This window comes from Herminiimonas aquatilis (assembly GCF_042665175.1).
GTDB lineage: Bacteria > Pseudomonadota > Gammaproteobacteria > Burkholderiales > Burkholderiaceae_D > Oxalicibacterium > Oxalicibacterium aquatilis.
This window is the reverse complement of sequence record NZ_JBHTCC010000002.1, coordinates 1-230,686: the sequence shown is the minus strand read 5'-3', so window position 1 is coordinate 230,686 and position 230,686 is coordinate 1. Positions and strand designations below refer to the sequence as shown.

Sequence of the window (230,686 nt, the reverse complement as noted above, 5' to 3'; positions counted from 1 at the left end):
AAATCCAGGATGCCAAAGGGCATGTGGTCATTTTGCAGAAAATCAGGCCCGGGATCAGTTATCTCGACTTTGGCATGACGCATTTGCCGCGCAGCTTTCAAGGCTATCGGGTCAAATATACGGATCGAACTGCAGAGCTAAGGGACGATGGGACGTTTCAACTAAGCGATACGGGGACTATCTGTACGCGTGTGTAAGTAAAGTGCCGTCACCCGTGCTTGCGTTGGTGACGGCGCTAGTCAGCCGTGGTACGTCCGCAGGCTGCGGTCAAGGCCCATCCATGCCTGGGATCAGGTCGTAGGTTTTCTCTTGTGCTTGTAGAAATGTTGGCCCGCCAAGCGCAGTATCTATTCAAAGATTTCTTATCCAAGGAGTACCTGCCACATTGTTGCCTGATGCTCTTGCGCGCCTGTCACGCCGCATGGGTAGCAGGTTGATGCTGCGCATCCTGCGTAATTCTTCCGCCTGGCCGGGATTGAATATATACATCATATTGTGATATATTTGGCCTTCGTTTCTTATCGCGTCGTCACGCCTTTACTTCATGTCTGAGTTATCTAAATCCAATTCTGCTTCTGCCGAACCGATCGATTTCGAAGCCTTGTCCGAGTTTCGTTATCAACTACGTCGCTTTTTGCGTTTTAGCGAGGATGCGGCGCAAAGCGTTGGATTAACGCCGCTGCATTATCTGGTGTTGTTGCATATCAAGGGCTTTCCAGATCAGGATTGGGCGACGGTTGGACAACTGGCGGAACGCTTGCAGATCCAGCATCACGGGGCGGTGGCGCTCGTGTCGCGCTGCGAAAAAGCTGGCCTGGTTGTGCGTTCGCCGGGCAAGAGCGATCGTCGCCAGGTTTGCGTCAGTTTGACGTCGCTGGGTGAAAAGCAGCTACGTCATCTTGCGGAACTGCATCGCAATGAACTGCGTTCGCTATCCAAGGTGTTCAAGGTTGCGCGGATATCGGCATTCAATGATGAAGGCAGTGAAAGCTGAACTTGCGAGCGTTGCTGCTAAGAGCCTTGCGTCCACCACCCAATACTTGATCGACAAATTTCATGCATAGCCATCAACGCGATTTTTCCCTCAATAGCCGCATGCTTTTTTTGTGTGCGATTGCGACCCTTATAGGGCTGCTTAGTACAGCTGCGGCATATGCACTACTGAACCTGATCAATTTCTTTACCAATCTGTTTTTCTTTCAGACCTTGTCATTCGCCGAGCGCTCTCCTGCCGAGCACACAATGGGAGTGATCGTGATTGCATTGCCTATTGTCGGCGGCTTGATTGCCGGCTTGATCGCGCGCTATGGCTCAGACAAGGTGAGGGGGCATGGCATTCCCGAAGCGCTGGAAGCGATCCTGTTTCGCAAGAGCCAGATGTCACCCAAGGTGGCGGTGCTCAAGCCCTTGACGTCCGGCATCGTGATCGGCAGCGGCGGCCCGTTCGGGGCAGAGGGGCCGATCATCATGACAGGTGGTGCAATTGGCTCGCTGATTGCGCAGAATTTCTCTGTCAGTTCGGCCGAGCGCAAGACCTTGCTGGTGGCTGGTGCGACGGCGGGGATGACCGCGGTATTCGGAACGCCGATCGCGGCGGTACTGCTGGCGGTCGAATTGCTGCTGTTTGAATGGCGCCCGCGCAGTTTGATCCCGGTCATCATTGCGTGTGCGGTTGCGGGTTTTGCACGGCCCTTGCTAATGGGTGCAGGGCCTTTGTTTCCCATGCATACAGAAGTGGCTGGCTGGCAGGCTTTTTTCGTTTGCGTGGTGGCCGGACTGTTAAGCGGCATGTTGTCTGCCGCGATGTCGTCTGCCTTATACAAGGTGGAGGATCTGTTCAGCAAACTACCGATACACTGGATGTGGTGGCCAGCAATGGGCGCGATTGCTGTTGGCGTCGGCGGATACTTCCAGCCGCGTGCGCTGGGTGTCGGTTATGACGTTATCGCCGATTTGTTGAACAATCAGATTGCAGTTTCTATCGCCTTGTCGCTGCTGCTAGTCAAAGCAACGATCTGGGTGATTGCGCTGGGTTCGGGGACCTCGGGCGGTGTATTGGCTCCCTTGCTGATGCTCGGTGCAGGATTGGGCGTGGTTATCGCGAGCATCGTTCCCGGTACGGATCCTGCGCTTTGGCCGCTGGTATGCATGGCTGCGGTCCTGGCCGGTGTGCTGGGAGCACCATTGACCGCTGCAATCTTTGCCCTTGGCTTGACTGGCGACTTCAATGCCTTGTTGCCATTGCTGCTGGCGACCGGTGTGTCGTACGGCTTTACCGTATTGGTGATGCCGCGTTCCATCATGACCGAGAAAATTGCGCGTCGAGGCCTCCATATCTATCGGGAATACAGCGTGGACCCGCAGGAACGCTCCTTCATTGATAGTGTAATGTCGACTGATGTGATGACGGTAGCGGCGGCGGCATCTTTGGCAGAAATAAAAAATGCATTTTTCGGGCTGACTCAAAGACACAGAAGTTTTCCCGTTGTGAACGAAAAAAGCATGCTGATTGGCATGCTGGATCGGGAGACTTTGGAATATGGTTTGCAGACCTTGGGCGGGCAAGGGTCGATTGCCGCTTTGTTCGAGAATGGCAAGCCCATCATGTGCCTGCAGACCGAAAGCTGTCAGGTCGTAGGGAGGCGCATGGCGGTAGAAAAGCTGGAACGCTTGCCGGTTGTTGCCGATCGCCATTCCATGCGACTGATCGGAATCGTCAGTCGCAGTGATCTGGTCAAGCCGTCGCATCAGGTGTTTCATGAAGAACATGTACGGGAGCGTTTGTTCAATCGCTGAATGAAATCGGCAAAGACATCCCCATATGGATAATCTCAGCCATGATGCAACATAGGCGCTGACTGTTTATAGAAGGATTAAATTAATCGAAGGAGTGCAAATGAGCCAAACCACTGAACGTGCAATTTTTGCCGGCGGCTGTTTTTGGGGTATGCAGGATTTGCTGCGCCGCCGCCCCGGAATTTTATCCACGCATGTAGGCTATTCCGGAGGAGATGTGCCGAACGCCACATACAGGAACCATGGAACGCATGCCGAGTCGATAGAAATCATCTTCGACCCGAGCGTGACAAGTTACAGAGATCTGCTCGCCTTCTTTTTTCAAATCCACGATCCCAGTACCAGGAATCGTCAAGGCAATGATGTGGGCACCAGCTACCGGTCAGCCATTTTCTATATAAACGATGAACAGAAGCATGTCGCCGAGGAAACCGTGCGCGATGTCGAGGCATCGGGTTTGTGGCCAGGGAAGGTAACCACAGAGATAGCGGCGGCTGGGCCATTCTGGGACGCTGAACCCGAGCATCAGGATTACCTGCAGCATTATCCGAATGGCTATACCTGCCATTACATCCGGCCTGACTGGATATTGCCGGTGCGGGCAAAAAACTAGCATGCCCAGCGCAATAAATGCTCGACGTTGGAAGCGAATTGAGGCGATGAGAAATGAGCTGAATCGATAGCGTTCCAGGATGATGTGACGTGCGTGCGGCATCTGGTTCGTGCCGATCGGCGACTATGGGCATGACGGTGTTGAAGTCGTTTTGAGCGGATGAACTTCTTCATAAAAAAACAAGGCCACACCGATTAAAGTGTGGCCTTGTTTATTCAGGACTAGCAATGCGGAATTATTTTCCGCTCATACCCAACAACATTTCATTCAGTCGCTTCACAAATCCAGCCGGATCACTCAGGTTGCCACCTTCGGCCAACAGCGCCTGATCAAACAGGATGTTCGACCAGTCATCGAATTTTGCGTCTTCATATTTCAAACGCTGCACCAATGGATGATCCGGATTGATTTCCAGAATCGGCTTCGCGTCCGGTGTATTTTGACCTGCCGCTTTCAACATCCGCAGCAGATTGCCGGACAATTCATTTTCATCGGCGACCAGGCAGGCAGGTGAGTCAGTCAGGCGGAAGGTAATGCGCACTTCCTTGGCCTTGTCGGCCAGTGCGGTTTGCATCTTGCCTACCAGTTCCTTGTATTGCTCTTCGGTTTCCTGGTGCTGTTTTTTCTCTGCCTCGTCTTCCAGTTGGCCGAGATCGAGATCGCCTTTGGCAACGGATGCGAGTTCCTTGCCTTCGAATTCTTCGAGGTAAGACAACATCCATTCATCAACGCGATCGGTCAGTAGCAGGACTTCAATGCCTTTCTTGCGGAAGATTTCCAGGTGCGGGCTGTTCTTCGCGGCATTGTAGGACTCGCCGGTGGCGTAGAAAATCTTGGTCTGGCCTTCCTTCATGCGCGACACGTAATCGTCGAACGATACGGTTTGCGCGTCGCTGTCGCCATTGGTCGATGCAAAGCGCAACAGTTTCGCGATGCGTTCCTTGTTGGTCGCATCTTCGCCCATGCCTTCTTTCAAGACCTGGCCGAAGGCATTCCAGAACGTAAGGTATTTATCTTTTTTCTCTTGTTCGTCGGCGTTGGCCAATTCTTCCAGCATGCCCAATACACGCTTGGTCGAACCTTCGCGTATCACCTTGACGTCGCGCGATTCTTGCAGGATTTCACGCGAAACGTTCAATGGCAGATCCGCCGAATCGATCACGCCTTTGACGAAGCGCAAGTACACCGGCATCAATTGCTCGGCGTCATCCATGATGAAGACGCGCTTGACGTATAGCTTGATGCCACCGCGCTTGTTGCGATCCCACAGATCGAACGGCGCCTGCGCCGGGATGTACAGCAGTTGCGTGTATTCGCTGCGGCCTTCGACGCGGTTGTGCGTGTAGGTCAGCGGCTCACCGAAGTCATGCGATACGTGTTTGTAGAACTCGTTGTACTGTTCCGGCGTGATGTCGTTCCTGTTGCGCGCCCACAAAGCACTGGCCTGGTTGATGGTTTCCAGTTCGTCGCGGGTGACGGTTTCTTTTTTCTCTTCGTCCCATTCTTCTTTCGCCATCATGATAGGCAGCGAAATGTGGTCCGAATATTTGCGGATGATGGATTTCAGTTTCCATGACGACAGGAATTCATCTTCGCCTTCGCGCAGATGCAGGATGACGTCGGAACCGCGGGTCGGCTTGTCGATCGCTTCGACGGTAAAGTCGCCTGCGCCTTCGGATTCCCAGCGCACGCCTTCGCTTGCTGCAGTGCCGGCGCGGCGGGTTTCGACCGTGATGCGATCCGCGATGATGAAGCCGGAGTAAAAGCCGACGCCGAACTGGCCGATCAATGCAGCATCTTTTTGCTGGTCGCCGGACAGGCGCGAAAAGAATTCCTTGGTGCCGGACTTGGCGATGGTGCCCAGATGCTCGATCGCGTCTTCGCGCGTCATGCCGATGCCGTTATCGCTGATCGTGATCGTGCGTTTTTCCTTGTCGAAGCTGACCTTGATTTTCAGGTCTGGATCGTTCTCGAATAAAGCGCTATTGTCGATCGCTTCGAAACGCAGCTTGTCGGCGGCGTCGGACGCGTTGGAGATCAGTTCGCGCAGGAAGATTTCCTTGTTGGAATACAAGGAATGAATCATCAATTGCAGCAATTGCTTTACTTCGGCTTGAAAGCCCAGGGTTTGCTTTTCTGGATTTTTTTGTTCGGATGCGGCCATTTTTACCTCAAGTGTCAAAAAATAATGTGGGTTTTACTAGGGAAGCGATGTCGAAAGCCTGACGGCATGCTGACCAACCCTGCATGATATTGCGCAGAGGGCAAGTAAGCCAGACCTTAGCCAGACTTTCAGACGTTTCGTCGGAAATTGGGACGAAACCGGTAATTTCAAGATCGCTGATTGTAAGCACTGTGTTCTCGGATTGTGGCATCAAGCTTTGCTGCGTATCAGTGCGATGCTTCGTTCCAGAAAACGCAGCAGGCCCGGGTCGCCCATGGCCGCGACGTTAAAACGCATATTGGTCGATGGCAACTGGCTGGGAGAGAACAGGCTGCCGGGTGCCAGCAGATAGCCTTCGGCCATGGCTTTTTCGGTCAGCAGGTTGGTATCGCAGCCGAGATCTGTCCAGAGAAACATGCCGGCCGGTGAGTTGAAATTGATCCTGGCGCCTATGCGCTCCATTTGTCTGGCCGTTTTGTCACGTATTGCATCCAGCTTGCTGCGCAAGCGGTCGCTATGTTTGCGGTAGTGGCCTTCGGACAGCACCTTGTAGACCACGCGCTCGGTGACTTCGGTGGTTGTCAATGCCGTCAGCATCTTGCGGTCCGATAAATGGCGCGCGATCTCGTGTGAAGTGGCGATGAAGCCAACGCGTAAATTGGCCGCCAGCGTTTTGGAAAAACCGCCCAGATAGATCACCCGATTCAATTGATCGAGGGCCGCAATCCGCGTCGCAGCCTGGACCGAGGTGCCGGGGTGCATATCGCAATAAATATCGTCTTCGACAATCATGAAATTGTATTGCTCGGCGATTTTTAATACCTGAAACGCCTTGGCTGCGGATAATGAAGTCGAGGTTGGATTGTGCAGGACGGAATTGATGACGAATAATTTCGGCCTGTGCAAGGCCGCCAGTTCGGCCAGCTTGCTGATATCCGGACCGTCAGACAGGCGTGGGATGCCGACCACCTTGGCCCCCAGCATTGCAAATGAACCGAACATCAGGAACCAGGCCGGATCGTCGACAAAAATCGTGTCGCCGGGCTGGATGTAATGGCGCGCCACCAGATCCAATGCTTGCGTCACGCCGGAGGTGGTGACGATCTGATCCGGCGTGGCGGATATCTCCAGTTCTGCCATCTTCAATTGCAGCTGCTGGCGTAGCGGCAGAAAGCCCTGCGGCGTACCGTATTGCAGCAGCATATTCTGATTTTGCCGGCTGACGGATCGCAGTGCATTGCCGACCAGATCGCCATCCAGCCACTCGTTGGGCAGTGAACCCACGCCGGGCATTTTCTCTGCCGGCAGTTGGCGGAACATATTACGCACCAGCCAGACGACATCCAGCTGTTGGGAGGATGCGGCACTAGGTCGCGTTGTACCGGACTTGCGCAATGCCAGCATGGGGGCGCGATCGCGCACATAAAATCCTGAGCCGCGGCGCGATTCCAGCAAGCCGCCGGCAACCAGTCGGTCATAGGCTTCCACCACGGTAAAGCGTGAAACGCCATGCTCATACGAGAATTGCCGTATCGAAGGCATGCGCGCGCCGGTGCGCAGCAATTTATCGTCTATGCGCGAGGTCACCAGTTGCACGATTTGTTCGATCAGCGAGCTATCGGCCTGGCGCGATAGCAGCGGACGCGGCAACTCAACAGCGGCTGAATGGGCACTCGGGTTAGCAGCTGGGTTGGTTGCAGAAATAGTGCTGCGGGATTTAGCTGTATTGGTCATATTGCCATGACAGTGGAGAGATTAATTCCTTAAGTGTACTGGTACTGTATTGGTTTTGTCGATTAGGATGTTTTGACTATAAAAATAACAAGGCGATGCAAGAATCGCTTTGCCATCCTCTTGGAACAATATGGAATCTCTGCTACCGCTGTCCGTTTTTGCCTTCGTTTCGTCGATCACGCCGGGGCCGAACAACATCATGTTGACCTCCTCCGGCATCCGCTTCGGTTTTGCGCGTTGCATTCCGCACATGCTGGGTGTCGTTTTTGGTTTTGGCGTGATGCTGGCGCTGTGCGCAGCCGGGACAGGCAGCCTGATCATGGCGCTCCCCGTGCTGCATATCGTGTTGAAAGTCATAGGTTCCACTTACCTCATCTATCTGGCGTGGCAATTGCGCAGCATGGCGTTTGGTCGCAGTGAAAATGAGAGCGCGCGGCCGATGTCATTCATCGGTGCCGCGCTCTTTCAGTTCGCCAACCCCAAAGCATGGGTGATGGCAGTGACTGGCGCGTCTGCCTTCCTGCCGCCCGTCCAGCCGGTGTGGTTGGCGATAGCCGTGTTTTGCCTGTTATTCAGTGCAATCAATCTGCCGTGTCTGAGTATCTGGGCCGCGACAGGCGCAGTGTTGCGACGTTATCTGACGCAGGAAAAATGGCAGCGCCTGTTTTGCGCCATCATGATCGCGCTGACGCTTTATTCAGCATGGGCGATCTGGTCATGAGCGCGCATGAAAGCCAGGGCGCTATAGCCACCACTGTCAATAAGGCGGTGGGCACTGCTAAAGTGCCGACCAATATGAAATCCATGACATCTGAAACAAAAGGCATGTGGCTGGGTGCGATAGGCATTGCGATCTTCAGCCTGACCTTGCCGTTCACGCGTGTGGCAGTGGCGGAATTGAACCCGGTCTTGATGGCACTCGGGCGCGCAGTGGTTGCTGCCTGTTGTTCGGTGCTATTGCTGTGGTGGACCAACGCTCCACGTCCGACCCGGGCGCAAGTGAAATCTTTGTGCATCATTGCATCGGGTGTGGTGGTTGGCTTCCCGGTATTTTCTTCGATAGCGATGAGCCAGATTTCCGCTTCGCATGGCGCGATCATGCTGGGCATCTTGCCGCTGGCGACAGCCTTGTTCGGCGCCTTGCGCTTTGGCGAACGACCTTCGACAGGATTCTGGATTACGGCATTGGTAGGTAGTGCGCTGGTTGCCGGGTTTGCATTGGAAGAGGGCGCCGGTTCTTTTCAACTGGGTGATCTGGCGATGCTGATTGCCGTGATTGCCGCCGCGATGGGCTATGCGGAAGGTGGGCGCTTGTCGGAATCCATGAGCGGCCAGCAAGTGATTTCGTGGGCGCTGGTCTTGTCCATGCCGATCGTGTTGCCAGTGACGATCTGGCTAGCCTTCCATTACGGTGTCAAGGCATCGGCGGGCGCATGGGTGGGTTTTGCCTACGTCTCGCTGTTCTCGATGTTTATCGGTTTCTTCTTCTGGTATAAAGGCCTGGCCTTGGGTGGCATTGCGCGCGTCGGCCAGGTGCAACTGATACAACCCTTCCTCACGCTGCTGGGCGCCGCGGCCATTCTTGGCGAAGCGCTGGAACTGCGTACCTTCCTGTTTGCACTGGCAATCATTGCCGTTGTCGCAGCCGGTAAAAAAATGGCCATCAAACGTCGAAGTTGACCAGCAAGCGAACAGAAAACGTCTCTAGTTGCTATCATGTTGCTGTCGCTTCGCAGTATGGTTTTGCAAGGCCATGCGGCTGTCTTGCCTCATCGCGTCGATAGTTGGCAAGAAATGCTGCAGATTTGAGATAATCACGCGTATTCCTGTGTGTGCCACATCACAATGACACTTTTGCAAGATGTGCGTTGTTGTCGTAATTGCAGTGCACGGACACCTATTCATTTGGCATTTCTGCGTGTGTGGAAATAGCATCCACTATTCTGGAGTTTGCATGTCTTTTTACGAAAAACTGAAAGCGCTCAATATTGAATTGCCGGCAGTGGCGACACCCGCCGCGGCATATGTGATGTTTGCGCAAAGCGGTAACACGGTATTTCTGTCCGGCCATATCGCCAAGAAGGACGGCAAACCGTGGGTCGGCCAGTTGGGTAAAAACATGAGCACCGAAGAAGGCAAGATTGCTGCGCGCGGCGTTGCCATCGATCTGATCGCCACCTTGCAGGCAGCCTGCGGCGGCGATTTGAATCGCGTCAAACGCATCGTCAAGGTCATGAGCTTGGTCAATTCGACTGGCGATTATATTGAACAGCATCTGGTCACCAACGGCGCCTCCGAACTGTTCGGCGAAATCTTTGGCGAACAAGGCAAGCATGCACGTTCGGCGTTCGGCGTCGCGCAAATTCCATTGGGTGCATGCGTAGAAATCGAATTGATCGCTGAAGTAAATTAAGAATATTGACGTCCCTGTATTGAGTAACGTCTTGGTCATCACACCGCAGCCATAGAGCATCGTAATAATGAAAATCGAAAATCCAACGCCGATCAAATGGCAATTCGCACACCGCGCAGAGCAACTGCAAAGTTCGGTCATCCGCGAAATCCTGAAAATCACGATGCGCCCGGACATCATTTCCTTTGCCGGTGGTTTGCCGTCGCCGGAAACCTTCCCTGTCGAGCACATGAAGGCGGCCTTCGATACGGTCTTGTCGAATCAGGGCAAGGTCGCTTTGCAATACGGTCCTAGCGATGGCTACGCGCCTTTGCGTGAGTGGATAGCCGATTCGTTGTCGATCGAAGGTGTGACAATCACCCCGGACCAAGTCTTGATGGTGTCGGGTTCGCAGCAGGCGCTGGATTTGCTCGGCAAGGTATTGATCGAAGATAACAGCAAGGTATTGGTGGAAACGCCTAGCTATCTTGGCGCGCTGCAAGCATTCTCTGTATATCAACCTAAGTTCGTTTCAATTCCTACCGATGATTTCGGTTTGCTGCCGGAAGAAGTGGAAAAAATTGCTGATGGTGCTCGCCTCTTGTATGCGTTGCCGAATTTCCAGAATCCGACTGGTCGCACGATGTCAGTCGAACGTCGTTTCGCATTGGTCGAAACCTGTGCACGTCTCGGTCTGCCATTGATCGAAGATGATCCTTATGGCGCGCTCAGCTACAACGGTGAACCATTGCCTAAGATGCTGACAATGAATCCTAGCGGCGTGATTTACCTCGGATCGTTTTCCAAGGTGCTGACGCCGGGCATCCGTCTCGGTTATGTGGTGGCACCGGTGCCGCTGGTGCGCAAGCTGGAGCAGGCCAAGCAGGCAGCAGATTTGCACACATCGCAATTGACGCAGATGGTGGTGTACGAGGCGATTAAGGACGGCTTCCTCGCGAAGCACATTCCATCGATACGCACGCTGTATGCCAATCAATGCCAGGCCATGCTGGATGCGCTGACGGAATTTTTCCCGGCTGGCGTGACGTGGAATAAACCGGAAGGCGGGATGTTCATCTGGGTAACCTTGCCTGAACATATAGACTGCATGCAGCTGCTGGAAGAATCGATTGCGCAAAATGTCGCGTTCGTACCCGGTGCGCCTTTCTATGCAAATGAGCCGCAGAAAAATACCTTGCGCCTGAGTTTTGTTACGGTGCCGCCGGAAAAGATTCGTGAAGGCGTTTCTAAGTTGGCGAAATTGATTGCGGCGAAAATTTGATTGATCGCATGCAAAGATAATAAAACTGGCCGCTGCCGAAAGGAGCGGCCAGTTTTATTTTGTGGATTTAATCGGATGGCTCTTTTCGAGCGGGTTGGCATTCAGGTGCCTCGTTCGAGTTTGTCGCTAGCTAAGGCTGTTCTTTCTTCGTGGTGAGTTGCCCGGGGTAGCCCGGCGGCTACTCACTTTTCTTGCTTCGCCAAGAAAAGTAAGCAAAAGAAGGCGACCGCACAGCCGCTGGCCCTTCGGGCTTCCCATTTGTGCAAATCAAAAAATGGGAAGCGAACGAAACTCGCTTCGCTCAAACAGCGTTCACTTCTTTATCCATTTTCTGCTCCGCACAAATGGCAGCGTCACAGCGGGTGAAGTTCAACTTCAAAATTCAAAAGCAACATCAAATTCAACATCAAGTTCAACAACAACGCAGGTTGATGCCAGGAACAGGAGCTTTTGATGTTGGGGGTGTTGTTGAAGTTAGGTCTGATGTTGTTTCTGACCTTAACCGCATGTGACGTTGCCAAGGCAAGCGGTCGTCAGGCGGATAAAGAGCGCAAACCTGTTTGAGCCAAAGGCGAGTTTGTTTGTGCTCCCGACTGATGATTGCTTGACTTGGGAACCCGCGCAGCGGGCAACGGCTTCTGCGTCGCCTTTCTTTGCCTTCTTTCTTTGGCGAAGCAAAGAAAGAAGGTGGCAGCCGGGCCACCCCCGGCAACTGAGCTTGTCCGAAGAAAGAACAGCATTAGCTATCGTCAAATCATAGCGAGGCATTTCTGGATTCCCGCCTTCGCGGGAATGGCAAGCGCAGATGATCGGATTATTCAGCACTGGCCTTGGTCACCGGCGTCAAGGTAGTCGCCTTGATCTTCGATTCCAGTCCCTTGCCTTTGCGCGCACGCTTGCCTATGTGTACGGCGAGCCCTGATGCCGACAATAGGATTTCCTGCGCTTTGGCACCGCGTCCTATGCCGGATACGATCACGCCGCGCTGGCTGATCGGTTGCGCCGCCAGCAGTTTTTCGTTCTTTTCCAGTTCCATCAAAATCACCCCGCGTCCGCCTGCAGTCAGCGATTTGATTTCATCGATGCCGAACACCAGTACCCGGCCTTTTTCTGACAGGCAGGCAATCGCACTCGCGCCAGCGGTGACCGGACGAGGTGTCAGTGGTTCATCGCCTTCATCCAGCGTGATGAATGATTTGCCGCCGCGTGTGCGGCTGACCATGTCGCCCGATTTTGCAGTGAAGCCGTAACCGGCAGTCGATGCGAGCAATAGTGTGACGTCGGCGGGGCCTGCAAAGTAGTGCAGCACGCGTGTGCCGCTCGCCAGTTCAACCAGCGTCGTGATCGGCACGCCATCGCCGCGTGCACCTGGCAGCGCAGAGACGGGAACCGAATAGATGCGTCCGTTCGAGCCGAACACCAGTAGCGTATCGACGGTGCGACATTCGAATGTGTCGTACAGCGCGTCGCTTGCCTTGAAGGTGAATTGTGCGGCATCGTGGCCGTGGCCTGTGCGTGCACGGACCCAGCCTTTTTGCGAAATGACGACGGTCACAGGTTCGTCGATCACTTTGGTTTCAACGACGGCTTTTTCTGCTACTTCGATCAGCGTACGGCGCTTGTCACCGAATTGCTTCTCGTCGGCTTCGATTTCCCTGATGACCAGACGCTTCATTGACGATGGATTGTCGAGCAGATCCTGCAGCGTCGATTTTTCGCTGCGCAATTCAGCCAGTTCTTGCTGAATCTTGATGGTTTCCAGACGCGCCAGTTGACGCAGTCGGATTTCAAGAATGTCATCAGCCTGGCGTTCCGACAAACGGAAGGCATCCATCAATGCCGGTTTTGGTTCATCCGATTCGCGGATGATCTTGATGACTTTGTCGATGTTGAGCAGAATCGCCTCGCGACCTTCCAGAATATGGATACGGTCATCAACTTTTTGCAGTTTGAATTGCGAACGGCGGGTAATCGTCGTGAAGCGGAAGTCTATCCACTCGCGCAGGATATCGCCCAGCGCCTTCTGGCGCGGTTTGCCGTCGCCACCTATCATCACCAGATTGATGGAAACGCTGGTTTCCAGCGAGGTGTGCGCCAACAGCATATTGGTGAATTCGGTCTGGTCCTGATTCTTCGATTTCGGTTCGAACACTAGGCGCACAGGTGCTTCGCGCCCCGATTCATCACGCACGGTATCGAGCATGGACAATACGGTTTGCTTCAATGCCAGTTGGTCTGGCGATAGCGATTTCTTGCCGAGCTTGATTTTCGGATTGGTCAGCTCTTCGATTTCTTCCAGTACGCGTTGCGACGATGTGCCGTGCGGCAGCTCGGTAACGACAGCCTGCCATTGGCCGCGCGCCATGTCTTCTATCTTCCACGTCGCGCGCACCTTGACGCTGCCGCGACCGCCGGCATAAATGTCGCTGATCGCATTCGGCGAGGTAATGATCTGGCCGCCGCCCGGGAAATCAGGGCCGGGCACAATCGCCATCAATTCTTCATGCGTCAGTTTCGGATTGCGGATGATGGCGACTGCTGCGGTTGCCACTTCACGCAGATTGTGCGAAGGGATTTCTGTCGCCATACCGACTGCAATGCCGGACGCGCCATTCAACAACACGAAAGGCAAACGACTAGGTAGCAGTTTCGGCTCTTCCGTCGAACCGTCATAGTTAGGCTGGAAATCGACGGTACCCATATCGATTTCTTCCATCAGTAATTTTGCAATCGGTGTCAGGCGTGCTTCGGTGTAACGCATCGCTGCAGCACCATCGCCGTCGCGCGAGCCGAAGTTGCCCTGGCCGTCGATCAAGGGATAGCGCAGCGAAAAATCCTGTGCCATGCGCACCAGTGCGTCATACACCGATTGATCGCCGTGCGGATGCAATTTGCCCAGTACGTCGCCGACCACAGCAGCTGACTTGCGCGGCTTGGCAGTGGCGTTCAGTCCCAACTCATTCATCGCAAACAGGATGCGACGTTGCACTGGTTTCTGGCCATCGCAGACATCCGGCAGGGCACGGCCCTTGACTACGGAAATTGCATAATCGAGGTAAGCGCGTTCAGCAAATGTTGCCAGGGTCAGCGATTCGCCGCCATCGGCTGGTGCTACGGTGTCAAAAAGATTGGCTTGATCGGTCATTATTGTTTTACTTGGTTTTGTACAGGAATTATTCGATGGATGTAACGGGGTAAGTAGCAGACGTGTCCGCAGACGGATTGCTGTCGCGACGTCCGGGGATGATCATGTGTATGCGTTTGGCATCCGAGCGCCGATTGGAAAACACCGCATTGTCGGCAAAGCGCGAAGTCGGCTGATACAAATGATAGAACTGTGTGACCAGTTTGACGTAATTACGGGTTTCCGCAAACGGTGGAATCGCATCCTTGTATTTTTGTACCGCACCTTCGCCAGCGTTATACGATGCCAGCACCAGATGCTGCTGATTCGGATACAAATCGCGCAACACGCGCAGATACCGCGCACCTATGCGGATATTGGTTTTCGGATCCGATAATTTTTGCACTATGCTTTTTTTTCGGTCGGCTTGCAGCCCGAAGCGTTCGGCCGTCACCGGCATCACTTGCATCAATCCGATCGCACCTTTCGGTGAGACCGCATTCGGATTGAATCCTGATTCAGCCGCCATCACCGCCTTTAACAAGGCAGGATCGAGATTGAATTCGTTGGCTGCGTCGTTTAACAGTTTCTCGTACTTTTTCAGGTTCGGATGCTGTGACAGATAGCGGAACAGCGGCGTATCTTTTTCTGCTGCCTGTTCAATATTATTCAGCGGAACCAGTCTGGCTGCATTCATGGCCTGATCGCCCCGCGCAAACAACTGATAACGCTTGTCGAGTTTTTCCGTCGCAAAATGCGCTTCGCCATTGGCATCGATATAGCCGTACACGTCGGCATGGGCAGCGACGGATAGCAGCGATAACGACAAAGCCAATAGAGAGGCACGCATGATGTTCATGATCAGATATCGGCCTCGGCTTCGTTGCCGTGTTCTTCTATCCATGTGCGACGTGCGGCGGCTTCACCTTTGCCCATCAGCATATTGAAGCGCGATTCGGACGCATCCAGATCGAACTCGCCGAGGGAGACGGGTAAGAGGCGGCGGGTATCCGGATTCATCGTGGTTTCCCACAGTTGTTCCGCATTCATTTCGCCGAGACCTTTGAAACGCGAGATCGCCCACGCCGCTTCCTTGACGCCATCCTTGCGCAATTTATCTTCAATCGCTTCCAGCTCGCCGTCATCGAGGGCGTAGATTTTCTGTATCGGCTTCTTGCCGCGCGCAGGCGCATCGACGCGATACAGCGGCGGACGCGCGATACAGATATGGCCCCTGTCGATCAATTGCGGGAAGTGCTTGAAGAATAGCGTCAATAGCAACACTTGAATGTGCGAGCCATCGACGTCCGCATCGGACAGGATGCAGATGCGACCATAGCGCAGGCTGCCGAAATCGACAGTGTCGTTCTTGCCGTGCGGATCGATGCCGATCGCGACGGCGATGTCGTGGATCTCATTGTTGGCGAACAGGCGATCGCGTTCGGTTTCCCACGAGTTCAGCACCTTGCCGCGCAGCGGCAGAATCGCCTGGAATTCCTTGTCGCGGCCCATCTTGGCTGAGCCGCCGGCAGAGTCACCTTCGACCAGGAAAATTTCATTACGCGAGGTATCTGTCGATTCGCAATCGGTCAGTTTTCCAGGCAGCACGGCGACGCCTGAGGATTTTTTCTTTTCAACTTTTTGCGCGGAACGCAAACGCGATTGCGCCTGCTTGATTACGAGTTCGGCCAGTTTCTTGCCGTAGTCGACGTGCTGGTTCAGCCACAGTTCCAGCGCGGGACGCGTATAGGTTGCGACGAGGCGCACGGCATCGCGCGAGTTCAAGCGTTCCTTGATCTGTCCCTGGAATTGCGGATCCAGCACCTTGGCCGACAACACGAACGAGACGCGTGCGAACACATCTTCCGGCAACAGCTTCACGCCTTTCGGCAACAGCGAATGCATTTCGACGAAGCTTTTTACCGCGCCGAACAAGCCTTCGCGCAAACCGGATTCATGTGTGCCGCCGTTCGAAGTCGGTATCAGGTTGACATAAGATTCACGCACTACTGCGCCATCTTCTGTCCATGCGACGACCCAGGCTGCGCCTTCGCCTTCGGCAAAACCTTCGGCATCGGCGTTTGCATATTGCTCGCCTTCAAATAATGGAATGACGGTTTCTGCATTCGATGCCTGTGCCAGCGATTCGGTCAGGTAACCGCGCAAGCCCTGGTCGTATTGCCAGGTTTGTACTTCACCGCTCTTCGCTTGAACCAGCGTGACTTTGACGCCGGGTAAAAGTACAGCCTTCGAGCGCAAAAGACGTTGCAGTTCGGCTTGCGGGATGACCGAGGAATCGAAATATTTGGTGTCAGGCCATGCGGTGACCTTGGTGCCACTGCGCTTTTCATCACGCGCAATCGGACGCGATTTCAAGGGTTCGATGACATCGCCACCGGAAAACGTCAGTGTGTGTACGCCATTTTCGCGCCATACGGTAATTTCCAGACGGGTCGACAAGGCATTCGTGACCGAGACGCCGACGCCGTGCAAACCACCAGAGAATGCGTACGCACCGCCCGAGCCCTTGTCGAACTTGCCGCCTGCGTGCAGACGCGTGAAGACGATTTCTACCGTCGGTACTTTTTCTTCCGGATGCAGGCCGACTGGAATACCACGCCCGTCGTCTTCCACGCTGACGCTGCCATCGACATTCATGGTGACGACAATGTTTTTGCAATAGCCACCCAGCGCTTCATCGGATGCATTGTCGATGACTTCCTGGATGATATGCAGCGGGTTTTCGGTACGCGTGTACATGCCGGGGCGCTGCTTGACCGGTTCCAGGCCTTTCAGGACACGGATGGATGATTCGCTGTAGTCTGCAGGGGATTTTTTAGTGGCCATTCAATCGAATACGGTAAGAGGCTGAAAAATGTACGTTGGAAGTTTTGTTGTTAGTTGTGGCTTCCAATAATCGCTTTAACTGGGCTGATTAATTTTTTAACAAGTTGCTATGGACAGAATGCATCATCAAAGTGTCTGCATTCTAATGAAAAAAAGCGATATGTACGCAATGTGGGCAATTTAACCTTCTTCTTAAGCAAGTGCGAAATCGCTGAATTGTTAAATAAGGTTAGATTTGTGACGCGCTGCTGGCACTTTTTTTGCAAAAGCGGTCAAATGTATATGTTTTGATGAACAGTTGACACAATTTTATACATTTCCCGCTTTAGTTCGCTTGTTTATGGGATGGGTTAAATGTTTTCGGTCGTGTATAAATGTTAACTGCTGCATAGAATTCTCGCGCCGTTTTTCGCGCCGTCTTTCGTATGATCACGCTTTGCTTTTCACGACCTGATGCCAGCTAATAGTTTCCCCTTCGCGGCACGCCTGATTGGATTTAATCAACAGGAAACCGAAATCTTCGATGCCACATTTGCTCTGGACCAAGGCAAGGGATATGGCTATTTTCGTCTGGCAGAAGATAATTTGCAGGATCCGGATCTTTACATTGCCAATGCTGAAGAACTGAAGGCGTTGGTTGCCCTGTCTGATTTACGCCCCAGCGACGTGCGGCCTGTGCTGCTGGTTGGCACGCCGACTATTCCACTTCCTTATACCCGTGTTGAGCGTCCGATTCGCTGGCAGCGTTTGTTTGAAGCGCTGGACGCCTTGATCGAAAAACGTGCAGATACGTTGGCGCGCCTGGAAGCTTCCGATGTGGTGCTGGTGCCGGAACGCCGTCGGCGCAATCGCGTCGATATCGATTTGACCGATCCAGTCGATTACGCAAGCTTGCGTACGGAGTTGCCACATGGCGGTGCGGTATTGATCGTTGATAAATCGCCGGCATTTCGCGATTTTGTAGCTGAATTTCTGGCGCGACACCAAATTGAAGTGCTGTGGGCCAAAGGTGAGGCCGAGGCCGAGGGGGCTTGTGTGCGTCAGCGCGTGTCGGTGGTACTGATCAATACTTCGGTAGTTGATGTCAATCCGTTTCGTTTGTGCCAGACGGTTAAGACAGCACGACCACACGACAAGACTTCAGTGATTTTGTTGGTGAGTAAATCGAGTGATTATGATGTGGACGCAGCGCGCAATGCCAGCGTCGATGGCTTCCTGACCAAACCGGTGGCCAGCCACCATGTTGTAAGTGCATTGAAAAAATTCATGCATTTGCCGCGTTAAGACAGATATTCAACGCGCTCGCCGCGGCGCCTTCCTGCAAGAGTTCTTTATTTGCTGAGCATGCGCATGCCGCGCTCCAGCCCTTCCAGAGTCAAAGGAAACATCCGGTTGTCCATTTGCTGCCGGATGATGGCCACCGACTGGCGATATTCCCAAATGCTTTCCGGTTCCGGATTGAGCCAGATATAACTGGGGAAGGCTTTGGTAAATCGCTGCAGCCATTCGGCTCCTGCTTCGTCATTGTAATAATCGATTGCGCCGCCTGGGCGCAAGATTTCATAGGGACTCATGGTTGCGTCGCCGACAAAAATCACTTTGGTATCCAGCGTGTATTTGCGCAGTACATCCCAGGTTGCAAAGCGTTCAGCGTGTTTGCGCTGGTTGTTGCGCCATAAATGGTCGTACACGCAATTATGGAAGTAATAAAACTCCATATTCTTGAATTCACTTTTGGCTGCAGAAAATAATTCTTCAGTGCGCTGTATGTGATCATCCATAGACCCGCCTACATCCAGCAACATCAGGATCTTGATATTATTCTTGCGCTCGGCCTGCATCTTGATGTCGAGGTAGCCGGCGTTGTTGGCGGTGGCGCGTATCGTGGCATCCAGCGCCAATTCTTCGGCTGCTCCTTCCCGCGCAAACTTGCGCAGGCGGCGCAGCGCGACCTTGATATTGCGGGTGCCGATTTCACGCGAGGCATCGTAATCGCGATAGCTGCGTTCTTCCCACACCTTGACGGCAGAGCGATTGGTGCTTTCGCCGCCTATCCGTATGCCTTCCGGATTGGTGCCGCTATTACCGAAAGGGGAAGTCCCGCCTGTGCCTATCCATTTGCTGCCACCTTCGTGGCGCTCTTTTTGTTCCTTTAATAATTCCTGCAGGCGTTCGGCCAGTTTGTCGTAGCCGAATTTTTCTATCAGTGCGCGTTCTGCCGGACTCAAGTCCTTCACTGCACGTTTGAGCAACCAGTCGAGCGGGATCGCGGCATTGTCTTCGAAGACGGTAGATATGCTTTTGAAATACAGGCCGAAGGCGCGATCGAACTTGTCGAAGTGCGCTTCGTCTTTTACCAGGGTCAGACGTGCCAGATAGTAAAAATCATCCAGAGAATGGCGCGCGACGTCTTTTTCCAATGCTTCCAGCAAGAGCAAAAATTCCTTTATTGAAACCGGAATCTTTGCATCTTTCAGCATGAAAAAGAAATCGATCAACATCATCGCTCCTTGTGCAGAAGGTAGCTCAGATGAGCGCTGACTTCGGGCCATTCAGCGCGCGTGATGCTATACATGACTGTGTCGCGTACGGTGCCGTCGCGTCGGCGAGCGTGGTGGCGCAGCACGCCATCTTTCTTGGCACCCAGCCTTTCGATAGCCGCTTGCGAAGCATGGTTTAAGTTATCGGTACGCAAGCCCACGACGGCGCAGCCCAGTGTATCGAATGCATGCATCAGCAACATCAACTTGCATGTGGTGTTGACGTGGCTGCGTTGGCGACTTTTTGCATACCAGGTGTAACCGATCTCGACGCGGTCGATGTCGGACAGGATATCGTGGTAGCTGGTAGAGCCAATTATCTGGTCCGTCGTGTTGTCTATCACGGCGAATGCTAGTCGCGATGGCCGCATTTCCAGAGCAGTGGCGATATAGGCTTCCACCTGGTCGGGTTCGGGCACTGAGGTGATGCGCAGCCCCCAAAGCGCGCCGTCGCTGGCAGCGGCCAGCAAACCCTCCGCATGCTGCTGGGCCAAGGGTTCCAGGCGCACCCCATTGTGAGCCAACGTGATGGGAAGCACGACGTTCATCAGCGATTGGTACGTGACATGAAAACCAGGCGCTCGAACAGGTGAATGTCCTGTTCGTTTTTCAGCAAGGCGCCATGCAGTGGCGGAATAATGGTTTTATCATCCTGGCTGCGCAGGGCTTCAGCCGGAATATCTTCCGCCAGCAATAATTTCAGCCAATCCAGTAGTTCTGAGGTGGAAGGTTTCTTCTTCAAGCCGCTGACCTCGCGCACTTGATAAAAAACTTCCAGTGCTTTTGCCAGCAATTCTTTTTTCAGATTCGGGAAATGCACGGCGACGATTTGTTCCATCGTGTCGCGATCAGGAAACTTGATGTAGTGAAAGAAACAACGGCGCAAAAATGCATCCGGCAATTCCTTTTCATTATTCGATGTAATAATGACGAGCGGCCTGTGTTTGGCTTTCACCATTTCGCGGGTTTCGTACACATAGAATTCCATGCGGTCGAGTTCACGCAGCAAGTCGTTCGGGAATTCGATATCCGCCTTGTCGATTTCATCAATCAGCAACACGACTTGCTCATCGGCAGTAAATGCTTGCCACAACACGCCCTTGACGATGTAGTTGTCGATGACTTTGACGCGCTCGTCACCGAGTTGTGAATCGCGCAGGCGCGAGACTGCATCGTATTCGTACAATCCCTGCTGCGCCTTGGTCGTCGATTTGATATGCCATTGCAATAAAGGCATGTCGAGTGCGGCGGCAACTTCTTCCGCCAACATGGTTTTGCCGGTGCCGGGCTCACCCTTGATCAATAAAGGGCGCTGCAGAGTCAATGCAGCATTGACGGCGAGCTTCAGGTCGCCGGTAGTGACATAGCTCTGGGAACCTTCGAAGCGTGTTTCGTGTCGCATGACGGTGTCATTAAGGTGAAAAGAAATCGGAGTATAAGCGAGAAAAGACACACAAGAGCGGTGTCCGGAACTTGCATAATCGCAGTAAATCGCCTGGTCATCTTTTTGAACGTCTTTCTTTAGCGCTCATGTGGCAGGCTGATGTGTTTTGAATGCCCCTAATTACAATAAATAAATGAAAATTTCCTTTCTAAGAATCTGTGCCGTGTGGCGCAGATTCCGTCGCGGTGCATTAAGACATCACATCGACCATGCACAATATCTGCCGCAGATTGAATCCCTGATGCGCAGGGCCGATCCGGACGCATCCTGGCATACACGCGCCAACTGGATGATCGATCTGGCTGACTGGATACGCCGCGAACCCAAGGTTTCCTTGCTGGACGATAGCGAATGGCGTCGCGTCAAGCATCAGCGCATACGTTTCTTGCTGGATTGGCTGGATGGCAATCGCGATGTCAAGCAAGGCGTGCAGGCTGCCCTGCGCAAGACGCTACGCGAAGCGACCGGGCCTGAACTGTTTTCCGCGACGGGCTTGCCACGCGAATCTGCATTTTTTTCCGAGTTATCCGAACGCATGGTCAAACTGATCCTGCCGCGTCCGGTTGGGCAACAGGATTTGTCCACCTTGTTTACTGCAATGTTCCCCGATGAGTCGGATGCGGAGTGGTTGCTGGAGCTGGATGCCAAAACCTTGTCGCGCCTGTGGAAGCTGGGCGGCGATGACGGCATTGCCCATGGTTATCGGCAGCAAATCGATGAGGCGATGTTGTATCTGGTGACGATGGTGATCTCGGTCGGCATCAGCCCGGCTTTCCGTCAAAGGCTGGAGCCGCGCATGCCCTTGCTGGCCACGCCGTTCATGTCGCTGCGGCGTGAGCTGGAAAACTATTTGTTTGGGAGCGCGAAGGATGAAGCTGGTCTGCGCAGTGTGCGCATGTTGCTGGCCGTGTGTCAGGCGCAAACCGACAAGATTTATGCGCACCTGGATGAGTATGGTGTATCGGTAGGGCTTGTTTATCACGTGGAGCGCATGCGTGCGCATCTGGTCAGGATGGGGCGCCTGTTGGATCTGCGTGTTGCGCCCCATGCCGAAGCGGGTTCTGGTCAGGTGCAGGCAGTACTGGTTGATTTGATCGTGGCGCATCATCGTCGCTCATCGGTGCGGGAATTGGTCAATCGCAGTTTCTCTTTGCTGGCGCGCAAGATGGTCGAGCGCAATGCCAATCACGGTGAACATTACATTGCACGTGATCGCACTGAATATCGTGCGATGTTGCGGGCCGCCATGTGGGGCGGTTTCATCACGGCTTTCACTGCGTTGATCAAGCTTGGCATTACCGGCCTGGGTCTGGCGCATTTTTTCGAAGGCGCATTTCTATCGATTAATTTTGCGCTGAGCTTCCTCGTCATTACTGCCATAGGTGGTGTATTGGCGACCAAACAGCCTGCAGTTACCGCACCTGCTCTGGCGGCGCAAATGGGCCAGCTGGATACGGTGGAGGGTTTGCGTGAATTGCTGGCGCGTATTGCCGCTTTGTTGCGCTCACAGGCGGCGGCCGTATTCGGCAATCTGCTGGCGGTGACCCCGGTGGTGATTGCCTTGTCGTTTGCCGCACTGTTCATATTCGGCAAGCCGGTCATGAGTCCGGAAAAAGCGCAGGCGACGATTCACTCATTATCGATAGTCGGTGTGACGCCGCTGTTTGCTGCATTCACCGGTATTCTGTTGTGGCTTGCCAGCCTGATGGCAGGCTTTGCCGATAACTGGTTCGCCCTGCGCAGATTGCGGGAATCGATTGCGCATCATCGTCGTCTGGTACATGCGCTAGGAGCGCATCGTGCGGAACGATGGGCAAACTGGCTGGAACACAATGTGTCCAGCATCGTCGGCAATGTGTCCCTGGCTATCTTGCTCGGCATGATGCCTGTGATTGCGCAGTTCTTCGGTTTGCCGCTGGATGTACGCCATGTGACCTTGTCAACGGCAACATTGACGGCGGCCGTCAGCAGCCTGGGTTGGGAAGCCTTGGCAACGCCACAGTTCTGGCTGGCCTGCGCCGGTATTGTTGTTGTCGGCTTGTTGAATGTCGGCGTGGCTTTCTCATGTGCGCTGGCGCTGGCCTTGCGCGCGCGCGATGTTCCCAAGCGGGTGCGCCGACTGGTGTTCCGCGCCGTGCTGCGCCGCTTTACGCTGACGCCCTATATTTTCTTCTGGCCCAGCAAGCCGGAGGATAAACCTGCCATGGACGTGGCTGAAGCGGCAGATGAGCAAGCACAGGAAAAAGACGCCAAGCAGCAAGGAGCCGAGGAATTGTCAGGTGAGTGGCGGCGGAAGGATTGAGCGGAGATGCAGGCGGATTAACGCTTGAAAGCGGACTGTCGGATGCTGTACACGCATTGCGATTTGAACATGGACGCTCCCTATCTCTTCAGGTAAAATCGAGCGGTTTTGGTGTAAAGAAGTAACTTTTTCGCTGCAAAATGCACGTTTTGTAGCGACGTTTTTTACCGAGTTATACCTGCAGGTTTCGTTTACTTAACCATAGCTATCATGAAAAAACTATTTGCACTTCTCGCGCTCGCGGGTGTGGCCAACTTTGCTGCTTCGGCGGAAGTTGTTGGCGATGCCAAGGCAGCTGTCAACAAGGTTGCGATGTGTATAGGATGTCACGGCATCCCAGGCTACAAGGCGACTTTCCCGGAAGTTTACCAAGTGCCCATGATAGGCGGGCAGTCGGAAAAATACATCGCCAGTGCCTTGCACGCTTATAAAAAAGGCGATCGTAACCACCCGTCCATGCGCGGTATTGCGATCAGCATGTCGGATCAGGATATCGCCGATGTTGCCGCTTACTATTCGCAACAGAAATAACGGGAGCCCATATGAAAAAAATTCTCGCATTGGCTGTTGTCTCGCTGTCCGCACTGATTTCGCTTAACGCATCGGCTGAAAGCAAGATCGAAGCTGGTAAAGCGGCAGTCGCCAAATACAATTGCGCTTCCTGCCACGGCGCTGATTACCAGACGCCGATAGATCCTGGTTATCCAAAACTGGCCGGCCAGCACAAGGATTATCTGAAGCACGCACTGGTTTCATACAAGCGTGGCAATGAAGTTTCGAATGGTCGCAGCAATGCAATCATGGGCCCGTTGGCCAAGCAACTTTCGAATCAGGATATCGAAAACATCGCCGCCTATTTGCACAGCCTGCCCACGACTCTCGTGTTGCGCAGATAAGTCGCGAACGTAAAGGCGCGTAGTTTTATAAAAAAGCCACGGTCTGCCGTGGCTTTTTTTATGTCCGTTTGAATTGCGGATTGGAACAATTCTGTTTAGCGACGCTTGATGCATTCAATGTAAGCAGCACCATCTGGTGGCAAGCCATTGCGCTGTGAAGACCAGATTATCTCGCCCAGGCATTCCATGATCTGGTGATGCGCATCATGCTCAGATCCCAGTCTATGCGCCAGGCTGGTGTAAGCAGCGCGTATGCCGGGGGGCTGATCGATGGAGATCTGTTCCGCGATCGACAAATGCATGGACAGATGCAGGAAAGGATTGGCCTGACCCGACTCCACAGAATAATCCTGAGCCAGCGCCGCCTCGACATCCATCAATGCATCCGCATATTCCGGATGTTGAATCAGCCAGTCGCGCGCGATCGCTTCCAGCGGCGTGAGGATTTCATTGGCGCGCTGCTTGCGGAACGTCTCGCAGAAAAAACGTCGTACGTCGTGCTGGGAAGGTGTGAACATGGATGTAATCAAAACGCTGCAAAAGAAATTCAAAAAGCGGCTCGACAATATGGCTAACAAATGCGGTTTATCGAGCGCAGAACGATATTGTACGTGGCTTGCTGCTGAACTGCAGCGGCTGTTTCAGATAACATACGCGTCTATCCCTGTTGCCGCTATTGCAGCCATGCAGTACCTCTTTTGAAACATTTTTTGAAATCTGAAACGGAAATGACCATGTTGAACCAGAAAGCTCTCGATACGCTCTTTACCAAAGCACACACCAATACAGTCTGGCTGGACAAACCGGTCACTAATGGCCAATTGCGTGAAATTTATGAATTGATGAAGTGGGCGCCGACATCGATGAATTGTTCGCCGACACGCATTGCTTTCGTCAAATCGCCGGAAGCGAAAGAGAAACTGGCAGCCTGCGTATCAGCCGGTAATGTGCAAAAGGTAAAAACTGCACCGATTACCGCGATCATCGGGATGGATATGGCATTTCCGCGCAAATTGCCGCAACTGTTTCCACACATGGATGGACAGGCGGTGTTTGCCGGCAACGACAAATTGATAGAGGAAACGGCTTTCCGCAATTCTTCGCTGCAGGGCGCCTACTTCATCATGGCAGCACGTGCGATCGGTCTGGATTGCGGCCCTATGTCCGGCTTCGATGCAGACAAGGTGAACGCGGCATTTTTTGTCGGCACGCAGGTGAAAGCCAATTTCCTGTGCAGCATAGGCTATGGTGATCACGAAAAAATCAAACCGCGTTTGCCGCGTCTGACCTTTGAAGCATCCTGCGCGATTGTGCTTTAAGTTCGCGCAGCATAGTTTGAAAAGAAAGGTGTTTCATGGAACACCTTTCTAAAACCTACACGCCTTTGGCTGGTAAAGGCGTTTTATCTTTGTATTCGCACACATCGGCAATGATGCAGTTCCAGCATTTCGGTTTGCGTGCGATGCAGGTGTAGCGGCCGTGCAGGATCAACCAATGATGTGCATCCTGCTGAAATTCGGGCGCCACAAATTTCATCAGCTTTTGCTCGACGATATCGACATTCTTGCCGGGTGCTATCCCGGTGCGATTCGAGACGCGGAAGATATGCGTATCGACCGCAATCGTTGCTTCGCCGAAGGCAGTGTTCATGACCACGTTAGCAGTCTTGCGGCCTACGCCTGGCAATGCTTCGAGTTCCTGGCGCGTGCGCGGTACTTCGCCGCCATGTTCAGCGAGCAAAATCCGGCAGGTTTCAATCACGTTTTTGGCCTTGGTCCGATACAGGCCTATGGTTTGAATGTAAGGGATCAAGCCTTCTACTCCCAGCGCGTAAATCTTTCTGGGGGTGCCGGCATCGGCATACAGTTTGCGTGTGGCCTTGTTGACGGAAACATCCGTCGCCTGTGCGGAAAGCAGTACTGCGATCAGTAGCTGGAACGGGGTTTGATATTCAAGTTCGGTAGTCGGATGGGGATTGGCAGTGCGCAGTCGATTGAAAATTTCACGTCGTTTCTCTGCATTCATTGCGCATCCTTGTCTGCTTGTTCTTTTTTCAGTCGCGCGCGCTCAATCGCAGCTTGAATGATGGCTTTCTTGCGAGCCTGTTCGGCTTTTTCTGCATCGGATATCGGCGTTTCGGATTGCACCTCCTTCAGCTTGGCCGCCGCTTTGGCAGCAAGTCGTGTGTCGTTTTCTTCCTTTTCACGCTGCAGGCGCGCCGTGCGGAAGTCGTGTCGTTCGCGCGCTGCATCGGCCTGTGCCTGCGACCACGCATCCCAGCCGGTTTTCCCCGGTGTGACCTCGATCATCGCGATGCAATCGACCGGGCAGGGGGCCACGCAGAGATCGCACCCCGTGCAGAGATCGCTGACGATGGTGTGCATCTGTTTGGCGGCGCCGACGATGGCATCGACCGGACACGCTTGTATGCACAAGGTACAACCTATGCACAGCGCTTCATCTATGAATGCAACCGGGCGCGGCCGCTCTACGCCATTGACCGGATTGATCGGAATGACTTTTTTGCCGAGCACGTGCGCGAGTCGCGCCACGCCTTCGATACCGCCTGGCGGACACTGGTTATGGCTGGCGCTGCCGTCGGCCATCGCTTCCGCATACGGCCGACAGGCGGGATAGCCGCACTTCGTGCATTGCGTTTGCGGCAGCAAATCTTCTAGCTGATCGGCAAGCGATTTATCGGAGGGAGAGGACACAGCAGAGGCGAAAAGAATAAAACAGAATTATCGTCTTATACGGCGCTCTGCGCCAAATGAAAAAAATACTGTTGTTGCGCAGAACCGAGAAGGTTGAGCCGACGCAGAGGTGCTGCGCCGCGAATCAACTCGGTATCAGGCGTGCTTGGCAATGAAATCGGTGATCTTGGGATAAATGATCTCGCGCCATTTTCTGCCCGAGAAGATGCCGTAGTGCCCGCATTCAGGTGCGGTGAATTGCTGCTTGTCGGATTTTGGAATCGATGAGCACAAGCCTTGCGCTGCATGCGTCTGTCCGGCACCAGAAATGTCGTCCTTCTCGCCTTCTATGGTGAAGAGCGCCACCGATTTGATATCTTGCGGCCGCACCAGCTTGCCTTCGACTTCCCATGTACCCAAGGGCAGACGATGTTCCTGAAAAACCGTCTTGATCGTATCCAGATAATATTCGGCTGGCATATCGAGCACGGCATTGTATTCATCATAGAACTTGCGATGCTCGGCCGCCGATTCGTTATCGCCTTCGCGCAAGTGCATATAAAAATCCCAGTGACTTTGCGCATGGCGTCCAGGATTCATGGCGATGAAGCCGGCATGCTGTAAAAAGCCTGGATAAACCTTGCGGCCAAAACCGGGATGGCTGGCCGGCACGCTATAAATCACGTGATTTTCAAACCATGCGTACGGTTTTTCCACTGCCAGATTATTGACCTGTGTCGGCGAGCTGCTGGGGTCGATAGGGCCGCCCATCATGGTCATCGTCTTTGGCAACTTTGGATCCTTGTCGCTGGCCATCAGGGAAATGGCGGCCAAGACCGGCACGGTTGGCTGGCAGACCGAAATCACATGCAGATCAGGTCCGAGTTGGCGGATGAAATCCTGTATGTAATACACATAATCGTGCAAATGGAAGGGCCCCTCGCTCAGCGGAACCATGCGCGCATTGACCCAATCGGTGATGTAGACATCGTGCGTTTGCAAAAGACTGCGTACCGTACCGCGCAACAGGGTGGCGTGATGGCCGGACAAAGGCGCCACCAATAAAACGGTAGGTTGCTTCAAGGCAGAGAATTCTTTTGCCGACATTTCTTTTTTGAAATGCAGCAAGGTGCAGAAGGGTTTTTCTTGCGTCACTTCTTCGATGATGTTGACGGATTTTCCGTTGATTTTCACCGATTCAATATCAAAGTGCGGTTTTTCATATTGCTTGCCCAAGCGGTACATGAGTTCGTAACCAGCGGCAATACGGTGCGCATATGGGGTATAGGAAAGTGGTGATACCGGATCGGTGAAAAGACGGGACGAGGCTTCCGCCCATTGCATTAATGGATCGAGCAGGCTGCGGTTCAACTCATGCAAATGGTAAAGCATAGTGGCCTCTGGAATGAAATATCATTGAATTGATTGTGGTCACAATCCAATTATATTGCAATGCACCATTGATAACTATACCCAAATTCCATTGCAATAAAGTTAATTTAATCAAAAATTAAAATGAATTGGCAACATTTTTTGTGCCGCGACAAAACTTTTGGCGATAAAAAACGCCCTGTGGCGGACCAGAGAGCGTTTTAATGGAAATGCTTGTTTTCAGCGTTTCAGATACTGCAGTTTGTCAGTCTTGTCTTTCCATTCGTCCGCTTCAGGCAAGGGCGCCTTGGTCTTGGTGATGGATGGCCATCCGCGCGACAATTCGACATTCAGCTTGATATAGTGCTGTTGATCAGCCGGTACATCTTCTTCTGCATAAATCGCGTTGACAGGGCATTCGGCTACGCACACTGCGCAGTCGATGCATTCATCCGGGTCGATAGAAAGAAAATTCGGGCCTTCGCGAAAACAATCTACCGGGCACACGTCTACGCAGTCTGTGTAACGGCAAAGTACGCAGGAATCGGTCACTACGTGGGTCATACCAGTCCTAACTGAAAATATTTGAAATAGGCTGACTGCAGGTGGCGGGAGCGTGCGGCACACATATCCCGGCGACAGTCGCAAAGCGTTGTATTTTAAGGCATATCGCTATTTCCCACAAACCGCAGTTATACCGTTTCCGAATAAGTACATGCGCTAAGTGTCTTTAGGGGCTGGAAATTTCGCTAGGCGCGGAGCAGGCGGCTTTCTAACGAGTCCTTGCTGGCAAGACATATTTTTTCTGGGATAAAATGGCTACCCTTCAATTCCGGAGTCACCATGCGTGCACATTTAGTCGTCGGCATGTTTGCCTTGGCACCAGCGTTATGCGGTGCTGCAGAGTTGAGCGGTAGCGGATTATCGATGTTGTGGGGCGTACCGTTTGCCGGTTTGTTGTTGTCGATTGCGTTGTGCCCATTGCTGACGCCTGGCTTCTGGCATCATCATTTTGGTAAGTTGACAGTAGCCTGGTCATTCGCTTTTTTGTTGCCATGCGCGTTTTTTTTCGGACCCGCGACGGCATTCTATGGCGCAGTGCATGCGTTCGTTGCCGAATTTTCCCCTTTCATTATTCTGATTACTTCGCTGTTCGTAGTCGCGGGCGGTATTTGTGTGCGCGGTAACTTGCATGGCACGCCCGCACTCAATACCGGCTTGCTTGCGATTGGCACGATACTGGCCAGTTTTATGGGGACCACAGGCGCCGCCATGCTGTTGATACGGCCTTTGATAAGGGCAAACGACAACCGCAAGCATGCTGCGCATATTGTCGTGTTCTTTATTTTTCTGGTTGCGAATGCCGGCGGTGCTCTGACGCCGCTGGGTGATCCACCGCTTTTTCTCGGATTTCTGAAAGGCGTGGATTTCTTTTGGACTGCGCGCCATCTCTTTGCGCCGACCATCTTCCTTTGTGTGACGCTGCTGATCATTTTTTATGTACTCGATTGCCACTATTATCATAAACGCGAAGAAGTAAGCCCTCCAGAAAAAGATCCGACGCCAGATTCTGCCATCCGTTTCGATGGCAAGATCAATTTCGCCTTGCTGGGAGTCGTCATCGTGCTGGTATTAATGAGCGGTTTCTGGAAGCCCGGCATTGCATTCACCTTCTTCGGCAATACGGTGGAGTTGCAACATCTGCTGCGTGATGTCTTGCTGCTTGCCGTGATTGGACTTTCTTTATGGCTGACGCCGCAAAGTGCGCGTAGCGGTAATGAATTTTCATGGGGGCCGATCCAGGAAGTCGGCAAATTGTTTGCCGGAATTTTCATCACGATCATTCCTGTCATTGCGATGCTGCGCGCGGGTGAATCCGGTGCTTTTTCAGCCGTGGTGCGTGCCGTAACGGATGGCAATGGGCAGCCGCTTAACCACATGTATTTCTGGGCTACCGGCTTGCTGTCGTCTTTCCTTGATAATGCGCCTACTTATCTGGTGTTCTTTAATACGGCCGGCGGGGATCCGGAAAAATTAATGACGACCATGGCGCACACGCTTGCCGCTATTTCATGTGGTGCGGTCTTCATGGGGGCGAACAGTTATATAGGTAACGCACCTAACATGATGGTCAAGGCAATTGCAGAAGATCGCGGCATCAAAATGCCATCGTTCTTTGCATACATGGGATGGTCGTGTTTGATTCTTGTACCATTGTTCATTCTGATGACCTTCATTTTTTTCACCTGAGGAGCTGCAAATGAGAGCGAAGATACTGGTTGCGCGCGCGACTTTTCCCGATGTGATCGAGCGCTTGCAGCAGCAGTTCGATGTTGAATCGAATCAGGAAGACAAGATTTTTTCCGCCGCCGAGTTGCATGAAAAAATGCAGGGGAAAGATGCGGTAGTGATTACGAGCAGTGAGAAATTGTCGGCTGAAGTGATCGCTGCCAATTCCCATCTAAAAGCCATTTGTAATGTCGCTGTCGGCTATAACAATATCGATGTTGCCGCTGCGTCGAGCGCCGGCATCATGGTGACCAATACCCCGGATGTCTTGAATGAGACCACTGCCGATTACGCGTGGACGTTGTTGATGGCGAATGCACGTCGTGTGTCTGAATCAGAACATTTTTTACGCGCAGGAGAATGGAAAAACTGGCGCTTCGATCAATTCCTCGGCGCCGATGTGCATGGCGCCACCCTGGGCATACTTGGCATGGGACGCATCGGCCAGGCGATTGCACGCCGCTCGATGGGATTCGACATGCAGGTGATTTATCACAACCGCAGCCGCCTCACACCCGAGCAGGAAGCACATGCAAACCATGCGCGTTATGTCAGCAAGGAAGAACTGTTGCGTAGCGCCGATCACTTGATTTTAGTGCTGCCTTATTCGGCACAAACGCACCACATCATTGGTGCTGCCGAACTGGCCTTGATGAAGCCGACTGCGACGCTGGTCAACATCGCGCGCGGCGGCATCGTTGATGATGCCGCCCTGATTGCCGCATTGCGCGAAAAACGCATCGCGTCGGCGGGGCTGGATGTATATGAAAATGAACCAGCCTTGAATCCAGGTTTCCTGACTTTATCCAATGTCGTATTGACGCCGCATATCGGTAGCGGCTCAGAGAAAACACGCCGGGCAATGGCCGATTGCGCTTCTGCCAATCTGGTTGCCGCATTAAGCGGTGTGCAACCGCCGAATTTGATAAATCCTGAAGTAATAGATGCGAATTAATGCATCCGGATTAAAAGTAGTTGAAATGAAAGCGAGAAAGTAAAGATGGCCGATATCAGTATCAAGCAGGAGCATCAACTCCCCTTGCAGCAGGCGAAGGATGCGGCACAAAAAGTGGCAGACAAGATGGCAAGCGAATTCGACATGACGACGCAGTGGGACGGCGATGTGCTGTCCTTCAAGCGTAGCGGTGTGGCCGGTACGCTTGCCCTGCGCGAGAAGGAAGCACAGATCGACATCACGCTGGATTTCCTCTTCAAGGCCTTTGCTTCGACACTGGAAGAAAAAGTCGCAAGAAATATGCGCAAGTTTTTTGCCGAGGCAGTATAAAGCGATTCACTCAATCATCGTTTCATGCGTAGACGCTAGATGATTGCCTCGTTTTTGGATGGATCAATCAGGTGAATTCCAGTGCTCATGTGAGCTAAGCCGCTGAAAGCAAGGTCTACAGCCAGGATAAGAACATGTTTCGTCTACCGACTCTGAAGTTCTTTGTTGCGTTCATCTTGGCATTTGCCTTGATATTGCTGCCTGCGTGGATTTGGCCCAAGTACCTGGATTCTTTCGCAGGGGTACTGGTCCTTGTACCCTATTTGTCGATTTATTTATTTCATAAAATCGGAATGCCTGGCCTGCTTCAGAATAATGGTGCATGCGGTTGGGGATGGTGCGCACCGACGATGTTTGGCTGGGTGTTTTTGTGCACTTTCTGGTTGTTCGTCTTATGGATGTTGGCATGGGCAGTAGCCGGGCTTACCAATCGCCCAAATGATGCATTGACGGACGGTGCAGTCTGGTGACTGTCTCGGTTACTCTTTCAGTAATAAAAAAGCCCCGTTTGTTCAACGGGGCTTTTTCAATTTCTGCAGACTTGAAAGCTGTTGCTTAGGCTTTCAGATCATTGACCAGATCGATGTACTGTTGCATCGCATCGTCTTTTGAGATCCCTTTCAAATTATTCCAGGCATCCCATTTGGCACGCGCGACGAAGTCCGTCATCGCAGGTTGCTCGCCGCTGATGTCGCCGCTGCCAGCCTGCTTGAATAACGCATACATTTTTAGCAGGGTCAGATTGTCCGGACGTTCAGCCAGGTTCTTGGAATCGGCTTGTGCTTGATCGAATTGCTCTTGCAGGCTCATGGAATCTCCTGAAAAAAGTACTGATTGAAATGGCGATGCCAATTAGGCGCGTTGACTAGAGTTACAGACTGCGACTTCAAACAGAAGTTCGGCTCTCTGCATTTCTGGTTGATCACGCGCCTTGATTTATACGCCCAGCAGTTCTACTTCGAAAATCAGGGTCGCGTTTGGAGGAATTACGCCGCCTGCGCCACGTGCGCCATAGCCCAACGAGGCAGGAATAATCAGGGTACGTGTGCCACCGATTTTCATGCCTTGCACGCCTTCGTCCCATCCCTTGATGACATGACCTGCACCCAGCGGGAACTGGAATGGATCATTGCGGTCCTTGCTGGAGTCGAATTTTGCGCCGGCGGTGCCGTCGTCGTTACGCAGCCAGCCGGTGTAATGCACGGTTACATGGTTGCCTGCGGTCGCTTCTGCGCCGTCGCCGATAACTTTGTCTTCGTATTGCAATCCGGATGCGGTGGAGGTGGTAGCCATGTTGGTTCCTTTGAAAATGAGGTCAGAAAGTGGGCAGATTGTAGCAGGTGATGCGCGATTTTTCCGGCTAGGCGCTTATCCGGGCTGCCGGCAAACGTGGGAGAATCGCTCACGGTAAAATGACCGCACTGCAAGCAGACTTGTATCAGAGGCAAGCCGCTGGTGGTACCCCTGATTTTCTAAGGATATTTTCTCATGCGACCGGTAATGACTGCTTTCGGGCGAGCCGTATGGTCTCAACTGCACTTCAGGATGCTGCTGCTGAGCGTGTTGCCTTTTGTATTGTCGATCGTGGTGTGGGGTTTTGCTTTATGGCTATATCTGCAGCCAATGATTGATGGTTTGCAAGCTTATTTCATCGAGAACGACGGTTTTCGTTTCAGTAATGATGTGTTGATGTGGGTAGGCATGGGCGCGCTAAAGACAGTGGTCGTGCCTTTGATCGCCATGTGGATACTGCTGCCTTTAATGATACTGACGGCGCTGATTTTTGTCGGCGTGATGGCGATGCCTGTCATCGCCAAGCATGTGGGCAGCCGCCAATACAAGGAACTGGAAACGCGCAAGGGCGGCACTTTCCTCGGTAGCCTGTGGACATCAACATCGTCATTTGTGGTCTTCCTGGCGCTCTGGATCATTACCTTGCCGTTGTCTCTGATCCCGCCATTGACCTTTGTGATCCAGCCAGTATTGTGGGGCTGGCTGACTTATCGCGTGATGGCGTATGACGCCCTGGCTGATCACGCAGATGCCGCCGAGCGTAAAATTATTTTGCGCAAGCATCGCTGGCAGTTGCTGTTGATAGGTGCGATGACGGGCGCAATGGGTGCCGCACCGACCTTGCTCTGGTTGGGCGGAGCGTTGTCGGTCATTTTCTTTCCGCTGCTGGCAGCTGGTGCCATCTGGTTATATGTACTGGTCTTTATCTTTAGCGGATTATGGTTCCAGCACTACTGCATGGAAGCATTGAAACGCCATCGTGCGACAGAAGCGGAGGTGCAAGCGCAGGCTGAACATGCCGCGCCCAAGCTGACACAAATGCTTGTGATAGATGCTGTCATCGAAGACAGAAAATAAAACAGTAACTCATTTCAGTGCATTCCTCAGTGCATTCACTTATCTGACGCAAGAAGGAAACCTATGGCATTCGGACTCATTATTATTGGCGATGAAATTTTGTCGGGGAAGCGCGTAGACAAGCATTTTTCAAAAGCTGTTGAGTTGCTGAGCGCACGCGGCCTGTCACTGGAATGGGCGGAGATACTCGGCGATGACAGGGCGCGTATTACTGCTACGTTGCAGCGTACTTTCGCCAGCAATGACATCGTGTTCAGTTGTGGCGGCATAGGCGCGACGCCGGACGACCACACACGGCAATGTGCGGCAGCAGCGCTGGGCGTGCCCATCGTGTTGCATCCGCAAGCCAAACAAAAGATTCAGGAGCGCATGCAGGAAATGGCGCATGAAGCGAATGTGCCTTTCGATTTTGAAAAACCGGAAAATCTGCATCGCCTGAAGATGGGAGAATTCCCGCAAGGGGCAGATATCATTCCCAACCCATACAATAAAATTCCCGGCTTTGCGATTCAGCACGGACAGGGTGGTGCGCATTATTTCATGCCGGGTTTTCCGGTGATGGCGTGGCCGATGATGGAATCGATACTGGACACGCATTATGCGCACCTCTTTCACCAGCAAGCATGGTTTGAAAAATCGGTACTAGTGTTCCAGTCGATGGAATCAGCGTTGACGCCTTTGATGGAGGCAATAGAGACTCAATTTCCGCAGGTCAAAGTGTTCAGTCTGCCTAGCGTAGGCGATGCACAGACACGCCGGCATATCGAACTGGGCGTGAAAGGTGAACCCCAGCAAGCCGCTGCTGCCTTCGACAAACTGATCAGTGAATTGCATTTGCTGGATGTAGAGCTTCAGCCGATCTGATACGCGGAGGGCAGAGCCTTAGCTCATTTTCGGGAAGGTCACGACGTGATCGGCCTCAAGCCGTATGCCTATGCGCTCACCCAGCGCATGATCATGATGCGATGGCACCAGCGCAAGCACTTGCTGACCGCTCGCTAACTTCAATGTATATAAAAATTCTGCGCCGCGGAATGCCTTGCGTACGACTTCTGCCTGCAACGGGCTGGTGTCATCATGCACCACATCATCGGCACGCAGCAGAACATCAACCTGTCCTTGTTCGTTGGGATTGCATGTTTCCATGCCATGACAAAGCGGTAGCGCGCCCAGTTCGATATTCACAGTCTGCTGTGCGGTATCAATCATGCCGGTTGCGAATACACCGAGTCCGATAAAGTCGGCAACAAAACGTGTGGCAGGGCGATGATAGAGGTTGTAGGCATTGTCCCATTGCACGATAGCGCCGTTTTGCATCACGCCTATCTGATCCGCGATCGCAAACGCTTCATGCTGGTCATGCGTGACCAGGACTGCGGTGGTGCCGATTTCTTTCAGGATGTCGCGTACTTCGGTCGCGAGTCGTTCTCGCAGATCGACGTCCAGATTGGAAAATGGTTCATCCAGAAGTAATAAATCGGGTTGCGGTGCCAGTGCGCGTGCGAGCGCCACGCGTTGCTGCTGACCGCCGGACAATTCATGCGGGAATTTCTTTTCTTGCGTGGCCAGGCCGACCAGATTCAACAGCTTGGCAACCCGCGATTGGCGCTCCTGTGAAGACAGATTACGCAAGCCGAATGCCAGATTATCCGCAACTGACAAATGCGGGAACAAGGCGTAGTCCTGAAACACGACACCGACATGACGTGTTTCCGGCGCTGCCGTGTGTTGCGCGCTGCTTAATTGCTTGCCGCCCAGGGTGATGCTGCCATCGATCAGTGGTTCAAAACCGGCAATCGCGCGCAAGACCGTGGTTTTACCGCAACCGGACTGGCCCAGCAGGCAGCCGATTTGCCCTCGTTGCAGCGTGAACGACAGGTCATGCACGATCTCATGCATGGCACTCCCAAGCTGGTAGCCGACACGAATAGTGTCAACGGCTAGGTGTGCCGGCAAATCTGAAATAACTGACATGGCGGGTGGGTCCGGAAATAGTGCATGGATGAATTGAGGGATTGATTATAATTCTCATCCAACTTATTGAGAACAAACCGAGAAAGAATCGAGAACAAACGCATGCTTCTTTTCATGTCCGCTTTTACTTTTATATTGTCGACTTTGCGGCTGCGCTGTGCTTGACGCGCGCCATCAATATGGCGCAACGCATCCGTTGCTGCTCGTCTCACTGTTAATTGCCTTGCTGGTAGGTGTGCCTATAGTCGGCGTGCTATCGAATTTGTTTTCGCCACACGAATTGACCAATAGCGTCAGCACGTTTTCCCATTTATGGGGAACGGTACTGCCCGAGTACGTTGTCAACAGTCTGATCATTGCGCTCATTGTCGCTGTGTTGACCGCTGTGATCGGCCTTGGTTGTGCATGGCTGGTTGCCGTATTCAATTTCCCGGGGCGCAGGTTTTTTGAGTGGGCATTGATCCTGCCATTGGCGATGCCAGCCTATGTGGTCGCTTATGCTTATACGGATTTTTTGCAATTTACAGGTCCGATCCAGAGCGCTTTGCGTGCGATGTTTGGTTGGCAAGGACAGAGTTACTGGTTTCCGCAGATACGTTCTGTCGGCGGGGCCGGCTTGCTCTTTTCTTTTGTGCTGTATCCCTACGTTTATCTCCTGGCACGCAATGCATTCATAGAACGCAGCCCACGCATGCTGGATGCGGCGCGCACGCTCGGCGCCGGTCCGTGGCAGGCATTTTTCCAAGTCAGCTTGCCACTGGCGCGTCCGGCAGCGGCGGCCGGTATTGCGCTGGCTTTGATGGAGACGCTGGCCGATTACGGCGCGGTTGCCTATTTCGGAGTGCCGACGCTAACCACGGGTATCTATAAGTCCTGGTACATTTTTTCCGATCGAACCGCAGCTGCGCAAATCGCCGCTGTGCTGCTCATTGCGGTCATGGGCCTGATGCTGCTGGAACAAAAAAATCGGGGCAGGGCGCGCTATTACGCTGTCGGTGGACGCAGCGCGGCGCAATTGGCGACGCAACTTAATGGTCGGCGTGCTTGGGGTGCTGCATTGTTTTGCGCTTTGCCGATACTGTGTGGATTCTTCGCACCTTTGCTCATATTGTTGCGCTTGCTTTGGAATGCCGATGCGATTTCATTCGGTGTACGTTATTTTGACTGGCTGCAAAACACGATAGTTCTGGGTGGCGTGACAGCGTGCATCGCTGTCACGATATGCGTATTGATGGCGTATGCGGCGCGCGTTTCAAACAGCAAGATGCAGGCATGGTGCAACCGTATCGTCAGCATGGGTTATGCGATCCCGGGCGCGGTGATTGCTGTGGGTATTTTGATTCCGCTGGCGTATATCGATGCGTGGAATAGCGATCACGGAATCGCATTGATACTAAGCGGCAGTGTGATCGCCCTCGTTTATGCTTATCTCGTGCGCTTTCTTGCCGTGTCCTTCCAGAGTGTGCAGACCGGACTGCTTAAAATTACGCCGGCAATGGATGCCAGCGCACGCAGCCTGGGGCATGGAATAGGCTCTATGCTGATGCGTATCCACATGCCTTTGCTGTGGCGCAGCGTGCTGACGGCTGGTTTGCTCGTGTTTGTCGATGTGGTGAAGGAGTTGCCTGCGACCTTGACGATACGCCCATTTAATTTCGATACGCTGGCGGTGATTACCCATCAGCTGGCATCCGACGAACGGTTGGGTGATGCCGCGTTGCCAGCCTTGACGATCGTTCTGGTGGCGATCGTGCCGGTCGTGATGTTGGCGCGCGCCATAGCAAAAACCAAAGATTGAATCGCAAAGATTCCGCTGCACACGACAAGTGCCTAAATGGAGTCGATAGTAAAAATGCCCCGTTTTATCGGGGCATTTCGTTTTTCTTCAAGCGATTTTGCGCGCATGCTTTACATGAAGACGTGCATCTTGGCTTAGGCAGGTTTGCGGCTACGGCTGGTAGTTTTTTCTGCTGCGTTGACAAACTGGCTCGCGGCGGCAGTCAAATTGCCTTCCAGTGTTTCAACTGCCTGCTTGGCAGTTTTGGAAAGCTGGTCGTAGCTTGCGTTGGCATTTCCGATTGCTGATTTGAGAATCGCAACGGCATTTTCCGAACCTGCCGGTGCATTCTTGCTGAGCTCTTCAATCAGCGACATTACCTTGCGATTGGTTTCTGCGATTTGCGTTTCAGCTGTCTTGGCAAATTCAGCCTGTGTGCTGGTCGCTATGCTGGCCAGATGGCGGCTGTAAGCAATGGCTTTTTCAGCAGTCGGTTGCGCTTGTGCGCTGCTCAGGGAAAAGAATTCCTGAGGATCTTTCGCTGTAAACAACTGGTGCGCGGCAGCGCTGGATTCCTGCAACGAGGACTTGACGACATTCAGATTCAAGTCGACAACCTTCTGCATGCTCTCGAATGCCGTGCCGGCAAAAGAATTCATGATGGCGAGTTGCGCTTCAAGTTGACTCTTGGTGGCAGCGGAAAATTGTTCTGGAATTGCAAACATGTGCTTCTCCTTAATTGACGATAGATGGTGAGGAAGGCAAGGCAGTAAATGATGCGATGCAGCATGAACCATTTTATGCTTATCTACGTCCGTGTCAAGAAAAATATGTTGCAATGCACCAAAGCAATTTTTCTTTTGATTTCATATAGTTACAAATAAAAATTGTTTAGAAATAGCCTCATTGCTATCAAATAATCCGTTGCGTACTTGGGCGATATTCAGGCCCCGGCAGCGAAATCCTGCCCGGCATAAAATGGCGCTTACTCGCATGCAAATAATTCAACGCACAATCCTGATTTGACATTCACACTGCGTGTCTGCGCTCAAATATCAATGCCCGGGTCCGTCAGCCAACAAGAAATGTCCATTCAATGATCCCTTCAAAAAACATCGCCACGAGTCCCTGGTTGGCGCTCATGCCATTTGTCTTCGTGCTGATCTGGAGTACTGGCTTCATCGTTGCGAAATTCGGCTTGCCGTATGCGCCGCCATTAACCTTTTTACTTTTGCGGTTTCTCGGCGTGTTGTTATTTTTATTCCCAATCGTATTGCTAATGCGCGCGCCGTGGCCGGTTGGCACTATCCGACATATCGCTGTGGCAGGGGTTCTTGTGCAAGCTGGTTATTTGGCCGGTGTGTGGTGTGCCATTAAGCTGGGCATGCCGGCTGGGTTGTCGGCCTTGATCGTTGGCATGCAACCGGTACTGACCGCATTTGCGGCTCCCTTGATCGGCGAGCAAGTGCGCGGTCGACAATGGATAGGATTGATCTTCGGCATATGCGGCGTTGCGCTGGTAGTGGCGAACAAAATCACCTTGATCGGTTTGACTTGGCAGAGCATTGCCTTGTGCGTGATGGCTTTGCTGTCCATTACGATAGGGACGATGTATCAAAAACGTTTTTGTTCGCATTTCGATTTGCGGACCGGAACGATTATCCAGTTTGCTGCATCGAGCGTGGTCGTGCTGCCGCTGGCAATTTGGCTGGAGGATTTTTCACCGGCCTTGCAGACTGTAAATTGGACGCCGAATTTTGTCGGTGCTTTGCTGTGGGCAATTATTGCCTTGTCCATAGGTTCGATCTTCTTACTGTTCACGCTGATACGCAAAAGCGCAGCGACGCAAGTCACTAGCCTGCTGTATTTGACGCCACCGACCACCGCCATCATGGCGTGGCTCGTTTTCGGTGAAGTCTTTAGTTTGATAGGAATTGCTGGCATGTTGCTTGCTGTGATTGGAGTCGTTTTTGTCGTCAAAAAGTAGCGAGAAAAGTTTCCTAAAAACATTATATTATTCAATAATATTGTTATTTTATTATTTCGTGCAGTAAGAAAATTGCACCAATTTTGTGAGTAAAAAATCATTATTAGTTAGAAAATAGATTAATGAATGTCGCTAACTATCTAATTCCCTTGCACATTTCGAGAGATTTGCTAAACTGCAAGTTATCTTTTTCTGTGCTAATTGGGAGGTCGCAGATGCTTAAGTCCGCGCTAGGGGTATTTTTTTCGCTGCTTGTTATTGTTCACGCCCCCATTGCGCAAGCGAAAGAGCCGAACACGAGCGGAGCCAAGAAAACAGTCGTAAAGAAAACTGCGGTCAAGAAGACGGCGGCGAACAAGACGACTAAAACAGCATCGAAAAAGACCGTCACTGCGCGCAAGTCATCTGCGCAAGCAAGCAAAACCTCTTCCAAATCCGCCAAACGTGGCGCATCCAAACAGCAGCAAAACACTTCGCTCAACTCTGATGAAAAACTGGTAAAGAAAACGGTCGTTGTACGTGGCAAAAAAAAGGTCATTTACCAACGCGTAGCGAAACAAGTTGTCCCTATCGTTCCTCCTGTCATGACCGCTGGCGATATTGCCGGGTTGAGCATGACGCGCGACTCATTGGCACTGGCATCGAATGTGGCGCTGGTCATGGACCAATCCAGCTCCGAAGTATTGTTTGAAAAAAATGCGAATGTAACGTTGCCGATTGCATCAATTACCAAGCTGATGACAGGCTTGGTCGTGGTTGAAGCGCAGCAAGACATGAATGAAATCCTGGAAGTGACCGACGAGGATATCGATCGCGAAAAGAATAGTTCTTCACGGTTACGCGTGGGTTCGCAATTGTCGCGTGCCAACATGCTGCACATAGCATTAATGAGTTCCGAAAATCGTGCCGCTTCCGCACTCGGTCGTCATTATCCGGGCGGCATCCGTGCCTTCGTTGCGGCCATGAATGCCAAGGCAAAATCGCTGGGCATGACGGGCACGCATTATGTTGATTCGACCGGTTTGTCGAGCAATAACGTGGCGAGTGCGCGCGATCTCGCGAAGCTGGTCATGGCGGCTTATCACCATCCAATTCTTTGCCAGTATTCGACCGATACCAAATATGTGGTCGAGCCCGGTGGTCGTGCGTTGCAATACGCTAATTCGAATCGACTGGTAGCCAATCCTGATTGGGAAATCGGTATTCAAAAAACCGGCTACATCTCGGAGGCAGGTCGCTGCCTAGTGATGCAAACAAATATCAATGGCCGTCCTATCGTGATGATCTTCCTTGATTCCAAAGGCAAATTTTCGCGTCTGGCAGATGCAACCCGCATACGTAAATGGCTGGAAACAATGGAGCCTCAAAACGTCGCGCGCAAGCAGCGCAGAGTTGAGAGTTAAGCGATACCGAATATAAAAAAGGCGAACTGCGGTTCGCCTTTTTTACGTCTTGCTGCAAGCGATTGAATTTATGCGCTAGCGCGTAGTTGATTGCAGATAGCGCGCACCATTATTTGGTATTCACTCCGGCGGCAATTTCGCTGTAGCCGAGTGCAGCAGAAATCTGTCTGGCAGTCATCATCAGATCTTCCAGCCATTCTTCCTGTAGCCGGTCGGCTGGTGCCGAGATAGACAAGCCGGCAATCAGCTTGCCTGTGTCGTCATGTATACCAGCGGCCATGCATCGCACGCCCAGTTCCAACTCTTCATTGTCGCGCGCGTAGCCATTGGCGCGCACCAGCTTTAACTCGCCTTCCAGTTTCGCCAGATCGGTAATGGAATTTTTGTTGTGACCTGCCAATCCGGTTCTGACCGCATAAGCATGTACAGTCCGTGCTTCATCGACCGACAGAAACAGCTTGCCGGTTGAGGTCAGATGCAAGGGTGCCCGTCCGCCAACCGCGCGCACCACTTGCATGCCTGAGCGTTCTGAGAAAGCCCTGTCGATGTAAATGATCTCGTCGTTTTGTCGTACCGATAAATTGACGGTTTGATTGGTTTTTCTATGCAGATTGCGCATCAAATCCAATGCAGCTTCTCGCACACTGAGGCGGCTCTTGACGACATTTCCCAACTCCAGCAAGCGCATGCCGAGACGATAAGTGCCTGGTTCCGAGCGGTCAACAAAACGCTTGATGACGAGGTCATTCAGAATGCGGTGAGCTGTCGACGGGTGCAAACTTGTGACGCGGGAGAGTTCTTTCAGGCTGACTGGGTCAGGGTAGGTGGCGAGCGCATCCAGCAACGAAGTCATGCGTTCTATGACTTGTATTGATGTTTTATCCGACTCTGCATGTGGAGTTGTTTTCATGTTTTCCGGTGTCCATCATTGTCCTGACTTTATATCACATTGTGAAAGATGAATAGAAGTTCGATAGTGGAACCCTCCTTCTTTAGTGCTTAGAGAAGACAGCCAGTGTGCCAAGTGGGTGTTTAACGCGATATTCACAGTCGTGATGCCATCATGAAAGCTGAGCGTACAACTTGCACCGCTTACAACTCGGGCTGATAATTCCTGCATCTGGCGCAGCCTCACAATCCGTATCCACCGTAGCAATCAGATTGAAAATGGCATGAACAATCAAGAACAGGCAATCAGTGAATTCAAAAGCAAAAGCGGCTTGAAACGAATTTTTTCGGCCTTCGGTTATTCAATGGCCGGTTTTAAATCGGCTTGGCGCAGCGAGCATGCATTCCGGCAGGAATTATTTGTCGTTGTAATTGCCACCATCGCGGCTTTATTGCTACCGGTACCAGCTTGGCAGAAATTGTTGCTGATCGCTGTTTTTGTGTTGGTGTTGATCGTTGAACTGATCAACTCTGCAATTGAAGCCGTTGTGGATCGCGTATCGCTGGAGCGCAATCCCTTGTCGAAAAATGCCAAGGATTTTGGTAGTGCTGCCGTATTACTGACATTGATGCTGGCTGCAGCCACCTGGCTGGTTATTTTATGGCCCTTGTTTGCGGGGACATAGATGTCGATGCGATGACGGAAGGATTTATCGACGCAGGCATAAGCTAATAACAAATCTTTATACCGGCCGCTACAAGCAGTTTTGCTTGCAGCGGCTTTTTTATTTTTCTGCGCATCGAAGCATTTTTTTTCTACAAGAATGCATTCTGGCGCGCTTCTATGCTCTAGGCATTAGCTTATATTCACGCATACGTTCCACACTTTCCTCATGAAGGATCGCATTCATTAAAGCATGATAAAAAAATCCTTATGCGTAAAACGTATAAGGAACGATGAAACAATTCGTGTCGTTTTTTTTTGCTGCAATTTAATCTTCACTCCTCAGAAACGAAATGCCCAAGGGGAAATGAAATGTTGCTTAAAAAATTGATAGGCACTGCCTTCGCACTTGCATTGATTGCACCCGCTGTTCACGCAGCCGAAGTCACGTTGTTGAATGTCTCTTACGATCCAACCCGTGAACTGTATCAGGATTTCAACAAGGCTTTCGCCAAAGAGTGGAAAGCAAAAACTGGTGACGATGTCAAAGCCAAGACATCGCACGGCGGTTCCGGCAAGCAAGGCCGCGCAGTCATCGATGGGCTGGAAGCAGACGTCGTCACACTGGCACTCGCATACGATATTGACGCGATTGCAGAGCGTGGTTTGCTGAACAAGGATTGGCAAAAGCGTTTGCCGCACAATAGCTCGCCTTACACATCGACCATCGTGTTCCTGGTCCGCAAAGGCAATCCAAAAGGCATCAAGGACTGGAACGATCTGGTTAAACCAGGCGTAGCCGTCATCACACCAAATCCAAAAACATCGGGCGGCGCCCGCTGGAACCATCTGGCAGCATGGTTGTATGCATTAAAACAACCGGGCGGTACCGAAGCAACGGCGACTGATTTCATCTCCAAACTGTACAAAAACGTACCGGTTCTCGATTCTGGCGCACGTGGAGCAACCACTACTTTCGTTGAGCGGGGCATCGGCGACGTCTTACTGGCCTGGGAAAATGAAGCCATTCTGGCGATTAAAGAACTTGGCCCGGACAAGGTTGAAATCGTAGCGCCTTCCTCCAGTATTCTGGCTGAGCCGCCAGTCGCGGTGGTCGATAAAGTCGTTGATCGTCGCGCCACACGTAAAGTAGCGGAAGCCTATCTGCAGTACCTGTATTCGACTGAAGGTCAGGAACTCGCAGCGCAAAACTACTATCGCCCTATCGATGAAAAAGTGGCGAAGAAATATGCAGCACAATTTCCAAAGCTGAAGCTGTACACGATTGCTGATGTTGGTGGCTGGACTGCAGCACAGAAGAAGCATTTCTCTGATGGCGGCGTGTTTGACCAAATCTATCAACCAGGCAAGAAATAATCTGCCGGAAGTAATCTAATTCATCTTTGAAATCGAAATGAATATCCTGTTGCTCGCGGGTAGTCCATCTACACTTTCTCGTTCTACCCGCCTGCTGCATCATGTTGGCGATAGCTTGCATTGTTTGGTCCTTGCTCTACAACCTGGCGAATGTGCGGTCTATCATCGCACTGCCTGCTTGTAGCAGGGCTCAAAGTCTGGAAAAAATTTACTCGATATGGTGTCTGCATATTCGTCGTTCTTACATTGAGCCGTGCTCGACTTCATTCAAACTGGCGCAAGTACGCAATCAAGTCTGCAAGCTGCTTTTCATTGCTGATGCCATAAAAACGCATTTTATTGTCCGGTACGACATCGTCCGGTGATTTGATAAAAGCACGCAAGCTCGCTTCCGACCATACGATGCGCGAGTTGATCATTGCCGGCGAATACTTGAAATCCTTGCTGGTCCCCGCTTGCCTGCCGACAATTGCATTGAGTTGCGGACCGAATGCGCCGCGTGCCGATGGGCCGACCTGATGGCAATTCGCACATTTTGCAAAGGCCAGCTTGCCCGCGACGACATCGCCTGCTGCATGGGCGATGGATATGCCACTACTCAGTGCTAACGCTACTAATATCTGTTTTTTCATTGTGTATATGCCATCCGTATTGCACGCTGCAAGCGTCCATCATAGTTCAATAGCCCGCATACATATGTGATTCTTGACGATGTGACCAGGCTGTTCGAATCAATTTTTCGCTTTGATCAGTGCATCGCGATTCAATTTTTTAATCCTCGTGCCGCTAAACATACGGTCGCAGTTTTTGATACGGCGTAATCACTACATGTTACTGAATCATCTAGTTTGTAACAGTCCATGGTGAAAGCTGACACCCGATGTCACCGGTACAGAATGGAAGTCTGTTCCAGATCGGGAGATCGCCATGTCATACCAATGTCAAAATGCGCAATGTATGCGCGTCACTCCAAAAGCCATGGCGACATGTTTAAGTGATCTTATGGGAGCCTACTTTGTATGTAGTAGCTGTGAACAGAAGACCTATCTTGCCCAACTTGCTCGGTACGACGCATATGCGCATTCGACATTCGATAGAAGAACAGGATCATGATCATTTACAGTCAGAATAGTCGCAACGCATAAGCCTTCAAGGCTGCGCAAGAATCCCCCTAGTTTCTCGTTTCATGGATGTGACACGAATTCTGTTTCGATATAACGTCTAGGTCTCATCCAAAAAAAGACGCGGGCAATTTGCCCGCGTCCAATGAGTAGCCATCTTCAAGCTACTAATTTCTGCACACTCTCTTTGCTATCATCAATCAATATCCTGCGAGGTTTCAGTGCCTCAGGAATTTCGCGCGCCAGTTCTATATTCAATAGTCCGTTATCCAGCTTTGCGCCGACGATGTGTACATGTTCGGCCAACTGGAAGCTGTGCTCGAAATCGCGTGAAGCGATGCCGTGATGCAAGAAGTTGCGCGGCGCCTCATCACGTTCCTTGCGGCCGGAAATTTTCAGTGCATCACCTTCGGTGATGACTTCTATTTCCGAACGCTCAAAGCCGGCGACGGCCATCGTGATCCGATATTTATCGTCACTCACCAGTTCGATGTTGTAGGGCGGATAGCTAGAGTCAGTGCGTTGCGCATCGTCAAAGAGTTGCGCCAAACGATCGAAGCCGATAGCAGAGCGATAGAGCGGTGAAAAGTCATAGGTACGCATGGCTATATCCTTTCAATACAAGCGATAAAATTGTAACGAACCTCGAGAGAGCGCCCGTTGAACAAAATATAGTTGCGTTGAAATCCATTTCAAGCGGTGGAACTCTTAAAACTTTTTAATGGAAATTCGCCATGCTGATTAATTTTTTTAATTCATCATTACCGTTGCTTCATCGGTATTGTGATAAAAATTCGGATGCGTATTTTGTTTGAGCGATTCAAATGCCGACCGGATAAGTTTCTGGTGCTTCGCCGGTTTCCCAATCGCTGCTCAGCTCTAACGGCCTGACCGCGTGTGTCTGGTCGAAATAGAGAAGGGCATCGAATTGCTGCGGCAGACATGCATGGAAGTAATGGCTACCCCTCTCGCTCTCGGGCAGATAGATGACACCTATAGCCCGTTCCAGATGGGGCTGCATCAATACGCGCGTTGCGGCATCGCCATCGAACGTCAGTAGCATGCGCTCTATGCCGGTTTGATGTAGCAAGGATTCATAGCTGCCCGGTAACGCAGGGCGCACGCGCTTGCGTTCGGCCGGCGCATCCCATTCGGATGCAGCCGTCACCGTGCCATGATGCGTCATGAAACCGATCGACACAACCTGATTGCCATACAGCTGCCGCATCAGCTGACCGACATTCCATTCGCCGTATTGGCCGACCTCGGTGGCGCGTGCATCGCCCAGATGGGAGTTATGTGCCCACACGATAATTTTCGCCGGTTCGGAGAACGTTTTCGTCAAATGTGTGGCCAGTGCTTCCAGCGTGTCTGCCATGTGACGATCCCGCAGATTCCACGAAGAGATACGGCCCTTGAACATGGTTCGATAATATTGCTCGGCATTTTTCACGAGGCGTGCATTCTGTTGTGCATAGAAGAATGCGGCAGTGGCTTCCGCGCCGTCGTGCTGTAGATATTTGTCGCCTTGCTGGCATAGCTCGGTCAATTGCATGACCACCGCATTTTCACACGACGGCGACATCTGCACGCCGATTGCATAGCCGTAGCTTTGGCTGTCATGCCGGAAGTGATCAAAGCAGGCGTAGCGGTGGCGGGCGCGCGCGGCTGCGTCAGGATCGACCTTGCCCAGATATTTGAGCACTTCATCGATCGACGTAAACAAGCTGTAGAGGTCGATGCCATAGAAGCCGACTGTATGCCGGGCTTCATTGTAGCTGCGTAACCAATCCACAAAATGCACTACATCGTCATTGCGCCACATCCATGTCGGAAACCGCTTGAAGCCGCCCAGCGCCTGCTCGCTATCGCCATCTTCGCTGCGCTTGCAGACGTAGCGATTGACGCGATACGCATCCGGCCAATCTGCCTCGACTGCGACAGCATGAAAATTCTTTTCCTTGATCAGCCGTTGAGTAATGATCGCGCGTTCGCGATAAAATTCGTGCGTGCCATGGCTGGCTTCGCCCAGCAATACAAAGCGTGCGTCACCTACGCGTTCCAGCAAGTCGTCGTAGTCTGTTTTGGCACCGGTTAAAATCCGCGCACAAGAGATGATTGATTCTGTGCTTGTCATCATGCTGCCTTTCCGTACGAAGGATATGCACTACGGTTTGACTGCAACTGCTTCCGGGCCAATCAGGTGCTGCACGAACCAGTCTGCAGCGAGTGCGGCAACCTGTTCCAGTGCGCCGGGTTCTTCAAATAGGTGAGTTGCTCCGCGTACAATCTCCAGCCGCTTTTCGCAACGCAAGAGTGCATAAGCCTGGCGATTCAGTTCAAGCACGATGTCGTCATGGCCGCCGATTATTAGTAGCGTCGGCGTATTCACCATGCGTAGCGCACTACGCCCAGCCAGATCTGGACGACCACCGCGCGAAACAACAGCAACAATGCCTTGCCCGCGCATGGCGGCAACCTGCAAGGCGCCGGCGGCGCCGGTGCTGGCACCAAAAAGTCCGATCGGTAAATGAGCAGTTGCCTCACTTATTTGCAGCCAGTCGCAGGCTGAATTCAGGCGCCGGCTCAACAGGCTGATGTCAAAACGCGTGGAAAGGTTGCTGTCTTCGTGCGGTGTCAGCAGGTCTATCAGCAGCGTTCCCATTTGAAATTTCTGCAAGTAATCAGCGACATATTTATTGCGCGGACTTAGTCGACTGCTGCCGCTGCCATGGGCAAACAGGATCATGCCGGCTGCATCCCGCGGTATGGTCAGCATACCCTCCAGCGAAACGCCATCGGTTTCTACATCGATCAATTCTTGTTTTAGTGACAGCATCGCGTCTCCCTCCCACAAGCTAGTGTTCAAACAGCATCGATCTGCGGAGCAGGCATATTCAGTGCCTGCAATCGTGAAGCTTCGTTGAGCAGTTGTATGACTTCGTCGTCACTAGTTTGTGTGAAATCTTCGTACCACAAACCGACAGCATGAAAAAAATCCGGTATCGAAAGGCAGACTAGGTCATCCACCTGTTGCTGAATTTGCTGTACCGAATCGTGCGCTGCTACCGGTACTGCGACAATGATTCGGGCAGGTGCTGACTTATGCACTATCTGTAGTGCCGCTGCCATCGTCGCACCCGTCGCCAGACCGTCATCGACCACGATCACGATGCGATCTTTCAAATCTGCTGGCGGACGATGGCTGCGATATATTTCTGCGCGATAGGCCAATTCTTCCTGCTTGCGGGCGATAAGGGCATCGATCGCCGACTGTGGAATGTTTAGTTGTTTGATGACATCCGCCCGTAATATGCATACGCCGCCTGCGGCAATCGAACCCATTGCATATTCTTCATGACCGGGGACGCCCAGCTTGCGCACCAGCAAAACATCAAGCGGCGCGTGCAGTGCGCGCGCAATTGCAAATCCAACCGGCACACCACCGCGCGGCAAAGCCAGCACAATGACATCGCGACGTCCACCGTAGGCGGCAAGTCGCTCCGCCAGCATCATCCCGGCTTCTTCCCGATTTTTAAAACGCTTTGCTTGCATCGTCGTTTGCATTGCCATGACTCCTGATTTCAATGAATTTACGGATGAGGTATGGGATTTAATAATGATCGCTTCAAAATAATGATCGTTTCAATATAGGCGTTCCGGGCAATATATCCCGCCAACTTCACTGCGATTTGACATGTATCAATTAAGACGTTGGTAGAAGTCTGGATCATGTGCTCAGGCTGTCGGGCAGCAGGCGTTTACATGGACGATTTTTTTCAGAGTGCGAATATGCGGCTGGCCGAGGTAGCGACCATGGACGTGGGGATACGATGAGCAGTCTGGATGTCGAAACACTTCGTCGCACAGCTATTTACATAGTTGCCATCGGTTTCTTGCTGTCTGGACTGTTGCGTAGCGTACCTGCTGAGGCAGGCGTTACTGCGGAAGCGCTGCGCGCAGCCTACCTGCTGCAGGTCGATCGACATCTTGAAGTGCCGGAGGATGAAGCGCAGCGTTATGGCAGGCTTGCGCTGACCATGCTGGCCGATGCAAACGTGAGTTTGGCGGAGCCGCAGTATGTGGCGCTGGTTGATCGGAACCCCTATGTGCAAGCTATCTTTGTCTACTTTATTTCGCACGATCAGACTTATATGCTGATTGGTGCATCGCCAGTATCCACCGGCCGCGTAGGTCAGTTCGATCATTTTGAAACGCCAACCGGTGTGTTCGAACATACGCCTGCCAATCCTGATTTTCGTGCAGAGGGAACAAAAAACAAGCTCGGTATCCGCGGCTACGGTGTCCTCGGCATGCGCGTATTCGACTTTGGATGGCAACAGGCGCGACGTGGATGGGGGCAGGGTGGGATGGGCATCATGCGGCTGCAAATGCATGCGACCGATCCCGATATTCTGGAGCCGCGTCTGGGCCGTGTTCAATCCAAGGGCTGCATCCGTATTTCCGCTGCATTGAATCGTTTGCTGGATCGCTACGGCGTGCTTGATGCTGCTTATGAGGCGATGCAAAGTACAGGCAGTGTGATGTGGATATTGCCGTCGAACCGTAACCCTGTAAATGATGCAGGACGTTATTTGATTGTGGTCGATACCTTGCGTATCCAGCGTCCGTTGTGGGCGACATACGCATCACAACCATAGTCGCAACAGCGGTCGTATCAATAGTCGTATCAATAATTTTATTGCTAAACATCCACGCGATGACCGCCGGTATTGCACTGATGTAAGGAGAACACTTTTATGTATCAGCATATTTTGGTGCCGATTGATGGCAGCACGACTTCGGAGCGTGCAGTGGCTGAAGCGGGTACGCTGGCAAAGCTTTGTTCTGCGCGCGTCAGGCTATTGCATATTGTCGATATGGGTGAGCGTGTCTATGGCTATGAAACGCCGCATTCTTACATCAGTCAAACGCGTCCACACGTGTTGGCGGCAGCGAGACAACTCCTGCGGCGTACGTGCAGCGAGCTGGCAGCCAAAGGCGTGCCGGTGGATACCGAATTGTGTGAAAGCACTGGTGCCCATGTGTCCGACATTATTGTCGACCACGCTGTGCGCTGGGGAGCCGACTTGATCGTGCTAGGCACACATGGCCGGCGCGGAATAGATCGCATACTGATGGGCAGTGATGCCGAGCGTGTAGCGCGCATGTCGCCGTTGCCTGTGCTGCTGATCAAACCGGCCAATATGAAAAGTGCGGCGCCTCCGAGCGGTATGCGCACCATCGTCTCCGATGAGATGCAAGATGCCGTGTAGAAAGTGGCTAGGGTGGTGTCACTTGCAGCGCGGAAAGCAGCGTTGGATGCCATGCATTTTTTGCTATCCATCAGGCCTTGATTTGTATCAACAAGCTTGCAGAAGCGATCGTTACACTAAGCAGATGTTGGCGGATCATGGACTTGATAGAAGACAGGCATGGTTCGTATTTCTTCATAGTTGTTCGAATGAACTCAATGGAATAAAAAATCATGACTAATCAACTTCCAATTGCTGCCGTAAACACGATGACGCTTACCACTCCGCTCCTGTCTATCGATACAGATGTCGGGGATCTCGCGGTGCCGCTGCTGCAATTACTGCTGAAGCGCAAGAGTATGCGCAACTTTAGCGATCGTCATCTCAGCCTAGAAACGCTGTCGCATTTGCTATGGTCTGCTTGTGGCATCAATCGGCCGGCGGAAGCACACCGTACCAATCCATCGGCGAGAAACTGGCAAGAGATTGATGTCTATGTCGCGATGGAGCAAGGCTTGTACCTATTTGATCCGCACACTTTTACCCTGCACTTGCTGCAGGAAAAAGACTTGCGCGCGAAAACCGGGACGCAGGATTTCGTGCAGCACGCGCCGCTCAATCTGATCTATGTGGCCGACCTCGCCAAAATGGAAGAAGGCGTGATGGATGAGCAGGAATTCTATGCCGCGCTCGATACTGGCTTCATCAGTCAAAATGTTTATCTGTATTGTGCGGCAGCAGGGTTGGCGACCGTCGTGCGCGGCTTGCTCGATCGTCCAGAATTGGCCAAAGCGATGCATTTGCGGCCGAATCAAAAAATCATCGCAGCGCAATCCGTCGGCTATGCGGCGGATTGACGGCTGGCTCAGGCTGATTTCGCGTGAAAAATCGGTATGGCGAGACTGGATTATCCGGGGGAAATCAGCACGCCGCTATGCAGTTCCGGCCATCAGACTTGGCCAGATAAAGAGCTTTGTCTGCCTTGGCAATAATTTTATTTGGACTGTCGGACTGCTCCACCGATTCCAACACGCCGACACCTGCACTGACTGTCACAATGCCGAGTGGATTCGTGGCGTGTGGAATTTTCAATAGTCGAATCTTTTGAAGGATTTCTTCCGCAATTTTGATCGCGTTTTCCCGATCGCAATTCGGCAGCATGATGACAATTTCTTCGCCACCGTAGCGCGCCACGAGGTCGCCTTGCCGACTCTCCATGGATCTGATGGCCGCGGCAATTTTGCGCAGGCATTCATCTCCCGCCAGATGCCCATAGGTGTCGTTATAGCTCTTGAAGTGATCCACATCCAGCATGATCAGTGAAAAAGGTTCATGCTTTCTCACTGTACGACGCAACTCTTTGAGAATTTCCTCATTAAAGCAGCGACGATTTGCCAGCCCTGTCAGTTCATCCCGCATGGCCAGCTCGCTGAGCATACGATTGAGCGATTCGATATGCAGTTTTTCTTCGTTCCCCTTCTTCTCGGCTTCTATGCGCAGTCGGATCTCGTTAGTCAGCTTCATGCCAAATACGGTCACCAATGAGGTCAGTGCCAGCAAGCCAAACACATGATAGATGGCCGCCGTTTTCCAGTCGGCCAGGGCTTCATCCGCTGACAAGGCCACCGCAACGAAGATCGGAAAATCGACCAGATGATGAATGCTGGTGATTTTTGCCGGCTGTATTTGGCCGCTGTCGAAGTAGGTCTGGGTCGTGTAATCCGGTGCCGTGCCGGCACCTTGCAGGCCAATGCCATTGGCAGGCGGGTGGCGTATGAGTACGCCGCCGTTATCCATAACCAGCATCATTGTGCCATCCTTGCCTACATCGAAATTGTTGTAGAAGGCGGTAAAGTATTTCAGATCAATTGTTGCCACCATGACGCCACCGAAGCTGCCATCCGCCAGGTTTATCCGCCGGGATACAGTCAGGATCAGGTCGCTGGTTTCCCCATTTGTGGTTGGCCCATTAATGTAAGTCCGCAAACTCTCGTGAGATTGGTGGAAGGCAAAATACGTCCTGTTTTTGCTGGTCCTACCAGCATTCGGCAATTGAGCAGAATTGACTATCCAGTCACCATTCCGGTCGGCTATGACTAATCCACTGATTTGGGATAATTCTCTTACCTGAACTGCCATCAAGCGCTCCAGCCTTATCAAGGCGGCCGGATCTTTTCCATCGTGATCGAGGATTTCCATCAGGCTGATCATCACGCTGTTGGCTTCCTTGAATGTGTCTTCGGCATGTTGCGCCAACACGCGAGACATATTGAAAGTGACCGCCGACGCTTCTTTCAATTGCTCTTGTCGTGTCCACCATACGTTCCAGAGCACCGCTATCATCAAGATAAAGCAGACCGAAGCGACGAAGATCTTCGCCAACAAGATAACCGACGGGCGTTCTTGAATAAGCATAGGAGGCAGAGCGCAAAGACAAGGAATACTTGCATCCTATTAAATTTACTATTCGAAACACTGAGCCAGATCAAAGTCTTGATTATTTTCAATAATAGAGCAGTAATTGGACATTAATTATTGGCTCAGACCACGCGCCTCTATGTTCCATATATCTTCGACGCAACCGTTCCTGATGCATACATATTGGTTATAAAGGTTGGCGGTCGGATCGCAATGTCCCGGAATCAGTAACACTTGCTCACCCAGACGATCACGCCCAACAGCACCCGCATGATCGATAATTTTCAAGATGCCATGCTCGTCGTTGGCGCGGTCAAACTTCAGGTCATCGCTTTGGCCCGGGCTTATCAGTGGTAAGCCGGAATCGACCGCAACACCTTTCAAGCCTACATCGCATACAGCAATGTCGTCCTTCGCCGTACTCATGATCGTCGCCGCTATGAATAAACTGTGGCGTGGCATCGCGCTACCGCTCCATTCGTTGGCTGCGTAATGTGCATCCATGAAGACGTAAGAGCCAGGCTGGATTTCTGTAAACACGCCACTGGCAGCATCAAACTCGGCGGTACCTGTGCCACTACCGGTGATCACCGGGCAAGCAATGCCGCGCGCCGCGAGGAATTGCGCATAGGCTGCGACTTTGTCTGCAGATGCGGCGGCCGATGTACGACGTAGATCCCAGGTTGCCAGATGCTGAATCCCGCCGTGGAATGCCTGTAGACCACCAAAATGCAAAGCAGGGTGTCGCGCTATGCCGTCCACCAACATCGCCAGTCCCTCCATCCTCGCAACGCCACAACGCGCCTGTCCGATATCGACTTCCACCAATACCGTGATCATGACGCCGGCTGCGCTGGCGGCTGTTCCCAGAGCATCGATTTGCGCGATATGGTCAACGCAGACACTTAACTTTATGTGTCTCGCCAGTTCTATTGCCATCGCCACTTTGGCAGGGCCGACAAATTCATTGCTTATATATATGTCAGAAATTCCTGCCGCAACAAACGGATAGGCCTCGCTCAGTTTTTGGCAGCAAATGCCAATTGCCCCAGCCGCCATCTGCTTTTGAGCAATGACACTGGATTTATGTGCCTTGGCATGCGGCCTGAGCGCAACCCCGTGCTGCCGTGCCATCTCGGCCATACGCGCAATATTGTGTTCAAAAGCATCCAATTCAATCAAAAGGGCAGGCGTACTGACTTGAGCCAGCGAATCTCCATATTTGGCAATCGGAGGCGGTTTAATAGAAGAGTCCGCATTCATCAGGGTTTCCATGGCATCTCAATGATTTTCAAAATAGTGACAAAGATCAACAATTGACATTTATTTTAAAATGTATATTGTATTCAATATTCTAAATGCATAATTTGGAACGCGCATGACAATCTTGAGGAAGCTTGATTGCGCTAGTGGCGAGGATTGGATGTCGCACTACTTATGCCCAGCAAGTGAAGGAAAGCAGTTCGGGAGACCGCCGCAGAGTGCTCACCGAGGCAGCAAATGATTAAAACGAGTTCAGCCCACCATAACGGAGACAACATCATGCAAAAGAAACTGACAGTCCAGCCGATCAAGATCGGATTCGTCCTTGCTACCCTGTGCAGCGCTTTGAGTGCACACGCGTGGGAGCCTACTAAACCGGTTGAAATGGTTGTTCCGTTCAGTGCGGGCGGTGCCTCCGATCAGATGGCACGCTCGATTCAGGGCATCATCACCAAACATAATCTGATGAAGCAGCCCTTCATCGTCAGCAATAAATCCGGTGCCAGCGGTGCAGAAGGCTTGCTCGATCTGAAGGCATCGCAGGGCAACCCAAACAAAATCATTGTTGCGTCTTCTTCGATTTACACCACGCCATTGGCAACCGGCCTTCCGTTTAACTGGCGTGACCTGACGCCAATTGCGATGATTGCGCAGGATGCGTTTGTGTTGTGGACGAATACCGAAGCCGGCTACAAGAAACCGCTGGATTACATCGCTGCGGCAAAGGCCAAGCCAGAAACCTTCAAGATGGGCGGCACCAGTTCCAAGCGTGAAGATCACATGATAACGATGATGATCGAGAAAGCCACTGGCGCCAAGTTCCTCTACATTCCATACAAGGGCGGCGGCGAAGCGGCAACCCAGTTGTCTGGCAAGCACATCGATTCAGATACCAACAATCCGTCCGAATCAGTCTCTCAATGGCGTGCCGGACAGCACCAGGCGCTATGCGTATTTCAGGATAAACGCATCGGTTACACCGCCAAGATAACGGACACGATGGCGTGGTCCGATATTCCGACCTGCAAGGAAAGTGGCCTCAATGTCAGCTACCAGATGCTGCGTATTTTCATGATGCCGGGCGGAGTCAAACCGGATGAACAGAAGTTCTATGTCGACCTTTTCAAGAAGGTTGTAGAAACACCAGAATGGAAAGTCTATCTCGAGAAAAATGCGCTGCAACCTGAGTTTTTGACCGGCGCACCACTCGAAGCGTTCCTCTCGAAAGATGAGCAATCGCATCGTGAAATCATGAAGGCAGCCGGTTTCGTCGTGACGAAATAAGCGGGTATTACCGTCTGAAACCCAAGCGGATGGCGTGAGGCCACCACCTTTGCAGATGTTTGCATCGGTGGTCGGTGCTCACCGCATCAACCATTATTTTACGGGTAAGAAAAATGAATAATTCAGAACCACTTATCGAAGAAGTGCGCGAACCTTCGCCCGCAATCTTTTCTGTACGTGCTGCGGAAATCGCTGTTTCCCTGGCGCTCGCGATCGGATCGCTGATCCTCGTCTGGGACAACTACAAACTAGGTGCCGGGTGGGGGCCCTACGGACCAGAAGCAGGTTACTTCCCTCTGCGTCTTGCGCTGGTCGTTCTCATTGCAAGTATCGCCGTGTTCATTCATGCGATCCGCGATAACGATCAAACGCCTTTCATCGAAGTTGCACAAGCCAAACTGGTCGCCGTCATTTTGTTGCCGCTGTTGTTCTTCGTGTTCACCATCGCTTATCTCGGCATCTATGTTGCATCCACACTTTTCATCGCGGCTTTCATGATCTTCCTCGGAAAATTTCCGATATGGAAAGCGGCGCTGGTATCGATCTGCCTGATGGGATTTTTCTTCTTCATTTTTGAAATTCAGTTCATGGTGCCCTTGCCAAAAGGTCCACTAGAAAACTGGTTGGGCTACTAAGGGCAATCATGGACGAACTTAATTCACTCATGCAGGGCTTCGGCCACGTACTCAGCTGGCAAAACACCGGCTTGATGCTACTCGGAATTCTTCTCGGGATTGTGGTCGGCGTGCTGCCTGGACTCGGTGGTCCCAACGGCGTTGCCATTCTGCTGCCTTTGACGTTTTCAATGAACCCGACATCGGCAATTATCTTGTTGTCGTGTATTTACTGGGGCGCGCTGTTCGGCGGTGCGATCACTTCCATCCTGTTTAATATTCCTGGTGAGGCGTGGTCGGTTGCTACCACCTTCGATGGCTACCCGATGGCGCAACAAGGACGAGCGGGGCAAGCGCTAACCAGCGCATTCACCGGGTCGTGTATAGGTGCGCTGTTTGGCGTTGTGATTATTACCTTCCTTGCGCCATTGGTCGCAAAGTTTGCGTTGCGTTTCGGGCCTCCAGAATTTTTCGCCGTCTACTTCCTGACCTTTTGCAGTTTCATCGGCATGGGCAAGGAGCCAAAAGCGAAGATCATCATCTCTATGTGTATTGGCTTCCTGTTGGCGGCGGTCGGCATGGATACGATCTCTGGACAACTGCGCATGACCTTCGACTTCCCTGAGCTGTTACGTGGTTTCGACTTCCTGGTGGCCGTGATTGGTTTGTTCGGCGTCAGTGAAATCTTACTCACGATGGAAGAGGGTTTGGCATTCAAAGGCAAGAAAGCGGCGATCGACCTGAAAGTCGTGTTCAAAACCTGGGCCTCCCTGCCCAAGTATTGGCTCACGCTGTTACGCTCATCCATCATCGGTTGCTGGCTCGGCATTACGCCGGGTGGAGCAGTCGCTGCGTCGTTCATGGGCTATGGCATGGCGAAGAAATTTTCGCGCACACCGGATGAGTTCGGCAAGGGTGCAATCGAAGGCGTGCTCGCACCAGAAACTGCAGCACATGCAGCAGGCACCAGCGCCTTGCTGCCTATGCTGGCACTGGGTATTCCAGGCTCAGCAACGGCAGCAGTCTTGCTCGGTGGCTTGATGATCTGGGGCTTGCAACCAGGGCCTATGCTGTTCGTCGAACAGAAGGAATTTGTCTGGAGTCTGATCGCCAGCATGTATCTCGGTAACATTGCCGGCTTGCTGGTCGTGCTGTCAACGGTGCCGCTGTTTGCTGCGATTCTGCGGATTCCATTTTCGATCATTGCGCCATCCATCATGGTGATCTGCGCAATCGGGGCGTTCACTGTGCATAACGCGATCTTCGATATCTGGCAGATGGTGGTATTCGGTGTGATCGGCTATATCTTCAAGAAACTAAACTATCCATTGGCACCACTGGTGCTTGCGTTGGTGTTGGGCGATAGAGCCGAAGATGCCTTCCGTCAAACCATGGTCGGCTCAAAAGGTGCTCTCGGCGTATTCTGGAGCGGCGGGTTGGTCGGCACCATCATGACCTTGGCAATGATCGCCTTGTTATGGCCGCTGGTAAGCAACGTCATCGCACGCTTTCGCTGTAGTGAGCCGGCGCTGGCGGTCGACCTAAGAAGCTAAGCAGAAGCGCAAAAGAAAAAGCCTGGAGTTTGCTCCAGGCTTTTTTATATATCGTTTGCTTTCTAAGGTGTACTTATTTGACGGACGCTACGGCCGTTTTTGATTTCGTAGAAGTTGAAGCGACTGTCGCCGTGCTTGTTGCGGCCGACTCGCGCAAGTCCGACATGACTGAATCACGTTTATCCAGCAGATGCTGTCTGAGTATGCCCGCAAGGCGCTTGCCATCACGCGCTTCCAAGGCCTTGATCATTTCGTCATGCTCGCCAATCGCGCGATCCCATTTTTCTTCCTTGAAATTGGATTTAAAACGTAGCGCCAGCAAACGACGATTCAATGAAAGATAAATTTGACGCAGCATTGTATTGCGAGCAGCCGCATTGATCTTGTTATGTATCGTTTGATTGCGGCTGTAATAGCCGGGCAAGTCGTTTTGCGAACGGCACACGATCATCGCATCATGCAGCACCTTGATTTCGGCAATCTCTGCCGGCGAAATACGTTCAGCCGCGAGTTCGCCGGACAGTGCTTCCAGACCGCTCATGACTTCAAATGCTTCCCATATCTCGGTGTCACTCATCTTCGATACGAACGCACCGCGATTAGGTGCAATCTCTATCAAGCCTTCGGATGCAAGAACCTTCATCGCTTCGCGCAAAGGTGTACGTGAGATCCCCAATCGTTCGCACACTTCACGCTCATTGAGCTTGGTGCCAGGAGCCAGGACTCCTTCAATGATCAGGTTTTGCAAATGTTCCACAACCACATCATGCAAGCGCTGTCGCTCCATACGAGGAAGATCGGGAGCGTTGCTAGTCTGTTCATTGATGTTGAATGTATTTTGCATACTAATTCCGTGAAGTAATGCCTTATTTTAATCGAATTGTGCATTGCTGGCTGCGTTAGCAGAGCCTTGGCTCATATAGAAAACAACAACTAAAACCACAATTTTCGATGCAGGTGATCTGGCAGCTTTTTTACTGAGGCTATATGGGTGGGGTTTGTATTACAAAGCCTTAGTGATCGCCAGGAATGAGCAATCTCAAACCCTGCACAAAACTTCTAATTCGCCTTTACTAATTAAAATTCGCCTGATATAGTATTTTGTATGCAATATCCAATTATTAGACTTATTTCACGGAGATTGAAATGATCAAATTAGACTTTCATCCAGCAGGCCGCCACTTTTTGCAAATACCGGGCCCCAGCCCAGTGCCGGATCGCATACTGCGTGCGATGAGTTATCCGACCATCGACCATCGCGGCCCGGAGTTCGCTGCGCTTGGCTTGAAAGTCTTGTCAGGCATCCAGAAAATTTTCAAAACCACGCAACCCGTCATCATCTATCCAGCGTCCGGCACCGGCGCTTGGGAGGCCGCGTTGGCTAACACGCTCAGCCCCGGCGACACGGTGCTGATGTACGAGACAGGACACTTCGCAACGTTGTGGAAGAAAATGGCAGAAGCGCTCGGCCTCAAGCCTGAGTTCATAGGTCTCCCTGGTATCGAGGGATGGCGCCGCGGCGTTCAAGCCGATGCAATCGAGGCGCGTCTGCGTGCCGATACCGGCCATGTGATCAAAGCGGTGTGCGTTGTACACAACGAAACCTCGACCGGCGTCACATCCAATATCGCTGCTGTACGCAAAGCGATCGACGCGGCCGGTCATCCGGCCTTGCTGCTGGTGGACACGATTTCCGGTTTGGCATCCGCCGACTATCGGCATGATGAATGGGGCGTAGACGTCACCGTATCCGGTTCGCAAAAAGGCTTGATGCTGCCACCTGGTATCAGCTTCAATGCCGTTTCGAAAAAAGCCATCGCCGCCAGCAAGACTGCCAAGCTGCCGCGCGCGTTCTGGGCTTGGGATGAAATCATCGAGATGAACAAAACCGGTTACTGGCCATATACGCCGAATACCAATCTGCTCTACGGTTTGTCCGAAGCACTCGACATGATTCTGGATGAAGGTCTGGACAATACTTTTGCGCGTCATCAACGTCTGGCGGCTGCATGCCGCATCGCGGTCAAGGCATGGGGCCTGGAAGTGCAGTGCGCAGATCCCGATGTCTTCTCGCCGGTACTGACAGGTGTGATGACACCGGAAGGCATTGATGCCGACGTCGTGCGTAAAACGATATATGAGCGATTCAATATGTCGCTGGGCACTGGCCTCGGCAAGATGAAGGGACGCATGTTCCGCATCGGTCATCTGGGTGAAGCAAACGATTTGACCTTGATGGCGACTCTGGCTGGTGTCGAGATGGGTCTGAAGCTTTCCGGTATCACTATCAAGGCTAGCGGCGTCACTGCTGCAATGGATTATTTGTCGAATCAAAAAATCCCTGCATTGAAAATCGCTGCCTGATAGCAAGTACTGAAACGCGTTGCCGGTCGGGCTTGAATATTCGACCAGCCCGGCAACACAGTTCATCTCTATTCAGTATGCGTATTCAATACGTTGCGATCGCTTCCACAAGGAATATACCGACATGCTCGTCCAGCCACTCCATTTCGTTCCGGTTAAGCAGCTCGGTCTGTCTTCATCCAGCCCTTTAGCCAGATTGCTGCACAAGGAATTGCGCGGCGATGTGTTGTTCAGCCAAGCGGACCGCGGTCGTTACGCAACGGATGCATCTATCTATCAAATCATGCCGATTGGTGTCGTGGTACCGCGTGATCAGGATGACTTGTTGACGTGCCTGGATATCGCGCGCTCGGAGAAAGCACCGATACTCGCGCGTGGCGGCGGCACCAGTCAATGTGGTCAAACGGTAGGTGAAGCGCTGGTTATCGACAACAGCAAATGGCTGAATAAGGTTATTGATTTTGATAAGGAAAAACTGAGCATCACGGTCGAGCCCGGCATGGTGCTCGATCATCTGAATGCATGGCTCAAGCCGCATGGCTTGTGGTTCCCTGTCGACGTATCGACAGCTGCGCAATGCACGATAGGGGGCATGGCGGGCAACAATTCCTGCGGATCGCGTTCCATCGAATACGGCAATATGGTGCACAACGTGCTCGGCATTGATGCGGTACTTGCAGATGGTACGCAAGCGCGTTTCGAGGCCCTGGAAAAGATGGGACAATCCGCACGGGTGCAACAGATCGTGCAAGGTTTGCAGCAGATAGCGACGCGCGAACGTGACGAAATCATAGAGCGCGTCCCAAAGGTTTTGCGCCGCGTTGCTGGCTACAACATCGATCTATTCGATTGCCAGAATCCGCTCGCCTATACCGACGACGGCAGCGCCAATCTCGCACACATACTGGTCGGCTCAGAAGGCACGCTTGCCTACAGCCGCCAGATTAAGCTCAAGCTGGCGCCACTACCTGCAGCTAAAGTTCTCGGCGTCATTAACTTCCCGACCTTCTATCAGGCGATGGACATGACGCAACACATCGTCAAGCTCATGCCTACAGCGGTTGAATTGGTTGATCGCACGATGATCGATCTGTCGCTGAGCAATCCTGCATTCAGACCTGTTATCGAAAAAGCTCTGGTCGGTCAGCCGCAGGCAATTTTGCTGGTTGAGTTTGCTGGTGACAGCAAGGCAGAATTGGTTGAGCGTTTGTCGGCATTGTCTGATTTGATGAGTGACCTCGGCTTGCCAGGATCTGTCACGAATATGGTCGACGCCAACGAACAAAAAGCATTGTGGGATGTACGCAAGGCCGGCTTGAATATCATGATGAGCATGAAGGGCGATGGCAAACCGGTTTCCTTCATCGAAGATTGCGCGGTACCGCTGGTACATCTGGCGGAATATACCGAACGCTTAACTGAAGTTTTTCACAAATACCAAACCGAAGGTACCTGGTACGCACATGCCAGTGTCGGTACCTTGCACGTACGGCCGATACTCGACATGCGGCGCAATGGTGCAGCCGACATGCGTGCGATTGCAGAAGAAGCATCGGCATTGGTGCGCGAATACAAAGGTGCGTATTCCGGCGAACATGGCGACGGCTTGTGTCGTGGCGAATGGGTGGCATGGCAATACGGCCCGAAACTGAATCAGGCTTTCAGCGAAATCAAGGATTTGTTCGATCCGGACAATCGCTACAACCCAGACAAAATCGTGCGTCCACCGAAGATGGACGACAAGAGCAACTTCCGTTTCGCGCCCGGTTACCGCGAACTGGCTATAGAAACCAAAATGGATTGGTCAGCGTGGAACGTCACGCGCGATCCGGCCAGCGGATTGGAAACCGCCCCCGGCACCGGTGATGATCGCACTGGTGGCCTCGCCAAAGCAGTAGAGATGTGCAACAACAATGGGCATTGCCGCAAGTTTGACGCTGGCACCATGTGCCCGAGTTATCGCATCACCAAAGATGAACGCCACGTCACACGCGGCCGCGCGAATACCTTGCGACTGGCAATTTCCGGACAACTAGGTAACGACGGCTTGGCAAGTGCTGAAGTGAAAGAAGTGCTGGATCTGTGCGTCTCATGCAAAGGCTGCAAACGGGATTGCCCGACCGGCGTCGACATGGCGAAGGTCAAGATAGAAGCACGTGCTGCGTGGACCGATAGACACGGCAGCACCTTGCGCGATCGCATGGTTGCCTTCATGCCGCGTTATGCGCCATACGCCAGTCGTATAGGGAGCTTGCTTGCCGCAGGGGAACGCCTGCCGTTGCTAGCTGGCTGGTTGAAAAAGTTTGTCGGCCTTGCGCCGCAACGCGCCTTCCCGAAATTCAAACGTTCATTCCTGTCGCAACAAACTGAACGTCCAAACTTGGGCAGCAAAGAAGTACTACTCTTCGTTGACACCTTCAACAATTACATGGAGCCGGAGAATGCCGCAGCTGCGCAAGCAGTACTGCAAGCCGCCGGCTACACCGTGCATTTGAATATCAAGGCGAATGAAAGACCACTCTGTTGCGGTCGTACCTTCCTGTCAGCTGGTCTGGTTGAAGAAGCGAAGAAGGAGGCGCGTCGCACGCTCGATGCGCTGATGCCTTTCGTCAATCGCGGCGTCGCTGTTGTCGGATTGGAGCCATCGTGCCTGCTATCGTTGCGCGATGAATTCTTGAGTTACGGCTATGGTGATGAAGCGAAGACACTCGCGGCAGCAGCTTTCCTGTTCGAGGAATTTTTGCTCAATGAACAGACCGCAGGAAGAATTGATCTCACGCTAATGGATCTCAAACCACTGACATCGAACAAAGCCGCTTTGCACGGCCACTGTCACCAAAAGGCGTTCGATGCTGTACGTCCGGTACAGGCAGTTTTGAAATGGATCCCGCAACTCGACGTATCGTTGATTGAATCATCCTGTTGCGGTATGGCGGGAAGTTTTGGTTATGAAGCCGAACATTATGAAGCGTCCCAGGCAATGGGTGAGTTGTCACTATTCCCTGCAATAAGACAAGCTGAAGCGGGAACTATTTTCGTCGCAGATGGCACCAGTTGCCGACATCAGATCGCGGATGGTACGCAGCAAAATGCGATGCATGTGGCGCGAGTATTAGCCATGTCACTATCGCGATAGATAAAGATAACTCCGAGCTATTCAAATAACTGAGTGATTCATTGAGATGTGATTGGCATCTGCGAAATATGCGTTGATGCAATATCAGCGCCGTCAGTGTTGAGTTGCAGGCGGCTGTCTGTGCTCTGCCCGAATTGGAGCGGGCAAGATTGATTGCCGCGGATGGAATATATGGATATCAATGGGATTGAGTACACATTTTTGATAGCGATCGATATTACAAATCGCGAGGGAGTTAGCTATGAATGCTGGCGTGGTCAGAAACTGGTGCTCAAAGTATCTCGGGATGACGAAAAGCGTCAGTTTATTTTTTCTCAGTTTCCTTCAGAACTTCCACTGTCCCTAGTTGAACATATTGCGAAAGTTTCTCGAAAAGAGCTTGGTGACTTTAAGCCCAGAGTCAAGGCCACAAGATGAAAATCCGCGAGCGCTCGGCTGCAGACCAGCTGTTAACGGCCATTCATCGACATTGACGATCAGCGACTTGCCGCTCTCGACACCCTAGCTGACAGTAGCCGCCACGTTGGCCCTAGCCTTATGCAATTTTTTGTAACTGTCGATCAAGCGGTGGTGCCTGTCCAGCCCCTCCAGCTCCATGTTCGTTGGCGTCAAGCCGAAGAAGCGCACGCTGCCGTCCACTGAACCCAGTACAGCGTCCATCCGCGGATTGCCAAACATCCGGCGGAAGTTGACCACATAATCGTCCAGCTCGAGATCGTCATCCAGCATTACTTCCAGCACCACATTCAAGGCCTGATAAAACAATCCGCGCTCGACTGTGTTGTCGTTGTACTGCAGGAAGGCGCCGACCAGTTCGTGCGCTTCCTCAAATTGCTGCAAGGCGAGATTGATCAGCAGCTTCAACTCCAGAACGGTCAGCTGCCCCCAGTCCGTGTTCTCGTCAAATTCGATGCCGATCAAGGTGGCGATGTCGCCATAATCATCGAGTTCATTATTCTCCAGACGCTCAAGCAGTGCGTCCAGATTGTCATCGTCCAGGCGATGCAGGTTCAAGATATCGTTGCGGAACAACAGCGCCTTGTTAGTGTTGTCCCAAATCAAATCTTCCACCGGATAAACCTCGGAATAACCCGGCACCAAAATCCGGCAGGCCACTGCGCCTAGCTGGTCATACACGGCCGTGTACACCTCTTTGCCCATGGCTTCGAGAATACCGAACAGGGTCGCGGCTTCATCGGCATTCGAATTTTCACCTTGGCTGGAAAAATCCCAATCAACAAAATCGTAGTCAGCCTTGGCACTGAAAAAGCGCCACGACACGATGCCGCTGGAATCGATGAAGTGTTCCACAAAGTTATTCGGCTCATTCACGGCTTCACTGGCAAAGGTTGGGCGAGGCAAATCGTTCAAGCCTTCAAAACTGCGACCCTGTAGTAATTCTGTCAGGCTACGTTCCAGCGCCACTTCCAGACTTGGGTGCGCGCCGAAAGAGGCAAACACACCGCCTGTGCGCGGGTTCATCAAGGTGACGCACATCACTGGATACACTCCGCCCAGCGACGCATCTTTCACCAGCACCGGAAAGCCTTGCTCTTCCAGGCCCTGAATGCCGGCCAGAATGCCAGGGAATTTCGCTAGCACGTCTTGCGGCACATCAGGCAAGGCAATTTCACCTTCCAGGATTTCGCGTTTGACCGCGCGTTCGAAAATTTCGGACAGGCATTGCACTTGCGCTTCGGCCAATGTATTACCGGCACTCATGCCATTGCTGACGTAAAGGTTTTCGACCAAATTGGACGGGAAATACACTACCGCGCCATCCGACTGCCGTACATACGGCAGCGAACAGATGCCGCGTTGCGCATTGCCGGAGTTGGTGTCTATCAGATGCGAGCCACGCAGCTCGCCATCGGGATTGTAAATGTGCAGACAGTAGTCATCGAGAATGTCAGTCGGCAGCGCATCCTTGCGGCCCGGCTTGAACCAGCGTTCGTTCGGGTAATGGACAAACTCTGCATTGGCGATGTCTTCGCCCCAGAACGTGCCGGCATAGAAATGATTGTTGCTCAGTCGCTCGATGTACTCGCCTAACGCCGACGCCAGTGCGCTTTCCTTGGTCGATCCCTTGCCATTGGTAAAGCACATTGGTGAGTGCGCATCGCGTATATGCAGCGACCACACATTGGGAATGATATTGCGCCACGAAGCGATTTCAATCTTGATACCCAGGTCCGCTAACAAGCCCGACATATTGGCGATGGTTTGCTCCAAAGGCAGATCCTTGCCCAGGATATACGTGCTCGCATCGGCAACGGGCTTCAGCGTCAGCAACGACTGCGCATCGGCATCCAGATTCTCTACCTCTTCAATCACAAACTCAGGCCCGGCTTGCACCACTTTTTTGACGGTACAACGTTCGATGGAGCGCAAAATACCTCGACGGTCCGATTCCGAGATATCAGCCGGCAACTCGACCTGAATCTTGAAAATCTGTTGATAACGATTTTCCGGGTCAACAATATTGTTCTGTGACAGGCGAATGTTTTCGGTAGGAATGTTGCGCGTGTTGCAGTACAACTTCACAAAATAAGCCGCGCACAAGGCCGATGAGGCCAGAAAATAATCGAAGGGGCCGGGCGCCGAGCCATCGCCTTTATAGCGGATAGGCTGGTCGGCTATGACGGTGAAGTCATCGAACTTGGCTTCAAGACGTAGCTTATCGAGAAAGTTGACCTTAATTTCCATGGGGGAATTCCAAAAAATGGTGCGCAAAATGATGTGGCCGCTATTATCCGTCACCGCGCCGATGTCGTGTAATACATCGATGCTTTCCCCAAATGCTAGGGCATACGGATAAATTGCCCGGTTAGCTCAATTGTTGCGGTAAGAATCTCAGCTTCCGTGTCGCTTTGCACGTAGTTTTCTATATACGTTTTCCTTCTAACAAAATGCAAAAAGATTCGTTCTCCTTATAACGGCTAAGTGTAATTATTGCGGCCTGTTAGTCATATTTGTAATAAAGAGAGCTTATGTCTGCCGTTGCTATTCCTCTTTCCGCCCGCAAACTAAAGGCATCCCGCGTCCTTCCCGGGTTTCATTTGTCGCTTGGATTCACGATTTTTTATCTGAGTCTGATCGTTCTGATTCCTTTGTCAGCCGTCTTTTTAAAGACGTTCACCATGAGTTGGGATGCATTTATCGCGGCGGTGACTTCTGATCGCGTGGTTGCGTCATACAAATTGACGTTTGGGGCGTCGTTGCTTGCGGCGTTTTTCAACGCCATTTTTGGTGGCATCGTGGCGTGGGTGCTGGTGCGCTATTCTTTCCCCGGCAAGAAATTCATCGATGCGCTGGTGGATTTGCCATTTGCATTGCCGACTGCTGTGGCCGGCATAGCCTTGACGGCTTTGTATGCGCCCAACGGCTGGCTCGGTCGCTATCTGGAAATGGTCGGTATCAAGGTTGCCTTTACGCCGCTGGGTGTCCTCGTAGCGTTGACCTTTATCGGTTTGCCTTTCGTCGTGCGCACCATACAGCCGGTGCTGGAAGATGCGGAGCGCGAGCTGGAAGAAGCCGCGGCCAGTCTGGGTGCCAGTCATTGGCAAACCTTCGCCAAGGTTATTTTCCCTACCGTTTTTCCGGCATTGCTGACCGGTTTTGCATTGGCATTTGCACGTGCAACAGGCGAATACGGTTCGGTCATTTTCATCGCCGGCAATATGCCTATGGTGTCGGAGATCACGCCGCTGTTCATCGTCACCAAGCTGGAGCAATACGACTATGCCGGTGCGACCGCGATTGCGGTGGTGATGCTGCTGGTGTCCTTTGCGATGCTGCTGACGATTAATTTATTGCAAGCCTGGACCCGCAAGCGTGGTCAGGCGGAGAAGGTTTGATATGGCTGCCGTGATTTCTTCTGCCGACGTGGTTGCTGCGCCCAGAGCGCGTACTGCACCGCGAGTGCCGGCGGCAACGCTGGAGCCGGTCTGGGTGCGAACATTGCTGATTGTTGTGGCATTGGCGTTTTTGACCTTATTCCTGTTTGTGCCGCTGGTAGCGGTGTTTGCCGAAGCCTTGAAAAAAGGGTGGGATGCGTATATTGCCGCGATCCTTGAAGAGGACGCCATTTCGGCCATCAAGCTCACACTGCTGACGGCCGCGATTGCAGTGCCGCTGAATCTGGTGTTTGGCGTGGCTGCTTCATGGTGTATCGCGAAGTTTGATTTCCGTGGCAAGAGCATATTGCTGACATTGATCGATTTGCCATTCTCGGTATCGCCTATTATTTCAGGCTTGATCTACGTATTGCTGTTCGGCGCGCAGGGCTGGTTCGGCGGCTGGCTGCAGGAAAACAATATCAAGATCCTGTTTGCGGTGCCGGGGATCGTGCTGGCGACGATATTCGTCACGTTCCCGTTTGTTGCTCGCGAGCTGATTCCCTTGATGCAATCGCAGGGTAGCGAAGAGGAAGAGGCGGCGCTAGTCCTCGGGGCATCCGGCTGGAAAACCTTCTGGCATGTGACTTTGCCGAATATCAAATGGGGTTTGCTGTACGGTGTGATTTTGTGCAATGCCCGTGCAATGGGAGAATTTGGCGCTGTATCGGTGGTCTCCGGGCACATACGCGGACAAACGAATACCATTCCGCTACAGGTTGAGATTCTGTATAACGAGTACCAATTTTCTGCAGCATTCGCGGTAGCATCGTTGCTGGCTTTGTTGGCACTGGTTACACTGGCGCTCAAATCATTCATTGAATGGCGTTTGCGGGACACACACGAAGAGTATCGGGAGCAGGGATCATGAGTATCGAAGTAAAAAACATACACAAGCAATTTGGCAATTTCACAGCCTTGAATAATGTCTCTCTGGAATTTCCAGCAGGCGAATTGACGGCGTTGCTGGGACCATCAGGTTGCGGCAAAACTACCTTGTTGCGCATCATCGCCGGTCTGGAGCAACCAGATCACGGCCAGGTTTTGCTCGACGGTGAAGACGCATCGGCGCGCCACGTGCGTGAACGCCAGGTCGGCTTTGTGTTCCAGCATTACGCCTTGTTCAAACACATGACGGTGTTTGAAAACATCGCTTTCGGTTTGCGTGTGCGTCCATCGGCCACGCGTCCATCCGAATCGCAGATCAAGGAAAAAGTGACCAAGTTGCTCGAGCTGGTGCAACTCGATTGGCTCGCCGACCGTTACCCACCGCAATTGTCTGGCGGTCAGCGTCAGCGTATTGCATTGGCCCGTGCGCTGGCAGTTGAACCACGCGTGCTGCTGCTGGATGAACCGTTCGGTGCGCTGGATGCAAAAGTGCGTAAGGAATTGCGCCGCTGGTTGCGCCGTCTGCATGATGACCTGCATGTCACCAGTATTTTTGTCACGCATGATCAGGAAGAAGCGCTGGAAGTAGCGGATCAAATCGTCTTGATGAACAAAGGGAATGTCGAACAAATCGGCTCGCCTAAAGATGTCTACAACAATCCGGCTTCACCATTTGTTTTCGGCTTCCTCGGTAACGTGAATTTGTTCCACGGTCGCGTGCACGAAGGCATTTTGCAATCATCCGGTATTGCATTTGATGCCCCGGATCATACGGAGACGCAGGATTCCAAAGGGATTGCCTATGTGCGTCCGCATGATCTGGAAGTCGACCGCTATACGACAGGTGCAGAAGGTATCGTCGTGCAGTTGCGCCGTGCGCATGCCATCGGACCATTGGCACAGCTCGAATTGGAGCGCGATGACAATGGTGAACTGATTGAGGCAGTGATTTCAAATGAGCGTTTCAGCCAGTTGAAGTTTAAAGAAGGCGAAACACTGATCGTGCGTCCCAAGCGTTTGCAGGTGTTCGTCGACGATTCAATTTGATTGGATGGTCAGCGGCGCCGCGACGTGTTTTCCTGCAATGCAGGATGTGCATTTTCGGTAGAGGTTTCTTCACATGAATTTTCAGCAATTGCGATCGATCCGCGAAACCGCCCGTTGTGGCTACAACCTGACTGAGGTTGCGAACGTGCTGTTTACGTCGCAGCCTGGCGTCAGCCGGCAGATACGCGAACTGGAAGAAGAACTGGGCGTCGATATTTTTGAACGCAACGGCAAGCGCCTGACCGGTCTGACCGATCCAGGTCGCGGCATTCTGACGATCATCGATAGATTGTTGCTGGAGGCCGAAAACCTGCAGCGCGCCAGCCAGGAATACGCCGGTCAGGAGATCGGCACGCTGGCGGTGGCAACCACGCATACGCAAGCGCGTTACATGCTGCCGAAAGTGGTGCAGGCTTTCCGTACTGCCTTTCCCAAAGTGCGGATTGCCCTGCAACAAAGCTCGCCTGAACATATTGCGGAATGGGTGCTGTCGGGCAAGGCAGATATCGGTATCGCGACTGAGGGTTTGAGTCAGTTCGATGATCTGGTGTCCTTCCCATGCTACCGCTGGCATCATTCGGTCGTGGTACCTGACGGTCACCCATTGCTGGAAAGATCACTGATTACGCTGGAAGACCTGGCGCAGTATCCATTGATTACCTACGACCTCGGGTTTACCGGCCGTGGCCATATCGATGACGCATTCAAGCAGGCAGATATTGCAACCGATATCGTATTGACCGCGATGGATTCGGACGTGATTCAACAGTATGTTGCACTCGGTCTCGGTGTTGGTATCGTCGCATCAATGGCGGTACAACAGAATGGTAACAATGGCTTGAAGGTGATTCATTCTGCCCATCTTTTTGCACAAAACGTGACGCGTCTTGCCGTACGTCGTGGCGCGTATTTGCGCCAGTACACGTATGACTTCATACAGCAATTTGCACCTGACCTGTCACGTGCGGATATCGATGGCGCGATGAAGGCGGGCGCATGAGGTGGGAGGGATAAGCTAGCGTGTCCGGTTTGAAGAGTCATGCGATTACACCTGTGCCAGTCATAAAAAAATCCCGCTGCTGCGGGATTTTTTTATTGAGTACGTGAAACAGACAACGCGACCGATCAAGGCATCAAAGGTTTTTTCGCTGCCAACTTGCCCTTGATATCCGCACTGGTTTTATTGATCGCATCCACACGATAAGCCGTGGAAGGATGGATCGCGGTGTAGGCATTCGGTACGCTGGCCGGGTACTGTGTCGCCAGTCGTTGCCAGAAGGCGGCTGCACCATCGATGCTATAGCCTGCGCGTGCCAGCATGTACAGTGCCAGCTTGTCGGCAGCGGCATCCAGTTCTTGCGGTGTGGCACGCACACCACCGCTACCACTCAAGGCAGTAGCATCCGGTGTGACGCGGGTGAGGTTGTCGATAATGCCGCCTACAGTGGCATTCATTTTTTGTTGTGATGGATGGCCGAGCGCGTTATGTGCAAGTTCCTTGGCCAATACAAAAGCCAGTTCGCCATCGTTACGCACAAAATTCAACATGCCGCGGGTTACCAGAACGCGACGACCGTCTGCATATGCATTGACGTTATCCGCGTTACCCAGATCGATGCCGAAGCCGCAAGCCAGTGTCAGTGGAACAGTCACGTTCACGTTGGTTCCGGCGCGCGTCAATCCCAATTTGATGCTGGTGCGCTTGCCGACCATGGGAGCAAGTATCCCTGCTGCCTGACGTTCCGCGTTTGGTCCTGCCGGCATCGCCTGGCCTTCTACTGTCGCCAGAATATCGCCGCGTTTGATGCCAGCCCGCGCTGCACCGCTGTTGTTCAACACGCCGGTCACCTGTAGTTGCTCGGTAAATCCCAGGGTCTCTGCAGCAGCTACGTAATCTTCAGAAAACGAATACTTGTTCTTTGCGCTGAAGCCGATCAGGTTGCGCGCGTTGCCTCTGCACAGCGGCGCATTGCTGACCAGCAGCGGTGCCGCGATGCGATACAGGCGATCCTGCTGCGAGGTGATCGTACGCAATGTTTGCAATTGTACGGATTCGCTCGCTGCGGTGACTCCCGGTGTGGCTGGCGTATCGAGCGACACTGTGCTGCAGGCACTCAAGGCAAGTGCGATAGGGAGCAAGGCGATGCGGGCAGGCGTGAAGTGCCTGGTTTCGCGCTTCAGTGTGCGCTTCAGTTGCGTGACGAGTGGTTGAAGCAGGCCGTACATAAAGCATTCTCCTAGAATTTAGTGTTTGCCGGTGCTGCCGAAACCGCCGACGCCGCGGTCGCTGGTGTCGAACTCATCGACGACATTGAATGCCACCTGCAGTACCGGTACGATGACCAATTGCGCTAAACGTTCCATCGGATTCAATGTGAATTCTGCCTGTCCGCGATTCCATGTCGATACCATCAATTGACCCTGGTAGTCGGAGTCGATCAAGCCAACCAGGTTCCCCAATACGATACCGTGTTTATGTCCCATGCCGCTGCGTGGCAGGATCATCGCTGCATATGCCGGGTCGGCGATGTGGATCGCCAGGCCGGTCGGGATCAAATGCGTTTCGCCCGGTTTGATCGTGACAGGCGCATCGATGCAGGCACGCAAATCGAGACCGGCACTACCGCTGGTGGCGTAGGCTGGCAATTGCTCTGTCATGCGCGGGTCGAGAATTTTTACGTCGATTGTTTTCATGTGGAAAATGTTGGGAAGTTTTTGGCTGCAAAGTAACAGCGATACAGTTGGATGGGTCAGGGATTGTCTGGATTACAGGCGGCTGGCGATTTCACTGATCAACTGGCGGGCAAGTTTTTGCTTGTCGGCCAGAGGCAGCAGTTTGTGGCCTTGCTCGTCGAACAGCACCAATTCATTCTGATCCTGGCCGAAGGTCTGATGGCCGATATTGCCGACCAGCAGCGGGATGTTTTTCTTCTTGCGTTTGGCTTCGCCGTATTCCTGCAGGTTTTCAGACTCGGCCGCAAAGCCGACGCAGTACGGATGTTTTTCCAGTGCGGCAACTGCGGCAAGAATATCCGTGTTTTGCTCGAACTCGAGTTCCGGTGCTCTGCCGTCCGCACCTTTCTTCAATTTTTGTGCGCTGACATTTTTCACGCGCCAGTCTGCAACTGCAGCAACAGCGATGAACACGTCTTGCGTGCTGACACGCGACATCACGACATCGTGCATTTGCTCGGCGGTCTGTACATTGATGCGGTGCACGCCGTAAGGCGTAGCCAAGGCTGTCGGGCCGGAGATCAGTGTGACGTCTGCACCTGCTTCGCGTGCGGCGCGGGCAATCGCATATCCCATCTTGCCGGAAGACAGATTGGTGATGCCGCGTACCGGATCTATAGGTTCAAAAGTGGGGCCGGCCGTGATCATCACGCTTTTACCGACCAGCAGGTTAGGCTGGAAGCAGGCGATGATTTCTTCGAGTAATTGTTCTGGTTCCAGCATGCGACCCATGCCGGTCTCGCCACATGCTTGTTCGCCGGCGTCCGGGCCGAGCACCGCAATGCGGTCTGCTTTCAATTGCGCGACATTGCGTTTGGTCGCCGGGTTTTGCCACATCTCGACATTCATCGCGGGTGCAACCAGCAAGCGCAAGGTGTCAGGACGTGCCACGCACAAGGTGGACAGTAAATCGTCACAAGCACCATGCGCAAGCTTGAAAATGAAATCGGCGGAGCAGGGGGCAATCACGATGGCATCAGCATCACGGGTCAGATCGATGTGCGGCATGTTGTTCGAAACACGCGCATCCCATTGATCGGTCACCACCGGGTTGCCAGACAGGGCTTGCATCGTCACCGGTGTGATGAAGTGCGTTGCTGCATCGGTCATGACGACTTGCACCACCGCGCCAGCCTTGGTCAGCGCGCGCGTCAATTCTGCTGCCTTGTAGCAGGCAACGCCGCCCGTCAATCCGAGTACGATTTTTTTACCAGCAAGATCCATGGTGACTCCTGAAAGATGTCGCGGGCTAGTTTAACAGTTCACGTGCTGGAAGCAGGTTTTTTGCCGCGCCGTAACTCGTCATACACAAACAGCACCGCGCCTATGCAAATCGCGCTGTCGGCGATATTGAATGCCGGCCAGTGCCGGTTGCCGATATACAGATCCAGAAAGTCGATGACGTGGCCGTACAGAACGCGGTCGATTACGTTACCGATTGCGCCGCCCAGTATCAAGGCCAGCGCCCAGCTCAACAAGCGCTCGCCCGGATTCTTCTTCAACAGATAAATGATGAAAACCGAAGCACCGATGCCGACTGCGGTAAAAAAATGACGTTGCCAGCCGGTTTCTGTTGCAAGAAAGCTGAAGGCCGCGCCCTTGTTATAGACCAGTACCAGATTGAAGAATGGCGTGATCGGCAGCGACTCGCCATACACGAAGGTGCTGGTAATCGCGATCTTGGTGATCTGGTCGAGAATCACCAGGATCGCCGCGATACCCAGCCAGCGCGTTATACCAGTATGTGTAGCAGTATTTGTCGTCATCAGTTCTTTCGCTATTGTTTCAGGCTACGTTATGCGAAGCGGCGTGCTTCGCCTTTGCCAAACAGGTTGTCTACGCAACGACCGCACAGCCCTTCGTGCTCAGCATGTGACCCCACATCTGCGCGATAGTGCCAGCAACGCTCACATTTTTGCGCTGCGGATGGTGTGACAACGACAGACTCTTCTTCGGCGCTGGCGACTTTTTCGACACTGGCTTGTGATGTGATGAGGACGAATTTCAAATCGTCGCCCAGACTTTCGAGCGCAGCGAATTTGTCACCGCTGACTTTCAGTGCCACTTCTGCCTGCAGTGAGGAACCGATGCCACCGGCGACGCGTACTTCTTCGAGTTGCTTGGTAACGTTGTTACGTACATCGCGCAACACGGTGTATTTAGCCAGCAGTGCTTCGCCGTCTGCAACCTTAGGCAATTCGTAATGCGTTTGCGTGAAGATCGTGTCGCCCGCCTGGTCGCCGGCAAAAATGACCCAGGCTTCTTCTGCGGTGAACGACAGAACTGGTGCCATCAAGCGCAACAGCGATTGCGTCAGATACCAGATAGCGCTTTGGGCGGAACGACGCGCATGCGAAGTGACGCCGCTGGTGTAGAGACGATCCTTCAGGATGTCGAGGTAAAAACCGCCCAGATCTTCCGAGCAGTACATCTGCAGCTTGGATGTGATTGGATGGAATTCATACGCGTTGTAATGCGCGACGATCTCGGCCTGCAGCGCGTTCATTTGTGCGATGGCGTAGCGATCGATTTCCAGCATGTCAGCAACCGGCACCATATCGGTGGCTGCGTTGAAGTCTGTGGTGTTCGACATCAGGAAGCGCAAGGTATTGCGGATGCGTCTATAGCTTTCGGTCACGCGCTTCAGGATTTCGTCAGAGATCGACAACTCGCCGGTGTAATCAGTCGATGCAATCCATAGACGCAGAATGTCTGCGCCCAAAGTGTCGGAAATCTTTTGCGGGGCCAGCGTATTGCCAAGAGACTTCGACATCTTCTTGCCTTCGCCATCGACGGTAAAGCCGTGCGTCAACAAAGCCTTGTATGGCGGACGACCATTCAGCATCGACGAAGTCAGCAGCGAAGAATGGAACCAGCCGCGATGTTGATCCGAACCTTCCAGATACAAGTCGGCAGGGAAGGCCAGTTGCTCCTCATGCGAACCGCGCAAAACAGTTTGATGTGTCGTGCCGGAATCGAACCAGACGTCCAACGTGTCTTTGTTCTTTTGGTACATTGCCGCTTCGTCGCCGAGCAGATCTTTTAGCTCCAGCGCCAGCCATGCATCAATGCCGTTTTTTTCGATCAGCTTGGCAATTTGTTCCAGCAACTCAGGTGTGCGTGGATGCAGTGCACCGGTTTCCTTGTGGACGATGAACGCCATAGGCACGCCCCATTGACGTTGACGCGACAGCGTCCAGTCAGGACGATTCGCGATCATGCCGTGTAAACGTGCCTGGCCCCAGTCCGGGAAAAACTTGGTTTCGGAAATGCCTTTCAATGCGGTTTCACGCAGGGTAGGGCCGCCGTCTTTTGGCGTCACATCCATGCCGGCAAACCATTGCGAAGTCGCACGATAAATGATCGGCGTTTTATGACGCCAGCAATGCATATAGCTGTGGTCGAACATTTTCAGTTCGAACAATGCGCCAGCCGCAGTCAAGGCGTTGCAGATCGGTTTCGATGCTTCCCAGATAGTCAGGCCGCCGAACAGCGGCAAGGTCGACGCGAACTTGCCGTCGCCCATGACCGGCGTGATGATCTCATCATCCTTCAAGCCATGCGCTTTGCATGAAATAAAATCTTCGATACCGTAGGCTGGTGCGGAATGGACGATGCCGGTGCCGCTATCGGCTGCGACGTAGTCAGCCAGATAAACCGGCGAGGTGCGATCGTAGCCAGCGTCTTGCGATGCGAGCGGATGCTTGAAGCGGATGCCTTCGAGTGCTGCGCCGGCGCAGGTCGCGATGACTTTGCCTTCCAGCTTGTAACGCGCCAAACTTGCTTCGACCAAATCGGCAGCGAGGATCAGCAACAATGGTTTTTCATCGCGCGATGTTTCGACCAAGGCGTATTGCAATTCCGGATGCACGTTCAAAGCCTGGTTAGACGGGATGGTCCACGGTGTAGTGGTCCAGATCACGACAAAACCATTTTCTGTCGGCAGTGTGGGCAAGCCAAATGCTGCTGCGACTTTGGCAGGTTCTGCAAATGGGAAGCCGACGTCGATCGCCGGATCGCGCTTGTCCTGATATTCGACTTCCGCTTCTGCCAGTGCAGAGCCGCAATCGAAGCACCAGTTGACCGGTTTCAGGCCGCGATAGACATAACCTTTTTCCAGCAAGGTGCCGAGTGCACGCAACTCGTCGGCTTCGTTGCCGTACGCCATGGTCAGGTAAGGATTGTCCCATTCGCCGAGAACGCCGAGGCGGATGAAATCTTTTTTCTGACGTTCGACTTGCTCGGTCGCGTAGGCGCGGGCCTTGGTCAGAACATCTGCGGTTGGCAGGTTTTTGCCATACAGTTTTTCGATCTGGATTTCGATCGGCATGCCATGGCAATCCCAACCCGGCACATATGGCGCATCGAAACCGGCCAGGGTTTGCGATTTGACGACGATGTCTTTCAGGATCTTGTTGACTGCGTGACCTAAATGAATATCGCCGTTTGCATACGGTGGGCCGTCATGCAGGATGAACTTCGGACGCCCTTTTGCTGCTTCGCGGATTTTTTCGTAGATCTTTTTATCCTGCCACTGCTTGACCCATTGCGGTTCCCGCTTCGCGAGATCGCCGCGCATAGGGAAGGGCGTATCGGTCATGTTGACCGGATATCTGCTTGCCGGTTTAGCGTCAGCCTTGTTTGGCTTGCCGGATTTGTTTTCGGGCTTGTTTGTATTGTCGGACATGGTCTGCTTTTATAAAGTATTCAGTTGGATCAAACGAACGGTGTTGAGAGAGTGCGTTCGATCGTCAAATTCGGTCTGTGGCGGAGGTCGCCGAGTCAGCTATCTGCTTGAAGTAGGTTCGAGCCTGCACTGCATCGCGTTCGATCGCGTCAGTCAGCGTCGGCAAGTCGATGTACTTTTCTTCGTCGCGCAGTTTTTTCAGGAATTCGACACTGATCAAGCGGCCGTAGCATTGCTGGTCATAGTCGAACAGATGCGTTTCCAATAACACGCGGCCGCTGTCGTCTACCGTCGGGCGTACGCCTATGCTGGCCACGCCCGGCACCGCGTTCTCTGCCATGCCATGCACCTGCACTATATAAATACCTGACAGCGCGGGATGTTTGTGGGCTACCCGCAGGTTCAAGGTCGGAAAACCGATCGTGCGTCCAAGCTTTTTGCCATGGATGACATGGCCGGACATCGCGTACGGATGGCCCAGCAAAACCTGCGCTTTCGCGAAGTCGCCTTGCGCCAGCGCGCTGCGTACTGCCGATGATGAAATCCGTGTGCCGCTGCTGGTCACGGTCGTTTGCGACTCCACATGGAAACCATATTGCTTGCCCGCTTCGATCAGCGTGGCTACATTGCCGGCACGCTTGGAGCCATAGCAAAAATCTTCGCCGACAATCAGCCATTTGACGTGCAAGCCTTGCACCAGAATTTTTTCGACAAATTCCTGTGGCGACAAGGATGCAAAGTGTTCGTTGAAATGTTCGACGATCACGCGATCCACGCCAGCCTTGGCCAGCGACTGCAGTTTGTCGCGCAAGCTGGCGATACGCGTCGGTGCCTTCGATGGATCGCCGGCACGCGCCGCAAAGAATTCGCGCGGATGTGGCTCGAACGTCATGACGGCGGATTCGAGCGCCATTTTCGACGCGACTTCACGCAAGCGTGCCAGCAAGGCCTGATGGCCACGATGCACACCGTCGAAGTTGCCGATCGCCAGCGCGCACGGCGCACGGGAAGCAGCATTGGGAAGTCCGCGAAATACCTTCATTGAATAGACTGGAGTTGACGGGGTAAGCCGTCGCAAAACCTTGAATTATAAATGCTTTCGACCGGTCATCCCTCTTCCAAAATGGAGGGATTGTCATATTTGAACGACTTGCCGGTGATTTGCTGGGACTAAATTAGTGTCAGTGCCACTAATGGAAAGCGACTTTTATAAAAATTTTGGCTTTTTACATCGCGCCCCACACCGCATTCAACGCAGCCACCGCAGCGACTCCTGCCGTTTCCGTCCTTAACACGCGCGGTCCCATCGAGAGCATCAGCGCCCCGTGCGCAATCGCTAGATTCTCTTCCTTGTCGGTGAATCCGCCCTCCGGTCCTATCATCAGAGCGACCGATTGCGGCGGATGGTGGCGTGCCCAGTCTGATAATGATTGTTCGGCGCGCGGACTGAGCATGATGCGTACGTGCAGGTCCTGCTGCTGTGTCCATTGATTGAAATCAACCGGTTCCGTCAATGTAGTTAGCCGATTGCGGCCGCTTTGCTCCGATGCTGCGACGACGATGCCTTGCCAGTGCTGCAGTTTTTTGGCGGCGCGTTCGGCGGAAAGACGGACCACACAGCGTTGCGAAGCGAGCGGCTGGATTGCGTGCGCGCCTAATTCCACTGCCTTTTCAATGATCCAGTCCATCTTGGAGGCTTCCGGCAGCGCTTGCGCCAGTGTGATTGCGTAGGGTAGTTCGACTTCGCGCGGTTCGAACAGCTTGACTTCGACGGTGACGCGTTTTTTCTCTATTGTGCTGATGGTCGCGGTGTATTCGCCACCTTCACCATTAAACAGGGTGATGTAATCGCCAGTGTTCAAGCGTATGACCTGAATGTGATGGGCGACGTGGTCGGGCAGGGTGACGATGGTGCCGAGCGCAAGCGCTTGTGGGCAATAAAAACGAGGCATTTGTATTCCGTTGTTGTCGATTCGGCATGATATTTCCACCGATCGTGACGTTGCTTGTCGTGGTCTGTCTTAATTAAAAGGAATTTCCAGTATCCGATTTTAGTTCGGGCGGCGTCACTCTGGTAAAATATGCGGCTTCGCAGCAAAGTGCTTTTTGCTGCATGCAAGCTTGCTTTAGTGCCGCATTTGATTCTGCATTTATTCTATTCTTCATTCGACTCGCCATCACTCTAAATCACATGACTTCCACGCTCCCGACTACTCAAATGGCCAACGCAATCCGTGCGCTGGCAATGGACGCAGTACAAAAGGCCAATTCCGGTCACCCCGGCATGCCGATGGGGATGGCGGAAATCGCCGTCGCTTTGTGGTCAAATCACTATTCCCACAATCCGGTTAATCCTAAATGGATTAACCGCGATCGTTTTGTCTTGTCGAACGGACATGGTTCGATGCTGCATTACGCCTTGTTGCATCTGACCGGCTACGACCTGTCGATGGATGAACTGCGTAACTTCCGTCAAATGCATTCGAAAACCCCAGGGCATCCGGAAGTGGATGTAACGCCAGGTATAGAAACCACGACCGGCCCATTGGGCCAGGGCATCACCAATGCAGTCGGCATGGCGCTGGCTGAAAAATTATTGGCGGCTGAATTCAATAAGCCGGATTTCAACGTTGTTGATCACCATACTTATGTTTTCCTCGGCGACGGTTGCCTGATGGAAGGTATTTCGCACGAAGCGTGTTCGCTGGCCGGTACACTCAAACTGTCAAAACTGGTCGCGCTGTATGACGACAACGGTATTTCGATCGATGGTCACGTTGAAGGCTGGTTCACCGACGACACGCCTAAGCGTTTTGAAGCCTACGGCTGGAATGTGATCCGCGCGGTGGATGGCCATGACGTTAGCGCAGTCGACGCCGCCATTACGCAAGCCAAGTCGTCCGATAAACCGACTTTGATTTGCTGCCGCACCGTCATCGGCAAGGGTTCGCCAAACATGGCTGGCACGCACAACGTGCATGGCGCTGCATTGGGCGACAAGGAAATCGCCGCATCGCGTGAAGCAATGGGCTGGACCAGCGCACCGTTCGATATTCCTGCCGATGTTTACACCGCATGGGATGCCAAACTCAAAGGCAGCAAATCGCAAGCCGAATGGGATGCATTGCTGAGCGCCTATGCTGCAAAATTCCCTAAAGAAGCGTCGGAACTGACACGCCGCATGACAGGCGAATTGCCTGGCGATTTCGATAAAGTGGTCAGCGCTTATATCGCAACATGCGTCGAGAAAAAAGAAACGATCGCGACCCGCAAAGCCAGTCAGAACGCGATCCAGGCGTATGCACCGAGCTTGCCGGAATTCCTCGGCGGCTCCGCTGATTTGACCGGCTCGAATCTGACCAACTGGAAAGAATGCGTGGCGGTACGCGGTGATCAAGCCGGCAATCACATCAACTATGGTGTGCGCGAATTCGGCATGAGCGCGATCATGAACGGTATCGCCTTGCATGGCGGCTACATTCCATTCGGCGCAACCTTCCTGACTTTCTCCGATTACAGCCGCAACGCATTGCGTATGGCCGCGTTGATGAAGCTGCGTTCGCTGTTCGTCTTCACGCATGATTCGATCGGCCTGGGCGAAGATGGCCCTACCCATCAATCGGTGGAACACGTATCGAGCTTGCGCCTGATCCCTAATCTGGATAACTGGCGTCCATGCGACACGGTGGAATCCGCAATCGCGTGGGAACAGGCAGTCAAACGTCACAATGGTCCATCGACTCTGATTTTCTCGCGTCAGAACCTGCCGTTCCAGGAACGCACCGCAGAACAAATTGCCAATGTCAAACGCGGTGGCTATGTCTTGCGTGACGTGGCAAACGCGCAAGCGATCCTGATCGCAACCGGTTCGGAAATCGAACTGGCTGTTAAATCGGCTGATGAACTGGAAAAACACGGCGTCGCAGTACGCATCGTTTCGATGCCATCGACCGATGTTTTCGATCGCCAGGATGCAGAATACAAAGCCAGCGTCTTGACCAAAGGCGTGCCACGCGTAGCGATTGAAGCCGGCGTAACCGACTTCTGGTACAAGTACGTCGGCCTCGAAGGCGGCGTGATCGGTATTGATACGTTTGGCGAATCGGCACCAGCTGGTGTGTTGTTCAAACACTTTGGCTTCACTGTTGAAAACGTCGTTGCCGCTGTGAAGAAAACACTGGCGTGACCGAAATCACTTTCCGCCGCGCGACGGCGAATGATGCAGCAGCCATCGCCGCCTTGCGCGTCGACAGCTGGCGCACCACCTATCGCGGCGTCATGCCGGATGCTTATTTAGATGGCATGCGTGCGGAAGAAAGCACAGCGATGTGGTTGCAGGTGCTGAATGCGGACTTGCCAACCATCGCTGTGTTCGTTGCAGAAGCGGGGACGGAATTGGTTGGCTTTGCGGCCGGCATGTTGCTGATGCCTGAGAAATTCGAGTTGAATGCAGAGCTGACCGCAATTTATCTGAAGCCGATTGCGCAACGCGGTGGTGTTGGTCGTCGTTTGCTGTCGATGATTGCGAGCACATTGCAATTGCAGGGTGCTACCGGTTTGCTGGTGTGGGTGATTGCCGGCAATCAGGCTGCGCGCCAGTTCTACGAACAAATGGGTGCTGAACTTTTGATCGAACAGCCGTTCACATGGGACGGCCTGGATTTGATGGAAACCGGTTACGGCTGGCGTGACCTGACCGCGTTGCGGCAGGCATGCGGTGAATAAATTTCTATAGTTGTTTGAATTTTTCTGGAGAAAAAGATGACCATTCGTGTCGCAATTAACGGCTACGGCCGCATCGGCCGCAATATCCTTCGCGCACACTATGAAGGCGGCAAGAAGAATGACATTCAAATCGTTGCGATCAACGATCTGGGCAATGCTCAATCGAATGCCCATTTGACCCGTTACGACACGACACATGGCAAGTTCCCAGGCACAGTAGAAGTCGATGGCGATTACATGATCGTCAATGGCGACAAGATACGCGTCTTCGCACAACGCGATCCGGCGCAAATCGGCTGGAGCGAGTTGAACGTTGATGTCGTGCTCGAATGCACAGGCTTTTTCACGACAAAAGAAAAAGCATCGGCACATATTAAAGGTGGGGCTAAAAAGGTCATCATCTCGGCACCGGGCGGCAAGGATGTCGACGCAACCATCGTCTTCGGCGTGAACCACAGCGTGTTGAAAGCGACCGATACAGTTATTTCAAACGCATCGTGCACCACCAACTGCCTGGCACCATTGGTCAAACCATTGAACGATAAAATCGGTCTGGTGAATGGCTTGATGACGACAGTCCATGCCTACACCAACGATCAAGTACTGACAGACGTGATGCACGAAGATCTGCGCCGCGCACGTTCGGCGACGCAATCGATGATCCCGACTAAAACCGGCGCTGCCGTAGCGGTTGGCCTGGTCTTGCCGGAATTGAACGGCAAGCTGGATGGCTACGCGATCCGCGTACCAACCATCAATGTATCCATCGTCGATTTGTCCTTCATCGCCGAGCGCGACACCACGGTGGAAGAAATCAACGCCATCATGAAGGAAGCGTCAGAAGGCGCGATGAAAGATATCTTGACTTACCAGACCGAGCCCCTGGTTTCGGTCGACTTCAACCACAATCCAGCGTCGAGCAACTTCGATTCAACCCTCACCAAAGTCTCAGGCCGTTTGGTTAAAGTCTCGTCGTGGTATGACAACGAATGGGGTTTCTCGAACCGCATGCTGGATACGACAGTGGCGTTGATGACTGCCAAGTAAGCTGTTGAAGTAGGCTTTAAAGCCCTTGAATGAAAATGCCCCGGATTCGGGGCATTTTTTATGGCGGTTTGTCGGTTGAATGAGGTTTCAATCGCCACCAAAAAGATCGTGTGCGTCCAGAATCGCATAGACAATTTCCGGATTTCTATCCAGGCACTTGCGTACCGCGGCCGGAATCGTTTGCCGGATTTTCTTGCACAGACCGGGTCGCTCCAGTAGTTCGATATGCAGTCCGCGTACGGTACGCACTTCATTCGGGCCGGGCACGATGTGCAGGCTGATCCCCAGTTGCGTCTGCATACGTTCTGCGACGTGTTTTAGATCGGCGTAGGACGAGATGTTCTCTATGCGCAGGATCAGCTTCTTCTCTTCCATTCGCGTCAATTGCAGCACGCGCATGTCGCCCGCAGGATCGTTCAGCAATGTCTCTCTATCGCATATGCAAGTGCCGGGCGGGCACTCTGTGCGTATTGGAATGTTTGCAGTGAGGGATGATGCTGGAAACATGGGGTCTGCTATCAATAGCTATGCGGGAATTTTATATCGCCTATATCGCGGCCGTGAATATGTAACCGCGTATGCCATGCTGACAGATTCATACCTTTTTGACGAATTCCGTTTTCAGACTCATCGCGCCAAAACCGTCTATCTTGCAGTCGATGTCGTGATCGCTGTCGACCAGGCGGATATTCTTGACCTTGGTGCCGACCTTGATAGTGCCGCCCGATCCTTTCAGCTTCAGATCCTTGATCACGGTTACGGTGTCACCATCCTGCAATATCGTGCCAGTGGAATCGCGGTAGACCTTGTTGCCTTCTTCCACGGATTCGGCCGCTGCCTGCTGGACCGGCCATTCGTGCGCGCATTCCGGGCAGATGTACATGCCGTTGTCTTCGTATGTGTATTCGGAATTGCATTTCGAGCATGCAGGTAAGGCGCTCATGGGGTGTCCTTGGAGGTGAGGCGTTTGCCGTAAAGGGCAAAGTATACTGCGTGGCAGTCGGAATCCGGCTTCTTTATAGATCGTTTGTCGAATGAAAATCCTGTGCAGCAATAGCTGAACAGCGACGAGGGATGGTCTGGCCCCCCGTTTTTCATGATTGCAGATGAAAAATCGCAATCAATTCGAATAATAAAATTTATTTTCGATCGACTGCATCCAAATCCGCATCTGGTGGGTAGTACTGGTATCAGCGCATCAATATCCGATATCCGGATACGCCAGCTGATCATTTTTAACTACCAAGGAAAACATCATGCACACTACTCTTTCTGCCGTCGCTCTCGCTTCCGCTGCTGTTTTGTTGTCAGCATGTTCCACGACCCCTATGTATTCGCAGGACTCCTTGCCACCGACGGTGCAGGTGCCGGCCGGCAATAGCGTTGCGATGCAAACCGTTGGTGCAGGCGATATCACTTACGAATGCCGCGTTAAAAAAGATATGGCTGGCCAGTTTGAATGGGTTTTCGTCGGTCCTGACGCCGTGTTGTCGGATCGTAGTGGTAAAGCAGTAGGTAAATATTTCGGCCCACCAGCAACTTGGGCCAGCAATGACGGCTCGAAAGTAACGGCTACTCAATTGGCAGTCGCCCCGGCAGGCGCGGGCAATATTCCATTCCAGTTGGTCAAAGCCAATCCTGCAATGGGTAGCGGCGCGATGACCGGCGTGACTTACATCCAGCGCGTAGCAACCAAGGGCGGTGTAGCACCAGCCACTGCTTGCGGTGCAGGCAATGTGGGCACCAAGGAAATCGTCAAATACCAGGCTGATTATATTTTCTGGAAAGCTGCTTAAGTTTAATTAAGCGCCAGTAAGTAGTCGGCAGGCGGATTGCGTCCTATATAATTAATTGGAAATAAATCGGCATCACCCATTCCAATTCTTTAAAGACAGACTATCTTGCCTGCCGACTCAGATTCCTTCGATTACGATGCCGCCTTGCATGCTTGCGCCCTGGGTGACGAGCATGCTTTGCAACGCATCTACATACAAGACAGCAAGCGTCTGCTTGGTGTCGCCTTGCGTATCGTGCGTGAACGTCACTTGGCGGAAGACGTGGTTCACGACGCCTTTGTCAATATCTGGAACAAGGCCGCCAGCTTCGATGCCAAAAAAGGCGAAGCACGTGGCTGGATATACAGCGTGGTGCGCTATCAGGCTTTGAACATGTTGCGGGACCGCGAGCGCGAAGTGTATGCGGACGAAGAAGCGATCGACAACATGCAGCAACAGAATGAGGAATTGATCGTCGATCAATTTGAATTGAATGCCAGCCTGGGACAGTTGCAGGATTGCCTATCCCATCTTGACAGCGCCAAGCGCAACAGTATCTTGTGCGCCTATGTGGATGGCTGCAGCCACAGTGAAATTGCGCAACGCCTGAATGCGCCTCTGGGATCAGTGAAGGCGTGGGTCAAACGTGGTTTGGCCGCATTGCGGGAGTGCATGGGATGAATGAGTCATTTGACGAACTGCAGCATCTGGCAGGCGAGTATGTGCTGGGTACGCTGACTGCCGCGCAACGCCGACAAGTTGCACAACGCATGCAGAATGAACTTGTATTACGTACTGCAGTGGAAGAGTGGGAGCGTCGTTTGTTGCCTTTGACGTCGCTGGTGGAAGAGCAGGAACCGTCGTCGCAATTATGGCCGCGCATTCTGAAAGATTTGCGTCGCCAATCGGCGACCGCGCAATCAAGCTGGTCGGCATGGTGGAATGATGTGCGCTTTTGGCGCGGACTGGCTGCGAGCGGTTTCGCCGCTGCCGCAGTGCTCGTCGCCGTGATGATCATGCGTCCGAGCGCGCCATTGTCAGGACCGAACTTCATGGTGGTGCTGGTTGAGCCGCAAGAACGTACGCCGGGCTGGATCGTGCAAGCCAGCGCGGATAAACAACTGACCTTGACACCTTTGCGTCCGGTGAGTGTGCCGGGGCAGAAATCCCTGCAATTCTGGACCAAAGGCGAGGGCTGGGATAAACCGGTGTCACTGGGTTTGGTCGAGCCTGGAAAAACCGTCAAACTGGCGCTGGATAAATTGCCGCCTCTGCAGGCAAACCAACTGTTTGAAATTACGCTGGAACCGGAAAACGGTTCGCCAACGGGCACACCGACAGGGCCTATCCTGTTCATTGGCAAGGCAGCCAAAATGACCTAAGTATCATGGTGCTGAGGTCATTTCATGTCATGCAAGAAGTGTGTTGGGTAGCATGCAGATAGACTGAGGCTATCCTTTGCGTCGGATAGCCTCAGTCTTCTGAGAAAATTTTTTATCCTGCCAGAGCGTAGTAATTACTTGCAGTAAGACTTCAACTTCAAGTATCGCTCTACGTCTTTTGTATTGGCGCCGACTCTAATCACTGCATTTTCCAATTCGCGCGGTGTGCGTTCAAAGCGATCTGCCCAATATCGAAGTTCGTCCTGATTGTCGACTCTGATATGGGTTAAATCGGCAGGTGCGCGATTGATGGCCTCTATTGACATACGTCTCTCCCTTTGCCTCGGCTGAAAGTGTTTGTCAGATACCGGTGTCTCTGTGGACACGCATGCAGTGGCTTTAGTGTCGCGCTAACTTCTGGAAAATTCAAGCACTAACTGTTGGATTTATTGTGCTGACTGAGGAAATTGTTTTGCTTATGCGACAAATTTTTTATGTCTTGATATAAGAATAATGAAAATGGAATTGCGGCGAATTTCAGCATGAACTGCCGTTTTCCAAGAGGTGGGTGTACTGGCTTGCACGTGAGCAGGTGCAGGTTTGCGTTAATGGGTTGCATGAAAACACTGCGCAAGGCCACCATCAGAATGGCAACTTGCGCAGATTGTGCAGCAAATAAATTGTCTTTGCTATCAATGACATAGATGGCTTGCACTCAGCTTATCCACAGGGCTGTGCACAAAAAGCGTGGATAACTTTTTATGCTTCTTGGGAACGTGATGTGTCCTGTTCTGCCAGCCGATGCAGATGATTGATTACGCAAATAGAGCATTCCACAAGGCGGTGACTGCCGCTATTTCCGGAGCGACGCGTTCCATTTCCACCCTTGCGCGTTCCGCGCCCTGTAGCCGAATCTGATGCTGCAATTTGCGGAATGTTCTATATGCATCCGCCACTGTGTTCGACAGGCTGGCGTCGATCAAGCCCAATTCTCCGCATAATTTCAGCAAGGCGATATTGCCGATATCGCCAGTCAGTCGCGGATGCTGCGCAGCATCGCGCAACACGAGAAACTGCACCATGAACTCGATATCGATCATGCCGCCGTTATCATGCTTCAGATCGAACAGGTCGGTACGATTCGGATGCGCATCGTGCAATTTCTTGCGCATTTCCAGCACTTCCTTCTTCAATTCGACCGGATCACGTGTCTGACGCAATACGCTTTCACGTATTGCTTCAAAGCGTGCGCCTATGTCGGCATCACCCGCGCAAAAGCGTGCCCTGGTCAATGCTTGATGTTCCCAAAGCCAGGCTGAAGTAGTTTGATATTTTTCGAACGACGAGACGGTGGAAACCAGCAGGCCGCTCGCGCCGTCCGGGCGCAGTGCAATATCGACGTCGAACAATATGCCGGCTGGCGTATGCGCCGTCATCCATGTGATAAAGCGTTGCGCCAGCTTGGCATACAGCGCAGGCGCATCCTGATCGTCATCGTCATAGAGGAAAATGACATCGAGGTCAGATGCATAGCCGAGTTCTTTCCCGCCCAGTTTTCCGTAGGCAATGACGGCGAATTTCGGTTCTTCACGATGCCGGTTCGGCAAGCTTTTCCAGATCGTTTGTATGGTTGCTTCCACCAGCTTGTCTGCCAGCTCGGATAAATGATCGGCCAGACGCTCCACACTCAGATCGCCAACCAGATCCTGCGCCAGCAAGCGTATCAATTGCGCGTGATGCATTTCGCGCAGCACGTCCATTTGCCGCTCGGTGTCGCCCGGCGTTTCATCCAGGCGTTGGCGACAGTCATGCGCAAAGGCTTTCCAGTCGGGTGCTGCCTTCAAGGTGCGATCGTCCAGCAATTCATCCAGCAGCAAAGGATGGCGGGTCAGATATTTAGCGGCCCAGTCGCTGGCCGCGATCATGCGGATCACGCGTTCCAGCGCATGCGGATACTCGGTCAGCAAGGCGAGATAGGCGGCGCGACGCGCAATGGCTTCCAGAAAATCCAGCAGACGGCCCAGCGTCGTGGAGCGTGCCTCTGTCACCTTGGTAATCAATGGCAGCGATGCATTGACCAGAGCCACCAGTTTGTTGCGGCTGGCTTCCGGCAGGGATTGCAAACGCGGTGAATGCCAGGTTGCCAGCAGGCGTTTGGCTGAATCTGCCGCATGGTCGAATGACAGGCTGGTCAGATAGGTTTGGATCGCCTCTTCGCTATCGGTATCAGTCAGCACAGCATTCAGGTCGGCATCTACATGATCGTTCGAGCCATTGTCGTTGGTTTTGTCACTAAAAATCTCATCGAAATGCTTGGCAACCAGCGCGCGCTGTTCTTCCAACGCCGCCAGCAGGGCCGGCACATCGTGGTAGCCCATCATCTTGGCGATGGTCAGCTGATCGGCTTCGTTCGCAGGGAAGGTGTGGGTTTGCGCATCGTCCAGGTATTGCAATCTATGTTCGAGATTGCGCAGAAAGGTATACGCATGCAGCAACTGCTCGACGACTTCCGGCTTGAACAATTCTTTTTCTGCCAGCGTGCGCAAGGTGTGGCGCGTCGAGCGATCGCGCAGGGCGGCGTCGCGGCCACCGCGTATCAATTGATGTACCTGTGCCAGAAATTCAATTTCGCGTATGCCGCCGCGTCCCAGTTTGACGTTATTGCTGCGGTCGGGATGACGGGCTTCCTGGCGCGTGACTTCGGCACGGATTTGCGCATGCATATTGCGGATCGCGTCGATAGAGCCGTAATCGAGGTAACGCCTGTAAATAAAGGGACGCGTGATTTTTTCCAGCGCTGCAATGTCGGCGGGCTTGCCGGTCAGTGCGCGCGCCTTGACCCAGGCATAGCGCTCCCATTCGCGGCCTTGCACGATCAGGTATTCCTCGACCATATTGAAGCTGGCGGCCAGCGGGCCCGACGCGCCGTTCGGACGCAGGGCCATGTCAACGCGGAAGGTGAAACCGTCTTCGGTAATTTCTGAAAGCGCTGCAATCAGTTTCTTGCCTAACCGGATAAAAAACTCGTGGTTCGATAACTGTCTCTGTTCCGGCGTGGTGGTGAAGGTTTCGCCATCTTCGGAATACACGAATATCAGGTCGATATCGGAGGAAACATTCAGTTCTCCGCCTCCCAGTTTGCCCATCCCGAGTACGATCATCTCTTGCTGCTCACCCGATTCAGCGCCGATAGGCGTGCCGTGTATCGCGATCATTTCGGCCATCACGGCCGCCAGATGTGTCTGCACTACAAAATCACCGAAGGCCGTCATCGTGTCGACGACTTCAGCCAGATCGGCCTGGCCGCTCAGGTCGCGCTGGATCAGCGTCGCAATGACCAGATTGCGCAGGCGGCGCATGGCTGCCGGCAGCGAGGCGCCGCGGTCTGTTTCGTTTTGTAAGATTTCAGCGAAGATGGCCGAGTTCAGGGATAATCGGCCGACTTCGGCAACCTTTTCCGCACGGGATGCGTCCGCATTGAGCCATCGGGAATAGAACCGGGAAGCGGTAATTGGAGTCAAAGATAGGTTCGTCACGGGCTTGGGAGTATCCTAGAGTTCTTGTAGTTAGGCTTTGAATTAAAAGCTTGATGTAAATTTGTGCCAGCCGATTACCAGCCAGCCTGTTTTATTCTACGCGAAGTAGATTTGCCAACCTTTTGATTGATGCATATAGATCCACGCTCACCTGATCAGACCCTGACTGCCTATAGGCTGCGGTCTTGCTGGCGTGCGGTTCAACAATCGGCGCGAGCGGCCAACAAGGCCAGCCATCATGTGCTGGGCTGGTCGCTGAAGTTGTTGGTCGTCGCTTACTTTATCTTCTGCGCGCTGTTCCTCACTTTACGCTATGCGGTCTTGCCGCAGATATCGACTTATCGCGTCGATGTCGAAAAAGTCGCAACCAAAGCCATAGGACGTCAGGTATCGATAGAAACCATCGCTGCATCGTGGCATGGCTTGCGGCCGCATCTATCGCTGGGCAACGTCGTGGTGTATGACAAGGATGGCGGAACGGCGCTGCAACTGCCTGCGGTTTCGGCCACGGTGTCGTGGTGGTCGCTGATTGTTGCCGATTTGCGTCTGCATAATCTGGAGATCGACAAGCCTAACATGGACATCCAGCGTGATGCTTCCGGTAATTTTTATGTGGCTGGTTTGCTGGTCGATTTGAAAAAAAGTGGTGATGGCAAGGCAGCGGATTGGGTATTGTCGCAACGGGAAATTAGCATCAAGGACGGACAGTTACGCTGGCAGGATAATCTGCGCCAGGCGCCGGAGCTGCTGCTCAATGGTGTGCATATCGTCTTGCGCAACGATGGACGAAACCACCAGTTTGCCTTGCAGGCAACGCCACCCGTCGCAATCGCCGCGCCGCTGGATATACGCGCCAGTTTCGATCATCCTCTTTTTTCTCAAAAGATTTCCGATGCCTCACGCTGGACTGGGCAGCTTTATACAGATTTGCGCGATAGCGATTTAGCGGCGTGGAAGACTTATCTCGATTTCCCTTTTGATTTGCAGCAAGCCAAGGGTTCGTTGCGCGCCTGGCTATCCTTTGATCATGCGCGGGTTGCCGACTTCACTGCCGATCTAAGTTTGTCGGATGTGTCGGTTCAACTGCGCAAGAATATGGCCCCGCTCGCATTGGCGCATGCAAACGGACGAATCTCAGTACGCGAGACTTTGGAGGGCGGCGCGCGCGATGGTGTGCCGACTTTCGGTACGCAGGGCCATACGATTTCGGTGGTGGATTTTTCCTTGCAAACCAACGATGGTTTGCAGTTGCCCAAGACCACGATGAGCGAACACTATGTCGCTGCCAGAAAAGGCGCGCCTGAGCGCATTGAGGTGAATGCGAAATCGCTGGACCTGCAGGCGTGGACCGATTTTGCCCGACGTCTGCCGCTGCCGGAAACACAGTTACGCCTGCTGCAGGATTTTGCGCCGCGCGGCAAGCTGAAGGATTTCTCCGCGCAATGGCAGGGCGCATACCCGGATATTTCTTCCTACAAGATCAAAGGCGATTTTGTGGGTCTGGCGATGCATGCGCAAGCGGCTCGTCCGGCGCGCGCTGCAAGTGCGACAGTGACGGCGCAAGCGGCCGTTCCTGCGATTCCGGGTTTCGAGAATTTGACTGGTCATGTCGATGCCTCGAATCAGGGCGGCACATTTGCACTTGCATCGGAAAACCTGACGCTGGCTTTACCAGGCTATTTTGCAGAGCCTGATGTCGTATTTGATGCATTGAAAATGGATGCGAAGTGGACCTTTCAGAAAAATGACCAGTTGTTACTTGAAGTACAAAAAATGAGCTTTGCCAGACAGGGCTTGCTCGGCTCGTTTGCCGGTAAACACGTGATGCCGCTGAAAAAACAATCGCCGCGTGCGTTCGGCACGATAGATATGACCGGCAGCCTGACCGGACTGGAACTGAACAAGGTGCGCGACTACCTGCCCTTGAGCATGGGCGAACATTTCCGCTCATGGTTGGGCAGTGCTCTGGTCGACGGCACACTGCGCGATGGCTATATCAAGGTCAAAGGTGATCTGAATCATTTTCCTTTCCGCACCCAGAAGCCTGGCGAAAAACCTAAAGGCGAATTTATTTTCGGCGGCAAGATCGATAACGGCGGCTTGAACTACGCACCGGATATGTTCGGCAAGGATGGCAAGGCACCACTATGGCCTTTGCTGGAAAAAGTAAAAGGTACGATCCTGTTCGATCGTACGCGTATGGAAATCAAGGGTGAAAGTGGCAAAACCCACGGCGCGGAAGTCTCCAATGTGAAGGCGGTGATTGCGGACTTGCTGGCGGCAGATCCTGTCCTCGAAATCGATGGCAAGGCTGCCGGCACTTTGCAGGATATGGTGCAATACACGGTAGATAGTCCGGTCGCGACCTGGATAGGTCACTTCACTGATGAAACCAGGGCGACCGGCAATGCAACCCTGGCACTGAGTTTGAAATTGCCCTTGCATCAAATGATAGAAGCCAAGGTGCAGGGTGCACTGAAGTTTGCCAACAATAATGTGATTTTGCAGAATGGCATTCCTGCGTTGATGCAAACCAATGGCCAGCTGGATTTCGATGAAAAAGGATTGACGCTGAAGGGCATCAAGGCGAATTTCCTTGGCGGTCCTTTGACGGTAACCGGCGGCACACAAAAAGACGGCACTATCCTGATCAAGGCTGATGGCTCGCTGTCCGCTGCTGGCTTGCGCAAAAATTATCCTGCGCCGGCGATGCAAAAATTGATAGACAAGATCACCGGCAGCACACGCTTTGGCGCATCTATCAGTGTCAAGAGCAAGCGTGTCGAAATCCTCGTGGATTCCAATTTTCGCGGCCTGGGCCTGGCTTTCCCGGCGCCGTTGCGCAAGGCTGCCAAGGATGCTTTGCCATTGAAGGTAGAACAAGCCAGTCTGCCGTCCGATAATGCGGCGTTGATGCGCGACGGCATCAAACTGTCATTGGGCTCCTCGATGGTAGCGAATTATCTGCGCGAAAAAAATGCAAACGATCCTGCTGCGGCCTGGCATCTGGTGCGCGGCGGTATCGGCGTCAATGTGCCGGCGCCGGAACCGGATAGCGGCTTGATGGTGAACGTCAATTTACGCTCCTTGAATATTGACGAATGGATTGCTGTCGCATCGTCGATTACTGCGGCAAGCGGAAAGAATGTCCAGCCTGTTCCAGCCGCACAAAAGAAAAGTGCAGACTCATCTGACGCCCTCAATATATCGCAGTATGTAGAGCCGAATGTACTTGCCGCACGTGCCAATGAATTGATTTTGATGGGCAAGAAATTTGATGACGTGGTGGTCGGCGTATCCCATGAAACCAGTGTATGGCAGGCCAATGTCGATTCCGCACAGGCATCGGGATACCTTACCTGGATTGAGTCTTCATCCGGTCGTGGCTTGGGTAAAGTCACCGCGCGTCTGGCATCGATGGTGATTCCGAAATCGGTCGGGTCTGACGTCAAGAATTTGATGGATGGGGTGGATAACACGACAGAAATGCCGGCGCTGGATGTCGTCGCTGAAAATTTTGAATTATTCGGCAAGAAGCTCGGACGCCTGGAGTTGCTCGCAAACTATGTGCGTGCAACGGAAGGACGCGAATGGCGCATTCGCAATTTGTCGCTGGCCAACCCGGATGCAACCTTGACGGCCAAGGGGAGCTGGTTGACCAGAAGCGGTAGCAATGTGTCCAGTCTCGATTACCGTTTAGACATAGCGAACGCGGGCAACCTGCTGAACCGTTTTGGCTTTGCCGATGTGCTGCGTGGCGGCAAGGGCAAGATGGATGGTGATATCAGCTGGAAAGGTTTGCCGTTTTCTTTTGATATCCCCAGCCTGTCCGGCAATATCAATCTGGATATTGCATCCGGGCAGTTCCTCAAAGTCGAGCCGGGCGCGGCCAAATTGCTGGGTGTGTTGAGCCTGCAATCGATACCGCGTCGCCTGACGCTGGATTTTCGGGATGTATTTTCAGAAGGCTTCGCTTTTGACGGTATCAATGGCAGCGCGCGCATTTCGAATGGCGTGGCCAATACCGATAACCTGAAGATGCGCGGTGTGAGCGCAACCGTGCTGATAGACGGTACCGCCGATATCGCCAAGGAAACACAGAATTTGCGTGCGGTTGTTATTCCTGAAATCAATGCCGGCGCTGCGTCGGTGGCCTATGCATTGGCGATCAATCCTGTCATCGGTGCCGGTACCTTCCTGGCGCAACTGTTCCTGCGTGAACCTTTGATGCGTGCCTTTACTTTTGAATATGCGATTACTGGGGCGTGGAGCGATCCGAACGTCGTCAAGATTGAGCGAAAGTCAGGGCAAGCGCCGGGCGCACCGAATATCCGACTCGCAGACACCACCAACGGGGACTGAAACATGACGCATCCTGTCGCGCGCGTAGCTGCCATTCAAATGGTTTCTACGCCGTCCATAGCAGAGAATATCGCTACCGCCAAACGTCTGATTGCAGATGCCGCGCAACAAGGTGCCAGTCTGGTTTTGCTACCGGAATACTGGGCGTTCATGGGCCTGCATGAAAATGACAAGCTGGGCTTGGCGGAGCAGATCGATGTCGGGCCGATTCAGACCTTCATGGCTGAAACCGCACGCGAACATCAAGTGTGGTTGATAGGCGGTACTTTGCCGATGGTAGCCAAGGTGGCTGACAAGGTATTGAATACGATGATGGTTTACAACCCTGCCGGTGAGCGCGTGAAGCGTTACGACAAGATACATTTGTTCAGCTTCACCAAAGGTATGGAATCCTATGACGAGGCGCGCACCATCGTGGAGGGCACTGAAGTCACCACTTTCGATGCGCCATTCGGCAAAGTAGGTTTATCGGTTTGCTACGACTTGCGTTTCCCCGAACTCTATCGCGCGATGGGTGATTGCACATTGATCGTGGTTCCGGCGGCATTCACCTATACGACAGGCAAGGCGCATTGGGAAATCCTGTTACGCGCGCGTGCGATTGAAAATCAATGTTATGTGCTGGCATCAGCGCAAGGCGGCCGTCATCAAAATGGCCGCACAACATGGGGGCACAGCATGCTCATCGACCCATGGGGCGAGGTAAAAGCGGTTTTGCCAGAGGGTGAAGGCCTTGTAATCGGCGATATAGAGCCCAATTATTTATCTGGTATCCGGGAAAATCTTCCCGCCTTGAAACATCGCAAGTTGTAGTGCGCTAGCAGCGAATTGTAGCGAAGTTGTAGCCTAATCAAGGGCTTTGGGCCAGATGCTCTACAATTCGCTATATATATTAACTTCCGAATCAATTTAGTTTGCGCATCAATGCGTGAATGGCAAATAAACAATGACTCCATTTGAACCAAATCTGAAAACCCTGGCCGTTGCGCGTGATGTATTACTGACGCCCTTCGGTCTGGATGAATCCATCCTGATCAAAACACTGGGAACGATGTTTACGCATCGCGTCGATTACGCAGATTTGTATTTTCAGTTTACAAAAAGCGAAGGCTGGAGCCTGGAAGAGGGCATCGTCAAAACCGGTAGTTTTTCTATCGACCAGGGCGTCGGCGTGCGCGCCGTGTCTGGCGACAAGACAGCATTTTCGTATTCCGATGAAATCTCCGAGCGCGCATTGAATGAAGCAGCGATTGCCACGCGCACGATTGCGCGCCAGGGCGCAGGCAAGATCAAGGTCGCGTCAGCGATTCAACAAGTTGGTGGTCGCGATTTGTATTTGCCGAACGACCCGCTGACCTCGCTGGATGCAACTGAAAAAGTAAAACTGCTGGAAAAAATCGAACGCATCGCGCGTGCAAAAGACCCGCGCGTGGTGCAAGTGATGGCCGGCCTCGCCGGTGAATACGATGTAGTGCTGGTCGTGCGTAGCGATGGCGTGCTGGCAGCTGATATTCGCCCACTGGTACGCGTCTCGATCACCGTGATTGCAGAACAAAATGGTCGTCGCGAAATGGGTTCCAGCGGCGGCGGCGGTCGCTACAGCTATGGTTATTTCAGCGATGAATTGCTGGAAAAATATGCGAGCGAAGCAGTCGCTTCCGCACTCGTCAATCTGGAAGCGCGTCCGGCTCCTGCCGGCCCGATGACCGTTGTCCTCGGACCCGGCTGGCCAGGCGTGTTGCTGCATGAAGCGATTGGCCACGGTCTGGAAGGCGATTTCAATCGCAAGGGTTCCAGCGCGTTCTCAGGTCGCATCGGTGAACGCGTCGCCGCCAAAGGCGTGACGGTTGTCGATGACGGCACTATCGCGGATAGACGCGGTTCGCTGAACATCGATGACGAAGGCAATCCGACACAATGCACGACGCTGATCGAAGACGGTATCTTGAAAGGTTATATTCAAGACACGATGAATGCGCGCCTGATGAAGATGCCGGTCACCGGCAATGCACGTCGTGAATCCTTCGCCCATCTGCCTATGCCGCGCATGACGAATACATATATGCTCGGTGGCGACAAGGATCCGGCAGAAATTCTGGCATCGGTGAAAAATGGTTTGTACGCCGTCAATTTTGGTGGCGGTCAGGTCGACATCACCAACGGCAAGTTCGTGTTTTCGGCGAGCGAAGCCTACATGATCGAAAATGGCAAAGTAACCTATCCGGTCAAGGGTGCAACCCTGATCGGCAACGGTCCGGATGTATTGAACCGCGTCTCGATGATAGGCAACGATATGCGTCTGGATAGCGGTGTTGGCGTCTGCGGCAAGGAAGGCCAGAGTGTGCCGGTCGGCGTCGGCCAGCCTACCTTGCGTATCGACGGTGTGACCGTAGGTGGAACGGCTTGATGTTTGTTGGCATTCTTCCAAAATTTGTTTGAATGCCCATGTATATTCCAAGCTTTTCTTGCCAAATCAGCCGAACTATTGCAATATTACCGACAGATAAAACAGAATTCAGTACAGATATGACTGCTTCGCGCTTCCAATTTTATTTTTACTTTAGCTATTCCAGCCCAACGGCGGTGGAGAAGCGGTAAGCGCGCAAGTAAAAAGCTGAAACCGAAATTCTTTTAAAAACCGCCCGCGATGGCGGTTTTTTATTTTTTGCAGAATAGATTTTGACCGGAGAAAAACATGCCACGCACAGATGATTTACGGATTAGAGAAATGAAAGAACTGACGCCACCGTCGCATTTGATACGCGAGCTCGGCGTCTCCGAAAAAGCGGAGACGACTGCTGCTGATGCGCGGATTGCACTGCATCGGATTTTGCACGGGCAGGATGATCGCTTGATGGTGGTGATCGGACCATGCTCGATACACGACACCAAAGCTGCGATGGAATATGCAAATCGCCTGGTCAAGGAGCGCGCGCGTTTTGCGGGCGAGCTGGAAATCGTGATGCGTGTCTATTTCGAAAAACCGCGCACCACGGTGGGCTGGAAAGGCTTGATCAATGATCCATACATGGACAACAGTTTCCGCATTAACGAAGGTTTGCGGATTGCACGTGAACTGCTGTTGAACATCAATAATCTTGGTTTGCCGGCAGGTACTGAATTCCTTGACGTCATTAGTCCGCAATACATTGCTGACCTGATCAGCTGGGGCGCGATCGGGGCACGTACCACCGAATCGCAAGTGCATCGCGAACTTGCTTCGGGTTTGTCCTGCCCGGTAGGTTTCAAGAACGGCACTGACGGCAATGTGAAAATTGCGGTCGATGCGATCAAGGCGGCATCGCAGCCGCACCACTTCCTGTCTGTGACCAAGGGCGGCCATTCGGCAATTGTTTCGACCAGCGGCAATGAAGATTGCCACATCATTCTGCGCGGCGGTAAAACGCCTAACTATGATGCAGCCAGTGTTGAGCAAGCGTGCAAGGACATCGCAGCGAACGGTTTGGCCTCGCGTTTGATGATAGATACTTCGCATGCGAACAGCTCGAAGAAACCGGAAAATCAAATCCCTGTCTGCGCCGATATAGCGCAGCAAGTCGCCGGCGGCGATACGCGTATCGTCGGTGTAATGATCGAGTCGCATCTGGTTGCCGGTCGTCAGGATCTTGTGCCAGGCAAAGAGCTCGTCTATGGCCAATCAGTGACTGACGGTTGCATCAGCTGGGAAGATAGCTTGGGCGTATTGGAAGGTTTGGCAGAAGCCGTCAAACAACGTCGTTTGAAAGATCCGGACGCATAAGCGATTGCATTGGAATGAGCCGCAATGCGGCTCATTAAACAGCGACAACAAAAAAATGGGCACTGATTCAGTGCCCGTTTTTTTGTTGCCTATTGATGCTACTAGTAGCGCTTCGTAAGTACCATTTGATCGCCGTCGCGTCGCATTTCGGTACGATTCAAGAAAGACATACCGAGGAGGATGTACGGCAGACCATTTTCCTGAACCAAACCGTCAACTTGATTCAAGACAATGTCTCCAACTTTCACGGAATTAAGTCTTACCTGGTAAACGGGCGCCACGCCGTTTGCTGTATTCACGTAGCCGGGCTGCCCTTTTTTGTAATCGATGCCCATACGAATTGCATCTGCTGCCGGGATGGCGACTAACGTTGCGCCGGTATCGACCAGCATGCGTGCCACGCCGCCATTGATTTGTCCTTGCACGATGAAGTGACCCCGGGCATCTGCTTGCAAAGTCACGGTCGACCCGGTCGAAGGCACGACGCGGTTGACGTGCCCACCTATATCGATTTTCTGTTTTTTGCCACTCGTGTCGAAGGTCGCTGTGGTTTCGTTGACGTCGACCAGCTTGATGCCGGAAGTGACCGTATTGCCGACTGAGTAAGTCTTGGGTGAGCGGCCATCAATTACCAGTACAGCCTTGCCTGGGAAGAGACCGATCACGCTGATATCAGCGGCCTGAGCCTGCAGCGCGATGCAGCAAAAGAGAGAGGCGAGCAGCGATCGTTTCATGGCAGATATCGTTGGTATGAAAACAATGATTCTGTCATGAAACGTCGGCGATTTGGAAAGAAACGCGATACAGCAATGACGCGCGCAACAAACCGACCAAGCAGGGATGGAACTGACCGGCAAAGGGGATTCCCATGTCGGTTTTGATCCCGGTTTACTTAACTCTTAATCGCGGAAGTTATTGAACTCCAGCGGCAGATCGGCAACTTCCTTGCGTAACAAGGCCATTGCATCCTGCAAGTCGTCGCGTTTTGCGCCGGTGACACGTACGGCATCACCCTGGATGCTGGCTTGTACTTTCAGCTTGCTGTCCTTGAGGATACGCACGATTTTCTTGGCGGCTTCGGTTTCGATGCCGTTCTTGATCTTGACGACTTGCTTGACCTTGTCGCCGCCTATTTTTTCAATCTTGCCGCGATCGAGGAAGCGCACATCGACATTGCGCTTGCCCAGCTTGTTGGTCAGCACGTCCAGAACCTGATTCAACTGGAATTCTGAATCCGCATACGCAGTCAGGTCGCGTTCTTTTTGTTCGACGCGGGCATCGCTGCCCTTGAAGTCGAAACGGGTCGTGATTTCTTTCCCGGCCTGGTCCACTGCATTCTTGACCTCAACCATATTGGCTTCGGAGACGGTATCAAAAGACGGCATGATGAATTTCCTTATTGTTGCCTGGCTCGCGACAGATGCCGACGAAACACCAGCTTGTTTATTCCGCTTACTTGTTGGACTGCTTGCCTAACTTGTTTGCGCAACTTGCTTATTCAGCCCACTCATTCAGATTCTGCATCTGATTCGTCCGCCATTTTAACGGACAAAAAACCGGCAGGGTAGGCCTGTACTGGGGTAGAGCAGAGATATAATCGTCGACTATGGCTCATTCTCTCCCGATTCAGTACGATTTTTCCCTGCGCCACCATAACACCTTCGGTGTGCAAGCCAACGCGCATGCGTATCTGTCGATTTCGTCGAGCGATATGTTGGCTGCAGTAAAAAATGATCCCGCGCTGGCAGCCTTGCCGCGTCTGGTGCTGGGTGGCGGCAGCAATATTCTGCTGACCAGGGATTTCCCCGGTCTGGTCCTGCATATGGAAAGCAAGGGTATCGAGATCGTCGGTGAAGATACGGACGTGACTTATGTGCGGGCTGCTGCTGGTGAAAGCTGGCACCAGTTTGTGCAATGGACTTTGCAGCACAATCTGGGTGGACTGGAAAACCTGTCACTGATTCCGGGTAGCGTAGGCGCCGCACCTATCCAGAATATTGGTGCTTACGGGATAGAAATCAAAGACCGCTTTCATTCACTGACATTATTTGATTTTGAAACCGGCGAACTAAGCACGCTGGACAAGGAAGCCTGTATGTTCGGCTATCGCGATAGCGTATTCAAGCATCGCTTGCGTGACAGAGCTGTCGTGCTGGATGTGACGTTTGCCTTGCCAAAAAAATGGCAAGCAGCGATTCGTTATGCCGATGTGACGCAAGAGCTGGCCGCGCGCAAGATTACAGAGCCGAGCGCCCAAGACATCAGTGCAGCAGTGATTGCGATACGCACGCGCAAATTACCGGACCCCGCAGTGATCGGCAATGCGGGCAGCTTTTTCAAGAATCCTGTCGTCACGCCATCGCAGCGCGACGCCTTGCTCACGACCTATCCGCAACTGGTCAATTACGCGCAGCCGGATGGCAGCGTCAAACTGGCTGCAGGCTGGCTGATCGATCAATGTGGCTGGAAAGGCAAGACGGCCGGTGCCGCCGGCGTCTATGAAAATCAGGCGCTGGTGCTGGTCAATCGCGGCGGAGCCAGCGGTGCCGACATCGCGCAACTGGCGGCTGCCATACAGGCCGATGTCGCGCAGCGTTTCGATGTGCGGCTGGAACCGGAACCCATCTTTCTTTGATGTTCAGAACTAACTAATGGAATCGAAAATTTTATTGCCTATACTGGGTAGCTATATCGCGCTCAGTTTGCTGAGCTTTGGCGCGTATGCGATCGATAAATCGGCCGCACGTAAAGGCGAATGGCGGATTAGTGAAGGCAATCTGCACCTGCTGGATTTTCTTGGTGGCTGGCCCGGAGCGTGGCTGGCGCAAAAATTTCTGCGACATAAAACCAGCAAGGCGTCGTTCCAGCGTATTTACTGGGTGACGGTAATCCTGCATTGTGCTTGTGTCGGCTGGTTACTGTCGCCTTATGGCAGCGACGCGCTGCATGCGCTGGGGCGCGGCTGATTGGACGAACGTTGTGAACTTCTATGTTCTTCTAGTTAAAACCGTGCCGGCTAAAGCCGGCACGTTGCCGCATTATCCGGGACCTGTCATTTGGACAGGTATAGATCCTTATCCTTGTCCTGCAGGAAGGCTTGCGTATATTGCCCCGCTGCGCGTCCAATCTCCGTTTTAGCGAACTGTTCTTCGCCATAGCTGCGGCAAGGTGCGCAGGCATAGCGAGGAATCTGAACCGCGAGGATGTGATTGTATGTATCGGCGCAGCTCGAGTCGATGACGACGGTCCCGCCGCAATCCGGGCATGAACGTACCGTTTCATTGATGGTTTCATGTATGCCGTCAGTGTCGTAATAGACATTGAAATTGCGCTTGTGGAATTCCTGCGCCGGATAGACTTGTTCGCGCAGCGTTTCGCGATTGTTCCAGTGATGGAAGGTCGCATCCTTCAATTTTTCCAGATAGGCGCCAATTGCAGCCGGCTGCTTCTGATCTTCCGCGTCGTAGTCCGGTTCCTTGATGTGGCTGAAATCCATGCCCGCCATCGCCAGAATGATCCCGGTGTTGATGTAGGGCAGCGCGGTTTCAATTGAGTAGCCACCTTCCAGCACTGCCAGATCAGGTGCGAGTCGTTGATTGAGCACCGCATAACCATGCGCGGTGAATTTCATGTTCGTGATCGGATCGGAATAATGATTGTCCTGTCCGGCCGAATTGATGATCAGGTCCGGCTTGAATTCGTTCACGATAGGCATCACGATTTCATCTAGAACGTACAGGAAACCTTCTTCGCAGGTGTCCGGCGGCATAGGCAGGTTGATCGTGGTGCCGAAAGCGTTCGGCCCACCGAGTTCGCTCGGAAAGCCGGAGCCGGGATACAGCGTGCGGCCGTCCTGATGCATCGAGATGAACAGCGTGTTCGGATCGTGCCAGAAAATATCCTGCGAACCGTCGCCGTGGTGGCAATCGGTATCGACGATCGCAATCTTTTTCACGCCGTACTTGTGGCGTATGTACTCGACCATGATCGCTTCCATGTTCAGCGTGCAGAAACCACGGCTGCCATGCACAACGCGGAAGGAGTGGTGGCCGCAAGGGCGCACTAGCGCAAATGCGTTATCGACTTCTTTTGTGAGTACCTTGTCGGCCGCAGTAATACAGCCGCCGACCGCGATCAAATGTGATGCATGCACGATTTCGTCTATGCCAGGCACGCAAAAATGCACCCGCTGTATGTCTTCTGCGGTAGCCACGCCGGGTTTGAATTCCTTGATGTTGTCAAAGTCCAGCAGACCTTCTTCAAACACCTGATCCTGCGTGTACAACAGACGCTCTTCACGTTCCGGATGCGTAGGTGAGATCGCATAGTCGAACGCCGGAAAAAATACCAATCCTGTGTTTTTCTTCATGATGTGTTCCTCAGACTTGTTCTTCATGTTTGATCAAACCGGGTTTGATCTGCAAGCGGACGCGGATGTTCTTGCCGGTGGTTGCATACCCGTGGATGACGTTGAACGACTGGCAGTCGGCGACTTCCACTTCCAGGTCTTCATCGCGTGCGCCGGCGGCTCTGGCAATTTCAAGCAAACGTTCCTGACCGATCGCGACGATATCGTCGACAGTGGCGCGCGAAGAGATTTGCACCTTGCGGCCATCTTCGGCAAAACTCAATTGCTGCGATTCAGTGTCGGCCAGCAAATTCAATTCGACGGTAGTGCGTGCCATTGCCGCACCGCTGGCGTTGATAACGTCCGAATTCTCCGGCACCAGCGCTGGCAACTGCAGTAACTCGCCGACCTGTTTGGCCAAGTAGGGCGCAGGACCACCGACGGCAATCAATTGCTGCGGGTTCAGCGTTTTGCCTTCGAGCAGTTCATGAATGGTGTAAACCGGCTTGCTGTTGACCTCGCTGACCATTTGCGTGACCTTGGTGGCGATGCTGGCGCACATACTGTCGACGATGGATTGCGCAACCTGTTGCGGCGTCTGCTGCAGTGTGGTTGCCAGACTTTCCATCGCGCGCAGCGCTTTGGCTTTGTCGCCGATATCGGCAAGTCCCAACACGATAAGCGCGTCGGTAGGCGTGGGCACCGGACCATCGAAAGCCATGGCCGAGCCTTTGCGCTCAGGGCCGATCTGCAATGCACCGTTGACGACTTGCACATGACTGTCGCCACCGAGCGCCATCGAATGCGTGAGCAGGCCGCGGATCAACGTCTTGTGTCCTTCAATCTCGACACCTTTCGGTTCCAGCAATGGTGCGCCGTCGGCGAACAGTGCGATGTCGGTTGTAGTGCCGCCGACATCGATCGAGACGGAGTCCTGCGTGGACGATACAAACGGCAACACACCCATGATGGTCGCGGCCGGGCCAGATAGAATCGTTTGCACCGGATAGTTACGCGACTGTTCGACGCCGATCGTGCCGCCGTCCGCTTTCAGAATGAACAGCGGCACATTGACGCCGAGTTCCTGCAGATAGCCGGCCAGTTGATCGACCATGCGGCTATGCAGGCTCCAGATCGCAGCGTTCAGATAAGTGGTGGCGATTCGACGTGGAAAATTCAGCACGCCGGATTGGTGATGACCAAGTGAGACGTGCGTGATCTTGTCTGCAAAGAAGGAGCCGACATCCTGCTCATGGGCCGGATTGCGTGTCGAGAACTTGCCGATGACGGCAAGGTGCTCAATTTTGTCTTTGGCGAACTGTTGCTTCAACGTTTCTAGCTCGTCGTCCTCAATAGCTTCAGCTTCGATGCCGCGATGATTCATGTAACCAGCGATCAAGTGCGTCTTGTCGGCGAGCGGCAAATCCTTGGGCGAAACACCCGGCCCGTTCATCACGATCAGGCCGACCGTATCAAGCTGGTTTTGCGCAACCGCATTGGTCGAAATCGTGGTGCTGAGCACAATGCGCTTCAACTGCCTGATATCGTCGGCTGTCGTGACAGCTTGCGTCGCGCGCATCACGCAACCCAGAATATCATTCTTGTCGGTCAGGACTTTGGACTTGCGGATGATTTTGCGGTTCTGCATCAATACCGAATCGGTATGTGTGCCACCCACATCAATGCCAAGGATCATATGTTTCTTTCTTGGAGAAGTTACGTCGGGCTTGTCGCGAGCGGACAGGCCGGACTAAGAGGATTAATTAGATTCGAGAGATTGGCGGTGCTATTCATGGCGTCATTATGGTGGAAGGCGCAGAGCGCAGTCCATAGCTGTCTTCTCCTGACGTCTCGCACTTGTCACGTCAGGAACCATCCTGACGTTGGCTTGCTTCGCTCGGTGCGTAGCCAAACTGGGCCTTGAAAGCGCGACTGAAGGCCGCATCGGATGCGTAACCGATGCGCTCCGCCGCTTGCGTAACGCGCACCCCGCCACTCGCGAGCATGTCCGCTGCAAGTGTCAGTTTCAAGCGTTTTACGTAATGAAGCGGCGCTTCTCCCACGCGTGCGGTAAAGCGCTCCGCAAAAATCGAGCGCGACATGGCAGAGAGACTGGCCAGTCCTTTCACAGTCCACGGATGATAGGGGGCGGCATGGATGGCGCTTAGTGCGCGTCCTATGCGTTCGTCACCCAGTGCGCCAATCCAGCCGCCGGGATGAGTCTGACTGGCGGCCCAGGTACGCAGCGTACGTATCACCAGCAAATCAATCAATCGCGAAATCATCAGCGACGAACCGGGTTCTACCTCGTGCGACTCCTTGACGAGGAAATGCGTCAGCGCATGCAGCCAGTCCGGCGTCTTGCCGTTTTCACTGGGGATATGCACCACCAACGGCAGCGCTGCCATGATGGCGGCCAGCGATCCTCCCTCGAAATGGAACAGGCCGCCGACAAGGCGAGTCGGTGTGCCGTCGTCGCCGTAATCGAGCACCGATTTGTCGCGATCAAAGTGTTCGCCGATAAGGTCGCCGATTTCTGCCGGAGGCGTGATCGGATCATCGCAAATCATGTGACCGGTGCCATGCGGCAGTAGCAGCATGTCACCCTGGCTTACCGCAAGCGGCTCAGCGCCCAGGGTTTTGACCCACATCGTGCCGGTCTCAACGAAATAGAAATGCGCCGCCCCCTTGGGGAAGGCAATGCTCCACGGTGCCCGCAGCTGCGCCGAATACACCAGTTCGCCGCGTAATCGTATCAAGGTCAGCACTTGTGACAGGACGTCGGCACGGGTGGCCGCCATGCCATAGTCCGGCATTTTTCCGGACGATTGATCATGAAGTCCGGGCTCCTGGATATGGTTGTTCATGTTGTTGAGTCCTATCATTTGTCCTGTGGTTCCCGAGCTTATAAACCCTTTTCAGGAGTATGACATGAAAGCATTAAACGTTTTGATTTTGACCTCCGCCGCCTTGGTCGGCGCTTCAGCAATGGCTGCAGAAAAGCCGGCTATTGCCCTCGTCCACGGCGCATTTGAAGACGCACATATCTGGGATGGCGTCAGCGCCAAACTGCAGGCGGACGGCTATCGTGTGATCAACGTCGATCTGCCCGGTCGTCCGAGCGCACCGATGGCGGCCAATCTGGTCAGCAACGATGTGTATCGCGACACGGTACTCAAGGCGATCAATGGCGAATCGCAGCCGGTGGTGCTGGTCGGCCACAGCTTTGGCGGCATTGCGATATCAACGGTAGCGGAAGCGGCTCCCGCCAAGATCAAGACAGCGGTATATCTGGCCGCCTACCTGCCGCAGGATGGCGAATCGATGATTTCTCTGGCGAAACAGGACCGCGACAGCAAGGCCGGTCCGGCACTGCAGATTGATGAAGCCAAAGGCATGGTCTCGGTCAACTATGCAGCCCGCGCCGACTTGTTTGCCAACGGCGCGCCAGAAGGTTTGCGCAAGGCATTGCCCGATCTGATCATCGACGAGCCGTTGGGACCAATCGTCACGCCAGTGAAATTGACTGCTGCGCGTTTCGGCAAGGTCGACAAGGTCTACATCCACACCGCACAGGATCAGGTCGTCAGTCCTTACCTGCAGCAAAAGATGGTGGCCGCCACGCCAGTGCGCCTGGAGTTCACGCTCAATACCGGCCACATACCGTTCCTGACCGATGTGCAAGGTCTGGTTTCTGCAATCGAAAAATCCGCAGAATAAGAATTCACCAACGATTCATCTGTACTACTGGCGTGCTTGAGGCCGCCAGTTCACTCACACTTTTCAAGGAATAATCATGAGCCGTTTATTTAACCAACCAGTATCCGAATCCACTGGACACGCCGCACAGCTTTACGCTGGCATCAAAGCAGCCGTAGGTCTCGTGCCAAACGCTTACGTCAACATCGGCAGCAATAGTCCGATTGCATTGGAAACATTGCTCAATATTGATGGTGCATTGAAAAAAGGAGCGCTAGGCGCGAAAGAAGGAGAGGTCGTGAAACTCGTTGTTAGTCAGGTAGCCGAGTGTGATTACTGCCTTGCGGCACACACCTTGATTGGCAAAAAAACGGGCTTGAGCAAGGAAGATGTACTGGCAATCCGTCATGGCACTCCGTCCAGCGATGCGCGTCTGGATACGTTGGCAAGCTTCACCCGGGAATTGATTTCGACAAAGGGGACATTGTCTGGCGCGACAGTTGAAAAAATCAAGAATGCCGGATTTACGGATACGCAAATCGTAGAGGTCGTGCTCGCCATTACCAGCATCACGTTCACCAACTTGTTCAATCGGATCAACGACACCGTGGTGGATTTTCCTCCTGCGGATTAAAGATGCAGGGTGCTTGGCCCGACAGCCGCAAATAATAAAAAAGCCCGGAGTATTCCGGGCTTTTTTATTTGAGGTATTGGGATATCAGATGAAATGGCAAACGTAGTCCAGTGTTTCCACCGTTTCAATATCGAAGCTCGAATTTGCCGGCACTTCGAATTGCTGGCCGCCTTCGTAGGTATTCCACTCCGTTGCATCCGCCAGGCGAATGCGGCATTTGCCTGCATTCAGCTCCATGATTTCTGCAGCGCCGGTGTTGAATTTCAACGTCGATGGAAAAATGATGCCGATGGTTTTCTTGGTGCCGTCAGCGAACAAGACTGTGTGTGACACGCATTTGCCATCGAAGTAGATATTGGCTTTTTTGACGACGGAAACGTTATCGAATTGAGTAGTCATGATTTTGTGTTTGATATAAATATTGGATGTTGAAGAATTATTTTTTGCTGTCTTTTTCAAAGCTTGGCAGTGCAACGGATGAGTTGCCTGTCAGCAGACCGACACTGCTGTAGATGCCGAGTTTTTGGCGCGTATCCGTGATGTCCAGATTGCGCATCGTCAATTGACCGATACGATCTTGCGGCGAGAATGGTGCATCTTCCACTTTTTCCATCGACAGGCGCTCAGGCTGATAGGTCAGGTTGGCCGAGACCGTATTGAGGATGGAGTAATCGTTGCCGCGACGCAGTTCGATCGTGACTTCACCGGTAACCGCGCGTGCGACCCAGCGTTGTGCGGCTTCACGCAACATGATGGCTTGCGGATCGAACCAGCGGCCTTGGTACAACAGGCGTCCGAGGCGACGGCCGCTTTCGCGGTACTGCTCGATCGTGTCTTCATTGTGTATGCCGGTGATCAGGCGTTCGTACGCGATGAACAACAGCGCCAGGCCGGGCGCTTCGTAAATGCCACGGCTCTTCGCTTCGATGATGCGGTTTTCGATCTGGTCGCTCATGCCGAGGCCGTGACGGCCGCCGATACGATTGGCTTCCAGCATCAGTTCGACCATGTTCGAATACGATACGCCGTTCAATGCGACCGGACGGCCTTCTTCAAAACGTACGGTGACTTCTTCGCGTTTGACTTCGACGTCATCGCGCCAGAATGCGACGCCCATGATGGGCTCGACGATCTTCATGCCGCTGCTGAGTTCTTCCAGATCTTTCGCTTCATGCGTAGCGCCAAGAATGTTGGAGTCGGTCGAATACGCTTTTTCTGTGGACATCTTGTAGTCGAAGCCGGACTTGATCAGGAATTCCGACATTTCCTTGCGGCCGCCAAGTTCCTCAATGAACGCATCATCCAGCCACGGTTTGTAGATGCGCAGTGCCGGATTCATCAGCAAGCCGTAGCGATAGAAGCGCTCGATGTCATTGCCCTTGAACGTACTGCCGTCACCCCAGATATCGACGTTGTCTTCCTTCATCGCGGCAACCAGCATGGTGCCGGTGACTGCGCGACCCAGCGGGGTCGTGTTGAAGTAGGTAACGCCTGCGGTCGAAATATGGAAGGCGCCGCTTTGCAATGCAGCGATGCCTTCAGCCACCAGTTGTTCGCGGCAATCGATCAGACGCGCGAGTTCTGCGCCGTAGGCTTTTGCCTTTTGCGGAATTGCGTTGTAATCGGTTTCATCAGGTTGACCCAGGTTGGCAGTGTACGCATACGGGATCGCGCCTTTTTGACGCATCCAGTGCAGCGCTGCGCTGGTGTCGAGGCCGCCGGAAAAGGCGATGCCTACTTTTTGATTGACGGGAACGGATTGGAGAATAGTCGACATGGTATGTGCTTAGCGTACTTGGATAGGATTTAGATAAAACTGAATCGATGATTTCAGATAAGACTGCATCGATGGCTAATTGAGCTTGCCGAGAACCAGATATTCGAGCAACGCTTTTTGAACGTGCAAACGGTTTTCCGCTTCTTCCCAGACGACTGATTGCGGGCCGTCGATGACTTCGGCTGACACTTCTTCGCCGCGATGTGCAGGCAGGCAGTGCATGAACAAGGCATCCGGCTGCGCGCGCTGCATTTTGGCGGCATCGACGATCCAGCCATCGAATGCTTTCAGGCGTGCTGCGTTTTCTTCTTCGAAGCCCATGCTGGTCCAGACATCGGTCGTGACCAGATGTGCGCCTGTGCAGGCATCGGTCGGTGTTGCATGCACGGTGTAATGCGTATTGCCGGGTGCGACCAGACTCGGGTCGATATCGTAGCCACGCGGGGTCGACACCTGAACATGGAAATCGAACACTTCAGCGGCCTGCAACCATGAATACAGCATGTTGTTGGCATCGCCTACCCACGCCACTGTCTTGCCCTTGATCGATCCACGGTGCTCGATGTAAGTAAATACATCGGCCAGAACCTGGCAAGGATGATGTTCGTTGGTCAGGCCATTGATGACCGGCACACGCGAATTGGCGGCGAAGCGCTCGATGATGTCCTGACCGAAGGTGCGGATCATGATGACATCGCACATGCGGGACATCACTTGTGCTGCATCTTCCACCGGTTCGCCGCGGCCGAGCTGGCTGTCGCGAGTATTCAGGTAAATCGCAGCACCGCCGAGCTGATGCATGCCGGCTTCAAACGATAGACGTGTGCGGGTCGAATTTTTTTCGAACACCATCACCAGCGTGCGATCAGCCAGTGGATGGTAGGGCTCGTAATTCTTGAATTTCCGTTTGATGATGCGCGTACGTTCGATCAGATAATCGAATTCGTCCAGCGTCAGATCGGAAAATTGCAGAAAGTGTTTGATTGCCATAATGAAAACGGCGGCTAGGTTGGCGCCTGCCGCCGAATGTTGTAACTGCTTCAATTATAAGGGATTTTCATCCCAAAAAGCCACCCGCAACGAGGCTGGCCGGATTTCAATACAGCTTCTGCGATGATTCATGCAGTAACTGCAAGTACAGAGCATGTCGCATCGGTGCGATCTCGCCGGTCGCGACTGCGGTGCGGATCGCGCATTCCGGTTCATTGGAATGATGGCAGTTATAAAATTTGCACTTGCCCAGATACGCTTTGAACTCCGGAAACGCACGTTCCAGCATGCCTTCGGTCAGTTGATACAAGCCAAATTCCTGAAAGCCGGGCGAATCGATGATGGAAGTCTGTTCGTCCATCTTGTACAGGCGGGTAAATGTCGTCGTATGTTTGCCGGTATCGAGCGCGGCAGAAATCTCGCGCACCGCAATATCCGCATCCGGCACGATCAGATTGATGATGGACGACTTGCCCATCCCGGACTGGCCAATCAGGATCGTCGATTGTCCGGTGAGCAAAGGCATCAGCGCGGCGACGGTAGCTTCCGGCTGTGCAGTAGCCGACACTTCATGCACCGGATAACCGAGGCCAGCGTAAAAGGCCACGCGCTTACGGGTTTTTTCCAGCGAGGCAACGACGTCGATTTTATTCAGGATGATATGCACGGCAACGCCGGCGGCTTCGGCCGCGACCAGCGAACGCGAGACCAGATCGTCAGTGAAGCCGGGTTCGGTCGCCACCACGATAAACAGTTGCGTCACATTTGCCGCCAGCAGCTTGGATTTGTACTGGTCCGAGCGATACAACAGGGTCTTACGTTCAGTGATCGCTTCGATCACGCCCTGGTTGGTAGAGGTCAGTTTGAGATTGACGATATCGCCCACAGCCACATCGCTTTTCTTGCCGCGTGTAACGCATTGCAGTTTTTTGTCGGCGGCTTGAACCAGATAGTGTCGGCCATGTGCGGCAATGACGGTGCCTGTGAGAGTGTCGATAGATGCGGCCATTAATCAGGTTGGTGAATCACGTTGGTAGATCGGCTAGATAAATCACGTAGGTATTCGGACGCACAATCAAGCGAACGATCGTTCAAAAAGGGCATCCAGTTTCGCGGCGCAGATAAAGTCGTTTTCCGACAAGCCGCCTTTGCCGTCATTGACCGAATGCGTGTTGAATTTGACGATGCAACGATTGTAGGTCACCACCAGTTCAGGATGGTGATCTTCGGCATGGATGATGTAGGCGAGGGCGTTAACGTAGGCGAGCGTGTCGTAATAATCAGCGAAGGTAAATTCCCTGACGATTTTTCCATCCTGCAGCTTCCAGGCGGCGACTGCCGGCAAACGCTGCGCGATCCCTTCTGCATTCAATGCCGTCAATTGATGGCGACATTTTTGTTTGCGTAGATCGGCAGCGTTGCTCATGACGAGTCGGCTCAAATGGCCAGCAGCTTGTTGATGCGCACACTGGCTGGCGGATGCGAATCGTAGAACGCCGAATGCAGCGGATCAGGCGTCAGTGTCGATGCATTGTCTTCATACAGTTTGACCAGTGCGGATACCAGATCCTGCGAATTCGTATGTTGCGCGGCAAAGGCATCGGCTTCGAATTCATGCTTGCGCGAGCTCAGCGAAGTCAGCGGCGACAGCAGGAAGGCGAAAACCGGCAGCACCACCGCAAACAGAATCAGCGCCATTGCGTCATTGCTGGCACCCATCATCGGCTCCACGCCGAGGCCGGTATAAAACCACGCCTGGGTCTTCATATAGCCAAGCAAAGCGAGGAAAGCCAGCGAAGCAGCAAACATCACCAGGATGCGCTTGACCACATGCTTGAGTTTGAAATGTCCGAGTTCATGCGCCAGTACCGCCTCGATTTCATGCGGTGCCAGACGTTCCAGCAAGGTGTCGAAAAAGACGATGCGCTTGGCCGCGCCAAAGCCGGAGAAGTAGGCATTGCCGTGCGCGCTGCGGCGCGAGCCATCCATCACGAACAAGCCGCTGGAGGCAAAGCCGATGCGCTGCATCAGGTTTTCAATACGGGTACGCAGACTGTCATCTTCCAGCGGTTTGAATTCGTTGAACATGGGCGCGATGAACAGCGGCACCAATACCAGCATCAACATCTGGAAGCCGCACCACAGCACCCATGCATACAACCACCACAGGTCGCCGGCTTTTTCCATCAGGATCAAGGTGACCCACACCAGGCTGAGGCCGAGAGCCAGCGACAGCACGGTGCTTTTGAACAGATCGGTAAAGAACAGCGCAGGCGTCATGCGATTGAAGCCGAAGCGCGCTTCCAGCACAAACTGGCGGAAATAATCAAACGGCAGTTCAATCAGACCCGAGATCAAGGCGAACCCCAGCACCAGTCCCAACTGATAGCGCCATCCATCGCCGAAAATATCAAACGATGCGGTCGCCAGCCATTGCAGGCCACCCATTAGCGTAAAACCGATCAGCACCGCAGCATTCAACAACACAATAAAAAGAGAAAATTTTGTTTTCGCGATCGAGTAATCAGCGGCTTTCTGGTGCGCTTCCAGCGAAATCTGACCGGCAAATTGCGCAGGCACGGCAGCGCGATTCACAAGGATGTGGCGGATATGGCGTGACGCCAGCCAGAAGCGAACTACCAGGCTGATAAGCAGGAAGCTGACAAACAAAACAGTAAACGCAAGTGATGACATTCTTTTCCTGTGAGAAAATGACGGATTACGCCGGTCTAAGGGAAACAATTATGTCACAAGCTGAAGAATTAACGCCACCAACCACACCTGCACGTCCGAATGAGTTCAATCTGGTGTGGCTGGACATGGAAATGACCGGCCTCGATCCGGAAAACGATCGCATCATCGAGGTTGCCGTGGTGGTAACAGATTCAGAATTGAATATTATCGGCGAAGGTCCGGTGTTCGCAATTCATCAATCGGATGAGGCGCTGGACGGCATGGATGCATGGAACAAGGGCACGCATGGCCGCTCCGGCTTGATCGAACGCGTCAAGGCATCGACCGTGACTGAAGAGCAGGCGGAAGAGGCATTGATCGAATTTTTGAAGGCGTATGTCCCAAAAGGCAAATCGCCTATGTGCGGCAATTCAATTTGCCAGGATCGCCGCTTCATGGCCAAAGGGATGCCGAAACTGGAAGCCTTCTTCCACTATCGCAATCTCGATGTGTCGACTCTGAAAGAATTGTGCAAGCGCTGGAAGCCTGAGTTGGCTAGCGGTTTCAAGAAGCATCAGAAGCATACTGCGCTGGCTGACATTATTGAGTCGATTGAAGAGTTGCGTTATTACCGCGAGCATTTCATTAAGGAGTGATTTCCTTAAGGGGTAAGCGATGAACGGATGCGATGGTGGCGTCCGTTTTTTTGTTTCTGTTGAAATGTAAGTTTGGCGCTTTGGGCTGAAGTTTACTGATAGTTGGTAGTCAGTTGCCGGGGGTGGCCCGGCGGCCACCTTCTTTCTTTGCTTCGCCAAAGAAAGAAGGCAAAGAAAGGCGACCGCACAGCCGCTGGCCCTTCGGGCTTCCCGTTTGTGCAAATCAAAAAATGGGAAGCGAACGAAACTCGCCTTCGGCTCAAACAGCGTTCACTTCTTTATCCATTTTCTGCTTCGCACAAACGGCTGCGTCACAGCGGGTAAGAGCAACGGCAACTTCAAAAGCTACTTAGAGGGCAATAGTTTTTCCAAGGTGCAATTTAACGTTGGAGGTAACCTGTCCGCCGAAGGCAGGTCCGGTAGACCTAAGGGTTAGGCGTTCTAGGCTTGCGTGTCATTGGTCTCATAGTCATTTTGCGACGTGTAAAGTCGGTACTGAAAATCGGACAAGCTTGCCCACTTTCGCAACACCGCCAAGAGTTCGTGAAAAATAGCATCAGTAACTGTTTCTTTCAGCTCATACGGCCAGATTCCCACAAAGCCATACCGCGTGTCTTCACAGAACACTTGATAAGCCTCACTGCCTCTCGACAGTTCGAGGCTGTGCGAATGCATGTGAATGTATTTTTGGAACTCGACAGTCCAACCGTTTAATAAGTAAATCTGCTCGGCACTCATTGCTTTGCGCCTAACGAAATGTATACCGCAAACACTGAGGAATAAAATGGCTGGTGCGGCACGCATCGCTCACGATATTTTTCTGAAACCGTTGTGCCATATTGCGTCCCTCACCGTGGTCTGTGTTTTTACGAATAACTAAAGAATCGTGAAACTCGGCAAAGTTCATTACATTCATAAGCATGGAATGAAAGCAGAATTAAGAAATGCTTACTCCGCAGTGTCAGCGCCACAGCACTTCTTGAATTTCTTGCCGCTACCACATGAGCAATCGTCGTTGCGACCAACCTTAGGTGTTTCGCGCTGAACAGTTTTCACTGCGGACTTGCGGTGTGGCAGCCAGAACTTGTGGATTTCTGGGATGGCGGCTTCGATCTCGATCGTCAGTTTGTGGCATTTGACCGGGTTGTCGACCAGCACCATTTCTTCTTCTTCGATTTCTTCCGCACCCAGCAGATAGATAGGGCGCATCAGTGGGGCAATATTCGAAGTATGGATAGGTTCCCACGCTTCTGCGCGCAGGCTCATGCCGAGGTTGAAGCCCCAGGCCCAGGCTTCGCCGTCCAGGACGGGCTTGCCTTCCCATTCGTGTTCGCAGAATAGCGGTTCGTATTCTTTCGGCGCGACTTCCAGCGTGATCGCGATTTCGTTCATGAAACGGGCGATCAGCGCGACGATGCGTTCGTATTCCTTGTCGTTCTTGAATTTCGGGATCGCTTCTGCATCTTCGCCCCAGACGTGTGGCAACCATTCGGCCAGCGGCACTTCTTCCGGGCCGACTACCAGCGCGGTCAGGTAACCGTGCAGCGAGTCCATCGCCATGCAATCGTCGGCGGTGCGATCGGACAGCAGGAATTTATCGAGTTCGTCGAATTCTTTATCGGAGAGGGGCTGGTCGAGATGCATGATGAGTTTCTTTGTGGATGTGCAGAGCCGAAGTGTATCAGCATGAAGCGCCATAATTAAGTGCGATTGCGGAAATCCCTGTTAGGCGCGGGACTTGTGTTCCGGCGGAAACGTGTCGATGAAAAATGCGCTTGCACCGTACAATGCGCAGATGAATGAATCCTCTGCATTGTCTTCGACGCCATCTTTTACGAATCTCACGCCTGATTGCGTACTCGATGCGCTGGAAAGCGTCGGTTTGTACAGCGATGGACGCCTGCTCGCCCTGAATAGTTACGAAAATCGCGTCTATCAAATCGGTATTGAAGATGGCCCGCCGCTGGTTGCCAAGTTCTATCGGCCTGCGCGCTGGAGCGATGAGGCGATTCTGGAAGAACATGCATTCGTCGCTGAGCTGGTCGAGAGGGAAATCCCGGTGGTGCCGGCGATGACGCTGGCAAATGGCAAAACGCTGCATGAATTTTCCGGCTTCCGCTTCTCTGTCTTCGCGCGCCATGGCGGCCGTGCGCCGGAACTTGACGATCCGGCGACGCTGGAATGGATGGGGCGTTTTATTGGTCGTATTCACGCCGTCGGCACCTTGCAGCCTTATCAACACAGGCCCGCCTTGAATATCGCGACCTTTGGTGAAGAGCCGCGTGATTATCTGCTGGCCAATAACTTCATCCCCCCCGATTTGCTGGACGCGTATCGCAGCGTGATTGCGCAGGCGATCGATGGCGTGCGCCGCTGTTTCGACAGGGCTGGTGACGTAAAGACTCTGCGTCTGCATGGCGACTGCCATATAGGGAATGTATTGTGGACCGATGCAGGGCCGCACTTTGTCGATTTTGACGATAGCCGCACCAGCCCGGCCATTCAGGATTTATGGATGCTGTTATCCGGCGAACGCCGCGATATGGTCAGACAGTTCTCTGACTTGCTGGCAGGTTATGAAGACTTCGCCGAATTCGATACGCGCCAACTACATTTGGTTGAAGCCTTGCGCACGCTGCGCCTGATTCACTACGCGGCTTGGCTGGCGCGGCGCTGGGACGATCCCGCTTTCCCGGTGGCTTTCCCCTGGTTTAACACGCAGCGCTATTGGCAAGATCGGATACTGGAATTGCGCGAACAAGTGGCGCTGATGGATGAAGCGCCATTATGGGATTAAGCGGGTCGGCCTGGAAGGCCTGCTAATCGCCTGAATACCATCAACCTCAGGGCGTCCTTGCCAAGACTAGATACTAATCTTTTGGCTATCTGGACCCGTCAATGTGTTGCTTGATGTATGTGTAATCGACGCAAAGCTGCGCCGCGATTGTGAAGGTTATTTGCTTGTGGCACACTGCGGCACTCGCAAGAACAATAGCCGCTCGGCAAGTTCCAGAGTTCGTCCAAATCCCCATTTTCCGCTTCATAAAATAGCCTCATTAGACTAGTCGATATGCGTGTTTTCCATTGGTTCACCAGTCTGTCTAACCATACAATTGAAGCTGCCAGCGAGTTCGCGCAAGCCAAGTTACGTGCATTTAACGTCACGCCGTTTTGTCTCTACATGATTCTGGCCTGGCATTTCCAGTGGCATAGCGTCTCGAAAAGCGTGGCCATCGGCGCGGCGGGTTACATCGCCTATGCATTCATCTGGATCTTCGTTGTACGTTTTTCGCTGCTTGGCGTCACACTGCGCCGCACGATGGCGGCAATCCTGGATCAAGCGCTGCCAGCCCTGGGCATGTACCTGGCCGGCTATATCGCGGGTTTGGTCGCCTGGGTTCCTGCGCTCGGATCGATAGGGAGCGGTTTGCGTTACGGTACCAAATACACCTGGTTGTCATCGATAGTTGGCGGCCCACTGATGGCTACGGCTTTTTACTTTTCATCCGACTGGAGCACGATCCCCTCAGTCGCAGGCGGCATTGTGCTGGTGAACGTATTGGTACCGCTGTATGTGGTGGCGCTGGTTCAAAAACTGGAAGATGCCAAGCAAACCTTTGAGCTGCGTGCCGCCCACTTCGAGGAGGCGACCAAGCGCGACTATCTGACCGGATTGTTGAATCGTGCTGGCTTCGCCGATGAGTTGGAGCAGCTGTTTGGTTCGGGTGCGGCATCGGGCGAAATTGATGCCGTGCTGCTGCTGGATCTGGATGGCTTCAAGGCGATCAACGATGCCTGCGGCCATGCGGGGGGCGACGCGATACTGAAAGAAGTTGCCCTGTCGCTGACGCATTGCGTGCGCATCTCCGACAAGGTCGCGCGCCTCGGCGGCGATGAATTCGGCGTGCTACTGCGTCATATCGTCAGCGAAAAAAGTGCCGAAGCGGTAGTGGCAAAAATGCTGAAGGCGATTGCCGAGATATCGCTGGCGCGCAAGGATTTGCGGCTGGGTGCCAGCGTCGGTATTTGCGTGCTGCCGCATGCAGATCTGCGTACGGTTGAAGACGTTTTGAAAAGTGCCGACAGCCTGATGTATCAAGCCAAGGCTGCGGGCAAGAACCAGTTCCGTACGGCGGTCCCGGCATCAGTGGCTTTCGCCTGCTAGCCTGCAGTCCGGGCAGCCCGCGCGCTGCTTCTTAAACTGAAGCGCAAACTCAAGTTCAGGCTTTATCCGCTTGCGAATGCGTTTTAAATCTTTTGCGCGTTTTTGGCCAAAGCGTCCAGCGCTGCGATCACCTTGTCGGCAGACGGATCGCTATTGGCGATCAGTACTGCGCGTTCTATCGCATCGTCGCGTTTGGTCTTGGCGAAAAAATTGAGCAGGTAATCACCGTTTTCAATTCCTCCGTTATTTCTGCTGTCATCCTTTGCCAGCCGGCGCGCGTACCAGACTGCGTAACCGTTCGACTCTTCGCAGCAATACACTTCCACCGAGTGATGCGGACCGAGCGGAAATTCTTCCGGATCGGTGTGCCAGACAGTCTTGCGCCACAGATGGTTCTTTTTTGATTCGGGAATCTGGTTCATTTTTTAGTACCTTCAGCATGTTCTGTACGGGATGCGCGAAGTGTTGCGTACGCGCTTTTTCCATGATGATACAGCCAACGCCGCGTTTCAATATTGTCCAGACAGCTTCAATCGGTCTTTAATTTTTTCATGCATTGCTGTATGGCTTCGTTGACCTTGTTGCTGTTAAAAGGTTTGACGAGAAAGCCGTTTGCGCCGGCTTGCAGCGCTTGCTGAACATGGCTGACCGTGGCCAGTGAACTGACGACGATGACCTGCGTGTGCTTGCACTGCTCGCGGATTTTTTGCGTCGCCTGATGGCCGTCGAGCTTGGGCATGTCGATGTCGATGAAGGCAATATCAGGCTGATGCTCTATGCATAATTCGAGCGCCTTCTCGCCATCGCCCGCTTCACCGGCAACCTGGTGATAACTTTCACGCAACAACATGCGCAGCACATTGCGCGTCATTCTGTCGTCGTCGGCGATGACGAAATTGAGCTTGGCTGGTGTATTGATCAATGGATAGTCTCGCTAGTCAATCGTGGTGACGCTCGTCAATGTTTGCCTTGCGAGTTGCCGGACTCCGTCTGGATTGCCGCATCCAGCATCGCATGCAATTTTGTCTCGATGCGTGCGTATTCAAGCTCAATTGCCTTCAAGCGCGCAGGGGCGTCATCCAGTTCATGATTTTTCGCCTTGATTTCGAGGTCGCGGCAAAGAGCTGCCAGTGCCGTCGCACCCAAGGACGCATTGCTGCCGCACAGGACATGTGCCAGTCGTCCCGCTGTCATTGCATCCTGTTCGGCTATCGCTGTGCTCAGCGCAGCCAATCGCTTGGGGCTGTCGCCAAGAAAAAGTTGCGCAAGCTCGGCAAAATCGTCGCCAAACATTTGTTGTGTTGCATCCAGCTCGTCATCTTGCTGAAGCGTCTTCATGCTGTTATCCGCAGTCGCCGGTAGCCAGCGCGTCAGCAATTCGTTCAGCGAGCGCAACCGTAACGGCTTGGCGATGAAATCATCCATGCCGATCGCCAGGCAGGTATCGCGTTCATTGTGTCGGGTGCCGGCCGACCAGCCGATGACGATCATATGGCTGTCACCCGATTCCATCGCGCGCAACAAGGCCGTGGTTTGATAGCCATCCATCTGCGGCATTTGGCAATCCATCAGCACCAGATCGTAGTGCTGCGCATGAACCAGTTGTAGCGCATGCTCGCCGTTGGATGCGGTATCGACCTGACAGCCAAAACGCGTCAGCATTTGTCTGATCACCTGCAGGTTCACTGCATGATCATCGACGGCCAGAATGCGCGTATGCGAGAAGCTGGCAGGCAATTCAGTGTCTTCCTCACCCGGCTGCGCGTGAAATGTCGCATTCAGTTTTGAACCCAGGCGCACACCGGCACAGACGAAGCGCGGTGCATCCTTTTTTGCAATGCAGGTGCACAACATGCGCAAGGTATTGAGCAGCATGGTGTGCGAGGTAGGCGTGGGCAACCATGCAGAAAATCCTGCGTGTGCCAGTTTGTTGGCATCGGATCGGCTGTGTTCATCGCTGATCAGCACCAGCAGCGCATCGCGATACAGGGGCGAGTTGCCGATGGCGATGCCCAGCGTCTCGCCGCTAATTCCCGTGAGGTGTTGATCCAGCAAGACGATGCGATAGGGATCGCCCTCTGTCACGGCCTGTTCCAGCGCCGCCAGCGCATCATGCGGCAGCGCGAAACTTTCTATGCGGACCGCGCGTTGCTGCAGTTTTTGTTCGATGCGCGCGCAGCTATCCGCGTCTGCATCGACCAGCATCATTCTGATGTCGGCCACCGGATCGTTGCCTGTCTCTGACGGCGTCTCGCTGCTGCAATCCTGATGCGACGCCAGCAACTGATCGACTTCCAGTAATAGCGTGTCGGCGCTGTCTTGCGCCAGATTGATCATTTCGGATTGGTCAGATGGCAGCTCGTTTTTGCGGATCATCTCAAGCGCGCCGATGATGCCGTTCATTTGCGTGTTGATCGTGCGTTGCAGCGCATCCGCCCGCAGCGGCGTCAATTCAGTGCCGTCCAATACATTGTTATGAGTAGCGCGGCGACGCTGCAAGCGAGCGTGCTGTGCCTTGGTCTGTGGCTTCAGTCTGAAGCGGATGGTTGAGGACATGATCTCTCTGGGAGGTTTTTCAGCATCATCTGATATGGCAGCTGATGGACGTCTTGTCGCATCAAGTGCCGCGCCGGTGCAAATCAAGAATATAGCAAAGCATGGCGCAAATGAATGAATAGCAGTGCTTTATTTTATTGCGACAATGGCATTCATTCATGTAATCTTGCTGCGGCCCGTGATCAAAAGAAAATTCAATAAAGAATTCGTTAAAGAATTCAATATACAAGCGCAGCAAACACAGGTCGCACTATCCATCAGGTCGGCAGCGAGTATTCAAGCGGAGCAACGCCGAGCCATGCGGATGCAATACGAGTAAAAGAAAAATCAAGATCGTAATCAGGGCTGCACAAGCGAACCAGCTTGATGCCCGTTCCAAAAGTCAATATCAGAAGCCGTAGGCGCTGCTTTGATTGGGCGTCTTTTCTGCGTACTGATATTTCCGTAATGGTGTCAGTTGTTGCAAGGGGAGAGTGCATGTCCAATATCGCTGGAAAAGCCTATGCCATGAATGTGATCACACCGATCCGCTGGTATATGACGTGGATTAACAAGGTCATTTTCTGGGTGGCGCTCAAAATGCCATCGACGCTCAAGGGTTTGATCACGCTGTCGCTGATCCACTATGCACGCTGGGTCATCGTCGGCCGCAAGCAGTTTCCGCATCTGAGCGAACGCCAGCCTGAGGAAACGCTGAATTATTCCTACATGCTGTTCTTCAGTAATTTCAATGGCAGCTGGGCGCAATACGTCGATTCCTTCACGTTCTCGATACCGAGCGGCCTCGATCTGTTCTGGAAATGGAATATCCGTTACCCGCGCTCGGTACCGCTGACGCCTTTCCATGAATACATCCAGTTCAACCAGATCCAGACCGATCACTATTACAGCGCCTATCCGATGGCCGCATCGAATGACGTCAAGTCGGCCAAGACCCTGACAACCCAGCTGCTTGCCTTCGACGCGCAATACAACAATGCGTCGCCGGATGAATTCCTGAAAAACTACAAAGCTTTGCTGCGCAGCCTGCAGCACGATATGGGCACCATGCAACCGTTGCCGATTGTCAGTCTGGCCGACCAGGCCAAGGGAGATTGAGATGGCTAACATCAGCGGCAACGCCTATGCATTAACCTGCCTGTGTCCTATCGAGAAGGGCCACTACAACGGCACCGCCTACAGTGATGAAGTCAGGCACCGCCTGCAGAACTGGGGTTTGCTGGAACACAGCCCGATGGCCAAGGTGCCACAAACCTATTTGTGCCGCTACTTTGTGCTCGACGATGTGTATTACGAATCGCTGGCCGGGACCGAATTCGGCGGCACCTTCTACGACTTCATGTCCATCTTCTCGGATAAATTTCGTCGAGCAGCCTTGCCGCGTGAAGATCACCTCAAGTCCAAGTACATTGTTTTCTCCTGCAATCTGCATGGCGATCTGGACGCCTATCTGCGCGGCATGTGGGAAGCGATCAGCGACGACATCCGGCACATCTGGCAATTCTGTTACGGCTTCGATGAAGTCACGGATGCGGATAGCTTCGTCGCCTATATCAAGAAATGCCAGTTGAAGGCAGCCTTGTTCTTTGTCGGCTCGAACGACGATCCCCTGCCTGAGCAATTGAAGGCGCTGTATTTGAAGCAGGAATTCTCGCGCTTCGCCGCCGAGCATCAAGGCTTGCCGGCAGCGCAGTTGCAGCAGGCCTATCAGGTATTCATACAGCGCGTGCAGCCGCTCAATCTGGCGGGACCGGCGTGGACGCCAGGCCAATCCGCCCTGTAAAAATCAAAGGACAAACATCGTGGATAAACAGTTAGATCTGCTGGACATTCAGGGCAATGTAATCAAGGCATACGGTCGCTATAATTTTCCAGTGGCGCGCTATGTCTTCTTGAACATTCGCGACGGCAAACGTGCGCGCGAATTTGTCGGCGCAGTCACCAAGGAAGTCACCACTGCCGTCAGATGGGATGATGGCCCAAATCCGATTCCCAAGCCGCTCGCTACCGTCAATATCGGGTTCAGCTATCAGGGTTTGAAGCAGCTTGAATTGCCGCGCGCATCGCTGATCGGCTTCCCGATGGAATTCGTGATGGGGATGAAGAAGCGCAAGGATATTCTTGGCGATGATGGTCGTAGTGCGCCCGAACATTGGGACCCGATCTGGCGCGACAATCGCGAAACCGATTGGGCCAAGGATGTGCACATCTGGATTTCGATCAACGGCCAGACGCCGGCCGCGATGCAACAGCGCTACGAATGGCTGCAAGATTTGGTGGCGCGCAGTGGAGACGGCGTGGCGGTTTTGTCCGGACATCGCGGCGATGATGGCGCAGAGAATTTGCCGTTTCAGGATGTGCATGTCGTGCTGCAGGACGGCAAACCGACCAGCAAGGAACACTTCGGTTACACCGATGGCATCGGCGATCCGGTCTTCGAAGGATTGCCGGGGCGGGCAGAGCGCGTCATCGGTCGCGGCAAGCAGATGAAGGATGGCACATGGGCACCGCTGGCAACCGGCGAATTTATCCTCGGCCATCGCGATGAAGCCGACGAATATCCGGAGGCGCCCGCACCACAACTGTTGTCGCGCAACGGCACCTTCATGGTGTATCGCAAGCTGCATGAAAACGTCGGTACCTTCAACGCCTATCTGGAGCAGGAGGGCGCCAAATATCCGGGCGGCAAAGAACTGCTGGCCGCAAAATTCGTTGGTCGCTGGCGTGATAATGGCGCACCTTTGGTGGATGCACCGGATGCAAAGAGCAAGACGGAATGGGATGCCAGGTTCTACGCTGCGAACCGCGTCGATCAGGACAAGATGTTGAGCGGCTTCACGTTCAACAAGGATATGGATGGTGCGAAATGCCCGTTCAGCTCGCATCTGCGTCGCATCAATCCACGCGCCTCGCTGGAGACAACGCCCGATGCATTTGAAACTCCCGGCGCACTGGCCAATCGCCGCCGCGTCATGCGGAGAGGATTGCCCTACGGCGAAGTCAAAGACCAGACACGCGACGACGGCAATCACGGCATCATCATCATGATGATCAGCGCCAGCATCAGCCGCCAATTTGAATTCGTGCAGCAGCAGTGGATCAATTACGGCAACGACTTCCACGCCGGCAACGACAAGGAAATCATCCTCGGAAATCATGGCGCAGATTTATCGAGCCGTGCGGTGCTGGAAGTAGAGAAGGACAGCGATGATGCACCGTACTTCCTCAACAAGATTCCGCGTCTGGTGGAAACGCGCGGTGGCGATTACTTCTTCATTCCTAGTATGACGGCGCTGCGGATGATCGCCAAGGGGATAGTCGATCCGACTTGATGAGGAATCTCAGGAACTCAAGTGAGGTAGGCAAGCAAGTAGGTCAGGGGATCGCTGCTGCGATTCCCTGATTGATCTGCAACGGGCGTTTTGCAGAGTGCTGACCGGATCACGCTATCATGCGTCCCTATGAACGCCCGCATCGACACCTTTGTGGCACCGCCGTGTGCCGAAGACATCGTCATCCTGTATCAGGATGACGCGATATTACTGATCAATAAACCTAGCGGCTTGCTGTCGCTATCAGGTAAAAATCCGCTCAATCTCGATTCCGTGCATTACCGTTTGGTGCAGCAATTCCCGAGTGCGTTGCTATTGCACAGGCTTGATTTTGGTACCTCGGGGATCATGATTGTTGCACTTAACAAGAGGGTCGCGGCGAATATCAATCGACAGTTTCAGGCGCGTACCGTGGTCAAGACTTATCAGGCGGTATTGGCCGGGCACGTCGCAGCAGATGAAGGCGATATCGAATTGCCGATCGCCAAGGACCCGATTAATTTTCCGAAGTTGCAAGTGTGTTTTGAAACCGGCAAGGCTGCCAGTAGTCATTATCAGGTGTTGGATAGGCAGGCTGGGCCGGATACCACCCGCGTCCTGTTCACGCCTAGTACTGGACGCACGCATCAGTTGAGAATTCATAGTGCAGGGATTGGGCATCCTATCTTGGGTTGCGATTTGTATGGCACGGCTGATAGTCGGCGGATGGCTTGTAGACTTTTCCTACATGCTACTGGCGTGGAGTTTGACCATCCGGTTAGTGGCAATCGATTCTCCTGGATTAGCGAGTGTCCGTTTTAATCCGACATCTATTTCAAACCTTCATTCGGCACTTGCTTAGTATTCTTACTTTTTACGTGGCTCGCGGCACCTCACGCTCGTCGCAAAATAAGCGCCCCGGTGATTTCGTTATCGTTGATAGACATAATGCTTTCAATATAGATCTTCCGTTGTTTGACAACTGCAACTTCCAAACACTCAATCATCAGTCGGCACGCGTACAAATAAGAGATGAACTGGTCTGGGCGCGTAAAATAACCACCCAAAATCGCTGCCGCCCTACTTGGCTGCTTAGTAATCAATTCCGCAGCAGATGTAACAATGTCCGCGGCCATACCAAAGTCGTACTTGTCTTCTCGCGTGTGAAGAAAATTGCGAATTTTTACAAAATGTTCAGCAATTGCTTCTGTTTCTGCTGAGGTCAGTGGTGGATTTGTCGTCTTGCCTACATATTCTTCGATTCGACGCTTTACCATTGCGGCTGATGTGGTGCCAACCATGGCCGGCGTACCATTTTTCCTTCTCCGTAGGAGAGCGTCGCAATGGCAGTAGCCGAGAAACCTAATCACGCCAGGATCGGATCCCCTCAAATTCTTCAGTTGCTTCGACATCTTTTCTAAGACGGAGTCAGCGGATGGCAATAGTCCTACGGTGTAGAGCATAACCTCGCGCCATTTTTGGTCTTGCATTGCAACTTCGACCACGTTGTTAAGGATAACCTCATCGTGTGATTTGACGAGGAAAGAAGCAGTGAAGTACTCCTGTATTGTTAGGTGCGAAAACGAAAAAATGTCTACGGCGCGCTCAACAATTAACCCGTGCTGTGCCTCAATTTGCTTGATCACTATTGATGCATCCGCTTCCTCAGACTTTTCCTTATCAGGTAAGTCGCGAAGAAAGTCTAAAATTGTGCGCTCTAATTCAGAGCGACGGAATACGGTCCTCGAATCAAAATAGAATTTCGCAGCGACTGCTTCGAACAAATGTTCCCTCCGCGAGAACGACAAGTTTTTATAAAAATCATCACGCGATATAAGTCGAGAAGTGTCCCACTTCCGAAGCAATGCATCGATTGCTTCTTTATAAAGGTCGACCTGCCGAGCAGGGAAAACGAGCGATTCTTCAAACGCAAGACAGAGAAGTGTTAGAAGCAAAGGTGTTCGCCCCAAATCCCTTAAACCTTCTTGCTCATTCTCTTTCCACCCGGCGATAAACCGTTTTAGATGTTCAGAGTTTTCGCCATACCATTGCGTGACAAGCTGAATTTGTTGATTCGCATCGAAATCTGCCACTTCCAAATACTTAAATTTTTCGAAGGAGTAATCCGTTGCCGCGGTGCGGCACGTAAGACAGTACTGGCATTTTTTGTATTTTAAGGAGAGATTCACTACCTCCTTAATTGTTTGCTTTCGTTTACTGTCCTGTTCATTCACTTCATCCAAGCCATCAAGGAGGATTATTGCATCCCCACGCTCTAACAAAGCACGGACAAAAATCTCAGCGTCCGGAAATCCGCATAGATCAAACTGGTTGGCAATATAGGGAATTAAGGATAATGATGAATCACTCCAGTCCTTTAGTGAAATAAAAATGGGAGTCTTTTTAATTCTTCCTTTGCAAGCAAGAATTGCCAAGTACTTCAAAAACGTCGTTTTTCCTGCTCCCGGTCTTCCCAGAATAAATAAATTGTCGCCCGTTTCAGCTACTTCAAGTGCAGGTAATCGAGTGCCTTCCTGAAGCGAGTCAGCCGTTTGCAGGCTATTGATATCTCCCGCAAACCTTTTCAGGGCACTTATGCGGTCAAATACAAATGCATCCGTATATACATCTTCAATCCTGATTGTTTTCGGGTTCCCCAAAATTTTCGTGGTACTCAAATTCTCAAGAAGATTTTTTCGATAGTCGTTTCTCGTTCCTTTCCAATCTACCTTCTCCCATTTAGTTCTAATGGTCTCCAGAAGTCTGTCGCTAATTGAGGAAACAACTTCTTTCGACTGTTTTTTTGCTATCTCAACAGCAAAGTCAGTAGTTTGTCCGAGTAGCCCTTGCCAATCAAAGGAAGCCAAATCTAAACCGCTCATCTATATTTCCTCTCGATGATTGAACAAAAAGTTTGAGTCCGATAACGATTCAATCAAATTTCCCAACTAGTAGGTTCCTGCCGCGTCACATTATTCCGTGCATGACGGAAGGTAGAAACCGCATCGTAAACGATCTTGCGCGCGCGATTGATGCCGCCCAAAGGTCGATGCGCAGGCAAACTGTGCCAGGGTGTGAACGATAAATTTTCGCCAAAGCTGCGTTGCGCTTCGCCATCGAATTCCTGCGGCGGGATGCGTATGGTGGCGACTTTGCGGAAGGGCGATTCCGACTCCTTCCATTCATGGCCTGGATCTTCTATCGGCATGCTGGTCGCATTGACTTGCAGTTGTACGGTGAAGTCGAACACGGCTTCGCGCTGCGATAACTGCTGCACCATCGCTTCACGTAAATAATCCGGCCCGGGATTCGCAGGTATTTCATCTGCATCAGTGACGCGCGGGATCGCCGAATACTTGACTGCCGTCTCACCGAACAGATACGGCGTGGTGCTCCAGTAACGGGTTTGCAGTGGATTGGCGAATTTTTTCAGTGACTTGATCAGGTTCCAGATCACGCGCAAGTGCGTGGCGAAGTAGCTGATCTTTGCCCAGGTGCTGCCGGTCATGGCCTTGATCAAGCCATCGAATTCGGCCACGTCTTTGGTCACGAACACATTGGTGGTGATGACGATAAAGTCTTGCGTCTGCGCGTCGCGTTCTGCTTCCAGCAATTTGTCGCCGGCCACGCCCATCAGCTTGATCGCCATCCCGCGTATGTCGCGCGAGGTGTCGGGCTGGATGGTGCCGTCCTGATTGGAAAAACGTATCCATGCCTGATAGCTGCGCGCTTCGGCAAAAATCCCGATTCGCAGGTCAGCCGGCAAATCGGGCTCGATGATGAATTCTGCTGTGACCAGTCCGTGCATCTTGGGATGGGCATCGCGCCGCATGATGCCGGTCGGATTGTCGCGAATGATTTTGGCTTGCAGTCGCGCGGCAAGGTCGCGTGTGTCTTCTATCTCGTGGGCGGGGATGATTTCTTGAGCGAGTGCATTGTTGGGCATAATTTATTATTGATTTGATACCGTATCGTTGCCGCGCAGCTGACATTTCGGGCTATATTACGTGGGGGCGGTGGACCCGGTAATACTTGGCTATCATCAACTGTAATTATTTTCTTGGCAAGAAAAAGCGACACAGCTTTCGTCACTCTGGATAGAAGCGGGGCATCAAATCATATTTCCACAAGCATCGAGTTGGTCACCATTGGCGAAGCGCGACGGCACGGTAAAAACCGGTTTGCATCGTTCGATGTTCTTCAGCCCGTCGATCGCAACCAATTCCGAACTTCAAGTAGCGCAAGGCGCACAAGGCACTTATGACTTGAGCGCGGCGCTGGCGCTGTTTGTCGCGTTGATCCATGGCCTGCGCGAGGTTCATCAGCGTACCGACCTGCATCAGGCTTTGTGTCTAGCGAACTTGCGTTTGCGGCAAGACGGTTCGGTGGAGTTGCGCAGCGATGCCACGGTGCCGCTGGCTTACAGTTCACCTGAACAAACCGGGCGCATGAACCGGCAGGTCGATTACCGCAGCGACTATTATTCACTCGGTATCGTGTTGTATGAGTTGTTGAGCGGCCATCTGCCTTTCGAGTCCGATAGTGTGATGGAGCTGGTGCACAGCCACATCGCCAAAAAGCCTTTGCCGCCCGGCCGCCTTAATCCTGTCATTCCCGATGTCGTCGGCAATATCGTCCTCAAGCTGCTGGCCAAGAATGCGGAGGACCGCTATCAAAGCCTGGAGGGTTTGCTCAAGGACGTAGAGCGTTGCCAGGCAGCGCTGGAACAAAGCGGCATCATCGAACCCTTCGTGCTGGCGCAATACGATGTGTGCGATCGCCTGCAGATTTCGCAAAAAATGTATGGTCGCAATTACGAATACAGCCGCCTGCTCAATGCGTTCAAGCGCGTGGCGGCCGGCGGTGCGGAACTGCTGCTGGTCAGCGGTTATGCCGGCATCGGCAAATCATCGCTGGTCAATGAAATCCACAAGCCGGTGGTGGCGCAGGGCGGCTACTTTATCTCGGGCAAATTCGACCAGTTCAAACGCACGATCCCGTATTCGGCTTTCAATGAAGCCTTCCGCGAACTGATGCGGCAAATCCTGACCGAAAGCGAAAACCGCATTGCCGATTGGCGCGCCAAGTTATTGAAGGCGCTGGGCCCCAATGGCCAGCTGATTATCGAAGCGATTCCGGAACTGGAATTCATCATCGGCAAGCAGCCGCAAGTGCCGCTGCCGGGCGCGACGCGCAACAGCTTCAATTATGTGATGCAGAATTTCGTCAGCGTGTTCACCCACTCTGATCATCCCATCGTCCTGTTTCTCGACGATCTGCAATGGGCGGATGCGGCCTCGCTGAAACTCATTACCTTGTTGATGAAGGATCTGGACGATCCCTGTCTGTTGCTGGTCGGTGCCTACCGCGACAATGAAGTCGATATTGCACATCCGTTGAATCTGACCATCGATCTGATCCGCAAACATGCGATCGTCACCATCGTCGAAGTCAGTCCCTTGCTGGAAGACAGCATAGAAGAGCTGGTCGCCGATACGCTCAAGCGCGATTCGGCGGAAACGCGGCCACTGGCGCAACTGATCTTTCGCAAGACGCTGGGCAATCCCTTCTTCATCGGTCAGTTCATCAAGAGCTTGCATAGCGAGACGTTGCTGCAATTTGAAGGCGGCGCGTGGAACTGGAATATCGAGCAGATCCAAGCGCTGAATATCACCGACAACGTGGTCGAGTTGCTGACCAAGGAGCTGCGCCGCCTGCCGCAACCTACGCAACGTCTGTTGACGATCGCGGCGTGTATCGGTAACCGCTTCGACCTGCAGACGCTGGAAACCGTCAGCGAAAGACCGCGGCAGGAAATCAGCGAGTTATTGCATGATGCGCTGCAAACCGGTTTGATTATCCCGTCTGAACACACGGCGGCGGCAGTCGCGATGGTGCCGCTGTCGTACCAGTTCCAGCATGACCGCGTGCAGCAGGCCGCGTATGAAGGCATCGCCAAACAAGAAACCGATGCGGTCCATCTGGAGATAGGTCGCCTGCTGCTGAACAGCCTGAGCGCAGGGGAACGAGAAGAGCAGATATTCAATATCGTCGATCACCTGAACCAGGGCCGCAATCTGCTGGATGTGCAGGCGGAGAAGGACGAGTTGGCCAACCTGAATTTGCTGGCGGCCAAAAAAGCCCGCAAGTCGGCTGCGTTCGATGTGCATTACGAATGCATAGAGATTGCAAATGAATTTGGCAGCGAGGACGACTGGAGCAAGAAGCCCGGCTTCATGCACGAGTTGTACATGGAGCTGATCAACGTTGCGTTTGCCCGTGCCGATTATCGCGAGATGGAAAGGCTGTGCCAGATCGTCTGCGAAAAGAGCGCTACACCTTCCGAGGTGATTGCAGCCAAGGATTATCTGATCCGCTGCTATGGCGCGATCTACAAGCCGCAGGAATTGATGAAAACCGGGATCGAGATGCTGGAAATTTCCGGCATCAAGGTGCCGGTCAATCTCGACGAAAAGGATATACGCATTGCGCGTCTGCGGCTCAAGCTGGCGCTGCGTGGCAAAGATCCGCTTGAGCTGGCCACCTTGCCGCCGGCCACCGATCCGCAGTATCTGCTGCAACTGCATGCGACGATGGCGTTTCTCGGTTACGGCTTTACCTATCTGGCGGGTTCCAATGTGGTGTTATGGGTGGCGCTGGAAATCGTGCGGCGTTCCATCCGTTACGGCTCGTCGCCGAATTCTGCGTATGCGTATGCGGTATGGGGCCGCACGCTTGTCGGCAAGTTGGGCCGACACGAAGAGGGCTATAAATTCGGCAAGGTGGCCAAGCAGCTGGGCGGTCACAAGCAATTGCTGGGCGCGGTCGGCATCTTCCACGGCATCATTCGGCATCATCGCGAGCACTTGCGGCTGTCGCTGGAACCCTTGATGGATACCTATGTCAAGGCAATGGAAATCGGCGACCGGCCGGGGGCGATGGTGGCGCTGTCATTTTCGGATGCGATACGTTTTCAGTCCGGTGGCAATGTCAACGATGCACTGGCCACGATACGCAAGGATCTCGATATCTATCGCAAGATGGATTACGCGGCCTTGCTTGGCGTGATGATTCCGTGGGCGCTGTTGTTCTCACGCCTGGTGGGCGAGTCGATCACTGACATCACGCAGGGCCGCGAGCAGGAAGATTATGCGTTGGCGCGCAAGAATGCCGCCGATCCGTGGGGCTTGTTTTACGTGCGCACGATACAAGCGATAGGCGAATATTATTTCGGTGAATTCAGCAGTGCGCATGCGCATGCAAAGGAAGCGATCGACTTGCCCGGTTTTGACTTCGGCACACCATCGTCGGGATTCCTGATGTGGGTGCATTCCTTAGCCGAACTTGCACGCTGCCGTCCCTACGACAACAACACCAATGCACTCGCCAGCGCGAAAGCGATGCAGGCCCGTTTCAAGGCGTGGGCGAATGCGGCTCCCATGAATTATCTGCATAAATGGCAATTGGTCGAAGCCGAACGCTTGCGCGTCGCTGGCAAAAGCGTACGCGCAGAACAGTTTTATGAGCGGGCAATCAAGGGTGCGCGCGACAATGCCTTCCTGAACGATGAAGCCTTGTCGCATGAACTTGCAGGCAAGTTTTACTTGGGTGTTGGAAAAGAAATCAATGCGCGCATGCATCTGGAGCAGGCGCATGCCAAGTATGAAGAGTGGGGTGCGTTTGCCAAGGCGCTGCAGCTGGAGACGATACATTCTGCATTGCTGGCACGCGTGATTGCGCGCAGGCGGTCAGACAGCCGCGGCCAGGCCGAAGCGCGTGAACGGCAGGTGGATATACAAACGGTAATCCGCGCATCGCAGGCGCTGTCGGGCGAAATTCAACTCGACAAGCTGCTGTCGAAATTAATGCATTTGCTAATCGAAAATGCCGGTGCGCAAAAAGGCGCTTTACTGGTGGTAGAACACGGACGGCTGTTTGTACAGGCGGAAATCAACGGCGACGCCATCGTTTTGCAGCAGAAAGTCGCGGTGGAGAAAAGTAGCAGTCTGGCGCTCTCGGTCATCAACTACGTCAAGCGCACCGCCGAGAAAGTAGTGCTGGGTGATGCAGCCAACGACAGCCAGTTCAATGGCGACCCATATATAGAGCAGGAGCACCCGAAATCCATCATGTGCCTGCCCTTGCAAAAGCAGGGACAGCTGGTCGGCATGCTGTATATGGAAAACAATCTGGCGATCGATGCCTTCACGAACGAGCATGCAGAACTGCTGCAGATACTGTCGACGCAGATTGCGATCTCGCTGGAAAACGCCACCTTGTACAACGACCTCGAACAGAAAATCGAGTTGCGTACCCAGGCGCTCAGCCAGAAAAATACCGAGTTGCACGATACGCTGAATTCCCTGCGGCTCACGCAAAAGCAATTGGTGGAATCGGCCAAGCTCGCTTCCCTCGGACAGTTGGTGGCCGGTGTCGCGCATGAAATCAATACCCCGGTCGGTGTCAGTGTGACCGGGGCCTCGACGCTGGCGGAAGAAACCACGCGCCTCAAATCGCTATACCAGAGCGGCGACATGAAGCGCTCGGATCTCGACGCGTATGTCGGTACCGCCACCACAATCAGCAAATTGCTGCTGTCGAATATGGAAAGGGCGGCGACGCTGATACAAAGTTTCAAGGATGTCGCCGTGGATCAGACCAGCGAAGAACGGCGCATCTTCCGCCTGAAAGCCTATATCGATGAAGTCTTGTCTAACTTGAGCCCGCTGTTGCGCCGCTCGGAACACCGGATGACCGTCAATTGCGACGATGCCATAGAAATCGATACTTATCCGGGTGCCTTGGCGCAGATCATTACCAACCTGGTGATGAATGCATTGCTGCACGCTTTCCCTGACGATAAGTCGGGTGACATGCTGATCGTGGTGCGCAATGTCTATATAAAAGGGATGGAAACCGATTTGATCGAATTGCGTTTTTCCGACAATGGCGTCGGCATCGCTCAAGCAGATCTGGCCAGGATTTTCGATCCTTTCTTCACGACCATGCGCGGCCGTGGCGGCAGCGGTCTGGGCTTGAACATTATTCATAATCTGGTTACTGGCAGCTTGCAGGGACAGATCACCGTCGAAAGCCAGGTTGGCGTCGGTACTACTTTCATTGTGCGGTTTCCGCGCAATTCCAATGCGGCTGCAATCTCCGCTGCTGCAGAAGCGCATGCTGCGCAACGTCTGCTTTAAGGCTCATCATGTTTGAAGATTTTGTATTTGCGCCAGAAAAAGAAGACGGCACCGACGGCATTCACATGCCGTGGAAGATTTTGATTGCGGATGATGAGGAAGAAGTCCATCAGGTGACAGCGGTCGCGATGATCGACGTGCAGTTCAAGGGACGCAAGCTGGAATTCCTGCATGCGTATTCCGCACGCGAAGCGCGTGACATGCTAGCCGCAGATGGCGACATCGCGATCATTTTGCTCGATGTGGTGATGGAAGAAGACGATGCCGGTTTGAAACTGGTGCGGCATATTCGCGAACAAATGAATAATCGTCGCCTGCGCATCGTGTTGCGTACCGGCCAGCCGGGCCAGGCCCCGGAGCGCGACGTGGTGGTCGATTACGACATCAATGATTACAAATCCAAGACTGAACTGACGCGCCAAAAGCTGTTGACGTGCATCATTTCTGCCTTGCGGTCCTATGACGATATCGTCGCCCTGGAAAATTTGAGTCGCGATCTGGAACGTCAGGTGCTGGAACGCACGCGCGAACTGACGGTGGCGAAAGAAGATGCGGAGTCGGCGAATCGCGCCAAATCCGATTTTCTCGCGGTCATGAGCCATGAGATACGCACGCCGATGAACGGCATGCTCGGCATGATGCAACTGGCCCTGGCGCAGGCATCGGATGCGGAACAGAAAGAGCATCTGGAGACCGCCCAGTATTCGGCCGAAGCCTTGCTGACCATCCTGAATGACATACTGGATTTTTCCAAGCTGGAATCCGGCCAGCTGGATTTCGAGGCGACCGACTTCGACTTGGTCAAGGCGGTGGATAGCGTCATCAATCTGCTGCAATCGCGAACCAGCAACACTGCCTTGTCGCTCAGCCTCGATTGCGCCGCCGGCTTGCCGCGCGCGCTGGTGGGCGATGTGGGCCGCTTGCGGCAAGTCTTGCTGAACCTGATTAATAACGCCTTGAAATTCACCGAAGAGGGCGGCGTCACGCTGAAGGTAGAACAACTACCAGCGAGCGATGCGCAGATCCTGTTGCGATTTACGGTCATCGATACCGGTATCGGCATCGCACATGAAGCGCAGGCCCGTTTGTTCCAGTCTTTTTCGCAGGCAGACAGTTCGATTTCCCGACGCTTCGGCGGTACCGGCCTGGGCCTGTCCATCTGCAAAAAGATCGTCGAAATGCAGGGCGGCTGTATCGGCGTGGAAAGCATCGTGGGCGAGGGCAGCCGGTTCTGGTTCGAACTGACATTTGCACCCGCAGCCGAGGTCAGGGAAAAAGCGGTTGATGTGAGTATTGCCATTCCACTCGCCAGCCGCACGCTGCGCATCCTGTTGGCTGAAGATAATGAAGTGAATCAGAAGGTGGCTGTCGCCTTGCTGAAAAAATCCGGCCATACCGTGCAAGTCGCACAAAACGGTCATGAGGCCGTCCTTGCTGTTCAGCAAAGTCATTTCGACCTGGTCCTGATGGATGTGCACATGCCGGAAATGGATGGCGTGGCGGCGACCCGTATCATCCGCGGCTTGTCCGGCCCCGCAGCCAGCTTGCCTATTGTGGCGCTGACTGCCGCCGGGACCCTGGCGGATATACATACCTGCATGGATGCCGGGATGAACTATTTTCTTGTCAAACCGTTCAGAATGGAGCGTTTTAGTGGGATTTTGCAGCAATTGCCCCAAGCAGCAACCTGAAATCCGGCGCGATTTTGCCGGCCCAGCATCGTCCGGAACCGGCCATATCGTTGAAATAGCCGGATTTCCCCCTTCTTCTTCCCGCCTGATTTACACCCCATCCTCCGATAATGCCTATTAAGAAACTCCGGCTGGCCTAAGCAAGGTCGGCGGAATTGACTTTCAAGCGAGGATGACGATGGAAACGAATCAGGCACTGCGTAAAAACTTTTCTCTGCAAGCAGCGGATGCGGGAAATGACGACTTCATCGATACCGTGATCGATGCGCCGAAGACTGGCGCACGCGTTGCAGGTATGGATTTGAAGGCGATTCGTGAAGCCATCGCCCGCGTGGAAGCAGAAGCCAAGGCAACCGTGACCGCCGAGAATCGTGCATATGCCGAAGCGCATGCCCGTTCCCTTGCCGAAGATCGCGCGCAAGCCGACGCCGCCGCCATCGCAGAAGCCAACCGCAACGCCAAGGCGGCCGAAGAAGCCATCGCCGCCAGCCGCGCCCGTCTCGAAGTTGAACGCCAGGCACGTGCCGCCAGCGAAGCCCGTACGGTCGCCGTCAACAAGGAAATCGCCGAACTGCGTGCACGCACCGAAGCCGATACCCAGCTGGGCATCATTGCCATAGGACGTGCCAAGGCCGAGCAACTGGCGCGCAAACGCACCATAGAACAAATCGCCGAAGAGACAGAGTTGGGCGCGCAGGCAGCAGAAGCAGCTGAAAAACTGGCGCAGGAAACAGAACACAAACGTCGGCAAATGGTGGAGAACATCGCTGCCTCCCATATCGCGACCGAAGCGGCAAAAGCCGAAGCTGAAGAACGTGCACGCCTTGAATCCCAGGTGGCTGACGTCGCGCGTGAACATGAACGCCGCGAAAAAAGCGCGCGTGAAACGACTCAGACACTGCTGAATACACGGCGCGATGCGATGCTGCTGACGCAGCAGCGCGAAGAAGCAGATACCAAAGCGCTCGCCTCGATGCTCAATCGTGTTCCAGCCGAAGTGCGCGCCCGTGAAGATGCGCTGGCACGTGCAGCGACAGAACAAGAGCAGCATGCCACTGCGCAAGCGCGTATCGAATCAGAACAACGTGCGCTGGAAGCTATCCAGGCGCGCCTGCATGCAGAAACCGAAATGCGTGCCGCTGCAGAACGTCGCGAACATATAGAAAGCATGGCAGCCGTCGCGGCACAATCACGTCGCGAAGCCGAAGAACGCATCCGTGTTGCCACCGAAGCGCGTATTCAGGTTGAAAAGCAATTGCAGACTTCGGCCATTGCCCGCGTGGAAGCGGAACATCAGGCCGACGAACAGGCACGTGCACGCATCGCGGTCGAAGCCCGTGGCGAAGAAGAGGCACGCCAGCGCGCAATTGCAGAACAGCAGGCAGCAGCAGCTGCACGCGTACGTGCTGAAGAAGAGCAACGCGCCAGAGAATTGGCAGAACAACGCATTGCGATGGAACGCGCTGCAGCGGAAATGGCAAGCGCACGTTCCGTATCCGAAAAATTTGCAGTCGACAAGGCAGCAGAGTGCGCAGCCCTGCAACAGCAAATGGCAGAAATCGCCGCACAAAAAGCACAGCAAGCACTGGCGCTGGCGAACGCAGAACATGCGCGCCTGGAAGCAGAGCAATCGACCCTGCTGGCCTTGCAGAAAAAGAAACAGCTGGAAGCAGCTGCAGCAGCCACCGCAGCTGCACGCGCCGAAGTGAGCAAGGAACAGGCAGCTTTGCTGCAGCAACAACAGGATGCGGCACAACAGGCGCTGGCAGCAGAAGAAACCGAAAGTGCCGCACTCAAACTCAAGCTGGAACAAACTGCAAAACAAGCAGACTTGAAGCGCGCTGCAGCAGAAGCGGCGTTGGCACAAGCGCATGAAGCGGTGGCTTTGGCCAAGGTGCAGGCGCAACGTTTGCAGGATGAACAAAAGGCATTGGCTGTGGCCCAGCAAAAGCTGGTTGCCGAGCGCGAGCATGCCGAAGCTGTACGCAAGGAAGTGCAAACCACGCAAGCCAGGATTGCCAGAGAAAATGCGGCCCGTGCGGCAGCGCAAGCATGTGTGCGTGCGAATGAAGAGAATTCTGCATTACTGGCGGCGCAGGAGCAGACCGACAAGGAACTGCATGCGGCGCGTCGGGCTGAATGTGTGGCGAATGAGCACATCCTGGAACAGGCTAAGGCCAAGACCGCATTGCAAAGAAAAACTGCGCATCTGGCCCTCGACAAGGTGCGTCAAATGGTCGAGCTCACGCGTGTACAGCGCGAGCATGCAGAAGCCGAAGCACTGGCCTTGCAGTCATTGGAAGAAAAATGCCGCATCGAAGCGGCCGCCAAGGCGGAAGCCGAGGCACGTATCCAGGCAGATTTGCAGCAAATGGAATTGCTGCGCGAGCGCGAATTGAACGAACGCAAAATTCGGGAAGCGGCTGAAGTGGAATGCATTGCAAGTCGCGAAGCGTTGGAACAAACCAGAATCAAGGCGGAGCTGCAACAAGCGAATGCACTAGCGTCCGAGCAACGTGCGGCAGAAGCGCTGGAACTTGCACAAACCGAACGTGAACGCAGCCTGGCTGAACAAAAAGCGCTGGCAGCGATACAGCAAAAATTGAGCAACGAACAAAAAGCGCGTGCCGAAGCCGAAGCACGCGCTTTGCAGGAGCAGGAACAGGCAGGCGTGTTCCAGGCGCGTGCCGATGCCGAGCACGCATCGCGTACGGCCAATGAATCGATCCTGCAGGCCGAAAAGCAAATGCTGGAAGCCGCAGCCCAGCAGGCAGAACAGCAACGTCAGGCAGCGCAAGCAGCACAAGCCGCAGCGCGCCAAGCCGTGGAATTGGCCAAGGCAGAACGTGCACGTGCCGATCTTGAAAAAAAGGCGATGGACGCGATTGAAGAAAAGCTGCAGGCTGAACAGCGGCGTCTGCAGGGCGCAGCCAATATATTGCGTGTGACGCAGGAAAAAATCGCAGCCGAGAAAGCTGCCTTGCATGAAGCAGAATTGAGAATTCAAGCGGAAAAAGAACAGGCAACAATTCTGCGCAGCAGACAGCAGGCGCAACAGGCAATGCGTCATGCGACCGAAGTGATTGCCAACGCAGAAAAGGAATTGCTGGCCACGGAAATGCAGCAGGTCGAAGCGCAGCGAATCGTGATGGAAGCGGCAGAACGCAAGGCAATGGAAGTGCGCGAGCTGGCACAAGTCGAGGAGCAACGTGCGCTGGCCGAACAACGCGCACTGGCATTGCTGGAAGAACAGCAAATGCTGGAGCAGCAACGCCTGGAAGCCAGCGAAATCGCATTGGCTGCGATTGAAGAAAAACTGCAAGCCGAACAAAAAGCATGCACTGTGGCCGAGCTGACGGCAATTGCCGAACTGGAAATGGCCGAAGTATCCAAACAGCGTCTTGCTGCAGAAGAAGAAGCGTGTCTGGCGCAGGAAGCGCAGCTTGCAGCAGAACGCGCAGCACTGGCTGCCGCCGAAGAGAAAGCGAAAATTGCTGCCACTGCAATTGAATTATCGAAGGCAGATCAGCTACAACGCGATCGCGAACAGGCAGAAGCGGAAGCGATTGCACGCGATTTGATGTCCCGCATCAGTGATCGTGGCGAGCAACATGAAGAATGGCGTGCGCGCGCGACGGCCGTCCTGGCAGAATCGGGCGCATCGCTTCCACAAAAAGCCAAATCTGGCGCGCGCATGTGGACATCGATTGCGGCCGGTCTGGCATTGCTTGTTGGTGTCGCAGGCTGGAGTGTTCAGCACGATGCGCTGCATATGTTTGCACCGCAGGCAGCAAAATCGGTGGCGGCTGTGAGCAATGTTTCAAGCGGAGCGGTGGCCCCGGCCACGTTGCAAATCTCATATGCATTGTCGAGTTCGCCAGCTGCTGCAACAAATGGGACGGTTGACGCAGAAGTCAGATAAGTCTTTATGCAAGGCCGGATCGGCATGCATTAGCGATCAGCGATTTATCTATGCAAGAGGGTGCCAGGCTTCAGCCTTGCGCCCTCTTGGTGCATTCAGGCTGAGATTTCTCTGGTTGCGTTGCAGGGAGCGATAAAAGCATCAATGACAAGCATTGATTTACTTGCCGTAAGCGGTTGAATCCCGGAAAATCCTGTATCGCATTTGCAATTTAAGCAGCCTCATTTATATCAGCTCATGCGCGGTGCTTGTGCCATTCACGAAACCTGGTCGTCAGGCCGCATCGTCGCATCGCAATCGGTTGGGGAAGATGAGCGGTTTGTCGTACTATATTGGCTGTGCGCATTTATCGAATAACCATAACAAGGAAAACCATGTTCTTCGCGCCACGTCGCACTTTCAATTCAGGCTTACGTTATGTGTTGGGCCGGACCTTGGCTTTGTCTCTGGCAGGATTCTGTGTTTTCCCGGCGCTGGCCGATGATCTGACCGATGTGTCGCAATTATTGCGTTCCGGTCAGCATGTTGCTGCATTGGCAAAAGCAGATGCTTTTTTGAACAAGAATCCACGCGATGCGCAAATGCGTTTTTTGAAGGGCGTGATCCTGACCGAGCAAAACAAGTCGGCAGAAGCGATCACGATTTTCAGCAAGTTGACTGAAGACTATCCAACTTTGCCTGAGCCTTACAACAATCTGGCAGTACTGTACGCATCCAGCGGCCAATATGAAAAAGCGCGCACCGCGCTCGATATGGCGATACGGACCAATCCAACGTATGCCACAGCTTACGAAAACCTCGGCGATGTACATGCCAAGCTGGCGAGCCAGGCCTACGACAAGGCGCTGCAGCTTGATAACACCAACAGCGGTGCCAAATCCAAATTGACTATGGTACGCACGCTGGTTGGCAATACAAGCGGCGGCACCAATCCAAAAGTTGCGGTGGTTGCGGCAGCACCTTCAGCACCGGTAAAGGCCGAGCCTAAACCGGAACCTAAAGTTGAACCTAAGCCTCCTGTGAAAGAAGTGCCTAAGGTCGAGCCAAAAGTTGAAGCCAAGCCTGAAGTAAAAGTCGAAGCCAAGCCAGATCCGAAAATTGAGCAGCAAAAGCTGGCGCAAAAGCAGGAAGCCGAAGCCAAGCGTGATGCCAAGGCCAAGGCGAGTGCCGCCGCCGATGCCGAGCGTGATCAAGTAATGACTGCAGTCAACGCATGGGCCAAAGCCTGGAGCGCACGCGACGTCAAAGCGTATCTGAATGCTTATTCCAGCGAATTCGATTTGCCGGCAGGACAATCACGCAAGGCATGGGCAGATGAGCGCCGTGCCCGCATCGAAGACAAAGATCGCATCAGCGTCAAAATCGAAGCGCCGCAAGTCAACGTAAGCGGCAATAATGCGACCGTAAAATTCCGTCAGATTTATGATTCTGATCGGGTCAAAGCTAATAGCCGCAAGACATTGGTGCTGGTCAAGCAATCCGGTAAATGGCACATCAAGCAGGAGCGTGCGGGTAGCTAATGGCTGGAAATAAAATAAAGTTGCGCTTATTCGCACGTCGTATTGGATGTTGGTCAGGTGCAGCAGCTTTAAGCCTACTGGTTGCCGGTGGTGCCAGCTTGCCATTGCCATCGTTTGCCAGTGGCAACAAGCCGGGAGTGCCCGCGCGTCTCGATCCGGAAATCATGTTGATCGAAGTCTACAAGTCCCTCGCTGCAAATCGCTTGCGCGATGCGCAGGCCAAGGCCGATGCCTTGGTTGCGGCCTATCCAACTTTCCGGCTGGGTCATCTGGTGCGTGGCGATTTGCTCTTGCTGCATACACAAACTATCAAAACCTTTGGCGCGGCACCTAACGCACCCGCCGACAAACTCAATAATCTGCGTGCCGAAGCGGTCGTGCGCTTGAAGTCCTTGCGCGAGCGCCCGGATCCGAACATGATTCCGCGCGTTATTCTGCAGATGCGCGACGACCAGAAAAAAATTGTGCTGGTGGATGCCAAGCGCTCACGGCTCTATGTCTATGAGCGCGTCAACAATCAGTTGAAACTGGTCAGTGATTATTATGTGAGTCAGGGCAAACTGGGCGTTGAAAAATTCAAGGAAGGCGATCAAAAGACGCCGCTCGGCGTCTATTACATCACCGCACGTTTAGCGGGTGCAAAGCTGCCTGATTTTTACGGTCCAGGTGCCTTGCCTATCAATTATCCGAATGAATGGGACAAGGCCAATGGCCGCAGTGGTTCGGGCATCTGGTTGCATGGCGTGCCATCGGATAGTTACAGCCGCCCACCTTTGTCCTCGGATGGTTGCGTGGTGCTCACCAATGCCGATTTGAAGGAATTGTCCGCGACGGTTGAAGTCGGCAATACGCCGGTCATTATCAGCGATGATCTGAAATTCGTCTCCAAGGCAAAATGGGAAGCAGACAAACTCAGCGCCAACAAAATGCTGGAGTCATGGCGTGTCGATGTTGAGAGTACCGATCCGGATCGTTTGCGCCGTCATTATTCGCGCAGCTTCAAGGCACCGCGCGGGCAAAGCCTGGATGGCTGGCTGACCAAGTTGCAGCAATCAACTCTGGGCGCACGCAAGATTGACGTGGCACTGCGCGACGTGACCTTGTTCCGCTATCCGGATGGTAAGGATCAAAAAGAAATGATCGTTGCTGCCTTCACTCAGGAAGCCATCATCGGCAAAGGCAAGCATGTCACGCGCAAGCGCCAGTACTGGGCCAGGGAAGGTGCGCAGTGGAAAATCGTTTCTGAAGTCAATTTGCAATGAGCTTGACCAGAGATACCGATGCGTCGGTATCTCTGTAGTCACATTGAGAGTCATCAATAGAATTGATGTGATTTTCATCACATATTTCTCCCGCAATTCCTTGCATCATTCCCTGGCTTGATTCATCGCGTCTTCATACTTCTTTACAGTTGTAAAAGACTATTTCATCCGTGGATTTCCCGCAGCCGATCTATATAGTGATTCCATGCCGACGCGATTCATAAACCAAATCTGGTTTTCGAGGCGGCTAACAGGAGTCAATCATGCTGCACAAAAAATGGATAGGCATTGCCTTGCTGGCGACAGCTGCAGTCTCGACGACAGCGTCGGCTGATAATCGCGGTGTCAACACGGCGCTCGGTGCCGTGGTTGGTGCAGTAATTGGTAACAGCGTCGGCGGTCAGGACGCAGCGATTATTGGCGGTGTGTTGGGTGCCGTAGTGGGAGCAAGTGCTTCCGGCGGTCGCAACGATGATCGCAATTACGGCTACCGCCAACCGCAAGGCTATTACCAGGCACAACCTCATTACCAACCGCAGCCTGTCTATTACCGGCCTGCTCCGGTTTATACGAGACCCGTATATCGCAATGGCTACGATAGACACAACGATTATCGCGGTGGCTATCAATCGAATGGACGCCGCGGCGAATACGGTGGCTATGAGCGCGGCGATTATCGTCGCTAAGAAATTTTAAATCTGAAAGCAAGCGTACAAAACGTCAAGCTTGGGAGGACGCTGGCATCGATGCGATGCCAGCGTAACAAGCCAGATTATTATTAGAGCGATAAACGTTACAGCGCATTTTTGAAGTGGAAGGCGGGGAAAAAGAAGCATCGCGCATCAGCAACAAGCTATGCATTTTTCTCTTTCCACTTTGTTGGAAGAAAGGCTGTTTCGATGAAAATATTCAATACACGCGTAGCGAAGCGCATGCTTATTTCGCTGGCAGGATTGGCGGCCCTGGGTGGTTGTGCAGTCGTGCCGTATAACTCAGGCTATTACGATCAACCGGTATATGGCGGTCCGGCAGTATATGCCGCACCAGTCTATGTTGCGCCGGCCGTTAATTTCGGACTCAGTTACCGTTCGCGTGGTTACTATGGTCCGCGTTACCATGGTGGTCGCGGTTATCATGGTCGTGGTCACAGGTGATCAGCAGATCATCCAAACGAGCGCACTCAAACGAACGTACTCAAACGAACGCACTAAATAAAAATGGCTAGTCAATGCGACTAGCCATTTTTACTTTTTGCGTGATGAAAATCAGCGGCGGTAATCACGATTTTCACGGTAATCGCGGTAATCACGCGGTGCGCGATGGTAGCCCCCGTGTTCGCCGTAATAGTTGTCATGGCGCGGGCCACGATAATATCTATCGCGATAACCATAAACGACCACCGGGGCTGGCGCATACACGACAGGTGGCGGTGCATAAACAGGTACCTGACTACCGTAAATGATCGGTGGCGCGTAGTAATTGGAATAGTTGTTATAGAGCGGCGGTGGTGAATAATAAACCGGTGGCGGTGGGTAATAGCCACCCACGCCCAGGTTGATTGACCAGTTCACGCCGCCTGCCATTGCCGACGTTGCTGCCAGTGTCAGGACGCTTGCCAAACCGCAAAGTGCAATAATTTTTTTCATGAAAATCTCAATATGGATGATGATATTTAACGCTCAATCATCCTCTTCGACTACTGCTAATTCGTAACAATCTGTATCGTTTCATGGATGCATTAGTCATACGACAACATCCACGCAGACGATAATTTGAATCTCATTGTGCGGCATATCTACTTCTACTCATTCATCATGCTTCGGATCCATCGCCACCAGCAGGCTGCAGCGAATTTTTTCCACCAGTAAGGCATCGGTGGCGCCGCGCCACCAGCGCATGGCCAAGGATTGATGACGTGAATGGCCAACGATCAGCAATTCGACACCCAGTTTATCGACCAGTTCGGCGATGGTGGGGACCGGTTCGCCCACTTCAATATGCGTTTGTACCTGCAAGCCCGCTTCACGCAGGTAGGCTTGACCATCGCTTACCTCGCGCTCCATTTTTTTCTTTTCAGCGAGAATTTCTTCTTCGATACCCTGCATGGATACCATCGCATACTCACCGATGACCACCGATGGTGGCGGATTGACGACTGCCAGTAAGTGGATTTCTGCAGAGGGGCCTGGAGCCAGCCTTACACATTCCTGCAAGGCAGAGCGACTTTCCAGTGTGCCGTTATAAGCGATCAATATCTTGCGATACATAAGACCTCCTGATAAGCGATGGGTGCATGATCAGTATATCGCTAACGGCCGATCGGACAAGTCGGTCGCCTAGGTATTGGTGGTCAGGCTTAACTACACAGATTATTCAGGATGCCTGCTTCAAATGACTGAAAGTGAGTCCTGTCAATACGACGCCGATCGCGCCAATGCAAATGACTGCACCCGTGCCCCACTGTTCAACCGCAAATCCCGCCAGGCCGACCCCAGCCGACTGGCCCAGGAAGAAGCAGGCCGCAAAAGTGGAGACAGCCGCGCCGCGTCGTTCCGGTGCCATTTGCGTTGCATTCATCTGCAGGGTGTTATGCAGCATGTAAAAGCCCAGCCCAGCGGCGAAACATGCCGGGATCGCCCAGCGCCAGTCGGGCGCAAGGCCGATGGTCAGATAAGCCGCGGCAACAATAATGCCGCCCCAGCGTGATAATCCTTTTTCACCGAGGCTGCGCACCAGCCGGCGTGACGTGGTCGCATACAGAAAGCCGCCCAATCCATACAACATGACCAGCGCCGCGGCATTGGTCAGTGACAGATGATGGACACGATGCAAATGCGAGGCGATGAAGGCAAACGCGCCGTATAAAAAAGCACCTTCCAGAAACACGGTAATCAACACTACGCGCGCCCACGGTTTGGCCAACACCTGGCCAAACTCATTGATCATGCGCTGCAAGGCGGAGCCCGCAACCTTGTGCGTAGTCACCGCGTAAGAAGGCAATTTTCGGTTGAAGGCAAACAGCGTCAGGCTGACAAAAACAAAATAGAAGGCAATGCCGAAGAAAGGCAGGCGCCAATTAAAGTAATCGGCGGCCAGACCACCCAGCAGGACACCAGCAGAAATGCCGACGATCTGGCCGATCAGGAACTGCGCCAATACCGGTTGCCGGTCGCCGTAGGGCACCACATCTCCTATCCATGCCATCGACAAGGGAATAATCGCGGCCGCAGTGGCGCCAGCCATCAGGCGCGCAACGATCAGTAATGGGTAATTGGGGGCCAGGGCACACAACAGTGCGGTGACTGCACATGCCAGGCAAGCCCAGGCAATTACCAGATATTTACCGAAGCGGTCACCGACAGGACCGAAGAATAGCTGGGAAAAACCGTAAGCAATCGAAAAGACGGTGATCACGTAAGAAACATTGCCCAGCGACATGCCGAATTCCGATGCCAGTCGCGGCAGGAGTGGATCTGTTACCCGCAATGAAATCGCACTGCCAAACGCAGCAAGCGACAAGGCGGGGATGGCAAGTGGCGGGATCGGGGACGCGGATGGTGTTGCAGTGTCGTCGGCGGGCATGGAAGAAGTCAAAATTAATGCAGAGCAAGTAAGGGTACAACAAATCGCGAAAACAGATGTGCACCAGCTTGTATACCATTTTGACATGCCTGACTTGTGCACTGAACAGGCGCGTTATCAATGCGTTTAATGGAGTTTATTTGCGTTTTTGATATAGATCATAAACTTCCTCCTTTCCTACAAGAGGTTGCGACGCTGTCCTATATTGTTAAATTCGTCATGCGGATACGATCCTTCCCATGCCGCGACAGACCTTCTCATATTTAGATGAGTAAAAGGCGAGGCTGAAAATCACGATGCCGACTATCTGAATACGACCAAACGATTAGAACGAAAATCAATCACGAGGTGCATGATGTCCATTCTTCATACAACTTTATCCGATGCCTCTTTTGCCCTCAGAAAAGGAGTGGCAATTGAGTGGCCAGCCTATACCAAGGCCTGTGCCGAAATTGCAGACCGTCAAGCCGATCCTGTCGAGCGCGCACTGCGCCGCAAACGCTACAAGGCGTTGAAATACCTGGGCGAAGCAGCATGCAAGGGCATTGCCGGGTATAAAAAAACAGAATCACGCATATTTACGCCCGAGTTTGTATCCGAGTTGGGTGCAGAAAACTCAAGAGCGCGGGTGCGTCGTAATCCATGGCTGGCTTCGAGAACGTATGCCATGCATGACAAGGGGTTGGGGAAATCTACTGTAGAGAATGGAAATGTATTGCCATTCGGTCCGCAGATTGCAGTGTCGGACGTGCCCAACGAAGCAGCTATCTGATCATTTCGTGGAAATGATCTTTATTTTAGAATCGAGAGCGATATCATGAAACGCCACTTCATCTCATTATTTATATGCGCCATCACCTTGGTTGGTGGGCTGTTTATCGTGTTCAATCCGGCTGCTGTGTCAGCTGAAACCAATGCAGAGAAGTTCGTTAGCGAGATGCAGGTGAATGCGCTGGTAACGATGGCGATTCCACCTTACAAATGGTAAGTCCGCAATTCTGATTTTTAAGTGAATGCTGAACAGCAGGCCTGTCGATAACAGGCCTGCTGTTTTTGTTTGAAGGGCATCTGCACATACAGGGTAGAGTGTTCGCAACTGAACGCGCGACTGGTTTACAGTGTTGCAGAGCCTTGCTGTTACCTTCAGCGTATATGCGCCTGTCAGCCGTAATCTTTAAAATCCCAGATACAAGAATATGACTGCCAGCACGGAAGCGCTTATTAGCCAGCCGATATAGTAGTTGCTGCCCATTTCAACCTCCGTATGTCTGCGTTATATCCCGCTGGAATCGATTTTTCAGGTATGTCTTTTCATTGAGGGAAAAGCATTTCCTGCAATTTGATTCGGTGGCGAGCATGAGGAAGACGCAGAATAAGCGTTTGCTGGATGATGTTCTGTGCGCTCAGTCACACAACAGCGACAAGAATGAAAACATGGTGAAGAGCACATAAAAAAGCAGATGCACATCGCTGTGCATCTGATAGATGAAGCCACCATGTGTTGCACATGACTTGCAGATGAGTTGCAGTTCCGTGTGCAGTGGCGCTAAGGGCTGAATGTAAGCGGCTTACTGCAAACGAATTTCTCCGTCAAAAGTAATGTGCAATTTGACGCCTTCTATCTCCAGTGTGACTTTCGCCGGAAAAGATTCGGTACCGCTGATGCGGCCTTCTGCAATGGCCTTTTCAACTGCTTTCTCGATGGCATTTTGAGAACTGACACCGACCATCTTCAAAAATTTTCTCATGCTGAGATTGAAGCTTTCTTCGTCCATAGTGCACTCCTGTGTCGTGGGAAAAGTGAGGCGATGCAAGAAATGGCAGCCGCATGCTTGCGGGCGGCGACATGCTGCACCTCATTCACATCATAAGCAATTGACTCTCTCCGCGGTAGATAAAAAACAGGCCCGCATCAAAGTGAGCGGGCCTGATGACAGACGTGCCAGATTGTTTAATGCGGCTTGCTCAGAGCGGCCATTGCTCCAGGCGATATGCAGAATCCCAGAACATCCATTCCAGCTTTGCCGCATGCGTATAGGCAACGCGCATGTCGCGGCGTGTTTCTTCACTGGCAACTGACGCGACACGATCAACAGTGGCGATCACGCCGCGTACCGCTTCGTGAAATTCTTCACCGGCATACGTGCTGATCCACGAGTCGTAGGGATTGTTTTTCGCTGCACGCTTCAGGATGTCGCTGCCGATCTCTGCATAAATCCAGAAGCAGGGCAGCAATGCGGCCAACGCAACCGGGTAAGACGCACTCCAGGCCGTTGCAATCAGATAGCTGCTGTAATGATGAGTAGCGGGCGACAGCGGGGTCGCTGCAAAGGTAGCCGGACTGACATTGAATTGCTCCATGAAATCCGCATGCAGGCTGCGCTCGACAATGATTGCGGTATGCGCGGCATTGGCGAACTGCACGATCTCGTCGGTGTTGTCTGCCTTGGCTGCAGCAACCGCCAGCGCGCGCCCGAAAGCGATCAAGTAATGCGCATCCTGAATCATGTAGTGACGGAAGCGCTCCTGGCTCAATGTACCTTCAGCCAGTTCCTGATTGAAGGGCATGGTGCGTATGGTTTCAAACAGCGGCAAGGTTTCTTGCCAGATGTCAGCGGTAAAAGACATGGGTTTCCTTAAAGAAGATTTCAGGCTACTCGCGCGACGATTGCAGGCAGGGTGAGATTCAAGAGTATTGAAGTGGTGTGTAGACGTGATCGAAGAACGCACGTTCCAGCGCTACGGCACGACCGAACATATCGGCGCAACGTGCTTGCTCCTCTTCATTCAGCAATGGGCCGGTGCGATCCAGTTCGGTGCGCAGCCAGCCGATGAACTCGGCAAAGGCTGGATTGTTATGCAGCGTAATCCATTCTGCATGGATAAAGCGTTCCGGCAATGTCGCGTCAGGGCGATCGGCCCAGCTTAAGTACAGCCATTCGGCCACGACCAGCACCGACAGGCACAGCGGATAGATACGGCTTTCCGCCGATTCGGTCATCAAGGCCTGGAATGCGGTTGTCGGTTCGGTCAGCGGTGGCGTGATCCGGTATTTGTCAGCCACACCCAATTCGTCGAAGGCGCGCAGGAAATAAGTATTTTCGTCGCTCGTGATCATCGCGGCGAAACGCGAAAAGCGTACGCGCGACGTGAAGAGATCGGCACTGGCAATTGCTGCACCCAGCAGTGCGACAAAGCGATCGATGAATTGATAGTCCTGCACCAGGTAGTGCTGCAAGACATCGTCAGCGACGCTACCGGCAAATAACTCATCGATGAAACGATGATGGATCGCCGCATCCCAGTTTTCCTGATTTTGTTCGCGCAACCATTCTGTGAAGGTGCTGGCGGGATTGCTGCGTTTGCTGAAAGTGGTATCGGTCATGGCATTGATTGATCTGGTGATTTTCTCGCATGCGCGAGACGAAAATTGCAAATAAAAAAGCGTGGTCAGGACGCAATGCGCGGATCAGGCATTGTCAGTCCGTGTGCATGAATTGATCCCACACAACGGCGATGATAAATACCCGAGTCCGAATTTTACAGTGGCGGATATTTCTTTGCGTTCATGATCAGCTTGTCCTGAATCGCCGCATTCAAATCGACCTTCAATACCGAAGCGAGGCGAATCAGATACAGGGCGACGTCGGCCAGTTCCTGCCTGACGTGTTCTGCCGTCTCCGGTGCTTGTGCAACTTGCCAGGATTCTTCTTCGCTGCGCCACTGGAAAATTTCCACCAGTTCTCCGACTTCACCGGTCAAGGCCATTGCCAGATTCTTGGGAGAATGATGCTGTTGCCAATTGCGCGCATCGGCGAATTCTTGCAATACGGTTTCCAGTTTCCGGGTGTCTAGCAGAGTGTGCGTCATGGCGAATATAATGAAGATTCAGGATAAGCCAGCATGATAGCGCAGCCGCCTGAGCGTATCCCCTTAGTGCAGCAGTCTGAGTCAGCGAACTGCAACCAATGGTCCGGCTTTGCGCAGGGTGCTTTCATTGCATGCAAACATCCTGCTTCGTTCAGTCCTACACAGCGTTGGCTGCTAGTCCTATTCTTTTCGGTACGCATCGATGCTAAGGTAACTGAACATACCATCTAGGAGATCACCATGCCAAACTCAGACAAGCAAGTCGATCAGAACGATGAAAACAATCATCAAGCCAATCCACCTGGCAATCCCGTACTTGAGCAGGATGTAACGGAGATGGAAAAGATCATGAAGAAGAAATATGCCGAGATAGACAATGCTCGCGCCAGTCAGAACGCGCATGTGTCTCAGCATAACAACCCGATCAAGCAGCCTAACAAGGCGACGAACAATAGCTGATGTAATAGCAGATCTAGCAGATATGCGCAGTCGGCAATATTGGCTGCAGAAAACATGAAGAAGCCCGCCGCGTCGCGGGTTTTTTCATGGGCAACGCTTGTTTGTAAAACGCATGAGCAAACTGGCAGCGACTAGGTGACTTCCACAATTTACCGATGTGCGACCCATCTCTATAGTAGGCACACCAGTTAGCGGGCAGGTGCGAGTATTCATTCCCGCCAGCCTCGAACGCATTCTCAGCGTTATCGTCTGAACATTATCCATATCAAGGAAAAAATGAAAACATCGTTATTCGTCGCATTTTTGCTGGCATTGTCATTGACCGCTTGCAACCCGGAAAAATCTGCATCGACAGAAGCAGCGCCTGCTGCAACTGAAGCTGCACCAGCTGCGGCTGACGCCACACCAGCAGCTCCTATGAGCGCTGAAGACGCTGAAAAAGAAAAAATCCGTAAACAAAACGCTGCTGCTGAAGCTGCCTTGTCGGGTCATTAATCGCATTCGTTTCATCATAAAAAAAGCCGTCGCTTGCGACGGCTTTTTTTATGTGCAACATGCATGCGATAACACTTCGACATCACGATTTTTGCTTGCCAATAACACCATGCACCACGAATAAACTTTGTTACAAAGCATAGGGATCTAAATACGGTCAATGCGCCTAGACTGGTTCGCAGGAGGTACCAATCATGCACAACATTCCAAAATCATCGTACGCAATGTGGCAGGCCAACAAGGACTTATCTCGTTGCCTTCATTACCTGTCTGAAGACATGCCAGACTATCGCAGGGCTGCATATATGACGGAATTGAAAGGGCTGATCGGCAAGCAAGAGGCAATGATTATTTTGGCTGGAAAATAAGCGCCTGCGTTGCAACTGAGGCCGACATATTTTTGTATCCGGATAGTCGGCTTTCACACCCAGGCACCTGCTGAATGGCAAGCGAATAACGAACGAACAATGAACGAATAATCAGCGCCTTTTCGCAGCCACAAAAGAAAAAGCCGTGCCGCATGTTTTCACATAGGGCACGGCTAGAATTCTTGGGGTGGCTGATGGGGCTCGAACCCACGACAACAGGAATCACAATCCTGGACTCTACCAACTGAGCTACAGCCACCACTGATTTACAACGAGCGACTTGCGATGTTTTGCAAGACAGCTGCGCATTATACAAAATTCATACGCCGCTGGCAAATCAAATCAACAAACTTGAAAAAGTCGATGCTGCGCAAGGGCTGGCACCGGGAAATGCGTACGTTCTGGCGGTGCTATTGCCGCATGGCGATCCCATTTGTACTGAGCAGTATCGCGTCAGACCGCGGCTTACGTTGTCAATGCTGCGACCTGCGGATGCAAATGCAGCAAGTTTGCGAAGGCTTTTTCCAGCGCATTCTGGCTGCCGGTTGTATATGCATGCAGTGAACCCGGCCTGTTTTCAAATCGTTGCAGGCCGCGTTGCTGCAGCAATCTTTCGAGCTGTCGAGAAACGGCTTCGCCGGTATCGATGACAGTGACAGGGACCGCGCTCTCGCGCTGCGCAATGGCTTCAATCAAAGGCAGGACAAAAGGGTAGTGGGTGCAACCCAGCGCCAGCGTGTCGGCACCGGCGTGCAGCAAAGGTGTGACATAACGCTCCAGCATCTGGACGGTCTCCGGCGAGTTCAGCTCGCCTTTTTCAATCTGATCGACCAAACCGACGCAAGCCTGCGTCAGGAAAGACACGCCGGTGGTTTCTGCAATCTGGTCGCGCAGCGCGATGAAACGAGGGCTGGCCAGTGTGCTTGCCGTAGCCAGCACGCCTGCCTTGCCGCTCTTGCTGAATACCGCTGCCGGCTTCAAGCCGGGTTCGACCCCCACCACGATCAAGTCCGGATATTGCTGACGCAATGCCTCGATGGCGGCAGCCGTCGCTGTATTGCATGCAACAACGATGGCCTTGACCTTGTGCGTCACCAGGAAGCTGGCAATCGCCAGCGTACGGGCTATGATTTCGGCATCCGATTTTCCGCCATAAGGCGCATGGCCCGAGTCGGCAAAGCACAGCAGATGTTCGGATGGCAAGCGAGCCTGGATATGACGTAGCACCGACAAGGCACCGACACCGGAATCGAATATGCCTATAGGTGCTTCAGCAGCAACAGGGTCGGGAGTGACAGAGAAGCTCAAGGTCGTGATGTTATTAAATGAGTGATCGGATGTGGCGGCAGTGGGCAATCAAACCGCTGACACAGGAATTTCGTTCAGGCGAATTTTCTCGATCTTCTCTTTCCATTCCTTCGGTCCGGTGTTGTGGACAGAAGTGCCGGTGGAATCGACGGCGACCGTGACCGGCATGTCGGTCACATCAAATTCGTAAATCGCTTCCATTCCCAGATCGGCGAAGCCCACTACGGTGGCTTTCTTGATGGCTTTCGATACCAGATAAGCGGCACCGCCCACCGCCATTAAATAAGCCGATTGATGTTTCTTGATCGCCTCGATCGCAGTCGGTCCGCGTTCGGCTTTGCCGACCATCGAGATCAAGCCGGTTTGCGCCAGCATCATCTCGGTAAATTTATCCATACGGGTTGCCGTGGTCGGGCCGGCCGGACCAACAACTTCATCGCGTACCGGATCGACCGGACCGACGTAATAAATAATGCGGTTGGTGAAATCGACAGGCAGCTTTTCACCTTTGGCCAGCATGTCTTGTATGCGCTTGTGCGCAGCATCGCGACCGGTCAGCATCTTGCCGTTCAACAGCAGGGTTTGGCCCGGCTTCCACGAGGCGACTTCTTCTTTGGTCAGCGTATTCAAATCAACGCGTTTCGACAGCTCGGTGTTCGGCGTCCAGTTAACATCCGGCCAATCGGACAGCGAAGGCGGATCAAGATAAACCGGACCAGAACCATCGAGCACGAAGTGGGCGTGACGCGTCGCCGCACAGTTAGGGATCATCGCCACCGGCTTGGACGCCGCGTGCGTAGGATGCATCATGATCTTGACGTCGAGCACGGTCGTCAAACCGCCCAGACCTTGCGCGCCTATGCCGAGCGCATTGATCTTGTCGCACAATTCGATACGCAATTCTTCGGTCTTGTTTTGCGGACCGCGTTGCTTCAGTTCGTACATGTCGACGTCTTCCATCAACACTTGTTTGGCCATCAGCATCGCGCGTTCTGCCGTGCCGCCGATGCCGATGCCGAGCATGCCCGGTGGGCACCAGCCTGCGCCCATCAATGGCACGGTCTGCATCACCCAATCGACTAGCGAATCGGATGGATTGAGCATGACGAATTTGGTTTTGTTTTCCGAGCCGCCGCCCTTGGCTGCCACTTGCACATCGACGGTGTTGCCCGGCACCAGCTCCATATGCACGACTGCCGGTGTGTTGTCCTTGGTGTTCTTGCGTTCGAAGTGAGGGTCGGCCACGATGGATGCGCGCAGCGTGTTGGCCGGATGGTTGTACGCACGGCGCACGCCTTCATTGACGGCGTCGGTGATCGAACCCTTGCCGAAGCCCTCAAACTTCACTTCCATACCGATTTTCAAAAAGACATTCACGATGCCGGTGTCCTGGCAGATCGGACGCTTGCCTTCCGCGCACATGCGCGAATTGGTCAGGATCTGCGCAATCGCATCCTTGGCCGCCGGGCTTTGTTCTGCTTCATACGCGCGTGCCAGATGCTGGATGTAATCCTGCGGATGGTAGTAGCTGATGTATTGCAGAGCTGCAGCAACGGATTCGATCAAATCGTCTTGTTTTATGATGGTCATGGCGGTATCGGCTGTGAACGTTAATGGGAAGACTAACTGAATACTTCGACTGAATAATTCAACTTAAGCATCGACTTAATACGCATCAACTTATAGCAACAATTCAATTTAAAGCGCATCGATTTAATGCACCTGATGATTCAATGCATTGGTTTCCGCCATGATGCGATCGGCATAGGCAATCGCCAATGCTGAAATCAGGAAAACAATATGGATACCGGTTTGCGCGTACAGCGTTTTTGCATCGTAGGACGACGCGTTGATAAATGTCTTAAGCAAATGGATGGACGAGATGCCGATGATCGCCGTCGCCAGTTTGACTTTCAATACCGACGCGTTGACGTGCGACAGCCATTCCGGTTGATCGGGGTGGCTTTCCAGATTCATGCGCGAAACGAAGGTTTCATAGCCGCCTATGATCACCATGATCAGCAAGTTAGAGATCATGACCACGTCGATCAAGCCCAGTACCACCAGCATGATGGTGGTTTCTGTCAGCTTCTCTGCGCGTTGCGCGCCGGGGATGGTTACGACATCAAGAATATGTTTCAGCGAATCAGCATTGCCGAATATCGCACCGATCAAATCTGATAACTCTACCCAAAAGTGAAATACGTAGACGCATTGCGCAAGGATCAGACCAATATACAATGGCAACTGTAGCCATCTTGTCATGAAGATGAAATTAGCCAGCGGGTGTATCGGTTTTTTGACTGCTGATGTGTCGGTAGAAGTGGATTTCATGTAGATGCGCTGGAGTAATAGATGACTGAAGAAAGCCTGCATTTTACACGCGCCCGCACTTTTTGCCGGCTTGCATCAAAGTGTATTGTCAGCGGTTGAATTGAATTTTTTTGGCCAGGTCTGTACCTCGATTCTCATTAAGATTTGAGTCAGATTGGTGTAAGGCTTCAGTAAGAGTAAAAGCATATTGTGAATAACAAAATAAAATCCGTAACGGAGGGGACAATGTCCAGCATCGAAAGCTTCAAACAGGAGGAGCGGGTTTTCAGCCCGCCCGCAGATTTCGTCACCAATGCTGCCATCAGCGGTATGGATGCCTATCGAGCGTTGTGCGCAGAAGCGGCTGACGATTACGAAGGTTTCTGGGCGCGTCTTGCTCAACAGAATATTCACTGGACCAAACCGTTCACCAAAAGACTGGATGAATCGAACGCGCCGTTCTACAAGTGGTTTGAAGACGGCGAGCTCAACGTCTCGTGGAACTGCCTGGATCGTCACCTGACCAACGGCAATGCCGACAAGGTCGCCATCATTTTTGAGGCTGACGACGGCAACGTCGTGCGTGTCACATATAAAGAGCTGCACGAACGCGTCTGCAAATTTGCCAATGGCCTCAAGTCGCTCAGTATTAACAAGGGCGATCGCGTCATCATCTATATGCCGATGTCGATCGACGGCATTGCCGCGATGCAAGCTTGTGCGCGTATCGGTGCCACCCATTCTGTCGTCTTTGGCGGCTTCTCTGCCAAGTCGCTGCATGAACGCATCATCGATGCCGGTGCAGTCGCGGTCCTGACGGCCGATTATCAAGTGCGCGGCGGCAAGCATTTGCCGCTCAAATCCATCGTCGATGAAGCGCTCGCGCTTGGCGGCTGCGACACGATACGCAATGTCGTCGTCTACAAACGCACCGGCGGCGCGGTTGAGTTTGTCGAACGCCGTGATGTCTGGCTGCATGAGCTGGTCGAACAGCAAACCAGCGAATGCGCGCCCGAACCGGTTGGTGCCGAGCATCCATTGTTCATCCTCTACACATCCGGCTCCACCGGCAAACCGAAGGGCGTGCAGCATTCGTCCGCCGGCTATTTGCTGTGGGCCATGCTGACGATGAAGTGGACTTTCGATATCAAGCCGGAAGATGTCTACTGGTGTACCGCCGACATCGGCTGGATCACCGGCCATACTTATGTCACCTACGGTCCACTCGCAGTCGGCGCGACCCAAATCGTGTTTGAAGGCGTGCCGACTTACCCGAACGCCGGCCGTTTCTGGGACATGGTGCAAAAGCACAAGGTCTCCATCTTCTACACTGCACCGACCGCGATCCGTTCGCTGATCAAGGCGGCCGATGCCGATCCTTCCGTGCATCCAGACAATTACGATCTCAGCAGCCTGCGCTTGCTGGGTTCAGTCGGCGAGCCTATCAATCCTGAAGCCTGGATGTGGTATTACAAACATATAGGCGGCGAGCGTTGCCCGATTGCTGACACCTTCTGGCAAACCGAAACCGGCGGTCACGTCATTTCGCCTTTGCCGGGCGCGACACCGATGGTGCCGGGCTCCTGCACCTTGCCGCTGCCGGGTATTACTGCCGCCGTGGTTGATGATGGCGGTCATGATTTGCCGAATGGCAAAGGCGGCCTGCTCGTCATCAAGCGGCCATGGCCATCGATGATCCGCAATATCTGGAACGATCCTGAGCGTTTCGAGAAAAGCTACTTCCCGCACGAACTGGGCGGCAGAACCTATCTCGCGGGCGACGGTGCAATCCGCAATGAAGAAACCGGCTACTTCACCATCACCGGCCGTATCGATGACGTGCTTAATATTTCCGGTCATCGCATGGGCACTGCAGAGATTGAATCTGCACTGGTCGCCAACCCCATGGTGGCCGAAGCCGCTGTCGTCGGCAAACCGGACGAAACCACCGGTGAAACCATCTGTGCCTTTGTCGTCCTCAAGCGTACCCGTCCGGAAGGCGACGAAGCCAAGCAGATCGCCAAGGAACTGCGCGACTGGGTAGCCAAGGAAATCGGCCCGATTGCCAAGCCGAAGGAAATCCGTTTCGGCGACAACCTGCCGAAGACCCGCTCAGGCAAAATCATGCGCCGCCTGTTGCGCGTACTCGCCAAAGACGAGGCGATTACGCAAGACATCTCGACACTGGAGAATCCAGCCATCCTGGAACAGCTCAAGCAGGCCCAATAAGCTTTGCGTCTTCAGCAAAAGCCGTCGCTGCCGCCCGCTGCGACGGCTTTTTTACGCGTCTTGTGCAAGGTAATGGTGGTAAAACCGGCCTTTTCGGATAAAATTTTGCTATAATCGGCGACTTCGCTAAAAAGCAGGTCTGCGAAGAACAAATTCAGGAGAGATGGATGAGTGGTTTAAGTCGCACGCCTGGAAAGCGTGTGTAGGTTCATAGCCTACCGGGGGTTCGAATCCCCCTTTCTCCGCCAGAATCTAGTTTTAAGAAGTCCAAGAACGTCCAATAACCCGCCTCTAGCCTAGTGCTGATGCGGGTTTTTTGTTTTGTGATGTCTTTTGATGTCCATTGAAATCCAACAGATTTGCACCCATGTTTGTGCACATGTAGGATATGTGTAAATAACCATGGGTACAAAATGCCAAAACTCGCCACCCCTTTAACCGATTTGCGTATCAAAGCTGCAAAACCAAAGGAAAAACCGTACCAGTTAGCTGACGGGGAGGGAATGTATCTGGAAATACTGCCTTCCGGGTCCAAGGTTTGGCGCATGGCATATCGTCAGGAAAACAGAACGACTAGCACTCGTTTGACCTTCGGGCATTACCCCGCTGTTGGTCTTGCAGAGGCCAGACGCAAACGCGCGGATACAAAGAAACAGATTGTAGAAGGAGTGGATCCAGCGCAAGCGCGTCGAGTCGAGAAAGCGATATCGGCAACCGCTGCAGCGAACACATTCGAGGCCGTTGCAAGAATGTGGCACCAAAACAAGCTTGAGCAATGGCAGCCTAGAACTGCTAACAATATTCTTCGCCGACTTGAACAGGATGTATTTCCTCTCATTGGAAAGCGACCCATCGCAGAAGTTAAGGCTCCCGTAATGCTGGATGTTTTGAGGCAGATTGAGAAACGTGGCGCGGCAGAGATAGCTAGACGAAATGCACAGGTTTGCAGCCAAATTTTCAGGTATGCCATTGCTTGCGGCATCGCTGAAAATGATCCAGTTCCCGCTCTACGAGGGGCACTCAAGCCTCGAATCAAAGGCGTTCATGCAGCCATCTTGGTCGCAGAACTCCCAGAGTTTCTTGAAACGCTTAATCACAACAAAGCCAGAATGTTCCCGGTGACGCGCATTCTCATGCAGTTGATGATGCTGACCTTTGTCAGAACATCAGAGCTGACGGAAACGCCTTGGTCTGAAGTTGACCTGAAAAACGAACAGTGGGTGATTCCATGGCAGCGCATGAAAATGGGCAAGCGAAAGATCAATCCACGTAAAGTAGATCACCATGTGTTTCTGCCGAAGCAAGGATGGGCTTTTCTAAGAGAGCTGCGTACCTATACTGGTGGAAATCAATGGCTTTTCCCGAATCAACGTGATCCTAAAAAACCGATCAGCAATGGTGCAATTCTTGCGGCTCTCAAACGACTCGGTTATGCCGGCAAGCATACTGGTCATGGTTTCCGTTCACTCGCTAAAGGCATCTTAAAAACGTTAGGAAACGATATAAGTAATATCGAACGTCAACTAGCGCATTCGTCAGGAGAGGCCTATGGCGCTTCGTATGACAGGGAATCTTTTTTGGAGGAACGTAAGATCATGATGCAGGGATATGCAGATTACATTGATGCCGTAAGTAGAAAAATAGGCGACAGTAATTAATTGGCGTCAATATGAAAGCGGTTAAAGCAGTTGCTGTTGAATTGCATCGAATTCTGACCCATTCTTCGTTTTTGATTGCAAAATTTAGCGGTGACACGTCGTCTAGGTCTGTGACGTCTTCGTGCGATAAATCACTGCCAGTACGCGAGAGTCTCCGTTGAGGCTTCGCCCGCGGTGAGGTGTCCGCGAATCGAAGTACACACTATCTCCCGGAGCAAGTATCCAAGTTTGTGGCCGACCACCGATTACTGCTTCAAACTCCACCTCGCCTTCCAATACGAAAAGGAATTCTTCTCCGTCATGTTCAAAACGAACTTCACGTTCAATTTGTGATGGGAACACCATAATAAACGGCTCCATCTGCTTGTGTCGTCGCTTGTGAGCTAAGGCGGTGTAGTCGTATCCAAACGAAGAGGCTCCCTTAATGACTGATTCTCGTTGCCATGACCGGACAATGCAGACAGGGGAATCTATTTCTTCTGTTTCCGGCTCCAATAAAGCAGAAAGATCCGTATCCAAAACCTGCGCAATTTTGACTAAGGTCCCGATGGGAGGAATCACTTTAGAGTTTTCAATCTTGGACAAGTAGCCCTTGGTAAAACCCGTTTCTAAGGCGAGTTTGTCCTGGGTAAAACCTCGTGAAGTTCTGAGTTTTGAAATTCTTCCTCCAAGTTGAATTTCAATACTTGACGCACTGTCCTGTTTGTCTGCTTTCTTGCTTGTCATTCTGAATGTCTTGAATGTTGAAAGGGGAGCGCACTCATGTTTGCGCTGCGAGCGACAGTGTACTCCATGATACGTGCGGTCTCAGCAGCTGTTTCAGCGTCAAATATCTTCTCAAGAATGTATAGAGTTGTATCTATGCATAGCGTAACTCCGCCGCCAGTGATGACGCGTCCGTTGTCGATCACGGAACCTTCGACCACCTTAATACTGTCGTAATTCTTTTGCATAAGATTTATCGGCGGGTATTCGGGCTCAACAACGGCGCGTTTTGTGGTGGCAGTTTTGCCGTCTAGAACCCCGCTTGCGGCGAGAATCATGGCGCCGGTGCATACCGATGCAATAAGGGAGGTCACAGCTGCGTGCTTGAGGTAAAGAAGCGTAGTCTGGTTTTTAGCTTGCTCAACCCAGCCTGGACCGCCGGTAACAATCAGCACGTCCACCTCTGGTGCATCTTCAATTCCGAAATCTGCTTGCACCACCAACCCATTTGAAAACAGTACATTGCCTCGTTTGGGTGCAATCGTGCAGATTTCGATTTCTGGCTTTATGCGTTTTGCCATCGACAGTACTCCATACGTCGCCAAGTCGACGGGCTCTACGCCTTCATAGATAAAAACACCGAATTTCATGCATTTCTCCTTATTTAAATAAGTGCTTCAATATGAAACATAATGCCACAAATGTTTCATGGCATGAAACATGCAGTAATGACTAAGTCGGCAAAATATAGAATCCTATAGGTAAATTAGTGCACTTAATTAAAGCACGATAAAAATTAAACATTTTTTTACAAAAAATGTTTCCTAATATGAGCACATATTTATGCCGTTTATTTTCCCAATCACTTTTTCATTAAGGAAATGAGCATGGCATTCAACGCAAGCGCAACTGCCTCTACCGTAAATCCGCGGGCAGAAAAGCAAAAAATCAGGTCGGTGGTCTTCGCAAGTGCGATAGGTACCATTATCGAGTGGTATGACTTTCTTATCTACGGTATGGCCGCAGCATTGGTTTTTAATAAATTGTTCTTCCCCAATATCGACCCCTTGTTAGGAACGCTCGCCGCACTGGGTAGCTACGCGGTAGGTTTCCTGGCACGACCGTTGGGCGGCGCAATTTTCGGCCACTATGGGGACCGCATCGGGCGGAAATCGATACTGATGATTACTCTGGCCCTGATGGGTATCGGGACCTTCCTCATTGGTTTGCTACCTACTTACGGCCAAATTGGTATATGGGCGCCTATCTTGTTGATCACCCTGCGCATTATTCAAGGCATAGGACTGGGTGGTGAATGGGGTGGGGCTGCAGTGATGGTGCTGGAACATTCTCCAAAGAACCGTCGAGGTTTTTATGGAAGTCTGGTCCAGGTTGGCTTCCCTCTCGGCCTTGTAATCGCAACGCTGGTGTTTTCCTTCGTATCCAAGATGCCTGAGGCAGACATCTTGAGCTGGGGCTGGCGCATTCCATTTTTGCTTAGCGCCGTACTGATCATTGTCGGCATATTCATCCGCAAGAATGTTGAAGAATCTCCGGTCTTCGAAGACATGAAGATGCGCAAGGCATTATCGAAAAGTCCTGTCATGGACGTCATCCTGAAACATCCGCGTACATTCTTCATCGCCATAGGCTTGAAAATTTCCGAGGTTTCCTGGGTCTACATGCTGACGGTATTCATGGTTGTCTACGCAACCACTACCCTGGGACTGCCGAAGTCGCTGATTCTGGAGGCAATCCTTATTGCTGCCATGGTAGAAATTGTGACCATCCCACTGTTTGGTTATTTGTCTGATGTAATCGGACGTCGACCACTGTATTTCATTGGCGCCTTATTCACGATTGCCTTTGCGTTTCCGCTGTTCTTGTTTATGGAAATGCGCACGCCTGAGGCCGTCATTCTCACCGTTGTTGTTGCCATGAGTATGGGCCACGGCCTGATGTTTGCGCCGGAAGCGACCTACTTCCCGGAACTGTTTGGCGCCAATGTTCGCTATAGCGGTGCATCCTTCGGATTCCAGGTGGCGGCGGCAATCGGCGGTGGTTTGAGTCCGATTATCGCTACAGCTCTGGCCGGATACCTGGGCGGCACTGCCGGCGTCTCCATCATGCTCATCCTGCTGGCGCTCATTACGCTCACGGCTGCGTTCTTTGCTCGCGAAACCAAAAATGAAGCACTCTTGAAGTGATTTTATAAAGGGCCGAAATGCGATTGCATGTTCGGCCGGAATTTTCGTAAAAAATTAAACAAGGATTAATAATGACAAACAAGATAACCATCTCCACTCCAGATGCACCACCAGCTGTTGGGCCTTATGCCCAAGGCACCCAGGCATTGGGATTTGCCTTTTGCTCTGGACAGCTTCCGATTAATCCTGAAACAGGAGCGGTTCCTGAAGGCGTTGAAGCGCAAACCAGGCAGTCACTTTCAAATGTGGCTGCGGTACTGGCAGCAGCGGGAGCCAGCATGGATGATGTTCTGAAAACGACGGTGTTCCTGAAGGACATGAATGACTTCCCTCTGATGAATGCGATTTATGCGACTTACTTCCCCGGCGATCCACCAGCACGTTCGACAATTGAAGTCGCGAGATTGCCAAAAGATGTGCTGGTTGAAGTAGAAGCCATAGCGCTTGCGAAATTGAAGGGAGTCTAAAATGATCCAGTGGTCTGGCGGCAAACTGCTGCACATACACATTGCTCCGTCGGCGTCCTATGAAATGGAGGAGTTGCAGGTAGCGGAACTGATTGCCGGCAAGGGCATTGTCGGGGATCGATACTATAACGGTACCGGTACTTACTCTCCCAAGCCGGATATCCGTGAAGTTACGCTGTTTGATATCGACGTGCTGGATGCGCTGGCGCGCAATGATCCGCCATTACAGGCTGAGGCCATCTTGCTCAAGCCTGAGGACCACAGGCGTAACTTGACAGTGCGCGGCGTCCCTCTTAATCATCTGGTTGGAAAAAGATTCCGTGTCGGTGATGTCATTCTCAAAGGTGGCAGGCTCAATTTTCCCTGCAAGTACCTTGAGGAATTGCTGGGTATGCCGCTGTACCTGCCACTTTATAACCGCTCTGGGTTGAATTGCTCGATTGAAGTTGGCGGATTTATCAAACCTGGTGCAATGATTGAGCCGATAGACGAATAAGGCGTAAATATGACAGCAAGAATTATTATGAAGTTAATGGTGACGGACATCGTGCAAGATACGCCTACCGTCAAAATCTACACATTAAAGCATCTAATCAAGTCCGCCTTACCCAGACAGACTGCTGGCGCGCACGTTGATGTGCGACTCCCGGACGGCAAGATTCGACAGTATTCTCTTTGTGGCAATCCTGCAGACGATACGATTTATAAAATCGCAGTACGCAGAGAAGATTCAGGCCGCGGTGGATCGCGCTGGATGCATGAACAAGTTGACCTCGGCTCTGTCCTGCACGTTACTGCACCAAGAAATAATTTTCCGATTTCCCCAATAGCGACGCGCAATATTTTTATTGCCGGAGGTATAGGCATTACGCCATTCGCTTCCATGGTTATCGAATCGAAGAATGCGAATGTTCCATTCCAGCTTGATTACTGCGTCAGGTCCGCTGCTGATGCACCGTTGCTGACGTTTCTTCAGCAAACAGTGGTGCAGGAGAACTTGCATCTGTGGGCTAGCAATGGAGATGAACGCAGACGTTTTGATGTAAACGAAATTGGCCCCCCTGTGGAAGGGACGCATATTTATTGTTGCGGGCCTGGCAAACTTGTGGATGCGGTGCGGCAGGCAACAGAAAGCTGGCCAGAGAGCCAGGTTCACTTTGAGGTATTTTCCGCAACGCTGGATGAAAATTTCAAGCCTGAACCTTTCGATATAAAGATTGCGTCAACCGGAAATGTCATTCGTGTTGCAGCCAATCAATCTGCGCTGGAGGCGTTGCATCAAAATGGATTCAACGTCGCTACTTCTTGTGGTCTTGGCGTATGTGGGTCCTGCGAATGCGGATACTCGGAGGGTGTTGTAATACACCGAGATTCCATACTAAATGTGTCTGCTAGACAGGACCGAATGATGCCTTGTGTATCGCGAGCGAGAGTCTCAGTAACACTTGAATTGTAGGCGTCATTAAGATTTCGTTATCTAGAAACAGATAACGAAATCTCGTTCAAGAAACTCAAGATGTAAGTCAGAAGCGAGCTGATTTTTCATTTTAAAAATGCTCCATCGAGTTAGCGCACACACTTATTTTTAAAAACGTCCAGAAAGTTCGGCTTCCTCGAACATTAAGTGACGCAGTTGTTGATTTGCTCGCAAAATTAACATTCTGTAATTGACGCTGAAAAAGCGTTTAAAAATGCGTGCAATCGGCCAAAGCAGATATTACTGGTAGTTACTTTCGTATTTGGTACGACTGCCGTACGAAACTCATCTAAAAATAATGCCAAGCGTTGAGTTACGCAACTGCTGAATGTTTGAGGAATTGTAAATATTGCTCGACGCTGCTCTCTAGATCATCGTTAGAAATTCCAAACTCCACTCCATAATACGCAAATACAGGGAGTGGTTTCGCGCTGATGTAATCCATTGTCGATATGAGTGGCCGTAGATAATCAGTGAGAGTGCCTTCGTAACGTCCGTCTTTGGTAAAGTCTATCTCCTTGATTCCGGCAGACACCGCAATGCCAATGCGCTTTCCACTTAGATTTCGTTCATTTTCTTGTCTACCATAGGAGAATTCTTGAGTCAGAACTTCGTCAAACCACATCTTGAGAAGTGGAGGGGTGCTGAACCAGTAGAGAGGAAACTGAAACACAATAACGTCATAATTCAGTAACAGTTTCTGTTCCGCACCGACATCGATCTTCATATCAGGGTAACGATCATAAATCGAATGAACGGTAACAAAATCCAAATTTCTATGTGCCTCTTCAGCCCATCGTTTGTTGACCACAGAATTTTCTATGTCCGGATGGGTAACGATAACGAGTGTCTTGTTGAGTTTCATGATGACCTTCCAAACGAAAAATTGCATACTACTGACGCATAGCGCAGTTGAAAAGTAGGCACTTTTTTGTACCTTGATAACCTACAGGTTCCATATGAAATCTTCTGAATTTAAATTCCCTATTGATGCAACGATCTTTCTGATTGGCGGAAAATGGAAATGCTCAATACTTTGCTATCTCTTCGAACAACCTCACAGAACTGGAGAGTTGCGGAGGGCAATGGCGGACATCTCGCAAAAGGTGCTGACCGAGCAGCTCCGCGAGCTGGAGAGTGATGGCATCATCGAACGTACCGTTTATCCCGAAGTGCCGCCGCGGGTCGAATACAAAATTACCGATTTTGGCTTGTCGCTGGAAAAAATAATCACAGCGATGTGTGATTGGGGGCACGACAATATCGAGACCGTTACTGAAGCTCGTCAACGACGACTAGCTACTACAGCACATCTATTTTCAGAATAAGCAGTGTGTTTGGGAAAATAGAAATGAGAAAGGTCTATGCCAACCGCTGTGGCATAGACCTTTTTGCAAACAGTACTGAATTTAGATCGCACGAACATGTCGCGCACCTAAAAAATCATGTTCAAGTATTAAACTTGTGCCATGCCGCCGTCGACACTCAATTCAATGCCTGCGACGAAGCTACTATCGTCTGACGCAAGAAAGAGGACGGTTGCGGCCACTTCTTCCGGACGTCCCATACGAGCAAGCGGAATCACCCGTTGAATTGGTATGGGTAGCTGTTGATTTGTATTGAAAACTGACCCACGTTTAGAACACAATTCTACTTACCAAAGTGAGTAGGAGATTGGAATGATCGACGTTCTCCGACTTCTCTCAATAAATACGCGTTCAAGCTTTCGCCTGGTTGAAGACTGAGGCAACGAAGTTACGTAAACAACGTCGGACCTTGAAACAGATACACATTGACTTGTGTGCGTTGGGATATGAAGGGCCGTATGACCGGGTCGCAGCCTTCGCTAGACAGTGGAAACTGGATCAGTTAGAGAGGGTCAATTTTGCGAGCAAATCAACAGGATGCGAAATCTCGGAGCGAAATAAGTTCATGGCGAGATGATCGCATGCGCATTGAGAGCAGCGTATCCCGCATTCATGGGATGCAAATTATGGACGCTGATCGCTTTAAGTTATCGCATTGCATTTTCATAAGCGGCCTGTAGCTCGCCAAACACAGAGCGTCTAGGACGTTTTGCGCCGAGATGAAGATGGCGTAACTCAACCATAAAAGCATTCCAAAGCGGCATACCGCCTTTTTCCAGCAGCTCCGCGCGCACGGATAATTCCTTACTAGGGGAAGTATGATGACGCCCCCAAGCCGCCATGTGGGCGAGCAGGGGCACAAGCTGGATGGCTGGTTCAGTTAGGTTATAGATCCCTTTCTGCTTGTGTTCAGGATCAGGGCATCTCGTCAATAGCCCCGCCGCAGCTAGGCGCTTCAACCGGTTCGCGAGAATGTTCGAGGCGATACCTTCCTCACTTTGGGCAAGCAGCTCGCCGTAGCTGCGCCTGTTACCGAACATCACGTCGCGGATGACTATTAAACTCCAACGATCACCCAACTGCTCAAGAGTCAGGTTGATTGGACAGCCTGATCGATTTGTCTGCGGCACGGCCGATCTCCTTAGTCAGGTACTTGCAATATGAAAGACATAAGAATATGCTACAACCACTTGCAAACTACAAGTGGTTAAATATGTCACTCATTCTCTACGGTCATCCCTTCTCCTCATACACGCAGAAAGTGCTTGTCGCATTGTATGAGAACAGCACCCCTTTCGAATTTCTCTGTCTGGGGCCAGAAACGCCGCAGCACTCGGTCGAGTGGCTGAGACGCTGGCCGCTACGCAAGTTCCCCTTGCTGGTGGACGGCGAGCGCAGCGTAGCAGAGACCAGCATTATTATCGAGTACCTGCAGCTCGTGCATCCCGGGCCAGTGCACCTGTTACCCGCCGATCGGATGGCTGCGCTTGACGTGCGTTTTCTCGACCGGTTCTTCGACCTGCATGTGATGAGTCCAGTACAGCATGCGGTAGGCGGTGCGCTGACGGGTGATCCTGTGAAGCGCCAGGAAGAATTGGCGCTTGCTGTGGAAAAGTTGGAGCGCGCCTATGCGTGGCTTGAAGGACAGCTTGCCGGCAAAACTTGGGCCGCAGGTGCGGACTTCACACTCGCGGACTGTGCAGCCGCGCCCTCGCTGTTTTATGCGGATTGGACGCATCAGATTTCTGAGGCGTTTCCAGTGCTACTCGGATACCGTGCGAGGTTACTTGCCCGCCCGTCCTTTGCACGGGCAGTGGACGAGGCGCGCTATTTCCGTCCGTACTTTCCTCTTGGAGCGCCTGACCGAGACTGAAGTAATGCGAGCAACAAGCCCTTGGCGGAGCTTTGATTAAGTTGGCGTTGGGGCAATAGTGGATGTCTCGTCTCGGCCAGAAGCAGTCATTCGCGTTCTTACTGGGGAAGACAAATTTGAGAGCTGAATTCACTTTTGTAACCGACACGTCGACCATGTGCGTTTTCGATGTCGCGTGCATGAGGCATCGCTTGAATGACGATGCGGATTGGTGGTGCACCCCGCAGAGCGAGTTGGAGGAACTTAACTTGGGAAACGTCGCGTTTGTGGGGCTGGGGGGCGATGGAATGTTCTCGGTCACCATTAGGACCACCTACCAACACCGCAGGCCAGCGTTATGCTAAAGGTACCATCGGGGCGGGTATTCGTGGGCGCTGCTGAAGAAGTGACTTCGGATGGGCTAGAGCCAGAAGGCGTGCGTGGTGGGGTCTTTTTGGACGTTGAACGTGGGACTTGTCTATTGTCGGTTCTGCGGATGGGCACTGACGTTTTGCTCTGCTTTGGCGCTGCAAACGGCGCAGCTATCAACGGGTTTGTTTCTCCAATCCGGACATGACAAAGCGCGCGGAAGCAATCGGCCAAGAGATGACATAGAAGAGCTAAGGAGGTTGAGGCGGCAATGAAAGAAAAACTCAGCAAAGATCGCTTGATCCAACTTCTGAGCAAACTTACGCAGCCAGAATCGGATGGATTGTCAGAAGCTGATGCGCGACGCCGTGCTTCTAGATTTTTGCGCGGGTTGCCCTGATCCCTTGAAGGCTCACTGGTTGATCGTCGAATGTCTAGATCCGCTGACTGATCAGGAATTTGTCGATCGCCCTTTAGCGATGCCGCTTAGAGTGATGAGCGATGTCTCGGAATCGGAGTTGCCGAGCGGTCATCGGTTGAGAGCAATTGCCTTGTAGTACCTCTTGTAGCAATGGCCGGTTTGGGGCGTTTGCAGTCACTCGGTGATGTACTCCTGTCGGCAAAGTGCTGAGAAATACGCGTGCGGCTACGACCTGCACTTAGAATGCCGGATTACCCCTTCCTTTCATCAAGCATGGAAACTATCAGCATTCCGCCCGGCAGCATCAATCTCCGCGACGACCGCAAGCAACAGAGCTGGGTGGTCGCGCTGGCGCCCTTTGCTATCGGCAAGTATCCCGTCACGCGGGCGCAATACGCCCAGTTGAGCGGGGGCGCGCCAGAGCCGGGCTCAACAGCCCAGCACCCCGTGGTGAATGTCTCCTGGATCGATGCTGTGCGCTACTGTAATCTGCTGTCATTGTCCCAGGGGTTGGCAGCGTCGTACGCGATCGCAGCCGATGGCCAGGCGGTTACGCTCCTGCCAGAAGCGCGCGGCTATCGGCTTCCCACCGAGGCACAATGGGAGTATGCCTGCCGCGCCGGCACCCGGGAGCCGCGCTACGGCGAACTCGATGACATCGCCTGGTACCGCGGCAATGCTGCGGGCGCGTCCCAGCCGGTCGGCCTCAAAGCGGCGAACGCCTGGGGGCTGCATGACATGCTGGGCAATGTGTGGGAATGGTGTCAAGACCTGTACGACCCCGAGGTGTACGGCGAGTACCGGGTCTTTCGCGGCGGGGGCTGGGACGATCTGGAGCGCGGCTGCCTGGTCACCAACCGGCGCCGCAGCCATCCGACCTTCGCCATCGATGACCTGGGTTTCCGAGTCGCGCGCCCGGCTTGAAGGGCCGCTTCACGCCCTGAGTTATCGGTCAGGAGGACGCAAGGCTGAGCCCGGTTCAAACGTCGGCTTTGGGGTGAGAGCAGACGTCCTCTATCGGCCAATAGCGGACAGTCACATATGTTGTAAAGCTAACTTTATCTACGAACTTAATTTCTGACCGACGTGTTCAGCGAAAGCCTTGACCTTGGCCGAGTGTCGACGTTCCCGTGGACTCACGAGTTGAATCGGTATGGGTAGCGTTTCCCAGTCTGGGAGTATCCGCTGAACCTCGCCGCTAGCCAATTCTTTTTCAAAGAGCCAAGTTGGCGAATAAGTGATACCCATGCCGCCCAGTATTGACGCTCTGATGACTTCACTACTATTGGTTTGTAGATTGCCTTCAACCCGAACGATACGTGTAGTTCCTATTGCATCTGGAGCTCCGGGACCCGCCTTAAAGTTCCAGGTATTTCGCATTGCCAGCTCCGTGTAGACGATGCAATTGTGTTCCGACAAATCGTCCGGAGTAATAGGGGTTTTAGTCCCCTTTGGTAAAGATCTTAAATAGCTGCGATGAGCCATCAGCATCCGAGAGGCTGTTCCCACGCGCCGTGCTATCAAGCTGCTGTCAGGTAGGTCGCCAAGACGTACCGCCACATCTATCCCTTGTTCCACGAGGTCTATAAAACCGTCATGCAGACGCAAATCAATCTTGACTCCACGATGCTCAGCGAGAAACGACTGTACCAATGGCATGAGTTTGAGACGTCCGAAGCCTACAGACGCAGCAATCCTTAACCAACCTGTTAGCTGTTGCTCGCCTCGCTGGAGTTCACCTTCTGCTTCGGAAATCTCTGCAATTAAACGTCGTAATTGTTCAAAGTAGCGTTCGCCTTCTTCAGTCAGTGCGAGCGAGCGTGTGGTTCTCGTCAGCAGCCGCACTCCCAGTTCCCGCTCCAACGCGGCTACCTGTTTGCTTACTGCGCTTTGCGTCGTATCTGACTCGTGGGCCACTGCCGAAAAGCTTCCTGCCTCGACCACTCGCACAAAAACTTTCATTGCCTGAAGCTTGTCCATTTATGCCTTATATATTCCTAATTGGAATTAGTTATATGAGCATACTCCATCTATATCTTTTTTCGGGAATCAATCAAAGTTCAGGCATCGCAAAACGCGATACCAACCAGAGGAGCAATGAAATGAATACACCTACCGTTCTTATTACCGGAGCATTAACAGGAATTGGTCGCGCGACCGCTTTCGCATTCGCTCGTGAGGGATATCGCGTTGCAGTAAGTGGTCGCCGTGAAGAAGCCGGCAATGCGCTTGCCGCAGAACTTCGTGCACTAGGCAACGAAGCAGAGTTTTTGCTCGCAGATGTGCGTTTCGAAGCGGACGTACGCAATTTAGTCGAACAAACAGTTGTACGCTTTGGTCGCATTGATGTGGCGGTTAACAACGCAGGTACTGAAGGCCAGCTGGCACCGATCGTCGAGCAGTCGGCGGCCAACTATGCAGAAACCTTTGGGGTCAACGTGCTGGGCACGATGCTTTCGCTCAAGCATGAGATGCGCGTGATGTTAGCGCAAGGGTCGGGCTCAATCATCAATCTTTCGTCAGTTGCGGGAAAGGTTGGTATTGCGGGCGCATCGGTCTACGTGGCTAGTAAGCACGCAGTCGAAGGACTCACAAAAAGTGCAGCACTCGAGGGTGCTGCTGCCGGTGTGCGCGTCAACGCCGTAGCACCTGGTCCCGTCGCCACCGAAATGCTTGACCGCTTCGTCGGCGGCAGTGAAGAGAACAAGGCGGGCTTCCTTGCCACGATACCAGCAGGTCGTGCCGCTACTCCGGATGAAATCGCACAGACCATCGTGTTTCTCGCAAGCGACAAGGTGAGTTACCTCACCGGACAGAGCATTGCTGTCGACGGTGGCCATACAGCACAATAACCCAATGCCATCGACTTGCTTTCGACAAACAAAACTCTTAGATGAACAAGATGACATTTTCTAACTTTGGTATCGGCTCGCGATTAGAGATTGGTTTCTTTTTTGTCCTTGTATTGATGGGAGCGTTAACGGTGACAGGACTGCTGGGCATGGGAGGTATTCATGATCGCCTTAATACGATCGTCGAAGACAACGTCGACAAAATGAATCTTCTCCAGGACATGTCTGAATCGGTCCATATAGTTTTGAAAGTAATGGGACTTTAGTTCTCGCGCAAGAAAAAAGTAACATTCAAAAAGAATTTCAGAAAATTCTAGACGCACGAAAAAAATATGACGCAGCATCGGAGACGCGAGATTGAGGTGACGCCCACCGACGAAACAGGCAAGTTGCTCGGTGCGTTGAGGGAAATGAATGGCAATTTGGTGCGTATCGTGAGTCAAGCAAGAACCGGTACTGAGACGATTGCGATGGCATCCAACCAAATTGCATCAGGCAATCTTGATCTTTCATCACAAACGGAAGAGCAAGCTTCTTCGCTGGAGGAAACAGCATCCTCTATGGAGCAACTCACGTCGACCGTCAAACAGAATGCGGACAACGCTCGTCAAGCAAACCAATTAGCAGTTGCAGCATCGACAACCGCCAGTCGAGGAGTGAATGTAGTCAACGAAGTAGTCGAAACCATGGCATTCATTCAAACGTCAGCTCAGAAAATCGCGGACATCATTGCGGTGATTAATGGAATCGCCTTTCAAACGAATATTCTTGCATTAAATGCAGCTGTTGAAGCAGCACGTGCTGGTGAACAAGGAAGAGGATTTGCAGTCGTTGCAGGTGAGGTAAGAAGTTTGGCGCAACGTTCCGCAGTTGCAGCCAAGAATATTCGCATCCTCATTGCTGATTCAGTTGAGAAAGTCGAGGCTGGCAAGACAATGGGTGAAATTGCGAGAAGCGCAAAGCAGGTACTGACATCATGAGTGAAATCGCAGCTGCATCCGAGGAGCAAAGTGCGGGGATACATGAAATCAATCAGGCAGTTGCCCAGATGGACCAGGTTACGCAACAAAATGCCGCGCTGGTTGAAGAAGCGGCTGCAGCAGCTGAATCATTGAAAGAGCAGGCAATCGCTTTAGCTAATGTCGTGAGCGTCTTCCGGTTAAATAGAATGCATTCGAAACACATGCCGGCAAGCACGGTTGAGTGGACTGTGTTTCCAAAGGCATTACCGTTACCTACATAAAAATATAAATATTTAAGTCATTAGGTACTAAAGCTTTCCTTGGCGGTAAGTTTTAAGTGTGGTCCACGGCAATACTCCGAGAGAACTGCACGCCAACAGCTACAACTGAATCAATGCCGTGGCTTGATACAGAGTTTTGCGATATTTGGCTTTCATGATGTTGCGCTTTTCATCCTTTTCAAAGAAATCACTAGCACGCAAAATATAGTGCACGTCATGATAGCGATAGCGGTTTGCTTGGACGTCGGAAAAACAATGAACGTGAATCCGTGCCCCTTCACGATTGCTGAGAAGCTAGATACGCAAAACGGCATGAAGAAGAATCGGCATACCTGCCATTTTCCGAGGTTGGTCGGTGTAAAGGGAAAACCGGTGGTGCTGAAAAGCAGGCCGAAACCCATCATAGTGCCAATACCGAGCGAAGTTAACCACAGTGTGGGCGAGGGATCGAAATACCAGGCGATGGCAAGGCTGTACCAGATGAAATAGCACCAAAGAACAGCGCGGCCCAACGATAACCGCGATAAATAATCGATCATGGAAGCTGAGGCGACAACGCCGATAGGTCGGGGGGACCGGTATGCGACATGCCGCAGCTAGCGGCAACGGCATGTCAACCGGACGGATGGTCAGGCGGTGCGCAGAGCGTCGTGCTGTTCCACCAACATGTCTGCCATCGTTTGAAGGCTTGGCGCAGTGTATGTGGGCCGTGTGCCCATTTCGTCAAACACTGAGTTGCGCCGATTTACCCAACACACAGGGAAGCCGAAATGTGCCGCCGCTGTTGCATCCCATGCATTTGACGAAACAAAAAGGATGTTCTCGCGCGGTAGCCCCATACGGCTTTCGGCCAATGCATAGACTTTTGAATGCGGTTTGAAGACCTGTACAGATTCAACACTTATTAATTGGTCAAACGCCCAGCCTAATCCCGAGTTTTCTACCACTTGCGAAATGGAAGCGGTGGAGCCGTTGGAGATGATTCCCAAAGGGAAGCCGGCGTCATGCAGGCGGCGCAGAGCGCCTGGCGTGTCAGGATGTGGTTGGAGGCGCAAGTAAGCATCACTGAGGCGGCGGTGCAATGTCTCGTCGAGCTTCAGCCCGAGGTGTCCGCAGGCGTAGCGCAACGCATCTTCGGTCGCGTTTTCGAAATTCACATAGCGATCCATCAGGCTGCGCAGCCAAGTGTATTCCAGCTGCTTTTGCCGCCACAATGTGGCAATGGCGTCGCCCATATTGGGATAGGCTTCTTCGCACGCGGTGCTGACGGACTGCACATCGTACAAGGTGCCATAAAGGTCGAAGACGATGCTCTGGATATTTTTCATTTACTGCTCTCCTTAATAATATTGCGGCCCCTGAGCCGCAGCTGAATAAAAATGGACGATTAGTGAATTTCTGCGCCGGTTTGTGCGTGATATAAAACCTCTTCGAAGCGTTCTTCATTGGCCAGATCACGACCGCCGAGGAAGGTGCCCACCACTGCCCCCAGCAAGCCAAGTGGCAGGCTGAGGATGGTTGGATTCACGATCGGGAAAATCGCTGCCTTGCCCATGAATGCGGGGCCGATAAACGCCAGCCCTGCAGCAGATACGAGGCCGACTGTGATGCCGCCGATGACGCCAGCAGTATTGAAACGCCGCCAGAATAGCGACAACACAATGACCGGAAAATTTGCCGACGCCGCGATGGAAATGGCGAGAATCACCAGCACAGCGACGTTCACGCCTTCAGCCAGCAACCCGAGCGCCGTAGCGATGGCGCCGATAGCCAAGGTTGAGAGTTTTGCCACGCGCACTTGGTCGGCTTCACTGACCTTGCCTTGCCGGATCACATTCACGTAGAGGTCGTGCGCCACGGTGCCGGATGTTGCCAAGGTCAGGCCTGCCACCACTGCGAGGATGGTCGCAAAGGCGACCGCGCAGACGATCGCGAGGAATATCTCGCCACCGATTGAACCAGCGCCGCCACCCAAGGTTTGTGCCAGAAGCGGTAAGGCAAGGTTGCCGCCTTTGTCGACTGCGCGAATCGCATCCTGACCAACGAAGATCGCTGCGGCAAAGCCGATGAGCGTCGTGGCAAGGAAGAACGAACCTGCCAAGAACATCAGCCAGATGACCGACTTGCGTGCAGTCTTCGCGTCAGGCACCGTAAAGAACCGCGTCATGATGTGTGGCAGGCCTGCAGTGCCCACGATCAGACTGAGTGAAAGGGAGAACGCGTCTAGTGGATGCTTCAGGTAATTGCCAGGCGCGAGCATCTGCAGACCGTATTTGTCTTCCGCAATCGAGAACAGCTTAAGCGGGTTAAATCCAACTTCCGCTAACAGCCACGTCACTAGTACAGTGGCCGTGGCCAACAACAGTACAGCCTTGATGATTTGTACCCAAGTGGTGGCGATCATGCCGCCGAAGCGCACGTACACCACCATGCCGATGCCGACAAAAATAACGGCGGTGGAGTAGGGGACACCGAGCAGCAGTTTCATCAGTGCGCCAGCGCCTGCCAATTGCGGAATCATGTAGGCGAGATTGACGATCGCCGTGCCGACGACAGCAGCGAGCCGCGCTTGCGGGCGTTGCATGCGATAGGCGATCACATCACCCAACGTGTAGCGCCCGGTATTGCGAATCGGTTCCGCCACAACCATCAAGATTAGAAGGAAGGCCGCAAGTGCCGAAACGGCATAAAGCGATCCGTCCATGCCGTACAAGGCAGTCAGGCCAGTGAAGCCGAGGAAAGCCGCGGCACTCATCCAGTCGCCAGCAAGGGCAAAGCCGTTTTCTTTGGCCGACAGGTTACCGCCAGCCGCATAAAACTCACTGGTAGTGTTGGTACGCCGAGCGGCCCAATAAGTAACTACCAGTGTGAGAGAGAGGATCAATACGAAAATTCCAAAAGTAAGGAGCTTCATGATTGATTGCTCCCTTTAGGCTCGGCATCCATGATCGCTGCTACCTTTTTGTCGAAGATCTGATTGGCCGCCCTCACATATAAAACGGCAGTCACCCAGCAGACCAAATAGGCTACTAGGATGAGAAGGAACCCGATGTTGAAGGATCCAGCCAGCTTGGTGGACATCAGCGGCTTGGCGAATCCGGCGAGCAACGTGAGGCAGAAAAAGAACCCTAGGCTGACTACTAGGAGAGGGGCCACGATGCGTTTCTTTGTCTGTACTAAGTCGCGGAATCCAGGCGAACTACAAGATTGCCGGCGTAGGGTGTGACGGGAAGCGCTGAGAAGTTCGCGTTCCTTGAGTACCAAGTTTGCAGCCATTTTCGTGTCTCCTGATATGAAGTTATGCCTCTCGTGCCTCTAACGGGCGACTGATAGCACTTTTCTTTAGCATCCTTCGTGCCAAATATTCAAGTAATTGATTTATAAGGAAAAAACTAAAAATTAAGCAGAATTTTGGACGAAAATACTAAATTCTGAGTCATATATGAATCGATTTGATTCATTTTAGAATCAGTTTGGCTTATATAGATCATTTCTGTTTACAACTAATAAATTTTTAGAATGAAATTTCGATTTTCCAAATTTTTTAAAATTGATTCATAATTGGTTCAATCGCGAATCTGAGTGCTTTGGAGATTCGCTCTTACTTTGGATATCTCATGTCGCCATCACCTCATGCCCTTGCCGCCCTGTTGTCGTGCCTACCCATCGGTATCATTGCGCGCCAGCGAGATGGATCTGTGTGGTTCAATGATTTCCTCAGCACCCGTCATTCCAACCTTGCATCGACCGACGTTCCAGCACTTGTCGAATGGTTTCATGGTGGTGTAGCACCAGTAGGCATGCTTGAAGTGGATGGAGATCAATATCAGGTGGAATGTGGAGTGCTTGAAGACAGGGAAGCGCTGTTATTGTGGCCCACTGCCGCCGCAGTGAAGTTCGCGCCGCAGATGGAGCAGCTGGAGCAGATGTATCAAGACTTTCGGGAGATTTATCGCAATTCTTTCGATGGAATTTTTATCGCCGATGGTACGGGCACCACCTTAATGGTCAATGAGGGATGTGAGCGCAATTACGGCGTGCCAGCGAGCGAAATGATCGGTCGGCATGTGTCAGAATTTCAGCGCAGCGGTCTGATTAATCCCGTCATTGCCATGCGCGTGATTGAAAGTCGCCAACGTATCAGCGCGGTACAGGAAACCAGTATCGGCAAGACCATCATGGTGACCGGCATTCCCTTATTGGACGATCAAGGCGCAGTGCGAAAGGTCATCATCAACTCGCGCGACACGACCGAACTGATTCAGTTACAGGAGGAGTTGGCGCGCGCGCAGGAAAAACTGCATCGCTTCGAAATGGAGGTTAGCCAGCTACGCATGGATAATCCTGCAATCGCCGGTCTTATTACTCGCAGTCCCGGCATGCAGCAAATTACCGCACTTGCCCAGAAGGTCGCGAAGGTGAGTGCGACTGTGCTAATTAGTGGCGAATCTGGTGTCGGCAAGGAGGTGCTGACTCGCCTGATTCACAAGGAAAGTGCTCATCACGCAGGCCCTTTCGTGAAAATAAATTGTGGCGCCATACCGCGGGATTTGCTGGAGTCCGAACTGTTTGGCTACGAGGCGGGTGCTTTTACCGGGGCACAACGTCAAGGTAAGGTTGGCATGATTGAAGTGGCCGATAAAGGGACGCTGTTCCTGGATGAAATCGGCGAGTTGCCATTGGACTTGCAAGTCAAACTCTTGCAGGTTTTACAGGACCGCACGCTCACACGCTTGGGCGGTACACGGCCTATACAGGTTGATGTCAGGGTGGTCGCCGCCACCAATCGCGATTTACAGGCGATGGTTGATGCACGCCAGTTTCGCAGTGATTTGTTTTATCGGCTTAACGTGGTGCCACTCCATGTGCCGCCGCTGCGTGAGCGGCGCGAAGATATCTTGCCTCTGATCCAGCATTATCTCGACGAGCTCAATGCGCAATACGATTTGGACAAAAGATTATCGGAACAGGCCTTAGCGGCGCTGCTAGATTACGATTGGCCTGGAAACGTACGCGAGTTGCGTAACATGGTTGAACGGCTAGTAGTAACGGCACCGGAATCGTTGATCCGGTCCGATAGTTTACCGACCTTGCTGCGTTCGTCCGAACTTGAAAGTGACTTGGCACGTTTAGATATCAAGGCACGCTCCGCACACTTCGAACGCAAGATCGTAAAAGAGGCTGTGGAACGCTATGGCAACACACGTGCGGCAGCAAAACATTTGCAGGTTAGTCAATCAACCGTGGTGCGGCGGCTTAAGGACGGATGACGCCGACAGAGCTCAGCAGCCGTGGGGTTTATCGTCTTCTCTTTTTTAGGGTGTTGATTTGTATTGAAAACTGACCCACGTTTAGAACACAATTCTACTTACCAAAGTGAATAGGAGATTGGAATGATCGACGTTCTCCGACTTCTCTCAATAAATACGCGTTCAAGCCTTCAGCCTGGTTAAAGACTGAGGCAACGAAGTTACGTAAACAACGTCGGACCTTGAAACAGATACACATTGACTTGTGTGCGTTGGGATATGAAGGGCCGTATGACCGGGTCGCAGCCTTCGCTAGACAGTGGAAACTGGATCAGTTAGAGAGGGTCAATTTTACGAGCAAATCAACAAAGTCTACGAGCTCGATGACAAAGCTTGTAGTTCTCTATCGCTTAAGGTATGCCGTCATGCCAAAATTACTAACTCACGATGAGTGCGATAGAGCTGCCAATTATTTCGCCGAGAACGAGCGTTTTAGAAGTCACATTTTGATGGGAAAATATGTATTCGGACGTGCACGGTAAAGTGATTTAAACGTGGTCAGTTTTTCGGTGCAAAACAACCGCGAATACTATCCTAGATCGCCACCCCTACTAGTAGACGCTTAATAAGCTTCAAGTCCGCTATTGGCTCCAAATCTTGCGCTCGACCATTGCGACCAGTCGGAGAAATCCCTAATACCTCATCGCGCTGTTCTGTGACAAATTCGGTGGCGCAGCTGCGACAGTAAACGTGTTCACCTGCTTGCTGCTCCTTGCGCAGAACCACCGTTGGCCCGCACATTCCGCACACCTGCAGCGGGATTCCCTGATCAGTGTGGCCCACAACGTGATTCCAATGCCCGAGCTTTCCCAGCGCTACGAACTTAGCACCTATGATAGAGTCGAATTGACGCCCAAGCTCGGATTCAATGATTGAAAGTGCTTTCTCAATTGGCATACCTTTTCGATACGGTCGGGTGCTTGTCATCGCGTCGAAGGCGTCGCATATTCCAACAATTCTGGCCTCAACTGGAATATCGGTGCCGCGAATGCCGGTAGGATAGCCTTTACCATCAGGTGTCTCGTGATGGAATCGGATCGCATGTTCGGCAATATGAGCAAGTGGATGATTCGCCAACATTCTCCATCCGATTTCTGGATGAGTACGAATGACGTCGTACTCCTCTTCACTTAATTTGTCTTTCTTGTTTAATATTTGATCGGGAATACCAACTTTTCCAAGGTCATGCAAAAATCCGCCAATAGCGATTCGTGCGGCGTCGGTTTCCGACATTCCTAACTCTAAAGCCAACCTATGCGCGAAACGAGAAACGCGCCAGAGATGGCCTCCCGTGTATGGATCCCTGGCTTCGACTACCCAAGCCATAATTAACAGGCTAACTAAAAGATCTTTACGGTTTGTATTCGACTTATCGGTAAATAAATTACTTATGCGGCTGAGTATGTTCATAGTAGCTCTGGTAAATTTTCGACAATCCAAATGACATAGGCATAGCGTTCTCTAGGTCCCTAAGAGAGGTAAGAACGATATAAGCTGAGGGATCAATGAATATCGGTTGTATAGCGGGTACTAAATGTGGCACGAATTCGTGACGCTAATCAACGAGTTATTGCACAAACAAGTGGCTCCTTTAACTTGCAGAATCTATTTTTCGAGGAAATAAAACCGCCTTTTCTATGGCAACGCTTATCACAAACCTTACGTCGCGGTCGGCATGCATTTTGCCGTGCTGACGACTTGCAGTACATTGCCATCACGTTGGTCCTGCACAAAGGCAATGGCATTCAGGTTTTGCCGATTCCATTCAACTGGCAATTTTACTTCTTGCTTGAATTGCGCATTACCTTGCAATAAATGGATCGGCCCGTACCAAAGTCGTACCGTATTGTCGTGATGCAGTGTGACGCCACCGTTCTCGCCGCGCAGTACCCGTGATGTCAATCCGTTTTCGCTAATCGCAACGTATAGATCGCCACTGATCTTTGCATTCACATCGATCGACTTAACTATCGCGTCCAGCATTATTGTATTGTTAGGGCCCGCCGACGTTTTCAGTGTAATGACAACTGGTGCTGGTCGCGCATTGATCTGACGTATCGCACTCGGCAGATTGTCGCGCCATGAACGTAGCTCATTGCCGTTGACAAAAAACTGTGGGGTGTACACGACGCGGCTCTGTTTGTTTGCCAGCAATTCACTTTGTCGATCATCAAATGCTTTTTTCGCGAAGACGTCTTTCCAGCCAATCGAATCCCAATAGCTGACGTGCAGAGAAAGCGGAACGACATTTGCACTTGGCCCCACTAGTTCTCTTACCCGACTCAATTGTTTGTCTGCGGGAGGGCAATTAGAGCAGCCTTCACTTGTGTACAGTTCGACCAGGGCGGCAGTCGATACGTTACTTTTGACTTCGCAGGTATTCCCGGCATACGATGGCAGAGCAGTGTACAGTGCACATGCAAAAATGGTCAGTGCGGTTAGTTTCATGGCGCGATCCTTCGACGATATGGAGGTTAGTTCGCAACCAGAGTTGGTTTGGTTACAAATTAATTAAGAAATAGTTTGAATATTCAAAAAATGTCACGGCTATGTAACTAAGGGTGCAAATGCAACGTATTCAGGGGGGAGAGCAGCAATCGGTCAGCCAAGCTGAAACGCGGTTGCGCGCTCTATTGTTGGAGGGGCTAAACGGTAGCGAAAATGCGTATCGTCAATTTTTACAGATGACGGCTACGCATTTGCGTGCTTTTTTGCGCAGACGCCTAAGCCACTGGCCGGATCAGGTGGAAGATTTGGTGCAAGAATCGCTATTGGCGATCCACAACCAGCGTACGACCTATGACAAGGGCGCGCCGCTAACGGCGTGGATGTATGCTATTGCCAAGTACAAGCTGATCGACTGGTTACGACGACACGCAAGACGCGAATCACAAAACGATCCGTTGGACGATGAAAATGAAATTTTCTCGACCGCCGATGCCGATGCACACGAAGCACGACGCGATCTAAGTAAGGTACTGGAAACGTTACCACCACAACAGCGCGCCGCTATTTTGCATACCAAAGTTGATGGTTGGTCGATGCGCGAGACCGCTGTCGTGTTGAAGATGTCGGAATCCAACGTCAAAATTGCTGTGCATCGCGGCCTGAAAACGTTGGCGGCCAAATTACGGAACGAATCATGAAAACGGATGACCTGATCAACATGTTGGCAAGTGGCGACATCAAGCCGCAGCCGATTCCTATTCTGCGAATCGCGACGCACATTACGCTCGGACTACTGGTGACAATCGCGCTGATGATGACGTTTCTCGGTGTGCGCGAGAACCTGTTGCAAGTGCTAATGCTGCCGGCGTTCTGGATGAAGTTCATTTTCGTCATTGCGCTGGCCAGCATTGGTTTGATTGCCGCCCGTCGCTTGTCGTCGCCGGGCGGCAAGACCAATCGTGTGCCGGCCATGCTGGCGGTGCCGATCGTAATTATCTGGAGCATTGCCGCCGTATCGCTAATGACTGCTGCACCCGGCGAGCGCGCCGAACTGTTTTGGGGCGATACGTGGAAAGCATGCCCATTTGTGATCTCGGGCTTGTCGATCCCGATTTTTATTGCGATTTTGAGCGCGATGCGTGAACTGGCCCCGACCCGTTTGCGCCTGGCCGGCGCTGCCGCTGGCCTGACTGCCGGCGCCGCCGCCGCCGCCGTCTATTGCCTGCACTGCCCAGAAATGGCAGCACCGTTTGTCGGCTTCTGGTATTTGCTGGGGATTTTAATCCCGGCCTTAATCGGCACCTTGATCGGACCCCGAGCATTATCTTGGTAGTAGGTAGTTCCCCGAAAGTTCTTCTAACGAAGGTCCGCTTGCGCTCCTCTAGCATCTACATCAACACCTTTTGCTAAACCCGGTGAGACTGGCCTCTTTTTCTCGATAACTTCGATCTGCTTGCTGTGCCAGCTTATACGAAAATAAGCGTTCTCTGCACAGTTCTAACTACTATCTTCTTGGAAATTAATTTCCTAAAAACTGTAACTATTGTTCTTGCGTTGGCGAACTATCCTTAGATCGCCAGGAAAAAGCGGCGACATTGATGTCTTCTCGAATTCCGAGATCGACATACATTCTTCAATTCCAACAAATAATTCATCATGTTTTCAAAACTGAAGATTCGCACCGGCTTGTTATTTGTATTGGGTATGTTCTCTATCGCGCTTTGGACTGCTGTGTTCATGTCTTGGACATATGCACGCCAGTCAGCTCAGGCTTTAGAAGCGGTGATCAAATTGTCTGATAGCCAAATTCAACCTCTTCATGACACAGAAAGGTTGCTGCTTTCCACATTGATCAACATGGACAACGCGTATATCAATTTAGTAAAGAGCGACCAAGTCATTGCCAACGATTACACTCGTAAGGCGTCCGCTTCTTTTCAAGAGGGTAAAAAAGCGTTCGACCGATATCGAGAAGCCATCAAAGATGATAGTGATCTTGCCGACCGTTCGGTGAACGTCATCCGCGCTTACGATCGCTACGCAGAAGTAATAGGTAAGCGCGAAGAAGCGCTATACGATGTCTCTCTTGACAATTATGCGGCCGCAACAACCGATGCAGAACAAGCCGATAGTGTTTTTGCTTCTGCTTTGCGCGAGATGATTAATCACGCCGAAATGGTACGTGACAATCTTCGTGTTGAATCCGAAAGGCGATTCATGATCGCGGCCTACCTTGCGACCGGGATGTTTGTATTTTCATTGTTGCTGGTCGGGTTCTACTGGTTCTTTTTCAATCGTGTTTTGCTTCAGCCTTTAAAAGAAGTCGGCGCGCATTTTGATCGTATCGCTGGCGGTGACTTAACGGCGCAAGTCAATGTTGTTTCAAACAATGAGATTGGTGCATTGTTGGCCGCGTTGCAGCGCATGCAACAAGGACTGTTGCAGACTGTATCTACAATTAGACGGGCCACTGAGGATGTCGACCATAGTGCGCGAGACATTGCAGTAGGCAACGTCGAGTTATCGAGTAGAACGGAGCAGCAGGCTTCGGCCTTGGAAGAAACCGCATCAGCACTTGAAGAGTTGGCCGCAGCGGTTAAACAGAATGCGGAAAACACGCATCAAACCAATCGTCTTGCGAGTGATGCTGCTGGTGATGCCGTTCGCGGTGGCGAGATGATGTCGGACCTTGTCAAGACCATGGGGAAGGTTTCAGCCAGTTCTAGCAAGATATCCGAGATCGTCGGCGTAATTGACGGTATCGCTTTTCAGACCAATATTCTTGCGCTTAATGCTGCGGTTGAAGCCGCACGTGCGGGCGTGCAAGGGCGGGGTTTTGCCGTCGTCGCCGCAGAGGTACGGTCACTGGCATTGCGCAGCGCACAGGCCGCAAAGGAAGTGAAAGGATTGATAGGAGAGTCTTCTTCTTATATTGACCTTGGTTCCGGGCAGGTCACAGAAGCTGGCAAAGCCATGCAAAAAATAGTCACATCCGTTCACAACGTCATGAGCACGATGCAGGAGATATCGACTGCGACCTCGGAGCAATCGGTTGGGCTCGAACAGGTTAGTTTAGCAGTCGTGCAAATGGATCGATCTACACAGCAAAATGCGACGCTGGTTGAACAAACAGCTAACGCCGCCAACGGCCTCACGGCTCAGGCTAGGCGTCTTGTCGAGTCCGTTTCAGTTTTTCGTACTGCCAATCCAGACTATCGTGGTGCCGTGAAAATACTTGATAAAGCACGGCCGCTGACCATCGGTAATGATGATTCCGCAATAGTATTTTAAGGAGTAAGAATGAACGAACGACTTTTTGGTTTTGTTGGAGGCGACTCAGGTGCGTGGGAAGTCACGCAAATGCGTGCTGTTAAAGGTGCACCACTCCCTGAAGTAAAGACCATTGCAATACTAAACGGATTTTCGATCCAAGGACATCATGCTCACTGGGTTCTTCGTGGAGTGACTAGCAACGAACGTTACGTGACTAAAGAAGAAAAGAGTCGCTTGATTGCTACGCAAGAGGGATTGGGACGTACTGAATCAACATTAGCTGCATTAATTCCCATTCGAAAAAATGCTTCCTGGTGGTTGCTCACTCAGGAAGAGCGACGAGAGATTCTCGAAGAACGTTCCCATCACATTCAAATTGGCATGGCTTATTTACCCGCTATCGCACGGCGGCTATACCACTGTCGCGACATTGGAACACCTGAGCCATTCGATTTTTTGACATGGTTTGAATTTAGCCCTTCTGACGCTTCTCAATTTGATGATTTAGTGGCGCAGTTACGTACTACTCACGAATGGTCTTACATTGATCACGAGATTGACATAAGACTTGCCAGGAAAAATGGTTAACCCTTAAATCAAAAAAACAGGCATACATTATCTTGTCGCGTGAGTTGCTATTTGTCTTGATTCTTTCGGGATTTTTTGTCCTCAACAGAGTTTTAGTTTGCTCTATATACTTGCAGCTTTACTTAGCAAGCGTCAAAAATCTTGCCGAAATTTGATTCATTTGGGAAGAAAGTGTGGATTATTAAACTTTCACAAAGTAACAAGCCAACTATTGTTGGCTATGCTGCCGCTCTCTTTTCGGTGGCGTTAGCGTTTTTCGTTCTTTCTGTCATGAGACCGCAATTTTCTGCGGCACCCACGCCATTATTTTTATGCGCAATCATGTTTACAGCGTGGGTAGGTGGAACCGGACCATGCTTCTTTTCCATCGTCCTGTCGGTTCTGGCCTACGATTACTTCTTCGTAACACCCTTGCATTCATTCGTCATAAATGGACGACACTCCTTTCGTATTCTTTTCTTTTCGATGGCGGCGATCTTCATCGGCGGGCTTGCGGCTGCGCAGCAATCTGCAGTGCGAAGTGCTAAGCGCGCAAGCGACAAACTCGCCTTGGCAATAGATGATCTTAAAAGCGTTAATTTAAAACTAGAGATGGAGAATACGGAGCGCAATCGTATCCACGAATCACTTCGCTATAGCGAAGCGTTTTTGACAGAAGGACAAAAAATAAGTCGCACGGGCAGTTGGCGCTGGAATATAGAGGTGCACTCTCTTGAGTGGTCAGACGAACATTACCGCATCTTTGGTTATGAACCATCGTCAGACATGTCCTGCTTCGAAATGTATTCCAGTCGAGCGCATCCAACCGACCATCTTCTCCTAGCGAATGTCGTCAAAGAAGCAGTAGCTAAAAAACAGCGGTTCGAATGCGATTACAGGATTATCCTTTCGGCGGGCAGCATACGGTTTTTGCGTGGGATTGGGATGCCTGTTTTTTCTCGGAATGACCACTTCGAAGGCTACATTGGTGTGACAGTCGACATCACGGCTCAGCGTCAAGCGGAAGATTCATTGCGGAAAAGCGAACAGGAATTTCGTACGCTGGCAGAAAATTCGCCTGATGGCGTGATTCGTTACGATCGAGACTGTAAAAGAATTTATGTAAATCCGGCGCACCTCAGAAACATGGGCGTTGAATATGATGATGCAGTTAATGTCACATTGGATTCCTACTGGGGAGCCGATATGACAGTGGATGAGTATCGGGCGATACTCAGAAGTGTGATGACTACTGGACAGCCAGCGGAGGTTAGTGGCCGGTGGACTCGACCTGATGGGGGCATCGTGTTTTTTGCCGTCCACGCTGTGGCCGAGTTCGACTCGAAAGGCGAGGCTGAAAGCGTTTTGGCGATTAGTCGCAATATCACATCGATCATAGAGGCCGAAAATCAATTGAGGCAATCTCAGAAGCTTCTACGTCAATTGGCGGATCGCAGTGAAACCTCTATCGAGGATGAACGTAAACATATTGCAAGAGAACTACATGACGATCTCGCTCAGCATCTTTCTGCGCTGCGGATGAATGTATCAGTAATGAAATTGGAGTTCGGTCATCTAAGCTCGGCATTTAGTGGGCAAGCGGAAACCATGATTGAGCGTCTAGACGCAACTATTAAAATAGCGCGCAATGTTATTACGGCGTTGCGTCCGACGGCTTTGGACATGGGTATCGTTCAGGCTTTGGAATGGTTGGTGAAGGATTTTTCCACGCATAAAGAAATTTCTTGTCGGCTTCATATTCATGACGAGAATTTGATCTTGAGTGATCGATCTGCCACGGCAATTTTTCGCATTGCTCAGGAGTCGCTGAGAAACATCTCACGTCATGCCGAAGCTTGTAACGTTGACGTTAATCTTAGTCACAAGGATGGAATGTGTCTCCTAGCTATTCGCGATGATGGTCGGGGATTCAATACAACCAACGTTCCATTTAACTCTTTTGGTCTTATGGGAATAAAGGAGCGCGTGTTGATTCTGGGTGGAAAAGTAGAAATTGAGAGCGAAGAAGGCCAAGGTACAACTATCCGGGTAAATATCCCGACAACGGAGTGAAATAAATGTTGCGTATTCTAATGGCAGATGACCACGCATTGATGCGCGAAGGACTGAAGCATCTTTTTTCGGTTGTCGGAGGAATTGATGTAGTTGCAGAAGCCTCTACAGGGCCCCAAGTTTTTGAGTTGTTACGTCGAACTGACGTTGATCTCATCTTGCTGGATATGACGATGCCGGGAATTAGCGGTGCAACATTGATCCATCACATCCGGTCCCAAAAAACAGCGCCAAACATCCTTGTACTAAGCATGCATGACGAGGTTCAGTTTGCAAGAAGGGCACTAGATGCCGGGGCATCTGGGTACATAACAAAGGACACGGACCCGCAGACATTGATCGATGCAATCCATCGAGTTGCTGAGGGTGGCAGATTCATCAGCCGTGGGCTCGCTGAGGAAATGTTGTTTGACCATGGCACCAGAGCCAGACCTTCGCATGAACTGCTCTCCACTCGGGAATACGAAATTTTTCAATTGCTGGTACATGGCCGTGGCGTCAATGAAATAGCGGATGAACTCTCGATTAGCAACAAAACAGTCAGCACCCATAAGACCAGATTGATGGAGAAGATGAAATGCGAAAACGTTTCACAGCTGATTAGATATGCGATAGCCCACGGAATGCTCGAGTAAATTGTGTCTCGACGCCCCTAACGATCCATATTCGGAAAATTCCTACACATAAATCATCATTGCCTGATGTTTTAGTTCTTCAGTTTGTCCGACGATTGCTGCTGCCAGTCGTCAGGGGCAATTGGTCTGCGTCGGCACTCCCATGTCGATTTGACCTCCCATTTCTGATTGTTGGCGTACGACGCGACCATGTAAAAAATGCCTGGTCGATGTTCATTTATACGCAATCTTACGGGATAGAAGAATGAAATTTTCAAATCTGAAGATCGGAACGCGCCTGACCATTGGCTTTTTTCTGGTCCTAGCGCTTATGGCGGCTCTAACTGCGTGCGGCGTAAATGGCATGCAGAATATCCAAAAACGGCTGAACACAATTATTGATGACAATGTTCATAAAATGAACTTACTTCAAGATATGTCGGAGTCGGTGCATATCGTTTCCCACAGTATGGGGACCCTTGTTTTAATGCGCAACGAAAGTGAGATGGTTCTCGAGATAAAGAAAGTCGTAGATGCGCGCAGTAAATACGATGCTGCAATTTTGGTACTTGAGAAAAAACCTGCTCTCGAAGTAGAACGTGTGTTGAGAGAAAAAATAAAAGGAGCTCAAGCAGACGCACGTGTAGTTAACGATCAAATTATTGAATTTGCTAGAGGTAACAAGGACGAAGAAGCAAGCGCGCTTTTGATTAAAACTGCGGAACCGCTTAACCAAGCTTGGCAACAAGCATTAGATCAAAGTATTCAACTTCAAAAACATGCAAACGAAGCGGATGCCGTCGCCGCGACAGCTACATATGAAAATTCGCAGCTTTATATGGGAGCGCTTTCTGGTGTTGCGCTGATACTTGGAATTGTAATCGCATGGGTCATTACGCGATCAATTTCTCGCCCAATTATCTCTGCGATGAATGTCGCAAACACGGTGGCATTGGGAGACCTAACCAGTCACATTGAAATAACAACAGCTGATGAGTCCGGTCAACTCCTGCATGCTCTTAAAGATATGAATGACAATCTTGTAAGCATAGTTACGCAGGTACGACATGGAACAGAGACCATTGCAACGGCTTCTGCTGAAATTGCTACCGGCAATCTCGACCTTTCAGCGAGGACAGAGGAGCAGGCTTCTTCCCTGGAGCAAACAGCTTCATCAATGGAGGAGCTAACATCGACGGTCAAACACAACTTCGACAATGCACGGCAGGCAAATAAGCTTGCACTGAATGCGTCAGATGCGGCGAGTCGTGGGGGCGTCGTCGTTGCTCAGGTTGTCGAGACTATGGGGTTTATTAATGGCTCGTCCAGAAAAATATCGGACATTATCGGCGTCATTGATGGGATTGCGTTTCAAACCAATATCCTAGCGTTAAATGCTGCGGTGGAAGCTGCACGTGCTGGCGAACAAGGCCGCGGATTTGCGGTGGTCGCTACTGAGGTACGTAATCTCGCTCAGCGATCGAGTGCAGCAGCAAAAGATATTCGTATTCTCATCGGCAGCTCGGTGCAAAAAATTGATGCGGGTAGTCTTCTGGTGGAAGAAGCAGGCAGAACAATGAAAGAGATTGTGATTAGCGTGCAGCAGGTAACGAGCATTATGGCGGAGATTACCGCGGCTTCCGAGGAACAGAGTGCTGGTATCGAACAGGTGAATCAGGCTATCGCTCAGATGGATCAGGTGACACAACAAAACGCCGCATTAGTCGAAGAAGCTGCTGCTGCTGCAGCTTCTCTTCGTGAGCAAGCAGAGAATCTGTCAAAAGTTGTCAGGGTCTTCAAGTTAGACAATACGCAGCACATGATGCCAATGGCTTCACAATTGAATCTCAATGGGATGACGAAATTAACGTCGGTGACGTCGAGAGGAAGTGACCAAGTTGCGACAGACGGCGTGAAGTCCGGCTCTGTGCCAAATCAAAAAAATTTACTTCCAGTTGCCGTTGGAGGTGAGTGGGCACAGTTTTAGGCTGGATGTTCATATTTTAATGAAGCCGGATTTTATAAACCATGCCCATCTTGCTGTGGCATATTCGTTGGTGAGCTGTAGTTCAACAGGAATACGTTCTTGGAACAAGATTCGGCATGCCGATCGCGCCCGTTTTTTTGCAAGAAATATTCATTTTCCATTGGTGTGGTTTACAGTCATTTTGATTCTTGGCGTTCTGTTATGGATAGGTGTCTCTTCTGAGCTCAATAGAGAAAAGAAGAATATTGAGCAAAATGCGCTTAAAGATGTCGAGTTACTTTCAAGGTCTTACGCGGAATATTTGACCCGAACCATCGAGAGACTTGATCAATTGACACTGCAAGTAAAGTACGACTGGGAAAAATCTCGTGGCGCGTACAGACTGGAGGAACCCGCGCGAAATGGCGTGTTCAACTTTAAGTATTCTGCGGCAATTACTATCGTGAATCGGCATGGAGCGCCAATAACAAGTTCATTTCCGTTTGATAATCGTACGTCTTGGGGAGATAGTGATGCCTACGACTATCATCGTTCTCATGAATCAAATGATCTTCATATTGGCATGCCTTCCGAAGGGAAAATTTCAGGACGAACTGTTGTGCGAATTACCCGAAGGTTGCAGGATGCCAAGGGAAATTTCAATGGCATGATCGTCGCTTCTGTCACGCCGGATTATTTTTTCTCGTTTGCGAATACACCTGTTCTGGGACAAGGCGGGTTGCAGGCATTGGTGGGAATGGATAGGGTGGTGCGTGTGGCAAAGGAGAGTGAATCAAAACCGTCGTCCCTAGCGCCCATTTTTGCGATGACACCTCAGCAGACTGTCCCTGTGTTATTGGACGGTAGAAAATGGTTTCACGACAAAAAATCACGTTATGTGGCTTCTTCTAGTTTGAATGGCTATCCGTTTTTTGCTATCGTTGGAATGAGCCAGGACTCAGTGCTTGCTCGTTATACCGTTCATAGAGACACAATTCGTAATGCTGCAATTGCTATTACAACTTTTCTTTTTGTATTTGCCGTCATTGCTGTTGTTATGTCGTTACGGCTTGCATGGAAATCACATCGACTCGATGCTGTTCGTAACACCTATAGGATTGCGACGGAATTTGGCAATGAGGGGTATTACATTTGGAGCGCGATTCAGGATCGGAATGGTTATCTTGTTGATTTTGAAATCATAGATTGTAATGAACGTGGAGCGACATTTTTTGGGACAAGCAAAGAAAAACTTTTGAACACCCAATTGTCAACGGTCGAATTTATTAGGGGCTACTTATATACCCTGATGCAGCAATCTCGGATTGCGATGGAAAAAGGTTTTTACGAAGACGACTTCGAGATGCAGGCCCACAATCAAGGTTGGATACACAAGCGCATGCTCCGTTGTGAAGATGGTCTTGCGGTGACTTTCAGAGATGTCAGTGACCGCAAAGCTCACGAAGAGGAATTACATCGTCTCGCAACAAAAGACACCCTCACAAACCTTCCGAACCGGTACTGGCTCATGAATCATTTGCCCAAAGCATTAAACGAGGCAAATGAGAAACAAGATTCACTAGCGGTTCTATTTATCGATCTGGATGATTTTAAGAATATTAATGATACGTTGGGACATTCTTCCGGGGATAGCTTACTGCAGGTTGTCGCGTCTCGTCTTGAGTCTGTTCTTCGGCCTGGTGATAGCGTTGTACGATTAGGCGGAGACGAGTTCACACTCCTGCTCGAATCCTTACCGTTGCAAGAGGATATTTCTTTAATCGCAAACCGGATCATGCAAACGTTTAATCAGCCATTCGAAATTCAGCAAAAAATGCTGACAATCAGTGCGTCAATGGGAATCAGTAGATATCCGTTCGATGGGCGCGATGCAGAAACATTATTGAAGAACGCCGATATCGCTATGTATTCTGCAAAGGCCGATGGTAAGAATAAGGTCCGCGTCTACGATAAAAAATTGTACGAAGAGATTGAATTACGAGTTGATGGCGAACGCCAGTTGGCCCGGGCAATTCAAGAGGACCATTTCATCGTTTATTACCAGCCCCGTGTAGAAGCACAGACAGGCCGCATGGTTGGTATGGAAGCGCTGGTTCGATGGGCGCACCCAGAACGGGGATTGATTGCGCCCGATCACTTCATCCCGTTGGCTGAAAGTACCGGCATGATTCTTCCATTGGGAAGACTAGTGATGGAAAAGGTGTTTTGTCAAATCGCTGCATGGCAATTCCAAAAACTAGCAGTTGTACCGGTGTCCGTTAATGTCTCTGCCCGGCAGTTTGATGAAGGCAATGTCAGCGAATTCATTGCAAGTTGTCTGAATAAATATGCCGTGGATCCAAGATTTATAGAAATAGAACTAACCGAGTCGGCAATGATGGGAAATTTTGAACAAGTTCGTGGAGAAATTAGTTCCATCAGCGCACTTGGGATTCAAATTCACGTCGACGACTTCGGTACCGGTTACTCGTCGTTATCTTTACTTTATAAATTCAATATGGACGTACTGAAAGTCGATCGTGCATTCACGTCTCAGATTTGCAATGGCAAGGGGGGGGAGATATTTTTTAGTTCCATTGTCTCAATGGCAAAAGTACTGAAGATGAGGGTGGTAGCTGAAGGTGTTGAAACGATTGAACAGTTGCGCGTTCTACAGCAACTCGGATGTGACGAAATTCAAGGCTATCTTGTATCGAAACCAATTCCGTCAAGTGACGTACCGCGATTGTTGGATCAATCGATTCTGCTTGAACAATTGAATTAACTTTTCGACATTCGCATTCGGCATGAGTAAAATTAATCCCAAACAATTGGAACTACTCCTTAAGCTCAATCATGAGATCGCTCATTTGACTCATAACATGTATAACCTACTTGATGATGTGATGAACAAGCGGCTGGAGACGGATGACGCCTACGCCGCCGAGATAAAGGATATAAGCACTGGAATTATTTCTGATGCCATGAAGAAAAATGGCCGGTGAATACCCAAATTATCTGACCTCTAGTTGCAATGATCTGCGGCATACATCAATATCGAATCAAAGTATGTAATGGCCAAAGAATCTCCTGTATTCGGGTCGGTACACCGCTGCTACGTTTCGTGAGAAGAGAGAAGGGACTGGACGCCGGTTTCGGCGGCTTCTAATGCACCAGCCAAGTATCCAGGAAATGTCGTCGATGCCTCACTGCCAATCAGTCGCAATCGATCCGCCCAAATATCTTTGGGCTTCAACGAATCTGCATCAGAATGTCCGAAGGAAAACTGATCGGCCTGCGTTGCGGTCATCGGATCTTGCGCCCAGTCCTTGAAAAGTTTTGCTCTGGTTTGTGCCGCCTGATGCCCAAATAGCCGTACTAATTGCGCAATGCATTGCGCAATTAGTGCTTCCTCATTCAGTAATCGGCGGGAATTTGCTTGCCAGCCAAAAAATCCAAACAGCGCTGCTGTTTTGTTGATATCGCTTGCATCATGAATCTCCACAAGCGGACCAACTGTGCTGCGCGCCATGCCCGATAATCCATTTTCCCGCCAAAATGGCTGCTCGTAGACAGCAACAAACTTTGCATGAGAAGCCATCCATGTATTTGTGCCTTTCCAGCTTTGGAGCAAATGTCGATCGATTGCAGGCTCAAATGCAAGGTTTTGCGCCATCAGTCGCGGTGGTATGGCCAACAATACATGGGTTGCGTCGAATGTTTTTGGCTTGGCAAGTCCATTTATGGCTTTGATATTGATGCGATGTGAATCTAGTCTAATCGACTCAGCTTGATGGCTCAGGAATAGCTTTTCGCGAGGAAGGTCAGCGGCCAGTCTGTCAACCAAAGTCGCAGTACCTCCGGCGATCCGCATCGAGCCTTCGGCAAGGCCAGCTGCGGCCTGTCTGATTGGTATCTGGTGACGTGAGTGCTCCAATACGATATCGCCCATATCGTATTGTGGAAGTGTGCGCAGCCCTAGTTGTTCGATCAGGTTGTTCATGGCAGGTTGGAGCGGCGGCCAATACCACGTCGCACCAAGGTCGAAACGAGCCGCGCTTGCCCTTCCGGACCCATCGACGTTAGAGAGAATACGGCCGCCCAATCTGGTACGCGCTTCCAATACAAAGTAATCGACCCTGTGCCGCTCTAGTAAGTAAGCGGCATACAAGCCGCTCAGGCCGCCACCCAAGATTCCCACGCGAATATTGCCCATTAAGAGCGCTCCGCGGACGGGCACAGGCTCAGTTCGCGTGCCCACGGAGAGTGACTTTGATGCGCAAGACGCCAATATTTATCCGCGATTTGTGACGAATGCGATAAGCATCCAATATTCACGTCCGCATGCGTTAGTCGCCGGTTATTCGAAGCCATTAGTCTGTCGCGTACAACGCGACAGACATAAACGCCGTGAAGGTGGAACGCTCCGGCCGGCGCGACCACCTCCGGAGGATTTATTAGGTCGCGCTTTAGTGCTGTGTAGAGAGAGGACTGCATTGATTTACCAGAATGGGACAGACCGATAGCTGAATGCCCGAATTGCGTCACCAAGGCGGCGCCCAAATTGGAGCCCGCCCATGCAAGCATCATCGTTTTTTTAGAAGATATCTTCGAATTCATGGCTCAACTTGTCGGTTGGTAGATCTTTCAAATGTCCCGATTTACGGTAAATCAGCGCGCCTCCTGCGCCGCTAGTCCACGTCTGAATAGACCGGGGTGGTAGTCGTAACCATGTTCCAGCAGAATACTCGTCGTATTGATCCCTCATCTGGCCTTGAAGTACAAGAATTTCTGCGCCGAAGTCATACATTTCTTCGCCACTGCTACTTTCAGGGATTTGTACCAACATGACCTGTTCTTGCTCATTAGAAAATAAGGGGCACACCAGTTGATTTTGGTGGACGTGCCACATGGCTGGATCTCGCGTATTGATGCGGACGGGCCTGCGCTCCTCTAGAGACATTTGCATTAGCTTTACGAATATCAACGTGCCGTCAATGCTGGACGGCAGGTGCGAAGATTTTGGCGGGTTTCGTAGGTACCAACCTTCTGGATAATCACCGCTGTCGTCGGAGAACACGCCATCCAGTACCAAGACTTCTTCGCCAAGCGGATGCGTGTGGCGCGGAAAGCGTGAATTTTTATCGTACCGAACTAGACTGGTCGCACGGGCTACTTCACCTCCGATGCGGTCTAGCATTACTCGCTTGACTCCGCTTTGTGGCGAAGTAATCCATTCCATTTCTGTGGAATGAATCGCCACGCGTTCGGAAAAATCAGCGTTAACCAACATAAATTTGTAGTCAAGTGAGACGCTGGCACAAATGCGCCAGCGTTAGGTTTTTTAATTTTCGAGTGCTGAAAAGGCGTCCAATACGCGAGCGGAATAGGTAACTGCCGCGCCCGCGTTCAGTGCTATCGCAACGCCCAGCGCCTCAGCAATCTCTTCTCTTGACGCGCCATGTTTCACTGCTGCTTGGGTGTGCACCGCAATACATCCGTCGCAACGCGTTGTAACAGCGACCGCTAGTGCGATCAACTCATGCATCTTGGGTTCAAGATGACCTGTTTTTATTCCGGCGGTCTCCATCACTTGCAAGCCGCGTACGGTATCAGGGCTTAATTTTGCAAATTCACCGACGCGAGCCAAGAGTTGGTCTCTGTAGTTATTCCAGTCCATGATCATTATTTTCTCCCGTTTAAATGCGGCCAGCGGTCACGCCGCCATCAACCGGCAGAACAGTGCCAGTAATCCAGGACGCGCTTGACGAGGCAAGAAACAACATTGCTTCCGCAACGTCGGCTGGCTGACCATTGCGTCCCAACGGATGAAAAGCGTTAAATGACGGCAGTGTGTCTTTCACTTGATCGTCGGTCATGAAGGTGTTGTAGACCGGCGTTTCCACTACTGCTGGCGCTACCGTGTTGATGCGAATATTGAACGGTGCCAGTTCGATTGCGAGATTGCGCGTCAGTGCATGCACGCCAGCGTTGGCGGCGGAATAAGCAGCAGAAGGTGTCGCGCCAATGGCTTGAATCGCCCACAGCGAACCAGTCTGTACGATTGCGCCGCCGCCGCGTAATTGCATGGCTTTCGCTGCAGCTTGCGCCATGAAGAACTTACCTTTCAAAATCGTGTCCAGGAACCAGCTGTATTCTTGTTCATCGACTTCAAGAAATGCTTTCGGTTTAAAAACACCTGCATTATTGATCAAGATATCCACGCCGCCAAAAGCGTCGGTTGCAGCGGCAACCAATGCTTTTGCGGTGGAAGGCAAAGCGATATCACCGGCTACGTATAGAACTTTGCCGCCGATTTCCCTGGCGGCGTTTGCCAGTTTGGCCTCATCACGGCCGCCGATCACCACTGAAGCGCCTGCTGCCACCAGACGTTTCGCTACTTCCTTACCAATTCCCGAACTACCGCCGGTTACGATTGCAACCTTAGAAGAAAAACTATTCATGATATTTATCCTTAAGAAAATTGAACTACCTGAGCAGTATCGACATTGAAAGAGCTCGTGACAAATGAGATAATCCACGTCATCGACAAAGAAAAACTATCTTATATATGAAATATCCTGTTTATCTGAATGCGCTGCGGGCGTTCGAAGCAAGTGCCCGGCATCAGAGTTTCTCGGCAGCTGCGACGGAACTGAATGTCACGCCAGCAGCGGTAGGGCAGCAAGTACGAGGATTGGAAGAATGGCTTGGTACGCCGCTTTTTTATCGCAGCGGAACAGGCACATCAAGGTTGATGCCAACCGACACGGCGCAAAGAGCACTGCCGGATATTCGAGCCGGTTTTGATAAATTGAGCATTGGTCTGGAACGGCTCAAACAAGCATCGACAGGTGGCGCGTTGACTGTGACGGTCAGTCCGGCATTCGCGGCCAAATGGTTGATGCCACGAATCGACCGTTTTCATCAGGCTTATCCGCAAACAGATCTTCGACTTGACACTAACTTGAAGGCGCTGGATTTTCTCGCGAGCGGCATTGATGTAGGCGTGAGGTACGGTTCGGGGGACTGGCCTGGACTTGCAGCAATCAAATTAGCTGATGAAGAAATATATCCGGTTTGCTCGCCGAGCTATCTGAAACGTCATGGCCCGTTTGTGGATCCAGCTGCTCTTGCAGGACATACGCTGATTCATGATCTATCGATGCAGAATCATCCCGGCTTTCAAACGTGGCGAAGTTGGCTTGATGCCGCCGGATTTCCATCGGTGCAGTCGGAAAGAGGACTTCAGATCAATAACTCTGCTGCGGTACTACAAGCGGCAATCGATAACCAAGGCATTGCATTGGGTCGTAGTGTGATGATGCGCGAAGATCTGACAGTTGGGCGCCTGGTGAGATTATTCGAAACAATCTCCTCCCCATCTAAACTGGCTTATTACATCGTGTACCGACCAGAATGCGCAGAACTGCCTCGTGTTGCGGCATTCAGGGAATGGCTAATGTCAGAAGTCAATTGAGATTCAAATAGCGAAGAATTGCTGCCTTCTGCGTTAGCGACGTACTTCGGCAGGACTTTCGTGCTTGTTTGCCGAGTATTGAAAAAACCGTCGCGAAGACGGTTTTTTGTTTCTGCTATGCGCTGACGATCAGGAAGGTAAGCGTGGTTATTGCTAAATTATCCCAGCGTCGTCATATCGATCACAAAGCGGTAACGAACATCATTCTTTTCCATCCGTCCTCACGCATGATTCACGTCCTTGATTGCGATCATCTTCACATCACTGATGATATTGTGCTCGCCGCAGAAATCCAACATTTCCTGCGTTTCGGTCATGCCGCCGATACCGGAACCGAACATCGATTTGCGACCGAAAATCAGATTGGCGCCGACAATCGGTTCCAGCTCGGTCAGCACACCAACCATGCCCATTTTTCCATCCAGCTTTAGCAAGCCGAGATAAGGATTGGCGTCATGACAGACCGGAATCGTGTTGAGCAAAAAGTCGAAGCTGCCAGCATGTTTAGTCATTGCGGCAGGATCGCGCGAGACCAGAATTTCATCTGCGTCCTTGCCTTTATCCGGCGAGGTAGTAATCATCACCACATGCGCGTCCATCGCCTTGGCAAATTTGACGCCCATATAACCCAGGCCACCGAGGCCGATGATGCCAACCTTTTGTCCCGGGCCAATCTTGACGCAACGGTGAATACGTGGGGATACCGGCACACAGCAATGGCGCAACGGCTTTGACATCCAGCGTGCCAGGCACTTTGACGACGAAGCGTTCTTCCACCACAACGTGATCGGAGTAGTCGTCGAAGGTCAATTTGTCGCTGTCGTGTTCGGTCCCGTTATAAGTCCAGGTCGCACCTTTGGCACAATATTGTTCGAGATCGGCGTTGCATGCTGCGCAATGTCGGCATGAATCCAACTATGCAACCGACGCCGGCAATATCGCTCCCGTGCGCGCCGACCGCAGAAACGCGACCGACAATTTCATGACCGGGCGCCATCACTAGTACTCGCTCCACCGTTTGAATAGAACACTTGCATTCACGCCACCGAAGCCGAAGCCATTCGACATCGCATGCTCAATTTTCATATTACGTGCGCTATGCGTAACGATGTCGATGCCGTTAGCGCCAGAATCTATTGTTTTAAGATTCAATGTTGCTGGGACGACCTGATCGCGAAGCGCCAAAATGGTAAAGATGGCTTCGACACCTCCGGCCGCACCCAGCAAATGTCCAGTGGCAGATTTCGTAGACGTGACGGCTATGCGATTATCGGTACCAAATACCGCTTTGATTGCCGCTAATTCGCCAGCATCCCCAACCGGTGTAGACGTTGCGTGGGCATTCAAATGTTGAACGTCAGTCGCTATGATGCCTGCTTGCTGAAGTGCGATCGACATTGCACGAGCAGCACCACCGCCGTCCGCAGGGCCAGCCGTCATATGGTAGGCATCAGCAGTTGTCCCGTAGCCTATCAGTTCTGCGATTGGCTTCGCCCCTCGCGCTAATGCATGACTCAGTTCCTCTAATATGAGTATGCCAGCTCCTTCGCCCATAACGAAACCATCTCTCTCGTCATCAAAAGGACGCGATGCCGTAGTTGGGTCATCGTTAAAGTTTGTTGACAACGCGCGTGCAGCAGCGAACCCTCCGAGACTGACTCGATCAATTGCAGCCTCTGCCCCTCCGCATAGAACGACATCGGCTTCTTCATTTCTAATCATGCGTGCAGCATCGCCGATAGCTTGAACGCTCGCTGCGCAGGCGGTAACTGGAGCAGCAATCGGTCCTTTGAAACCATGCTTGATTGAAATATGCCCAGCCGCCAAGTTGATCAAGAATGAGGGAATGGTAAACGGCGATAGTCGATTCGGCCCTTTTTTGTCCGTAACCCGCACTGCGTTGGCAATCGCAGGGAATCCTCCGATTCCCGACGCAACTACGGTTGCGGTCCGTTCTTTTTCTGCCTCTGTCGTAGGATGCCAATCTGCCTGACGTAATGCCTCTTCTGATGCCACTAGGGCATACATAATGAATTTGTCCATTTTGCGCTGATCTTTCGAGGACACATGTTGGTCCGGATCGAATCCACCTGCCGGATCTTCCAAGGATGTTGGCACAACACCGCCCACCTTGGCTTCAATGCCATCGGTGACATCTTCCTCAAGTCGACGTATACCTGATTGTCCAGCTAATAATCGCGACCAAACGGTTTCGACTCCTGATCCCAAAGGCGAAACTATGCCCATGCCGGTAACAACAATACGACGATGTTTTTGGTGGGCCGCGATTGTGGTTGATTGAGAAACGATATTCAAACTTTCACTCCTGAATACTACCTATCAGAAGGTAGGAGTAGGTTATAAAAAAGCACAGCTCTTTGAAGTTATTTAGCTGTATATGGCTACGCGAAGTTGCTTTACAACCAAGTCGAATTCTTCACTCCGCCCGGTCATTCTCGATGAGATTAGCCCACCTTGGCACGCTGAAAAAACGTAGGATGCTAACTCCTTCATCGTTTTTGATTTTTTCTGCTTAATCGTGCCAATAACGTCGGTTAGCCACGAAACGTGGGTATTACGTAGATCGCGCGCAGCGATGCGCATTTCCTCTCCGATACATGACCAACCTGATGCCAAGCCGCCAGCCGGGCACACCTCAGCACCTACATCTACTGTTTTCCGAAACCGGCAGAAGTATGCGTCCAACTTTTTATGAGGATCAATTGGAGTCGATTCCGCCCATTCTTCAAAGCTAGCGCGTAGTTCACGAATTATTTCGACACCGAGCGATTCCTTTGATGGGAAATGGTGGTGCAGACTGGCCTTTCGTAACCCGATCTCATCAGCAATATCTTGGAAACTGAAGCCAAGATATGAACGTGTCTTAAGCAGTTGCTTGGCAAGCACGATAATATTATTTTTTGTGTTGGAAGGGGTAGTTAGTCGCATAACAATCCTACTAGAAGGAAGGTTATATTAACACGACATGATCGCAATAGGTCGGCATGGTTGTTTTGGTCTTCTTTCTGCGGACGGAGGAGGTGTTACGGTATCCGCCTAGAGAGCCGCAAATCTGCGTTTTGAATGGACACAAATTGTAAGGACGCATACCGCGTTAGCAATAAAAGCCCGCTTGCGCGGGCTCCCTTGCTATACCCAACAGAGTTATCGTTTCAACTTGCGATCCAGAAAATTGCGGATCACCGGTGCCATTTCGCCAAGATTGGTTTCAAGCGCAAAATGCCCGGCATTGTACAAATGGATTTCCGCTTTCGGTAAATCGGTCTTGTAAGCCTCTGCACCCGCCACCGCAAAGAAGGGATCCTTGTCGCCCCACACTGCGAGTAACGGTGGTTGGTATTTGCGGAAGTATTCCTGGAATTGCGGATATAGCGCGACGTTGCTGGCGTAGTCAAGGAACAGATCGAGCTGTACTTCTTCGTTCCCAGGACGTGCCATCAATGCGGAATCCAGCGTGTAACTCTCAGGTGAAACTAGAGCAGGATTCGGCGTACCGGTTTCGTATTGCCATTTCAGTCCGTCCGGTTGCAGAAATTGGCGCAGCGACTCGCGGTTTTCTACAGTCGGTGCTTTCCAGTATGTCTGGATAGGCGTCCATGCATTGGCCAAGCCGGCTTCATATGCATTACCGTTTTGCGAAACGATTGCGGTCACTCGCTCAGGATGGGCAAGGGCCAGGCGTAAGCCGACCGGTGCGCCATAGTCGAATATTTGTAGCGCGTAATGTGACAGCCCCAGTTTTTGAGTGAATCCATCAATCACCTTCGCGAGGTTCTCAAATGTATATTTGAAGTGAGCCCGATCCGGTGCCTCGGTGAAGCCAAAGCCCGGCAGATCCGGGGCAACCACATGGTAGCGATCCGCGAGTAACGGAATCAAGTTGCGATACATGAACGACGACGTCGGAAAGCCATGCAATAAAAGAATCGTCGGTTTGGATGGATCACCGGCCTCGCGATAGAACACTTTGACGTCGCCTACATCCACTTTGTGGAATGTAACGTTTGTAGTAGCGACCGATACAGGTTTGGCCTTGTGCGTTTTGGCCTGCGCTTGCGCACCGGTGGCGACGAAAGAAGCAGCGACGACCGTCGCGAGCAGAATTTTCTTTGAACTTAACATGATTTGAGCTTTCCGACGAATGGTTGATTAAGCAGCTGCGCGTGCACGCACAACCGGGAAGTCGATCTCAGTATGGGCTACCGAATTAATGTAGTTAGTCAACACATTGAGCGCGACGTGTGCAATGATTTCGATCACTTGCGCATCATCGTAACCGGCAGCTTTGACCGTCTGAATATCGCTATCATTAACATGACCACGATCGGTCGCGACCTTCAGAGCGAATGCTACTGCCGCTTCCGCTTTTGGGTCGCTGGAACTACCGCTGCGATTAGCAGTGATTTCGGCATCGCTCAGCTTGGCGAGATTCTTTGCCAGATAGGTATGGGCCGACAGACAGTAATCACAAGCGTTGAATTCAGCGATGGCCAAAGCGATACGCTCACGTGTAGGAGCCGGCAAAGCGCCTTTGTTAAGTGCGCCGGACAGATTTAAATAACCTTCCAGTGCAGCCGGATTGCTGCCGACCAAGCGAAATAGATTTGGCACGACGCCCAACTGTTTGTTGACTGCTTCGAGCAGTGGTTGCGATTTAGCAGGTGAATCAATGACAGTTGCTGGTGTAAAGAGACGGGACATGATGATTTTTCCTTTATGTGTTGGCGGCCGTGATTGGCACACACACATCCTAAATAATCTTAATAGAAATGATAATCCGGTAATATTGAGAACGATTTTTCCATAAATTGAGAATATGACAGACAGATTTGAATCGATGGCGCTGCTAGTGGAAGTAGTGGATGCGGGTAGTTTTTCCGGCGCAGCGCGGCGTCTTGGTATACCGCTTGCTACAGTCAGTCGTAAGATTGGTGAATTGGAAACGATGTTGAAAACACGCGTACTGCAGCGCTCAACGCGGCAGTTGTCAATGACAGAAGCGGGGCAAGCATATGTGGCGGCATGCCGACGCATCCTAGAGGAAGTCGACGAGGCCGAACGGGCCGTATCAGGCGAATACGCGGCACCAAAAGGCGATCTAGTTATTACAACGCCGATCGTATTTGGTCGCAAACATGTAATGCCTGTGGTCGCACAATTTTTAAAAGCGTATCCGGACATTAATGTACGCGTGGTGCTTGCCGATCATGTCGTACATCTTCTCGAAGAACATGTGGACATCGCGGTGCGCGTCGGAGAGCTTCCTGATAGCAACATGGTGGCAGCACGTATCGGAACGATAAACCGTGTGATGTGCGCAAGTCCCGCTTACCTGAAAAAGAACGGTACACCAAAGAAGCCGGATGATTTGAGTAAGCATCAATGCATAACGTTTGATGGATTAATGGCGCCAAAATTGTGGCAACTATGCGAGAACGGTCGCGAAATTAACGTGCCCGTTTTCTCGCGCGTGGTCGTCAATACTGCCGAAGCTGCGATTGAGGCGGCGGAATCCGATATCGGTATCACCAGTGTGCTGTGCTACCAAATTGCTGAGCGTGTGCGCGACAAGCAGTTGAAGATGGTGCTACGGGAATATGAGAGGGAGGCATGGCCTATCAACCTAGTACATGCTGGGCAAGGCATCCTACCATTGAAGGTACGCGCGTTTCTAGACTATGCGCGACCAAGATTGTCAGCTCGGCTCGATGCGGCGCATCACATGATGCTGTCGACACCGAATTCTGCGTCGGGACGATGATTGGATAATTGTCGCCGTATGGAAGATACATAAAATGATCGTCTGTAAAATGATCGTAAGGCATGCAGAGCAAATAGGGGCCTATGTCTGCATGCCGTTATAAGAGTGACTTACCCCGCAACCACGTCCGTCAGATACACTCCGTGCCACAGACCCTGCTTGACTCGGCGACTTGTCTCGTCGGTAATTACCTCATCAGCGCCCGCCTCGATCGCTTCATGCGACGCACGCACAACGTCCTCGGGGCGTGCCTTCGGCGCATCAATGCCATACGCCAGTTCTAATCGATAAAACCCGCATGAAAACCAAGAATTTGTGTGTCTTGGTTTTTCAACTCAATGCGCGACAGTTCGTAAGTAACCAAGCAGCCCCCTTGGTCACGGCATAGGTGTCAAGGAAGGGGGGCGGTGATCCAATTCAAAACAGAGAGCACGTTGAGCAGAGGGCGCCCCTGTTTGCAGAAAATCACCCAAACTAATCGTCTTCCAAGTTCGTGTTGATCTACCGGCCAAATATTCTTAGCTAGCGTTGTCATCAAATCGCGCGTTCATTGAGATTTACTGCGGCACATTGCCTGTGCTGTTCATTCAGCAGAAATTATTTTAAAAGTCTTTGTAACCAATATGTGTCGAATGACGTATTACTTAACAGATCGCCGAAAGCATTTTTTAAGATAGGCGATCAACACATTAACCTTATCAATTGGAGTCCAACATGAACGCACGTAATTTCGCAACCGCAGCATTCACCCTTGCAGCCATCGTTTCCGGTACTGCAATGGCACAAGACAAAACACCTGCCACCAAAACAGCTGTCGAAAAATGCTATGGCGTTTCGCTCGCAGGAAAAAATGATTGCAAAGCTGGTGCCGGTACCACCTGTGCAGGTACTTCGGTAACTGACTACCAAGGCAATGCTTGGAAAAACGTTCCAGCTGGCACTTGCACTTCGATCCAAACACCAAAAGGCCATGGTTCCTTGGAAGCGATCTAATTCGATTGCGTTGATTGCATAGCCGTCTGCACACCATGAATAAACCGGAACTCGGCGCTGGTCTCGGCCTGAAATCACAACACTACGAGGAAGCGCTGAACTGCGCGGATACTGGTTTATGGTTTGAAGTACATCCGGAAAACTACATGGTGGCAGGCGGCCCTAGATTGAGATGGCTGGACGCAATCCGTGAACGTCATCCGATTTCACTGCATGGCGTATCGTTATCACTGGCAGCAGATGCGCCGCCAAATGCAGAGCATCTGAAAAAACTGTCGGAACTGATCAATCGTACAGAGCCGGCGTTAGTCTCTGAACACCTAGCTTGGTCGGCATGGGGAGATCATTATTATCCCGACTTACTACCGTTTCCGCGAACTAACGCTTCTCTTGCACGTATTGCGGGCAATATTGAGCGTACTCAAGACCGTCTCGGTCGGCGAATTGCCGTTGAAAATCCGACACATTATTTACGTCTCGACCAGCATGAATGGGATGAGATCGACTTTTTGTCGGAACTTGTCAAACGTACCGGCTGCGGCTTGCTGCTAGATGTAAATAACGTTTTTATCAGCGCGAACAATTTGCAATTCGACGCTACACAATACTTGGAGCGCGTTCCTGGCGAGGCCGTGATGGAAATTCATCTGGCCGGCCATAACGAAGATAAAAACAACACATCACTGCTGATTGATTCACACGATGCTGCCATTGCGCCTGATGTTTGGGCGTTGTACAGCGTGTTCATCGAACGCATTGGCTCACGACCGACGTTGATTGAACGTGATGACCATATTCCTGCGTTCTCGGTTCTTCAAAAAGAACGGGAACATGCGCAAGACGTGCTTACGCGCCAGAAAACAAAATTACAAGTCACCGCATGAACAATACGCTCGAACGCTTTCAAGACGATTTCGTACAAGCGATCTACGGCGATCTTGGTGCCGATTCTTCGATAGCGGCATTAGTTGTACAACCGGGCTTTGCCATTTATCGCAATACGATTATCAAGGGTTGCATCGATGCATTGCAGGCCAACTATCCGACGGTAGAAAGATTAGTTGGTACCGAATGGTTCCGTGCTGCGGCTGCTATTTATGTGCGCGAGACGCGACCCACTAATGTCAGCTTGATGGAATATGGCGAAACGTTTGCCGATTTTCTCGTGCAGTTTGAACCAGCCAAAGAATTGCCTTATCTGGCAAATGTTGCACGACTCGATCGCTTCTGGGTCAAATCACATACGGCACTAGATGAAGAATCGATTGACCCGTCCGCACTTGGAAAGTTGCCTCCAGAAGAATTAGGCCAAGCCGTGCTGCGAACACTCGTCAGTGCCCATTGGATCTGGTTTGACACGCAACCAATTTACACAATCTGGAGCATCAATCGACAAGGGGAAACTCTTGCCGATAATATAGAGTGGATAGGACAGGGAGCTTTGCTTGTCCGCGATGATGGTGTCGTCACTTGGCGCAGTCTGGAACAGGGTGCATGTGCTTTTCTCGATGCCTGTGCAATTGGTATGCCGTTGGAACAGGCGGCCAATGCTGCGATAGAAGCGCAACCGTCGCTCGACATCGCACGCATGCTTTCCGATCTTCTTACCGCCGGCGTTTTTGCTTCCGTCGGACGCTCTGCACGAATTTCTTAATTGGAGACCCCCATGATGCAATCAAACGCAGTAACTAACACGCGGCTCGGTAAACTGAAAATGCAATGGAACACGTGTGCGGATTTCTTGAATCGCCTCCTAACGCATTCTTTTTTGGCGTTGGTAATGCGCTTCGGTATCGCATCGATCTTTTTTCTGTCAGGCCGCACCAAGGTAACGGGAATTTTGACCTTAACCGACAGCACCTATTCGTTGTTCTCAACCGATTATAAATTGCCACTGGTACCGCCGGATATTGCTGCGCACCTCGGGACGTATTCGGAACATCTGTTTCCGATCCTGCTGGTGTTCGGCCTGTTCACTCGCTTTGCAGCATTTGCGCTGTTTGGCATGACGGCTGTGATAGAGATATTCGTTTATCCGGACGCTTGGCCGACGCATCTGTCGTGGGCCGGGTTGCTGCTGTATTTGATTGCACGCGGAGGTGGTTCGGTGTCACTCGATCATAAATTAGGCATCAAATAATTTATATCAAGTTGTTTTAGCAAACCGTTTCGGCAGTGATAATCAATAATCTGCCGACAGCTAGTCACAAAATGTTTGCTCTCAATATAGGATTTCTTTGAAAGATCTGAGATAAACTATTATCTAATTCTTGATTCCACATATGCACCATTCTTTTTCATCTTTTTGCCGCCTAATTGCTTGCCTTCTGGTCATGACCGTTCTGACTTCAGGAATAGCAATGGCTGCCTACGTCTGTCCGCAGACAACGGCTCCTGTGCAAGAGATGGCGATGGGCGACACACCGTGTGCAGGGATGGATATCGAGAAGCCGGTTCATTGTGCTTCCCACCAATCAGGTACGCAGCTGGCACTTGAACATCTGGCCGCCGCACCATTGCTGGCGCCAACCATTGTTTCATTCATCATGCCGGCACCTCTGCCGGTTGTTCCTGCAGTTCTGGCTTCAGCCTGGACAGACATTCCTCTGGAATTAGGCGTAGCTCCGCCTTATCTCCGCACGCAACGACTCCGCATTTGATTTAACCCCCAGTTGTTTCGCTGACCGGCATTGTGCCGTGGTCGGCGTTCGTCTTCATTATCGGGGGTTATATGTTTTTGCGTATCCACGCGCCACTGAATCATCAGTCGCGCACTCTGTGCAAAATCAGCGTTTTACTGGCGTTGGCTTTTGGTACATCTTTTGTTCACGCCCAATCCAATGGACTCACATTAAACGAAGCATTGCAGCTTTCATTGCAGCGCTCATCACTGACCAAGGCCGCTAATGCATCCGTATTGGCCAGTCGTGAATCAGCAGCGAAAGCCGACCAATTGCCGGACCCGATGCTGAAAGTTGGCATCGATAATCTGCCTGTGACTGGTGCTGACCGTTACAGCACCACAAGCGACTTCATGACCATGCGTCGGGTTGGTATCGAACAGCAATGGGTATCTTCCGACAAACGTGTTGCACGGTCAGCACGTGCCCAGCGCGCTGTCGAAATGGAAGAAAGTACTTATCTGGAAAGCGTTGCCAAGGTGCGGGAAGAAGCAGCCAAGGCATGGGTAAATGTACTTTATGGTCAGCGCACATTGGCATTGGTCAGTGCAATGGAAAAAGAAGCGGCCGAAGACCTGAATGCGATGAATGCTGCCCATCGAGGTGCCAAGGCAAACGCCTCGGACGTAATGCAAGCGCAATTGACGCTCTCGCAAACGCAAGATGCGACGCGCAAGAACACACAGGATTTGAGAAATGCGCGCCTTGCGCTAAGCCGCTGGACTGGCATGCCAGCCGCCACTGTCGCCGACGAGACACCCAAACTGACTTCACATGTGCCTGGGTTGCCGGTAGAAGAACTCGAAAAATATCATCCGATGCTTTTAAGTGCGCGTCGAGCGGTGAATCTAGCAGATGCCGACAGCACAGTAGCAAGCCGTGAAAGCAATCCAGACTGGTCGCTTGAAGCCGCTTACAGTCAGCGCGGCAGTCAGTATTCAAACATGGTGTCTTTTGGCATCAGCATTCCTCTGGCCGTTAATCGTGCGCAAAAACAGAATCGCGACATTGCAGAAAAATCCGCGCTAGGTACCAAGGCCAGGATGCAATACGAAGAAGCATTGCGTGAACTACAGGCTGAAATCGAGAATCAATCGTCCACTCTGGAAAGTCTCAAAGCCCGTGTAACGCAACTCAATGCGCAATTGCTGCCGGCAGCATCGCAGCAGGTGGAACTGGCAACTGCTGCTTACCGTTCGGGTGCCGGCAGTCTGAGTGCCGTATTCAATGCAAAAAAAATGTTGTTGGAACGACGGCTGCAAATAGCCGAGCTTGAAAGAGAAGCGGCGCTGACCTGGGCGGCGCTGGAATATCACGTGGTTCCACATGACATGGCGTCTGCAGGAGAAATGAAATGAAATCGAAGTTCGCATTGAAAACGATTGTGTTGGTATTAGCAGGTGCTGGCCTCATGTTTGGCGGGTATTGGGTCGGCACGCAAAGAAGTATGGATAACGCTGCTACATCTGGCGCGGCAACCGAGAAAGTTGACCCGAAGACGGGCCGCAAAGTCTTGTATTGGCACGACCCTATGGTCCCGGGAAACAAGTTCGACAAGCCAGGCAAAAGTCCTTTCATGGATATGCAGTTGGTACCGGTTTATGCGGATGAAGGTTCAGAAGATGGCGGCGTAAAAGTCAGCCCCACACTTCAGCAGAATCTGGGTATTCGATTTGCAACCGTAAGACGCGAAGAAGTACGCGATGCATTTGAAATGGTCGGCACCACGCAGTTCGATGAGAGTGCATCGGAAGTCGTGCAAAGCCGCGTGACGGGATATATAGACAAACTGTATGCTCGTTCGCCTCAGCAGCGCATCAAGCGTGGCGAAGCAATTGCTTCGATTTTCGTTCCTGACTGGATTGCACCGCAAGAGGAATATCTGGCTCTCAAGCGTGGTGGCAATACGGAACTGGCATCGGCTGCCCGACAAAGAATGCGCGCGATGTCTATTCCGGACGGATTGATCAATCAGGCAGACCGCACCGGGCAGTCTCAAAAACACTTTACGCTGACATCACCGGTTACTGGCGTCATCACTGAGCTGTCTGTGCGTGATGGCGCGATGGTAACGCCCGGCATGACCATCGCAAAAATCGCTGGCTTAAACAAAGTCTGGCTACTAGCGGAAGTACCCGAAGCACTGAACAATTCAGTCCGTTCCGGCATGACGGTGGAAGCCACGTTCTCCGGTGACGCGAATAGAAAATACAGCGGCAAGGTTAGAGAAATCCTGCCGGGTATCAGTACTGCGACACGGACCTTGCAGGCTCGACTGGAGCTGGATAATCGTGATGGCAGTCTCACGCCGGGCATGCTGATGCGTGTTCGTCTGGATACCGAGAAGTCCGTTTCACGTCTTCTGGTTCCTAGTGAAGCCGTGATTGCAAGCGGCAAGCAATCCATCGTTCTGGTGGTTGGCGAAAACAACAGCATGCAACCTGTGGTTGTGACGACGGGCCGTGATAGCGGAAACGATACCGAGATTTTGAGTGGCTTGAGCGAAGGGCAGAAGGTAGTCGCCTCGGGGCAATTCCTTATCGATTCGGAAGCTAGCTTGAAGTCGGTATTACCCAAGTTTTCCGGCAATAGCCAGACAATGCGGCCGGCAACGTCTCCTGTTCATCGGGGCGTCGGCACGGTAGAAAAAGTAACGCCAAAAGCACTGACTCTTTCGCACAAGCCGATTGCTGAACTTGAATGGGATGCGATGACGATGGACTTTTACAAGTCGCGTCCCGAGTTATTCAGCGAGATAAAAGCAGGGCAGGAAGTTGAGTTTTCATTCAGGGAAAATGACGACGGCTACCTGCTCGAAAGTGTCAAACCAGTCGGAGGCAAGCAATGATTGCGCGAATTATTCGCTGGTCCATTGCCAACCGATTCTGGGTGCTGCTTGCTGCGCTCGTCATTGCAGGATGGGGTCTATGGTCGTTAAACAAAACACCTTTGGACGCATTGCCGGACCTGTCGGACACGCAAGTCATCATTCGCGCCCAGTATCCCGGCAAGGCACCGCAGATAGTGGAAGACCAGGTTACTTACCCACTGACTACGGCATTGTTGGCTGTTCCCGGCGCCAAGACTGTCCGTGGTTATTCCTTCTTTGGCGACTCGTTTGTGTATGTTCTTTTCGATGATGCGACGGACCAATACTGGGCTCGCTCCAGAGTCCTGGAATACATCAGCCAAGTGCAAAGCCGTTTGCCTCAGGGTGTGCGGGCCGAGCTTGGGCCGGATGGAACCGGAGTCGGCTGGGTATTTGAATATGCGCTGGTCGACCGTACTGGGCAAAACGACCTCAGTCAGTTGCGAACATTGAACGACTGGTTTTTGAAGTTCGAACTTAAAACCGTGCCGGATGTAGCCGAGGTAGCCAGCATCGGCGGCATGGTGAAACAGTATCAAGTCATCCTCGACCCGGACAAGTTACGCGCTTTCGGTATCTCTCACGCCAAGGTGCTCGATGCATTGGCGAAGGCAAACCAGGAATCCGGTGGTTCGGTCGTCGAAATGGCCGAGACAGAATACATGGTGCGCTCGCACGGGTATCTGCGCTCACTGGAAGACTTCCGCAATGTTCTACTCAACGCAAATGATGCGGGTACGCCAGTATTGCTCAGGGATGTGGCAACTGTTCGCATTGGTCCTGAAATGCGTCGCGGGATTGCGGAGTTGAATGGAGAAGGTGAGGTCGCCGGCGGCGTCGTTGTCATGCGCTCCGGCAAGAACGCGCTGGAAACCATCAAAGCAGTCAAGGCAAAGCTCGCTACCTTGCAAAGCTCGCTTCCTAAAGGTGTGGAAGTCGTCACGACCTACGACCGCTCCAAATTGATTACGGCAGCAGTCACGAACCTAAGGGACAAGCTGATTGAAGAGTTTGTAGTGGTCGCACTGGTCTGCGCCATCTTCCTGTTCCATCTGCGCAGTGCCTTGGTTGCCATCATTTCGCTACCCTTGGGCGTGCTCGCTGCCTTCATTGTGATGCGCTACCAGGGCGTCAATGCCAATCTGATGTCCCTGGGGGGTATCGCCATTGCAGTCGGTGCCATGGTCGATGCAGCAATTGTCATGATTGAGAATGCGCACAAGCATCTGGAGGCGTATTCGCACGCGCATCCGAATCAGGAAATCAGTGCGAAAGAGCGCTGGGACTTGATTGCAGAATCGGCTATCGAGGTAGGGCCTGCACTGTTCTTTTCACTACTTATTGTTACGCTATCTTTCATTCCGGTATTCGCATTGGAAGCGCAGGAGGGCAAGCTGTTCGCGCCACTGGCGTATACAAAAACCTACACCTTGGCTGCGGCAGCCGGACTGGCGATTACTTTGATACCGGTACTGATGGGGTACATGATACGTGGGCGTATTCCAAGCGAGGCATCGAATCCGATTAATCGCGTACTGATACGAATATATCGACCTTGGTTGAATGCCAGTCTGGCGCATCCGAAATGGACGATTGCGATTGCATTTATCGCTCTTGTCCTGACAGTGATTCCACTATTCAAACTGGGTGGCGAATTCCTGCCACCTCTGGACGAAGGTGATTTGCTGTACATGCCTTCTGCATTGCCTGGACTGTCAGCATCCAAAGCCAGCGAATTGCTGCAACAGACAGACCGTTTAATCAAGACGGTACCTGAAGTCGCCACGGTATTTGGCAAAGCCGGCCGCGCAGAATCGGCAACCGACCCTGCGCCTTTGGAGATGTTTGAAACGACCATACAGTTCAAACCGAAAGACCAATGGCGTGCCGGCATGACCTCTGCAAAGCTCATTGAAGAACTGGACCGGATAGTCAAGGTTCCGGGACTATCGAATGTTTGGGTGCCGCCTATCCGTAATCGTATCGACATGCTTTCGACAGGTATCAAGACGCCTGTCGGTGTGAAGGTATCCGGTGCCGACCTCGGACAAATCGACAAGATCGCTACGCAAATCGAAGCCGTCGTCAAAAAGGTACCCGGGGTGACTTCTGCGCTGGCGGAACGCGTAAGCGGCGGACGTTATATCGATGTTGATATCGACCGAGCAAAAGCTGCAAGATATGGCCTTGCGGTGACGGATGTGCAGTCGGTCATTTCATCTGCGATTGGCGGAGAAAACATTGGAGAGGTTGTGGATGGACGCCAGCGTTTTCCTATCAATGTCCGCTATCCGCAGGAATATCGAAATTCGGTACAGACACTGCGCGAATTCCCTATCGTGACAGAGAGAGGTGCGCAGGTAAGGCTAGGCGATATTACGAACATCAAGGTAAGCGATGGGCCGCCGATGATACGCAGCGAGAACGCACGGCTTTCTGGTTGGGTCTATGTCGATGTACGCGGAACTGACTTGCACACAGCCGTGAAAGCAATGCAGGCAGCGGTGGCAAAAGAAGTGCAACTCCCACCTGGATATTCGATAGGCTGGTCGGGGCAGTTTGAATACCTGGAACGGGCGCTCGCCAAGTTGCAAACGGTGATTCCGTTAACTCTGGCCGTCATCCTTATCCTCCTGTATCTGGCGTTTCGCTCAGTATCTGAGGCATTGCTACTCATGTTGACAGTACCTTTTGCACTCATCGGCGGCTTCTGGTTTGTATGGTTGTTGGGGCATGCTGTTTCGGTTGCCACTGCGGTCGGTTTTATTGCACTGGCAGGATTGGCGGCTGAGTTCGGTGTTGTGATGCTGGTGTATCTACGTAATTCATTGAATCAGCGATTGCAGTCCGGCTTGCCATTGACCAAGGAGCTCATTGCGGAAGCGATACGAGAAGGAGCGGTACTGCGTGTGCGTCCCAAAGCCATGACAGTGGCAGTTATCCTGGCTGGCCTTATCCCGATTATGTTCGGCAGTGGCGCCGGCTCTGAAGTAATGCAGCGGATTGCGGCACCGATGGTGGGCGGCATGATTACCGCACCATTGTTATCGCTTTTTGTGATTCCAGCAGCATGGCGTTTGCTTCAAGAACGCAAATTACGTTTGGCAGTACAAAACAAATCAATTTAACTACTAAGGAGTATCAAATGAAGAAATCGTTTTTGAATCTGGTGGCAGTCTGTGGATTATCCATTCTGGCAGTGAACGTCTACGCTGAACAAGGCAGCAAAGGAATGGACATGGCAGGGATGAAGATGGATAGCATGCAGGTGAAACCAGCGAGTGCAACAGCCTTATCTGACGGTGAAGTCAAAGCTGTCGACAAAGAAAACAAAAGCATTACTTTGAAACATGGACGCATCAAAAGTGCGACGGTAGAGATGGGAGCAATGACCATGCAATTTGCAGTGAAAGACAAAACGCTGCTTTCAAATGTAAAAGCGGGTGATAAGGTGAAATTTACGGTCGAGAACATAGATGGCATCGCGACAGTAACGACTTTATCTGTCTCAAAACAATAATCTAGGCTGCTCTCGTCGCTAGGTGTACCAGAGCAGTTGCACAGGTTGAATTTTCATTTGAGTCGGAAGCAGACGTTAGCTACCGACTCAATCCTTTCAACTTGCAAGTTATTTAAGTTGCTTGCTGAATTTGTTGTGTAAGGCATTCACTTTTTCGGATGCATCTTTGGAAAATTTCTGTCTTTCAAAGATTTGCAAAACTCCCGGAAAGACTGCAAATGCGTCCAGCAGATCCGATGCGTTAACACCATTTGCGTGGGTGGCTTCGTTGCCAACAAGTTTTAACGCTTTTAGCCAGATGGCTTCTTCGTTATGTTTATCAGCCATGAGGTCGATGCATTGATGAAGATTTTTCCCCTTGTATCCCAGTTCTTCGCAAACTCGCTCTATTGCGCGTCGTAATTTGAAGCCTGCGGTCGATATGTCACTGTGAAAGTAATTAAATGCTTGTAGTAGCTCTTGTCTGATACTTTCAGGAACACTAGAAGCTATTTCGAAGAGCGGGACTGAAGGACAAAAGTATTCATGTTTAACAGCAACAGTGGAGAAGTTCTTATTGCTCCGATATATCGCTGAACCGATTCCAAGAACAACGCCCCCACAATCCTGACAATAAAGAGTCGAGTGAAAAATTCCTGGAGTCGCTTCCTCTTTAGTGACTAATTCTGTAACAGCTAAGACGAGCTTCCAACCATCCCCACCGAGTGCTTCCCGATTCCTTTTTGTTTCGGCGATCGACCTGTTTGCAGCAATGTGACACCTATGAGCAGGGCTCTCATCTACAGATAATGATTCAACATCTAAAGTCAATGACTCCTCTAAACAATAAGGGCAGGGTAATTGTGGAGTTGAGCTAGGCGTGTGAAAATCATTGAGGTGAAGCCATTGATATTTAGTAAGAAACATTGGGTGGTTGGGTGAAGTCGATGAAATATGGCATAGCGATGACTGTGCGATTGTAAAGGCAAATGATGCAGAGCGACACTATAGAAACAGCCACTTGATACTCGCATCGATGTTGCCATTAACGGCCAAATCTAGTTAGCGGTTCGCTGATCATTTTGACGCTACTGATCATTACATGTGCCGTTGTACTTTCAGTTCGCCGATCAAAAAAATATACAGATTTGCTTGTTCGTAAAAAGCTGCGTTGAATGTCTCCTTTGGGTCGAAAGCAGACGTCCGCTATTGGCCAAAAGGAATACAAGCACTACAGTTCCCAAAATTTTTGCTTGATTTGTAACAAAGAATAATAAAAACAGCATTTCGGATACCTCGGCGCAGAGTTAATGCATATCGAGGAGAACGTTATGTCATATCAATGCCAAGTCGAAAAATGCATGTGTGTAATTCAGAAAGCCAATGTGACATGTTTGAAAGATGTAAAAGGCACTTATTTCGTTTGTTCCGTTTGCAAGTTTAAAACTTATATCTCTTATGACGCTCCATTTGGCGTCTATGCGCACTCTACATTTGACCGTCGACGTATGTAATTTTCTTTATCGTAGCGAGACGTTATTTTCCGATTGTCAAAAGCAATCGATGTGTTTCTCTCAGCGTATACGCTCAATCTGAAGATAAAGAAGTCGCTTGAGTTAGGTCTAAGTGCATACTTTGCGAGACTAGTTGATATGCTTTGCATTCAATAACTCTTTGCTCTGGGAGAGTTGTGCGATACATTTCTGTTGACAGGCACACCGATTTTCTATATGTCTGATTTGGGTTGATTGCAGTAGTCCGCTATCGGCCAAAAGCGAACATTAAACGGCACCCATCCCACATTCATGGGATAGTAAATTGAGGTTGCTTTGCGTACGCTTGATTGATGATAAATATAATAGCTGCTGCCGGCGGAGCAAGCGCTTGCCCTCATCGCTTGGCATATCTTGCGCATTTCAACTGACAGTTCTCCTGCAAAACGGGAACGGATTAAAACCGTTCTTGTTTTCGCACTATGGGGGCCTTTAATTGGTGCCGTACCAGCCATATTATTTGTTTGGTCTACGACGGCGGGATCTCCCGGCGTAGTTCAAATCGTCGCGGGTGCGGTATCAATAGCGGCTTTTTCCTATGTGGTCGGCATTCTTCCAGCTGCCCTCAGCGGGCTCCTATACCAATGGCATATTTATCGCCCCCAGACAGATGGCAGACGCACGCACGAGGTAATCATTGGATTTATCAGTGGGTACTTTGCAACCGCGATACTTCTTTTTTTGCTATCTAGCTTTTTTGAGCCAAGTATTGACGTTCCACTATTGCTTGGATCGGTGGGCGGATTCTCGGGCGCTATATGCTCCTATCTGGACAAACGTAGTCGAACAAAAATCGTATGAGCCCCATGTCGCCGAAATTCACGTTCCACCACTCTCAAGGATTCTCTTCAGATTGCTCCTAGCACTAAAAATCGTAAGGGTTGAATAAAAAATGGAGCAATGGATTACCAATCTCTTCTTTTTCACGTCGATTTATCTTGAGGTTACTTTTTGTCTGTTGCTGTATTGGCTCGCTCAAACTAAACATGTCACGCAACCCCTAAAGCGAATTGGCCTTTGCCTGTTTGCTTGTGGATTGATGTTGGTATCACCCCGATTTTTGGTCACCCTTTCATGGGCGAGTTTTGCCTATTTATGTGCAATGCAACCGCAATATCACGGTATGGATATTGGAATGGCTTGGACCGTAATGATGGGGATGTGGGTTAATCAGCTAATCTCCGTTTTTTGCGCAGTGGCGCTTTGCATTAACTTTGTCTTTTTTAAAAAAGACAAAGTTTGCTGAGGCTATTTTCTGTAATCCTTATTGCTTCCATATCGGTAAAAATCGATCATTTTTCAAGAAGAACAATCTAAATTAAAAGGAACGCGAATGCTGGACTTGGCGCTGTTAATTTTCTTTACCGTAATGTCCTACCGAGTTTTCGTGGGGATTAACCGTGAGGTAACGGTCTTGAATGAGTTCCGTCAAACGAGTAGTTTGGCATACGCCGCTTTACTATTTCCTTTAGGGCCGGTTGTTCTTGTCATAGGGCCATTCTTTCTTCCTTTTCCTATCACCTACATAGTAGCGGCCACTATGTATCTTCCCGCACTTTTAACGGCACGTCGTTGTACTCGCGCGCTTCAGCTCACAGGAACTGACAGAGTACAGCGGGCCCAAGCATCCGTATTTCAGGCGTTCGGTACTTCGCTTTTTGGGTTGGTATATGTGGCCGTGATGTGCGTACTAGCATTCGCAGTCGAAGCTATTGTTTAAGAGCGTAATGGGTAAGTATGAGAACAGAGCATGTACGTTCTACGCTGGATGTGAGAGATGTCTGCTTTGGGTCGAAAGCAGACATTCATTATCAGCAATGTCAGTGTCTAACGTTATTTAGCGTTCTGTTTTTCTTTATTGAGAGAGCCTCTTAATCTTGATGGAGCGGTTGTGGCAAGAAATATTATTCGTTCGTTGGTGATTCGACTAATAGTTTTGGTTACGTTGTTCTTCGCTCAGGAGATTGTCGACAAGGTCGTCGTTCGGTACTAATCGTGGATACGCCGCTGTTAGGAAAATGGCGAAGAACAACTGGAAATGATTTTTCGCAAGTGCTGCTTCGAGGAGTCTATTGCAGCATTGTTTATGTTCAGACCGATACGAAATCCATCAACACCAGTCAGAATACAATAAACGATTTCGCAAGCAAAAGTCTGTTGAATGACATGTTCGCCGACCAGAGCGTTGAGGACGAGAGAGCAGGTTTTACCAACTCTGACAGGTTCTTTGGCGATTACGCCAAAGCCGTGTTCTGACACATCTAATGTTCTAACGTGAAGAGTTACAGTGTCGGAAGTCATGACAGCTCGTCTGCGAAATATATGACGAGGGGATTTGTGTTCAACAACCATCGAGTTCAAAAGAGCAAGTGCTGTCAACGTCATTCCTTTCGACTAGATTCTTGCAGACTGTTTATTCGATTAAGCACGAAATTTGTGGTTTGAAAAATCACACATGGCATAAATTCACAACTCGCCAAAAGCACAACGACTCGGATAATTCACATTTTTTGAAAATCGACGGATACATAGGTCATGTTTCCGATTGTGTTCGTCTGCACATGGCCGTAATTAGCTTCAACTGATACAGCGTGATAGGCAATCTTTTCTTTGTATTCATGTTTGCCATATATGATTCTCCGATCCAAATATTCGGATCGGAGAATTACTTCATAATTACCGAGCGCTAGATCGGGAGGTCTGGATGGATGCCAGAAGGAGAGAGAGCGAAGCAGCCAGTAGGACAAGATCCTTAAGAAGGAACTGGCCTGGCATAGCTCCAATGGCCGGAAAGCCACCCGCCGTTACCTCTGCTACGCCAGGGGTGCTAAAGAAAAAGGTGAGCGTGAGCAGATAGGTTGCAGCCGACATCGCAGCTCCCAAAGCAGAAAAAATAGGCTTGAACGCACCAAGAATCAAAGCTGCTGCAGTGGACAGCTCAAGTACACCTATAACGTAACTTGCTCCTTGAATTCCAAATAAGGTATGTAGCCAACTCATGATGGGGCTGTAGGTGATGAACGGAGCAATGGCGTTTGCTTCATATGTAGTGAATTTCATTCCACCGAACCAAAGAAAGATGACGACCAGCGCCCATCTGAGCAGAGCAAGATGAGAGAGCGATCCAACATTTTTTTCAGCGATTTGTAGATGAAACTGATTTGTCTTAATAGTCATTTTGTGTTTTCCGTTCAGGTTGTTCATCGGGTGGTTAAGAGCCTCCACTTTAGGCTTATCCAATACCAATTTCGAGACTGAATTGACTCAATAAAATGTCAGAAAGAATCAAAAAGTGGGTCGATTCGTTCTAGATGTCAGCATGGAACTACGCGATTTTTTGCATAGTTCCCCAAAAAAATTAGTAACCGATATCACCGAATTCAACGTAGTACTCATGTCGCATTCACTGTCGCATTTCTTTCGTGGTTGAGGCTTTAGTCAATTCGCGAGCGTGCGAAATTTCATCAGAGATCGTGAGTCGACGCGGATCTCCCTCAGGTAGGGTGGCTGCCAAGCGTTCCCAGTAGATGACTGCCTCGGTGTAGCGACCCGCCTCAAATCTGGCCAAGCCTACTAGTTTCAGACTGGTGGCCTCCTGTGGGTCGTTAGCCAGAGCCTCATCAGTCAGTGCCTGCAGTTGGGGCGTCCATTGTCGTTTTCCTGCGAAATACAATGCTTGGGCCCAGTCCCCTAATAGTTCGGATGATCGTCCTGCCAAAGTGGCGGCACGTTCAAACGCGTAAGCTGCATCTGCCATGCGTTCTTGCTTCGTGTAGGCGCGCCCCAGTAGTGACCATCCTTCGACCGAGTCGGGTGTTGCACCCAGTAACACTTCTAGATGTGTAGTTATTTCTTCGATACTCCGTGCCGAATGCCCGGCATGTTCGCGCGCCAGCATAAGTTGATCCTGCGAACCCCAGTGCAGATATAGCATCAACGCTAGCAGTGGTGTTGATAGTGCTGCAATCAAGGGAATAGTTCGACCCAGTGGGGTGTCAGCGGCATGTTTCGATATCCGTGTATCGTCCAACAGGTTGCGAGCTGCTTCGACCCGGCCAACCTCGAGTTGTATTGCGTCGAGCGTGCCGGCGTCGCGCTGTATTTCTAAGTCACGCAGGCGTTCTCGGTATAGACCTACATTCGCACGAGTGCGATCGACGTCGACTTGGCCGCGAGGGAGACGTAGTTGAGGAACCAAAATGAAGGCTAGGGCTATTACTAACAGCAGTCCAGCGTAGAGCCAAAAAGTGATCATAGGTTCTGCTCGGTAGTGGAGGTTGTCTCTTGCAGCAGACGAACCAGGCGATGTCGTTCGGCATCGGACAATGCACTTCCTGCTGCCGGCCGTGGGTGGCGTCGGCTTGTGACGATAGCGACTACTGCAACACCTCCGATCAGCAGTAGCGCAATCGGGCCTAACCATAGCAGCACCGTCCGTGAAGACAATGGGGGGTCATACAGCACGAATTCACCATAACGCGAAACCATGAAATCGATGATTTTTTCGTTGCTTTGACCCGTACTTAGCATGCGATGGATCTCGTTGCGTAAATCGTTGGCGATCGGTGAATTCGATTCCGATATATTCTGGTTTTGGCACTTGGGGCAGCGTAGTACCAAGGTCAAATCGTGATAGCGTTGGCGTTGACTGTCATCGGTAAATTCGTGAGTGTCGATGGCGGCCTGACTGCTGGCGAGTACGCCAACGCCCAGAATGATCCCGACAAGCAGACACTTCATGGCGCGCCCTCCCGTAACAATTTTTCGTAGATGGGCGCTAATTCTTCTTGCCAGACGCGTTGATCAATGATGCCAACATACTTGTCGCGAACGATGCCTTGGGCGTCGATGAAGAAGGTCTCCGGAGCACCGTATACGCCGAGGTCCAGACCCAACGTACCGGCCGCATCTTCGATGTTCCGTTGGTATGGGTTGTGCAAGGTGCGCAGCCAGCGCTGCGCTGCGTCCCGATCATCCTTGTAGTTGACACCGTAGATGATGACCCCTTGGTTAGCCAACTTGGTCAACACAGGGTGTTCCTGACGGCAGGATGGGCACCATGTTGCCCAGACGTTGACCAGTGCTGGCCTACCCTTGACGTCTTCCCGTGTTAACAAGCGTGATGGATCGTCAAGAGAGGGAAGCGTGAAAACGGGGAAGGGCTTGCCGATTAATGCAGAAGGTAACTGAGTTGGATTGAGGAACAGTCCGCGATATAGCATGATTGCGAGGAACAGGAACAATGCCAGCGGCAATAGCAGTAAACGTTTCATGGTTGTTCTCCGACCATGCGCGTGTCTGGAGCCAGTCGAGATCCTCTGCGATAGCGCCAGTCAGTCGCTGCTAGCAAGCCGCCCAGGGTCATAAGTAGTGCACCCAGCCAGATCCAGCGTACGAACGGCTTGATCTGCACTCGCACCGCCCAAGCGCCGTCAGTTAGTGGTTCGCCCAACGCCACGAAGAGGTCACGTGTGAAGCCAGCTTGAATCCCTGCCTCGGTCATGGAGGTTTGCTGAACGTGGTAAACACGTTTTTCAGGGTGTAGCAACGCGATCTCAGTGCCGTCGCGAAGAACCCGTACATTGCCGTAGTCGGCAACGTAATTGGGTCCCTGGAGTCGGGTTGTTCCTTCGAATATGAAGTGGTAGCCGCCTAACTCGATGGCTGTACCGGGCATCATGCGCAGATTTCGTTCAAGGCTTCCGACGGTAGTCAGCACAGCACCTAGAGCACACACGGCGAAACCCAGATGGGCTAGATGCATACCCCAATAGCTGTTGCCTAGCATCGACAAACCCTTGAACAACCCCATGTGGCGAGTCTTGTCGAATATGTCGCGCAGGCCCGTCAGCACGACCCAAGCAGCCAACAGACAGACCCCCATCACTGCCCAACGCGATCGGTCATGCAGCGTAGCAGCGCCTAGTGCGATTAGTAGACTGACAGCCAGCACCGGGACGAGCATGCGTGCCAGCCAGCGCCCCGACGTATCTTTCCAACGCGTGAGCATACCGACTGCCACTGCCACCATTAGTAGCGCCATCAACGGCACGAACATGGCGTTAAAGTAAGGGGGGCCGACCGATAGTTTTGCTCCAGTAAACGCGTCAAGAATCATGGGATAGAGCGTGCCGAGCAGGATCATGGCCGCTGCTACCGACAGCAGCAGATTGTTTACCAACAGTAACGTCTCACGCGACAGTATTCCGAAGCTGACCTGACTCTTGATTACTGGAGCCCGCAGTGCGAATAATGCAAGCGAGCCACCAACCACTGCTAGCAACAACACCAACACAAACACGCCACGTGCAGGGTCAGTGGCAAAAGCGTGCACGGAGGTCAGTACTCCTGATCGAACCAGGAAGGTGCCTAATAAGCTGAGTGAGAACGCGGAAATGGCAAGCAGTACGGTCCAACTTTTGAACACGCCGCGTTTTTCAGTTGCAGCTAAGGAATGGATCAGTGCTGCCCCCACCAGCCACGGCATGAACGACGCATTCTCGACGGGATCCCAGAACCACCAACTGCCCCAACCTAGTTCAGAATAAGCCCACCACGACCCTAGGGCGATGCCCAAGCCGAGAAACGCCCAAGCCACAGTTGTCCAAGGTCGAGACCAGCGTGCCCAAGCGGCGTCAACCTTGCCGTCCAACAGAGCCGCGATGGCGAAGGCGAAAGCCACCGAGAAGCCGACGTAGCCCATGTAGAGTATGGGTGGATGGACGATTAAGCCTATGTCCTGCAGGAGAGGATTAAGATCGCGGCCATCAGCGGGGATATTGGACAGCAAGCGGACGAAGGGATTGGAGGTGCTGATGAGGAATAGCAGGAAACCAGTACTGATCATGCCCATCACGGCCAGAACCCGTGCCAGCATCGCCTCCGGTAGTTGCTTGGCACCGAACGAGACAGCGGATGTCCAACCGGCCAATATCAAGACCCACAGTAGCAATGAACCCTCATGCGCGGCCCAGATCGCGCTGAATTTGTAGTACCAAGGCAGCATGCTGTTGGAGTTGTGTGCAACATATGCAACCGAGAAGTCGTCGGTCAGGAATGCATTGGACAAACAGGCGAATGAGAACAATAAGAAGGTAAGTTGGCCCCAGGCAGCCGGTTTTGCTAGTCCCATCCAGTGTCGGTCGCCGCGCCAGGCACCGATCAGTGGAATGCTGGCTTGCACTAGAGCGAGGCATAGCGCAAGGATCAGGGCCAACAGTCCAAGTTCAGGGATCATCGAGTAGATTCCTGTTTGACACGCTTGGGATTGTCGAGCACGCCGGCTTGTTTCAGCGCATGGATGACTTCGGGCGGCATGTAGTTTTCGTCGTGCTTGGCCAGGACTTCGTCGGCAATCAGCGACCCATTGCGGTCGAGTTTGCCCATAGCGACGATGCCTTGGCCTTCGCGAAATAGGTCAGGCAGAATGCCTTGATAGCGTACAGTGATGTTGTGGGCACCATCTGTGACGCTGAATCGCAGTGCCAGTGAATCTTGGGTGCGCATTAGCGATCCGTTCTCGACCATTCCACCGGCGCGGATGCGCGTGCCTTGTGGTGCCTCACCAGCGACGATCTGGCTTGGGGTGTAGAACAGATTGATGTTTTCTTGCAGGGCGGAGAGAGCCAATGCCATAGCGATACTAACGCCACAGAGCAAGGCTAGTATCCAGTATAGGCGCTTCTTGCGAATAGGATTCATAACAATTTCTCACGACGTCGGCGGCGCGCTAGGTCGTTTAGATAACGGCGGTGCGCCAACAAGGGAAGGACAGCATTTAATGTCAGGAGTGCCATGCACAAACCGTAGGCACTCCAGACATAGACGCCATGGCCACCCATGGCAAGAAAATCAGCGAATGATGCAAATGCTGTCATGTATGCTCCTCGAGCAGTCGGTCGATTTCAGCTGTGGCCCAGCGACTGTCTGCCTCACGTCTCAATACTTCAAGACGCATCCGCGCAAACAGAACCGCCACAAAAAAACAATAGAAACCCAGCACGGTCAGCAGTAACGGCAGCCACATTTGTAATGGCATGGTCGGCTTCTGCGCGAGCGAAAAGCTGGCAGGTTGGTGCAGGGTGTTCCACCATTCAACCGAGTATTTAATAATGGGAATGTTGATGACGCCTACCACGGCCAACAGCGCGCAAGCCCGAGCTGCACTGTCGCGATTGGTGATCGCTTGACCCAGTGAGATCACGCCCAAGTACAGAAATAACAGGATGAGCATGGAAGTTAGGCGCGCGTCCCATACCCAATAAGTCCCCCAAGTTGGCTTACCCCAGATGGCTCCTGAGGTTAGGGCGATGACCGTCATCCATGCCCCAATTGGTGCAGCCTGCCGTAGAGCAACGTCAGCTAGTTTTATTTTCCAGATCATGCCGATGATGCCTGTCGCAGCCAGAATGACGTAGATGGATTGAGCCAGTAGTGCGGCAGGCACATGGATATAAATAATGCGGAAGCTGTTGCCCTGCTGGTAGTCCGGCGGCGCGAATGTCAGCCCCCATGTAAGGCCGATCAAGAGCAACAATGCGCTGGCAATGGCGAGCCAAGGCAGGCATTTGCCGCTTATGTCGTAGAACCATTTGGGCGAACCCCATTTGTGTAACCAGATCCAGTTCATTTGAATTGTTCTTGTGTCATTCGGCTATGCTGATGGACAACCCTGCGGCGACGGCAAATGGAGCTAGGGTGATAGCTAGTATGGTGAAACATGCTAGCCAAAGTAGATGTCCTGCGATGGGAAGATTTTGCAAGGTAGCTTGTAGCGCGCCACTGCCTATGATCAGTACCGGGATATACAGCGGTAAAATCAATAAAGCCAGCAGTAGTCCACCGCGCCGCAAACCAACTGTAAGAGCCGCGCCGATTGCCCCAAGCAGGCTGAGCACAGGTGTGCCTAGCAACAGCGACAACATTAGCACTGGGAGACAATGGATCGGCAGGCCGAGCATTAAGGCCAAGAGCGGAGCTAGTACTACCAGCGCAAGGCCGCTGCAAAGCCAATGTGCTGCTACTTTGGCCAGCACTAGCACCACTAATGAGTGCGATGAAAGTGCCCACTGCTCCAGTGAGCCGTCTTCGAAATCGGCACGGAACAAACCGTCTAGGGATAGTAATACTGCCAGCATCGCAGTGACCCAAAGTAACCCTGGAGCAGCATTTTTCAGAAGCTGCGATTCTGCTCCCAATCCCAATGGGAACAGTGAAACGACAACTGAGAAAAATACCAAGGGATTGAGAAAGTCTGCGGATTGGCGACATAAGAGGCGTAGCTCATTATAAAAAAGGGTGATAAAGATATTGTTCACGAGGTGTATTGACCTAAATCAAGATCAACATACGCGCATGCTCGTTTGCTTAGCTCATGGTGTGTGGTCAATACAACTGTGCCACCATGGTCGCAATGTCTTGCTAAATGCGCTTCCAATTGCTCTGTGCCAGCGGTGTCTAGTGCTGTGAAGGGTTCATCTAATAACCACAAGTTTGGTAGGTTGGGTAAGTACAAACGTGCCAATGCGATACGACGTTGCTGTCCTGCAGACAGTGCATGGCAAGGCGTGTCTTCGAAACCGCGCAAGCCCACTGCAGCCAGAGCCTTTCCGATTGCAGCGGTTTCTCCAGTCGAATGCAAAGCACTTAGCCAAGTTAGGTTTTCCTCGACTGTCAAAAGCGCCTTGACGCCAGCGGCATGGCCTATCCATAGCAGTTTTGAAGCGCGTATGTCCCGTTGCCGAGCTAATGTCTGACCGAAAAGTTCAACACGCCCATTGGTTGGTTGGGTAAGGCCACATAGCAAGCGCAGCAGGCTCGTTTTACCGCTGCCGTTGGGGCCTTGAATACGTAACATGTCGCCGGCTCGTAAGCGGAAGGTCAGTCCCGTAAATAGCTTGCGCTGATCTCGTTCGCAGCCGAGGGCTACTACTTCGAGCACTGAGCAAGTGGTATCGGGACTGGTGTCTTGGACGCCGCAAAGTTTGTGCACAATATGTTGTATCTATGGCGTATCTAAAATCGAATGGTCACTTTGATATGATCAGAAGTCGTTGAGGATTAATCTGCACTCTTCTTTTTATGAAGGGTCCAGTTCGGACGCGGAAAGTGGCATGTATAGCCTTCCGGCAGCTTTTTAAGATAATCCTGGTGCTCCGGCTCAGCGTCCCAGAAGTCTCCAACAGGCTCCACTTCAGTAACGACCTTGCCCGGCCACAGACCTGATGCATTCACGTCGGCGATTGTTTTTTCTGCTATTTTTCTCTGCTCGTCAGTCGTATAGAAAATGGCCGAACGGTAGCTTGTGCCTACATCGTTCCCCTGACGGTCCCAAGTCGTAGGATCGTGGATTTGGAAGAAGTATTCGAGGATGATCTGGTAACTTGTCAGAGTTGTGTCGAAGACGATATCGATTCCCTCCGCATGAGTACCATGGTTGCGATAGGTCGCGTTTGGTGTGTTACCACCGGTATAACCGACACGAGTCGAGACAACGCCAGGAAGTTTGCGGATCAAGTCTTGCATTCCCCAGAAGCATCCGCCCGCAAGTACAGCACGTTGATGCATGTTAAATTCCTTTGACTTGATCGAGATATTCTCCATAACCCTCGCGTTCCATATCATCGCTATGAATGAACCGGAGTGCCGCAGAATTGATGCAATAACGCAGGCCACCGCGATCGGTTGGACCATCCGGGAATACGTGGCCAAGATGGCTGTCGCCATGGGTGGATCTAATCTCAGTTCTGGTCATTCCATGAGATGTGTCGAACAGCGGGTTGAGATTTGCAGGAACGATCGGCTTGGTAAAACTAGGCCACCCGCAACCCGAATCAAACTTGTCGGACGACGCAAAGAGAGGTTCGCCCGAGACGATGTCCACGTAGATGCCAGGTTCCTTGTGATCGTTGTATTCACCGGAAAACGGGCGTTCGGTTCCAGACTCCTGAGTAACACGTCGCTGTTCCGCAGTTAGTTGGCTTATTGCCTTTTCGGACTTTCTATACTTCACGATCAGTCTCCAATATTTTGCTTGAGAGTCTAGAGTGTTGCCATTAGTCTCCAGCGCACATGCATCGTCTTCAGCTCTCACCGAATGCGAATGACCGTTTTTCCCTTGGGTCGTTGGGTGCGATTGAAGACAGCGGCGGCGTCGTCAAGGGATGCCACGGTACCGATGTTTGTTCGTAATCGTCCATCTCGCACGCGTTTGACGATCTCAGTCAGTTGCGCACGGTCTGACTCAACTACGAAGTCAACCACTAGACCATTGTCAAGCTGCACCTCTGGCGCTCCGACAACAGACACCAGTGTTCCACCGCCACGAATCAAGCGAGCTGATCGTTTTCCGATCTCACCGCCAATGACATCGAATACCAAATCGACTCTGCCAATGTCTTCTAGTGTGTCGTTATCGAGGTCGATAAACTCTTGTGCGCCGAAGTCGAGTGCCGCTTGGCGATCTGTGGCCCGTCCGGTACCAATGACGTAGGCACCTGCTTCGTGTGCTAGTTGGGTTACCATCGAACCGACCGCGCCAGCGGCGCCGTGCGCGAGGACGCGCTGGCCAGATTGAAGGCGACCATGTTGAAACAATCCTTGCCATGCAGTCAGACCTGAAATCGGTAGACTCGCACCTACTGTGAATTCAACATCACCCGGCAAGGGTGCAAGATTGCGTGCCTCGATCGCTACATACTCCGCTAAGGTGCCGTCGCGATGCCAGTCCGCGAGGCCGAACACTCGCTGTCCGACCGATAGTCCCGTCGTACCGTAACCGAGAGCAGTGACCACTCCTGCCAGCTCGTGACCTGGGATCGACGGCGCTCGGTTCCGGTCATTGCGATCAACCCAAGTCGAGGGCCATTCCAATTCGGTCGCGACGAATCCCGACGCATAAATCTGCACAATAACGTCGTTTATCGCTGCCTGCGGCTCAGGTCGTTCCGCCAATTTCATCCCAGCCGTTCCGGTAGCTTGTTCTGTCACTATGATTGCCTTCATCACCTTCTCCTTTGTATCAAGTCGTCGCGTGCTTTCTAATCCGCACGTAAAGTTGAATGAGCATGTCATTTCAGTTGCGGGAAAATCGTTTCTTTAATCGTTTGTCCGTTTACTGAAAATCTTGCAGAGACAGAAGTCTTGTTCAACTCGGCACGCTACCCGTGGTCGACAAGACTTCTGTTCCGAGTTACTTGATGAAGAATAGTGTCCCGACTAATGACATGATCAGCGCCACGCTTCGTTATCGCTTCAGAGGCGGGTAGCCGTAGCTGTAGATCCAATCTGACGCTTGAGCGGGCACATGACAAGACAGGCAATCCTTCTTGTAGTCCGTGGAGGTAGTCACCTTAGAATCAGCTGCATTAAACCAAGCCCAACCCCATCCGTCTCCCCAAAGTTTGTTTTTTGGAAAACGACCGACGTCATCTTTCACCATAACGAACCAACCAACGAGAGCGTCGGCACTACTCACGGTTCCTGTTGTCATTGGTTTGGTGGCCGTCTTGTGTATTTCCTTCACAAGGACAGCGCCATCGGGATAGTGCCCCGTCTTGCGATATGCCGCGATTACTCCAGGAGATGCATAAACCACGTGCATTTCCTTTGAACCCACGCCATTGTCCGTAGCCACAGCCCATGTACCTAATATCTGATAAGTGGTCTGATAGTCGGCAGGAACGTGCATATTTCCTTTGTCATCGACAACGGCCGCAGTCGTCGCTCCGAACTGTGAATGTGTAGTGGTTTGGCCGTAGGCAGTGCCATCGACGCTTATGAACAATCCTATTAGGGCAACGCCCAATGCACCTATGATTCTCATGACTTTGCTTCCTTATGTTGGTAAGCGGGTACGTTTATAGGAAATTTCAGTTATCCAGGAGAGGATAGAACTGAGTCCAGATGTCGTCCTTCTTAGCACTGGCTCTGTGGCAGAACGCACATTCATTATTTGGCTTCGCGGTCGCTGTCGGGGCCTTTGGTTCGTGGTGATTGAAGTTGAAGTAACCCCAGCCTCCGGTATCTGCATACCGTTTAGAATCTTTGACAGTTACATCAGCGCCGTTGAATTTTCCGGGGAAGTAACCACGTCCAGATGCTTCAGTGCGCGATCCATCCGGATTCTGGCCTGGTAGTGTGAGTTGTAGTTCTTTGAAGAAGATCGTTCCTTCGGGGAATTTGCCAGTTTTTTTGTAAATTGCGTATGAGCCTGGCTCGATATAGACGTTATGGAATTCAGGAAAATTGGCCTTGCCGCCGTTGAGTGCGTTAGGGGTAAGTGGTGAGCCGACGTATACCCATTCATGGTAATTTTTCGGCAAAATCAGTTCACCTGATTTTGTATATTCGGGAAGGTAACGTTTTCTTGCTTGTGAGCCATCGTCACCAGACCCAGGTTGGGCAAAAGCAGTTGTCACAACTATCGCGCTAAAAATCACACTGATAATCGGTAAGGAAGTGCGCATAATTTTTCTCCTTCTCTTTAAGACTAGATGAGGCTTCATCGTATCTTCGTCTTCGTTCCCTTTGGTCTTGTCTTTGTTCTGTATCGTCCAAATATTTGAATTGTTTATTGCCACACATGTCTTCGGACGACTATAGGAATTTGAAAATGAAGGAGGGATAAAAATCAGTTAGTGCTGTAGACGTACGTCCGAATATCGTGCTGAGCCGTCGTGCGAGATGTGAGGTTCAAGTCAACCGTGTTGCGTTAACTAGGATTCGGAGAAGAACACTTCATCGCGTTAACGCACTACTCACATTCATCGACTTGGAATCATCGACTTAAAGACTTCATCGCGCAGATAGAAATGGTGGAAAAGAGCAGCGGCTGCATGAGCACCAGCAATCCAGAGTATGGCTGTGCCGAGGATGTTGTGTATTCTCATGATTAGCTGTCCCATCTCACGTGCCTCCACAATCGGAGGGGCGATGTCGAATTCGATAAGCGTAATAGGAATTCCTTCAAGCCAGGTACCGATCACTGCTGTTGTCGGAATTGAGATGAGGAGCACATAAAGTGCAAATCGGACAAACGTCGCGGCCATTGCCATCCATCGAGGTCTTATTCGTCTGACAGGCATATTGTCGATCAATCCCCATAGCAACCTCAGCACGACGACAATGAAAACAAGTACGCCGAGCGTTTCGTGAATCCTACGAATTCCGTCTGCTTCGGCGGAATAGAGTGAATAGCGATCACTCTTGCTCAGTACATAGGCAACAAGAACCAATACCGCTGTTAGCCAATGGAAGGCTTGGGTGACGACACCGTAGCAAGAAGAGGTACTGCGCAAGGCAATCATCTGGCCCCGATCTTAAGCGCTGTTTGATGATCGACGACAATGCGTTGCCATAGATGTGACACGACGCATTGGATCAACGTTTGGATGGACATTAAAAAGGCAGTAACTAGAAATTGAAACTATTACGACCTAGGTCTAGCGTAATCCAGCTATTCCAAATTTATTGTCACTGTCACGCCAGATGTGATCCATTTTCCATCCGTTGGCGTTGGCAAGCATTTCAAAACCTTTAACATCGTATTTTCGTGAACTTTCCGTATGAATCGTTTCTCCAGCCCGAAAATGAAAATTAAACATACCAACCGTCGCGATTTGCTCCTCCAGACTCACGATATGCATTTCTATCGCTGATTCCTCCTCGTTCCAACGAGCACTATGTTTGAAACGACTAAGTTCAAAATTGCCTTCCAGTTCACGGTTGATGCGTGTCAGTAAATTGAGATTGAATTTGGATGTAATTCCTGCCTTATCATCGTAGGCAGAAATCATCGTCTCGACGTCTTTCTTTAAATCGAATCCTATGATTGCAGCGCCTTCGGGGCCTACGTGATTACGCATACGTCTCAAAAAATCTCCAGCCTGTTTTGGACTTAGGTTTCCTATTGTCGATCCAGGAAAAAATGCCACACGACGTGTACCCAGAAGATTCGGTGGTAACGCAAAGTCGGTCATGAAATCCGAGACAACCGGTTTGATGGATAGATGCGGAAATTTCCCCTGTATGCGGGATGCTGTTTCTTCGAGAAATTCTCCCGCAATATCGACAGGAATGTAGCAGTCGAGAGCGAGAGACTGTAGTGCTGCAATCAATGTCTCGGTCTTGATTCCAGCCCCAGCTCCGTACTCAACGAGAATAGCGTTTCGGCCTGCAAAATCCGCAATTTCTCGAATATATGTTTGCAGAATGATAGTTTCGGTTCGTGTCGGATAATATTCTGGGACACGTGTAATTTCTTCGAATAACTCTGATCCTAAGTTGTCATATAGCCAGCGACAGGGCAGAGTCTTTTTCAGGCCTGACAAACCTGACATTACATCGGACTGAAAGGAACCGTGTTTAATGGTGAATGTGTTCTTATTGGTTATTACATTTATTTTTGTCATCGGCGATTACTGTGGGTTTGATAGTTCGCCCAACATGGTCGGAATCAATTCTGACAGCGTTGGATGGATGGCCATGGTGTGAGTTAACTGGGTGTAAGGCGCTTTGGCCGCCATCGTTGCCAAAATAGCGTGAATTGCTTCGTCTCCTCCGGGGCCAAGAATTGCGGCGCCGAGAATTTCATTTGTCTCTGCATCGACCACGACGCGCATGGATCCCTGAGTTTCACCTTTTTCGATGGCGCGAGCTACGCGTGTCATCTGTCTTGTTCCCACGCGAATTTTTCGGCCAGCTTTTTTTGCTTGTGTCGCAGTCATTCCAACACGACCGAGTGGGGGATCGATATATAACGCGTAGGCCGGAATACGATCGGATACACAACGTGTTTCGCCATCCAGTAAATTCGCAGCGACGATTTCGAAGTCGTTGTAGGCGGTGTGAGTGAATGCGCCGCGCCCATTACAATCGCCAAGTGCCCAGACACCATTCGCTGTTGTGCGTAGTTGTTCGTCAACGGTGATGTATCCCATAGTGTCTGTTTCGATACCAGCTTTATCGAGTCCAAGATCATCCGTATTGGGACGTCTTCCAACTGCGATAAGTAAGTGACTTCCACTTATTTTTTTCCAATCATTTTTGCATTTGACGTTAACTGCAACACCGGCAGCATGTTTTTGGAACTGAAGCTCCTCCGCGTCGAGCATGATAGAAATATCTTCGTTCGAAAGAATGTCTTTAATTTGGGCGGAGACTTCCTCATCCTCACGTGCTATCAGACGAGAGCCGCGCTCAATCACGGTCACGGACGAGCCGAATCGTCGAAACATCTGGGCGAATTCCAGTCCGATGTAACTACCACCGACGATGATCAAATGCGACGGGACAATATCAAGCGCAACCATGTCTGTATTTGTCAGGTAGGAAATATTCTCTAAGCCCACCGCATCTGGTATGAAGGCTCTGCCACCAACATTGATAAATATCTTGTTCGCTTTAATGCGCCGATCATCGACACAGACTTCATTGCCGCTTTCGAACCGCGCATGTCCACGAATCAATGTACAGCCGGGCATTCCAGTCATCCAGTTTTCAAGTCCGACGCGATCTGTTTGCACGATTTTATCGACACGTGCTTTGATAGCTTTCATATCGATCGCTGGCGGGTGATGTAAAACAACACCATATTCGGCCGCGCGTGCAGCCATTCGTGCAACGTAGGCGCTTGCGACCATGGTTTTTGTAGGCGTGCAGCCGGTATTGACACAGGTGCCTCCTACGGAGCTGCGCTCAATAACAGCAATGCGCATACCAGACGCTGTTAGTCGATTAGCAAGCGCTGGCGCCGCCTGACCCGTTCCGATAATAATGGCATCGAAGATTTCGGTTTGTTTACCAGATGTGGTGGCGCTTGTCGGTTCGATTTTCTTGTTCATCGTCCAATCCATGTTTTGTTAGAGGGGCACCAGTTTCCGTGACTGAAATTGCAGGTATATCTACCCCAATGATTTTTTTTTCAGATAATTTTGATGTTCGGATTCCGCTTGTCAAAATGGTTCTGCGGATGCAACTTCGGCCACCACCTCCCGTGTCATCTCCCTAGTGATTCGATGTAGTTGGATCGTGGATTTGAAAGAAAAACTCCCAAATTCTTCTGTAACTAATCATGTCCAGATCGGACGTTATCTCAATCGCTTTAGTGTGCTTGCCATTGCGATAGATCAGGCAGCCGTTTTGGCAAGTGGTGATACTGAATCATTGGGTTGAGTCTGTTGTTGAATCCAATTTTCAATCGCTTCCGGACTTATGCCCATTTCAGACAAAATCGCCTCTGCAACATCCAAGCCACGAGGAAAGCGCCGATCGATAACGGTAGCAAAGCCAATATTTTTAAAACGCTGTGCTTCGATTTCATCTGTGACAACGACATAACGTTTGAGATTTGGAAACCGACTATTGGCCATATGGCGGGTTCCATCGAGAATGTCGAAATTGGGTGTAGTAAGAATGCTGAATTTGCGTTCATGCAGTTTGAAAGAGCCCCACATTTGCATGTCGAAACCGTCGCCAAAAGTGGCGTCATAACCATCCGCAATCGCCATTTCAAGGCGTTGTTGATCAAACTCAACTGCGTAATAGCCGATCTCAAATTTAATCAGCGCATCGGCAATGGTGCGACCGATGGTGCCCATTCCAACAATAATTATCGGAGCATTGTCAATTTTTGGTGTGAGCTCAGCATCTAATGCCTCTTTTACGCGCTTGCGCATGCGCATGCGACCAGCAAGTTTGCGGCCGACGTCGGCGAGATTCGGCGTTACCGCCATGCTCAATGCAACTACTGCAATAATGACTGACGTATTTGTATCTCCAATAGCAGATTGCATTGATGGTAGGCTCAAAATCACAAACGCGAATTCTGAACCTTGGGCTAATAAAAAACCCAATTGTGTCGAGCCAGGAACTGACCATTTAAAAACACGGCTGGCTGTGATGTTGGATATTATTTTGACTATGAATAGAAGAATAGTGAGGCCAATGATCAGTGGCAACGAATGTGCAAGGACATTCACATTCAACGATAAACCAATTGAAATGAAGAAAAATCCCAGCAACAGCCCACGAAACGGCCGGATCTCAGATTCAATTACAGCTCTATAAGGTGTTTCTGCTAGGGCGAGTCCCCCTAGAAATGCGCCTAATGTCAGTGACAATCCCATTTTTCCCGTGGCCCAACCTGCTGCTAACGCAATCAACAGGGCTGCTGCTGTGAAAACCTCTTCGTTTTTACTGCGCGCCACAAGACCAAGCAATGAACCAATCAGCAGACGGGAAATGGCCACAGTGATCGCGAACGCTAGAATGGCTTTGCATAGAGCTAGCGCTGCAACGGTCCAGATTGTGCCGCCGTCATCAAGAGAATTGGCAACGATAAGCAAAAATATCGCCGCAACGTCCTGAAATATAAGAATGGAAGTAGCAGTCAGTCCAACCGGACAATTTTGTTGGTGACGCTCAGCGATCAGTCGTCCGACGACTGCAGTTGATGAGAGGGCGAGAATAGAACCGATCAACAGCGCGGGAACAATACTTATCCCCAAAACCAGTGCAGTGAGGGTCAGGCCAGTGGTAGCAAATATGACTTGGAATGGTCCGAATGCAAAAATATCCGACGCCTGCTTCCTGATACGGTCGAGTGAGAAATGAAGACCGATGTCAAATAACAGGAATACAACACCTAGCTCTGCTAGCAATGAAATTGTGGACTTGCCATATAGAAGCCCAAAGCCACTTATATTTAATCCAAGCCCCAATACGATATACCCAACGATGGGGCTGAGACCCACAGCTCGGCTGACGATCGCCGTCGTAATACCAAGTCCAAGGAAAACTATAGCAGGCACCAACATCACTAACGACGTTACATCGGATATTTCTCCTGCTGCCATGATCTAGTTCTCTCGGTGTTGGAATAAAAGTCTGTTAATGGGCGAAGGAATAAATTCAGGCTTTTAAATCTTTTTAATAGTCTAAAGCAACCATTAAATCTAAAAGTCTTGCAAGTGATGTAAAACGTCCAGCAAGATTATTGTTTTGCACGCTTCATGGCCCGCGTCGAATAAATTATTCATTTTTTTATCTGGGTGCTGCTTCTATTTCCTTTTCCGATATGTGCGACAAGCAAACCGCATATGGAATGGCAGTACCACTTAACTTGCTTTTTCGTCAGTTAATACACTTGAATTAGCAGCTTCGTTTTCAGACACACGATAGTCAGACGGGCTGCAGCCATAGGTCTTGCGAAATGCACGAAAGAAACTACTTCGATTATCGTAACCAACTATCCGTGCAACCTGATCGACTGAAAGACTTTCATTGGAAAACAGGATGGCCGCTTGACGCATACGAATTTCACGCAATGCAGCCATTGGCGATTGTTCGAACAAATTGGTAAAGCGTGCCATGAACGCTGATCGACTGAGACAAGCTTTCTGCGCTAAGCTTTTGACGGAGTGCGGCGCACCTGGTTGCGTAACCATATCAGCAAAGGCATGGGCTATATGAGGGTCACTGAGAACGGAAAATCTTTCCACCCAAAGATTGATGGAACACAATGAGCGTCGAAGTAGGAGCACTAATACCTGTTTCAGCAGTGTTGCTGTCATAGCTCCCATGCCTACTTCCTGCGCAACCAATTCGGCCAATGCAGATTTCAATTTGTAATCAAGTTGATCAGAAGGATCAAATTGTTCAACGATAGGCGTTGCCAAGCTGGAAAACAGGTTCATCGATGCGCCATACAGTGCACGAAAATATCCACAGATCATGATTAACTCTGGTTCACCGGTGCCAGCCTCATAGCGGCGAATGGCGTCAGGAGGAAACACCATGGTTCGTCCGTCAAGGATTTCCATTATCGGCATGCCAACCAATCCAACATCTATGCTTGGTACTTCGATGCGAAAATACTGTCGAGCCGGCAGAATGACAAGTGTGTGAGGTCTCAAGTCGATGACATGCTCACCAACAATCATACGACCATGTCCCTGAATGTTGTAGTGAATAGCAGGTGAGTCAACGCCCCCTAATTCAAGTCGCCAACCTGGATTGATCAGGCATTCAGACAAGCGCACGAAATGCACTTCGAGTGCATTTAGAAGGTTATCTAGGTCGGATGGAGAAATCCGCAAAATGGGTTTGTCGTTCACGTCGGGTTCTTTTAGGTTAGGGTTAATTTATACCAAAACGGTGGTGGCATGGAATCAGTCGAAATGTCTTTTTTGAGATTTATGCATGTTCGTGTTTGATAGCAAATTGGAGGATTTTTGATGTTATCCGGGGTACCCGTGATGTGGATAATTTCCTGAGGCCTGCAGCTATCGGTCATACTGTGATTTGTGACTCGTTCATTGAATCAATCAACCCGGGTTATTTCAAGGAATCACGATAGCTATTGGGAAAGACGCCCAAATCACCTTCGTTGTCCGGTATTGGTTGAAAGATTGTGGACATGCGATACGGAAAAGGTGCTTTCTCATCGCGCGGGCGATTTGCTTATGATTGATTACACTGACCAGCTGCATGCAAATACAAGATAATGCGTCGATAACCGTATCTTGAAAATTCATCTCATATGTTTTTGATCAATCTGATCAAAACAGTATCGTCGATGACTGCTTACGAAGATATTGGACGGTAATAGTAGACGCTATGAAGAAGACTAATCACGTGGGATCTTCGTCGAAACGAGTTCATTTCAGGTCGTCGATAATCGATGATGTCGCCTTGTCGGCGGCGAGTTGTAACCTTGGTGTCTTTGTTAGGGGGTACAGTTCTAAGGTGTGAATCGCCCCGGCTTTACTAGACACATCTGAGCCTATAAATTTATAGGTTAACGGAGGTGTTATGAGTGCAAAGCGATATACAGAAGAATTCAAGATTGAAGCAGTCAAACAGGTCACAGAACGAG

Annotated in this window: 218 protein-coding genes, 2 tRNA genes and 5 pseudogenes (1 of these 225 cut by a window edge); 111 read left to right on the top strand and 114 right to left on the bottom strand. The window is 51.9% G+C overall.

Annotation, left to right across the window (positions count from 1 at the left end):
- From ACFQO0_RS10595 to msrA (ACFQO0_RS10580), 4 genes are all read left to right on the top strand, one after another.
- Positions 1–197 carry the 3' portion of a hypothetical protein gene (locus tag ACFQO0_RS10595; RefSeq protein WP_382234406.1) on the top strand. The gene continues 22 nt to the left of window position 1, outside the view, so 197 of the gene's 219 nt are visible here — the last part of the coding sequence; the start codon falls outside the window, past its left edge; it ends in the stop codon at positions 195–197.
- Between the two features lie 347 nt (positions 198–544).
- Positions 545–994 (top strand): MarR family winged helix-turn-helix transcriptional regulator, encoded by a 450-nt coding sequence (locus ACFQO0_RS10590; protein WP_382234404.1) that lies wholly within the window; start codon positions 545–547, stop codon positions 992–994.
- Between the two features lie 62 nt (positions 995–1,056).
- The gene (locus ACFQO0_RS10585) at positions 1,057–2,796 is read left to right on the top strand and encodes a chloride channel protein (RefSeq protein WP_382234402.1); all 1,740 of its coding nucleotides are present in this window, start codon (positions 1,057–1,059) and stop codon (positions 2,794–2,796) included.
- A gap of 100 nt (positions 2,797–2,896) precedes the next feature.
- The gene (gene msrA / locus ACFQO0_RS10580; RefSeq protein WP_382234400.1) at positions 2,897–3,409 is read left to right on the top strand and encodes a peptide-methionine (S)-S-oxide reductase MsrA; all 513 of its coding nucleotides are present in this window, start codon (positions 2,897–2,899) and stop codon (positions 3,407–3,409) included.
- Between the two features lie 235 nt (positions 3,410–3,644).
- Here msrA (ACFQO0_RS10580) and htpG read toward each other — a convergent pair whose 3' ends face one another.
- Together htpG and ACFQO0_RS10570 are read right to left on the bottom strand one after the other, a co-directional pair.
- Positions 3,645–5,573: a molecular chaperone HtpG gene (htpG, locus tag ACFQO0_RS10575; protein WP_382234398.1), complete on the bottom strand. Its 1,929-nt coding sequence runs from the start codon at positions 5,571–5,573 to the stop codon at positions 3,645–3,647.
- Positions 5,574–5,783: 210 nt separating this feature from the next.
- On the bottom strand, positions 5,784–7,307 hold the full coding sequence (locus ACFQO0_RS10570) for an aminotransferase-like domain-containing protein (protein ID WP_382234396.1): 1,524 nt from the start codon (positions 7,305–7,307) through the stop codon (positions 5,784–5,786).
- 130 nt (positions 7,308–7,437) lie between these two features.
- On the opposite strand from ACFQO0_RS10570, the gene ACFQO0_RS10565 reads away from it, so the two are divergent.
- From ACFQO0_RS10565 to ACFQO0_RS10545, 5 genes are all read left to right on the top strand, one after another.
- On the top strand, positions 7,438–8,028 hold the full coding sequence (locus tag ACFQO0_RS10565) for a LysE family translocator (protein WP_382234394.1): 591 nt from the start codon (positions 7,438–7,440) through the stop codon (positions 8,026–8,028).
- An 83-nt stretch (positions 8,029–8,111) separates the two neighbouring features.
- The gene (locus tag ACFQO0_RS10560; protein WP_382235075.1) at positions 8,112–8,987 is read left to right on the top strand and encodes a DMT family transporter; all 876 of its coding nucleotides are present in this window, start codon (positions 8,112–8,114) and stop codon (positions 8,985–8,987) included.
- 274 nt (positions 8,988–9,261) lie between these two features.
- Positions 9,262–9,720, top strand: a complete 459-nt coding sequence (locus tag ACFQO0_RS10555; protein WP_382234392.1) for a RidA family protein — start codon at positions 9,262–9,264, stop codon at positions 9,718–9,720.
- 67 nt (positions 9,721–9,787) lie between these two features.
- Positions 9,788–10,981: an aminotransferase-like domain-containing protein gene (locus ACFQO0_RS10550; RefSeq protein WP_382234390.1), complete on the top strand. Its 1,194-nt coding sequence runs from the start codon at positions 9,788–9,790 to the stop codon at positions 10,979–10,981.
- A gap of 260 nt (positions 10,982–11,241) precedes the next feature.
- Positions 11,242–11,493 carry a hypothetical protein gene (locus tag ACFQO0_RS10545; protein ID WP_382234388.1) on the top strand — a complete coding sequence of 84 codons (252 nt, stop codon included), beginning with the start codon at positions 11,242–11,244 and terminating at the stop codon, positions 11,491–11,493.
- Positions 11,494–11,795: 302 nt separating this feature from the next.
- Here ACFQO0_RS10545 and parC read toward each other — a convergent pair whose 3' ends face one another.
- From parC to ACFQO0_RS10530, 3 genes are read right to left on the bottom strand one after another with little or no spacing between them, the layout of a single operon-like run.
- Positions 11,796–14,126, bottom strand: a complete 2,331-nt coding sequence (gene parC, locus ACFQO0_RS10540; protein ID WP_382234386.1) for a DNA topoisomerase IV subunit A — start codon at positions 14,124–14,126, stop codon at positions 11,796–11,798.
- Between the two features lie 28 nt (positions 14,127–14,154).
- Positions 14,155–14,955, bottom strand: a complete 801-nt coding sequence (locus ACFQO0_RS10535) for a lytic transglycosylase domain-containing protein (RefSeq protein ID WP_382234384.1) — start codon at positions 14,953–14,955, stop codon at positions 14,155–14,157.
- Positions 14,956–14,966: 11 nt separating this feature from the next.
- Positions 14,967–16,952, bottom strand: coding sequence for a DNA topoisomerase IV subunit B (locus ACFQO0_RS10530; RefSeq protein ID WP_382234382.1), 1,986 nt, complete (start codon positions 16,950–16,952; stop codon positions 14,967–14,969).
- A 453-nt stretch (positions 16,953–17,405) separates the two neighbouring features.
- Between ACFQO0_RS10530 and ACFQO0_RS10525 the strand changes: the two genes are divergently transcribed.
- A complete protein-coding gene (locus tag ACFQO0_RS10525) occupies positions 17,406–18,236 on the top strand; it encodes a response regulator (protein WP_382234380.1) in 831 nt (276 codons plus the stop codon).
- Between the two features lie 47 nt (positions 18,237–18,283).
- On the opposite strand, the gene ACFQO0_RS10520 is transcribed toward ACFQO0_RS10525, so the two are convergent.
- The 3 genes from ACFQO0_RS10520 to ACFQO0_RS10510 are packed head-to-tail and all read right to left on the bottom strand — an operon-like array spanning position 18,284 to position 20,894.
- The gene (locus ACFQO0_RS10520; RefSeq protein WP_382235073.1) at positions 18,284–19,453 is read right to left on the bottom strand and encodes a vWA domain-containing protein; all 1,170 of its coding nucleotides are present in this window, start codon (positions 19,451–19,453) and stop codon (positions 18,284–18,286) included.
- Positions 19,453–20,040 (bottom strand): GNAT family N-acetyltransferase, encoded by a 588-nt coding sequence (locus ACFQO0_RS10515; protein ID WP_382234378.1) that lies wholly within the window; start codon positions 20,038–20,040, stop codon positions 19,453–19,455. The genes ACFQO0_RS10520 and ACFQO0_RS10515 overlap by 1 nt, the downstream gene beginning before the upstream one ends.
- Complete coding sequence (locus ACFQO0_RS10510) at positions 20,040–20,894, bottom strand: AAA family ATPase (protein ID WP_382234376.1); 855 nt, start codon at positions 20,892–20,894, stop codon at positions 20,040–20,042. Before ACFQO0_RS10510 ends, ACFQO0_RS10515 begins: the two co-directional genes overlap by 1 nt.
- A gap of 175 nt (positions 20,895–21,069) precedes the next feature.
- On the opposite strand from ACFQO0_RS10510, the gene ACFQO0_RS10505 reads away from it, so the two are divergent.
- The 3 genes from ACFQO0_RS10505 to ACFQO0_RS10495 all read left to right on the top strand — a co-directional run bounded on the left by ACFQO0_RS10505 (position 21,070) and on the right by ACFQO0_RS10495 (position 24,134).
- The gene (locus tag ACFQO0_RS10505; RefSeq protein ID WP_382234374.1) at positions 21,070–23,238 is read left to right on the top strand and encodes a site-specific recombinase; all 2,169 of its coding nucleotides are present in this window, start codon (positions 21,070–21,072) and stop codon (positions 23,236–23,238) included.
- A gap of 210 nt (positions 23,239–23,448) precedes the next feature.
- Entirely contained in the window at positions 23,449–23,769 is a 321-nt protein-coding gene (locus ACFQO0_RS10500) for a c-type cytochrome (RefSeq protein WP_382234372.1), read from the top strand.
- Between the two features lie 11 nt (positions 23,770–23,780).
- Complete coding sequence (locus ACFQO0_RS10495; RefSeq protein WP_382234370.1) at positions 23,781–24,134, top strand: c-type cytochrome; 354 nt, start codon at positions 23,781–23,783, stop codon at positions 24,132–24,134.
- A 95-nt stretch (positions 24,135–24,229) separates the two neighbouring features.
- On the opposite strand, the gene ACFQO0_RS10490 is transcribed toward ACFQO0_RS10495, so the two are convergent.
- The gene (locus ACFQO0_RS10490) at positions 24,230–24,652 is read right to left on the bottom strand and encodes a DUF1841 family protein (protein WP_382234368.1); all 423 of its coding nucleotides are present in this window, start codon (positions 24,650–24,652) and stop codon (positions 24,230–24,232) included.
- Here ACFQO0_RS10490 and ACFQO0_RS10485 point away from each other — a divergent pair.
- Entirely contained in the window at positions 24,651–24,836 is a 186-nt protein-coding gene (locus tag ACFQO0_RS10485; protein ID WP_382234366.1) for a hypothetical protein, read from the top strand. The two genes, ACFQO0_RS10490 and ACFQO0_RS10485, sit on opposite strands and share 2 nt — an antisense overlap.
- 26 nt (positions 24,837–24,862) lie before the next feature.
- Entirely contained in the window at positions 24,863–25,453 is a 591-nt protein-coding gene (locus ACFQO0_RS10480; protein WP_382235071.1) for a malonic semialdehyde reductase, read from the top strand.
- Positions 25,454–25,508: 55 nt separating this feature from the next.
- On the opposite strand, the gene nth is transcribed toward ACFQO0_RS10480, so the two are convergent.
- The 4 genes from nth to fdxA all read right to left on the bottom strand — a co-directional run bounded on the left by nth (position 25,509) and on the right by fdxA (position 28,762).
- Positions 25,509–26,159, bottom strand: a complete 651-nt coding sequence (nth, locus tag ACFQO0_RS10475) for an endonuclease III (protein WP_382234364.1) — start codon at positions 26,157–26,159, stop codon at positions 25,509–25,511.
- Positions 26,156–26,848 carry an electron transport complex subunit RsxB gene (rsxB, locus tag ACFQO0_RS10470; RefSeq protein WP_382234362.1) on the bottom strand — a complete coding sequence of 231 codons (693 nt, stop codon included), beginning with the start codon at positions 26,846–26,848 and terminating at the stop codon, positions 26,156–26,158. The genes nth and rsxB overlap by 4 nt, the downstream gene beginning before the upstream one ends.
- A gap of 135 nt (positions 26,849–26,983) precedes the next feature.
- The gene (locus ACFQO0_RS10465; RefSeq protein WP_382234360.1) at positions 26,984–28,219 is read right to left on the bottom strand and encodes a polyhydroxyalkanoate depolymerase; all 1,236 of its coding nucleotides are present in this window, start codon (positions 28,217–28,219) and stop codon (positions 26,984–26,986) included.
- A gap of 219 nt (positions 28,220–28,438) precedes the next feature.
- Positions 28,439–28,762, bottom strand: coding sequence for a ferredoxin FdxA (gene fdxA, locus ACFQO0_RS10460; protein WP_382234358.1), 324 nt, complete (start codon positions 28,760–28,762; stop codon positions 28,439–28,441).
- A gap of 279 nt (positions 28,763–29,041) precedes the next feature.
- Between fdxA and ACFQO0_RS10455 the strand changes: the two genes are divergently transcribed.
- From ACFQO0_RS10455 to ACFQO0_RS10440, 4 genes are all read left to right on the top strand, one after another.
- Positions 29,042–30,448 (top strand): sodium:proton antiporter, encoded by a 1,407-nt coding sequence (locus ACFQO0_RS10455; RefSeq protein ID WP_382234356.1) that lies wholly within the window; start codon positions 29,042–29,044, stop codon positions 30,446–30,448.
- A 10-nt stretch (positions 30,449–30,458) separates the two neighbouring features.
- Positions 30,459–31,442 (top strand): 2-hydroxyacid dehydrogenase, encoded by a 984-nt coding sequence (locus ACFQO0_RS10450; protein WP_382234354.1) that lies wholly within the window; start codon positions 30,459–30,461, stop codon positions 31,440–31,442.
- Positions 31,443–31,487: 45 nt separating this feature from the next.
- Entirely contained in the window at positions 31,488–31,772 is a 285-nt protein-coding gene (locus ACFQO0_RS10445) for a polyhydroxyalkanoic acid system family protein (RefSeq protein ID WP_382234352.1), read from the top strand.
- Positions 31,773–32,065: 293 nt separating this feature from the next.
- Complete coding sequence (locus tag ACFQO0_RS10440) at positions 32,066–32,242, top strand: hypothetical protein (protein ID WP_382234350.1); 177 nt, start codon at positions 32,066–32,068, stop codon at positions 32,240–32,242.
- An 85-nt stretch (positions 32,243–32,327) separates the two neighbouring features.
- Here ACFQO0_RS10440 and ACFQO0_RS10435 read toward each other — a convergent pair whose 3' ends face one another.
- Positions 32,328–32,582 (bottom strand): acyl-CoA-binding protein, encoded by a 255-nt coding sequence (locus tag ACFQO0_RS10435; RefSeq protein ID WP_382234348.1) that lies wholly within the window; start codon positions 32,580–32,582, stop codon positions 32,328–32,330.
- 126 nt (positions 32,583–32,708) lie between these two features.
- Positions 32,709–33,065, bottom strand: coding sequence for an FKBP-type peptidyl-prolyl cis-trans isomerase (locus tag ACFQO0_RS10430; RefSeq protein WP_382234346.1), 357 nt, complete (start codon positions 33,063–33,065; stop codon positions 32,709–32,711).
- 195 nt (positions 33,066–33,260) lie between these two features.
- On the opposite strand from ACFQO0_RS10430, the gene ACFQO0_RS10425 reads away from it, so the two are divergent.
- On the top strand, positions 33,261–34,142 hold the full coding sequence (locus ACFQO0_RS10425; RefSeq protein ID WP_382234344.1) for an EI24 domain-containing protein: 882 nt from the start codon (positions 33,261–33,263) through the stop codon (positions 34,140–34,142).
- A gap of 63 nt (positions 34,143–34,205) precedes the next feature.
- Entirely contained in the window at positions 34,206–35,006 is an 801-nt protein-coding gene (locus tag ACFQO0_RS10420; protein WP_382234342.1) for a competence/damage-inducible protein A, read from the top strand.
- Positions 35,007–35,024: 18 nt separating this feature from the next.
- On the opposite strand, the gene ACFQO0_RS10415 is transcribed toward ACFQO0_RS10420, so the two are convergent.
- Positions 35,025–36,116: an ABC transporter ATP-binding protein gene (locus ACFQO0_RS10415; protein ID WP_382234340.1), complete on the bottom strand. Its 1,092-nt coding sequence runs from the start codon at positions 36,114–36,116 to the stop codon at positions 35,025–35,027.
- Between the two features lie 157 nt (positions 36,117–36,273).
- Between ACFQO0_RS10415 and ACFQO0_RS10410 the strand changes: the two genes are divergently transcribed.
- Complete coding sequence (locus ACFQO0_RS10410) at positions 36,274–37,914, top strand: ABC transporter permease (protein ID WP_382234338.1); 1,641 nt, start codon at positions 36,274–36,276, stop codon at positions 37,912–37,914.
- A 134-nt stretch (positions 37,915–38,048) separates the two neighbouring features.
- Here the strand turns inward: ACFQO0_RS10410 and phaP are convergent, their stop codons facing one another.
- Complete coding sequence (phaP, locus tag ACFQO0_RS10405) at positions 38,049–38,618, bottom strand: TIGR01841 family phasin (protein WP_382234336.1); 570 nt, start codon at positions 38,616–38,618, stop codon at positions 38,049–38,051.
- A 371-nt stretch (positions 38,619–38,989) separates the two neighbouring features.
- Here phaP and ACFQO0_RS10400 point away from each other — a divergent pair, with 371 nt between their 5' ends.
- Complete coding sequence (locus ACFQO0_RS10400) at positions 38,990–39,880, top strand: DMT family transporter (RefSeq protein ID WP_382234334.1); 891 nt, start codon at positions 38,990–38,992, stop codon at positions 39,878–39,880.
- A gap of 215 nt (positions 39,881–40,095) precedes the next feature.
- Positions 40,096–41,283 (top strand): D-alanyl-D-alanine endopeptidase, encoded by a 1,188-nt coding sequence (gene pbpG / locus ACFQO0_RS10395; protein WP_382234332.1) that lies wholly within the window; start codon positions 40,096–40,098, stop codon positions 41,281–41,283.
- Positions 41,284–41,392: 109 nt separating this feature from the next.
- Here the strand turns inward: pbpG and ACFQO0_RS10390 are convergent, their stop codons facing one another.
- Entirely contained in the window at positions 41,393–42,193 is an 801-nt protein-coding gene (locus tag ACFQO0_RS10390; RefSeq protein ID WP_382234330.1) for an IclR family transcriptional regulator, read from the bottom strand.
- 262 nt (positions 42,194–42,455) lie between these two features.
- Between ACFQO0_RS10390 and ACFQO0_RS10385 the strand changes: the two genes are divergently transcribed.
- The 3 genes and pseudogenes from ACFQO0_RS10385 to ACFQO0_RS10375 form a co-directional block, all read left to right on the top strand.
- Positions 42,456–42,857 carry a diacylglycerol kinase gene (locus ACFQO0_RS10385; protein ID WP_382234328.1) on the top strand — a complete coding sequence of 134 codons (402 nt, stop codon included), beginning with the start codon at positions 42,456–42,458 and terminating at the stop codon, positions 42,855–42,857.
- Between the two features lie 350 nt (positions 42,858–43,207).
- Complete coding sequence (locus tag ACFQO0_RS10380; protein WP_382234326.1) at positions 43,208–44,212, top strand: sulfate ABC transporter substrate-binding protein; 1,005 nt, start codon at positions 43,208–43,210, stop codon at positions 44,210–44,212.
- A 37-nt stretch (positions 44,213–44,249) separates the two neighbouring features.
- Positions 44,250–44,330: pseudogene (locus tag ACFQO0_RS10375) on the top strand (NADPH-dependent FMN reductase); the annotation flags it as partial.
- Positions 44,331–44,475: 145 nt separating this feature from the next.
- Here the strand turns inward: ACFQO0_RS10375 and ACFQO0_RS10370 are convergent.
- The 5 genes from ACFQO0_RS10370 to ACFQO0_RS10350 form a co-directional block, all read right to left on the bottom strand.
- Positions 44,476–44,844 carry a c-type cytochrome gene (locus tag ACFQO0_RS10370; RefSeq protein WP_382234324.1) on the bottom strand — a complete coding sequence of 123 codons (369 nt, stop codon included), beginning with the start codon at positions 44,842–44,844 and terminating at the stop codon, positions 44,476–44,478.
- Positions 44,845–45,492: 648 nt separating this feature from the next.
- Entirely contained in the window at positions 45,493–45,936 is a 444-nt protein-coding gene (locus ACFQO0_RS10365; RefSeq protein ID WP_382234322.1) for an Hsp20 family protein, read from the bottom strand.
- A gap of 217 nt (positions 45,937–46,153) precedes the next feature.
- Positions 46,154–47,473, bottom strand: coding sequence for an erythromycin esterase family protein (locus ACFQO0_RS10360; RefSeq protein WP_382234320.1), 1,320 nt, complete (start codon positions 47,471–47,473; stop codon positions 46,154–46,156).
- Between the two features lie 27 nt (positions 47,474–47,500).
- Positions 47,501–48,172 (bottom strand): dienelactone hydrolase family protein, encoded by a 672-nt coding sequence (locus ACFQO0_RS10355; protein WP_382234318.1) that lies wholly within the window; start codon positions 48,170–48,172, stop codon positions 47,501–47,503.
- A gap of 26 nt (positions 48,173–48,198) precedes the next feature.
- The gene (locus tag ACFQO0_RS10350) at positions 48,199–48,906 is read right to left on the bottom strand and encodes a phosphoribosyltransferase (RefSeq protein ID WP_382234316.1); all 708 of its coding nucleotides are present in this window, start codon (positions 48,904–48,906) and stop codon (positions 48,199–48,201) included.
- 260 nt (positions 48,907–49,166) lie between these two features.
- Between ACFQO0_RS10350 and ACFQO0_RS10345 the strand changes: the two genes are divergently transcribed.
- The 3 genes from ACFQO0_RS10345 to ACFQO0_RS10335 all read left to right on the top strand — a co-directional run bounded on the left by ACFQO0_RS10345 (position 49,167) and on the right by ACFQO0_RS10335 (position 51,445).
- Complete coding sequence (locus ACFQO0_RS10345) at positions 49,167–49,994, top strand: L,D-transpeptidase family protein (RefSeq protein ID WP_382234314.1); 828 nt, start codon at positions 49,167–49,169, stop codon at positions 49,992–49,994.
- Between the two features lie 99 nt (positions 49,995–50,093).
- Positions 50,094–50,609: a universal stress protein gene (locus tag ACFQO0_RS10340; protein ID WP_382234312.1), complete on the top strand. Its 516-nt coding sequence runs from the start codon at positions 50,094–50,096 to the stop codon at positions 50,607–50,609.
- A gap of 212 nt (positions 50,610–50,821) precedes the next feature.
- Positions 50,822–51,445: a nitroreductase family protein gene (locus tag ACFQO0_RS10335; protein WP_382234310.1), complete on the top strand. Its 624-nt coding sequence runs from the start codon at positions 50,822–50,824 to the stop codon at positions 51,443–51,445.
- Between the two features lie 64 nt (positions 51,446–51,509).
- On the opposite strand, the gene ACFQO0_RS10330 is transcribed toward ACFQO0_RS10335, so the two are convergent.
- Positions 51,510–53,003, bottom strand: coding sequence for a sensor domain-containing diguanylate cyclase (locus tag ACFQO0_RS10330; RefSeq protein ID WP_382234308.1), 1,494 nt, complete (start codon positions 53,001–53,003; stop codon positions 51,510–51,512).
- Between the two features lie 117 nt (positions 53,004–53,120).
- On the bottom strand, positions 53,121–54,269 hold the full coding sequence (locus ACFQO0_RS10325; protein ID WP_382234306.1) for a DSD1 family PLP-dependent enzyme: 1,149 nt from the start codon (positions 54,267–54,269) through the stop codon (positions 53,121–53,123).
- Between the two features lie 279 nt (positions 54,270–54,548).
- Here ACFQO0_RS10325 and ACFQO0_RS10320 point away from each other — a divergent pair, with 279 nt between their 5' ends.
- From ACFQO0_RS10320 to ACFQO0_RS10310, 3 genes are all read left to right on the top strand, one after another.
- Entirely contained in the window at positions 54,549–55,553 is a 1,005-nt protein-coding gene (locus ACFQO0_RS10320) for a Bug family tripartite tricarboxylate transporter substrate binding protein (RefSeq protein ID WP_382234304.1), read from the top strand.
- A gap of 113 nt (positions 55,554–55,666) precedes the next feature.
- The gene (locus ACFQO0_RS10315; RefSeq protein WP_382234302.1) at positions 55,667–56,188 is read left to right on the top strand and encodes a tripartite tricarboxylate transporter TctB family protein; all 522 of its coding nucleotides are present in this window, start codon (positions 55,667–55,669) and stop codon (positions 56,186–56,188) included.
- 8 nt (positions 56,189–56,196) lie between these two features.
- A complete protein-coding gene (locus ACFQO0_RS10310) occupies positions 56,197–57,720 on the top strand; it encodes a tripartite tricarboxylate transporter permease (RefSeq protein WP_382234300.1) in 1,524 nt (507 codons plus the stop codon).
- Positions 57,721–57,793: 73 nt separating this feature from the next.
- On the opposite strand, the gene ACFQO0_RS10305 is transcribed toward ACFQO0_RS10310, so the two are convergent.
- Positions 57,794–58,564, bottom strand: a complete 771-nt coding sequence (locus ACFQO0_RS10305) for a GntR family transcriptional regulator (RefSeq protein ID WP_382234298.1) — start codon at positions 58,562–58,564, stop codon at positions 57,794–57,796.
- A gap of 302 nt (positions 58,565–58,866) precedes the next feature.
- Here ACFQO0_RS10305 and ACFQO0_RS10300 point away from each other — a divergent pair, with 302 nt between their 5' ends.
- From ACFQO0_RS10300 to ACFQO0_RS10290, 3 genes are all read left to right on the top strand, one after another.
- The gene (locus tag ACFQO0_RS10300) at positions 58,867–60,084 is read left to right on the top strand and encodes a pyridoxal-phosphate-dependent aminotransferase family protein (RefSeq protein WP_382234296.1); all 1,218 of its coding nucleotides are present in this window, start codon (positions 58,867–58,869) and stop codon (positions 60,082–60,084) included.
- A 124-nt stretch (positions 60,085–60,208) separates the two neighbouring features.
- Positions 60,209–63,220, top strand: coding sequence for an FAD-binding and (Fe-S)-binding domain-containing protein (locus tag ACFQO0_RS10295; protein ID WP_382235069.1), 3,012 nt, complete (start codon positions 60,209–60,211; stop codon positions 63,218–63,220).
- A gap of 171 nt (positions 63,221–63,391) precedes the next feature.
- Positions 63,392–63,637 carry a hypothetical protein gene (locus tag ACFQO0_RS10290; RefSeq protein ID WP_382234294.1) on the top strand — a complete coding sequence of 82 codons (246 nt, stop codon included), beginning with the start codon at positions 63,392–63,394 and terminating at the stop codon, positions 63,635–63,637.
- Positions 63,638–63,721: 84 nt separating this feature from the next.
- Here ACFQO0_RS10290 and ACFQO0_RS10285 read toward each other — a convergent pair whose 3' ends face one another.
- A complete protein-coding gene (locus ACFQO0_RS10285) occupies positions 63,722–65,926 on the bottom strand; it encodes an OsmC domain/YcaO domain-containing protein (RefSeq protein WP_382234292.1) in 2,205 nt (734 codons plus the stop codon).
- A 284-nt stretch (positions 65,927–66,210) separates the two neighbouring features.
- On the opposite strand from ACFQO0_RS10285, the gene cysT reads away from it, so the two are divergent.
- The 4 genes from cysT to ACFQO0_RS10265 all read left to right on the top strand — a co-directional run bounded on the left by cysT (position 66,211) and on the right by ACFQO0_RS10265 (position 70,051).
- Positions 66,211–67,077: a sulfate ABC transporter permease subunit CysT gene (gene cysT, locus ACFQO0_RS10280; protein WP_382234290.1), complete on the top strand. Its 867-nt coding sequence runs from the start codon at positions 66,211–66,213 to the stop codon at positions 67,075–67,077.
- A 1-nt stretch (position 67,078) separates the two neighbouring features.
- Positions 67,079–67,987 (top strand): sulfate ABC transporter permease subunit CysW, encoded by a 909-nt coding sequence (gene cysW, locus ACFQO0_RS10275; RefSeq protein ID WP_382234288.1) that lies wholly within the window; start codon positions 67,079–67,081, stop codon positions 67,985–67,987.
- A complete protein-coding gene (locus ACFQO0_RS10270) occupies positions 67,984–69,051 on the top strand; it encodes a sulfate/molybdate ABC transporter ATP-binding protein (RefSeq protein ID WP_382234286.1) in 1,068 nt (355 codons plus the stop codon). Before cysW ends, ACFQO0_RS10270 begins: the two co-directional genes overlap by 4 nt.
- A gap of 73 nt (positions 69,052–69,124) precedes the next feature.
- Positions 69,125–70,051, top strand: a complete 927-nt coding sequence (locus ACFQO0_RS10265; protein WP_382234284.1) for a CysB family HTH-type transcriptional regulator — start codon at positions 69,125–69,127, stop codon at positions 70,049–70,051.
- Between the two features lie 125 nt (positions 70,052–70,176).
- Here ACFQO0_RS10265 and ACFQO0_RS10260 read toward each other — a convergent pair whose 3' ends face one another.
- The 7 genes from ACFQO0_RS10260 to ACFQO0_RS10230 all read right to left on the bottom strand — a co-directional run bounded on the left by ACFQO0_RS10260 (position 70,177) and on the right by ACFQO0_RS10230 (position 78,423).
- Positions 70,177–71,277 (bottom strand): M48 family metallopeptidase, encoded by a 1,101-nt coding sequence (locus tag ACFQO0_RS10260; RefSeq protein WP_382234282.1) that lies wholly within the window; start codon positions 71,275–71,277, stop codon positions 70,177–70,179.
- An 18-nt stretch (positions 71,278–71,295) separates the two neighbouring features.
- Entirely contained in the window at positions 71,296–71,745 is a 450-nt protein-coding gene (gene dut, locus ACFQO0_RS10255; protein WP_382234280.1) for a dUTP diphosphatase, read from the bottom strand.
- 72 nt (positions 71,746–71,817) lie between these two features.
- On the bottom strand, positions 71,818–73,008 hold the full coding sequence (gene coaBC, locus ACFQO0_RS10250) for a bifunctional phosphopantothenoylcysteine decarboxylase/phosphopantothenate--cysteine ligase CoaBC (protein WP_382234278.1): 1,191 nt from the start codon (positions 73,006–73,008) through the stop codon (positions 71,818–71,820).
- 38 nt (positions 73,009–73,046) lie between these two features.
- Positions 73,047–73,550 (bottom strand): signal peptidase II, encoded by a 504-nt coding sequence (gene lspA, locus ACFQO0_RS10245; RefSeq protein ID WP_382234276.1) that lies wholly within the window; start codon positions 73,548–73,550, stop codon positions 73,047–73,049.
- 29 nt (positions 73,551–73,579) lie between these two features.
- Entirely contained in the window at positions 73,580–76,471 is a 2,892-nt protein-coding gene (gene ileS / locus ACFQO0_RS10240; protein ID WP_382234274.1) for an isoleucine--tRNA ligase, read from the bottom strand.
- A gap of 64 nt (positions 76,472–76,535) precedes the next feature.
- A complete protein-coding gene (locus ACFQO0_RS10235) occupies positions 76,536–77,513 on the bottom strand; it encodes a bifunctional riboflavin kinase/FAD synthetase (protein WP_382234272.1) in 978 nt (325 codons plus the stop codon).
- 184 nt (positions 77,514–77,697) lie between these two features.
- Positions 77,698–78,423, bottom strand: coding sequence for a 16S rRNA (uracil(1498)-N(3))-methyltransferase (locus ACFQO0_RS10230; RefSeq protein ID WP_382234270.1), 726 nt, complete (start codon positions 78,421–78,423; stop codon positions 77,698–77,700).
- 239 nt (positions 78,424–78,662) lie between these two features.
- On the opposite strand from ACFQO0_RS10230, the gene tkt reads away from it, so the two are divergent.
- Genes tkt through gap form a run of 3 tightly spaced genes read left to right on the top strand, consistent with a single transcriptional unit; the run spans position 78,663 to position 82,243 of the window.
- Complete coding sequence (gene tkt, locus ACFQO0_RS10225) at positions 78,663–80,657, top strand: transketolase (RefSeq protein WP_382234268.1); 1,995 nt, start codon at positions 78,663–78,665, stop codon at positions 80,655–80,657.
- Positions 80,654–81,196: a GNAT family N-acetyltransferase gene (locus ACFQO0_RS10220; protein WP_382234266.1), complete on the top strand. Its 543-nt coding sequence runs from the start codon at positions 80,654–80,656 to the stop codon at positions 81,194–81,196. The genes tkt and ACFQO0_RS10220 overlap by 4 nt, the downstream gene beginning before the upstream one ends.
- 36 nt (positions 81,197–81,232) lie before the next feature.
- A complete protein-coding gene (gene gap, locus ACFQO0_RS10215; protein ID WP_382234264.1) occupies positions 81,233–82,243 on the top strand; it encodes a type I glyceraldehyde-3-phosphate dehydrogenase in 1,011 nt (336 codons plus the stop codon).
- 87 nt (positions 82,244–82,330) lie between these two features.
- Here gap and ACFQO0_RS10210 read toward each other — a convergent pair whose 3' ends face one another.
- Both ACFQO0_RS10210 and ACFQO0_RS10205 read right to left on the bottom strand, forming a co-directional pair.
- Positions 82,331–82,750 carry a hypothetical protein gene (locus ACFQO0_RS10210; protein WP_382234262.1) on the bottom strand — a complete coding sequence of 140 codons (420 nt, stop codon included), beginning with the start codon at positions 82,748–82,750 and terminating at the stop codon, positions 82,331–82,333.
- 88 nt (positions 82,751–82,838) lie between these two features.
- A complete protein-coding gene (locus ACFQO0_RS10205; protein ID WP_382234260.1) occupies positions 82,839–83,186 on the bottom strand; it encodes a zinc ribbon domain-containing protein YjdM in 348 nt (115 codons plus the stop codon).
- 313 nt (positions 83,187–83,499) lie between these two features.
- Between ACFQO0_RS10205 and ACFQO0_RS10200 the strand changes: the two genes are divergently transcribed.
- The 3 genes from ACFQO0_RS10200 to ACFQO0_RS10190 all read left to right on the top strand — a co-directional run bounded on the left by ACFQO0_RS10200 (position 83,500) and on the right by ACFQO0_RS10190 (position 85,400).
- Entirely contained in the window at positions 83,500–84,039 is a 540-nt protein-coding gene (locus tag ACFQO0_RS10200) for a DUF3455 domain-containing protein (protein WP_382234258.1), read from the top strand.
- A 105-nt stretch (positions 84,040–84,144) separates the two neighbouring features.
- Entirely contained in the window at positions 84,145–84,699 is a 555-nt protein-coding gene (locus tag ACFQO0_RS10195; RefSeq protein ID WP_382234256.1) for a sigma-70 family RNA polymerase sigma factor, read from the top strand.
- Positions 84,696–85,400, top strand: coding sequence for an anti-sigma factor (locus tag ACFQO0_RS10190; RefSeq protein WP_382234254.1), 705 nt, complete (start codon positions 84,696–84,698; stop codon positions 85,398–85,400). Before ACFQO0_RS10195 ends, ACFQO0_RS10190 begins: the two co-directional genes overlap by 4 nt.
- Before the next feature lie 134 nt (positions 85,401–85,534).
- Here the strand turns inward: ACFQO0_RS10190 and ACFQO0_RS10185 are convergent, their stop codons facing one another.
- The 3 genes from ACFQO0_RS10185 to glnE form a co-directional block, all read right to left on the bottom strand.
- Complete coding sequence (locus ACFQO0_RS10185; RefSeq protein WP_382234252.1) at positions 85,535–85,726, bottom strand: DUF3606 domain-containing protein; 192 nt, start codon at positions 85,724–85,726, stop codon at positions 85,535–85,537.
- Between the two features lie 107 nt (positions 85,727–85,833).
- Positions 85,834–86,115, bottom strand: a complete 282-nt coding sequence (locus ACFQO0_RS10180) for a hypothetical protein (protein ID WP_382234250.1) — start codon at positions 86,113–86,115, stop codon at positions 85,834–85,836.
- Between the two features lie 100 nt (positions 86,116–86,215).
- Entirely contained in the window at positions 86,216–88,936 is a 2,721-nt protein-coding gene (glnE, locus tag ACFQO0_RS10175; protein ID WP_382234248.1) for a bifunctional [glutamate--ammonia ligase]-adenylyl-L-tyrosine phosphorylase/[glutamate--ammonia-ligase] adenylyltransferase, read from the bottom strand.
- A gap of 129 nt (positions 88,937–89,065) precedes the next feature.
- On the opposite strand from glnE, the gene ACFQO0_RS10170 reads away from it, so the two are divergent.
- The 4 genes from ACFQO0_RS10170 (at position 89,066) to aroG (ending at position 97,058) form a co-directional block, all read left to right on the top strand.
- Positions 89,066–93,298, top strand: coding sequence for a YhdP family protein (locus ACFQO0_RS10170; protein WP_382234246.1), 4,233 nt, complete (start codon positions 89,066–89,068; stop codon positions 93,296–93,298).
- Positions 93,299–93,301: 3 nt separating this feature from the next.
- Positions 93,302–94,111 (top strand): carbon-nitrogen hydrolase family protein, encoded by an 810-nt coding sequence (locus ACFQO0_RS10165; protein WP_382234244.1) that lies wholly within the window; start codon positions 93,302–93,304, stop codon positions 94,109–94,111.
- 133 nt (positions 94,112–94,244) lie between these two features.
- Positions 94,245–95,705 (top strand): metalloprotease TldD, encoded by a 1,461-nt coding sequence (tldD, locus tag ACFQO0_RS10160; RefSeq protein WP_112991883.1) that lies wholly within the window; start codon positions 94,245–94,247, stop codon positions 95,703–95,705.
- A 288-nt stretch (positions 95,706–95,993) separates the two neighbouring features.
- Positions 95,994–97,058 carry a 3-deoxy-7-phosphoheptulonate synthase AroG gene (gene aroG / locus ACFQO0_RS10155; protein ID WP_382234242.1) on the top strand — a complete coding sequence of 355 codons (1,065 nt, stop codon included), beginning with the start codon at positions 95,994–95,996 and terminating at the stop codon, positions 97,056–97,058.
- A 101-nt stretch (positions 97,059–97,159) separates the two neighbouring features.
- Here aroG and ACFQO0_RS10150 read toward each other — a convergent pair whose 3' ends face one another.
- Positions 97,160–97,792, bottom strand: coding sequence for a retropepsin-like aspartic protease family protein (locus ACFQO0_RS10150; RefSeq protein WP_382234240.1), 633 nt, complete (start codon positions 97,790–97,792; stop codon positions 97,160–97,162).
- Positions 97,793–97,957: 165 nt separating this feature from the next.
- On the bottom strand, positions 97,958–98,443 hold the full coding sequence (locus tag ACFQO0_RS10145; RefSeq protein WP_382234238.1) for a YajQ family cyclic di-GMP-binding protein: 486 nt from the start codon (positions 98,441–98,443) through the stop codon (positions 97,958–97,960).
- Positions 98,444–98,664: 221 nt separating this feature from the next.
- Between ACFQO0_RS10145 and murB the strand changes: the two genes are divergently transcribed.
- Positions 98,665–99,693, top strand: a complete 1,029-nt coding sequence (gene murB / locus ACFQO0_RS10140; RefSeq protein WP_382234236.1) for a UDP-N-acetylmuramate dehydrogenase — start codon at positions 98,665–98,667, stop codon at positions 99,691–99,693.
- Between the two features lie 16 nt (positions 99,694–99,709).
- Positions 99,710–100,024, top strand: a complete 315-nt coding sequence (locus ACFQO0_RS10135) for a DUF1294 domain-containing protein (RefSeq protein WP_382234234.1) — start codon at positions 99,710–99,712, stop codon at positions 100,022–100,024.
- A gap of 86 nt (positions 100,025–100,110) precedes the next feature.
- Here the strand turns inward: ACFQO0_RS10135 and ACFQO0_RS10130 are convergent, their stop codons facing one another.
- The 3 genes from ACFQO0_RS10130 to ACFQO0_RS10120 form a co-directional block, all read right to left on the bottom strand.
- Positions 100,111–101,427, bottom strand: a complete 1,317-nt coding sequence (locus tag ACFQO0_RS10130) for a histone deacetylase family protein (RefSeq protein WP_382234232.1) — start codon at positions 101,425–101,427, stop codon at positions 100,111–100,113.
- Between the two features lie 10 nt (positions 101,428–101,437).
- Positions 101,438–103,102, bottom strand: a complete 1,665-nt coding sequence (locus tag ACFQO0_RS10125) for a hydantoinase/oxoprolinase family protein (protein WP_382234230.1) — start codon at positions 103,100–103,102, stop codon at positions 101,438–101,440.
- 169 nt (positions 103,103–103,271) lie between these two features.
- The gene (locus tag ACFQO0_RS10120) at positions 103,272–104,273 is read right to left on the bottom strand and encodes an AraC family transcriptional regulator (protein ID WP_382234228.1); all 1,002 of its coding nucleotides are present in this window, start codon (positions 104,271–104,273) and stop codon (positions 103,272–103,274) included.
- A gap of 64 nt (positions 104,274–104,337) precedes the next feature.
- On the opposite strand from ACFQO0_RS10120, the gene ACFQO0_RS10115 reads away from it, so the two are divergent.
- The gene (locus ACFQO0_RS10115) at positions 104,338–105,126 is read left to right on the top strand and encodes an alpha/beta fold hydrolase (protein ID WP_382234227.1); all 789 of its coding nucleotides are present in this window, start codon (positions 104,338–104,340) and stop codon (positions 105,124–105,126) included.
- Between the two features lie 76 nt (positions 105,127–105,202).
- A complete protein-coding gene (locus ACFQO0_RS10110) occupies positions 105,203–105,739 on the top strand; it encodes a carboxymuconolactone decarboxylase family protein (RefSeq protein WP_382234226.1) in 537 nt (178 codons plus the stop codon).
- Between the two features lie 84 nt (positions 105,740–105,823).
- Here ACFQO0_RS10110 and ppnP read toward each other — a convergent pair whose 3' ends face one another.
- From ppnP to ACFQO0_RS10080, 6 genes are all read right to left on the bottom strand, one after another.
- Positions 105,824–106,138 carry a pyrimidine/purine nucleoside phosphorylase gene (ppnP, locus tag ACFQO0_RS10105; protein ID WP_304932802.1) on the bottom strand — a complete coding sequence of 105 codons (315 nt, stop codon included), beginning with the start codon at positions 106,136–106,138 and terminating at the stop codon, positions 105,824–105,826.
- A gap of 37 nt (positions 106,139–106,175) precedes the next feature.
- Positions 106,176–107,516: an argininosuccinate synthase gene (gene argG / locus ACFQO0_RS10100; RefSeq protein ID WP_382234225.1), complete on the bottom strand. Its 1,341-nt coding sequence runs from the start codon at positions 107,514–107,516 to the stop codon at positions 106,176–106,178.
- 75 nt (positions 107,517–107,591) lie between these two features.
- Positions 107,592–108,506, bottom strand: coding sequence for an ornithine carbamoyltransferase (gene argF / locus ACFQO0_RS10095; protein WP_382234224.1), 915 nt, complete (start codon positions 108,504–108,506; stop codon positions 107,592–107,594).
- Positions 108,507–108,612: 106 nt separating this feature from the next.
- Entirely contained in the window at positions 108,613–109,515 is a 903-nt protein-coding gene (rsgA, locus tag ACFQO0_RS10090; RefSeq protein WP_382234222.1) for a ribosome small subunit-dependent GTPase A, read from the bottom strand.
- 66 nt (positions 109,516–109,581) lie between these two features.
- The gene (locus ACFQO0_RS10085) at positions 109,582–109,932 is read right to left on the bottom strand and encodes a 4a-hydroxytetrahydrobiopterin dehydratase (RefSeq protein WP_382234220.1); all 351 of its coding nucleotides are present in this window, start codon (positions 109,930–109,932) and stop codon (positions 109,582–109,584) included.
- 11 nt (positions 109,933–109,943) lie between these two features.
- Entirely contained in the window at positions 109,944–111,200 is a 1,257-nt protein-coding gene (locus tag ACFQO0_RS10080) for a M48 family metallopeptidase (protein ID WP_382234218.1), read from the bottom strand.
- Between the two features lie 50 nt (positions 111,201–111,250).
- Between ACFQO0_RS10080 and orn the strand changes: the two genes are divergently transcribed.
- On the top strand, positions 111,251–111,835 hold the full coding sequence (orn, locus tag ACFQO0_RS10075; protein WP_382234216.1) for an oligoribonuclease: 585 nt from the start codon (positions 111,251–111,253) through the stop codon (positions 111,833–111,835).
- Positions 111,836–112,276: 441 nt separating this feature from the next.
- Here the strand turns inward: orn and ACFQO0_RS10070 are convergent, their stop codons facing one another.
- Both ACFQO0_RS10070 and ACFQO0_RS10065 read right to left on the bottom strand, forming a co-directional pair.
- Positions 112,277–112,573, bottom strand: a complete 297-nt coding sequence (locus ACFQO0_RS10070; RefSeq protein ID WP_382234214.1) for a hypothetical protein — start codon at positions 112,571–112,573, stop codon at positions 112,277–112,279.
- Between the two features lie 210 nt (positions 112,574–112,783).
- Complete coding sequence (locus ACFQO0_RS10065; protein ID WP_382234212.1) at positions 112,784–113,479, bottom strand: UPF0149 family protein; 696 nt, start codon at positions 113,477–113,479, stop codon at positions 112,784–112,786.
- A 151-nt stretch (positions 113,480–113,630) separates the two neighbouring features.
- Here ACFQO0_RS10065 and ACFQO0_RS10060 point away from each other — a divergent pair, with 151 nt between their 5' ends.
- Positions 113,631–114,632, top strand: a complete 1,002-nt coding sequence (locus ACFQO0_RS10060) for a serine/threonine protein kinase (protein ID WP_382234210.1) — start codon at positions 113,631–113,633, stop codon at positions 114,630–114,632.
- Between the two features lie 273 nt (positions 114,633–114,905).
- A complete protein-coding gene (locus ACFQO0_RS10055) occupies positions 114,906–116,000 on the top strand; it encodes a diguanylate cyclase domain-containing protein (protein WP_382234208.1) in 1,095 nt (364 codons plus the stop codon).
- A gap of 83 nt (positions 116,001–116,083) precedes the next feature.
- On the opposite strand, the gene ACFQO0_RS10050 is transcribed toward ACFQO0_RS10055, so the two are convergent.
- From ACFQO0_RS10050 to ACFQO0_RS10035, 4 genes are all read right to left on the bottom strand, one after another.
- Positions 116,084–116,422 carry a hypothetical protein gene (locus tag ACFQO0_RS10050; protein WP_382234206.1) on the bottom strand — a complete coding sequence of 113 codons (339 nt, stop codon included), beginning with the start codon at positions 116,420–116,422 and terminating at the stop codon, positions 116,084–116,086.
- Positions 116,423–116,529: 107 nt separating this feature from the next.
- Positions 116,530–116,922, bottom strand: a complete 393-nt coding sequence (locus ACFQO0_RS10045) for a response regulator transcription factor (RefSeq protein ID WP_382234204.1) — start codon at positions 116,920–116,922, stop codon at positions 116,530–116,532.
- Between the two features lie 35 nt (positions 116,923–116,957).
- Positions 116,958–118,556, bottom strand: a complete 1,599-nt coding sequence (locus tag ACFQO0_RS10040) for a response regulator (RefSeq protein WP_382234202.1) — start codon at positions 118,554–118,556, stop codon at positions 116,958–116,960.
- Between the two features lie 257 nt (positions 118,557–118,813).
- A complete protein-coding gene (locus tag ACFQO0_RS10035; protein ID WP_382234200.1) occupies positions 118,814–119,035 on the bottom strand; it encodes a hypothetical protein in 222 nt (73 codons plus the stop codon).
- Between ACFQO0_RS10035 and ACFQO0_RS10030 the strand changes: the two genes are divergently transcribed.
- From ACFQO0_RS10030 to ACFQO0_RS10015, 4 genes are all read left to right on the top strand, one after another.
- Entirely contained in the window at positions 119,034–119,654 is a 621-nt protein-coding gene (locus tag ACFQO0_RS10030) for a hypothetical protein (protein ID WP_382234198.1), read from the top strand. The two genes, ACFQO0_RS10035 and ACFQO0_RS10030, sit on opposite strands and share 2 nt — an antisense overlap.
- A 1-nt stretch (position 119,655) precedes the next feature.
- Positions 119,656–120,339: a hypothetical protein gene (locus ACFQO0_RS10025; protein WP_382234197.1), complete on the top strand. Its 684-nt coding sequence runs from the start codon at positions 119,656–119,658 to the stop codon at positions 120,337–120,339.
- 19 nt (positions 120,340–120,358) lie between these two features.
- A complete protein-coding gene (locus tag ACFQO0_RS10020) occupies positions 120,359–121,888 on the top strand; it encodes a Dyp-type peroxidase (protein ID WP_382234195.1) in 1,530 nt (509 codons plus the stop codon).
- A 129-nt stretch (positions 121,889–122,017) separates the two neighbouring features.
- On the top strand, positions 122,018–122,689 hold the full coding sequence (locus tag ACFQO0_RS10015) for an RluA family pseudouridine synthase (protein WP_382234193.1): 672 nt from the start codon (positions 122,018–122,020) through the stop codon (positions 122,687–122,689).
- Between the two features lie 71 nt (positions 122,690–122,760).
- Here the strand turns inward: ACFQO0_RS10015 and ACFQO0_RS10010 are convergent, their stop codons facing one another.
- Positions 122,761–124,749, bottom strand: a complete 1,989-nt coding sequence (locus tag ACFQO0_RS10010) for an NACHT domain-containing protein (RefSeq protein ID WP_382234191.1) — start codon at positions 124,747–124,749, stop codon at positions 122,761–122,763.
- 53 nt (positions 124,750–124,802) lie between these two features.
- The gene (locus tag ACFQO0_RS10005; protein ID WP_382234189.1) at positions 124,803–125,813 is read right to left on the bottom strand and encodes a catalase family protein; all 1,011 of its coding nucleotides are present in this window, start codon (positions 125,811–125,813) and stop codon (positions 124,803–124,805) included.
- Between the two features lie 202 nt (positions 125,814–126,015).
- Between ACFQO0_RS10005 and ACFQO0_RS10000 the strand changes: the two genes are divergently transcribed.
- From ACFQO0_RS10000 to ACFQO0_RS09970, 7 genes are all read left to right on the top strand, one after another.
- Positions 126,016–131,067, top strand: coding sequence for a trifunctional serine/threonine-protein kinase/ATP-binding protein/sensor histidine kinase (locus tag ACFQO0_RS10000; protein ID WP_382234187.1), 5,052 nt, complete (start codon positions 126,016–126,018; stop codon positions 131,065–131,067).
- An 8-nt stretch (positions 131,068–131,075) separates the two neighbouring features.
- On the top strand, positions 131,076–132,758 hold the full coding sequence (locus tag ACFQO0_RS09995; protein ID WP_382234185.1) for a response regulator: 1,683 nt from the start codon (positions 131,076–131,078) through the stop codon (positions 132,756–132,758).
- 178 nt (positions 132,759–132,936) lie between these two features.
- A complete protein-coding gene (locus ACFQO0_RS09990) occupies positions 132,937–136,680 on the top strand; it encodes a hypothetical protein (RefSeq protein WP_382234183.1) in 3,744 nt (1,247 codons plus the stop codon).
- Between the two features lie 374 nt (positions 136,681–137,054).
- Positions 137,055–138,200, top strand: coding sequence for a L,D-transpeptidase Cds6 family protein (locus ACFQO0_RS09985; RefSeq protein WP_382234181.1), 1,146 nt, complete (start codon positions 137,055–137,057; stop codon positions 138,198–138,200).
- Entirely contained in the window at positions 138,200–139,462 is a 1,263-nt protein-coding gene (locus tag ACFQO0_RS09980) for a L,D-transpeptidase family protein (protein WP_382234179.1), read from the top strand. The genes ACFQO0_RS09985 and ACFQO0_RS09980 overlap by 1 nt, the downstream gene beginning before the upstream one ends.
- A 263-nt stretch (positions 139,463–139,725) precedes the next feature.
- A complete protein-coding gene (locus tag ACFQO0_RS09975) occupies positions 139,726–140,148 on the top strand; it encodes a glycine zipper 2TM domain-containing protein (RefSeq protein ID WP_382234177.1) in 423 nt (140 codons plus the stop codon).
- A gap of 213 nt (positions 140,149–140,361) precedes the next feature.
- Positions 140,362–140,616: a hypothetical protein gene (locus ACFQO0_RS09970; protein WP_382234175.1), complete on the top strand. Its 255-nt coding sequence runs from the start codon at positions 140,362–140,364 to the stop codon at positions 140,614–140,616.
- A 111-nt stretch (positions 140,617–140,727) separates the two neighbouring features.
- On the opposite strand, the gene ACFQO0_RS09965 is transcribed toward ACFQO0_RS09970, so the two are convergent.
- The 3 genes from ACFQO0_RS09965 to ACFQO0_RS09955 all read right to left on the bottom strand — a co-directional run bounded on the left by ACFQO0_RS09965 (position 140,728) and on the right by ACFQO0_RS09955 (position 143,044).
- Entirely contained in the window at positions 140,728–141,108 is a 381-nt protein-coding gene (locus tag ACFQO0_RS09965) for a hypothetical protein (RefSeq protein ID WP_382234173.1), read from the bottom strand.
- A 159-nt stretch (positions 141,109–141,267) separates the two neighbouring features.
- A complete protein-coding gene (locus tag ACFQO0_RS09960) occupies positions 141,268–141,729 on the bottom strand; it encodes a universal stress protein (protein ID WP_382234171.1) in 462 nt (153 codons plus the stop codon).
- A 106-nt stretch (positions 141,730–141,835) separates the two neighbouring features.
- Positions 141,836–143,044 (bottom strand): MFS transporter, encoded by a 1,209-nt coding sequence (locus ACFQO0_RS09955; protein WP_382234169.1) that lies wholly within the window; start codon positions 143,042–143,044, stop codon positions 141,836–141,838.
- 352 nt (positions 143,045–143,396) lie between these two features.
- On the opposite strand from ACFQO0_RS09955, the gene ACFQO0_RS09950 reads away from it, so the two are divergent.
- Positions 143,397–143,816: a hypothetical protein gene (locus ACFQO0_RS09950; protein WP_382234167.1), complete on the top strand. Its 420-nt coding sequence runs from the start codon at positions 143,397–143,399 to the stop codon at positions 143,814–143,816.
- Positions 143,817–143,861: 45 nt separating this feature from the next.
- The gene (locus ACFQO0_RS09945; RefSeq protein WP_382234165.1) at positions 143,862–144,032 is read left to right on the top strand and encodes a hypothetical protein; all 171 of its coding nucleotides are present in this window, start codon (positions 143,862–143,864) and stop codon (positions 144,030–144,032) included.
- 580 nt (positions 144,033–144,612) lie between these two features.
- Here the strand turns inward: ACFQO0_RS09945 and ACFQO0_RS09940 are convergent.
- The 4 genes from ACFQO0_RS09940 to ACFQO0_RS09925 form a co-directional block, all read right to left on the bottom strand.
- On the bottom strand, positions 144,613–144,819 hold the full coding sequence (locus ACFQO0_RS09940) for a DUF6494 family protein (protein ID WP_382234163.1): 207 nt from the start codon (positions 144,817–144,819) through the stop codon (positions 144,613–144,615).
- A 190-nt stretch (positions 144,820–145,009) separates the two neighbouring features.
- Positions 145,010–145,672, bottom strand: coding sequence for a thiaminase II (gene tenA, locus ACFQO0_RS09935; protein ID WP_382234161.1), 663 nt, complete (start codon positions 145,670–145,672; stop codon positions 145,010–145,012).
- 58 nt (positions 145,673–145,730) lie between these two features.
- Positions 145,731–146,429 carry a TenA family protein gene (locus ACFQO0_RS09930; RefSeq protein WP_382234159.1) on the bottom strand — a complete coding sequence of 233 codons (699 nt, stop codon included), beginning with the start codon at positions 146,427–146,429 and terminating at the stop codon, positions 145,731–145,733.
- Positions 146,430–146,584: 155 nt separating this feature from the next.
- Entirely contained in the window at positions 146,585–146,914 is a 330-nt protein-coding gene (locus tag ACFQO0_RS09925) for a nucleotide pyrophosphohydrolase (protein ID WP_382234157.1), read from the bottom strand.
- A 240-nt stretch (positions 146,915–147,154) separates the two neighbouring features.
- Here ACFQO0_RS09925 and ACFQO0_RS09920 point away from each other — a divergent pair, with 240 nt between their 5' ends.
- The 3 genes from ACFQO0_RS09920 (at position 147,155) to ACFQO0_RS09910 (ending at position 148,236) form a co-directional block, all read left to right on the top strand.
- A complete protein-coding gene (locus tag ACFQO0_RS09920; protein ID WP_382234155.1) occupies positions 147,155–147,373 on the top strand; it encodes a hypothetical protein in 219 nt (72 codons plus the stop codon).
- A gap of 276 nt (positions 147,374–147,649) precedes the next feature.
- Positions 147,650–147,868 (top strand): hypothetical protein, encoded by a 219-nt coding sequence (locus ACFQO0_RS09915; protein WP_382234153.1) that lies wholly within the window; start codon positions 147,650–147,652, stop codon positions 147,866–147,868.
- Between the two features lie 194 nt (positions 147,869–148,062).
- Complete coding sequence (locus ACFQO0_RS09910; protein ID WP_382234152.1) at positions 148,063–148,236, top strand: hypothetical protein; 174 nt, start codon at positions 148,063–148,065, stop codon at positions 148,234–148,236.
- Between the two features lie 183 nt (positions 148,237–148,419).
- On the opposite strand, the gene ACFQO0_RS09905 is transcribed toward ACFQO0_RS09910, so the two are convergent.
- The 4 genes from ACFQO0_RS09905 to ACFQO0_RS09890 all read right to left on the bottom strand — a co-directional run bounded on the left by ACFQO0_RS09905 (position 148,420) and on the right by ACFQO0_RS09890 (position 151,878).
- Positions 148,420–148,495 (bottom strand) — tRNA-His (locus tag ACFQO0_RS09905).
- Positions 148,496–148,701: 206 nt separating this feature from the next.
- Positions 148,702–149,544: a glutamate racemase gene (gene murI / locus ACFQO0_RS09900; protein WP_382235067.1), complete on the bottom strand. Its 843-nt coding sequence runs from the start codon at positions 149,542–149,544 to the stop codon at positions 148,702–148,704.
- Between the two features lie 48 nt (positions 149,545–149,592).
- Positions 149,593–151,134: a fumarate hydratase gene (locus ACFQO0_RS09895; protein ID WP_382234150.1), complete on the bottom strand. Its 1,542-nt coding sequence runs from the start codon at positions 151,132–151,134 to the stop codon at positions 149,593–149,595.
- Between the two features lie 123 nt (positions 151,135–151,257).
- Complete coding sequence (locus ACFQO0_RS09890; protein ID WP_382234148.1) at positions 151,258–151,878, bottom strand: YqhA family protein; 621 nt, start codon at positions 151,876–151,878, stop codon at positions 151,258–151,260.
- A 225-nt stretch (positions 151,879–152,103) separates the two neighbouring features.
- Here ACFQO0_RS09890 and acs point away from each other — a divergent pair, with 225 nt between their 5' ends.
- The 3 genes from acs (at position 152,104) to ACFQO0_RS09875 (ending at position 155,744) form a co-directional block, all read left to right on the top strand.
- A complete protein-coding gene (gene acs / locus ACFQO0_RS09885; protein WP_382234146.1) occupies positions 152,104–154,086 on the top strand; it encodes an acetate--CoA ligase in 1,983 nt (660 codons plus the stop codon).
- Positions 154,087–154,243: 157 nt separating this feature from the next.
- Positions 154,244–154,334 (top strand) — tRNA-Ser (locus tag ACFQO0_RS09880).
- Between the two features lie 165 nt (positions 154,335–154,499).
- Positions 154,500–155,744, top strand: a complete 1,245-nt coding sequence (locus tag ACFQO0_RS09875; RefSeq protein WP_012078747.1) for a tyrosine-type recombinase/integrase — start codon at positions 154,500–154,502, stop codon at positions 155,742–155,744.
- 102 nt (positions 155,745–155,846) lie between these two features.
- On the opposite strand, the gene ACFQO0_RS09870 is transcribed toward ACFQO0_RS09875, so the two are convergent.
- Together ACFQO0_RS09870 and ACFQO0_RS09865 are read right to left on the bottom strand one after the other, a co-directional pair.
- Positions 155,847–156,470 carry a helix-turn-helix domain-containing protein gene (locus tag ACFQO0_RS09870; RefSeq protein WP_012078748.1) on the bottom strand — a complete coding sequence of 208 codons (624 nt, stop codon included), beginning with the start codon at positions 156,468–156,470 and terminating at the stop codon, positions 155,847–155,849.
- Positions 156,467–157,099, bottom strand: coding sequence for a DJ-1/PfpI family protein (locus ACFQO0_RS09865; protein ID WP_012078749.1), 633 nt, complete (start codon positions 157,097–157,099; stop codon positions 156,467–156,469). Before ACFQO0_RS09865 ends, ACFQO0_RS09870 begins: the two co-directional genes overlap by 4 nt.
- A 237-nt stretch (positions 157,100–157,336) precedes the next feature.
- On the opposite strand from ACFQO0_RS09865, the gene ACFQO0_RS09860 reads away from it, so the two are divergent.
- The 4 genes from ACFQO0_RS09860 (at position 157,337) to ACFQO0_RS09845 (ending at position 160,579) form a co-directional block, all read left to right on the top strand.
- Positions 157,337–158,656 carry an MFS transporter gene (locus ACFQO0_RS09860; RefSeq protein ID WP_012078750.1) on the top strand — a complete coding sequence of 440 codons (1,320 nt, stop codon included), beginning with the start codon at positions 157,337–157,339 and terminating at the stop codon, positions 158,654–158,656.
- Between the two features lie 71 nt (positions 158,657–158,727).
- Complete coding sequence (locus ACFQO0_RS09855; RefSeq protein WP_012078751.1) at positions 158,728–159,123, top strand: Rid family detoxifying hydrolase; 396 nt, start codon at positions 158,728–158,730, stop codon at positions 159,121–159,123.
- A 1-nt stretch (position 159,124) separates the two neighbouring features.
- Positions 159,125–159,619, top strand: a complete 495-nt coding sequence (locus ACFQO0_RS09850; RefSeq protein WP_012078752.1) for an MOSC domain-containing protein — start codon at positions 159,125–159,127, stop codon at positions 159,617–159,619.
- A gap of 9 nt (positions 159,620–159,628) precedes the next feature.
- Complete coding sequence (locus tag ACFQO0_RS09845) at positions 159,629–160,579, top strand: PDR/VanB family oxidoreductase (protein WP_041296385.1); 951 nt, start codon at positions 159,629–159,631, stop codon at positions 160,577–160,579.
- A 334-nt stretch (positions 160,580–160,913) separates the two neighbouring features.
- Here the strand turns inward: ACFQO0_RS09845 and ACFQO0_RS09840 are convergent, their stop codons facing one another.
- Positions 160,914–161,465, bottom strand: a complete 552-nt coding sequence (locus ACFQO0_RS09840; RefSeq protein ID WP_012078754.1) for an NAD(P)H-dependent oxidoreductase — start codon at positions 161,463–161,465, stop codon at positions 160,914–160,916.
- Between the two features lie 94 nt (positions 161,466–161,559).
- Between ACFQO0_RS09840 and ACFQO0_RS09835 the strand changes: the two genes are divergently transcribed.
- Positions 161,560–161,928: a winged helix-turn-helix transcriptional regulator gene (locus tag ACFQO0_RS09835; protein WP_012078755.1), complete on the top strand. Its 369-nt coding sequence runs from the start codon at positions 161,560–161,562 to the stop codon at positions 161,926–161,928.
- A 128-nt stretch (positions 161,929–162,056) separates the two neighbouring features.
- Here the strand turns inward: ACFQO0_RS09835 and ACFQO0_RS09830 are convergent.
- Positions 162,057–162,191: pseudogene (locus ACFQO0_RS09830) on the bottom strand (SDR family oxidoreductase); the annotation flags it as partial.
- A gap of 93 nt (positions 162,192–162,284) precedes the next feature.
- On the opposite strand from ACFQO0_RS09830, the pseudogene ACFQO0_RS09825 reads away from it, so the two are divergent.
- Positions 162,285–162,457: pseudogene (locus ACFQO0_RS09825) on the top strand (IS21 family transposase); the annotation flags it as partial.
- Positions 162,458–162,614: 157 nt separating this feature from the next.
- Here ACFQO0_RS09825 and ACFQO0_RS09820 read toward each other — a convergent pair.
- Positions 162,615–163,097, bottom strand: a complete 483-nt coding sequence (locus ACFQO0_RS09820; RefSeq protein ID WP_012078756.1) for a winged helix-turn-helix transcriptional regulator — start codon at positions 163,095–163,097, stop codon at positions 162,615–162,617.
- Positions 163,098–163,180: 83 nt separating this feature from the next.
- On the opposite strand from ACFQO0_RS09820, the gene ACFQO0_RS09815 reads away from it, so the two are divergent.
- The 4 genes and pseudogenes from ACFQO0_RS09815 to ACFQO0_RS09805 all read left to right on the top strand — a co-directional run bounded on the left by ACFQO0_RS09815 (position 163,181) and on the right by ACFQO0_RS09805 (position 165,533).
- Positions 163,181–163,840 carry a glutathione S-transferase family protein gene (locus ACFQO0_RS09815; RefSeq protein ID WP_041296861.1) on the top strand — a complete coding sequence of 220 codons (660 nt, stop codon included), beginning with the start codon at positions 163,181–163,183 and terminating at the stop codon, positions 163,838–163,840.
- A 62-nt stretch (positions 163,841–163,902) separates the two neighbouring features.
- Complete coding sequence (locus ACFQO0_RS16925; protein WP_049831491.1) at positions 163,903–164,184, top strand: DUF6386 family protein; 282 nt, start codon at positions 163,903–163,905, stop codon at positions 164,182–164,184.
- Positions 164,166–164,396 (top strand): annotated as a pseudogene (locus ACFQO0_RS16920) (DUF6386 family protein); the annotation flags it as partial. The gene ACFQO0_RS16925 and the pseudogene ACFQO0_RS16920, both read left to right, overlap by 19 nt.
- Positions 164,397–164,882: 486 nt before the next feature.
- Positions 164,883–165,533 carry a formylglycine-generating enzyme family protein gene (locus tag ACFQO0_RS09805; protein ID WP_012078758.1) on the top strand — a complete coding sequence of 217 codons (651 nt, stop codon included), beginning with the start codon at positions 164,883–164,885 and terminating at the stop codon, positions 165,531–165,533.
- Positions 165,534–165,671: 138 nt separating this feature from the next.
- On the opposite strand, the gene ACFQO0_RS09800 is transcribed toward ACFQO0_RS09805, so the two are convergent.
- On the bottom strand, positions 165,672–166,589 hold the full coding sequence (locus tag ACFQO0_RS09800; protein ID WP_012078759.1) for a LysR family transcriptional regulator: 918 nt from the start codon (positions 166,587–166,589) through the stop codon (positions 165,672–165,674).
- A gap of 122 nt (positions 166,590–166,711) precedes the next feature.
- On the opposite strand from ACFQO0_RS09800, the gene ACFQO0_RS09795 reads away from it, so the two are divergent.
- From ACFQO0_RS09795 to ACFQO0_RS09785, 3 genes and pseudogenes are all read left to right on the top strand, one after another.
- Positions 166,712–167,461, top strand: coding sequence for an SDR family NAD(P)-dependent oxidoreductase (locus ACFQO0_RS09795; RefSeq protein ID WP_041296387.1), 750 nt, complete (start codon positions 166,712–166,714; stop codon positions 167,459–167,461).
- 41 nt (positions 167,462–167,502) lie between these two features.
- Positions 167,503–167,727, top strand: coding sequence for an MCP four helix bundle domain-containing protein (locus ACFQO0_RS09790; protein WP_041296388.1), 225 nt, complete (start codon positions 167,503–167,505; stop codon positions 167,725–167,727).
- Positions 167,728–167,817: 90 nt separating this feature from the next.
- A pseudogene (locus ACFQO0_RS09785) lies at positions 167,818–168,704 on the top strand (methyl-accepting chemotaxis protein); the annotation flags it as partial.
- A 152-nt stretch (positions 168,705–168,856) separates the two neighbouring features.
- Here the strand turns inward: ACFQO0_RS09785 and ACFQO0_RS09780 are convergent.
- The 4 genes from ACFQO0_RS09780 to ACFQO0_RS09765 all read right to left on the bottom strand — a co-directional run bounded on the left by ACFQO0_RS09780 (position 168,857) and on the right by ACFQO0_RS09765 (position 171,980).
- Entirely contained in the window at positions 168,857–169,243 is a 387-nt protein-coding gene (locus tag ACFQO0_RS09780; protein ID WP_143710531.1) for a hypothetical protein, read from the bottom strand.
- Positions 169,244–169,333: 90 nt separating this feature from the next.
- A complete protein-coding gene (locus ACFQO0_RS09775; protein WP_012078762.1) occupies positions 169,334–170,032 on the bottom strand; it encodes a haloacid dehalogenase type II in 699 nt (232 codons plus the stop codon).
- Between the two features lie 59 nt (positions 170,033–170,091).
- The gene (locus ACFQO0_RS09770) at positions 170,092–171,618 is read right to left on the bottom strand and encodes a solute symporter family protein (protein WP_012078763.1); all 1,527 of its coding nucleotides are present in this window, start codon (positions 171,616–171,618) and stop codon (positions 170,092–170,094) included.
- Complete coding sequence (locus ACFQO0_RS09765) at positions 171,615–171,980, bottom strand: DUF485 domain-containing protein (RefSeq protein ID WP_012078764.1); 366 nt, start codon at positions 171,978–171,980, stop codon at positions 171,615–171,617. Before ACFQO0_RS09765 ends, ACFQO0_RS09770 begins: the two co-directional genes overlap by 4 nt.
- Before the next feature lie 341 nt (positions 171,981–172,321).
- Between ACFQO0_RS09765 and ACFQO0_RS09760 the strand changes: the two genes are divergently transcribed.
- Positions 172,322–173,974, top strand: a complete 1,653-nt coding sequence (locus tag ACFQO0_RS09760) for a sigma-54 interaction domain-containing protein (protein WP_012078765.1) — start codon at positions 172,322–172,324, stop codon at positions 173,972–173,974.
- Between the two features lie 573 nt (positions 173,975–174,547).
- Here the strand turns inward: ACFQO0_RS09760 and ACFQO0_RS09755 are convergent.
- Both ACFQO0_RS09755 and ACFQO0_RS09750 read right to left on the bottom strand, forming a co-directional pair.
- Positions 174,548–175,423: an HD-GYP domain-containing protein gene (locus ACFQO0_RS09755; protein ID WP_012078766.1), complete on the bottom strand. Its 876-nt coding sequence runs from the start codon at positions 175,421–175,423 to the stop codon at positions 174,548–174,550.
- Positions 175,424–175,672: 249 nt separating this feature from the next.
- Positions 175,673–176,461 carry a DUF1223 domain-containing protein gene (locus ACFQO0_RS09750; protein ID WP_012078767.1) on the bottom strand — a complete coding sequence of 263 codons (789 nt, stop codon included), beginning with the start codon at positions 176,459–176,461 and terminating at the stop codon, positions 175,673–175,675.
- A 119-nt stretch (positions 176,462–176,580) separates the two neighbouring features.
- Between ACFQO0_RS09750 and ACFQO0_RS09745 the strand changes: the two genes are divergently transcribed.
- The 9 genes from ACFQO0_RS09745 (at position 176,581) to ACFQO0_RS09705 (ending at position 187,959) form a co-directional block, all read left to right on the top strand.
- A complete protein-coding gene (locus tag ACFQO0_RS09745; RefSeq protein WP_012078768.1) occupies positions 176,581–177,159 on the top strand; it encodes a sigma-70 family RNA polymerase sigma factor in 579 nt (192 codons plus the stop codon).
- Positions 177,156–177,794 carry an NrsF family protein gene (locus tag ACFQO0_RS09740; protein WP_012078769.1) on the top strand — a complete coding sequence of 213 codons (639 nt, stop codon included), beginning with the start codon at positions 177,156–177,158 and terminating at the stop codon, positions 177,792–177,794. Before ACFQO0_RS09745 ends, ACFQO0_RS09740 begins: the two co-directional genes overlap by 4 nt.
- Before the next feature lie 323 nt (positions 177,795–178,117).
- A complete protein-coding gene (locus ACFQO0_RS09735) occupies positions 178,118–179,752 on the top strand; it encodes a methyl-accepting chemotaxis protein (protein ID WP_382234138.1) in 1,635 nt (544 codons plus the stop codon).
- A 9-nt stretch (positions 179,753–179,761) separates the two neighbouring features.
- Positions 179,762–180,322: a chlorite dismutase family protein gene (locus ACFQO0_RS09730; RefSeq protein ID WP_012078771.1), complete on the top strand. Its 561-nt coding sequence runs from the start codon at positions 179,762–179,764 to the stop codon at positions 180,320–180,322.
- Positions 180,323–180,463: 141 nt separating this feature from the next.
- Positions 180,464–182,374: a PAS domain-containing protein gene (locus ACFQO0_RS09725; protein ID WP_083757410.1), complete on the top strand. Its 1,911-nt coding sequence runs from the start codon at positions 180,464–180,466 to the stop codon at positions 182,372–182,374.
- A 5-nt stretch (positions 182,375–182,379) separates the two neighbouring features.
- Complete coding sequence (locus ACFQO0_RS09720; protein ID WP_012078773.1) at positions 182,380–183,009, top strand: response regulator; 630 nt, start codon at positions 182,380–182,382, stop codon at positions 183,007–183,009.
- 244 nt (positions 183,010–183,253) lie between these two features.
- Positions 183,254–184,975: a methyl-accepting chemotaxis protein gene (locus tag ACFQO0_RS09715; protein ID WP_012078774.1), complete on the top strand. Its 1,722-nt coding sequence runs from the start codon at positions 183,254–183,256 to the stop codon at positions 184,973–184,975.
- 19 nt (positions 184,976–184,994) lie between these two features.
- Positions 184,995–187,739 (top strand): bifunctional diguanylate cyclase/phosphodiesterase, encoded by a 2,745-nt coding sequence (locus tag ACFQO0_RS09710; RefSeq protein WP_012078775.1) that lies wholly within the window; start codon positions 184,995–184,997, stop codon positions 187,737–187,739.
- Between the two features lie 22 nt (positions 187,740–187,761).
- Positions 187,762–187,959, top strand: a complete 198-nt coding sequence (locus ACFQO0_RS09705) for a hypothetical protein (RefSeq protein ID WP_041296390.1) — start codon at positions 187,762–187,764, stop codon at positions 187,957–187,959.
- Between the two features lie 110 nt (positions 187,960–188,069).
- Here ACFQO0_RS09705 and ACFQO0_RS09700 read toward each other — a convergent pair whose 3' ends face one another.
- The 4 genes from ACFQO0_RS09700 to ACFQO0_RS09685 all read right to left on the bottom strand — a co-directional run bounded on the left by ACFQO0_RS09700 (position 188,070) and on the right by ACFQO0_RS09685 (position 191,418).
- Positions 188,070–189,170 carry a flavin monoamine oxidase family protein gene (locus ACFQO0_RS09700; RefSeq protein ID WP_041296391.1) on the bottom strand — a complete coding sequence of 367 codons (1,101 nt, stop codon included), beginning with the start codon at positions 189,168–189,170 and terminating at the stop codon, positions 188,070–188,072.
- Positions 189,171–189,551: 381 nt separating this feature from the next.
- Entirely contained in the window at positions 189,552–190,247 is a 696-nt protein-coding gene (locus ACFQO0_RS09695; protein WP_012078777.1) for a cupin domain-containing protein, read from the bottom strand.
- A gap of 51 nt (positions 190,248–190,298) precedes the next feature.
- Complete coding sequence (locus ACFQO0_RS09690; RefSeq protein WP_041296392.1) at positions 190,299–190,640, bottom strand: carboxymuconolactone decarboxylase family protein; 342 nt, start codon at positions 190,638–190,640, stop codon at positions 190,299–190,301.
- A gap of 13 nt (positions 190,641–190,653) precedes the next feature.
- Entirely contained in the window at positions 190,654–191,418 is a 765-nt protein-coding gene (locus tag ACFQO0_RS09685) for an SDR family NAD(P)-dependent oxidoreductase (protein ID WP_012078779.1), read from the bottom strand.
- Positions 191,419–191,525: 107 nt separating this feature from the next.
- Here ACFQO0_RS09685 and gcvA point away from each other — a divergent pair, with 107 nt between their 5' ends.
- Complete coding sequence (gene gcvA, locus ACFQO0_RS09680; RefSeq protein WP_012078780.1) at positions 191,526–192,434, top strand: transcriptional regulator GcvA; 909 nt, start codon at positions 191,526–191,528, stop codon at positions 192,432–192,434.
- 221 nt (positions 192,435–192,655) lie between these two features.
- Here gcvA and ACFQO0_RS09675 read toward each other — a convergent pair whose 3' ends face one another.
- The 5 genes from ACFQO0_RS09675 to ACFQO0_RS09655 all read right to left on the bottom strand — a co-directional run bounded on the left by ACFQO0_RS09675 (position 192,656) and on the right by ACFQO0_RS09655 (position 197,156).
- Positions 192,656–193,171 carry a zinc-binding dehydrogenase gene (locus ACFQO0_RS09675; protein WP_012078781.1) on the bottom strand — a complete coding sequence of 172 codons (516 nt, stop codon included), beginning with the start codon at positions 193,169–193,171 and terminating at the stop codon, positions 192,656–192,658.
- A gap of 262 nt (positions 193,172–193,433) precedes the next feature.
- Complete coding sequence (gene fabF / locus ACFQO0_RS09670; protein ID WP_012078783.1) at positions 193,434–194,750, bottom strand: beta-ketoacyl-ACP synthase II; 1,317 nt, start codon at positions 194,748–194,750, stop codon at positions 193,434–193,436.
- Positions 194,751–194,822: 72 nt separating this feature from the next.
- Entirely contained in the window at positions 194,823–195,383 is a 561-nt protein-coding gene (locus ACFQO0_RS09665; protein ID WP_012078784.1) for a TetR/AcrR family transcriptional regulator, read from the bottom strand.
- Between the two features lie 216 nt (positions 195,384–195,599).
- Positions 195,600–196,577, bottom strand: coding sequence for an alpha/beta fold hydrolase (locus ACFQO0_RS09660; RefSeq protein WP_012078785.1), 978 nt, complete (start codon positions 196,575–196,577; stop codon positions 195,600–195,602).
- 27 nt (positions 196,578–196,604) lie between these two features.
- The gene (locus tag ACFQO0_RS09655) at positions 196,605–197,156 is read right to left on the bottom strand and encodes a carboxymuconolactone decarboxylase family protein (RefSeq protein ID WP_041296393.1); all 552 of its coding nucleotides are present in this window, start codon (positions 197,154–197,156) and stop codon (positions 196,605–196,607) included.
- A gap of 115 nt (positions 197,157–197,271) precedes the next feature.
- On the opposite strand from ACFQO0_RS09655, the gene ACFQO0_RS09650 reads away from it, so the two are divergent.
- From ACFQO0_RS09650 to ACFQO0_RS09605, 10 genes are all read left to right on the top strand, one after another.
- Positions 197,272–198,216, top strand: coding sequence for a LysR family transcriptional regulator (locus tag ACFQO0_RS09650; RefSeq protein ID WP_012078787.1), 945 nt, complete (start codon positions 197,272–197,274; stop codon positions 198,214–198,216).
- Between the two features lie 714 nt (positions 198,217–198,930).
- Complete coding sequence (locus ACFQO0_RS09645; protein ID WP_012078788.1) at positions 198,931–199,209, top strand: BufA1 family periplasmic bufferin-type metallophore; 279 nt, start codon at positions 198,931–198,933, stop codon at positions 199,207–199,209.
- 35 nt (positions 199,210–199,244) lie between these two features.
- Entirely contained in the window at positions 199,245–200,093 is an 849-nt protein-coding gene (gene bufB, locus ACFQO0_RS09640; RefSeq protein WP_012078789.1) for an MNIO family bufferin maturase, read from the top strand.
- Positions 200,090–200,863 (top strand): HvfC/BufC N-terminal domain-containing protein, encoded by a 774-nt coding sequence (locus tag ACFQO0_RS09635; RefSeq protein WP_012078790.1) that lies wholly within the window; start codon positions 200,090–200,092, stop codon positions 200,861–200,863. The genes bufB and ACFQO0_RS09635 overlap by 4 nt, the downstream gene beginning before the upstream one ends.
- A gap of 60 nt (positions 200,864–200,923) precedes the next feature.
- Entirely contained in the window at positions 200,924–201,349 is a 426-nt protein-coding gene (locus tag ACFQO0_RS09630; protein WP_041296871.1) for a DoxX family protein, read from the top strand.
- A gap of 220 nt (positions 201,350–201,569) precedes the next feature.
- Positions 201,570–201,869, top strand: coding sequence for a hypothetical protein (locus tag ACFQO0_RS09625; RefSeq protein ID WP_238380038.1), 300 nt, complete (start codon positions 201,570–201,572; stop codon positions 201,867–201,869).
- A gap of 71 nt (positions 201,870–201,940) precedes the next feature.
- Positions 201,941–203,248 carry a TolC family protein gene (locus ACFQO0_RS09620; RefSeq protein WP_012078793.1) on the top strand — a complete coding sequence of 436 codons (1,308 nt, stop codon included), beginning with the start codon at positions 201,941–201,943 and terminating at the stop codon, positions 203,246–203,248.
- Entirely contained in the window at positions 203,245–204,738 is a 1,494-nt protein-coding gene (locus ACFQO0_RS09615; RefSeq protein ID WP_012078794.1) for an efflux RND transporter periplasmic adaptor subunit, read from the top strand. The genes ACFQO0_RS09620 and ACFQO0_RS09615 overlap by 4 nt, the downstream gene beginning before the upstream one ends.
- Positions 204,735–207,887, top strand: a complete 3,153-nt coding sequence (locus ACFQO0_RS09610) for an efflux RND transporter permease subunit (protein WP_382234129.1) — start codon at positions 204,735–204,737, stop codon at positions 207,885–207,887. The genes ACFQO0_RS09615 and ACFQO0_RS09610 overlap by 4 nt, the downstream gene beginning before the upstream one ends.
- 17 nt (positions 207,888–207,904) lie before the next feature.
- On the top strand, positions 207,905–208,279 hold the full coding sequence (locus tag ACFQO0_RS09605) for a copper-binding protein (RefSeq protein WP_012078796.1): 375 nt from the start codon (positions 207,905–207,907) through the stop codon (positions 208,277–208,279).
- A 108-nt stretch (positions 208,280–208,387) separates the two neighbouring features.
- On the opposite strand, the gene ACFQO0_RS09600 is transcribed toward ACFQO0_RS09605, so the two are convergent.
- Positions 208,388–209,185 (bottom strand): DUF4145 domain-containing protein, encoded by a 798-nt coding sequence (locus ACFQO0_RS09600; RefSeq protein WP_012078797.1) that lies wholly within the window; start codon positions 209,183–209,185, stop codon positions 208,388–208,390.
- A 1,518-nt stretch (positions 209,186–210,703) separates the two neighbouring features.
- Between ACFQO0_RS09600 and ACFQO0_RS09595 the strand changes: the two genes are divergently transcribed.
- Positions 210,704–211,057: a hypothetical protein gene (locus tag ACFQO0_RS09595; RefSeq protein ID WP_012078798.1), complete on the top strand. Its 354-nt coding sequence runs from the start codon at positions 210,704–210,706 to the stop codon at positions 211,055–211,057.
- A 764-nt stretch (positions 211,058–211,821) separates the two neighbouring features.
- On the opposite strand, the gene ACFQO0_RS09590 is transcribed toward ACFQO0_RS09595, so the two are convergent.
- The 23 genes from ACFQO0_RS09590 to ACFQO0_RS09480 all read right to left on the bottom strand — a co-directional run.
- On the bottom strand, positions 211,822–212,163 hold the full coding sequence (locus ACFQO0_RS09590) for a PilZ domain-containing protein (RefSeq protein ID WP_274377808.1): 342 nt from the start codon (positions 212,161–212,163) through the stop codon (positions 211,822–211,824).
- A 324-nt stretch (positions 212,164–212,487) separates the two neighbouring features.
- Positions 212,488–212,988, bottom strand: coding sequence for a YkgB family protein (locus ACFQO0_RS09585; RefSeq protein WP_041296872.1), 501 nt, complete (start codon positions 212,986–212,988; stop codon positions 212,488–212,490).
- A 226-nt stretch (positions 212,989–213,214) separates the two neighbouring features.
- Positions 213,215–214,066 carry a c-type cytochrome biogenesis protein CcmI gene (ccmI, locus tag ACFQO0_RS09580; protein ID WP_049831494.1) on the bottom strand — a complete coding sequence of 284 codons (852 nt, stop codon included), beginning with the start codon at positions 214,064–214,066 and terminating at the stop codon, positions 213,215–213,217.
- Positions 214,063–214,551 carry a cytochrome c-type biogenesis protein gene (locus ACFQO0_RS09575; protein WP_012078803.1) on the bottom strand — a complete coding sequence of 163 codons (489 nt, stop codon included), beginning with the start codon at positions 214,549–214,551 and terminating at the stop codon, positions 214,063–214,065. Before ACFQO0_RS09575 ends, ccmI begins: the two co-directional genes overlap by 4 nt.
- On the bottom strand, positions 214,548–215,084 hold the full coding sequence (locus tag ACFQO0_RS09570) for a DsbE family thiol:disulfide interchange protein (RefSeq protein WP_012078804.1): 537 nt from the start codon (positions 215,082–215,084) through the stop codon (positions 214,548–214,550). Before ACFQO0_RS09570 ends, ACFQO0_RS09575 begins: the two co-directional genes overlap by 4 nt.
- Positions 215,081–217,048 (bottom strand): heme lyase CcmF/NrfE family subunit, encoded by a 1,968-nt coding sequence (locus tag ACFQO0_RS09565; RefSeq protein WP_012078805.1) that lies wholly within the window; start codon positions 217,046–217,048, stop codon positions 215,081–215,083. Before ACFQO0_RS09565 ends, ACFQO0_RS09570 begins: the two co-directional genes overlap by 4 nt.
- The gene (gene ccmE / locus ACFQO0_RS09560) at positions 217,045–217,512 is read right to left on the bottom strand and encodes a cytochrome c maturation protein CcmE (protein ID WP_012078806.1); all 468 of its coding nucleotides are present in this window, start codon (positions 217,510–217,512) and stop codon (positions 217,045–217,047) included. Before ccmE ends, ACFQO0_RS09565 begins: the two co-directional genes overlap by 4 nt.
- Positions 217,509–217,688 carry a heme exporter protein CcmD gene (ccmD, locus tag ACFQO0_RS09555; protein ID WP_012078807.1) on the bottom strand — a complete coding sequence of 60 codons (180 nt, stop codon included), beginning with the start codon at positions 217,686–217,688 and terminating at the stop codon, positions 217,509–217,511. Before ccmD ends, ccmE begins: the two co-directional genes overlap by 4 nt.
- Entirely contained in the window at positions 217,685–218,440 is a 756-nt protein-coding gene (locus ACFQO0_RS09550; RefSeq protein WP_012078808.1) for a heme ABC transporter permease, read from the bottom strand. The genes ccmD and ACFQO0_RS09550 overlap by 4 nt, the downstream gene beginning before the upstream one ends.
- Positions 218,441–218,456: 16 nt before the next feature.
- Positions 218,457–219,128, bottom strand: a complete 672-nt coding sequence (gene ccmB / locus ACFQO0_RS09545) for a heme exporter protein CcmB (RefSeq protein ID WP_012078809.1) — start codon at positions 219,126–219,128, stop codon at positions 218,457–218,459.
- Positions 219,125–219,751 carry a cytochrome c biogenesis heme-transporting ATPase CcmA gene (ccmA, locus tag ACFQO0_RS09540; RefSeq protein WP_143710533.1) on the bottom strand — a complete coding sequence of 209 codons (627 nt, stop codon included), beginning with the start codon at positions 219,749–219,751 and terminating at the stop codon, positions 219,125–219,127. Before ccmA ends, ccmB begins: the two co-directional genes overlap by 4 nt.
- A gap of 119 nt (positions 219,752–219,870) precedes the next feature.
- The gene (msrA, locus tag ACFQO0_RS09535) at positions 219,871–220,377 is read right to left on the bottom strand and encodes a peptide-methionine (S)-S-oxide reductase MsrA (RefSeq protein WP_012078811.1); all 507 of its coding nucleotides are present in this window, start codon (positions 220,375–220,377) and stop codon (positions 219,871–219,873) included.
- A 1-nt stretch (position 220,378) separates the two neighbouring features.
- Positions 220,379–220,822: a peptide-methionine (R)-S-oxide reductase MsrB gene (gene msrB, locus ACFQO0_RS09530; RefSeq protein ID WP_012078812.1), complete on the bottom strand. Its 444-nt coding sequence runs from the start codon at positions 220,820–220,822 to the stop codon at positions 220,379–220,381.
- A 77-nt stretch (positions 220,823–220,899) separates the two neighbouring features.
- A complete protein-coding gene (locus ACFQO0_RS09525; protein ID WP_012078813.1) occupies positions 220,900–221,814 on the bottom strand; it encodes an NADP-dependent oxidoreductase in 915 nt (304 codons plus the stop codon).
- Between the two features lie 241 nt (positions 221,815–222,055).
- A complete protein-coding gene (locus ACFQO0_RS09520; RefSeq protein WP_012078814.1) occupies positions 222,056–222,634 on the bottom strand; it encodes a cytochrome P460 family protein in 579 nt (192 codons plus the stop codon).
- 46 nt (positions 222,635–222,680) lie between these two features.
- Positions 222,681–223,277, bottom strand: coding sequence for a cytochrome P460 family protein (locus tag ACFQO0_RS09515; protein WP_012078815.1), 597 nt, complete (start codon positions 223,275–223,277; stop codon positions 222,681–222,683).
- 297 nt (positions 223,278–223,574) lie between these two features.
- Positions 223,575–224,117: a cytochrome b gene (locus ACFQO0_RS09510; RefSeq protein WP_012078816.1), complete on the bottom strand. Its 543-nt coding sequence runs from the start codon at positions 224,115–224,117 to the stop codon at positions 223,575–223,577.
- 135 nt (positions 224,118–224,252) lie between these two features.
- Complete coding sequence (egtD, locus tag ACFQO0_RS09505; RefSeq protein ID WP_012078817.1) at positions 224,253–225,221, bottom strand: L-histidine N(alpha)-methyltransferase; 969 nt, start codon at positions 225,219–225,221, stop codon at positions 224,253–224,255.
- 6 nt (positions 225,222–225,227) lie between these two features.
- Entirely contained in the window at positions 225,228–226,652 is a 1,425-nt protein-coding gene (locus ACFQO0_RS09500) for an FAD-containing oxidoreductase (RefSeq protein WP_012078818.1), read from the bottom strand.
- Between the two features lie 163 nt (positions 226,653–226,815).
- Positions 226,816–226,938 (bottom strand): peptide-methionine (S)-S-oxide reductase, encoded by a 123-nt coding sequence (locus ACFQO0_RS09495; RefSeq protein WP_465261967.1) that lies wholly within the window; start codon positions 226,936–226,938, stop codon positions 226,816–226,818.
- Positions 226,938–228,665, bottom strand: coding sequence for a cation:proton antiporter domain-containing protein (locus tag ACFQO0_RS09490; protein WP_012078819.1), 1,728 nt, complete (start codon positions 228,663–228,665; stop codon positions 226,938–226,940). Before ACFQO0_RS09490 ends, ACFQO0_RS09495 begins: the two co-directional genes overlap by 1 nt.
- A 261-nt stretch (positions 228,666–228,926) precedes the next feature.
- On the bottom strand, positions 228,927–229,925 hold the full coding sequence (locus ACFQO0_RS09485) for a helix-turn-helix transcriptional regulator (RefSeq protein ID WP_012078820.1): 999 nt from the start codon (positions 229,923–229,925) through the stop codon (positions 228,927–228,929).
- Positions 229,926–230,468: 543 nt separating this feature from the next.
- Positions 230,469–230,686: hypothetical protein (locus ACFQO0_RS09480; RefSeq protein WP_382234121.1), on the bottom strand; the 218-nt coding region annotated here is incomplete at its 5' end.

Bases quoted from the DNA above. Each gene is read 5' to 3' on its own strand.
- ACFQO0_RS10590 (WP_382234404.1), top strand. From the start codon at position 545: ATGTCTGAGTTATCTAAATCCAATTCTGCTTCTGCCGAACCGATCGAT.
- ACFQO0_RS10585 (WP_382234402.1), top strand. From the start codon at position 1,057: ATGCATAGCCATCAACGCGATTTTTCCCTCAATAGCCGCATGCTTTTT.
- msrA (WP_382234400.1), top strand. From the start codon at position 2,897: ATGAGCCAAACCACTGAACGTGCAATTTTTGCCGGCGGCTGTTTTTGG.
- htpG (WP_382234398.1), bottom strand. From the start codon at position 5,573: ATGGCCGCATCCGAACAAAAAAATCCAGAAAAGCAAACCCTGGGCTTT.
- ACFQO0_RS10570 (WP_382234396.1), bottom strand. From the start codon at position 7,307: ATGACCAATACAGCTAAATCCCGCAGCACTATTTCTGCAACCAACCCA.
- ACFQO0_RS10565 (WP_382234394.1), top strand. From the start codon at position 7,438: ATGGAATCTCTGCTACCGCTGTCCGTTTTTGCCTTCGTTTCGTCGATC.
- ACFQO0_RS10560 (WP_382235075.1), top strand. From the start codon at position 8,112: ATGACATCTGAAACAAAAGGCATGTGGCTGGGTGCGATAGGCATTGCG.
- ACFQO0_RS10555 (WP_382234392.1), top strand. From the start codon at position 9,262: ATGTCTTTTTACGAAAAACTGAAAGCGCTCAATATTGAATTGCCGGCA.
- ACFQO0_RS10550 (WP_382234390.1), top strand. From the start codon at position 9,788: ATGAAAATCGAAAATCCAACGCCGATCAAATGGCAATTCGCACACCGC.
- parC (WP_382234386.1), bottom strand. From the start codon at position 14,126: ATGACCGATCAAGCCAATCTTTTTGACACCGTAGCACCAGCCGATGGC.
- ACFQO0_RS10535 (WP_382234384.1), bottom strand. From the start codon at position 14,955: ATGCGTGCCTCTCTATTGGCTTTGTCGTTATCGCTGCTATCCGTCGCT.
- ACFQO0_RS10530 (WP_382234382.1), bottom strand. From the start codon at position 16,952: ATGGCCACTAAAAAATCCCCTGCAGACTACAGCGAATCATCCATCCGT.
- ACFQO0_RS10525 (WP_382234380.1), top strand. From the start codon at position 17,406: ATGCCAGCTAATAGTTTCCCCTTCGCGGCACGCCTGATTGGATTTAAT.
- ACFQO0_RS10520 (WP_382235073.1), bottom strand. From the start codon at position 19,453: ATGTTGATCGATTTCTTTTTCATGCTGAAAGATGCAAAGATTCCGGTT.
- ACFQO0_RS10515 (WP_382234378.1), bottom strand. From the start codon at position 20,040: ATGAACGTCGTGCTTCCCATCACGTTGGCTCACAATGGGGTGCGCCTG.
- ACFQO0_RS10510 (WP_382234376.1), bottom strand. From the start codon at position 20,894: ATGCGACACGAAACACGCTTCGAAGGTTCCCAGAGCTATGTCACTACC.
- ACFQO0_RS10505 (WP_382234374.1), top strand. From the start codon at position 21,070: ATGAAAATTTCCTTTCTAAGAATCTGTGCCGTGTGGCGCAGATTCCGT.
- ACFQO0_RS10500 (WP_382234372.1), top strand. From the start codon at position 23,449: ATGAAAAAACTATTTGCACTTCTCGCGCTCGCGGGTGTGGCCAACTTT.
- ACFQO0_RS10495 (WP_382234370.1), top strand. From the start codon at position 23,781: ATGAAAAAAATTCTCGCATTGGCTGTTGTCTCGCTGTCCGCACTGATT.
- ACFQO0_RS10485 (WP_382234366.1), top strand. From the start codon at position 24,651: ATGGATGTAATCAAAACGCTGCAAAAGAAATTCAAAAAGCGGCTCGAC.
- ACFQO0_RS10490 (WP_382234368.1), bottom strand. From the start codon at position 24,652: ATGTTCACACCTTCCCAGCACGACGTACGACGTTTTTTCTGCGAGACG.
- ACFQO0_RS10480 (WP_382235071.1), top strand. From the start codon at position 24,863: ATGACCATGTTGAACCAGAAAGCTCTCGATACGCTCTTTACCAAAGCA.
- nth (WP_382234364.1), bottom strand. From the start codon at position 26,159: ATGAATGCAGAGAAACGACGTGAAATTTTCAATCGACTGCGCACTGCC.
- ACFQO0_RS10465 (WP_382234360.1), bottom strand. From the start codon at position 28,219: ATGCTTTACCATTTGCATGAGTTGAACCGCAGCCTGCTCGATCCATTA.
- fdxA (WP_382234358.1), bottom strand. From the start codon at position 28,762: ATGACCCACGTAGTGACCGATTCCTGCGTACTTTGCCGTTACACAGAC.
- ACFQO0_RS10455 (WP_382234356.1), top strand. From the start codon at position 29,042: ATGCGTGCACATTTAGTCGTCGGCATGTTTGCCTTGGCACCAGCGTTA.
- ACFQO0_RS10450 (WP_382234354.1), top strand. From the start codon at position 30,459: ATGAGAGCGAAGATACTGGTTGCGCGCGCGACTTTTCCCGATGTGATC.
- ACFQO0_RS10445 (WP_382234352.1), top strand. From the start codon at position 31,488: ATGGCCGATATCAGTATCAAGCAGGAGCATCAACTCCCCTTGCAGCAG.
- ACFQO0_RS10440 (WP_382234350.1), top strand. From the start codon at position 32,066: ATGCCTGGCCTGCTTCAGAATAATGGTGCATGCGGTTGGGGATGGTGC.
- ACFQO0_RS10435 (WP_382234348.1), bottom strand. From the start codon at position 32,582: ATGAGCCTGCAAGAGCAATTCGATCAAGCACAAGCCGATTCCAAGAAC.
- ACFQO0_RS10430 (WP_382234346.1), bottom strand. From the start codon at position 33,065: ATGGCTACCACCTCCACCGCATCCGGATTGCAATACGAAGACAAAGTT.
- ACFQO0_RS10425 (WP_382234344.1), top strand. From the start codon at position 33,261: ATGCGACCGGTAATGACTGCTTTCGGGCGAGCCGTATGGTCTCAACTG.
- ACFQO0_RS10420 (WP_382234342.1), top strand. From the start codon at position 34,206: ATGGCATTCGGACTCATTATTATTGGCGATGAAATTTTGTCGGGGAAG.
- ACFQO0_RS10415 (WP_382234340.1), bottom strand. From the start codon at position 36,116: ATGTCAGTTATTTCAGATTTGCCGGCACACCTAGCCGTTGACACTATT.
- phaP (WP_382234336.1), bottom strand. From the start codon at position 38,618: ATGTTTGCAATTCCAGAACAATTTTCCGCTGCCACCAAGAGTCAACTT.
- ACFQO0_RS10400 (WP_382234334.1), top strand. From the start codon at position 38,990: ATGATCCCTTCAAAAAACATCGCCACGAGTCCCTGGTTGGCGCTCATG.
- pbpG (WP_382234332.1), top strand. From the start codon at position 40,096: ATGCTTAAGTCCGCGCTAGGGGTATTTTTTTCGCTGCTTGTTATTGTT.
- ACFQO0_RS10390 (WP_382234330.1), bottom strand. From the start codon at position 42,193: ATGAAAACAACTCCACATGCAGAGTCGGATAAAACATCAATACAAGTC.
- ACFQO0_RS10385 (WP_382234328.1), top strand. From the start codon at position 42,456: ATGAACAATCAAGAACAGGCAATCAGTGAATTCAAAAGCAAAAGCGGC.
- ACFQO0_RS10380 (WP_382234326.1), top strand. From the start codon at position 43,208: ATGTTGCTTAAAAAATTGATAGGCACTGCCTTCGCACTTGCATTGATT.
- ACFQO0_RS10370 (WP_382234324.1), bottom strand. From the start codon at position 44,844: ATGAAAAAACAGATATTAGTAGCGTTAGCACTGAGTAGTGGCATATCC.
- ACFQO0_RS10365 (WP_382234322.1), bottom strand. From the start codon at position 45,936: ATGCGTACCTATGACTTTTCACCGCTCTATCGCTCTGCTATCGGCTTC.
- ACFQO0_RS10360 (WP_382234320.1), bottom strand. From the start codon at position 47,473: ATGATGACAAGCACAGAATCAATCATCTCTTGTGCGCGGATTTTAACC.
- ACFQO0_RS10355 (WP_382234318.1), bottom strand. From the start codon at position 48,172: ATGCTGTCACTAAAACAAGAATTGATCGATGTAGAAACCGATGGCGTT.
- ACFQO0_RS10350 (WP_382234316.1), bottom strand. From the start codon at position 48,906: ATGGCAATGCAAACGACGATGCAAGCAAAGCGTTTTAAAAATCGGGAA.
- ACFQO0_RS10345 (WP_382234314.1), top strand. From the start codon at position 49,167: ATGAGCAGTCTGGATGTCGAAACACTTCGTCGCACAGCTATTTACATA.
- ACFQO0_RS10340 (WP_382234312.1), top strand. From the start codon at position 50,094: ATGTATCAGCATATTTTGGTGCCGATTGATGGCAGCACGACTTCGGAG.
- ACFQO0_RS10335 (WP_382234310.1), top strand. From the start codon at position 50,822: ATGACTAATCAACTTCCAATTGCTGCCGTAAACACGATGACGCTTACC.
- ACFQO0_RS10330 (WP_382234308.1), bottom strand. From the start codon at position 53,003: ATGCTTATTCAAGAACGCCCGTCGGTTATCTTGTTGGCGAAGATCTTC.
- ACFQO0_RS10325 (WP_382234306.1), bottom strand. From the start codon at position 54,269: ATGAATGCGGACTCTTCTATTAAACCGCCTCCGATTGCCAAATATGGA.
- ACFQO0_RS10320 (WP_382234304.1), top strand. From the start codon at position 54,549: ATGCAAAAGAAACTGACAGTCCAGCCGATCAAGATCGGATTCGTCCTT.
- ACFQO0_RS10315 (WP_382234302.1), top strand. From the start codon at position 55,667: ATGAATAATTCAGAACCACTTATCGAAGAAGTGCGCGAACCTTCGCCC.
- ACFQO0_RS10310 (WP_382234300.1), top strand. From the start codon at position 56,197: ATGGACGAACTTAATTCACTCATGCAGGGCTTCGGCCACGTACTCAGC.
- ACFQO0_RS10305 (WP_382234298.1), bottom strand. From the start codon at position 58,564: ATGCAAAATACATTCAACATCAATGAACAGACTAGCAACGCTCCCGAT.
- ACFQO0_RS10300 (WP_382234296.1), top strand. From the start codon at position 58,867: ATGATCAAATTAGACTTTCATCCAGCAGGCCGCCACTTTTTGCAAATA.
- ACFQO0_RS10295 (WP_382235069.1), top strand. From the start codon at position 60,209: ATGCTCGTCCAGCCACTCCATTTCGTTCCGGTTAAGCAGCTCGGTCTG.
- ACFQO0_RS10290 (WP_382234294.1), top strand. From the start codon at position 63,392: ATGGATATCAATGGGATTGAGTACACATTTTTGATAGCGATCGATATT.
- ACFQO0_RS10285 (WP_382234292.1), bottom strand. From the start codon at position 65,926: ATGGAAATTAAGGTCAACTTTCTCGATAAGCTACGTCTTGAAGCCAAG.
- cysT (WP_382234290.1), top strand. From the start codon at position 66,211: ATGTCTGCCGTTGCTATTCCTCTTTCCGCCCGCAAACTAAAGGCATCC.
- cysW (WP_382234288.1), top strand. From the start codon at position 67,079: ATGGCTGCCGTGATTTCTTCTGCCGACGTGGTTGCTGCGCCCAGAGCG.
- ACFQO0_RS10270 (WP_382234286.1), top strand. From the start codon at position 67,984: ATGAGTATCGAAGTAAAAAACATACACAAGCAATTTGGCAATTTCACA.
- ACFQO0_RS10265 (WP_382234284.1), top strand. From the start codon at position 69,125: ATGAATTTTCAGCAATTGCGATCGATCCGCGAAACCGCCCGTTGTGGC.
- ACFQO0_RS10260 (WP_382234282.1), bottom strand. From the start codon at position 71,277: ATGTACGGCCTGCTTCAACCACTCGTCACGCAACTGAAGCGCACACTG.
- dut (WP_382234280.1), bottom strand. From the start codon at position 71,745: ATGAAAACAATCGACGTAAAAATTCTCGACCCGCGCATGACAGAGCAA.
- coaBC (WP_382234278.1), bottom strand. From the start codon at position 73,008: ATGGATCTTGCTGGTAAAAAAATCGTACTCGGATTGACGGGCGGCGTT.
- lspA (WP_382234276.1), bottom strand. From the start codon at position 73,550: ATGACGACAAATACTGCTACACATACTGGTATAACGCGCTGGCTGGGT.
- ileS (WP_382234274.1), bottom strand. From the start codon at position 76,471: ATGTCCGACAATACAAACAAGCCCGAAAACAAATCCGGCAAGCCAAAC.
- ACFQO0_RS10235 (WP_382234272.1), bottom strand. From the start codon at position 77,513: ATGAAGGTATTTCGCGGACTTCCCAATGCTGCTTCCCGTGCGCCGTGC.
- ACFQO0_RS10230 (WP_382234270.1), bottom strand. From the start codon at position 78,423: ATGCCTCGTTTTTATTGCCCACAAGCGCTTGCGCTCGGCACCATCGTC.
- tkt (WP_382234268.1), top strand. From the start codon at position 78,663: ATGACTTCCACGCTCCCGACTACTCAAATGGCCAACGCAATCCGTGCG.
- gap (WP_382234264.1), top strand. From the start codon at position 81,233: ATGACCATTCGTGTCGCAATTAACGGCTACGGCCGCATCGGCCGCAAT.
- ACFQO0_RS10210 (WP_382234262.1), bottom strand. From the start codon at position 82,750: ATGTTTCCAGCATCATCCCTCACTGCAAACATTCCAATACGCACAGAG.
- ACFQO0_RS10205 (WP_382234260.1), bottom strand. From the start codon at position 83,186: ATGAGCGCCTTACCTGCATGCTCGAAATGCAATTCCGAATACACATAC.
- ACFQO0_RS10200 (WP_382234258.1), top strand. From the start codon at position 83,500: ATGCACACTACTCTTTCTGCCGTCGCTCTCGCTTCCGCTGCTGTTTTG.
- ACFQO0_RS10190 (WP_382234254.1), top strand. From the start codon at position 84,696: ATGAATGAGTCATTTGACGAACTGCAGCATCTGGCAGGCGAGTATGTG.
- ACFQO0_RS10185 (WP_382234252.1), bottom strand. From the start codon at position 85,726: ATGTCAATAGAGGCCATCAATCGCGCACCTGCCGATTTAACCCATATC.
- ACFQO0_RS10170 (WP_382234246.1), top strand. From the start codon at position 89,066: ATGCATATAGATCCACGCTCACCTGATCAGACCCTGACTGCCTATAGG.
- ACFQO0_RS10165 (WP_382234244.1), top strand. From the start codon at position 93,302: ATGACGCATCCTGTCGCGCGCGTAGCTGCCATTCAAATGGTTTCTACG.
- tldD (WP_112991883.1), top strand. From the start codon at position 94,245: ATGACTCCATTTGAACCAAATCTGAAAACCCTGGCCGTTGCGCGTGAT.
- aroG (WP_382234242.1), top strand. From the start codon at position 95,994: ATGCCACGCACAGATGATTTACGGATTAGAGAAATGAAAGAACTGACG.
- ACFQO0_RS10150 (WP_382234240.1), bottom strand. From the start codon at position 97,792: ATGAAACGATCGCTGCTCGCCTCTCTCTTTTGCTGCATCGCGCTGCAG.
- ACFQO0_RS10145 (WP_382234238.1), bottom strand. From the start codon at position 98,443: ATGCCGTCTTTTGATACCGTCTCCGAAGCCAATATGGTTGAGGTCAAG.
- murB (WP_382234236.1), top strand. From the start codon at position 98,665: ATGGCTCATTCTCTCCCGATTCAGTACGATTTTTCCCTGCGCCACCAT.
- ACFQO0_RS10135 (WP_382234234.1), top strand. From the start codon at position 99,710: ATGGAATCGAAAATTTTATTGCCTATACTGGGTAGCTATATCGCGCTC.
- ACFQO0_RS10130 (WP_382234232.1), bottom strand. From the start codon at position 101,427: ATGAAGAAAAACACAGGATTGGTATTTTTTCCGGCGTTCGACTATGCG.
- ACFQO0_RS10125 (WP_382234230.1), bottom strand. From the start codon at position 103,102: ATGATCCTTGGCATTGATGTGGGTGGCACACATACCGATTCGGTATTG.
- ACFQO0_RS10120 (WP_382234228.1), bottom strand. From the start codon at position 104,273: ATGAACAACCATATCCAGGAGCCCGGACTTCATGATCAATCGTCCGGA.
- ACFQO0_RS10115 (WP_382234227.1), top strand. From the start codon at position 104,338: ATGAAAGCATTAAACGTTTTGATTTTGACCTCCGCCGCCTTGGTCGGC.
- ACFQO0_RS10110 (WP_382234226.1), top strand. From the start codon at position 105,203: ATGAGCCGTTTATTTAACCAACCAGTATCCGAATCCACTGGACACGCC.
- ppnP (WP_304932802.1), bottom strand. From the start codon at position 106,138: ATGACTACTCAATTCGATAACGTTTCCGTCGTCAAAAAAGCCAATATC.
- argG (WP_382234225.1), bottom strand. From the start codon at position 107,516: ATGTCGACTATTCTCCAATCCGTTCCCGTCAATCAAAAAGTAGGCATC.
- argF (WP_382234224.1), bottom strand. From the start codon at position 108,506: ATGGCAATCAAACACTTTCTGCAATTTTCCGATCTGACGCTGGACGAA.
- rsgA (WP_382234222.1), bottom strand. From the start codon at position 109,515: ATGGCCGCATCTATCGACACTCTCACAGGCACCGTCATTGCCGCACAT.
- ACFQO0_RS10085 (WP_382234220.1), bottom strand. From the start codon at position 109,932: ATGAGCAACGCTGCCGATCTACGCAAACAAAAATGTCGCCATCAATTG.
- ACFQO0_RS10080 (WP_382234218.1), bottom strand. From the start codon at position 111,200: ATGTCATCACTTGCGTTTACTGTTTTGTTTGTCAGCTTCCTGCTTATC.
- orn (WP_382234216.1), top strand. From the start codon at position 111,251: ATGTCACAAGCTGAAGAATTAACGCCACCAACCACACCTGCACGTCCG.
- ACFQO0_RS10070 (WP_382234214.1), bottom strand. From the start codon at position 112,573: ATGAGTGCCGAGCAGATTTACTTATTAAACGGTTGGACTGTCGAGTTC.
- ACFQO0_RS10065 (WP_382234212.1), bottom strand. From the start codon at position 113,479: ATGCATCTCGACCAGCCCCTCTCCGATAAAGAATTCGACGAACTCGAT.
- ACFQO0_RS10060 (WP_382234210.1), top strand. From the start codon at position 113,631: ATGAATGAATCCTCTGCATTGTCTTCGACGCCATCTTTTACGAATCTC.
- ACFQO0_RS10055 (WP_382234208.1), top strand. From the start codon at position 114,906: ATGCGTGTTTTCCATTGGTTCACCAGTCTGTCTAACCATACAATTGAA.
- ACFQO0_RS10050 (WP_382234206.1), bottom strand. From the start codon at position 116,422: ATGAACCAGATTCCCGAATCAAAAAAGAACCATCTGTGGCGCAAGACT.
- ACFQO0_RS10040 (WP_382234202.1), bottom strand. From the start codon at position 118,556: ATGTCCTCAACCATCCGCTTCAGACTGAAGCCACAGACCAAGGCACAG.
- ACFQO0_RS10030 (WP_382234198.1), top strand. From the start codon at position 119,034: ATGTCCAATATCGCTGGAAAAGCCTATGCCATGAATGTGATCACACCG.
- ACFQO0_RS10035 (WP_382234200.1), bottom strand. From the start codon at position 119,035: ATGCACTCTCCCCTTGCAACAACTGACACCATTACGGAAATATCAGTA.
- ACFQO0_RS10025 (WP_382234197.1), top strand. From the start codon at position 119,656: ATGGCTAACATCAGCGGCAACGCCTATGCATTAACCTGCCTGTGTCCT.
- ACFQO0_RS10015 (WP_382234193.1), top strand. From the start codon at position 122,018: ATGAACGCCCGCATCGACACCTTTGTGGCACCGCCGTGTGCCGAAGAC.
- ACFQO0_RS10010 (WP_382234191.1), bottom strand. From the start codon at position 124,749: ATGAGCGGTTTAGATTTGGCTTCCTTTGATTGGCAAGGGCTACTCGGA.
- ACFQO0_RS10005 (WP_382234189.1), bottom strand. From the start codon at position 125,813: ATGCCCAACAATGCACTCGCTCAAGAAATCATCCCCGCCCACGAGATA.
- ACFQO0_RS09995 (WP_382234185.1), top strand. From the start codon at position 131,076: ATGTTTGAAGATTTTGTATTTGCGCCAGAAAAAGAAGACGGCACCGAC.
- ACFQO0_RS09990 (WP_382234183.1), top strand. From the start codon at position 132,937: ATGGAAACGAATCAGGCACTGCGTAAAAACTTTTCTCTGCAAGCAGCG.
- ACFQO0_RS09985 (WP_382234181.1), top strand. From the start codon at position 137,055: ATGTTCTTCGCGCCACGTCGCACTTTCAATTCAGGCTTACGTTATGTG.
- ACFQO0_RS09980 (WP_382234179.1), top strand. From the start codon at position 138,200: ATGGCTGGAAATAAAATAAAGTTGCGCTTATTCGCACGTCGTATTGGA.
- ACFQO0_RS09975 (WP_382234177.1), top strand. From the start codon at position 139,726: ATGCTGCACAAAAAATGGATAGGCATTGCCTTGCTGGCGACAGCTGCA.
- ACFQO0_RS09970 (WP_382234175.1), top strand. From the start codon at position 140,362: ATGAAAATATTCAATACACGCGTAGCGAAGCGCATGCTTATTTCGCTG.
- ACFQO0_RS09965 (WP_382234173.1), bottom strand. From the start codon at position 141,108: ATGAAAAAAATTATTGCACTTTGCGGTTTGGCAAGCGTCCTGACACTG.
- ACFQO0_RS09960 (WP_382234171.1), bottom strand. From the start codon at position 141,729: ATGTATCGCAAGATATTGATCGCTTATAACGGCACACTGGAAAGTCGC.
- ACFQO0_RS09955 (WP_382234169.1), bottom strand. From the start codon at position 143,044: ATGCCCGCCGACGACACTGCAACACCATCCGCGTCCCCGATCCCGCCA.
- ACFQO0_RS09950 (WP_382234167.1), top strand. From the start codon at position 143,397: ATGATGTCCATTCTTCATACAACTTTATCCGATGCCTCTTTTGCCCTC.
- ACFQO0_RS09945 (WP_382234165.1), top strand. From the start codon at position 143,862: ATGAAACGCCACTTCATCTCATTATTTATATGCGCCATCACCTTGGTT.
- ACFQO0_RS09940 (WP_382234163.1), bottom strand. From the start codon at position 144,819: ATGGACGAAGAAAGCTTCAATCTCAGCATGAGAAAATTTTTGAAGATG.
- tenA (WP_382234161.1), bottom strand. From the start codon at position 145,672: ATGTCTTTTACCGCTGACATCTGGCAAGAAACCTTGCCGCTGTTTGAA.
- ACFQO0_RS09930 (WP_382234159.1), bottom strand. From the start codon at position 146,429: ATGACCGATACCACTTTCAGCAAACGCAGCAATCCCGCCAGCACCTTC.
- ACFQO0_RS09925 (WP_382234157.1), bottom strand. From the start codon at position 146,914: ATGACGCACACTCTGCTAGACACCCGGAAACTGGAAACCGTATTGCAA.
- ACFQO0_RS09920 (WP_382234155.1), top strand. From the start codon at position 147,155: ATGCCAAACTCAGACAAGCAAGTCGATCAGAACGATGAAAACAATCAT.
- ACFQO0_RS09915 (WP_382234153.1), top strand. From the start codon at position 147,650: ATGAAAACATCGTTATTCGTCGCATTTTTGCTGGCATTGTCATTGACC.
- ACFQO0_RS09910 (WP_382234152.1), top strand. From the start codon at position 148,063: ATGCACAACATTCCAAAATCATCGTACGCAATGTGGCAGGCCAACAAG.
- ACFQO0_RS09895 (WP_382234150.1), bottom strand. From the start codon at position 151,134: ATGACCATCATAAAACAAGACGATTTGATCGAATCCGTTGCTGCAGCT.
- ACFQO0_RS09890 (WP_382234148.1), bottom strand. From the start codon at position 151,878: ATGAAATCCACTTCTACCGACACATCAGCAGTCAAAAAACCGATACAC.
- acs (WP_382234146.1), top strand. From the start codon at position 152,104: ATGTCCAGCATCGAAAGCTTCAAACAGGAGGAGCGGGTTTTCAGCCCG.
- ACFQO0_RS09875 (WP_012078747.1), top strand. From the start codon at position 154,500: ATGCCAAAACTCGCCACCCCTTTAACCGATTTGCGTATCAAAGCTGCA.
- ACFQO0_RS09870 (WP_012078748.1), bottom strand. From the start codon at position 156,470: ATGACAAGCAAGAAAGCAGACAAACAGGACAGTGCGTCAAGTATTGAA.
- ACFQO0_RS09865 (WP_012078749.1), bottom strand. From the start codon at position 157,099: ATGAAATTCGGTGTTTTTATCTATGAAGGCGTAGAGCCCGTCGACTTG.
- ACFQO0_RS09860 (WP_012078750.1), top strand. From the start codon at position 157,337: ATGGCATTCAACGCAAGCGCAACTGCCTCTACCGTAAATCCGCGGGCA.
- ACFQO0_RS09855 (WP_012078751.1), top strand. From the start codon at position 158,728: ATGACAAACAAGATAACCATCTCCACTCCAGATGCACCACCAGCTGTT.
- ACFQO0_RS09850 (WP_012078752.1), top strand. From the start codon at position 159,125: ATGATCCAGTGGTCTGGCGGCAAACTGCTGCACATACACATTGCTCCG.
- ACFQO0_RS09845 (WP_041296385.1), top strand. From the start codon at position 159,629: ATGACAGCAAGAATTATTATGAAGTTAATGGTGACGGACATCGTGCAA.
- ACFQO0_RS09840 (WP_012078754.1), bottom strand. From the start codon at position 161,465: ATGAAACTCAACAAGACACTCGTTATCGTTACCCATCCGGACATAGAA.
- ACFQO0_RS09835 (WP_012078755.1), top strand. From the start codon at position 161,560: ATGAAATCTTCTGAATTTAAATTCCCTATTGATGCAACGATCTTTCTG.
- ACFQO0_RS09815 (WP_041296861.1), top strand. From the start codon at position 163,181: ATGTCACTCATTCTCTACGGTCATCCCTTCTCCTCATACACGCAGAAA.
- ACFQO0_RS16925 (WP_049831491.1), top strand. From the start codon at position 163,903: ATGTCTCGTCTCGGCCAGAAGCAGTCATTCGCGTTCTTACTGGGGAAG.
- ACFQO0_RS09805 (WP_012078758.1), top strand. From the start codon at position 164,883: ATGGAAACTATCAGCATTCCGCCCGGCAGCATCAATCTCCGCGACGAC.
- ACFQO0_RS09800 (WP_012078759.1), bottom strand. From the start codon at position 166,589: ATGGACAAGCTTCAGGCAATGAAAGTTTTTGTGCGAGTGGTCGAGGCA.
- ACFQO0_RS09795 (WP_041296387.1), top strand. From the start codon at position 166,712: ATGAATACACCTACCGTTCTTATTACCGGAGCATTAACAGGAATTGGT.
- ACFQO0_RS09790 (WP_041296388.1), top strand. From the start codon at position 167,503: ATGAACAAGATGACATTTTCTAACTTTGGTATCGGCTCGCGATTAGAG.
- ACFQO0_RS09780 (WP_143710531.1), bottom strand. From the start codon at position 169,243: ATGATCGATTATTTATCGCGGTTATCGTTGGGCCGCGCTGTTCTTTGG.
- ACFQO0_RS09775 (WP_012078762.1), bottom strand. From the start codon at position 170,032: ATGAAAAATATCCAGAGCATCGTCTTCGACCTTTATGGCACCTTGTAC.
- ACFQO0_RS09770 (WP_012078763.1), bottom strand. From the start codon at position 171,618: ATGAAGCTCCTTACTTTTGGAATTTTCGTATTGATCCTCTCTCTCACA.
- ACFQO0_RS09765 (WP_012078764.1), bottom strand. From the start codon at position 171,980: ATGGCTGCAAACTTGGTACTCAAGGAACGCGAACTTCTCAGCGCTTCC.
- ACFQO0_RS09760 (WP_012078765.1), top strand. From the start codon at position 172,322: ATGTCGCCATCACCTCATGCCCTTGCCGCCCTGTTGTCGTGCCTACCC.
- ACFQO0_RS09755 (WP_012078766.1), bottom strand. From the start codon at position 175,423: ATGAACATACTCAGCCGCATAAGTAATTTATTTACCGATAAGTCGAAT.
- ACFQO0_RS09750 (WP_012078767.1), bottom strand. From the start codon at position 176,461: ATGAAACTAACCGCACTGACCATTTTTGCATGTGCACTGTACACTGCT.
- ACFQO0_RS09745 (WP_012078768.1), top strand. From the start codon at position 176,581: ATGCAACGTATTCAGGGGGGAGAGCAGCAATCGGTCAGCCAAGCTGAA.
- ACFQO0_RS09740 (WP_012078769.1), top strand. From the start codon at position 177,156: ATGAAAACGGATGACCTGATCAACATGTTGGCAAGTGGCGACATCAAG.
- ACFQO0_RS09735 (WP_382234138.1), top strand. From the start codon at position 178,118: ATGTTTTCAAAACTGAAGATTCGCACCGGCTTGTTATTTGTATTGGGT.
- ACFQO0_RS09730 (WP_012078771.1), top strand. From the start codon at position 179,762: ATGAACGAACGACTTTTTGGTTTTGTTGGAGGCGACTCAGGTGCGTGG.
- ACFQO0_RS09720 (WP_012078773.1), top strand. From the start codon at position 182,380: ATGTTGCGTATTCTAATGGCAGATGACCACGCATTGATGCGCGAAGGA.
- ACFQO0_RS09715 (WP_012078774.1), top strand. From the start codon at position 183,254: ATGAAATTTTCAAATCTGAAGATCGGAACGCGCCTGACCATTGGCTTT.
- ACFQO0_RS09710 (WP_012078775.1), top strand. From the start codon at position 184,995: ATGAAGCCGGATTTTATAAACCATGCCCATCTTGCTGTGGCATATTCG.
- ACFQO0_RS09705 (WP_041296390.1), top strand. From the start codon at position 187,762: ATGAGTAAAATTAATCCCAAACAATTGGAACTACTCCTTAAGCTCAAT.
- ACFQO0_RS09700 (WP_041296391.1), bottom strand. From the start codon at position 189,170: ATGGGCAATATTCGCGTGGGAATCTTGGGTGGCGGCCTGAGCGGCTTG.
- ACFQO0_RS09695 (WP_012078777.1), bottom strand. From the start codon at position 190,247: ATGTTGGTTAACGCTGATTTTTCCGAACGCGTGGCGATTCATTCCACA.
- ACFQO0_RS09690 (WP_041296392.1), bottom strand. From the start codon at position 190,640: ATGATCATGGACTGGAATAACTACAGAGACCAACTCTTGGCTCGCGTC.
- ACFQO0_RS09685 (WP_012078779.1), bottom strand. From the start codon at position 191,418: ATGAATAGTTTTTCTTCTAAGGTTGCAATCGTAACCGGCGGTAGTTCG.
- gcvA (WP_012078780.1), top strand. From the start codon at position 191,526: ATGAAATATCCTGTTTATCTGAATGCGCTGCGGGCGTTCGAAGCAAGT.
- ACFQO0_RS09675 (WP_012078781.1), bottom strand. From the start codon at position 193,171: ATGTCAAAGCCGTTGCGCCATTGCTGTGTGCCGGTATCCCCACGTATT.
- ACFQO0_RS09665 (WP_012078784.1), bottom strand. From the start codon at position 195,383: ATGCGACTAACTACCCCTTCCAACACAAAAAATAATATTATCGTGCTT.
- ACFQO0_RS09660 (WP_012078785.1), bottom strand. From the start codon at position 196,577: ATGTTAAGTTCAAAGAAAATTCTGCTCGCGACGGTCGTCGCTGCTTCT.
- ACFQO0_RS09655 (WP_041296393.1), bottom strand. From the start codon at position 197,156: ATGTCCCGTCTCTTTACACCAGCAACTGTCATTGATTCACCTGCTAAA.
- ACFQO0_RS09650 (WP_012078787.1), top strand. From the start codon at position 197,272: ATGACAGACAGATTTGAATCGATGGCGCTGCTAGTGGAAGTAGTGGAT.
- ACFQO0_RS09645 (WP_012078788.1), top strand. From the start codon at position 198,931: ATGAACGCACGTAATTTCGCAACCGCAGCATTCACCCTTGCAGCCATC.
- bufB (WP_012078789.1), top strand. From the start codon at position 199,245: ATGAATAAACCGGAACTCGGCGCTGGTCTCGGCCTGAAATCACAACAC.
- ACFQO0_RS09635 (WP_012078790.1), top strand. From the start codon at position 200,090: ATGAACAATACGCTCGAACGCTTTCAAGACGATTTCGTACAAGCGATC.
- ACFQO0_RS09630 (WP_041296871.1), top strand. From the start codon at position 200,924: ATGCAATGGAACACGTGTGCGGATTTCTTGAATCGCCTCCTAACGCAT.
- ACFQO0_RS09625 (WP_238380038.1), top strand. From the start codon at position 201,570: ATGGCTGCCTACGTCTGTCCGCAGACAACGGCTCCTGTGCAAGAGATG.
- ACFQO0_RS09620 (WP_012078793.1), top strand. From the start codon at position 201,941: ATGTTTTTGCGTATCCACGCGCCACTGAATCATCAGTCGCGCACTCTG.
- ACFQO0_RS09615 (WP_012078794.1), top strand. From the start codon at position 203,245: ATGAAATCGAAGTTCGCATTGAAAACGATTGTGTTGGTATTAGCAGGT.
- ACFQO0_RS09610 (WP_382234129.1), top strand. From the start codon at position 204,735: ATGATTGCGCGAATTATTCGCTGGTCCATTGCCAACCGATTCTGGGTG.
- ACFQO0_RS09605 (WP_012078796.1), top strand. From the start codon at position 207,905: ATGAAGAAATCGTTTTTGAATCTGGTGGCAGTCTGTGGATTATCCATT.
- ACFQO0_RS09600 (WP_012078797.1), bottom strand. From the start codon at position 209,185: ATGTTTCTTACTAAATATCAATGGCTTCACCTCAATGATTTTCACACG.
- ACFQO0_RS09595 (WP_012078798.1), top strand. From the start codon at position 210,704: ATGGAGCAATGGATTACCAATCTCTTCTTTTTCACGTCGATTTATCTT.
- ACFQO0_RS09590 (WP_274377808.1), bottom strand. From the start codon at position 212,163: ATGGTTGTTGAACACAAATCCCCTCGTCATATATTTCGCAGACGAGCT.
- ACFQO0_RS09585 (WP_041296872.1), bottom strand. From the start codon at position 212,988: ATGACTATTAAGACAAATCAGTTTCATCTACAAATCGCTGAAAAAAAT.
- ccmI (WP_049831494.1), bottom strand. From the start codon at position 214,066: ATGATCACTTTTTGGCTCTACGCTGGACTGCTGTTAGTAATAGCCCTA.
- ACFQO0_RS09575 (WP_012078803.1), bottom strand. From the start codon at position 214,551: ATGAAGTGTCTGCTTGTCGGGATCATTCTGGGCGTTGGCGTACTCGCC.
- ACFQO0_RS09570 (WP_012078804.1), bottom strand. From the start codon at position 215,084: ATGAAACGTTTACTGCTATTGCCGCTGGCATTGTTCCTGTTCCTCGCA.
- ACFQO0_RS09565 (WP_012078805.1), bottom strand. From the start codon at position 217,048: ATGATCCCTGAACTTGGACTGTTGGCCCTGATCCTTGCGCTATGCCTC.
- ccmE (WP_012078806.1), bottom strand. From the start codon at position 217,512: ATGAATCCTATTCGCAAGAAGCGCCTATACTGGATACTAGCCTTGCTC.
- ccmD (WP_012078807.1), bottom strand. From the start codon at position 217,688: ATGACAGCATTTGCATCATTCGCTGATTTTCTTGCCATGGGTGGCCAT.
- ACFQO0_RS09550 (WP_012078808.1), bottom strand. From the start codon at position 218,440: ATGAACTGGATCTGGTTACACAAATGGGGTTCGCCCAAATGGTTCTAC.
- msrA (WP_012078811.1), bottom strand. From the start codon at position 220,377: ATGCATCAACGTGCTGTACTTGCGGGCGGATGCTTCTGGGGAATGCAA.
- ACFQO0_RS09525 (WP_012078813.1), bottom strand. From the start codon at position 221,814: ATGAAGGCAATCATAGTGACAGAACAAGCTACCGGAACGGCTGGGATG.
- ACFQO0_RS09520 (WP_012078814.1), bottom strand. From the start codon at position 222,634: ATGAGAATCATAGGTGCATTGGGCGTTGCCCTAATAGGATTGTTCATA.
- ACFQO0_RS09515 (WP_012078815.1), bottom strand. From the start codon at position 223,277: ATGCGCACTTCCTTACCGATTATCAGTGTGATTTTTAGCGCGATAGTT.
- ACFQO0_RS09510 (WP_012078816.1), bottom strand. From the start codon at position 224,117: ATGATTGCCTTGCGCAGTACCTCTTCTTGCTACGGTGTCGTCACCCAA.
- egtD (WP_012078817.1), bottom strand. From the start codon at position 225,221: ATGACAAAAATAAATGTAATAACCAATAAGAACACATTCACCATTAAA.
- ACFQO0_RS09500 (WP_012078818.1), bottom strand. From the start codon at position 226,652: ATGAACAAGAAAATCGAACCGACAAGCGCCACCACATCTGGTAAACAA.
- ACFQO0_RS09490 (WP_012078819.1), bottom strand. From the start codon at position 228,665: ATGGCAGCAGGAGAAATATCCGATGTAACGTCGTTAGTGATGTTGGTG.